Raw genomic sequence first — 198286 nt, forward strand, 5'->3', positions numbered from 1 at the left:
GGTGTCGGTGGCGTAATGAGCGGTGGAAAACTGTCCCGTGTAGTCGTCGAACACCGCGCCGATCTTGCGATAGTTGTTGTCCAGCGCGACATGGTCGATCCCGAGCAAGAGCGCGAGAACGTGTGCGTGCAGGCGATCGACCACGACGAGGTCCGCCGCTGCGTACCAACGAAGTGCTCCGGTTATGTTGATCTCATTGAGCGACGCGATCAAGTGCTGCACAATCCATTGCGGCAGTGTCGGCGTCCAGCCCAGCCGGCGGCGCACACGAACAAGGAACTGGTGAAGCCGCATGGCCCGGCGTGCGACTGAATACCGCACCGCCAACCAGCCCTCGCTGTGCCAGTCGGTGCTCGTAACGCTGACACCCGCGCCCCAGTCCTCGGCGACATCATGCAGGCCTGACATCGCTTCCTTGTCTTGCCGCGCGATGATCAGAAGGTCCTTGCCGCCTGCTGTCCGCTTCAGCGATGCAGGCTCGAACCCGAGCGCCATGTCATAGCAATATGTGGGATTCAGGCTCGGGAGCTGGCGTCCGGCTCGCTCCATGGAGAGCGAGTCGCGGAGGAGAAGCCTGAAGTCCTTATGTGCGCCGATGATCGCGTCGGCCCGAGCGGCGCGCTCGTCTGAGGCGAAGTAGATGGATTGGGACAGCTGTACTAGACGGTAATCAGGCAGATCCTCAACGATCTGTTCACGATGATTCTGGTGACCGGTCCAGAGATCGCCAAAGTTCCCGCCACCGTGAAGGAGCACCACGCCGGACGGCATAGCGCGGCGAAGGGCCACCGGGTCATAGCTCTTGATGTCAGCAACGTATCGCAGCCGAAGCCCCATCCGTCGGAGATATGCCATTTCGCCCGCCCAGATGAGGGAGTCGCCCACATTCGTCTGATTCGGTGCGTCCAGTAGCGCCACGTCGACGCTGCCACCGATCGCATGCCGCAGGGTCGCTTCCGTGGCATCTCTCAGTTTGCCTAGGTAGGCGGAATCGGTGTTACTCCTCGGCACGTTCCCTCTTTCTCGATGTCCTGACACCGCGACGCGCACCCACAGTCGCCCGCGCCCGTGCGGCCTGGCGGATTCGCGAACGCTGCGATCAAGTGTTGGCGAGACGATTCACGACGTGAAGAGGTCGCCCGACGCGAATCATCCTACTGATAACGCAACGAGTGTCGGAGCGATTCGTGCCTCGAAAGGGGGCCCGGACGGGCCTTCATATCCTCGATAACGGCAAGCCCGGTACCGGCACGAGGGCCTCGGATGGCTCTGTCAAACAGGGTCCTGTTCCAGGACAGGCTGTGGAAGCCGGCTCCCGTCGGGTGGAGACCCTACGCGTCGTCGCTCGGGTGGTCGGGGTCTTCCTCCTGGTTGAAGTTCGAGGCGTCGGGGTCGTGACCGACCGCGAGGCCGTCCTCGCTGTTGGGGATGGTCTGGTTCTCGCCCAGGCCGCCCGGCTTCGGCGTTCCCTCGCTGCTGTTCTGGTCGGTGTCGTTCGTGTCGTTCGTCATGGGGACAGGTTAAGAGGTACGCGAGCGCGCGTGTGCAGGCTTGACAGGGTGCCTGGGCGGCGGTTCTTGGCCCTTCGACAGGCTCAGGGACCAAGGGGACCGGCTATCTTGCGGAAAACGGACAGGCCGGGACATACCTCCCTTCCGGGGGACAGGTGACGGGCAATACAGTTCCAGCAGCCTGGGTCCGGTCGTCGGATCCTCCACGACCGAAACGAGCATCATGGCCACGACCACTGGTAGCAAGACCGCCCCCACGCCGATCGTCATCTCCTTCTGGCTGTGGGTCGTCTCCGCCGTCCTCTCCGTCATCTCCGGGGTCACGGCCGCCATGTCGGCCGGAACCGTCGCCGAGGCCGCAGCCGAACAGTCGGCCTCGGGAGGTGTGCTCTCCTCGAGCGTGCTCCTGATCTCGACCGCCGTCGGCGCGTTCATCGTCGGCGCACTGCACGTGCTGTTCGCCTTCTTCATGCTCCGCGGTCGCAACTGGGCTCGGATCGTCCTCACCGTGGTCGGCATCCTCTCCGTCCTCGGTTCGATCACCGGGCTGATCGCCCTCAACCCGCTCTCCTTCATCTTCGTCATCGTGACCATCGTCGCGATCGTCCAGATGTACGTGCCGGCAGCACGCGAGTACTTCGCCGCGAACAAGCGATGAGCGACCACTCCGCTGCACCGGCGGAGACCGCCCCGCGCCCGGGCTCGCGCCAGGAACGGGCCGAAGCTCGCCGCGCCGAGGCGCGCCTACCCTATGCCCCCTCGCCTGACACCAGGTGGGGTGCCCCGACCGCGCTGACGACCTTCGTCGTGATCATCGCGCTCCTCGTCGTCGTCGAACTCGCACGGACCTTCGGCGTCCTGTCCGGCGAGGTCGGCACGATGATCATGTGGATCATCTTCGACGGCGGCATCCTCGTCGCCCTCGCGATCGTCTGCCGCACCTGGGGAAGCGGGTCTTGGGCGAAGGACTTCGGACTCCGCTTCCGCTGGTTCGACGTGTTCATCGGGCTCGGTTCAGCCGTCGGCATCCAGCTGATCGGTGGCATGATCGGCCAGTTCGTCATCGCCCTCACCGGCGAGACGCCGAAGTCGAACATCGCCCCGCCGTCGCCAGAGCTCGTCTGGGTGCTGGTCAACACTGTGTTCGCCACGGCGATCGTCGCGCCGTTCTGTGAAGAACTCCTCTTCCGCGGGCTCCTGCTGCGCGGATTCCGGAACTCGATCCTCCGCGGGCGGACGACGAACGGCGTGCGCCGAGGTGCGGCGACGCCCACGACCGCCCGGCGCCGCACGGCGGCCATCGTCTCGGTGGGAGCGAGCGCGCTGATCTTCGCGATCGTCCACCTCTATGAGGGCTGGGGCAGCCCGGTCACCATGGTCACGCTCGGGCTCACCATCCTCGTGCTCGGCACGGTGAACGGTGTCTACGCCGCGACGACCCGTCGCCTCGGACCGGGCATCTGGACGCACGTGTGGTTCAACACCTTCACGGTCCTGCTGACGCTGGCACGCAGCGGGAGCTGACCCGGGCACCGGTCCCTGGGCGAAACGAGGAGCCCGTGGGCCCTTCGACAGGCTCAGGGACCGGCGGGGGTCGGCTGGTTGGGGGTGTGGGCCCTTCGACAGGCTCAGGGACCGGGTGGGGCTCAGGGACCGGGTGGGAGCTCAGGGACCGAGGGGTCAGGAGGTGGCGGGGCGGACTCGGCGCTCGTAGGCGGCGTCGGCCGCGAGCACCGCACGCACGCGGGCGAGGTCGAACTTCGGCCTGCGATCGAAGTCGTAGATGCCGTTCTGCTCCTGGAACGTGTCGGTGAGCTGCGTGTAGCAGTAGCCGAACATGTTCTCGTCGTCGGTCAGTACCCGGACGAGCCCTGCGAAGCGCTCGTGGAACTCCTCGACCGACGCCACCCGCGCGCCATAGCCCCAGGAGTCACCACCGGTGTCCGCCGCCGCGAGCTTCGCGTTCCACCAGATGCCGCCGAACTCCGACACGAAGAACGGCTGCCCCTCGTACGGCAGGGAGATGGTGCGTCCGTCCTCGAGGTTCGTGAACGGCTCACCGTCCGCGATCCCGCCCTGCTCGACGGCGAACGCCGCCGGGTCCTGCTCGTAGGAGTGCGCGTCCCACACGTCCGTCTCCCGCACCCGGTGCGCGTAGCCCGAGGCGTCGATCACCGGTCGACTCGGGTCGATGAGCTTCGTCGCGAGGAACATGCCCCGCGTGACGTCGTCGAGGACGGTCACCCGGTCGTGCAGCGTCTGGTGCGTCTCATTCAGCGGGCACCAGCCGATGATCGACGGATGGTTGACGTCGCGCTCCAACGCTTCGACCCACTGCGTGATGAACGACGCCGTCGGGCCCTGGTTGTGACCGACCGTGCCCGCGCCGGACACACCCCAATCGCCGAACTCGCCCCACACCAGGTACCCGAGCCGGTCCGCGTGATAGAGGTACCGCTCCTCGAACACCTTCTGGTGGAGCCGCGCACCGTTGAACCCGGCGTCCATCCCGAGCGTGATGTCGGCCACGAGCGCGTCGTCGTCCGGCGCGGTCATGAGCGAGGACGGCCAGTACCCCTGGTCGAGCACGAGCCGCTGGAAGACGTGCTCGCCGTTGATCAGCACCGCGGTGCCGTCGATCGCGACACTGCGCAGCCCCGCGTAGCTCGAGACGCGGTCGGTGACGTCGCCTGCACCATCGCGGATCTCGATGTCGAGGGTATAGAGGAACGGGTCGGCGGGACTCCAGAGCCGCTGCTGGTCCGCCGGGACCTCGAGCCGCACCGACGGTGCCATCGTCGAGCCGAGCTGAGCGGTCTCGCTCGCGACGACGACACCATCGGCGGACAGGGTCACCGTCGCAGTCGCCCCCGCGGCGTTGCGGCTGGGGACGAGCGTGCAGGCGAACCGCCCGGCGTCCGCATCGGGGACCACGGTGAACCGACGCAGGTGCAGCTCGTCGACGGCCTCCACCCAGACCGTCTGCCAGATCCCCGTCGTGCGGGTGTAGTAGCAGTCGGTGTTGCCGTACCAGGTCGCCTGCTTCCCACCGGCCTTCGGCTCGTGGCGGGTGTCACGGGCGCGCACCACGATCTCGATTTCCTGGCCCGGCTCGACCGCGCCGAGCGGCACCCGGATCGGCGTGAAGCCACCCCGATGCCGCATCGCCTCGACCCCGTCGACCCACACGGTCGTGTCGTGGTCGACGGCCCCGAAATGCAGCACGCCGTGCTTCCCCTGCCACGCCGAGGGCACCGTGAACCGCGTGCGGTACCAGACGGCCTCCATGAAATCCGTGTGCTCGACGCCCGATGCGGCCGACTCCGGCGCGAACGGGACGAGGATGCGGTCGGTCAGTTCGCGGCCGAGGAGCCCGCGCTCGAGCCCGCTGTCGCCGGCGTCGATCTCGAACTCCCACAGGCCGTTGAGGTTGACCCAGCCGTCACGGACGAGCTGCGGCCGGGGGTACTCCGGGCGCGGCTGCGGTGTGGAGTCGGCGCGGCCGCTCGGCAGCGGGGCGGGGAAGAGGAGAGGGTGCGTCATGGGTGTCGTTCCGATGCGTCGTGATGGGTGGAGGTGTCGTCGGGGCCCTTCGACAGGCTCAGGGACCGGGGGTGGGGCTCAGGGACCGGGGGTGAGCTCAGGGGCCGAGGGGCTGAGCCTGTCGAAGGGCGGGGGAGTTGCTACCGGGCGTCGTCGACGGCCTTTGTCAGCTCGGCGACGAAGGCCTCGGCGGCTTCCTTGGGGGTGGTCTTGCCGAACTGGACGTCCTGGTTGTAGCGGCCGAGGATCTTCTCGCTGTCGCCACCACCCACGGGCGTGATCGCCGGCGGGGTGCCCGACTCCTCGCGCGCGGCGTCGACGACGCCCGCCACGATGCGGTCCGTCGGCGTCAGGTCGGGGTCGATCGCCTTCTGGAAGTCCGGGTTCGCGGGCATGCCGCGCTCGGTGCCGAACAGCTTCGCGACCTCGGTGTCCGTCGTGAGGAAGTCCACCAGCAACGCCGCCTCAGCGGGGTGCTCGGACTTCGACGAGACCGACCAGTACATCGACGGCTTCAGGTACTGGAACCCTTCGGACGAATCCTCGCTCGCCGGGAACGGCAGCAGGTCGAGCTGGTGGTCGGGTGCAGCGGCCTGGAAGGCGGTGAGCACCGACGACGGCTGGAAGGTCATCGCGACCTTGCCCGTACTCATGTCCATGAGGTCGATCGCCACACCGTTGCCCTCGGCCAGCTGCGAAGCGCTCGGGGCCGCGCCGCTCTCGATCTGGTCGAGCGCGTACTGCCAGTAGCTCTCCACGACCTCGGGCTTCAGGATGACCTTGCCCTCCTTGTCGTAGATGTCATTGCCGTGCTGACGCGCCCAGAGCGTGAGGGTCGGCATGTCGCCGCCGAACGGGGACATGCCGTGGACGGCGCCGCCCGAGGCCTCGGTCACCTGCAGGGCGACCTCGTTGAGGTCGTCCCACGTCCAGGTCGTCGCGTCGGGCAGCTGGATCCCGTACTGCTCGAAGATGGACCGGTTGACCATGAGGCCGACGGTGCCGACGCCGATCGGCACGCCGTACAGCTCGTCCTTGACCTTGCCCTGGTCGAGCACCTCGGCGCTGAGGTCGGAGGTGTCGAGGAACTCGTCGAGTGCACCGAGGTCGGCGAGGGCGCCGCGCTGGGCGTAGGAGGCGAGGTAGAGCTGGTCGAACTGCATGACATCGGGGGCGTCTCCGCCGGCGACCGTCGTGGCGAGCTTGTCCCAGTAGCCGCCCCACTCGGTGGACTGGCCCTTCACGGTGATGTTCGGGTACTTCTCCTGGAAGAGGTCGATGGCCGCGCGGGTGCGCTCGTCGCGGGCCGTGGCACCCCACCAGTTGAAGGTGATGGTGACGTCCTCGTCGCTCAGCGCGGCGTCGCCGTTCCCGCCGCCGACGGCGCAGCCGCTGAGGGCGAGTGCCGAGATGGCGGTTGCGGCTGCGAAGCCGAGGAGGCGGGACCGGGATCGTGGTTGGCGTTGCATGATGCTCCTTTGCATGGGGTGGATCGGTTGGCCCTTCGACAAGCTCAGGGACCTGTTGGGGACTCGGGGACCGGGTTGTGGACTCAGGGACCGGGGGAACGGGTTGTGGCTCAGGCCCCGGGGCTACTTGCCCCCGGTGGTCGCGATGCCCCGCAGGAGGAACCGCTGGCCGAACAGGAATGCGAGGAACACCGGCAGCAGGGTGACGACGCTCATGGCGAAGAGGGCTCCGTAGTCCGATTGCGACTGGGTGTCGACGAACGAGCGGAGGGCGACCGACGAGGTGTACTTGTCGGGGTCGGTCACGAAGATCAGCTGGCCGAAGAAGTCGTTCCACGTCCAGATGAAGGTGAAGATCGCCGTCGTCGCGAGTGCAGGCGTCATGAGCGGGAGCATGATCTGCACGAAGATCCGCAGGTGCCCGGCGCCGTCGATGCGCGCCGCCTCGTCGAGCTCGCGGGGGATGCCGCGGATGAACTGCACCATGAGGAAGATGAAGAACGCGTCCGTCGCGAGGAACTTCGGCACGATGAGCGGCAGGTAGGTGTTGATCCAGTCGAGCTGGGCGAAGATGACGTACTGCGGGATGATCAGCACGTGGATCGGCAGCATCATCGTGAGCAGCATGGCCGCGAACGCGAAGCGCTTGAACCGGAACCGCAGCCGGGCGAAACCGTACGCGGCGAGTGAGCAGGTGAGCAGGTTGCCGATGATCGACCCGACGACCACGATCGCCGAGTTCGCCAGGTAGCTGCCGAACGGCTGCGCCAGAGCGTTCCAGCCGTTCGTGTAGTTCGACGCCTCGAAGGTGTCGAGCACGAGGCCCGGGTTGTCGAAGATGTACCCGTTCGGACGGAGTGAGGACACCACCATCCACAGCACGGGGTAGAGCATCAGCAGCCCGAGCAGGATCAGCAGCGCGTGCTTGCCGATGCTCGAGATCCGCTGTCGGCGCAGGAGCTTGGCGCGTTGTGCGTCGCCCCGCTCGCGACGGGCGGCCGCATCGGGCGAGAGGCCGTCCTCGGACGAGGGGCGGGTCTTGAGATCAGTCATCGTAGAACACCCAATACTTCGAGGCCCAGAAGTTGATGGCCGTGGCGGCGGCGATGATGATGAGCAGGAGCCACGCGATCGCCGACGCGTACCCCATCTGGAAGCTGCCGAAGCCCTTCTGGTACAGGTACAGCGTGATGAACAGCGTCGAGTCGGACGGCCCGCCCGATCCGTTCGACACCACGTAGGCCTGCGTGAACGACTGGAACGCGCCGATGATGCCGAGCACGAGGTTGAAGAAGATGATCGGGCTGAGCAGCGGGAGGGTGATCGACCGGAACTGGGTCCACCGGCCGGCACCGTCCGTCGACGCCGCCTCGTAGTACTGCCGCGGGATCTGCCGGAGGCCCGCGAGGAAGATCACCATCGGCGCGCCGAACGTCCATACGTGCAGGATGATCAGCGTCGACAGCGCGGTGTCGGGTTCCGAGATCCAACCGGGCCCCTGAATGCCGAAGACGGCGAGCAGCGCGTTGACGAGGCCGCTCGAACCGAAGACGAGGCGCCACAGGACGGCGATCGCGACGCTGCCGCCGAGTAGTGACGGCAGGTACAGCACCGACCGGTAGAAGGAGAGCCCGCGCAGGCCGCGATCCAGGAGGACCGCGATCGCCAGGGCGACCATGAGCTGCAACGGCACCGAGACCAGGACGTAGGTGATGGTCACGCCGAGGGACTGGTGCAGGCGGGGGTCCTCGACCATCCGCTGTGCGTTCTCGAGCCCGGTGAAGTTCGGGTTCTGGAGGAGGTTGTAGTCGGTGAACGACAGGTAGAGCGAGACGAGCACGGGCCCGAGCGTGATGACGAGGAAGCCGATGATCCAGGGGCCGAGGAAGAGGAGCGCCGCGCGGTTGTCGCGGAACTCGGAGGCGTCGCGATGCTTCACCGCCCCCTTCGGCGTCCGTAGCGCGCGCAGCTCGTTGAGCGCGCTCATGGGGCGGCTCGGGTGATGGGTGGTGGGCTCTCGAACATGCTGCGCATCTCCTTCGACTCGCTGCGACCGTGCTGACAGGGAGACACGCTAACCGCTTGTGCTACGTAGCACAAGATGGATTTGGACATCGGTTGCCGTCGGTATCCGACGGGCGTGGAGTCGGTACGCTTGCGTCAGGACCCACGCACGGTGGAGCGAGCGCGACCGACGGGGAGGCACGGATGGCAGTGACCGCACGGGATGTCGCGCAGGCGGCCGGCGTCTCCCAGCGCACGGTGTCGGACGTCGTGAACCTGCCGGGACGGGTCGGTGCCGAGACCCGCAAACGCGTGCAGGCGGTCATCGACGAACTCGGCTATCGGCCCAATCCGCACGCGAGAGGACTCCGCAACAACCGCAGTGGACTCATCGCGCTCGTCGTCCCCGAGCTCGACGTTCCGTACTTCTCCGACCTCGCCCGCTGCCTCATCCCTGAACTCACGAAGCGCTCGCTCACCCTCGTCGTCGATCAGACGAACGGCGACCCGGAACGCGAGCGTGCCGTGCTCACCGGGGGAGCGGTGTCCTCGACCTTCGACGGCGTGCTGCTCAACGCGCTCAACCTCACGGCCGCCGACGTCGAGGCAGCCGCCGCGACCCAGCCCATCGTCCTGCTCGGCGAGCGCGACTACGGCGCGAGCGCGGACCACGTCGCCATCGACGGTACCGAGGCGGCTTACGTGGCGACCAGGCACCTGATCGAACAGGGATGCACGCGCATCGGCGCCATCGGTCGGCAGGCCCATTCCACGGGCACCGCGAAGCAGCGCGTGGACGGGTTCACCCGCGCGATGCAGGAGGCCGGACTCGACCCGAACCGGTATATGGCCGAAGGGGAATACGATCGCGCGAGCGGGGCGGCCGTCATGGGCGGGATGCTCGACGCCGGCGATCCTCCCGACGGCGTGTTCTGTTTCAACGACCTCATGGCGCTGGGCGCGATGCGCGCCGCGTGGGATCGCGGCGTCGACATCCCGCGCGACCTGGCGGTGGTGGGCTTCGACGACATCGAGGACGGCCGGTACGCGATGCGGTCACTGACGACGGTCGCGCCCGACAAGGAGGCCATCGCCCGCGAGGCCGTCGCGATGCTGGTCGAACGTGTGGCCGGGCACGTCGGGCCGGGGCGGCGAGTGCGCGCAGGGTTCGAGCTGATCGTCAGAGAGTCGTCCGGTCCGGCGCGACTCACCCGATGACGGCGCACGTCGGGTTCGTGCCGAGGAGGCCCGTCCCCACCTGCACGACGGCCCACGGTGACGTCCAGATCGTGTCTCGGGCGAGCGGCGGAACGATCAGGCTCGATGGAGCTACGCGGACGCCGAGATAGCCGGTTCCGCCGAGTAGCCCGGTGAGCAGTCCGTCGAGGAGACCGCGGTTGAACGTGACGGAGTACTGCCTCGTCGGGTTCGGGGTCGGCGAGGTCGCGGCCGGTGTGACCGCCGCGGAAGCGAGCGCGATCGTGGCCGACGTGTTCCCGCCGCCGACCTGGATGTCCGCCGCGCCGTACCCCTCCGGCATGGTGAACGTCAGGGTGTAGGAGTTGATGACCAGACCGACGCCGAGCACCGACGTCGTCGAGATGGAGCATCCGCTTGCTCCGGCGAGGTAGACGGGCTTGGGGATGCTCAGTGCCGCGAACGTCGCGGCACCCGACTCGGCGTCCTGCCATGCGGCCTCCACCGGTTGCGGAGCAGGAGCCGCGACGAGCGCGACAGCGGTCGCGAGGACGACCGCCGCGACGTGTCTCGACCGACCTGGTTTCATCAAACGCCCCTCGCCGAACGCGAGTGCTGACGCAGCGCGCCGAACCACGCACCGACGAGACCGATCAGGATCGCCCCCGCTGCCGCCCACACGGCGAACTCGATGCTCGCGCCGGTGCGGGGGAGCGTGGTGATCGGGCCGGGCGAGACCGAGACGTCGTCGCCGATGCCCTCGGCCGTGACCGTGAGAGCGACCGAGGCGTTCGCCACCACTGCACCGGACGGCATCCGGACGTCGAACTTCAGCCACCACGCCTCCGAGCTGCGCATCGAGAGCACTGCGCGCTCGACGCCGTCGACGGGCACCGCCATCTCGTCGAACAGGTGGGTGACGGTGCCCACGCAGCCGGCCGCGGTCCACCGGACGGAACAGGCGTCGACCACCATGACGAGGCCGAGCTCGGGCGAGCCGGAACCGACCATGGACACGTCGATGGATCCCGGGGTGGTCTCCGGCTTGGTGGTGATGCCCACCTCCCACGGCGTCGATCGACCCGGAGCGAGGGACCGCATGGCCGACGGGTCACCGATCGAGGTGAGGACGACCGCCTCGCCGGCGATGACGTCGACCTTCGGTTCTGCGTGGGCAGGAGCGGCAGCGCTGATCGCGAGGCCGGCACCGAGGAGCAGGGCGACCGGTGAGTATCGAAGCGCGGCGTGGCGGGCCGGTCGTGGTCCGGTTCCGTCGGCGCCGACCATGGAGGAGCGGCGTCGGGAAGCAGCACGACCGTCGCCGCCGGTCCCTCCCGAGTCACCCGGCGGGCGCTTGCGGTCGGAGCGCGGCCAGAACGCCCACATGACGAGGGCCGAACAGCCGAGGGTCAGTCCGGCCAGGACCCACGGGTTGGACAGCCACACGACGAGGTAGGCGAGCCCGGGGACCGAGGCGAGCACGAGGCGGACCGTCGAGACGGTGTACGGCTCGGGGTCCTCCGACAGGTTCGCGTCGCCCTGCATGGTGATCGTGCGCTGTGGTCCTGCGGTATCGACACCGCCGGTCACCGAGGTGACGCGGTGGGTGACCGGCAGCTGACCAGCGCGATCCACCGTCACCACATCGCCGACCGCGATGTCGGACGCGGGGATCTCGCGGACGAGCGCGAGTGAGCCGGTGGGGATCGTCGGGCTCATGGAACCGGTCTTGAACATGATGAGGGTGATGTTGAAGCAGGTCGCGAGGATGACGAGCACGATGCAGACCACCCCGCCGACGGCGGCGAGGTTCAGCAGGGTGCTGCCGACGATCGACGCCACCGAGCGGCGGGGTTGCTGCCGCTCGGTGGCGTCGATCGCTTCCGTGGAGGGTCGGCTCACGGTGCTCCGATCAGGAACTGGAGGTGCTGGTGATCTGCCATGTCGCCGACGCCGTCCCGCCCTGGAAGCTGGAGGCGGTGCCGGCCTTCACCCGCACGTCGAAGCAGAAGCGCACCGTCGAACCGCCGGCCGCCGTGAGTGCACCGGTCGCCGTCGGCGGAGCCGTGCCCGTGGAGAGGGACGCGGTGTACGCGGGGACGGTCGCCGAGGTGAACGCGGCGGCGTTGCACGCCGTGCCCGCCGCCGTCGTGACCACGCGGTACTCGAGCTGCGGCAGGAGGGTGCCCGTCGCCGCCGAGACCGCGGACAGCGCCGCCGTCCCGCCGATGTTCGTCGCTGCGGTCGTGCGGATGTCGATGTAGGCGAACTGGGAGAGCCCTGGCGACATGGCGGTGGCGTTGAAGACCAGCGTGGCGGGGTTCGCCGCCTCGTGCGCCGCCCAGGTCGACGACGAGGTCTGCGACTCCACGGCGAAGGTGCTCGCCGCGAAGGTCGCCGTTCCGAACTCGTCGTCGCTCCATGCCGCGAGGGTGAGCGAGGTCCCGACGCCCAGCACGAGCGCTGCCGCGAGGGCCGCTCTGGCCTTCGTGAAGCGTGACGTGCTCCGTCGTTCATCGGTGCGGTGGTGTCTGCCCGCCGCCGGCGTGTGCCGTCCCATGATCGCCGTCCTGCCGCGGGTTACGGCAGCGGGGTGGTGGACTCGGCCGCGAACTCCCAGACCACGGTGCCGCTCGGCGACGACTGCGGGAGGCTCGCGGCAGGGGTGACCTCGAAGCAGAGGAACACGGGCGTGGTGACGGCACCGAGTGTGAAGATGTCCGCTGCCGTGCTCGACGTCGTGGCGGCATCCGTCACGAGCGGGTCGCCGGCGGCGAAGCTCGCGGCGTCGCAGCCGAAGGTGGTGGTCTCCACGACCGAGTACGTGAGCGAGGAAGCGATGGCTGCACCGCTCGTGGCGGTGATGTCGACCGTGCCGGCGTACGTCGACGCGGCGGTCAGCTGCACGGCGAAGCCGGCGTAGACGGGCTCCTCGGGTGCCAGGTTGTCGGCTTCGACCGCGAAGGTGAGCGGGGCGGCCGCAGCCTCGGTCGGGTGCTCGGTGAACGCGGTGCCGTCCGTGCTGCCTTCGATACCGAACCCACCACCGGCGAAGATCCCGGTCGCGAACTCGGAGTCGTTCCAGGCCGCGAGCGTGATGGCCGCACCGACGCCGAGCACCAGGCCGCCGGCGAGGATCGCCTTCGCCCGCTTGCTGCGCTGGCCGCGGACGGGCGCGTCGGTGCCGGTGGCCGCTGGGGCCTCGGTGCTGGTGTCGATGGTCATGGAAGCCCCCTGGAGTCCGACGGCGACGGCTTGCGTCACCACAGGTGCCGGGCGTGCGGAGACGATCTCCGCGCGTCTCACGACACCCTCAGGACGATAGGCAGCAGGCTGACGGTTGTAACCAGTAGTGGGGTACTGGGATCGCCGGACGCTACCGAGAAAACTGCTGAACCGCGCTGCGTCGCCCGATCCGGGGGTCAGGCCTGACGCTGCGAGGACTGCGCGACCAGGCGGCCGAGGTCGCGCCGTCTCCCCGCGCCCAGCTTCGTCCGGGCTTGGAGCACGTGCGACTCGACGGTGCGGACGCTGAGGAAGAGCCGCGTCGCGATCTCCTGATTGCTCAGTCCTTGCGCGATGAGCAGGGCGACCTCCAGCTCCCGCCGGGTGAGCGCGCTCAGGTCGGCTGCGGCGGCCTCCTGGCCGGTGTCCGTCTGTCCGCGGGAGAGGTAGGCCAGGGGTGCGTGCGTCGAGTGCGGCTCGACCGGGACGGTGCGCTCGACCGGCGCGGTCTCCTCGGTCGTCTCCGGCCGGTAGGTGGCGAACACGGGCGACGGAGACACGACCGAGGTCCATCGGGCCTCCGCATCCGCAGCGGCGCCTGGCGTGGGACCCACGAGTTCGGCGGCCCGCTCCGCGCAACGGTGAGCGTGCTGCAGTCGACCCTGGGCCGCGTGGAGTCGTTCTGCGAGCAGATAGGCCCCGATCGCCCGGTGCCGCGCTCCGACCTCCTCGAGCGAACAGGCGGCCTCTTCGACGCGGCTCGCGTCGCCGGCGGCGCCGGCCTCGAGGAGCAGCATGAGCGACGCCTGCAGTGGCGTGAGCTCCTTTGATCGGGCGTCCATGACCCAGGACAGGGTCTCGGACAAGTCGGCGCCGGCCGCGGAGGCCAGGCTCGCGGAGTAGACCCGCTCGGTCAGTGGCTTCCGGATGTCCTGCGCGAGCCGGCGCAGGTGATCCCGGGCGTCCATGACACGACCTCCTGCCATCAGCAGGCCGAAGTCGGCGATGTCCGCCAGATAGGAGAGGACCGTGGAGGCGGCGATGAGGCGTTCGTCCTCGGCGGCTCGCCGTTCCGTCGCCTCCTCGACCTCGCCCGTCTGGGCGAGAGCGCCGACGAGGAGCAGCGCGGTCTGCGTGTGCACCTCGGGCGGGACGGTCGAGTCGAGCAGACGCTCGACGACCCGGAGGTCGGCCACGGTGCGGTCCGGGCGGCCGTCGAAGAACGCCAACTGGGCTCCGAGGATCCCGATGATGCACTGGTCCGTCGTCGCCAGGCGCCCGGTCCCGCGCTCGGCGCGAGCGACGAACTCGTCGATGTAGCGCGCGAAGCCGGCCCAGGAGAGTCCGGTGAGCAGGCGGATGGTGCCGGCCGACAGGACGTACATGGCGCTCGCGTCGCGCAGGGCGTGCGACAACGGCCGCGCTGCGCTGTAGGGCACCGACCGGTAGACGGCGTCACCCAGCTGCAGCAGCTCCCGCAGCTCGGACGGTGGCAGCCGGAGGCCGAGCCGGGTCACGAGCGCAGCGGCGGCATAGAGTCGCGAGGACTGCGCGGCGTCGACGTCGCGCAGGACCTTCCAGAAGACGGCATCGCTCTCGGACGGCTCCTGCCGATCCTGGTCTCGCCAGGTCTCGACCATCAGGATGCGCTGGGACAGCACGCGGCTGTGCTCCTCCTGCTCCGTCAGCTCCTGCGCACAGGTGCGTTCGGACCAGCGATCGAGGGTCGCCCGCCAACTCAAGACCTCCGCCTGCATGTCCTCGTCGGAGTCGGCCGCGGGATCGACCTCGAGGACCCGCTGAGCCCCTTCACCGTCGCCCAGCATGGCGAGCGACCGCGACCATTGCAGTGCCGCTGCCACGGACGGGCGCCAGGTGTACGCGCGTTCTGCGAGCAGACGACCGTCCTCAGCGAGGCCGGAGACGTTCGCGACGTGCGCCGCCTCGAGGAAGGTGCGGGCCATCGTGAGTGACTCGAACCCCTCGTCGAGCTCGGTGTGCGGGGCCGTCAGCCAGTACCGGCCGAGGATGAAGGACTCGTTCGGGGTGAGACGGGCACCGCCACGGAGGTCCGAGATGAGCGTCCGTTGGACGCGGTCGTGACGGCGCAGTCGTCCGCTGTGGCGCCACTCCGCGAGTGCCGACCACGCGTGCAGTTCGTCGGCGACGATGCGGTCCTGGCCCGAGCCGTCGTTCCGCGCGAGCCCGAGCCGGAGGAGCGCGTGCAACTGGTGCTCGCCGAGCAGGCGGATCGCGCGCGAGTAGGGGACCGGGCCGAGCTTCGCCAGCATGACCAGCGCGTAGCGACCCTCGTCCTCGAGCCGCGAGAGCTGTGGTTCCGTGAGGTCGTGCACGCGCGGTGAGACCCCTGCGACCCCGAGCGAGAGGATGCTGCGCGGCAGGTAGAACTCCCCGCCCGTCTCGAGGGCGTCCTTGGTGAGCTCGTGCACGAGTCGCGGAGAGCCGTTGCTCAGCCGCACGATGACGGCTTTGGCCATGTCGTCGAGGACCGCGTCGTCGGCGGCCTCGTCCACCATCGCCGAGGCTTCGAACCCGTCGAGCGCCGGGAGGTCGATCCGGGTGAGCGATCCGCTCCGCCAGACGGCGAGGAGCCGATCGGCGGACTCGTCGCCGCGGCCCTGCAACCCGGCGAGCTCCTGCTCCAGCGTCACCAGGGCGACCTGCTCACGCGACCGCGAGAGTTCGATGATGTCGGCGAGGCTCGCCGGGTGGAGGTTCGCGCCGTCGTCGACGATGAAGACGGCGCCGCTCGGCGCCCTACGCCAGTCGCTCAGCGTGTGCGAGGCGTCCCGTGACGCACCCGACACGTGGATGACCGGGCGTCCGTCCTCCTGCATCCGGCGCCCGATCGCGTCCGCGGTGAAGGTCTTGCCGTAGCCGTGTGGTGCGACGAGGAGCGCGCTGGTCCGGTTCGCGATGAGTGACGTCATCCGGGTGATCGCCGCCGATCGACCGCTCGGTTGGGCGGGAGCGCGGGTGGCTGACTGGCGGAACTCGCCGGAGCGACGGGTGGGCGATGCGGCGGACCGCGCGCCGCCGCTGAACCGATGCGCACCCGGGTTCATGGGATGACCTGCTCGGCCGACCTCGGATGTGGCTTTCGCTCCACTGCCGTCGCAACCGGTTCTTCCATATCGCAGCCCCCTCAAGCTCCGTCAGGACGACGGGACCCGCATCACCAGGGACGCTGCGAATACTCCGTCGGATGCCCCATTATCCGTAATCCCTGAGTGCTTCCGCAGCCCTAAGAGAGCGTTCTCAGTAGAAACTACGCACCCCACTCGGGGGTAAACCCCCGGCCGGTGAGGGTTATCTCTCAACCGTCATCGATGACATGAAACGGATGGAACCAACTGCACGGGAGCCCCGCCACCGATGACGCGTCGGAGGCCCCCGGGACCGATCGAAACCCGGCGTCCTGCGCCGCCGCCTCGCACTGCGGAGGCCAGTACCGGTTTTCGATCCGGCACTACGGAGGTTGGGGTCCCTCCTCTGGGGGACAGGGACACCCGCCCATAGATTGGCCGGGATCGACGCCAGTCGCGGGTCTGCCCGTGCACCGAAGAAAGGGTTCCACCGTGGGGGAACAGCAACGCAGCATCCTCGGCCGAGGCCGTGCATGGAAGGTCGCGGCCATGGCCGTGGTCGGCACGGTCATCGCCATGGGATCGACGACGGCGGCCACAGCAGCCCCGTCCGATGTCTCCGACGGCTTCGGCCGCTTCCTCGGTGGACAGGCGGCCGGGATCAACCTCGACGCCCTCGCCGCAGTCGCCGGCGCGCGTGCCGAGAACCCGAGTGGTGTCCACCCCGTCGCCGCGAACCCGCTGTCGGCCGAAGTGCTCAACACCCTCGGCGTCGATCTCGGCAGCTCGCTCCAACTGTTCGGTGCCAATGGCGTCATCGAGCTCGGCGCGGTCGCCCAGTACGGGTCCGCCGCCGCCAACGGCGACGCGATCGCCGGCTCAGGCGCGGTCACCGACCAGGGCGGCGTCTCGATCGGCGGGCCAGACGCCCCGCCGGCGGACGCCGAACTCGACCTGACGGGTCTGCTGGGCCGGGTCGGGACCCCGACCGGTGGCATCCTCAGCGACCTCTCCCTCAGCCTCGGCGCCCTCGCCTCCACGATCTCGCAGACGGGCGGCGCCACGGCCGTTCCCGACTACCAGATCTCCGGTGCGACGCTCACGCTCCAGAGCCCGCTCGTGCAGAACGTCTACACGAACCTCCAGACCACGGTCGGGAGTGTCCAGACCTCGCTCAACGGTCTGCAGACCGCACTCAACCAGGCGCTCACCGGAGCGATCAACCTGGGCATCGTGACCTCGACGACCTCCGTGGCCGTCACTCCTCCGAACCTCAACGCCCTGCTCCCCACCGGTCCGGTCGGCTCCGCGAGCGGCGTCACGGTCGACCTCACCACGGGCGCCGTCACGGTCGACATCGAGACACTGCTCGCAGCTGACCCTGACCTGCCGGATCTCAACGAGCTGCCGCCCAACACCTCGCTGCTGTCCGGTCCGATCGCCGCTGCGATCGCTGACGGCATCACGCAGGCCATCACCGATCAGGTGACGGCGGTCGTCACCGGCCTGCGCACTGCCGTCGAGGCCACCAACGTCAACGCCGTGGTCCAGGTCCGAGCACTCGGCCAGAACGCGGTCACCCTGACGCTGAACGCGCCGCTGTCCGCCATCGAGGACGGGTCGGCGACCTTCGTCACCTCCGGACTCGTCACCGGTGTGCTGAACACGGTGCTCGGCGTCCTCGGTCTCAGCCTCGACCAGATCATCTCGAACCTGCTCAACCTGGTGCTCGGGGTCGTCGGCGGAGTGTTCACGGTCCTCGAGACAGCCGAATCGACGGTCGACGGCATCACCGGCGGCCTCGCCGCGAACGTCGTCGGGCCGATCCTCAACATCGTCACCCTCGTCGCCGACGTGACCGCGAACGTGCAGCCGGCCACCGGCGACCTCGGAGACGGGTCAGCCACCGTCCGCGCTGTGCAGATCTCCCTCGTCCCGGCGATCTCGTTGGCGACGGTCAACCTCGCGTCGTCCTCCGTGCGCGGCACGCTCGTCGTGTACGACACGGCGATCACCGCCACACCGGCGACCGTCAACCCCGGCCAGTCCACCGTGATCGACGGCACCGGGTTCGCGGCGAACGAGCAGGTCACCATCACCGCGCCCGGCCTCGACCCGGTCATCACGACGTCGGACGCCGCCGGTGCGATCAGCCAGAGCGTCGCGATCCCCGCCGGCTTCACCCCGGCGACCCTGACGTTCACCGCCACCGGTGCGACCTCCGACACCCCGGCCACCACCGACCTCGTCGTGGCGCCGTTCGTGACCGCCATCACCGCCGACCCGGCGACGATCGCTCCCGGCGGCAGCACCACGATCACCGGCACCGGGTTCCTGCCCGACGAGTCGGTGTCGATCACCGTCCCCGGCCTCACCGACCCGGTCGTCACCACCGCGACGGGCACCGGCACGATCTCCACGAGCCTCACGCTCCCGGCGGACTTCCCGCTCGGCCCCGTGACGGTCACGGCGACCGGCGCCTCCTCGGCCAGTCCCGCGACCACGACGGTCACCGTCGAGGCGACGCAGTATGTCACCGCCATCACCGCCGACCCGGCCAGCGTCGTCGCCGGGGAGACCACGACGATCACCGGCACCGGCTTCGCCTCGGGCGAGACCGTCGCCGTCTCGATCCCCGGCGTCGACCCGGTCACCACGACGGCCACTGGAACCGGCACGATCTCGGTCGACCTCGACGTCCCCGCCGACTACGCCGCAGGCCAGGTCGTCGTGACCGCGCTCGGCGAGACGTCCGACACCCCGGCCGCGACCAACCTCACCGTGGTCTACGAGACCTCGATCGTCGCCGTCCCGGCCACGGTCGCGGGTGGCACGACCACGATCATCAACGGCGCCGGCTTCGCGCCCGGCGAGGACGTCGTCGTGACGTTCCCCGGCCTCGACCCGATCACCGTCACCGCCACCGCACTCGGCGCGATCGGCACCCCCATCGCCGTCCCGCAGGACTTCGCGGTCGGCGACGTCACGGTCACCGCGCTCGGCGCCGTGTCCGCGACCGAAGCGACCACCGTCGTCACCGTCACTGCGACGATCTACGACACCGCCATCACGCTCGACCCGACGTCGCTCATCCCGGGGAACACCACGACTGTGACCGGCACCGGCTACCTGCCCGGCGAGACGGTCACCGTCGGCTACCCGGGCGGCACCCCGGTGACCGTCGATGCGGACGGCGACGGCGGCTTCACCGTCGACCTGCCCGTCCCTGCCGGCACACCGGCTGGCACGCTCGTCGTCACCGCGACCGGCGAGACCTCCGCAACCCCGGCGACCGCCGACCTGGAGGTGCTGCCGTACGACACGGCCATCACCGCCGACCCGGCCTCCCTCCTCCCCGGCAACTCGACCACCATCACCGGCACCGGCTTCGCCGCGAACGAGTCGGTCTCCGTCTCCTACCCGGACGGCACGCCCGTCGTCGTGACGGCTGACGGCGATGGCGGCTTCACGGCGGTCCTGCCGATCCCCTCCGGCACGCCCGCCGGCCAGCTCACGGTCACCGCCACCGGCGCGGTCTCCGCCACGCCGGCCGAGACGGTCATCACCGCCGAGGCGTACGACACCGCGATCGCGCTCGACCCACAGACCGTCGCCCCTGGCGGCAGCACGGTCGTCACCGGCTCGGGCTTCGTCCCTCAGGAGACCGCCACGATCACCATCCCCGGCCTAGCCACGCCCGTGACGACCACGGCGAACGGCGACGGTGAGATCACGGTCAGTGTCACGCTCCCCGCGGACTTCCCGCTCGGCGACGTCACCGTCACCGCCACCGGCGCCGTCTCGGCCACCCCTGCCACGGCGACGCTCACCGTCGAGGCGACCACCTACGTCACGGCCATCACGGTCGACCCGACGACCGTCGTCGCGGGGGAGAGCACGCTCGTCACCGGTACCGGCTTCGAGCCCGACGAGACCGTCACGGTCTCCATCCCCGGTGCGCCCGCGGTCACCACGCAGGCGTCGGCCACCGGAACCATCTCCGTCTCGCTGCCGGTCCCGGCGGACTACGCGGAGGGCACGGTCGTCGTGACCGCCCTCGGTGAGGTCTCCGAGACCCCGGCCACGACGAACCTCGCGGTCGACGTCGTCTACACCCCGACGATCACCGCCGACCCGGCCACGGTCCCCGGCGGCACGAGCACCGAGATCTCCGGCAGCGGCTTCGCGCCGAGCGAGAGCGTCACGGTCACCTTCCCCGGCCTCGACCCGATCACGGTCACGTCGAACGCAGCGGGTGAGATCACGACCACCATCGCCGTCCCGCAGAACTTCGCGGTCGGTCCGGTCACGGTCACGGCCCTCGGCGTCGTCTCCGCAACCGAGGCGACGACGACGGTCACGGTCGAGGCGACGGTCTACGACACGGCGATCACCGCCGACCCCGACACGCTCCTCCCCGGCGGCAGCACCACCGTCACCGGAACGGGCTTCCTGCCCGGCGAGTCCGTCTCCGTCTCCATCCCCGGCGGCACGCCCGTCGTGGTGGAGGCCGGCCCGGACGGCGACATCACCGCCATCCTGCCGATCCTTCCCGGCACGGACCCCGGTCCCGTCGTGGTGACGGCCGTCGGCGCGGTCTCGGCCACACCCGCCACTGCGACGATCACCGTCGAGGCGTTCGACACGACGCTCACCGCGACGCCGTCCACGCTGAACCCCGGTGACTCGACGATCCTGTCCGGCACCGGCTACGTCGCGAACGAGTCGGTGACCATCTCGGCTCCCGGCTTCGACGACATCGTGACCACGGCGAACGGGCTCGGCGAGATCAGCCAGGTGGTCGCCTTCCCGGCGGACTTCGTCCCCGCGACCGTGACGTTCACGGCCACGGGCGCTCTGTCGCTCACCCCGGCGCAGACCTCGGTCCTCGTCGAAGCGGTCGTGTACGACACGGCGATCACGGTTGATCCGACGACGGCCAACCCGGGTGGAACCACTACCGTCACGGGCACCGGCTTCGCGCCGAACGAGACCGTCACCATCACGATCCCGGGCGGCGACCCCGTCACTGTGACGACGAACGGCGACGGCGACTTCACCCAGGCCGTGACGATCCCGGCCGGAACGCCGGCCGGACCGATCACGATCACCGCTACCGGTGACACGTCGAACACGCCCGCCGACGCCGACGTGACCGTGGTGCCCTACGAGACCGCGATCACCGCCGACCCCGACACGCTGCTCCCCGGCACCTCGACCACGATCACCGGTACCGGGTTCGCACCGAACGAGTCCGTTTCGGTCTCCATCCCCGGTGGTACGCCGGTCGTCGTGACGACGGACGGCGACGGCGGCTTCACCGCTGCCCTGCCGATCCCGTCGGGCACGGAGGCCGGACCGCTGGTCGTCACCGCAACGGGCGCCGTCTCGGCGACGGACGCGACCGCGACGGTCACCGTCGAGGCTTACGAGACCACGATCGCCCTCGACCCGACGACGGTCGCCCCTGGCGGCAGCACTGCGGTCACCGGCGACGGCTTCGCGCCGAACGAGGCCGTGAGCGTCACCGTCCCGGGCATCGCGACGCCGATCCCCACCACTGCCAACGGCAACGGTGAGATCTCGGTGAGCGTCGACCTCCCGGCGGACTTCCCGCTCGGACCCGTGACCGTCACCGCCACCGGGGCCGTCTCGGCGACCCCCGCCACGGCGACGCTCACCGTCGAGGCCACGACGTACGTCACGGCCATCAGCGCCGACCCGACCACCGTCGTCGCGGGTGCCAGCACCCTCGTCACCGGTACCGGCTTCGCACCGAACGAGAGCGTCACGGTCTCGATCCCCGGCGCCGACCCGGTGGACACGACGGCGACGGCGACCGGCACCATCTCGGTGTCGCTGCCTGTGCCGGCCGACTACGCCGAGGGTGTGGTCGTCGTGACCGCGCTCGGTGCGACGTCCGACACCCCTGCGACGACGAACCTCACGGTCGACGTGGTCTACACGCCGACGATCACAGCCGACCCGGCGACGGTCCCCGGCGGGACCTCGACGGAGATCTCGGGCACCGGTTTCGCGCCCGCCGAGAGCGTGACGGTCACCTTCCCCGGCCTCGCGCCGGTGACGGTCACCTCGAACGCGGACGGTGAGATCACCACGACGTTCGCCGTCCCGCAGGGCTTCGCGACCGGTCCGGTCACGGTCACGGCACTCGGCGTCGTCTCGGCGACCGAGGCGACCACCACCGTCACGGTCGAGGCCACGGTCTACGACACGGCGATCACCCTCACACCGGACACGGTGAACCCGGGCCAGACCACCACGGTCACCGGTACCGGCTTCCAGCCGAACGAGTCGGTCAGCGTCTCGATCCCCGGCGGCGACCCCGTCGTGGTCACGGCTGAAGGCGACGGCGGCTTCACCGCGACCCTGCCGGTGCCGCCCGGAACGCCCGCCGGGCCCGTCACGGTGACCGCGGTCGGTGAGACCTCGGCGACGCCCGCCGAGGCGGAGCTCACGGTCGAGGCCTACGAGACGGCGATCACCGCCGACCCGAGCACGGTCGCGGCCGGCGGAGCGACGCTCGTCACGGGCACCGGTTTCGCGCCGAACGAGTCCGTCACGGTCACGGTGCCCGGTGGCACGGCCGTCCCGGCGACCACGAACGGTGCCGGCGAGTTCTCGGTCGGGATCACGGTCCCGGCGAACGCGCCCGTCGGCCCGCTGGTCGTCACGGCGGAGGGAGCGGTGTCGCAGACGCCGGCCACCGCGACCGTCACGGTCACCGCCATCGTGTTCTCGCCCGTCATCACCGCCTCCCCGGACGCGCTGATCGCCGGCAACACGACGGTCATCACCGGATCGGGCTTCGCAGCCAACGAGACGGTCACGGTGTCGATCCCCGGCGCCCCAGTCGTCACGCAGGTGACGAACGTCGGCGGCGGCTTCACGGTGACCCTGCCGGTCCCCGACGGCTACGCACTCGGCGACGTCACGGTGACGGCACTCGGTGCAGCATCGGACGAGCCGGCGACGACGATCATCGAGATCCTCGCGTACGACACGGCCATCACGGTCGACCCGTCCTCGGCGCTGCCGGGTGAGACGGTCACGGTCAACGGGACGGGCTTCGCCGGTGGCGAGACGGTCACGGTGTCCATCCCGGGCGCACCGTCCGTCACCGTGGTGACGAACCCTGACGGTTCCTTCACCGTGGACCTGCCGATCCCGGACGACTACACGCCCGGACCGGTCACGGTGACCGCCGAGGGCGATGTCTCCGAGACGCCGGCCGAGGCTGACGTCACCATCGAGGACGGAGCGGTCGACGTCGACACCGACGCAGCTGCGGTCGATGTGGATGCTGCTGCTGACGTGGACGCCGACGTGGACGTCGATGCCGCCGCTGATGTCGATGCCGCCGCTGATGTGGATGCTGCTGCTGATGTGGATGCTGCTGCTGATGTGGATGCTGCTGCAGACGTGGATGCTGCTGCAGACGTGGATGCTGCTGCAGACGTGGATGCTGCTGCAGACGTGGATGCTGCTGCAGACGTGGATGCTGCTGCCGATGTGGATGCTGCCGCTGACGTCGACGCTGCCGCAGACGTAGACGCTGCTGCTGACACGGATGCCGCCGCTGACACTGACGCTGCGGCTGATGTGGATGCTGCTGCTGACGTCGATGCTGCTGCTGACACTGACGCTGCTGCCGACACGGATGCTGCTGCTGACGTCGATGCTGCGGCTGACACGGACGCTGCCGCCGACACGGACGCCGCTGCTGACACGGACGCTGCTGCTGACACCGATGCCGCTGCTGATGTGGATGCTGCCGCCGATGTCGATGCTGCCGCTGATGTGGACGCCGCTGCCGACACCGATGCTGCCGCCGACACTGATGCTGCTGCCGATGTCGATGCTGCCGCCGACACTGATGCTGCCGCCGATGTCGATGCTGCCGCTGATGTGGACGCCGCTGCCGACACCGATGCTGCCGCCGACACTGATGCTGCTGCCGATGTCGATGCTGCTGCGGACGTCGACGCTGTTGCTGACGTGGACGCTGCTGCCGACGTCGATGCTGCTGCCGACACGGATGCTGCGGCTGACACCGCCGCTGACGCTGACGGCACCGATGTCGACCTCAACGCTGACATCGACGCCGACACTGCGGCTGACGCCGACACTGCGGCTGATGCCGACACCGCCGCTGACGCCGATGGCGACACCGACGCCGGCGACGAGCGTCAGGCGACAGTCAAGTACTCGACGATCGTCCGCGACACGGGTGTGATCCAGGAGGTCTACGCCACCGGCTTCGAGCCCGGCGAGACCATCTCGGCCACGGTCTTCTCGACGCCGTTCGCACTGACGCCCGTCATCGCAGACGCCTCCGGTGACGCCACGTTCACCTTCCCGATCGACTCGTCGCTCGAGCTGGGTGCCCACCGCGTGGAGCTCTCCGGATCCGTGACCGGCGCCCTGCCGCTCGATCGCGAGGCCACCGCCTTCACGGTCACCGCGGTGGCCGCCACCGCACCGGGGTCACGCCCCGGTCTCCCGAGCACCGGCTTCGACGGCCTGTGGCTCGGGGGACTCGGCGCCACGATGCTCCTCCTCGGAGGTGCCTTCGTGGCTACGCGACGGGCGCGTATGGAGTGACCCCGCTGAGCAGGCCGTGCCGCATTCGGGTCGGCACGGCCTGCTCCTTCCCCGCGGAGACACCGCCGAACCGGTGCCCCGCGGTTTCATCACCACCCAGCACCAAGGAGGAACCGTGACTCCGATCACACGCACACCCGTCGGGGGGCGTCCTGACGCCCTTCGACAGGCTCAGGGACCGGAAGGGGCTCAGGGACCGGAGGGGGCTCAGGGACCGGATGGCGTCGAGGGGCGCGAGGCCGGGCAACCGGTCCCTGAGCCTGTCGAAGGGCAGGATTCGGCGGGGACCCTTCGACAAGCTCAGGGACCGAAGGGCGCTCAGAGACCGAACGGCGAACCGGGACCGGGGCCGGCCGCCCCGCCGAAGCGGGCCGCGCGCATCGCGGCCGCGGTCTCGATCGCCCTCGTCGGCGTCTACGTCGCCGGCACCCTCGTCATCGTCTCGCCGACCACACCTGTCCGCGGTGCCGTCGTCGCCGCGGCGGGCCCGTACTTCACGCAGAAGTGGAACGTCTTCGCGCCGAGCATCATGAAGACGAACATCACCTTCTCCGTCCAAGCCCAGTGGCGTGACGCCGACGGGACCCTCGTGAAGTCCGACTGGGTCAACGTCACGAAGCTCGAGCAGCAGGCGGTCCCCGGCCACGCCGAGCCCTCGCGGATCCAGAAGTCCTCGTGGAACGCGATGCTCGCCTACAACACCCGGTACCTCGCGCTCGACGCCCAGCAGCGCGAGATCGTGCGCGACACCTTCATCCAGCGGGCCGATGGTGGCGGGTATCGCGCCCAGTCGGCCGAGTCGCTCATCGCCGACCTCGACGCCGTCAGCAAGACGCCGGGCTCAGGGCAGGGCGACATCGTCCGGTTCCTCCGCTACGACTACATGCTCAAGGAGTACGCGACCGCGTTCTCCACGGCGTACTTCGACCAGGACGTCGAGCGCGTCCGGTGGCGGATCGACCGCACCCGCCCGAACGACTTCGAGAACCGCTTCTCCGAGGAGCAGCAGTTCGACGACACCGCCGTCACCTTCGGCTGGCGGCACGTCGACGACGTCATCGACCCGGAGACCCTCGCCGTCTACCGGGACGTCATCACCCGGTACGGGGGTGCACGATGAACGCCGTCCGTGCCTGGTTCGACCGTTTCGCCGGCTGGGTCACGGGTGCCAAGCACGCCGGCTACAGCCTCTCCGCCCTGCGGATCCTCTACGGTGTCGCGATCGTCAGCTTCCTGTTCACGAGTCTCGCCGACCGCCACTACCTCTGGGGCGTCGCATCGAAGTGGGTCGACCCGGAGGCGAACCGCCGCGCCTGGTTCCCGCTGTTCGAGCTCGTCTTCACGAAGGACAGCGCCTTCGTCTTCGACCTCGCCTACGGGGTGCTCATCGTGCTCGGCCTGCTGTTCCTCATCGGCTGGCAGACCAGGTTCGTCACGCCCGTCCTGCTCGTGTTCTGGGTTGGGCTCGCGACCAACAGCACGGTGCTGACCAACGGCGGCGACACGATCATCCGCATCACGCTGCTGTTCCTGGTGTTCGCGGACCTGTCGCGTCACTGGTCGGTCGACGCCTGGCTCACCAAGCGGCGGGGTCGAGCGCTGCGGCCGATCCTGTGCGGTCGGTTCGCGATCCCGTCGTGGCTCGCGAACGCCGCCAACAACACCGCGGTCCTCCTCTGCGCGTACCAGATCATGCTCGTCTACGTGAACTCCGGCATCTACAAGCTCATGGGTCCCGAGTGGCGCGAGGGCACGGCGTTCTACTACTCGCTCGTCCTCGACGTGTTCCGCCCGTTCCCGGTGCTGAGCGACCTCGCCTGGCAGCTCGGACCGTTCGTCTGGGTGGCGACGTTCCTGTCCGTCTGGGTGCAGTTGCTGTTCCCGGTGCTGATCCTGTGGCGGCCCACGCGGATACTCGCACTCGGCTTCACGATCCTCATGCACCTCGGTATCGGCCTGTTCCTCGGACTGTGGCCGTTCTCGCTCGCGATGATCGCGCTCGACCTGCTGTTCGTCCGCGACCGCAGCTGGGTCGCCGTCGGTCGGTGGGCGCCGCACGCCGGGGGAGTGCTCCGCCAACTGCTGCCGGAGCGCGAAGCAGCGGAGAGACCTGTCACGACGTCGGCCGGTTCGCCGTCGTGACACCAGCCGTCTCGCGCGTTCGGGTGCGAGACGAACCGGCGGTCGGCGCCACGGTTGCGCCGACCGCCACCCCTTTGCCGGTCCCGGCCCTCGCGCCCTGACCCGCTGCCGACCGACCTCGCTGATCGGTCACTGAGCCGCCCACCTCATCGGCCACTGAGCCTGTCGAAGTGCGCCCTTCGACAGGCTCAGGGACCGGGGGTGGTTGCTGCCCTTCGACAGGCTCAGGGACCGGGGGTGGTTGCTGCCCTTCGACAGGCTCAGGGTCCGGGGGTGGTTGCTGCCCTTCGACAGGCTCAGGGACCGGGGGTGGTTGCTGCCCTTCGACAGGCTCAGGGACCGGGGGTGGTTGCTGCCCTTCGACAGGCTCCGGGTCCGGCGTAGAAGTGGATCTGTGTTTCTCTGTGTTTGTGTGATACTTTCTTCGCACTGCAAGCCTGCAACACCGGAAACGAAGGTCAAGGACGACGCATGTACGCGACGGAGCGGCACGAGCACATCACCAGCCGGGTGAAGACGAGCGGACGGGTCTCCGTCGCCGACGTCTCCCGTGAGCTGGGCGTCACCGCTGAGACGATCCGCCGCGACCTCGACCAGCTCGAAACCTCGGGCGTCCTGCGCCGCGTCCACGGCGGCGCCGTCTCCGCAGCGCGCGCCTCCGTCGCCGAGGCCAGCCTCGCCGATCGCCAGGGCCAGCGGAGCGACGCGAAGGCCACGATCGCCCGTGCTGCCCTCCGGCTCATCCCGGCCACGTTCAGTGGCTCGATCGTCATCGACGCCGGGACGACCACGGCCCACCTCGCCGACCTCCTCGTCACCTGGCGCCCTGCCACCGCTGGCCAGACGCTCACGGTCATCACCAACTCCGTCCCGATCGCCGCGACGCTCCACCACTGCGACCACGTCGAACTGCACCTGCTCGGTGGCCGCGTCCGTGGCATCACCAGCGCGGCGGTCGGCAGCACGACCGTCGACGAGCTCGGCCGCTTCCGCCCCGACATCGCCTTCGTCGGCGCCAACGGGGTCAGCGCCGACTTCGGCCTCAGCACGCCCGACGAACTCGAGGGTGCCGTGAAGTCGGCGATCGTCCGCGGTTCGCGCCGGGCCGTCGTCCTCGCCGACGCCGCCAAGCTCGGTGAGGAAGCGCTCATCCGCTTCGCCGCCCTCGACGAGATCGACACCGTCATCACCGACGAGGTCGTTCCGACGACGCTCGGGGACGCCCTCGAGGCTGCGGGTGTCGAGGTGGTCGTCGCATGATCATCACCCTGACCGCCAACCCCTCGCTCGACCACACGGTGGAGCTCCCCGGTGTCGTCGAGCGCGGCGAGGTCCTCCGTGCCCTCGCCAGCCGGGAGCAGCCGGGCGGCAAGGGCGTCAACGTCTCGCGGGCCATCGCCGCCGCCGAGTTGGCGACCATCGCCGTCCTCCCCGGCGAATCGACCGACCCGATGATCGAGTCGCTCCGCGCGCAGGGCATCGACGTCCTCGCCGTCCCGACCGGGCAGCCCGTGCGCCGCAACATCACGCTCACCGAGCCCGACGGCACCACCACCAAGATCAACGAGCCGGGTCCGCTCCTCACCGAGGACGACGCGGCACGCCTCGTCGACGCGACCGCCCGTGCCGCCGCGAGTGCCGAATGGCTCGTCATCGCCGGTTCGCTGCCGCCCGGTCTGCCCGCCGACTTCTACGCACGGATCGTCCGGGCCGGTCGCGCCCTCACCGACGGCGCCCGCCCGCTCGTCGCCGTCGACAGCTCGGGGGAGCCGCTCGCCGCCCTCCTCGCCGCCTTCGCCGCCACCGGGGAACGCATCGACCTCATCAAGCCGAACGGTGCCGAACTCGCCGAACTCACCGGCACCGCGTCCGGCGACGAGATCGAGGCGGACCCGGCGCTCGCCGCGTCCGTCGCCGCCACGCTCATCGGCACCACGGACCGACCCGGCCCGGTCGCCGCCGTCCTCGTCACGCTCGGCTCCCGAGGAGCCGTCCTCGTGGAGGGTGACACCGCCTGGTCGGCCCGGGCCCCGAAGATCGTCGCGCGCAGCACCGTCGGTGCGGGGGACTCCTCCCTCGCCGGCTACCTGATCGCCCGAACCGCAGGTCTCGCACCTGCAGCACGCCTCGCGCAGGCCGTCGCCCACGGAGCCGCAGCCGCGGCACTCCCCGGCAGCGACGTACCGGCGCTCAGCGGGACGGACGCCGCCGCCATCGACGTCGTCCAGCTCCCGCAGCGGATCCCCTCCGCCCCCTGACCGCCCACCCCGGTCCCTGACCGCCCACCCCGGTCCCTGACCGCCCACCCCGGTCCCTGAGCTTGTCGAAGGGCCGCCCCGACCACCCGAAGCACCAGCATCCGTTTCGAAGGAGAACCCAGATGTCCACCCCACTCATCACCCCAGGGCTCGTCGCCCTCGACGCCGACCTCGGCACCGATCGCGCGGGTGTCATCCGCGCGCTCGCCGAGCTCGTCGTCCGCGCCGGCCGTGCCACCGACACCGAGGCGCTCTTCGCCGACGCCTGGGCGCGGGAGAGCAAGACCGACACCGGCATCCCCGGCGGCATCGCGATCCCGCATTGCCGTTCAGCCGCCGTCACCGAGCCGACGCTCGCGATGGCCCGCGTCTCGCCGCTCGTCGACTTCGGTTCCGACGACGGCCCGGCCGACCTCCTCTTCTTCATCGCGGCCCCGGACGGCGCCGACCAGGCGCACCTCGCCCTCCTGTCGAAGCTCGCCCGCTCGCTCATCAAGCCCGAGTTCGTGACCTCACTGCGTGAGGCGCCCGACGCCGCCGCGGTGGTCGCACTCGTCGATGGTGCACTCAGCGACGCGCCCAAGCCGGCGTCGGCTCCTGCAGCCGAGCGCGCCGCGACGGCTCCCGTCGAGGCCGGCGACCAGGCCGCACGGCCCGTGCTCATCGCGGTCACCTCGTGTGCGACGGGCATCGCCCACACCTACATGGCGGCCGACTCGCTCGCCGCCACCGCGAAGCGCCTCGGTGTCGAGCTCCATGTCGAGACGCAGGGCGCCTCCGGTGCGACCCCGCTGCCCGCCGACGTCGTCGCGAAGGCACAGGCGGTCATCTTCGCCGTCGACGTGGACGTCCGCGACGTCACCCGCTTCGCCGGGAAGCCCGTCATCAAGGCTCCCGTGAAGCGCGGCATCGACGCCCCGGAACAGCTCATCAACGACGCGGTCGCCGCGATCTCGAACCCGAACGCCCCGCGGGTCGCCGCAGCCGCCGGTGACGCCTCCGCATCGACGTCGGACAAGAAGGACGCCAACGTCGGTCAGTCGATCAAGCGCTGGCTGCTCACCGGCGTCAGCTACATGATCCCGTTCGTCGCGGGTGGCGGTCTGCTCATCGCCCTCGGCTTCCTCCTCGGTGGATACAACATCACCGAGAACGCCGGCAAGATCATCGTCGAGAACAGCCTCGTCAACCTGCCGGCCGGCGGACTCGGTGCCTACCTCGGTGCCGTCGCATTCTCCATCGGCAACGCCTCGATGGCGTTCCTCGTCCCGGCCCTCGCCGGCTACATCGCCTACGCCATCGCCGACCGACCGGGCATCGCGCCCGGGTTCGTCGCCGGTGCCGTCGCCCTCCTCATGAGCGCCGGCTTCCTCGGTGGACTCGTCGGTGGTCTGCTCGCCGGTGGTGTCGCCTACGGCCTCGGTCGCCTGAACGTGCCGCGGTGGCTGCGTGGGCTGATGCCCGTCGTGATCATCCCGCTGATCGGCTCGATCGTCGCGTCCGGCCTCATGATCCTCGTCCTCGGCGGCCCGATCGCCGCACTCATGGGCGGGCTCAACTCCTGGCTCTCCGGCCTCACCGGTGTCTCCGCGATCCTGCTCGGCGTGATCCTCGGCACGATGATGGCGTTCGACCTCGGTGGCCCCGTCAACAAGGTCGCGTACTCGTTCGCCGTCGCCGGTCTCGGTGCGGGAACGCTCGCCAACCAGGCACCGTGGCAGATCATGGCCGCCGTGATGGCCGCCGGCATGGTGCCGCCGCTCGCGATGGCACTCGCCTCGACCGTCCTCAGCCGTCGTTCGTTCACCGCGGTCGAGCGGGAGAACGGCAAGGCAGCCTGGCTGCTCGGTGCCGCGTTCATCAGCGAGGGTGCGATCCCGTTCGCCGCGGCCGACCTGTTCCGCGTCATCCCCGCGTCGATCCTCGGTGGTGCCGCCACCGGCGCGCTCATCATGGCGACCGGCGTCACCTCGCAGGCACCGCACGGTGGCATCTTCGTGTTCTTCGCCATCGGGAACATCGGGATGTTCATCCTGTCGGTCGCCGTCGGAACCGTCATCACCGCGATCGCGGTCATCCTGCTGAAGCGGTTCGCCCGTCGTCGTCCGGTGGAGGGTGTCGACAAGGCAGCCCCGGCGGTCGCCACGGCACCCGCGACCGTCTGATCCGTACCCGTCCGATCCACAGCCTGACCTGATCCACTGGTCCGGCCGGCACCAACCGAACCGCAGAAGGAGCATCATCATGGCCGAACGCCAAGCCACCATCGCCAGCCGCGTCGGGCTGCACGCCCGCCCCGCCAAGCTCTTCATCGAGACGGTCAAGCGCCAGCCGGTGCCCGTCACGATCGAGCTCGGCGACTCGGGCCCGCTCGACGCCTCGAGCATCCTCACGATCATGAGCCTCGGCGCCACCAACGGCGACGTCGTCACCCTCCGCGCCGAGGGCGAGGGCGCTGACGAGGCGCTCGCCGAGCTCGCCGGTCTCCTCGAGACGGACCTCGACGCCGAGTAATCACCCTGCACCACGAAGCCCCGCCGCCCGAATCATCTCGGCCGGCGGGGTTTCTTCGTGGGCCCTTCGACAGGCTCAGGGAGCGTGGAACCGTTCCGGTCACTGAGCTTGTCGAAGTGCCCTCGGGGAACCGTGTCGTGTCGTGCGTGGTTGCTCGTGGGCCCGTCGACAGGCTCAGGGAGCGTGGAACCGTTTCGGTCACTGAGCTTGTCGAAGTGCCCTCGGGGAACCGTGTCGTGTCGTGCGTGGTTGCTCGTGGGCCCGTCGACAGGCTCAGGGAGCGGGATCTAGCGGGTTCAGCGATGCTCGGGTGGTCGGACGATGCCGCGCTGGCGAGCCGCAGCGATGGCGGCGCCGCGACCGTCCACCCCGAGTTTCGTGTAGATGTGCGCGAGGTGGGTCTTGACGGTCGTCTCGCTGATGAACAGCCGACGCGCCAGTTCGCGGTTGCCGAGACCGTCCGTGAGCAACTCCAGGATCTCGGCCTCGCGCGGGGTCAGGGCTTCCTGGCGATGTTGCAGGTGATGCATGAGCCGTGACGCCACCGGTGTGCTCAGCGCGCTCTGTCCCATCGCTGCCGTTCGCACCGCGCGGAAGATCTCCTCGGGCGACGACGTCTTGAGCACATACCCGACGGCTCCCGCATCGACGGCCCGGACGATGTCGGCATCCGTGTCGTAGGTGGTGAAGATCAGCACCTGCGGTGCCGGGCTGAGCGCGCGGAGGCGCCTGGTTGTCTCGATCCCACCGATCCCGTCGCCCATCGCGAGATCGACGACCACGAGGTCCGGCTGCGCCTCGGCGACGAGTGGAACCGCGTTCTCTCCGGACGACGCCTCACCCACGATCTCGAGGTCGGGTTGGGTCTGCAGGATCAGGCGCAGACCCGCTCGCACCACGGCATGATCGTCGACCAGGACGAGCCTCAGCACGTCGACCCCGCATCGGTCGGGAGCTGGGCGACGATCACGGTGCCGTCACCGGGGGCACTCTCCACCGTGAACCGACCGCCGAGCTGCTCGATCCGCTGCCGCATCGCCCGCAGTCCGTAGCCGCCGGTGCTCGACGGTTCGGGGACCGCCGACGCATCGAATCCGACCCCGTCGTCGGCGATGTCGACGACGACCTGGTCGGCCAGACAGCTGAGGGTGACATGGATCGCCGATGCGCCGGCATGGCGATCGGCGTTCTGCACGGCACTCTGACAGACGCGCAGGATCGCGTGGGCGATCTCAGGCGGGTAGGGCCTCGGCTCGCCGTCGATGCGCAGCTGGGCGGCGGGGGTCTCCGCGACGAGATGTTCGAGCGCTGATGCGAGACTGATGCCGTCGAGCCGGGGTGAACCGAGGTCGTGGACGAGGTTCCGCGCCTCGCCGAGCGTCGAGCGGATCAGCTCGACCGCCTCGCGCAGACGGGCGCGGCCGGTGTCCGGAGACGTGTCGATCGTCTGCGCGGTGGCCTCCATGATGAGGAGCGAACTCGCGAGTCCCTGGGTCACGGAGTCGTGGAGTTCGCTCGACACCCGCGCTCGCTCCTGAGCGATCCCGGCTTGTCGCTCGGTCGCGGCGAGTCGCTCCTGGGCTTCCGTCAGTCGACGGATGAGCGCCGCCTGTGTCCGGTTGTCCGACTCGATCCGTGAGGTGACGACGCTCACGAGCGCAGCCACCACCGCTGTCCCCACCACGATCGTCCAGTCGAAGCCGCCGGTGAGGACGAGGAGCGAGCGCGCGCAGACCGCGGCGAGACCGACGGCGATCCACGCGGTCGGGAAGGCGCGGCGTGCGAGGAAGTAGACCGAGAACGCCGTCCACCAGAAGCTCGGGGCGATGAGCACGAGCAGCGTCCACAGTGCGAGCAGGATCACGACGAGGATCCGGTGTCGGACGCCCGTCTTCCGCGTGGCGAGGAGGTAGGCGGCCGCGGTCGCGACGGTCAGCGCAGCGACGGTCCAGTTCACCGCCTCGACCCCGTGACTCATGACGTATCGCACGGCCGAGGTCACGAGCAGCGCGAAGAAGGTGAGGTTGAGCACGACGTCGAGGGGCGTCGCGCCGAGGGCTGCGGCTCGGCGGTACGGGCGGGAGTCCGGGGTCGGTTGGACTGATGTTCGAGCGTCTGACATGGGACCCTTCCGGCGATCCCTCCATGCTAGGCGAGCCTCCGAGCGCCGGCCTCATCCGAAGGGATGAGGGCCGGTCGGCCGTCGGCCCGACCGGATCCGGGCGGCGCGGACGAGGTGGAGGCAGCACCGCCCGGACGAGAGTTGTCGGAGCGCATCATCCGATGCCGAAGCACGAACAACCCAGAGGAACACCATGAAATCGTCACGCACCGCACGCCTCGGCACCATCGTCGCCGGACTCGCCGTCCTTGGAACCTTGACCGCCTGCACCGGCCCCGCCTCGTCGACGACCGCGACCTCGGCGTCGCCGGTGGCCGAGGCCGCGGAATCCCGGACCGTCGAGCTTCCGCGACTGTCCGCCGACGCAGCATTGGAAGCTGCGACCGCCGCGCTGGACTCGTGTCGAGCGAGCGGGGTCGGGTTCGTCACCGTCTCCGTCGTCGACCGCTTCGGTCAAGTGCAGGCCGTGGTCCGCGGTGACGGCGCTGCGGAGCACACCCTCTCGGCGTCGGCCGAGAAGGGATACACGGCGGCGGCGTTCGGAGCCAACACCTCCGAGCTGACGGAGCGCCTGCCGGAGGGCGGCGGGGCGACGCTTCGCGACCTCGAGGGGACGCTGTTCCTGGCAGGCGGGGTGCCGATCAAGGTCGGTACGGCGACGATCGCGGGTATCGGCGTCGGTGGGGCCCCGGACGGCATGGTCGACGAGGGTTGTGCGGTGGCGGGCGCTGCGGTCCTGGCGGAGGACGCGGCGAGCTGACGGTCGGCTCACCGGAACGCGAACGCCCGTTCGCCCACGTTTGGGCGAACGGGCGTTGCGTCGCCCGAAGATGGGCGAACGGAGGGCTAGCTGGCTGTGCGACGGCGACGCGCGAGCAGGACCGAGGCGAAGCCGACGAGGCCGAGGAGCAGCGCGACGAGCCCGATGCTCGACACGTCCAGGCCCGTACGCGACAGCGAGTCGGCGCCGGTGGCCGAACCACCCGAGGGGGAGCTCGTGCCGTCACCGCCACCGGCCGTGCCACCACCGGAGCCGGTGCCAGGACCGGTCCCGGGGTTCGTCCCCGGGTCGGTGCCGGGGTCGGTCCCCGGGTCCACCGCGGCGGCGAGCACCGTCACCGGCGTGGACGTCGTCTCGACCGGCGCGAAGCCATCGGCCGAGACCGTGACACGCACCGCGAGTGCCGCACCAGCGCTGCCGGTGGGTGGCGTGAACGTCGCCGTGTCGGCCCCGTCCACGACCTCGTCGTCGAGCAGCCACGCGTAGACGACGGCCGCGTCCTCCGGGTCCACGACGACTGCCGCGGTCGTCGGCACACCCTCGCGGGCCTTGCTCGACAGCGTCGCGGTCGCGACCGCCGTCCGGGCGAAGGTGATCGTCGTCGATTGTGTGGTCACACCGTCAGCCGCCGTCACCGTGATGACGACCCCGTCGGTCGCGTCAGCCGCAGCACGGGCCGCAGCCGCCGGTGCCGCTTCGAGTGGCTCGATCGTCACCGTCGCGTCGCGGTCGGCCGGGATGGCGTCGACCACCGGGTCGGCGGACCCAGCCAGCGGCACCTCGTACTCGAGGACGCCGGCGTCGAAGCCCTCGACCGGCGTTCCGTTCACCCGCAGCGCGGCGAGGCTCGCCTCGGTCGCGACCGACGGTGCGAGCGCGTAGATCTCGACCTCCGAGACGACCAGGTGCGTGTTCGCATACGCCGTCATGACGACTCGGACGGCACTCGTCGTGACGCCGTCGAGGTCGACGTCGACGATCGGCGCCGTCCCATCGGTCGGGACCGGCACAGCGACCGCCCCACCCGGAGCGTCGATCCACGCGCCGCCGGCGTCGCGGACCTGCACGGTCAGTGCACTCGGCCAGCTGTTGGTGCTCCCGTCCTTGTAGGCGTAGAACGTGACGTGCTCGATCGTGTGCTCACCGCCGAGCTCGTAGCTCAGGGTGTCGCTCGCCGGCTTGTTCGACGAGCGCCAGTTCGACCAGCCCTTGTCGTTGCGCACACCGTTCTTCGTGTTGCTTGCCGGGTAGCCGGACTCGGTGGACGTCGCACTCGCGACGGTCGTGGCGTCCGGCGCGATGTTCCGCTCACCGGGCGCCGTGACGATGATCGACAGGAGTGCGTCGATCGGTGCCGCGGCCGGGTCGTTCGACGCGGCCGCACCGCGCACCTTCACCACACCGGTGTCGGCGAGGTCGGCGTCGTCGAGGGTGCTGAAGTCCCACGTGACGGCCGTGTCGAAGCGGTTGGCACTCGCACCGATCTGCGCCGGGACCGTCGTCGGTGCCGCAGCGATGACGGCGCTCGCCGGGGACCCCGCCGCGACCGTCAGGGAGACCGGTTCGGTGGTCGTGAAGCCGCCGATGTCGACGGTGGCCTGTGCGGTGAACGCCGCACCCCACCCGTCGGTGCCGGAACCGTTCACGACGATCGTACCCGGCGTGTTCCAGTCCACGCCCGAGGTGTCCCAGGTGACCGGAACCGGAGCGCCCTGGACCGCGCCGTACAGTGGCACCACGGTCGCGGGCAGCGCCGCCGGAACACCGGCGACGGTCTGCAGCGCGACCGGCTGCACACCAGTGAGGGCGGTGTCGACGAAGTTCCACGTCTGGTTCGCGCCGTTGTTCGACTGGTAGACGCCGACGGCGGCGCCCGTGGTGGTGGACTGCCCGCCGACCTCGAGGGCCTGGCTGGTGCCCACGTTCACGAGGCTCCAGTCGGAGCCGTTGGTCGTCGTCGGGATCCACTGCAGCGAGGGGTCGGCCGCAGCCTGTTCCCGCGTCGCAGCGACGAGCGAGGTGCCGGCGGAGTTCGCGGAGAGGAGCGCCCCGGACGAGCTGCGGATGGCGTAGCGGTCGGTGTTCGTGCCGCCGCCCGAGAGTCGCTCGGCGGTCCACACCTGTGCGGCACCGGTCGTGGCGTCAGAGGCACGCGGGGTGATCGTGCCGGCCGGGACGGTCCCGGTCGTAGCTGCGGCGGTGAACGCCTTCGCGCTCTGCTTGCCGACGAGCTGGTAGGCGTGTCCGTCCTGGAACGGCGCCGCGTCGGCTGCGACACCGGTCGCACCGTCGACGAGGAAGGTGGTGACCGACTTCGCCGGGACGGTGAGCGTCGCCTGCTTGGTCACCGGGTCGATCGACACGGCGTCGCCCTGCACGAGCGCGTTGGCGGTGACGTCGTCCGCGGGGGACTCCGTCGTCACGATCGGCGTGACCGTCGCGCCGGGAGCGATGTCCGCGAACTTCGACAGGTCGATGGTGATCGTCCGAGCGGAGGTCGACGGGTTGGCGTGCACGAGGGTCGCACCGGTGCCGTCGGCACGGAGCGCCGTGGTGGTCTGCGCGTCGGTGGACGGGATGAGGTGGTCACCGGGCTGCACGTAGTGGGTGAAGTTGCGGAGCGTGTTGTACTTCGCGTTCGTCTTCACGGAGCAGCTCGGATCCGCGTCGCCATCGGCGATGCGTCGCTCGGAGTCGCCCTCGGCGTTGCAGTCGAAGTCGATGAGGACGCTGCCCCAGTTGAGCTTCTCGACCTTCTCCATGTTGTAGAGGTCCTCGACGGGCTGCCAGAGCACCCACGCGGTCGGCTCCAGGTTGCGGAGGTCGTCGATGAGGTGCGTCGCCATACCGATGCCGTTGTCGATGTTCGTGAGGTTGTGCTTGCCGCTGGAGTCCCAGTTGCCCTCGACCTCGCTCATCCACAGCGGCTTGCCGGCGGTCTTCGCGATGTCGCGCGCGACGACGCTGCCGCCCTGGCCGTAGCTGTGGACGTTCAGCTGCGTGACGAGGTCCTTGGCGGTCTGCGACCAGCCGTTCCAGTTCGTCGCGAAGATGCCCGGATTCGTCTCGTCCATGGCCGCGATGACGGCCTCGGTCGAGGTGCCCTCGGCGGCGAGGCGCTCGGCGAGGGCCTTGATGACGGTGTCCTGCATGGCCGGGCCGATGTGCGCACCCTCCTGGCGTCCACCCTTCGGCCAACCGGTGGCCTCGTCGATCTGGGTGCCCCAGTAGTTCGTGTTCGGCTCGTTGAAGGGGTCGATGGTGTCGAAGTCGATGCCCGTGTCGGCCTCGAGGTGGTCGACGACGGTGGTGAGGTACGCGACGAAGTCGTCGACGCTCTCCGGCTTCAGCTGCTCGTCGGCGGCGTTGAAGTTGCCCGAGGCGTAGCCGCTCTCGGTCATGAAGTAGGGCGGGGAGTTGCTGAACGCCTCCCACTTGGTGATCTTGTCCTTGAGCGCCGTGAGCCACCAGCGCTGGGTCTCATCGGCGTCGAAGTCGTAGGAGGCCGGGTCGTCGGCGTCCCAGGCGGCGGCGTAGCGGTCGCGGTCGGCGTAGTCGGAGGTGATGGGGCCGTCGGCGTCGCTCGCGGCGAGGTCCGGGTTCCACCAGCCGTCGACCGCGCCGCCGGCCCGCAGGTAGGGCGGGACGTCGCTGGCGTTGCCGCCACCGATGTTGTAGCGGGCGATGTTGAGGTTGAGACCGTCCTCACCGAACACCTTGTCGAAGAGGTCCTGACGGACGTCCGCCGGGTAATCGCCCGTGGCGTTGGCGAACCAGACGAGGCTCGTGCCCCAGCCTTCGAACGCCTCGTTCTGGTAAGCCGGGTTGGGGGTGATGGTGAGGGGAGTGCTCTCCGCGGCGGCCGCGGGTGCGGCCTCCACGGTGGCGAGTGCTGGGGCGATCGCGGCGATGCCGAGGGCGACGGCGACGGTCGCTCCGATCGTTCGTCGGCGGACTGGTGACGGCAGTGTCATCGGTGGTTCCTTCGTTGGAGGCCGTGGTGCAGGGGATGTTCACGTGAACATTCGGCGGCGTCGAACCCCCGTGTTCACGTCAACATTTCCGACGAGTATGGGCGACCCCTCGCTCAGGTGTCAAGGCTGGCCCGGTCGCTGAGGTCCCCGTTCCGGTCCGTTCCGGTCACTGAGGCCCCTACGCCGGTCACTGAGGCCCCTACGCCGGTCACTGGGGCCCCTACGCCGGTCACTGAGGCCCCTACGCCGGTCACTGAGCCTGTCGAAGTGCGGAGCTGGCATTTCGACAGGCTCAATGACCGGGGCTTCGTTCGCCGAGCTGGTCGAGGTGTCGCCGTGGGCATTTCGACAGGCTCAATGACCGCGTGGAGTGCCTCCCTCGCCTCAGACCACGGGCGGGGGAGCCGTGCTCGCGCGGACGACGAGGGACGTCGGGGTGAGGGGCTCGGTGGAGAGCTGCGGGCCCTCCTCGATCTCGCGGAGGAGGGTGGTGATCGCCCGGCGTCCGATCTCGTCGAAGTCCTGATGCACCGTCGTGAGCGGCGGCCAGAACGAGTCCGACTCCGGGGTGTCGTCGAAGCCGACGACACTGATCGACTCCGGCACGGCACGCCCGCGCTCGTGCAGGGCGCGCAGGAGCCCGAGCGCCATCTGGTCGTTCGAGGCGAACACGGCCGTGATCTCCGGGCGCTCGGCGATCTCGAGGCCGATCTCGTAGCCCGAGGTCGTCGACCAGTCGCCGCGGAACGCGGGCGGCGGCGTGATCCCGGCCTCTCGCAGGGTGTCGGCCCAGCTCTGCTCGCGACGAGCCGCCGAGTAGGAGGTGCGGGGTCCGGCGATGTGCCAGACGCCCTGGTGTCCGAGGTCGAGGAGGTGCTGGGTGGCGAGTGCCGCGCCTTGCGCCTGGTCGTTGTCCACCACGGGGTAGTCGGTGCGTGCCGCGGAGTCGATGACGACGACGGGGAGACCTGCAGGCAGTTCGACGTCGGCACCGTCGACGATGTGCGACTCGATGACGATGATGAGACCGTCGACGTCCTGCTCGCGGAGGCTGTCGAGGGCGACCGCGACGTCGCGTTGCGTCGGGTACTCGACGGGCACGACCGTGACCGAGTAGCCGGCCCGTGCGGCCTGGACCGTGATCGCGTCGAGCGTGCGCATGTTGCCGTAGGAGGAGAGCGTGAACATCGTGATCCCGATGCTGCGGGTGCGCCCCGATCGCAGCGCCCGCGCAGCCTTGTTCGGGCGGTAGCCGAGCTCGGTCATCGCCTCGAGCACGCGGTCTCGGGTGCCGTCGTCCACGTTGGTCAGCCCGTTCGCGACACGGGAGACGGTCTGGGAGGAGACGCCGGCGTGCGCCGCGACGTCCGCCATCGACGGTGCTCGCCTGGCGCGGCCAGGCGCTCTCCGGGTGGTGTCCGTCATGGTCTCCCTATCGTCGCATCCATCCTTGCATGTTGACGTGAACATGCTATGGTACCGATCAGATGTTGACGTAAACATCCACCGCGATCCCCTCCCCGCACGGCTCCACCGCACGACGGTTCCGCCCGAATCCCAGCAAGGAAGCTGCCCATGACCACTACGACCGCTCGCACCGGCCGGCCACCAGCGGTCCGTGTCCACCGACGCGACCGCCGGGATTGGAAGGGCTGGGCGTTCATCGCCCCCTTCATGATCGTCTTCGCGCTGATGATCATCGCCCCGCTCGTCTACGCGCTCTACCTCAGCTTCTTCCAGGAGAAGCTCATCGGCGGCAACGCCTTCGTCGGTTTCGAGAACTACGCCCAGGTCCTCCAGGACCCGAAGTTCTGGGAGCCGTTCGGTCGCGTCGCACTGTTCTTCGTCGTGCAGGTGCCGATCATGCTCGCCCTCTCGCTCACCGCCGCGCTCGCACTCGACAGCGCCAGGCTCCACGGCGCCGCCTTCTTCCGCATCGCGCTCTTCCTGCCCTACGCCGTCCCGGGCGTCGTCGCGGCGCTCATCTGGGGCTTCATCTACGGCGACCAGTTCGGTCTCGCCGGCAGCTTCAACGACCTCGTCGGTGCCCAGATCCTCGAGCCGTTCAGCTCCCAGGCCGTCCTCGCGTCCATCGGCAACATCGTGACGTGGGAGTTCATGGGCTACAACATGCTCATCTTCTACGCCGCCCTCCGCGTCGTGCCCGGTGAGATCTACGAGGCGGCCGAGATCGACGGGGCCGGACAGTTCCGCACCGTCTTCAGCATCAAGATCCCCGCCCTCCGCGGAGCGCTCGTCATCGCCACGATCTTCTCCGTCATCGGGTCGTTCCAGCTCTTCAACGAGCCGAACCTGCTGAAGAACCTCGCGCCCAACGTGATCACGAGCAACTTCACCCCGAACATGTATGCCTACAACCTGTCCTTCGCCGGCCAGCAGTTCAACCTCGCGGCGACGGTCGCGATCATCATGGGCGTCATCACCGCCGTCATCGCCTACGTCGTGCAGGTGCGCGGCTCCCGACAGGAGAACAGCTGATGGCCACCGTCTCGAACCCGACCGTCCGCCCGCAGACCGTGTCGACCCGGACCGCCCGCAACCCGCGCGCCTTCGACCGCCCCACCCGGAAGCGTCACGACCCGCGCCGCAAGCGCTCGATCGTCCTCACGATCGTCATGGCCGTCTTCCTCATCTACTCGGTCGTCCCGATCCTGTGGCTCGTCATCAACGCGACGAAGTCCCAGCCCGACCTCTTCTCCTCCTTCGGCCTCTGGTTCGGCGACGGTGGGTTCAACCTCTGGCAGAACATCGTCGACACCCTCACCTACCGCGACGGGCAGTTCGTCGGCTGGTTCGGCAACACGCTGCTCTACGTGGTGGTCGGTGCCGGCGGGGCGACGCTCCTCGCGACGATCGGCGGCTACGGCCTCGCGAAGTTCCGGTTCCCCGGCAAGCGCGCCGTGTTCGCGATCATCCTCGGCTCCATCGCGGTGCCGGGCACGGCCCTCGCCGTCCCGACCTTCCTGATGTTCAGCCAGCTCGGCCTCACGAACACGCCGTGGGCGGTCATCCTGCCCTCGCTCGTCAGCCCGTTCGGTCTGTACCTCATCTGGACGTACGCGGTGGACGCGGTCCCGACCGAACTGCTCGAGGCCGCCCGCATGGACGGCGCGGGGGAGTTCCGCACCTTCTTCACGATCTCGTTGCGACTCCTCGGCCCCGGCATCGTCACGGTGCTCCTCTTCGCGATCGTCGCGACCTGGAACAACTACTTCCTGCCGCTCATCATGCTGTCGGAGCCCACCTGGTATCCGCTCACCGTCGGTCTCAGCCAGTGGAGCGCCCAGGCCACCGGTGTCGCCGCGCAGCCGATCTTCAACCTCGTGATCACCGGATCGCTCCTGACCATCGTCCCGATCGTCATCGCGTTCCTCTTCCTGCAGCGCTTCTGGCAGTCGGGCCTCAGCGCCGGCAGCGTCAAGGGCTGATCCCCGCCGTTCCCAACCCGCACCACCGCACCACCCGCATCACCTCCTCCTCCCAACGCAGTGAAAGGAAACACCCATGAAGCGCATCTCACCGTCTCGCACGGTTCTGCGCCGCGCGGCCACGGCGGCCGTCGCGTCCGCGATGATCGGAGCCTCGCTCGTCGCCTGCTCGTCCGGCGGCGGCAGCACCGCCTCGGGCGACGCCAAGGACATCGAGTCCGCCCTCGAAGCCGGTGGCGAGATCACCTACTGGTCCTGGACGCCCTCGGCCGAGGCGCAGGTCGCCGCGTTCGAGAAGGCCTACCCCAAGGTCAAGGTCAACCTCGTCAACGCCGGCACCAACACCACCGAGTACACGAAGCTGCAGAACGCGATCAAGGCCGGTAAGGGTGCCCCCGACGTCGCGCAGGTCGAGTACTACGCCATTCCGCAGTTCGCGCTCAGCGACTCCCTCGTCGACCTCAACGCCTACGGCTTCGGCGACCTGAAGGACGACTACAGCCCCGGCCCGTGGAGCTCCGTCAACATCGGCGACGGCCTCTACGCCCTCCCGCAGGACTCCGGCCCCATGGCCATGTTCTACAACAAGACGGTGTTCGACCAGTACGGCATCGCCGTGCCGACCACGTGGGACGAGTACGTCGCGGCAGCCGCACAGCTGCACACGGCCGATCCGTCGAAGTACATCACCAACGACTCCGGTGACTCCGGCTTCGCGACCAGCATGATCTGGCAGGCCGGTGGACGTCCGTTCACCGCCGACGGCACCAAGGTGAGTGTCAACCTCGCCGACGAGGGCGCCAAGAAGTGGGCCGACACCTGGAACCCGCTCGTCGAAGGCGGCCTGCTCTCCGACGTCCCCGGGTGGAGCGACGACTGGTACAAGTCGCTCGGCAACGGCAGCATCGCGACGCTCATCGCGGGCGCCTGGATGCCCGGCGTGCTCGAGTCGTCCGTCGCCGAGGGCTCCGGCCAGTGGCGCGTCGCCCCGATCCCGACCTACGACGGCAAGCCCGCCAACGCCGAGAACGGTGGCGGTGGCCAGGTCGTGCTGAAGCAGAGCAAGAACCCGGCGCTCGCCGCGGGCTTCCTCAAGTGGCTGAACAATGACGAGGACAGCGTCAAGGTCTTCCTCGACAACGGTGGCTTCCCGGCGACGACCGCCGACCTGAACTCCGACGAGTTCCTCTCCGCGGCTCCCGAGTACTTCGGTGGCCAGAAGATCAACGAGGTCCTCGTGCAGGGCGCGAAGGACGTGTCGACCGGGTGGCAGTACCTGCCGTACCAGGTCTACGCGAACAGCATCTTCGCCGACACCGTCGGACAGTCCTACGCGAACAAGGCCGACCTGAACGACGGCCTCGCCGACTGGCAGAAGCAGCTCGTCGAGTACGGCAACACGCAGGGCTTCACGGTCACCGAGAAGTAGCCGAACGGCACCTGCAGCACCAGCACCATCGACCGCGGCCGGTCGGAGGGTCCTCCGGGATCCGCTCCGGCCGGCCGTGGTCGCTCCATCCGCACCCCTTCATCACGGAGCCCCAGCATGCCCACCTTCTCCATCGGCGACGACGACTTCCTGCTCGACGGTCAGCCGTTCCGGATCCTCTCCGGAGCCCTCCACTACTTCCGGGTGCACCCCGAGCAGTGGGCGGACCGCATCGCGAAGGCGAAGCTCATGGGCCTCAACACCATCGAGACCTACGTCGCGTGGAACCAGCACAGCCCCGAGCGCGGCGTGTTCGACACCACGGGCGTGAACGACCTCGAACGCTTCCTCGGCCTCATCGCCGACGCCGGCATGTACGCGATCGTGCGTCCCGGCCCCTACATCTGCGCCGAGTGGGACAACGGCGGCCTGCCCGGCTGGCTGCTGCACGACCCCGAACTCGGCCTCCGTCGCAGTGAACCGCGCTACCTGGCCGCCGTCCGCGAGTACTTCGAGGCGATGCTGCCGATCGTCGCCCCGCTGCAGATCGACCGCGGCGGTCCCGTCATCCTCGTGCAGGTCGAGAACGAGTACGGCGCCTACGGCGACGACCACGACTACCTGCGCACGCTCACCGCGTGGACCCGCGAGCTCGGCATCACGGTGCCGCTGACGACCGTCGACCAGCCCACGGCTCAGATGCTCGAGGACGGCAGCATCCCCGAACTCCACAAGACCGGCTCGTTCGGCAGCCGCTCGCTCGAACGCCTGGCGACCCTGCGGGAACACCAGCCGACCGGGCCGCTCATGTGCTCGGAGTTCTGGGACGGCTGGTTCGACCACTGGGGCGAGCACCACCACACGACGCCCGTCGCGGAGACGGCTGCCGACCTCGACGCGCTCCTCGCGGCCGGCGCGTCCGTGAACGTCTACATGTTCCACGGCGGCACGAACTTCGGGTTCACCGGGGGCGCGAACGACAAGGGGCAGTACCGCTCGCACGTCACCTCCTACGACTACGACGCGCCCCTCGACGAGGCGGGCCACGCGACGGAGAAGTTCTTCGCCTTCCGCGACGTGATCGCGAAGTACGCCGAGGTGCCGACCGAGATCCCACCGGCGGCGACGGACGCCCCGGCGTTCACCGCGTCCTTCGAGCAGGAGGTCCCGTTCGCGGACGTGGCCGACGGGATCGCGCCGCTCCAGGCGTTCGACCGGATCCCCACGATGGACGAACTCGGAGCGTTCAGCGGTCTGGCGCGCTACCGGGCGTCGCTCGGTGGACGCGGCGGGGTGCTCCGGTTCGCCGAGGTGCGCGACCGCGTGGTCGTCTCCGTCGACGGCGTGCCGGTCGGCGCGCTCACCCGCGAGTTCAAGGAGCGGTCGATCGTGATCCCGGCGGGTGAGACGCTCGAACTCCTCCTCGAGAACCAGGGCCGCGTGAACTACGGCAAGCGCCTGGGGGAGCCGAAGGGGATCATCGGGCCCGTGTCGCTCGACGACGTGGAACTCACGTCGTGGGGCATCGCGCCCGTGGCCCTCGACCGCCTCGACGCCGTCGTGGACGCCGCAGCCACGCGGACGTCCGGCGCCACGATCAGCGGTGCCGGGCCGGTCCTGCTCACCGCCACCGTCACGCTCGACGCGCCCACCGACCTGTTCCTCGACACCGCGGCCTGGGGCAAGGGGCTCGTCTGGGTGAACGGCTTCCTGCTCGGCCGCTACTGGTCGCGGGGGCCACAGCACACGCTGTACGTCCCCGGCGGCCAGCTCCGTGCCGGAGAGAACCGCTTCACGGTGTTCGAGTTCCACGCGCTCACGACGCCGACACTCTCCTTCCTCGCCCGCCCCTCGCTCGGCCCGACCGAGTTCTAGCCGCCCACGATCCGGTCGGCGTCGCCCGCACAGACGCGGCGCCGACCGCACCACCCCGTCCCTGACCCCTGACCCGGTCCCGGTCCCTGATCTCAACCCCGGTCCTGATCTCAACCCCGGTCCCTGACCTCAACCCCGGTCCCTGACCTCAACCCCGGTCCCTGACCTCAACCCCGGTCCCTGATCCCAACCCCGGTCCCTGACCTCAACCCCGGTCCCTGAGCTTGTCGAAGGGCCGCAGCACCTGAGCACCACCTCCGCAGCACCCCACGATGACGTGAAAGGACGCCGCAGCATGCGACGAGCGACGAGACGACCCGACCGATCGACACCGGATGGAGGTGCCGCCGTCCTGCGGCGGGGTGGTCTCGCCGCCGGCCTCCTGACGGTCGCCATCGTCGGCAGCACCGCTCTGACGGCGGGGAGCGCGGCCGCTGCCGAGGCGCCCGCGGCGACCCTGCTCAGCTGGGGCGACCCGGCGGCTCCCGCGGAGCTCGTCGGCACTCCGGTGAACGGCGTCGCCGCCGGTCTCGGCCACGCCGTGGCGCTCGGCGCGGACGGCACCGTGCTCGCGTGGGGCGCCGACGGCTTCGGCCAGTCGACCGTCCCGAGCCTCACGGGGACGATGACCCAGGTCGCGGCCGGCACGAACCACTCGCTCGCGCTCGCCGCCGACGGCACCGTCACCGCCTGGGGCCGCGACGCCGACGGCCAGGCCACGGTCCCGGCAGGACTCGACCGGGTCCTCCGCATCGCCGCCGGCGGACCGAACTCGGCCGCCGTCCGCGTGGACGGCACGCTCGCGCTCTGGGGTGACGACGCGTTCGGACAGAACGACCTCCCGACCGCGCTCGACGGTGCACGCGTGACCGACGTCGCCATCGGATCCGGCTTCACCGTCGCCCTCACCGACGACGGTGACGTCGTCCCCTGGGGCCGGAGCGACGCCGGGCAGCTCGAGCTCCCGACGGCGCTCGCCGACGAGGACGTCGTGCAGCTCGCCGCCGGCACCGACCACACGCTCGCCCTCGCCGACGACGGCACCGTCCTCGCCTGGGGCGCGGACGGCTCCGGCCAGACCGAGGTGCCGGCGTCCCTCGACGGGGTCGACGTCGTCCGTGTCTTCGCGGGTCCGTACCTGTCCGGGGCGATCGCCGCCGACGGATCGGTCACCGTCTGGGGTGCCGACGACGCCCGTTCGGCGCTGCCCGACGGTCTGCTCGCGGCCGGTGTCGCGCTCGGCGAGACGGGTGCCGTCGCCGCGGCCGGTGCGGTCCCCGTCGCCGGTGGCACGAACGGCGGCCCGGGCAACACCGTCGACTCCCTGCCCGGCGGCACCGATCCCGGAACCGGGCCGGGCGGCGAGCCCGGGGCGGACCCGGGTGTCGGTCAGCCCGGTTCGGGCACGGATGCAGGCGGTGCCGGTGGGCTCGCTGTGTCGGGTGTCTCGATCGCCGCCGCGGTGATCGTGGCTGCGGTACTCCTGCTCGCGGGTGCAATGCTCATCCTCCGCCGTCGTCGGGTCGGGGCCTCGAGTGCCGCCGAGGACGCCTCCTCCAGCGGCGGTGTCGGGCGCAGTGGCGTCGCGGGCGCGGTCGTCCTCGCCCTCGGGCTCTCCGGCGCCCTCGTCACGGCCGACGCACCGCGTGCCGAGGCCGCACCGAGCTACCCGAGCCCGACGGTCGACGAGCTCGTCGCCAACGACTTCGTCCTCTACTTCGCGAACGCCGGCAGCACGGTGACCGATGCGGTCTCCGCCGGCGACCACATCGGGCTGTACCAGTCACGCACCGACCAGTCCTACGGGGTCGACGCCGCCACCGGCGCGTCCTGGGGATTCGTCGCCGACGCGAACAGCAACCCGACGGCGAACAGCTCCTCCGGGACCGAGAAGACCGCCTCCCTCCGGTACGACGCGCCGCCCGCGGGCAGCTCCCTCCCGACGCGGTCGGTCGACTACGCCTTCGACCTCCCGGCCGGCGACTACGAGGTCACCCTCGGGTTCAACCTGCCGAGCGGCTGGGCGGCACGACCGCTCGACCTCAAGGCGGAGGGCGAGACGCTCGCCCAGGTCACCGCGCCGGCCGGTGCGCTCCTCGAGCAGCAGCTCACGGTGAGCGTCGACGACGGCACCCTCGACCTCGAGGTCCACAGCCCGGCGGGCCGGACCAACACCTACACCGATCCCGCGGTCAACTACATCGTCATCCGAGCGCCGCACACGGCGTCCACCGAGGTGCTCGCGGCCAAGATCCGAGCCGTCACGCTCGACGAAGGGCAGCGCGCCGGGTACGTCGCCGACTCGCTCGCCGTCCTCGACGCGGCCATCGTCGACGCCCAGGCGCTCGTCGACGCCGGGTCGACCGACACCGCTGCGCTCACCGCCGCCTACGACGCGCTCGGTGCCGCACTCACCGCACTCCGGCCGATCGTCACCTACGACTCGTTCCGCCCGGGCCAGGCCTGGGTCGACGACCAGGGCAACCCGATCCAGGCGCACGGCGGGCAGGTCGTGCCGTCGACGGACGCCGACGGCCAGCCGATCTACTACTGGTACGGCGAAGACCGGTGGAACGGCTACGCGAGCAGCCGCGGGGTGCACGTGTACTCCTCGCGAGACCTGTACAACTGGACCGACGAGGGCCTCGCGCTGCAGGCCCTGTCGACCGCCGACCAGCTCACGACCGATCCGGTCGCAGCCGAGCTGTACGCCGACTACACGGCCCGGCAACGGGCGGCGGTCGTCCGCGACCTCCTGACGGTCCCGAGCGATCCGGCCGTCCCCGCGGCGATCCTCGAGCGGCCGAAGGTCATGTACAACGCCGCCACCGAGCAATGGGTCATGTGGATCCACACCGACGGACCGAGTGCGACCTCCGACGCGCAGTACGCGAAGGCGACCGCCGGGGTCGCGGTCTCCGACTCGCCGACCGGCCCGTTCCGCTACGTGGACAGCTACCGCCTGAACGTCGCACCAGAGGGCGAGCCGAACTACCAGCCCGACAGCCCCGGTATGGCCCGCGACATGAACCTCTTCACCGACGTCGACGGCACCGGCTACATCATCTACGCGAGCGAGGAGAACCTGACCCTCTTCATCTCCAAGCTGTCGTCGAACTTCATGTTCCTGTCGGCACCCGTCGACCGCGCCGTGAAGGGCGAGGACTTCACCCGCACCTACATCGGTGGGCAGCGGGAAGCTCCGGCCGTGTTCGTCTACGACGGCACGTACTACCTCATCACCTCGGGCGCGACCGGCTGGAACCCCAATCCGGCCAAGTACGCCACCGCCGACTCGATGCTGGGGGAGTGGACCGACCACGGCAACCCGGTGAGCGGCTCCGGTGCGTCGACGACCCACGGCAGCCAGAGCACGTCCGTGATCCCCATCGACGCGGCCGCCGGCAAGTTCATCTACATGGGTGATCGCTGGACGCCGTCCGACCTCCGCAACGCGCCGGCCGTCTGGCTCCCGCTCGAGTTCGGCGACGACGGATCCCTGTCCCTGAAGTGGTACGACGAGTGGACGCTCGCGGACCTCGAGGGGAAGGGCAAGGTCGCGGTCGACGTCGACGTGCCGGCCACCGTCCGGCTCGGCGACGCGAGCACCCTGCCGAGCGAGGCGCAGGTCACGGAGGGTGGCACGACGACCACCCGGACGATCACGTGGGACACCGCGGCACTCGCCGTCCCCGGTCCGGTCTCGCTCACCGGCACCGTCGAGGGCGTCTCCCGGCCGGTGACCCGGCAGGTCACGGTCGTCCCGAAGGACCTCGTCTACCTCGTCGACGCCGGGGGATCGGCGTCGCCTGAGTACGACGCGATCCGCTCGGTGGCGGAGGCCGACGGCACCCTGCTCAACTCGACGTTCGACCGGACGCTCGGGGCCGACGCGGCCACCGGCGCGAACTGGGGCGTCGTCGGCGCGGAGACGGGAACGACCGACGGGCCGTTCTCGGAGTCGCTCCGCTACGTCGCGAGTTCCGCGACCGACCGCACGCTGGAGTACGCGTTCGACTCCCTCGACGCAGGGAGCTACGACGTGTACGTCGGGCTGTACGACCCGTGGTCGCAGTGGGCGGACAACCGGCGCGCGGACATCGGGGCGAACGGGGCGACGCTGCTCAGTGCGCAACCGATCACCGGCACCCCGACCGTGGCGACGCTGTCGTCCGTGCAGCCGGATGCGGACGGCCGTCTGTCGATCACCCTCGATCCCGTCGGTTCGGGTGGCGGCACCGACGTGCAGCTCTCCTGGATCATGATCGTCCGACGCTGACGGCTTCCGCCTGAAGCACACGTTCCCTCGCCCATTCCTGGGCGAGGGAACGTTCGTTCGCCCGGGAATGGGCGAACGGACGGGGGAGTCCGATCCCCGACTCCGATGTCGGGGGCGACGGCTACCATTGGTGGGTGGTCACAGCTCTGTATCGCCGGTATCGGCCCGAGACGTTCGCCGACTTGATCGGTCAGGCGCAGGTGACCGATCCCCTCATGACGGCCCTCCGCACCAACCGCGTCAACCACGCGTACCTGTTCAGCGGTCCACGCGGTTGCGGCAAGACGACGTCCGCTCGCATCCTCGCCCGCTGCCTCAACTGCGCCGAGGGCCCGACCGACACCCCATGCGGCGTCTGCGCGAGCTGCGTCGACCTCTCCCGCGACGGCTCCGGCTCGCTCGACGTCGTCGAGATCGACGCGGCCAGCCACAACGGTGTCGACGACGCCCGCGACCTCCGCGAGCGCGCGATCTTCGCGCCCGCGCGCGACCGCTACAAGATCTTCATCCTCGACGAGGCGCACATGGTCACCCCGCAGGGGTTCAACGCCCTGCTGAAGATCGTCGAGGAGCCGCCGGAGCACGTGAAGTTCATCTTCGCGACGACCGAGCCCGACAAGGTGATCGGCACGATCCGCTCCCGCACCCACCACTACCCCTTCCGGCTCATCCCGCCGGCGCAGATGCTCGACTACGTCCAGCAGCTGTGCGAGAGCGAGCACGTGGGTGTCGAGGCCGGCGTGCTGCCGCTCGTCGTCCGGGCCGGTGGCGGTTCCGCCCGCGACACGCTGTCCCTGCTCGACCAACTGATGGCCGGGTCCGAGGGCGACTCCGTCGACTACGAGCGCGCGGTCGCCCTGCTCGGCTACACCCACACGGCCCTGCTCGACGAAGTGGTCGACGCCCTGGCCGCCCGCGACTCCGGTGCAGCCTTCAGTACCGTCGACCGCGTCATCCAGACCGGCCAAGACCCACGCCGCTTCGTCGACGACCTGCTCGAGCGACTCCGCGACCTCATCGTCGTGGCCGCCACAGGCGAGAACGCGGCGGCGGTCCTCCGCGGGCTCCCGCAGGACGAACTCGACAAGATGCTCGCCCAGGCGCGGGCGTTCGGCATCGCCGAGCTGTCGCGCACGGCCGACGTCGTGAACGAGGCGCTCACCCAGATGACCGGTGCGACATCGCCAAGGCTCCACCTCGAGCTCATGATGGCGCGCATCCTCGTGCCCGCAGCCGACGACTCCGCTCGTGGTGCATTGGCCCGGGTGGAGCGGCTCGAGCGTCGCATCGGCGTCGAGGGTGCTGCCGCCGAGGGCGGCCAGCCCGCGGTCTCGGCGCAGCCCGTGGTCGCCGACCGCGTTCCGGCCCCCGCCAGCGTGGTCCCCGCCAGCACGGCGGCGAGCTCCGCCCCGGCTGCCGCCCCGTCCGCAGCTTCCGGCCAGTCCACGGCCCCCGACCGTCGACCGGCTCAGGAGTCCGACCACGCGCAGACCACCGCACCGACCCCCGCCGCCCCCCGCGTCGGCCCGGTCACCCTGCAGCACATCCGCGACGCCTGGCCTGAGATCGTGGCGCGGGTCGAGAAGGCCGACCGCAAGGCCTGGATGATCGTCGTCAACACCCAGGTCGGCGGGTACTCGGACGACGACGTCCTCACGCTCGTCTTCGCGAACAACAGCGACCTCAACGACTTCAAGGCACGGCACGCGCCCGGCACCGGTGTCGCGGAGGTCTTGCGCACGGCGGTCCTCGACGTCCTCGGCGTGCGGGTGAAGTACCTCGCCAAGGTCGCCGGTGCCGACGAGCCGCCGGCACCGCGGGCCACGGCGCCCGCCACCGGCGCTCCGTCGTCGGAGTCGTCCGCCTGGTCGACCCCGAGCCTCCCGCAGACCGTCCCCGCCCCTGCAGCCCCGTCGTCGGCAGACATCAGCGGCGGGTCGGCATCCCGCTCCTCGTGGCCCACCGTCGCACCAGCCGGCGGCGAGCCCGCCTCCGCTGCGCCGGCCGACGCCGCGCCATCCGCTGCTGCGCCATCGGCACCCGCGTCGTCGGTCACCGCCCCGGCCGAGGAGCAGACCTCCGTCTCCGCCTCCTCGTGGGCGACGGTCGCGCCGCCGGCCGACGAGCCCGAGCCGTCCTCGGTCCCTGAGCCTGTCGAAGGGCCGTCCCCGGTCCCTGAGCCTGTCGAAGGGCCGTCCCCGGTCCCTGAGCCTGTCGAAGGGCCCGCGTCCGCGTCCGAGCCTGCTTCGGCGACCCGGCTGTCTCCGGTCCCTGAGCCCGTCGAAGGGCCCACGTCGTCTCCCACGCCTGCCTCGTCGACGCAGCCCTCCTCGGTCCCTGAGCCTGTCGAAGGGCCCACCCCGTCTTCTGCGCCTGCCTCGTCGACCCGGCCGTCTCCGGTCCCTGAGCCTGTCGAAGGGCAGCCCGGGCGACCCGCCGGATCCGGAGCCCCCGGGACGCCGGCCGGCTCACCCGCGCAGCGCCAGCCGTCGACCCCGCCGCGCCAGCAGGCACCCGCCCGAGGCCCGTCCAACGGTGACGCGCTCGGCTCGCGCACCGTCACCTGGGACGTCGTCTCGATCCCGTCCGACGACGACGCACCGCCGCCGGACGACGAGCCGCCCTACCCCGACCCGTTCGAGTCGTCGGCCCCTGCTCCATCCCCTGCTGCCGGCGCGCCATCAGCAGCTCCGGCCGGCTCCCCGCAGGCCGCACCGCCTGCGGCGCCGGTCGCCGAGCAGCGCCCGCAGCCCCCGGTCCGGATGCGCCAGGCGCCCCCGGTGCCGACGTCCCACCCCGCGGGTGACAACCGGTACGGCGAGAGCGTCGTCCGCGAGCTCCTCGGCGCGACATTCATCGAGGAGCAGCCGCACGAGCCGCGCTCCGGAGGGCGGTAGGCCATGTACGAGGGAATCGTCCAAGATCTGATCGACGAGTTCGGCCGGCTGCCCGGCATCGGTCCGAAGTCGGCGCAGCGCATCGCGTTCCACATCCTCCAGACGGAGTCGTTCGACGTGTCGAAGCTCGCCGAGCTGCTCACCGTCGTCCGCGAGAAGGTCAAGTTCTGCGAGATCTGCGGCAACATCTCCGAGCAGAACCTCTGCAGCGTGTGCCGCGACCCGCGTCGCAACCCGGCCCTGATCTGCGTCGTCGAAGAACCGAAGGACGTCGTCGCCATCGAGCGTACGCGTGAGTTCCGCGGCTTCTACCACGTGCTCGGCGGCGCCATCAGCCCGATCGACGGCGTCGGACCCGACGACCTGAACATCCGTCGTCTCATGCAGCGCCTCGCCGACGGCACCGTCACCGAGGTCATCATCGCGACCGACCCGAACCTCGAGGGGGAGGCGACCGCCACGTACCTCAGCCGGCTGCTCCTCCCGATGGGGATCCGCATCACGCGCCTCGCCTCCGGTCTCCCCGTCGGCGGCGACCTCGAGTACGCCGACGAGGTCACCCTCGGTCGTGCCTTCGAGGGTCGCACCGTCGTCAGCGGCTGACCACCCCGCCTCGTCGCCCGCCCCCCCCCACCCCTTTTGCCATCGGCCCTTTCTCAGGAGTCGTCCGGTGTGTCGGGGCTGGTGGGTTGCGCCGCGCCGACGGACTCCTGAGTTGGGGCAGCACGGCCGGGGTCAGGCGCGGGTCTGTTTGCCGGGCGAGGGGTCTGCTCCCGATCGGTCCATTCTCAGGAGTCGTCCGGTGTGTCGGGGCTGGTGGGTTCCGCCGTGCCGAGGGACTCCTGAGTTGGGGCAGCCGGGCGCGCCTCAGGCGTCGGCGGAGGGCGCCGGCCACTCGGCGACCACCGGGCGGGCCGACAGCTGCCGGCCGATCGCGGAGAAGCCGAGCTTGCGGGCGACGGCGCGAGAGCCGGGGTTCGTGTCGGCGGCACGCCACTGGGGGAGGAGTCCGGCAGCGAGGGCGTGCTCGACCGCGGTCGAGGCGAGCCTGGTCGCGAGACCGGTCCCGCGAGCCTCCGGGGCGGTCAACGCCGTCACGTGAGCGACACCCAACGGCCACGACCGGTAGCCGGCGACGGCGAGGACCCGACCGTGCTCGCGGACCGAGAACAGCGGAGACGTGATGCCGAAGATCCCGCTCTCCGAGGCCTCGTCGTCGCCCACCTTCGACAGCAGCGACTCGATGGCGGGGTCGCTCGCCTTACTCGCCACCACGTCGATCTCCTCGGCCGGTCGGAACCGCCCCGGCAGGAGGTAGTCGAGCGTTGCCGGCCCGAGGACCTCGGCGACCTGCACGCGCGAACGGAGGAACTCGACCGTCCCGACGCTCCTCGGTGATTCGTCCTCGATGGCGAGTCGCCTGGCGGTGTCCTCGTCGGGCACGATCGCGAGGGCGCTCCCGTCGATCTCGACGACGCCGATCCATCCGGGCGGGCACGCCATCGAGCCGGCGTTCACGACGACGGCGACGCGGCCGGCGGAGAACCGCGCGGTCGGCGAGGCGAGCCCCTGCCAGAGGCGTCGCACCGTCGCGAGCACCCGCGCGTCTTCCTGCTGCATAGGCCAACCCTACCGAGGCCCACCCGCCTCCCCACCGCAGGAGATCGGCGCGACAGCAGGACCGAACGGGCCGAAGCGTCCTGTTGCGGGGCGGATCTCCTGCCCGGAGCGGGTGAGGGTGCCCTTCGTCACATGAACGGCGCGGAATGCCCGGATGGGTAGGATGATCGCTGGGCCGCTCGTGCCCGCACCGACTTCCCCAGGAGATCCGATGGCATTGATCGTGCAGAAGTTCGGCGGGTCCTCCGTCGCGGACGCCGAGAGCATCAAGCGCGTGGCGAAGCGCATCGTGGAGACCCGCAAAGCGGGCAACGAGGTCGTCGTCGCCGTCTCGGCGATGGGCGACACGACCGACGAACTGCTCGACCTCGCCCACGAGGTGACGCCCATCCCGGCGCCCCGCGAGCTCGACATGCTGCTGTCCAGCGGCGAGCGCATCTCGATGGCGCTCCTCGCCATGGCGATCAGCAGCATGGGCTACGTCGCACGCTCCTTCACCGGCAGCCAGGCCGGCATGATCACCGACGCCCAGCACGGTGCCGCGCGCATCGTCGACGTCACCCCCGTGCGCCTGCGCGAGGCCCTCGACGACGGCGCCATCGTCATCGTCGCCGGCTTCCAGGGCTTCAACCGCGACACCCGCGACATCACCACGCTCGGTCGTGGCGGCTCCGACACCACGGCCGTCGCGCTCGCCGCAGCCCTCGACGCCGACGTCTGCGAGATCTACACCGACGTCGACGGCATCTTCACTTCCGACCCCCGCGTCGTCCCGAAAGCCCGGAAGATCGACCGCATCTCCAGCGAGGAGATGCTGGAGCTCGCGGCCTCGGGCGCCAAGGTCCTCTACATCCGCGCCGTCGAGTACGCACGCCGCCACGGCGTGACGCTCCACGTCCGGTCGTCCTTCAACAACAACGAAGGCACGCTCGTCCTCAACGACGCGGGCCGCAACAACCCAGGAGCAGGTGAGGCACCCATGGAGCAGCCCATCGTCGCCGGAGTCGCGACCGACCTCAGCGAAGCCAAGATCACCGTCGTCGGTGTCCCCGACCTGCCGGGCAAGGCGGCGGAGATCTTCACGATCGTCGCGAAGTCGGGCGGCAATGTCGACATGATCGTCCAGAACGTGTCGACCGCCGTCTCCGGCGTCACCGACATCTCGTTCACCCTGCCGAAGCCCGAGGCGCAGCAGGTCCTCCGCGCGCTCGCAGCCGAGCAGGAGCGGGTGGGCTTCTCGGCCATCCAGCACGACGACCAGATCGGCAAGCTCGCCCTCGTCGGGGCCGGCATGCGCACGAACACCGGCGTCTCGGCGAAGCTCTTCGAGGCGCTCAGCGCAGCGGGCATCAACATCGAGATGATCTCGACCAGCGAGATCCGCATCTCGGTCGTGACGCGTGCCGACACCCTCAACAAGGCCGCCAACGTGGTCCACTCCGCGTTCGGTCTCGACGGCGAGGACGAAGCCGTCGTCCACGGCGGCACCGGCCGCTGAGCCGGCTCCTCCACAGGCTCCGGAACCAAGCCGACCACGGACCGACGGGCGCGATCCCGCCGATCCTGATGCAAGATGGTTCACAACAACCCCTGAAACCAGAGGAATCCCCATGAGCAACGGTGTACGTGTCGGTGTCGTCGGAGCGACCGGTCAGGTCGGCAAGGTCATGCGCCGCCTGCTGGAGGAACGCGAGTTCCCGATCAGCGAGATCCGCTTCTTCGCGACGGCTCGCTCGGCGGGCACGACGCTCCCGTTCCGCGGCCAGGACATCGTGGTCGAGGACGTCGAGACGGCCGACCCGAGCGGTATCGACATCGCCCTGTTCTCGGCCGGTGCCACCGGCTCCCGCACGCAGGCTCCGCGGTTCGCCGCTGCCGGTGCGCTCGTCATCGACAACTCGAGCGCGTGGCGGATGGACCCCGAGGTCCCGCTCGTCGTCAGCGAGGTGAACCCGCACGCCATCAAGGACGCGGTCAAGGGCATCGTCGCGAACCCCAACTGCACGACCATGGCGGCCATGCCGGTCCTCAAGGTGCTCGACGCCGAGGCCGGGCTCACGCGCCTCATCGTCAACACCTACCAGGCGGTCTCCGGTTCCGGGCTCGCCGGTGCGGCTGAACTCGCCGGCCAGATCGAGGCCGCGGTCGCCCAGGGCGACCTCACCCGACTCGTCCACGACGGTTCGGCGATCGACTTCCCGGCTCCCGAGAAGTACGTCGCCCCGATCGCCTTCGACGTCATTCCGCTCGCCGGCTCGATCGTCGACGACGGCCTGGGCGAGACCGACGAGGAGAAGAAGCTCCGCAACGAGAGCCGGAAGATCCTCGAGCTCCCCGAGCTGCTCGTGTCGGGCACCTGCGTACGCGTGCCCGTGTTCACCGGCCACTCGCTCTCCATCAACGCCGAGTTCTCGCGCGACCTGTCGCCGGAACGGGCGATCGAGCTGCTCAGCGACGCACCGGGCGTCCAGTTGTCGGAGGTGCCGACGCCGCTCGAGGCCGCCGGTGCAGACCCGTCGTTCGTGGGGCGCATCCGTCCGGACCAGAGCGCGCCGGCCGGCAAGGGCCTCGCCCTGTTCATCTCGAACGACAACCTCCGCAAGGGTGCCGCCCTCAACGCGGTGCAGATCGCCGAGATCGTCGCCGCCGAGCTGCTCGCACAGCCCGCAGCGGTCTGACCGGCCCTCCCTCCACCCGATCGGGGACGACGACATGGCCCGCCAGCGACCACGCCTGCGCCGACGGTGGTTGGCCGCGTTCATCGCGGCGGCCATTGCCGTCACCGCGGTGATCACCGTGAGTGGCCTGCGTGCCGACGTCCAGCAGACGACGGTCGCCCGCGCCGACACCTCCGGGTCCGAGGTCGCCGTCGGACCGCTCGTCGCGTTCTACGGCGACTCGTACACGAAGGGTTCGGCCGCATCGTCGCCGGCCGCCCGTTGGTCCTCGCTCGTTGCGCAGGCTGAGGGCTGGACGGAGTACAACGCCGGCTACCCGGGTCTCGGCTTCGTCCGCAAGCGCGACAAGGTCGGCGATGTCACGGCCGACGTCATCGCGCAGCACCCCGAGGTCCTCATCGTCGCGCTCGGCATCAACGACAACTTCGAGTGGACCGGCAACGAGCAGGCGATCCAGGACGCGATCCTGCCGGAGTTCCAGCGGCTGCGCGACGGGCTGCCCGGCACCCGCATCATCGTGGTGGAGCCCTGGTGGTACACCGCTGAGCGACCGGCGTCCGTCGAACAGATCATCGGCTGGGTGCACGACGCCGCCGACACCATCGGGGCCGACTACATCTCCGGGGCGTCGCACTGGCTGGACGAGGACCCGGCGACGTGGATCTCCGCCGACGGCCTCCACCCGAGCGACGCCGGGTACGCGCACCTCGCGCAGCGCATGCTCGAGGAGCTCGACGCCCTCACCCCCGCGCTCCCCGGACGCTGAGCCGGCGGGCAGACAGTCGGGGCGAAGTGTCTCGACATCGAGCGATCTCACTGCACGCGATCAGCGACAGCACGCGGGTGGAGAGCTCGGGCCTCGCCGCGACTAGACTGCTCTGGTGACCGAAACCATCGACGTAGCCCTCATTGGTGGTGGCATCATGAGCGCCACGCTCGCCGCCCTCATCCACCAGGTGCAGCCTGACTGGAAGGTCGAGGTGTACGAGCGCCTGAGCGACGTCGCACTCGAAAGCTCCAACCCGTGGAACAACGCCGGGACGGGCCACGCCGCGCTGTGCGAGCTCAACTACATGCCGCAGGACGCCCACGGCCACGTCGACCCGGCGAAGGCCATCGGCATCAACGAGCAGTTCCAGCTCAGCCGCCAGTTCTGGTCGCACCTCGTCGAGGAGGGTCTGCTCGGCGCCCCCGACACCTTCATCAACCCGACCCCGCACATGACGTTCGTGCGCGGCGAGAAGGACGTCGAATACCTGAGGAAGCGCTACGAGGCGCTGAAGGACCAGCCGCTCTTCGCCGGCATCGAGTTCTCGGAGGACCCGGCCGTCATCGCCGAGTGGGCTCCACTCCTCATCAACCGTCGTGCCGTCGGCGAACGCATCGCGGCCACCCGGATCACCGCTGGCACCGATGTCGACTTCGGTTCGCTCACGCACAAGCTCTTCGGCGCAGCGCCGAACACCCACGTCCGCACCAACCACGAGGTCCGATCGCTCAAGCGGCTGAAGGACGGCATGTGGCGCATCCGTGGCCGCCAGACCCTCGGTCGCTCACCGATGGAGATCAACGCCCGCTTCGTCTTCGTCGGTGCCGGCGGATGGGCGCTCAAGCTGTTGCAGAAGTCCGGGATCCCCGAGATCAAGGGCTACGGCGTGTTCCCCATCGGCGGGCAGTTCCTCCGCACCGACAACCCCGCGGTGGTCTCGAAGCACCAGGCCAAGGTCTACAGCCAGGCCTCGGTCGGTGCCCCGCCGATGTCGGTCCCGCATCTCGACACCCGCGTCGTCGACGGCCAGGCGAGCCTCCTCTTCGGCCCGTACGCGACGTTCAGCCCGAAGTTCCTCAAGCGCGGATCGATGCTCGACCTCGTCACCCAGGTGCGCCCGCACAACCTCCTCCCGATGCTGGCGGTCGCGAAGGACAACCCGAGCCTCATCACGTACCTCATCGGGCAGCTCCTGCAGTCCCGCAAGCAGAAGATGGACAGCCTCCGCGAGTTCCTGCCGACGGCCAAGGACGAGGACTGGTACCTCATCGAGGCCGGGCAGCGCGCCCAGGTGATGAAGAAGGACAAGGCCAAGGGCGGGGTCCTGCAGTTCGGCACCGAGGTCATCACGGGTGCGGACGGCACGATCGCGGGATTGCTGGGCGCTTCCCCCGGCGCATCGACGGCCGTGCCGATCATGCTCGACGTCCTGCGCAAGTGCTTCCCCGACCGGATGGCTGCGTGGGAGCCGAGGATCCGCGAGATGATCCCGACCTACGGCTCGACGCTGAACGACGTCCCCGAGACGGCCGCGAAGGTCCTCGAGAGCACCGCCGAGGCCCTCGACATCTCGCTGTAGCCGCCGCACGGGTGCTCGCCCGGCCCCTCGTCGGATGCGACAGGTGCAGCCTGGGAACCCTAAGCTTGCCTGGTGGCGAAACTGTACTTCCGATACGGGGCGATGAACTCCGGCAAGAGCACCGCCTTGCTCCAGGCGGCGTTCAACTACGAGGAGCGCGGCCACCGCGTCCTCCTCGCCAAGCCGTCCCTCGACACGAAGGGCGACGCCGCCATCGTCAGTCGCCTCGGTGTGACCCGCGACGCCGACTTCCTGCTCGGTCCTGACGACGACGCCGTCCGGGTGTTCGCTGAGCACCGTCGCCGCGTCGTGCAGGAGACCGGCGAGGACGTCAGCTGCCTCCTCGTCGACGAAGCCCAGTTCCTCCACGGGGAACAGGTCGACGACCTCCTCCGCATCGCGCTGCTCGAGGGCATCCCGGTGCTCGCCTACGGCATCCGGACCGACTTCCAGACCGTCGCGTTCCCCGGGAGCCGCCGCCTCCTCGAGGTGGCCCACAGCCTCGAGGAGCTCAAGACGATCTGTCGGTGCGGTCGGAAGGCGATCTTCAACGGCCGTCGGTTCGGCGACACCTTCGTGTTCGACGGCGACCAGGTCGCCATTGACGGCACCACCGTCACCTATGAATCGCTCTGCGGCGTCTGCTACCTGCAGGAGTCCGGCGGTCGCCTGTCCAGCACGCCCACCGCACCTCCCATCAGCGAAGGATCACACGCATGAAGCTCTCCGTCATCGGCTGCGGCTACCTGGGGGCCGTGCACGCGGCCGCCATGGCATCGATCGGGCACGAGGTCGTCGGCATCGACGTCGATCCGGCCAAGATCGAGGCGCTCGCCGCCGGACGCTCGCCGATCTTCGAGCCCGGCCTGCCGGAGCTGCTGCTGGCTGGCGTCGAGTCGGGCCGCCTGCGGTTCAGCACGGACATGGCCGACGCGGCCGGGGCGACCATGCACTTCGTCGCGGTCGGCACCCCGCAGAAGGCCGGTTCCAACGCGGCCGACCTGCGCTATGTGGACGCCGCGGTGACGGCCCTCCTGCCGCACCTGTCGGCAGGCGACGTCGTCGTCGGCAAGTCGACCGTCCCCGTCGGCACCGCTGCGCGCCTGGCGGAACTCGTCGCCCCCACCGGCGCCGTGCTCGCCTGGAACCCGGAGTTCCTGCGGGAGGGCTTCGCCGTGCAGGACACCATCGCGCCCGACCGACTCGTGTACGGGCTGCCGCCGGCTCCCGAGGACGCCGCCGTCGCGCGGGCCGCCTTCGACGAGGTCTACGCCCAGGCACTCTCGACCGGCACGCCGCTCGTCGCCACCGGGTACTCGACCGCGGAGCTCGTGAAGGTCGCCGCGAACGCGTTCCTCGCCACGAAGATCTCCTTCATCAACGCGATGGCGGAGATCGCCGAGGTCACCGACGCCGACGTCACGGAGCTCGCCGATGCGATCGGCTACGACGCCCGGATCGGTCGCCGCTTCCTCAACGCCGGTGTCGGGTTCGGCGGCGGCTGCTTGCCGAAGGACATCCGCGCCTTCACCGCTCGCGCCGAGGAGCTCGGCCGTGGGGAGTCGGTGGCGTTCCTCAAGGAGGTCGACGCGATCAACCTGCGTCGCCGTCAGCGCGTCATCGACCTCGTCGTCGAGGAGCTCGGCGGGAGCGCCTATCAGAAGCGGGTCGCGGTGCTCGGGCTCGCCTTCAAGCCCGACAGCGACGACGTCCGCGACTCGCCGGCCCTCGACGTCGCCGTCGGCCTCAACGGCCTGGGCGCAGAGGTGCTCGCCTTCGACCCGGAAGCCGTCCCCAACGCGCGTCGGCTCCACCCGCAGCTGAAGTTCGCTGACTCAGCCGAGCAGGCCGTGACGGACGCGGACATCGTCGTGGTCGTGACCGAGTGGAAGGCGTTCCGCGCCCTGGACCCCTCGGCCGTCGCCGAGTTGACCGCGGGCAAGACGATCGTCGACGGACGCAACTGCCTCGACGTGGACGCCTGGCGGGGCGCCGGGTGGCGTTACGTCGGTCTCGGTCGTCCGTGACCGGTGACGAGTAGCCGGACGACGAGCACGATCGTCGCGCCGAGCAGCCCTCCGGCCGCATTGGCGTAGACGTCGGCGATCGTCGCGACGCGCTCGGGCAGTAGGGTCTGTCCGAGCTCGATCGCGACCGAGAACAGGGTCGTCGTCAGTGGTGCGATCCACCAGAGCCGCAACGGCAGCTCCAGAGCGAGCAGGGCGCCGAGCGGGATGAACAGCACGACGTTCGCGGCCGATTCGACGAAGCGGTAGTCGAACCAGGTCGGGGCACCCGCGGCCTGCAAGCGATCGAGGATCGCCAGCAGCGTCGTCCGGCCGTCGGCGTCGACGGGTGTCGGCCAGAACGCGATGCCGAGCATGACGCACAGGCAGAGCAGCAGCAGGATCCCGATCACGATGCGCGGCGTGCGGGTCATCTGCGGTGCGGCTCCAGATCGGTCGACGGGCGTGCTGACGGCATCCCGCAATCGTAGGCCATGAGCGGCCGTGAGCCCTGCTGTGGCGTGCGTCGTCCACCCCTGAAAGGGGGCGTGCAGCGACCCTCGGAGGCCGTCATCCGACGGTTAGGCTGTGCCTACCCGAACAAGGAGCACTCTTGGCTGACCCACGCCCGGCGACGGCCGGCATCCGCCTGCCCGGCCGTCGGCGTTCGCGTCTGTGGTGGATCGCACTCGCCGTCCTCCTCGTCGTCCTCGCGCTCGGAGCATGGCTCGGCGTCCGGGCGTCCTTGGCGAAGAACGCGCTCGAAGCCGCCCAGTCGGAGGCGAAGTCGCTCCAGTCGGCCGTGCTCAAGGGTGACGCGAGCGGCACCGCGGCCACGCAGCGTGCCCTCACGACGCACACCGGCGAGGCGGTGTCGCTGACGAGTGATCCCATCTGGCGGGCGGCCGAGGCGGTCCCGTTCCTCGGCGTGAACTTCTCCGCGGTGCGACAGGCAGCCGCGGCCACCGACGACGTCGCGGTCGACGTCGTGCCGAGGGTCGTCGAGATCGCCGATCAGGTCAACCTGTCCTCCCTGCTCCCCGGGGACGGCTCGATCGCGACGGAACCGCTCCGTGCCGTCGCGCCGACTGTGGCCGACGCGGCCGCAGCGGCTGACACCATCGCCGGGCGCGTTGACACGATCGGCACGGACGGTGCGCTGCCGGTGGTCGCCGACGCCGTCGAGAAGCTCACCCGCACGATCACCGGTGCGTCCACGATGCTCGACACCGCGGCGCGGGCCACGGCGCTCCTGCCGGACATGGCGGGCGGGGCCGGGCCCCGGAACATCATGGTGATGATCCAGAACAACGCGGAGCTGCGCTCGAGTGGCGGCATCGCCGGGGCGGTGGCCCTCATCCACGCGGAGAACGGCGTCATCTCCTTCGTCGGCACCCGGGGGAGCGACGACTTCTCCGGATTCCCCGCCCCCGTGCTGCCGCTCACCCCGTTCGAGCAGAACGTCTACACCGACAACCTCGGCCGATACATCCAGGACACCAACCTCACGGTCGACTTCAGTCGCACCGGGGAGCTTGCCGCAGCCATGGGGACCCAGGTGTTCGGCGTGCCCATCGACACCGTGGTCGCCGTCGACCCCTACGTCCTCGCACACCTGCTGGAGGCGACCGGACCCGTCGCCCTCCCGGACGGCACCGAGCTCACCGCCGACAATGCGGCGAAGACGCTGTTGAGCGACGTCTACGCCCGGTTCCCGGACCGGCTCGTACAGGACGCGTTCTTCGCCGCGGTCTCGGGCGCGGTGTTCGAGGGCATGATCTCCCGCTCGCCCGACCCCGGTGCGCTCGTCCAGGCCCTGTCCGAGTCCGGCGCGGAGAACCGTCTCCACGTGTGGAGTGCGGTCCCCGCCGAACAGGCGTTGATCGCCCAGACGAGCCTCGCCGGGATCCCACCGGCGACCGACGACGCGGCCGTGTACACCGGGGTCTACCTCGAAGACCTCACCCGCGCCAAGATGGACTACTACCTGGAGACGAAGGTCGACATCCGCGACGCCCGGTGCACGAAGCAGGGTGCGGAATACGTCGTCGCCGTCACCCTGACGTCCACCGCGCCGGCGGACGCTGCGACCTCCCTGCCGGACTACGTGACCGCGGGCGGGCGTTTCGGCACCCCCGCAGGAGACATCGCGACGCGCGTCGTGATCCACGGTCCGCTCGGCGCGACCCTGCTCGGAGCGAGCGACGGCGAGGACCTGCCGGTCAAGGCCGTGACCGACCCGAACGGTCGTCTCTACGCCCAGACCGACGTGACCCTCACTCCGGGGGCGACAACGGAACTCGTCTTCACGGTGCTCGCCCCGAAGGCCTCCGACGTACCCCCAAACCTGGTCACAACCCCCGGAATCACGGGCAAAACGACCATTTCGGCCTTCCCTCGGTGCGGCTCCTGACATAGCATGACAACACCTCAGGAAGCCACGCACCCGAATTCGTGACCCTGGGGAACCTCGCGCGGACGCCCACCCGAAATCGGCGGACGCTGGGGGTATTCGACGTTCCTTGGGGATATCAACATGAAGCGCACCCTTGCCCTAGCATCGCTCTGCCTCCTGGCAGTCTTCGCGGCCCCGACCGCCGCGAGTGCAGCGACCGACTCGTCCACCTACGGCCCTGCCGGCTGTGCGACCCTCACACCGGTGTCGGTGACCCAGGGGGAGTCGACCGTCTTCCGCTGCGACGGCACGTTCGACCCCGGCACTCCGGTGACGGTCACCGTCGCCGGGCCCGGCTGCAGCATTCCCGCTGCGAAGCCGAACACCGCTGGCGCGACCGAGCAGGCCGCCGAACAGAGCGCCGTGCCGACGTCCGGCACGTTCAGCGCCGACGCCGCCCGTGCGTTCGCGGTGACGATCGAGACCAGCAAGACCGCCTCCGGCACCTGCATGGTGACCGCGACCCAGGGCGCGACCACGGAGAGCGCCTCGTTCCAGGTCTCGGAGCGTGAGTTCGCCTCGACCGGCTTCGACGGTGGAGCCCTGCCGTGGATCGGCGGAGGCCTCCTCGTCGTCGGTGCCGGCGTCGTCGGTGCGATGGCGATCCGTCGCCGCAAGACGGCCTGATCCGTCGTTCGGGATGCGTGGTCCGGGCGGTCGTCCGCTCGGACCACGGCCTGACGGGAGGGCACCTCACCCTCCTGGGCTTCGGCTTGGCACGGTCCTCACCCGGCTTGGCGTCAGATGGACAGGTCGTACCCCCAAAGGTGGTCACATCCGCGGAATTCCGCGGTTTTCCAGCCCTGGTGAGATGACGGCTCCCCTAGCATGATGACGGCCATGGAGGCCACGAGTGAACAGCGCTCGGCTCCAGGCCCTGTCCGCATGTCGCATCACGCAGCGCATGCGCCATCCGCACACCTAGGGGCCCGCACATGAAACGAACTCTCTCCGCCGCCGCACTCGTCCTCCTCGCCGTCGTCGCGCTGCCCACCGCAGCCAACGCGCTCGAGGGCGACAGCTACGGTCCTGGCAGCTGCAACTCGATCACGCCGGCGAGCGTCGCGCGCGGCGCGGCGGTGTCGTACTCGTGCTCGGACTTCTGGGCCGCGAACCAGACGGTGTCGATCACCATCGACTCCTCCGCGGCCGGCGTCTCCGCTCGTACGCTGTCGACCGTCGCCGACGCGGCCGGCGACATCCAGGTCTCCATCGACACGGCTGCGGACCCCGCAGGCACCTACACGCTGACCGCGACCCAGGGTGCCGTGACCGACTCGTCGGACTTCACCGTCCTGGACCCTGCGGACGCCGCTGCGGCCGCCGCATCGGCCTCCGACCCGTCTGCCGGGGGCAATGCCCTCGCCGACACCGGGTTCGCCGGAACCGCCCTCCCGTGGGTCGCCGGCGGGCTCCTCGCCGTCGGTGCCGCCGCGCTCGGTACCGTGGTCGTGCGTCGCCGCCAGCAGGCGTGAGAACACGGGTCGGCCGGGCGGCGATGGCGGCGCCCGGCTGATCCGGTCCGGGATCCACCGATTCCAGGAAGTGGCGAACAGCCGCTGAAAAATCGGCTATCCTAGACAAGGCCTTCGGGCCATCGGGGTGTGGCGCAGTTTGGTAGCGCGCTTCGTTCGGGACGAAGAGGTCGTGGGTTCAAATCCCGCTACCCCGACAGTACAAGCCCGGCAGATACGCAAGTATCCGCCGGGCTTCTCTGTTTCCCCGGGGTTCCCGGCCCTGGGACGCATCGTCGGTCCCTGAGTCTGTCGAAGGGCCGCACTTCGACAAGCTCAGTGACCGGCGGAGGGCGCTCAGTGACCGGCGGAGGGCGCTCAGTGACCGGCGGAGGGCGCTCAGTGACCGGCGGATGGCACTCAGTGACCGGCGGAGGGTGCTCGGTCCAGAGGGTCCTGGTCCCTGAGCCTGTCGAAGGGCAGTCGGGCCCGGTCAGACCACCGTGCGACGGGGAAGGAGCGTCACGAGCGACGCTTCCGGCCGGCAGGCGAATCGCACTGGCGCGTAGATGGAGGTCCCGATCCCAGCCGACACGTTCAGGTACGCCGAGCGGAGGGCGTGGCGCCAGACGCTGAGCCCCTTCACCTGTTTGCGAGGGATGTCGCAGTTCGTCACGAGCGCACCGTAGCCCGGCACGCAGACCTGACCGCCGTGGGTGTGCCCCGCGAAGATGAACTGCGCACCCTGCGTCACGAACGCGTCGAGCACCCGACGATACGGAGCGTGCATCACGCCCACCGTCACCGTGTGCGCCAGCGACGGGTCGTCGGTCTCCAGCGTCTCAGCGTCCAGCCGTTCGTCGATGAGCGCCGTCAAGGTGTCCAGGCGGTCGAAGTGCTTGTGTGGGTCGTCGACTCCGAACAGGTCGAGGCGGGTCCCGCGGACCGAGATCTCACCGACCGCGTTGTTGAGGTCGATCCAGCCGAGTTCGTCCATGAAGAACCGCTCGAGCGCGCCCGTGTCGAGCGTCGTCGGGGAGACGTGCTTGGAGGAGGTCTGCGTGAAGTACTTGAACGGGTTCTTCGCGGTCGGGCCGTAGTAGTCGTTCGAGCCGTGCACGAACGCCCCCGGAACCCCGGCGAACACCGAGAGCGCAGCCCGGATCCCGTCGATGCCCTGCTCATGTCCCAGGTTGTCGCCCGTGTTGATCACGACGTCCGGCCGGAGATCAGCCAGTGACCGCAGCCAGGCCTGCTTCCGGCGCTGCCAGGGCGCCATGTGGAGGTCGGAGAGGTGCAGCACGGTGATCGGCTCAGCATCGGGCGGGAGGACCGGAGCGGTCACCCTGCGCAGCGCGAAGGCGTTGCGCTCGATCACCGACGCGTACCCGAAGGTGAGGGCCCCGAGGCCTGCCACGACGGCCGCTGCCGTTCCGAGTCTGCCGCCGGTGCTCATGGGTGCCGCCATCGATCGTCTCCTCCTCGGTCGTCGAGTGGTGCCGACCGTCCCACGAGCGTACCCGCTGGCCCCTCCGAAGACGCCCGGAGCGGGCCCCGCGAAGACGACGGAGGGCCCGATCGAATCCGATCGGGCCCTCCGTGCTGGCGTCAGGACGCTAACAGCTGGTCTTGGAGACCGTCACCGTGATCTTGCCGTCCTTGCGAGCCGCCGTCCCTGCCGGGGGATCGACCCCGGTGACCTTCGGCGTCGCCGCCGCAGGGTCGACCACACACTTCTGTCCGACGTTCGCGAACCCGGCGCCTTGTATCGCCGCCCTCGCGTCCTCATAGCTCGCAGCAGCACTCACGTCAGGCACGGCAGCAAGCAGCCCATTGCTCGTGTAGACGGTGATGATCGAACCCTTCGGGACAGTGCCGGCCGGGTTGGTGCTCGCCGCCTGCCCCGCGGGCAGCACCGAGTCGGCCGCGCCACCGTTCGCGAAGCCGAAGCCCGCGTCCTCGAGGAGTTTCTGCGCTTCCTCGATCGTCTTCCCTGCCACATCGGGCACCTGGATCGACTGACCGTTGATGAGCGACGGGTCGGGGTCGCCGAACGCTTCGCCACCGAACTTGGCGTTGGCGACTTCCATCACCCGCGGCCAGATCTTGTGTCGGATCGTCGCGGCTTGACCGGCGTCGAAGTAGGTGCGGCGGAGGTTGACGTGGCCGGTCGCGTTGAACACGCCGACGACGGTCGCCGCCTTCGTGCTCGCGCCGCTCATCCAGGTGGCCTCGTTGTTGTCGGTGGTACCCGTCTTGCCGATGAGCGGGATGCCGTCGCCGATGCGGGACGAGCTCGTCGTACCGCCGTTGAACGTCGCCTGAAGTGCGACGTTCGCCGTGGCGGCGACATTGGCCTCGAGTCCGACCCGGCAGTTCGCCGAGGGAACGGGGATGTCGGTGCCGTCGGGCTTCACGACCCGGTCGATCGCGATCGGGTCGCACGTGGTGCCGCCTGAGGCGAAGGTCGCGAAGGCCGTCGCCATGCTGAGCGGGGCGACCTCGTTCGTACCGAGGACCGTCGCAGGAGACTGCAGGAGGGGACCGCCATCGGCGCGGTGCACTCCCATGGACTCTGCGGTCTTGCGGATGCCGCAGAGGTCGAGCTGCTTCGCCATCGCGATGAACCCGGTGTTGATGGATTGCTTCGTCGATTGCAGTGCGGTGTACTGGCCACCGTTGCCGCCCTCGTCGTTGCCGGGGTTCCAGTCGGAACCGGCGTACACGGTGCCACCGTCGGCACAGGAGTCCTTGAAGGTTCCCCAAGGCGAGCGCTTCCGGCCGTCGACGCCTTCGTTCAGCCCGTGGCCTTCCTTGAGCCACTCGGCGAGGGTGAAGGTCTTGTACGTCGATCCGGGTTGGAAGCCGGTGGAACCGCCGTAATCGACGTCGGTGTTGTAGTTGACCGCGGAGTAGTTGGCTCCGGTCGCCAGGACGTCGGGGTCGTTGGAATAGTCCTTGTTCTGCGCCATCGCGAGGATGCGACCCGAGCCGGGCGCGACCGTCACGGCGACCGCGCCGATGTCGAGCTGGTCGCTCACCCGCGGGATGAGCTCGTCGATCGCCGCCTGTGCAGCGCTCTGGACCTCGATGTCGAGCGTCGTGAACACGCTGTAACCGCCACGGTTGAACGCGGCCCAGCGCTCGTCTTCGGTCGCGCCGAAGATCGGGTTGTTCTGGAACACGCGGGTGACGTAGTCGCAGAAGAACCCGGCGCCCGCGACGACGTTGACGGCCGTCTGACAACCCGTGCTCGCCGGGTTGATGGTGGGCGTGATGGCCGTCGCGATGGCGACGTCGTACTGCTCCTGCGTGATCTTGCCCTCTTTGATCATCTGATCGAGGACGTAGTTCCGCCGGTCGAGGGTGAGCGCGTACCCGTTCGCTGCGCCGTTGGTCTCACTCTCGGGACGGTCGAGACGCAGGGTCTCCGGGTTGTTGACGATCGCCATGAGCGCCGCGGCCTGCTCGAGGTTGAGATTGGCGGCGGAGGTTGCGAAGTAGTAGTTGGCCGCAGCCTCGATGCCGTAGGTGCGGCCGCCGAAGCCGGCGATGTTGAGGTAGCCGCGCAGGATGTCCTGCTTGCCGTAGCGTTTTTCGAGGCCGATGGCCATGCGCATCTCCTTGAGCTTGCGCTCAGGGGTCGCCTTCGTCGCCTCTTCGTACGCGGCCTTCATCTTGGCCTCGTCGGTGATGGCCTCGGCCTTCTGGACGAGCACGTTCTTCACGTACTGCTGCGTGATGGACGAACCACCCTGCAGGTCGCGGCCCGTCGCGCTGATCGCGACGGCTCGGATCGTACCCGTGAGGTCGACACCGCCGTGCTCGTAGAAGCGCGGGTCCTCAGCCGAGACCGCCGCGTCCTTGACGAACTGGTTGATCTGGTCCCAGCCGACCTCGATGCGGTTCTGCTGGTAGAAGGACGCGAGCAGCTGCGGGTTGCCGGCGCTGTCCGTCGCGTAGATGCTGGACTTCTGCGCCAGCTCGTCGAGCGCCAGGTAGTCGGGCAGACCGTCGAACACGTTGATCGTGCTGTTGGTCGCCATCCCCGTGACGGCGAGGGCCGGGGTGACCGTGGCGGTGACGAGGACACCCGCTGCGACGCTCAGGCCGAGAAAGCCGAGGAAGCCGCCGAGCACACCGGTGGCCGTGCGATGTTGTTGAGGCATGGATCGATGCTAAGCGACAATCCTGAAAAAGGCCCGCTCAGCGCCGCGTTGAAACCCGATCGTTGCCGCCGGACGGCGCGGGGTGGCTGCCGGTCGGCGTCAGACCGGCAGCCGCATTCGATCACCCGGGTGAGCCGTTCCCGTTGCCGTTCCCGCCACCGCCGCCATTCCCATTACCGTTCCCCGGGGCTGCTGGGCCGCCGTTCTCGCCAGTCCCGTCGGTGTCCCCGCCGTCGCCCGGCGCTGGTGTCGGCGCCTCGCTCGGTGCCTGCGTCGGGTCGCTCGTCGGCGTCGGAGCGGGGGTCGAGTCCTCGCCGCTGCTGCCGGAACCGTCGCCCTGCAGCGTGGCGCGATCGGCCGCGGGGAAGTCGCCACCCGGGTACTTGGCGAGCGCGGCCGACATGACCTCCGGCCAGATGTAGTGCCGCATGGACGCGACCTGGGTGCCGTCGATGTAGGTGTCGCGGAGGTTGACGTGTCCGCTGACGTTGAAGGTGCCGACGACCGTCGCGACGGTCGTGCTCGCACCGCTCATCCAGGTCGCCTCGGCGTTGTCGGTGGTGCCGGTCTTGCCGATCAACTCACCGACGCCGTCGGTGCGGGCGCCCGAGGCGGACGCGGTACCACTCGACACGACGCCCTGGAGGACGTCGTCGGCCGCGGCCGCCACCTTCGCATCGACCGACTGGCGGCAGTTCGCGGAGGGGACCTCGGCAGTCGACCCGTCTGGCTTCGTGATCGAGTCGATCGCGATCGGGTCGCACGTCTTGCCGCCGGCGGCGAGCGTCGCGAAGGCGGTTGCCATGCTCAACGGGGCGACCTCGTTGGTGCCGAGCACGGTGGCGGGGGAGTTGTTCAGTGGCGCGCCGTCGGCACGGTGCACGCCCATCGACTCGGCGGTCTTGCTGATGTCGCAGAGGTCGAGCTCCTGCGCCATCGCGATGAACGCGGTGTTGATCGACTGCTGCGTGGCGCGTCTCACGGTGTACGACCCCGACTCGCCCTCGTCGTTCCGCGGACTCCACCCGGCCTCCGCCTGCTCCGTCCCACCCGGGACGCAACTGTTGGTGAAGGTGCCCCAGTCGGATCTGCGGTTCGCGTTGATCGACTCGTTGACGCCCTTGCCTGACTTCAGCCAGTCCGTCAGGGTGAAGATCTTGTACGTCGACCCGGGCTGGAAGCCCGCCGATCCACCGTAGGCCTGATCGGTGTTGTAGTTGATCGCGCTGTAGTTGGAGCCTGTCGCGAGGACATCGGGATCCTGCGAGTAGTCCTTGTTCTGGGCCATGGCGAGGATCCGCCCGCTCCCGGGCTGCACGCTCACCGAGACGGCGCCGAGGTCGAGTTCCGTGGTCGTCTTCGGGACGTACTCGTCGATGGCCGCCTGCGATGCGTTCTGCAGGTCGAGGTCGAGGGTCGTGAAGACGCTGTACCCGCCGCGCTTGAAGTTCGTCCACCGTTCGTCCTGGGTGGCGCCGAAGATCTCGTTGTTCTGCAGCACCTGGGTCACGTAGTCGCAGAAGTAGGCGGACGACCCGGCCGCGGAACAGCCGGTGACGGGAGGCACGATCGTCGGGGTGATCGGGATCGCCACCGCCGCATCATGCTGCTCCTGCGAGATCTTCTGCTCCTTGAGCATCTGGTCGAGGACGTAGTCCCGTCGCGTCTTCGTCAGGGCGTAGCCGTTCGCCGCGCCGTTGTCAGCGCTGTCGGGCTTGTCGATCCTGAGGTTCTCGGGGTTGTTGACGATCGCGAGCAGCGTCGCCGCCTGCTCCAGCGTGAGGTTCGCGGCCGTGGTGTTGAAGTAGTAGTTGGACGCCGCCTCGATCCCGTAGACGCGTCCGCCGAAACCGGAGATGTTGAGGTACCCGCGGAGGATGTCCTCCTTGCCGTACGTCTTCTCGAGGCCGATCGCGAGTCGCATCTCCTTGAGCTTGCGCTCCGGGGTCGTCGCGGTCGCCTCCTCGTAGGCCGCGTCGCTCTCCTTCTTGTCGGGGATCGCCTCGGCCTTCTGCACCAGGACGTTCTTCACGTACTGCTGTGTGATCGAGGAGCCACCCTGCGTCGATCCACCGGCGGCGTTGTTGACGACCGCGCGGACGGTGCCCGCGAGGTCGATGCCACCGTGCTCGAAGAAGCGGGGGTCCTCAGCCGAGACCGCGGCGTCCTTCGCGAACTGGGAGATCTGGTCCCAGCTGTCCTCGATCCGGTTCTGGTCGTAGAAGGAGGCGAGGAGCACCGGGTTGCCGGCGGAATCCTTGGCGTAGATGCTCGACTTCTGGGCGAGCGAGTCGAGCTGGAGGTAGTCGGGGAGGCCGTCGAAGACGGAGATGCCCGTGGAGGTGGCGAGACCGGTCATCGCGATGGCAGGGGTGACCGCGGCGGTGGCGAGCACACCGGCGGCGACGCTCAAGCCGACGAAGCCGAGGACGCTCTGCGCGACCGTCTTCGCGGGGGTACGTGGTTCAGGCATAGGATCGAAGGTAAGCGGGGAAACTGTGAGCGAGCTTCACTTGGGGCTCGCCATGAACATCCCCTGCGCCTCCGCCTCTCCGTGCGGAGCGCCCGATCGAGGAGAGACATGACCCGCTGGGAGTACCTCACCACGCCGTTGATGATCCACAACACGGCTGCCATCCTGAACAACTGGGGCGGGGAGGGTTGGGAGCTCGTCCAGGTCGTCACCGGTCCGGAGGGTGGGCTCGTCGCCTACCTCAAGCGCCCCATCGCCGACTGACCCGACGTCCCGGAGGAAACCCCCATGTCCCAGATCGCCGACCGACTCGCCGAGCTCGGTATCACCCTGCCCACCGTCGTCCCGCCCGTCGCCGCCTACATCCCCGCCGTGGTCTCCGGCGAGCACGTCTTCACCTCGGGCCAGTTGCCCATGACCGACGGCAAGCTCCCCGCCACCGGCAAGGTCGGTGAGGGCGACGGACTCGTCTCGCCCGCCGACGCCAAGTCCTACGCCCGGACGTGCGCGCTCAACGCGCTCGCCGCGGTGGAGAGTCAGATCGGTTCGCTCGACCGCGTCACCCGCATCGTGAAGGTCGTCGGCTTCGTCGCCTCCGACCCGGCGTTCACCGGCCAGCCCGGCGTCATCAACGGCGCGTCAGAGGTCCTCGGCGAGGTCTTCGGCGACCTCGGCGTGCACGCCCGCTCCGCCGTCGGCGTCGCCGTGCTCCCGCTCGACTCGCCCGTCGAGGTGGAGCTCATCGTCGAGTTCGCGTAGCGCCTCCCCGCGCCACAACAGGAGATCCGCTCCGCAGCAGGAGAACGTAACCACGTTCATCCTGCTGCGGAGCGGATCTCCTGCGTTCACCACTGATGCCTGCCTTGCGCGATCGCGTCTGAGATCTCGCGCTCGACGAGTGTCCACTCGTGCATGACCTGCCGGTAACTGAACCGCAGGACGGTGTGGCCGGATAGCGCGAGACGGCGATCCTGCGCGAGATCGCGGCTCCGTTGTGACGCATCCTGATGAGGAGCGTGTCCATCGAACTGCAGGATGAGGCGTTCGCCGATGAGTCCGTCGACCCGGTGACCGTCGACCACGACCTGCTGGCTCATGTGGATGCCGACGCGGTATCGACTCGATGCCTGAGTCGGAGAGGTGGCTGACGCGGTCGATCACTCTGCTGAACCGTCGGGAACGGATCGGCATGAGTCTGAGTCGGTCGAGGTCGGCATCGCCGACGCGGACAGCCGATTCGAAGACCGCGAGCGCGCGTTCGAACGGTTGGCACTCGGCGATGTGGACGAGCGCATTCACCGGTGGCTGCACCAGTGTGCGGGTGGACACCGGCGCCGGTGTCGCGCTCCAATGGAGCCGCAGCCCTGCTTCAGTCGTCGCCGCAGACGTCGAAGGGACGGAGAGATGGACGAACCCGTCAGCCAGGTTCCACCAGCCGCGACGACCGGCGATCGTCAGACACGTCAATCGTCCTCCGCGCGTCGCCGCGAAGAGGAGTTGAGGATCACACGCTGCGGTCACGAGCCAGTTACGTCTCACGACTCGGACCGAGCCTGATTGCTTTGCTCGTTCGATGCCGTGCTTGGTCGCTCCGGCATCGAGCGCGTCGAGACGATGCACGATCCCGTCGCGCCGGTCGATCCACGGGGTGAGGTCCATCACCTCAGCTTCGTGGGCCGGGCGCGGCCACATGCCCCACTCAGGAGTGCTGGGGATGAGGTGCCCGCGAGTCTGCCCTGTGGAGCACAGGAGATCCGCCCCGCAGCAGGACCAACGTGACTACGTTCTCCTGCTGCGGGGCGGATCTCCTGCTGCGACGCTGCGAGGACTTACGTGCTCTTCACCATCTTGTCGGTGATGATCTGCATGACCGTGGTGTCGGCGAGCGTCGTGGTGTCGCCCACCTCGCGGCCCTCGGCCACGTCGCGCAGGAGACGACGCATGATCTTGCCCGAGCGCGTCTTCGGCAATTCGTTCACGAGGTAGACCTCGCGGGGGCGGGCGATCGGACCGATCTGTTCGCCGACCCAGCTGCGGAGCGCCCCGGTGATGTCCGCGAGTCCGGACGCCTGCTCGAGGTGGGACTCCTTGATGATGACGAACGCGACGACCGCCTGCCCGGTGGTCTCGTCGGCGGCACCGACCACGGCGGACTCGGCCACCATCTCGTTGGCGACGAGCGCCGACTCGATCTCAGCGGTGGAGAGTCGGTGCCCGGAGACGTTCATGACGTCGTCGACGCGGCCGAGCAGCCAGACGTCGCGGTCCGAGTCGAGCCGGGCGCCGTCGCCGGCGAAGTAGAACGGACCGCCCTCGACGTCCCAGAACTTCTCCCAGTAGGTCTCCTTGAACCGCTCGGGGTCGCCCCAGATGCCGCGGAGCATCGACGGCCAGGGCTCGGTCACGACGAGGAGTCCACCGCCGCCGGCACCGACCGCGTCACCGGCGTCGTCGACGACGTCGATGGCGATGCCCGGGATCGGGACCTGCGCGCTGCCGGGCTTCGTCGACGTGACACCGGGAAGGGCCGACACCATGATCGCCCCCGTCTCCGTCTGCCACCAGGTGTCGACGATCGGCGCGACCTTGTTGCCGATGATCTTGCGGTACCACATCCACGCCTCGGGGTTGATGGGCTCACCCACCGAGCCGAGCAGGCGGAGCGACGAGAGGTCGAACTGCTTCGGGATCTTGCGGCCGAGCTTCATGAAGGAGCGGATCGCCGTCGGAGCCGTGTAGAAGATGCTCACGCCGTACTTCTCGATGATCTCCCACCAGCGTCCCGGGTGCGGGGCGTCTGGCGTGCCCTCGTAGAGCACCTGCGTTGCGCCGTTCGCGAGGGGGCCGTAGGTGACGTAGCTGTGACCGGTGATCCAGCCGATGTCGGCCGTGCACCAGTACACGTCGGTCTCGGGGTGCAGGTCGAAGACGTTCTTGTGGGTGAACGCCGTCTGCGTCAGGTAGCCACCCGAGGTGTGCAGGATGCCCTTCGGCTTCCCGGTGGTGCCGGAGGTGTAGAGGATGAAGAGTGGCTGTTCGGCGGGGAAGGGCTGCGCCTCGTGCTCGGGTTCGGCGTCGGCGATGGCCTCGTGCCACCAGAGGTCGCGTCCGGCCGTCCAGTCGACCTCGTTCTCACCGCGGCGGACGACGAGCACGTGGTCCACGGTCGCCTGCTCGGGCAGTTCGCCGCGGCTCGCGAGCGCCGCGTCGACGGCGGGCTTGAGCGCGGAGACCTTGCCCTTGCGGTAGCCGCCGTCGGCGGTGATGACGAGCTTGGCCTCCGCGTCGTCGATGCGCGAGCGCAGGCTGTCGGCGCTGAACCCGCCGAAGACGACCGAGTGGACGGCGCCGATGCGCGCCACGGCGAGCATCGAGACGATGGCCTCCGGGATCATCGGCAGGTAGATGGCGACCCGGTCGCCGGCTTCGACGCCGAGGCTGGTGAACAGGTTGGCCGCGCGCTTGACCTCTGCCGTGAGCTCGGCGTAGGTGATCGTGCGGGTGTCGCCGGGCTCGCCCTCCCAGTGGAGCGCGACGCGGTCGCCGTTGCCGGCCTCGACGTGCCGGTCGAGGCAGTTGTAGGCGACGTTCAGCTCGCCGTCGTCGAACCAGGTCGCGAAGGGAGGATTCGACCAGTCGAGGGTCTTCGTGAACGGCTTGCTCCACGTGAGCAGCTCGCGGGACTGCTCGGCCCAGAAGGCGAGCCGGTCACTCGATGCCCGCTCGTAGAGCTCGGCGCTGGCGATCGCCTGCGCGGCGAACTCCTCCGACGGTGGGAATCGTCGGTCTTCGTGCAGCAGGCTGTCGATCTGAGTGCTCATCGTGTGTGTCTCGCTCCCTTGCGAATCCGCGTTCCTGACTCGACCTGCCGAGGCGGGTCGAGTCCGTGCCATGCACGAGCGTAGCGCGTTCTCGGTTGCGGATTTGTCACTCATCCGAACAAATTCACGGGCCCAGTCTGTGAATGATCTGGGCATGGTAGGGAAACCACTCGATCTGGGGTCGTCTGAGTGCTTGTGTTCCCCGTTCACTGGCGTACACTTGGACCCGGCCGAATACACATTCGTGCATGCAGTGCCAGCGATTCCCCCCAATCCGGCACTGTAGAGGCGGCACCCATTCCCCCCAATGGGTGCCGCCTTCTTCTGTCTCCGGTGTCGGCTGCAGGGAGCCGCTGGTGAGTATTCGAATATTGCTTATAGTTCTGCCACTATCAGCTCTATGCTTCTGAGATGACCGATCTCCTCCTGGCCGTCGTCGTCGACATCGTGGGTTCGCGCCGTCTCGACGATCGCACCCGAGCTCAACGCGCGATCCAGGACGTCTTCCTCCAGGTGGAGGCCATCTGGCCCGCCGAGCAACCGCTGCGTCCCACGGTCGGCGACGAGTTCCAGGTCGTGTACGTGGACGTCGCGACCGCGCTGCGGGCCACCACGCTCGCGCGGCTCCTGTTCCCCGCCGAGGTCGACTGCCGGTTCGGCCTCGGCTGGGGCGAGGTCACGGACATCGATGCCGGCCAGGACGCCATCATCCAGGACGGTTCCGCCTGGTGGCGAGCCCGAGCCGCCATCGACGAGGCGCATCGGCGGGAGGACAAACGTCAGCCGTACCTGCGATCGTGGTTCGAGGGCGAAGCACCCCAGGACGGAGACGCCATCGTGAACGCACTCCTCACCCTGCGCGACCACACGATCGATCAGATGCGGAACCCCAGACAGCGACAGCTCGCCGCGGGTGCACTCCTCGGCCGATCGCAGGAGTCGATGGCGGCCGACGTCGGCATCTCGCAGTCCGCGGTGTCGCAGAACCTGCAACGATCGGGCGGTGCCGCGCTCGTCTCGGCCCTCGACCTGCTCGCCGGAGCGCCGACTCGATGATCACGGCCGTCCTGCTGCTCATGATCGGGGTCGCCGACATCTGTCGTGGTCTGATCCGTGGCCCGCGCTGGTCCCCGGCCATCGGGCTGGTGGTGGTCTGGCTGCTCGCCGTGCTGGGCCTCGGGCTCGACTGGTGGTGGCCGACACTGACCGGCCTCGTCGCCCTCGGGTGGATCGTGACCATGCCGTCCTCGGACACCTCGCGACCGCGCGGACTCTGGCCCGTGCTGCTGCTCGGTCTCCTCGTCGTCGGGTCCACGCTCGTGTTCGGGGCGGGCGGGACGGCCGACAGCGTCGCAGCGCAGGTCTACGCGGGCTTCGACCTCGGCGTGCTGCGGGAGGTGCCCCTGGCCCTCGCCGTCGCAGCCGGTTCGACCCTCGTCTTCCTCACCCGGAGCAGCAATCTCATCGTGAGGGCGTCGCTGCGCCGCGCGCGCGAGGACGATGAGCCGCAGCCGACCGCGACGCCCGCCTCCGCCTGGACGGTCAAGATCCGCGGTCGAGAGTTGGGGAGCGTCGAGCAGGGCGGCACGCCGCTGCGTCCGACGACGCAGCTGCTCGGCGGCCGACTCATCGGCCCGCTCGAACGCGTCTTCATCGTCGTCCTCGCGCTGAGTGGCACCGGCATGGTGATCGCCGCCCTCGTCGCGGCCAAGGGCATCGTGCGCTTCCCGGAGATCTCCGAGGACCGTGGTGTCGGCGGCAAGGCGGAGGAATTCCTCGTCGGCAGCTTCACGAGCTGGGCGATCGCCGCTGCTGCGGTGCTCTACCTCTGGGTGATCGCGGCCGGGTGAGGAGACACGGGGTCCCGCGTCGGTTCACGCGGGACCCCGTGTCTCATCGCTGCTCGAGGAACGCCGCGAGCTGCTCCTGGTCGGGGTAGGACGCCTGGGCGCCGGCCCCGGTCGCCGCGTAGCTGCCGACGGTCGAGGCGAATCGAGCCGCGTCGACGAGCTCGTCGCCAGCAGCGAGTCGCAGCGCGAGGGCGCCCATGAACGCGTCGCCGCAGCCGGTGGTGTCGACGGCGTCCACCGTCGGCGACGGAACCGGCGTCGGGGCGGCCTCGCCGTCGATCACGACACTGCCCGCGGCCCCGGTCGTGACGACGGCTCGGCGGATGCCGTGGCTGCGCAATGCCGTGGCGGTCGCCTCCCACCCGGCCTCCTCCGGGTCGACCCCTGCGAGGTCGGCCGCCTCGTGCTCGTTCACGAGGAGGACACCGGTCGCATGGAGCAGCTCCTCCGGCACCGGACCGTAGGGGGAGAGGTTGAGGAGTACGAGCGCGCCGGCCGCAGCGCCCCGCCGGGCCGTCTCGAGCACGGTGTCGATCGGCACCTCGAGGCACAGGCAGACGACGCCGGCACCGTCGAGCGCCGTCCACGCCCCGCCGATCCGATCCGGCGTGAGGGTGCCGTTCGCCCCGGGCGACACGATGATCGTGTTCTCCCCGGCGTCGTCGACGGTGATGACCGCGGTGCCCGTCGCGACGTCGTCACGTCGGGCGATCCGGATGACGTCGACCCCGGAGCTCGAGAGCGACTCGAGCAGGAGGGACCCGTGCGCGTCGTCGCCGACCGCGCCGACCATGGTGACGTCGCCGCCGAGTCTGCCCGCGGCGACCGCCTGGTTGGCGCCCTTGCCGCCGGGGATGACGGCGAGTTCGGATCCCGTGAGCGTCTCCCCGGGCTGCGGGAAGCGTGCCGTGCGGACGACGAGGTCCGCGTTCAAGGACCCGACGACGACGATGCGTGGACTCTGCATGGTGACCCTCCTAGGCTGCCGAGGCGGTCTCGGCCGGACGGACCTCGGCGCCCGCGGGCTTCGGGATGAGGAACGACACCAGCAGGGCGACCGCGGTGATGCCCGCGCCGACCAGCATGGCACTCGTGTACCCGGCCGTCGACGTCCCTCCGGCGGGTGCGACGGCGATCTGCACGGCGGGGAGGACGACGAAGCTGAGGCCTGCGCCCAGGTTGAAGGCGCCCGCGTTCAGTCCGGGCAGGAAGCCCGGGTTCTCCTTCGGCGACAGGACGATGCCCAGCCCGTTGAGCATGATGTTGCCGATGCCCGCGTAGGTCGCACCGATGAGGACGGTCGTCGCGATGAGGACGGGGAGCGAGTGCACGCCGACGAGCGCCATGATGACGATCGAGACGATGCTGCCGATGAGGCCGATGCGGAGCACGTTCAGGTAGCCGAGCGTGGGCGCGAGACGACCGGCGAACGGGCCGACGAGCCAGCCGACGAGGGCGTACGGCGTCAGGAATGCGAGGGAGGCGAGGTCGGCCTCCATGCTGAACCCCGCGTCGGCGTTCTGGGCGATCGAGGTGACGAGGCCGTTGGCGACGGCGAAGACACCGGTCATCGTGAGCAGCGTCGTGAGCAGGAGTGCCCAGGTGCTGCGCTGGCGGAGGTACTTCGTGGCGACCAGCGGTTCGGCGACCCGGTTCTCGACGGTCCAGAAGATCGCGAACGCGACGAGGGCGACGACGATGAACCCGCCGACGAGCAGCCAGTTCGCCGCGGCGAGCTTCCCGGCCTCGTTGAACGCGGTGAGCAAGGCGGCGATCGAGACGACGAGCGGAAGCACGCCCCACCAGTCCATCCTCGTGCCCTTCGAGGGCTGCGAGTTCGCGGCCCACAGGACGACGAACACGATCGCGACGGCTGCGACGACGGCCATGGTCCAGAAGACGGACCGGAAGCCGTGGTTCGTGACGAGCCATCCGCCGGCGAGGGCATCGATCCCGGCGATGCCGCCGTTGACCGCGGTGATGAGGCCCATCATGGCGCCGTACCGCTTCGGGTCGGTGACCTCGGCGCGCAGCATGAGCAGGGTGATGGGCACGACCGGCCCGGACACGCCCTGGATGATGCGGCCGACGAACAGCATCTCGACGTTCACGGCGAGGGCCGCGACGACGGTGCCGACGAGCATGACGACGAGCATGCCGGTCAGGACACGCTTCCGGCCGATGATGTCGCTGAGGCGGGGGAGGAAGACGGAGAACAGGGCCGCCGTCGTGAAGAACATGGTCTGCGAGAGGCCGATGGTGGCGTCGTCGGTCTGCAGTTCGCGGGCCATGCTGACGAGCGCGGGGCTCAGCATGCTGGCGTTCAGCTGGAACGCGACGCAGGCGGCGAGCAACGCCGTCATGAGGGCACCGATCCGGACGGCGGGTTTTGTGGAGTTCAGGAGGTCGCTCACAGTTCGATCTCCCCGATGTTCTCGAGGGCGTCGGTGACGAGGCCCCAGAAGCGTGCGTGGTCGAGCTCGGTCGCGGCCCAGGTGCTGCAGTCGTCCGGAGCCGGGCTGCGGAAGTCGGCGACCGTCATGCCGAGGGTGAGCGTGCCCGTGAGTTCGATGTCGATCGGCACCTTGACGGTCCGCACGATCGTCGGGTCGATCACGTAGGCGACCGCGCACGGGTCGTGCACGGGCGGGCTGTCGAAGCCCTGCGCGTCCTTGTAGGTGGTGCCGAAGAACTCGAGCAGCTCCTCGACGAAGCGTGCCGGGCCGGTGCCGATCGTGGCGATCCGCTCGACGACCTCCGGGGTGGCGAGGGCCTGGTGCGTGAGGTCGAGGCCGACCATGACGACGGGCCAGCTCTCGTTGAAGACGATGTGCGCGGCCTCGGGGTCGATCTTGATGTTGAACTCGGCCACCGCCGACCAGTTGCCGACGTGGTAGCCGCCGCCCATGAGGACGACCTCCTTGACGCGCTCCACGATGCGCGGCTCCTTGCGGGCTGCGAGGGCGATGTTCGTCAGGCCGCCGGTCGGGACGAGGGTGATCTCGCCCGGTTCGTGCGACATGACGAGGTCGATGATGAGGTCGATGGCGTGCCGGTCGTCGAGGGCGATCGCCGGTTCGGGGAGGACGGGCCCGTCCATGCCCGATTCGCCGTGGATGTCCGGCGCGTTCTCGAGCGGGCGTACGAGCGGGCGGTCGGCACCGGCGGCGAACGGCACGTCGGTGATCCCGGCGATGCGGGCGACGGCGAGGGCGTTCCGGGTGACCTTCGGGAGCGTCTGGTTGCCGACGACGGTCGTGACGGCGAGCAGCTCGATCTCGGGGTTGCCGTGTGCCAGGAGGATCGCGATCGCGTCGTCGTGGCCTGGGTCGCAGTCGAGGATGATCTTGCGGGGCATGGTTCTCCACATCGTTGGGGTGCTGGGGAAGCGGGCGACACGGCACGTAAAGCGCTTCAGGTCCGCCGGGAGCAGCCTACGTCAAGCGCTTTAGGTTCGCCAAACCGGGTCGTTCGGCCCAGGGTTCCGCGGCCCCGATACGATCGACGGGTGCCCCTCGAACCGAACGATCCCCAGCCCCGCGCCGCCCGTCGCGTCACGGCGGCGATGGTGGCGGAGCGGGCCGGGACGTCGGTCGCGACCGTGTCGCTCGTCGCCAACGGCAAGGATGCCGGGCACGTGTCCGCGCAGAACGCCGAACGGGTGCGCCAGGCGATCGCGGAGCTCGGCTACGTCGCCGACCACGCCGCGCGGGCACTCGCGAGCGGGTCGAGCAACCTGGTCGTCTTCGTGACACCGGATGCGTCGAACCCCTACTTCGGCGCGGTGATCCGCGGGCTCAGGGCCGGCCTCGGCGACGCGTACCAGCTGCTCGTGTCGGTGACCGGGGAGGGCGACGTGCCCACGGCGGCGGCGCTCGGCCGACTCGCGGCCCTCCGACCGGCCGGGGTCGTGGTCGACGCGCCGAGCGAGGCCTTCCTGGACGAGCTCCGGCTCGACACCGCGCTCGTGTTGCTCGACGCACCCCACCTCCCGACGACGACGGCGGAGGCAGCGTCCGGTGCCGTCGTCACCGACCGACGCGCCGTCTCCGTCGACTTCGACCTCCTCGGTGGTGTCCGAGCACTCCTCGACCACCTCCACGTCCTGGGTCACCGGCAGCTCGGGTACCTCGGCGGCCGGACGGCGACGGACACGTTCCTCCTGCGTCGGCTGCTGCTCGAGCGCGAGGCCGCCGTGCGCGGGATGCGGGTGCACGCCGACGATCGCGCGGAGAGCATCATCGACCTCGAAGCGGCGGCCGCGGCGTTCGTCGACAGCTGGCCGCGGTGGCGCGACGCCGGGGTGACCGCGCTGGTCTGCGCGACCGACACGCATGCGTACGGGGTGCTGCAGTCGGCGCGGGCGATGGGCATGCCGGTGCCGGGGGAGCTCGCGGTGGTCGGGTTCGACGACCTGGCGTCGTCGGTGGTGAGCGATCCGCCGTTGACGAGTGTGCGGTTGCCCGGTGAGGCGCTCGGTCGCGCGGGCGCCGAGCAACTCCTCGCCCGGATCGAGGGCCGGACGGTGGCACCCGCCCCGGTGATCGCGGCGGACCTCGTCATCCGCGCTTCGACGATCGGGCGCTGAGGCGGGTCGACGTCCGCCTGACGCCGCTCCACAACCGGGGCCCTGTGCGTGAGGTCGTGGGATCCGGGCCCCGCGCCTCGGCGCTCGAGCCGGTCCTTCTACGCTCGCCGCATGTCCGATCGCTTCGTCGTCTCCGTCCCGCCTGAGGCCACCCCTCCTGATCCGCCAGGAGCGGCGGCCGACGCCGAATCCGCGCGTGCGGGCGAGTCGCGCGGTGTCACGGCGCTCGCCGACTTCGGCGCGCTCGCGCCCTACCTCGCCGATCCGGGGGTCACCGACCTCTTCGTCAACGGCTCGTCCGGTCTCTGGCTCGACCACGGTGCCGGGCTCGTCCGGGAGGCGGGATGGCGCTCCGATGAGGCGACCATCCGCGCGCTCGCGGTGCGCCTGGTGGCGAGGGGCGGGCGGCACGTCGACGAGGCGACCCCGTGTGTCGACGTGCGGTTGCAGGACGGGGTGCGGGTCCACGTGGTCCTCCCGCCGGTGTCGACCCGGGGGACATTGCTGTCCATCCGGGTGCCGCGGGACGAAGCGCTGGGGTTCGATGCGCTGCAGGCCGCCGGGATGTTCCCGGCGACGGTCGCCGAGCTGCTGCGCGACGCCGTCGCGGCACGGACGAACATCCTCATCACCGGCGCGGGTGGCTCCGGGAAGACGACGCTCCTCGGTGCCCTGCTGGGCCTCGCCTCGCCCGCCGAGCGGCTCGTCGTGATCGAGGACGTCGCGGAGCTGCGGATCCTCCACCCACATGTCGTCGCACTCCAGTCGCGCCAGGCCAACCTGGAGGGGGCGGGCGGCATCGACCTCGAACGCCTCCTGCGCGAGGCCCTCCGCATGCGTCCCGACCGGCTCGTCCTCGGCGAGTGCCGGGGGCCCGAGGTGCGCGAGCTGCTGTCGGCGCTCAACACCGGACACGACGGTGGTGCCGGTACCCTCCACGCGAACTCCGTGACCGACGTGCCCGCCCGTTTGGAAGCGCTCGGTGCGCTCGCCGGCATGAGTCAGGAGGCCGTCGCTCGTCAGGCGACGAGCGCGATCGGACTCGTCGTGCATCTGGCACGGCTCCCGGTCGGCCGGCAGGTGGTCGCCGTCGGCCGTCTCCTGATCGACGAACACGACCGACTCTCCGTTGAGGAGTTGCCGTGATGCCGCCACGGGTCCTGCGGCGGGTGCTCGCGGCGCTTCCCGGCGCGGCCCCACCCGATGACGACGGTCCCGCCCGCGTGGCGCGCACCACCCGTCGTCTGGCCGTGCTGCTGGGTGCCGGCGTCGCACCCGGCAGCGCCTGGAAGCATCTCGCTCTGGAGGCCGACGCCGATGCGCGGACCCGATCAGCAGCGGTGTCCGTCGGCCTCGCGACGGGTGAACCGGACGATGAAGCCTGCCCGACGAGGGATCATCGGGCCGACGCGGCGGTGTTGTCAGCGGTGGCCGATGCTGCAGCGCACGGCGGCGATCTGCCGGCGGCGATCGCCGCCATCGCTGATCAGGAGACGGGTGCGGGCGCGCGCACGGCTTGGGCGGGCCTGGCCGCCGCCTGGCAGGTCGCTGCGATCAGCGGCGCGCCGCTCGGCGTCTGTCTGCGCGACCTCGCCGGGTCGCTGCGCGAGTTGGACCGCATCGGTCGCGACGTCGGCACGGCGCTCGCCGGACCGTCCGCGACGGCGAGGCTGGTGCTCTGGTTGCCGCTCGTCGCCGTCCTCCTCGGGATGGCCCTCGGCTTCGACACGCTGCGGACGCTCTTCGCGACGCCTCCGGGACTCTGCTGTCTCGCGGCCGGCGTGGTGTTCCTCATCCTCGGTGCGCGCTGGAGTTCGGCGCTCAGTGCACGGGCGGCCAGGCGCGACCCCGCACCGGGGTTGTCGCTCGACCTCGTCGCGGTGGCGATGGCGGGTGGGGGAGCGGCGCCGGCGGCCCGGTCGATCGTCGAGGAGGCGTGCGAGCGGTTCGCCGTCCCCTACGACGGTGCCACGATCACGAGCGTCCTCGCCCTGTCGGCCAGGGCGGGCATCCCCGCCGGTGAGCTGCTGCGCAGCGAGGCGGAGCAGCAGCGTGATCAGGCGCGGTCCGACGGTGAGCGGGCAGCCGCGATCCTCGCGACCCGCCTCATGATCCCGCTCGGGGTCTGCATCCTGCCGGCCTTCCTCCTCGTCGGTGTTGCTCCGCTCCTCCTCAGCGTCGTCACGTCGACGACGCTCGGCTTCTGACGAACTGTTCGACGCCGACCTGCCTGCTTCCGTCGCGGGACTGCTTCAGCCGCGGGAGCGTGGGAGTGCGCGCCAGCAGCGTGCTCCGACGAGCACGGCGACGGCGATGATCACGATCGGCACGAGGATCCATGCGACGTCACCGGACCAGCCGACGCCGATGCCGTCCTCGTTCGCGAAGGCGAGCACGTCGACGAAGAAGAACCGTGCGTGCGCCTCATCGAGCGTCGACTGCTCGACCACCGCGAGCATCCCGAGGGTGAACAGGGCGAACGAGAACCAATAGGCGAGGATGGCGACGCCGCCCCAGATGACCCCGATCGACCAGGTCGGTCGCAAGCGGGCCGGATCGTCGGCATAGCGGGCGGCCAGGGCGCGAGGTGAGCCCAGGTCGGCCACCGCGATGGTCATCGGTCGCCGATCGACCGAGAGTTCATCGCGGAGTGAGCGGATGATCGAGCGGCGTTCCCGCCCCGTGACCACGGCCTCGAGGTGCCAGTCGAGGCGCTGCAGGTATGAGTCGCGTCGCCAGCGGTCCGCGAGGCTCAGTCCGCGTGCAGCGCGCTCGGCGAGCAGGTCGTCCGCTGTGGGGCGCTTCTGGTCGATCATGCTGATGCTCCTTCAGGGTCGATTCCTCGTTCGGCGATGTCGGTCATCGCCCTCCAGCGGGCGATGGCGTCGAGCCTCGCCGCGTCTCCACGTTCGGTGATCGCGTAGTACTTCCGTGCTGGGCCGCCCGAGGAGGCGACCCGACGCGCGGTCACCAGTCCGTCGCGTTCGAACCGGCTGAGGACCGGGTACACGACTCCGGTCGCCAGATCGGCCAGGCCTAGGGCTCGGAGCCGCTCGACGAGCTCGTACCCGTAGGTCTCGCCGCGGTGCACGGTGGACAGGATGAGCATCGGCAACACGCCCCGGAGGAGTTGCGAGTCGCGCGCTGCCAGCTGTTCATCCATGACTATTACTCAAGCATGAATAGCCGCCAGGTGCAAGGCGAGTTCGCTCCACAACCGGCCTGTCGACCCGGCCCGTCGCCGACGCCGGACCTGCCCGCGCGTCGTTGGACGCGGTCGCCGAACATGGAGGTGTTCGTGCCACGAGCGCAGCACTCCGGTGCGGGGAAGGAACATCATGATCACGATCGGTCGTCGAGTCGAGCACAGCGTCAGGCGCGAGGTGCGGCGCGTCCTGCAAGACGAACGGGGGTCCGCCACGGCGGAGTACGCGGTGGCCACGATGGCGGCCGTCGGGTTCGCCGGACTGCTCGTCGCCATCCTTCGCGGAGACGAGGTGCGGGGCATCCTCACCGACCTCATCCGACGAGCCCTGACGGCGAACGGTTGAGCCGTGCGGTTGCAGGTGCCGGCATGGCGTTCGGAGGACGGCGCAGTGACGGCGGAGTTCGCAGTCGTCGTCCCTGCCGTCGTCCTCGTGCTGGCGATGGGGCTCTCCGCGGTGCAGGTCGGGCTGACCCAGCTCCGTGCGACCGACGCGGCTGCAGACGCCGCCCGGAGTCTGGGGCGAGGCGACGACGCCGGGACCGCGGCGGGCCGGGTCGCGCGCGTCCTCCCGGGGGCCACCATGACGAGTGGCATGGAGGGGGACCTCGTCTGCGTACGGGTCGACGCTGTCGGCGGATCCGGCCTCGCCGGCGTCGTCCCGGTATCGGCATCCTCGTGCGCCATGGGCGGCGGCCGATGAGCGTGAGGTGGCGCCGCCTGGTCCTCCGCGCGGCGCGAGCCTTGCGCGACGAGACCGGAGCCGGGTCGGTTCTCGCGGCAGGCATCCTCGGCGCCCTGGTCGCCGTCCTCCTGGCGACTCTGCCCGTCGTGACGCTGTTCGCAGCTCATCAGCGAGCGGCCAATGCGGCCGACGCAGCCGCGTTGGCGGCAGCCGACACCGCGTCCGGTCGTCTCCCAGGCTTCCCCTGCGAAACTGCTCGCATGGTCGCGGCGCGCAATGCGGCGTCGCTCGGCACCTGCAGTGTGGAGGGCGTCACCGTCCTCGTCGACGCCACTGTCGACACGGCATTCGGCGCCATCACGGTCGCCGCGAGAGCCGGACCTCCTCCGGAGGCATCCGGCGCCGTCGTCGGGGTGCCCGTGACCGCCACCTATTAAGAGGTAGCGGTGAGAACGGTCAGCCCTGACCGGAGTCGGTCGTGAAGACCGCCTCCAGGAAGCGGTAGTCGACGGCGCTCGGGGCACCGGAGTCGTCGTACTCCTCGCCGGTCGTCCGGGCGTACCGGTAGACCTTGCCGGCGGTGCCGCTCGGCACGTCGACGGTGGGCGTCGGTGATCCGTGGTCGCTGAGTCGGGCGCTGATCGTCTTGCCCTCCAGTGGACCGTCGGTCAACTTCACGGTGTAACTCGTCTGGGTACTCATGGCAGACATTCTGCTCCGAACGCCACAGAACGCAAGGGGATGGACACGCGCGTGGCCGCCCCACGATTGGACAAGCCTGCTGTGCACGTGTGTATGGTGTGCCTGATGGAAGGAGCCTCGTGGCAGGCAAGAAACTCGTGATCGTAGAGTCACCGACCAAGATGAAGTCGATCGCCGGATATCTCGGTGACGACTACGAGGTGCTGTCCTCGGTCGGTCATATCCGCGACCTCATCGAGCCGAAGAACCTTCCCGCCGAGCTCAAGAAGGGCTCGCTCGGCAAGTTCTCGGTCGACGTCGACAACGGCTTCGAGCCGTACTACGTCGTCTCCGACGCGAAGAAGAAGACCGTCGCGGACCTCAAGCGCGCACTCAAGAACGCCGACGAACTCCTCCTCGCGACTGATGAGGACCGCGAAGGCGAGGCCATCGCGTGGCACCTCCTGCAGGTCCTGCAGCCCAAGGTTCCCGTCAGCCGCATGGTCTTCCACGAGATCACCAAGGACGCCATCCTCGCCGCGAAGGACAAGACGCGGCCCCTCGACACCGACCTCGTCGACGCCCAGGAGACCCGCCGGATCCTCGACCGTCTCTACGGGTACGAGATCTCGCCCGTGCTCTGGCGCAAGGTCGGCCCCGGGCTGAGCGCCGGACGCGTGCAGTCCGCCGCCACCCGACTCGTCGTCGACCGGGAGCGCGAGCGCCTCGCCTTCCGCGCCGCCTCCTACTGGGACGTCATCGCCCGCTTCCTCCCCGAAGCAGACGCCAACGGAGCACCCTTCACCGCGCGTCTCGTCCGGCTCGACGGCGACCGCGTCGCCACCGGCCGCGACTTCGACGACCTGGGACAGCTCAAGGGCAGTGCCGTCCCGCTCGACGAACAGCGGGCCACGGCGCTCGCCGCAGCACTCGAGCAGTCGAAGGCGACCGTCCTCTCCGTCGAGTCCAAGCCGTACTCCCGCCGGCCGGCGGCGCCCTTCACGACCTCCACGCTCCAGCAGGAGGCCGGGCGCAAGCTCCGGTTCTCCGCTCGCCAGACGATGAGTGTCGCGCAGTCGCTGTACGAGAACGGCTACATAACGTACATGCGTACCGACTCGCCCTCGCTGAGCAAGCAGGCGATCGACGCGGCGCGGAAGCAGGCTGCTGCCCTCTACGGTGCCGAGACGGTGCCCGACAAGCCGCGCCTGTACAGCGGCAAGAGCAAGAACGCGCAGGAGGCGCACGAGGCGATCCGTCCCTCTGGCGACACCTTCCGCACGCCGTCCTCGCTCGCCTCGACGCTCCGCGGCAACGACTTCAAGCTGTACGACCTGATCTGGAAGCGCACCGTCGCCAGCCAGATGGCCGACGCGAAGGGTTCCACCGCGACCATCACGCTCGAGTCGAAGACCGACGTGGGTCGCGCAGAGTTCACCGCTTCCGGCACCGTCATCACCTTCCGCGGCTTCCTCGCCGCCTACGAAGAGGGCCAGGACGAGGACCGCAACTCCCAGGACGACGCGTCCGAGGCGAAGTTGCCGCCCCTCACCGAAGGCCAGCAGCTCGGCATCGAGGACCCGGAGGCGAAGGGGCACGAGACCTCGCCGCCGCCGCGCTACACCGAGGCCAGCCTCGTGAAGCGGCTCGAGGAGCTCGGCATCGGGCGACCGTCCACGTTCGCATCGATCATCTCCACGATCATCGATCGCGGCTACGTGACGCAGCGCGGCCAGGCGCTCATCCCCAGCTGGGTGGCGTTCAGCGTCGTCCGTCTCCTGGAGGAGTACTTCGAGGAACTCGTCGAGTACGACTTCACCGCTGAGATGGAGAACGACCTCGACCGGATCGCCGGCGGCTCGGTCGACCGCGTCGACTGGCTCAAGGGCTTCTACTTCGGCGACGACTCGGGTCGCGGCCTGCGTCAGGTCATCGACAACCTCGGCGACATCGACGCCCGCCGCATCAACTCGATCGTCATCGACGACGGGGTCACGCTCCGCATCGGCAAGTACGGCCCGTACCTCGAGGTCACGCCCGACGGTCCGCCGCCGGCCGAGGGAGAGGAAGCACCGACGCCGCGTCGGGTCAACCTGCCCGAGGACCTCGCGCCCGACGAGCTGACGCCCGCGAAGGCGCACGAGCTCATCGACGCACCCGTCGTCGGCGATCGCGTCATCGGCGTGAACCCGACGACCGGCAAGGAGATCGTCGCGAAGGACGGACGCTTCGGCCCGTACATCACCGAGGTCGACCCGGAGCCCGAGGCGGAGCTCTCCGTCGACACGGCGACCGGCGAGGTGACCGAGCCTGCTGCGGGTGCCAAGAAGAAGGCCCCCGCCAAGAAGAAGGCGGCGGCCGAGAAGCCCCGCACCGCGTCGCTCTTCAAGTCGATGGACCTCGCGACCATCGACCTCGAGACCGCGCTCAAGCTCCTCGACCTGCCTCGCGTCGTCGGAGCCGACCCCGAGTCGGGCGAGGAGATCCTCGCGCAGAACGGTCGCTACGGTCCGTACCTGAAGAAGGGCACCGACACCCGGTCGCTCACCTCCGAGGACGACATCTTCGCGGTCGACCTCGCCGGTGCCGTCGAGCTGTTCGCACAGCCCAAGTACGGAGCCCGGAAGGCGTCGAGCGCCCTCAAGGAGTTCGAGGCCGACCCCGAGAGCGGGAAGCCGATCAAGATCAAGGACGGCCGCTTCGGCGCCTACGTGACCGACGGCGTGACCAACGCGACGATCCCGCGTGGCGAGGAGGTCGACGACGTCGACTTCGAGCGAGCGGTCCAGCTCCTCGCGGACAAGCGCGCGAAGGGCCCGGCGAAGCCGAAGGCCGGTCGTAAGGCTCCCGCGAAGAAGGCCCCTGCGAAGAAGGCTCCGGCCAAGAAGACTGCCGCGGCGAAGACGGGGACCGCCAAGACGGCGGCCACGAAGTCCGCGACGGCCACGTCGACCGCCCGTTCGGAAGCGGCGAAGAAGGCTGCCGCGACCCGCGCCGCGAACAAGGCGGCTGCGGCGAAGGCCGACGCCGTCACGTGAGCGAGGGAGAACGCCCTCGGGGCCTGTTCATCACCCTCGAGGGCGGCGACGGTGTCGGGAAGTCGACGCAGGCTCGACTCCTGAGCGACTGGTTCGAGCAGAAGGGGCGGACGGTCGTCCGAACCCGTGAGCCGGGCGGCAGTGAGCTCGGTGTCGAGATCCGCGAGATCGTGTTGCATCACCGAGGCGACATCAGCCCGCGTGCCGAGGCCCTGCTCTACGCAGCGGACCGTGCTCACCACATCGCCACCGTGGTGCGCCCGGCCATCGCGAGGGGCGAGGTCGTCCTGCAGGACCGGTACCTCGACTCGTCGGTCGCCTATCAGGGCAGCGGACGCGTGCTCGACGCCGAGCAGATCCGCAGCATCTCGCTCTGGGCCGCCGAGGACCTCCTGCCCGACGTGACCGTGCTCCTCGACCTGGACGTCGCGGTCGCCCGTGGTCGTCTCGACAACGCCAACAAGCGGTTCGACCGGCTCGAGGCCGAGGCGCAGGACTTCCACACCCGGGTGCGGGAGTCGTTCCTCGCCCTCGCGGCAGCGGAGCCCGAGCGGTTCCTCGTCGTCGACGCGTCGCTCCCACCCGAGCAACTCGCCGCCGACATCCAGGCCCGCATCGCACCGCTCCTCTGAGCGCATGCCCTCCCGGTCCTCTGAGCGCACACCCTCCCGGTCCCTGAGCCCACACCGTTCCGGTCCCTGAGCCTGTCGAAGGGCGCACCCCTCCGGTCCCTGAGCCTGTCGAAGGGCGAGCGTGTGTGGTCTGCACTTCGACAAGCTCAGTGACCGTGGGTCGGCTCGGTGACCGACGCGCACCCCGCCGGCTCAGGTCGGTACCGCCCGGTATCGTAGACGCATGGCTTCCTGGACCGACTTGACGGGTCAACGCGACGCGATCGAGCTCCTCCAGTCGGCGTCGGACCCGGTCACGCCCAAGGGCCTCACCCACGCCTGGCTCATCACCGGGCCGCCCGGTTCGGGGCGGTCGACCCTCGCCTACGCGTTCGCCGCCGCGCTCCTCAGTCGCGAGCCCGGGGGCGACGACGTCACCCGTCGTCAGGTGGAGGCCCGCACCCACCCCGACCTCTCCGCCTTGAGCACCGACCGCGTCATCATCACGATCGACGAGGTCCGCGACCTCGTCCGGAACGCCTACCGCGCGCCATCCGTCGGTCGCTTCCGCGTCATGGTCGTCGAGGACGCCGACCGCATGACCGAGCGCACGTCCAACCTGCTGCTGAAGTCGCTCGAGGAACCGCCGAGTAGCACGATCTGGGTGTTGTGCGCGCCGAGCGAGGCCGACCTGTTGCCCACCATCCGGTCGCGCGTCCGCTCGGTCCGCCTCGGCGTCCCCACCATCGACGACGTCGCCGAGCTGCTGGAACGGCGCGACGGCGTGGCGCCCGACCTCGCCGAGCGCGCCGCCCGCGAGGCGCAGAGCCACGTCGGCATGGCCCACCGCCTCGCGACCGACCCCGGCGCGCGGCAGCGCCGTGAGTCCACCCTCCGTGCTGTGCTCGACATCCGGAGCGCGGGGCAGGCGGTCGTCACCGCTGGTCGCCTCCTGGAGCTGGCGGGCGACGACGCGAAGGCATACACCTCGCTGCGCGACGAGGCCGAGCGGGAGAGCACCCTGCGCTCGCTCGGCGTCGAGCCCGGTCAGTCGGTCCCGCCGGCCCTCCGCTCGCAGGTGCGGGCGATGGAGGAGGACCAGAAGCGGCGCGCCACCCGCAGTCTGCGCGACGGGCTCGACCGGATCATGGTCGACCTGCTCTCGCTGTACCGCGACATCGTGCTCCTGCAGCTGGGGCACGACGCCACGATCATCAACCGTGAATTGCGTCCGGAACTCGAGGAAGCCGCTCGCCGGACGACGCCTGCGGTTACGATCGAAACCTTGGAGGCGATCTCCGTCGCCCGCACACGAATCGAAGGGAACGTCGCCCCGGCGCTGGCCTTGGAGGCCATGCTCGTGTCGGCGGTCCGGTAGGGAGCCTCTGTGACTTCGCCCAGGCAGCAGCCGTCGGACTCGACGGGATCGACCGGTGCGCCCCGTCGCAGGGGTCCCGGTGCGCGCCGTACGGCGCGGGTCGCCCTGGTGGCCGGTCTCGCGGTCGCGGCGCTCACCCTGAGCGGGTGCGTGACGGCCTTCCTGCCGCCGAAGGCCGCCGAGCCGACGACGTCGTCCTCCTCACCGGCGACGAGCGACGTCGACGCCGAGCTGAAGCCCTTCTACGAGCAGAAGCTCGACTGGAAGACCAGCGGCTGTGCCGACGGCTTCGAGTGCGCCACGGCGAAGGCGCCCATCGACTGGGACAACCCCTCGGACGGCGAACTCTCCCTGGCGCTCGTGCGGCACCAGGCGACGAACGGCAAGCCGATCGGCTCGCTTTTCATGAACCCCGGCGGTCCGGGTGGTTCCGGTTACAGCCTCGTCGCCGACAGCCTCGACTTCGCCGTCGACAAGGACCTCCAGGAGAACTTCGACGTCGTCGGTTTCGACCCGCGCGGTGTCGGCAAGTCGACGCCGGTGACCTGCCTGACCGACTCCGAGATGGACGCGTACCTGTACGACGTGACGCCGGGGAAGCGCGGCTCCGACGAGTGGATCGCCGCGAATGAGAAGGCCGCGAAGGACTTCGGCGACGCGTGTGCGGAGGAGACGGGCAAGATGCTCGAATTCGTCGACACGCAGAGCGCCGCGAAGGACCTCGACATGCTGCGCGCCGCCGTCGGCGACAAGCAGCTCTACTACCTCGGGTACTCGTACGGCACCTTCCTCGGCGCGACGTACGCGGAGCTCTTCCCGAAGAACGTCGGGCGCCTCGTGCTCGACGGTGCGATCGACCCGTCGACGTCGAACTTCGAGGTCGTCAAGGAGCAGGCCAAGGGCTTCGAGAGTGCTCTGCGCGCCTACCTCGAGGACTGCATGACGGGCAAGGACTGCCCGTTCAAGGGCTCCGTCGACAGCGCGATGACCGAGATCAAGACGCTCCTCGACGAGGTCGACGCGAACCCGATCCCCGGCGACGACGGACGTGAGCTGGGCGGCAACACCCTGCTCACGGCGATCATCTACCCGCTGTACCAGGCCGATGCGTGGCCGTACCTCAGCAAGATGTTCGCCGAGGTCATGCAGGGTGGGACCGACATCGCGTTCCAGTTCGCCGACGGTTACAACGGTCGCAACGAGTCCGGCAAGTACGCCGACAACCAGACCGAGGCCTTCAACGCGATCAACTGCCTCGATTACAGCTACGACGACGACAAGACGAAGATGGCCGACGAGGCGAAGCAGCTGGAGGAGGCGGCTCCCGTGATCGGCGAGTACATGGCCTACGGCGACACGTTCTGCGCCAACTGGCCGTACCAGACGCGGACCGAGCGTGGGGAGATCCACGCGAAGGGTGCTGCGCCGATCCTCGTCGTCGGGACGACGAACGACCCGGCCACGCCGTACGTCTGGGCGCAGAACCTCGCGGAGCAGCTCGACAAGGGTCAGCTGATCACCTACAAGGGTGAGGGTCACACCGGCTACAACAAGGGCAGCGACTGCGTGAACCAGGCGGTCGACCAGTACCTCATCGACGGCACGGTGCCGTCGAAGGACCCGATGTGCAGTTGACGGCGGGATCCTGATGACCATGACGGCGCCGGCTGAACTCGGGCTCCGCGAGCGGAAGCGACTCGCAACGCGTCGGGCGATCCAGCATTCGGTGCTGACGCTCGCGAGTGAGCAGGGGCTCGAGAACGTGACGGTCGAGGAGGTGAGCCGTCGGGCGGAGGTCTCGCCGCGGACCTTCTTCAACTACTTCGGGACGAAGGAGGAGGCGCTGATCGGCGACATCCCGCTGATCCCCGATGGCGACGCCCTGCACGCCTTCCTCACCGCCGGCCCCGCCACCGACGTGCTCACCGATCTGGGGGAGCTTCTGGCCAGGACCGTCGGTGACGCCGACGAGGACGTCGAGATCCACCATCTCCGCAAGGACGTGCTGCGCGACCATCCGCACCTGCTCGGCGCGCGGATCGCGAGCATGCGCGGCTTCGAAGAGGGCCTCTACAAGGTCGTCGAGCGCCGGGTGCTGAACGACGATCCGACGCTCGCGGAGGACGCCGAGGCGCTGTTCGACCGCTGCTGGATGGTGACGATGGTGGGCTTCGCCGGCCTGCGCCACGCGTGGCGTTGCTGGGCCGATGCGCCGGCGCCAGGGTCCCTCGCCGAGCGGATCCGTCGTTCTTTCGCCGAGCTGTACACGACGGTGCAAAAGCTGCGCTAACATGGATACTCGTGCGCCGGGCGACCAGCGCACGCGCCGCCCTAGCTCAGTCGGCAGAGCATCTCACTCGTAATGAGAAGGTCAAGGGTTCGATTCCCTTGGGCGGCTCCACCAGCATCACCCGGCCGTTGCCCTGGAAAACCCAGGTCAGCGGCTCTTTTCTTGCCCGTCCGAAGGCTTGAGTGACCGGCGGAATTGGGCGACAGCTGCCGGCTAGGCGCGAAAATGTAGCAACGCGTGTAGCAACGCATGTAGCAACGACCCCGCGAACGGCAGCGAACAACGGTGAACATGCATGGTCATTCCGGTCCTGCAGCGGGGGAGTCGAGCGCGGCGTTCATCGCGTCTGAGGCGTTCCGAAGGGTCGTCGGTGCGACGTGGGAGTAGATGTCAGAAGTGATCGACATGTTGGCGTGGCCGAGGATCTCCATGACCGTGCGCATCTGCACGCCTTGGGCTAGAAGGAGCGACGCGCAGGTGTGGCGCATGTCGTGGAACCGGATGCGGCGCACGTTCGCGGTGGCGATCTCTTTGTCGAAGCTGCGGCGGAGGTTGCTCGGCTCGATGGGTGTGCCGGTCCGTGTGGTGAAGACGAGCCCGGAGTCGACCCAGTCGTCGCCGGCTGCGCGCTGATCTGAGAGTTGGTTCGCGGCTCGAGTTCTGAGCGCCGCGATAGTTCGGGCCGGTAGGGGCAGCGTCCGTCGTGATCGCGCGGTCTTCGTCGGTCCGATCGAGATCCCTCGACCGGTTCCGGCGCGGTGAGCAGTCTGTCGGATGCGGAGCTGTGTCCGCTCAGCGTTGATGTCTGCCCAGCGCAGGCCGAGCAGCTCTCCCCGGCGAAGTCCGAGCGTGAGCGCGAGCACGTAGAGCTCGGCGAACTGTGAGTCGCGGCTGGACTCCATGAAGGTGGATGCCTCCTCCGCTGTCCACGGCTCCACTTCCTGGTGCTCGATCTTGGGAGCGCGGACGAGTGCCGCGACGTTACGCCCGATGTGCTGCTCGCGGGCTGCTTCGGCGAGGATACTGCGGAGCACGGCGTGAGCAAGCCGCACGGTGTGGGCCGAGACGCCCGTGCGCGCGATGTTGGTGTGCATTTCACGGACATGTTGTGGCGTCAGCTGTTCGAGTTTCTTCGTGCCCAGCGATGGGAGCACGTGTTTCTGCAGAACCCACTCGTAGTTGGCTCTGGTCGTCGGGCGGAGCACGTTCGGTGCGACGTGGGTGAGCCAATGTTCAGAGTAGGTCTTCACGGTCCAGCCCGAGACGGCGGTCGGGACGCCTGAGTCTGTCTGGGTGATGAGGTCGCGGAGCTTGGCGGCTACCTGCGCTTTGGTGTGTCCGTAGACGGTCCGACGCTTTCGTGCTCCGTTTGCGGCCAGTACGTACGCTGCGCCGGTCCATTGGCCGTCGTCGCGTTTGTAGATCGACCCCTCGCCGTTTGCCCGCTGACTCACGCCTGGTCTTCACCTGCGAGCTGCCGGGCAAAGCGGTGCAGTGCGGCGACGGGGATGCGTCTGGCTCGCCCGATCTTGACGCTGGACAGGTGGCCCAGCCTCATGAGGTCGTAGACCGTGGAGCGTCCTACTCCGAGTGATTCTGCTGCCTCTTCGGCGGTGAGCATGAGCTTGTCGATTGGCATACCGATCCGATCAGTCTTCGGGCACCGACTGAGTGCCCTGTGACTGCTCTTGCTGGCAGGCGCTGTGAAGGGCGGACCCCAGCGGATTGGAAAATCCGGCGGCCTACCGAATGTGCTTTCGGTTCAGCTTGGGAAGCTGAAGTTACCAACTGTCGGCTAACGGAGGCTCAATGGGGCGAACTTCCGCGTGATATCGGGGGAGCGTGAGACATGGTTGGACGTGGTGTGCGCGAAATTCGGGTGAGAAAAGCGTGAGTACCGCGGCGATGACTGGGAGGGAAAATAGATGGGGGCCCATAACGATGAGGGTTCATTTGGTCGGAGGTGGGAGCGCTGTCTGTCAGTAGTTGTCCACTCGGCCGCGGTCACGGAGCGAGCGTTGAGGCTTGGGGAATTCGTCCTCAGCTCCTTCGACCACAACGGACGAGCCCCCACTCTGCTTCCTCGAGGCGGCGCAGTGGTTCGTCCTCGACCTCCGGTCTCGAGGCTCGCGGCCACCCGGTTGGGCCGGTTGATGCTGCAGGACGGGGTCTCATCCAGGCCGTCGCTGCCAGCGACGACGAACTGTCCGATCAGGTCATCGGTTCTGGGGGTGAGCGCGAATCGACCACACATGCCGGGAGCGTGGCGCCGCCCGCTGTCATGAGCTCGCCGACGCGCCACCGGTGATGTCGCCGTGCGGAATTGTCGATCTGCCGGATTCGTCGATGTGAACAGGAGATGCCTCAGTTAAAGCGACCGCGCCTATTCTCACGCAGCGGAGACGCCGTTCGCGGGTCTGTTCAGAGGTGGCGCAAGGTGGAATCGTCTGCGCTCTGCGAACCCTTGCCGCGGGCAAGACCTAAGGTTGAGGTTGTCTCGCTCGAAGGAGATTCGTTACGCGGACTGTGCTGAGGAACAACCAACCGACGAACCGTACTTGACCTCGGTGAGGTCGTTGCCGCAGATGGCATGGAATGTCAGCGACGAGTGCCTTAACGGAGATTCTCGGTTATCGCCTGGCTGCAACTTTGCCAGCTAGGAATGGTGCGGGCGCCCTGCCGCGGCGACGTCGCTCCGTTCTCGCCCCGCCGCGCATTCCACTGCACCGGCCCGCCCGCCACGGCGCGGGAACGAGCCCGCACCCCGACGCCGACGCCTCTCACCATGGCCATGCCAGTGCGGCAGCCAACGCTCCGAAGTAGCGCGGTGAGAGCAGCTGCTGGTGAAGACCCATCTTTCCCGGCATGTGGCTATCTTTTAGTTCTTTACGACTATCTAGGACATGAGGATTGCGCATCAGTCGTCGGATTTGGGGGAGTAACGCATGGAACGAGCATGCAACAGAGCGCAGCTCTCGCCGTGGCTGAACGCACTGCGCCGCGGACACGCGACGTCATCATGTACGCGCCGCTGACCGGGTTGTAATCCGAAGCATGCTGGCATATCCATCCGCCAACTCGGACGCCCCTCCCCTGTAAGTCTCCTGGATCGCTAAGGCGATATCGTCCTGCGCCGATGACTCCGGCAACAGCACGGAGACGGTGCCGCCGCTGTTGCTCGCGACGGCAATGGCATCAGGGCTTGAGCGGCGGGCGGCGTCGATCAGTCTGGTCACGAGTTCGTGTGCATGTGCCGGGCCGTAAGCACTTCTGACGACCTTTAGGTCGACGATCTCGACGACAACGAGGACGCAACCGGGGATACGACGATGGAGATCTAAGAGTCTGCGAGTTGAGATATAGCGGCCCGTCGCCCCCCTGCTACGTCGGCTGAGCGCACCCTCGAGCCGGATAAGGACCAGCGCGATGGTGTTGATGAGGACAAACGCGAGACTAACCACCGTCGTGATCTCCACGCTGAAATACGTCTCGAACACCGCGCCCGTAGGACCTTGTAGAGCGAGCACCGCCCCCCGAGTGCAAGCGCACAACGCGAACAGCGCGTGCGCGATGGTTATCACCCAACTCATGCGGAACGACCCGAAGGTGCCACGCCGCGATTCGACAGCAGCCAGTGTCGAGAAAACGCTCAGACCGAGGAGTTTGGGGAGCGTCCCCGCCCACGTCGGGCCGAAAGGATGCGGTAGGAACGTCAGGAGCATGATGGTCATCACCACGGTGAGGACGGGGACCGAGCGGATGCGTTGCCCGTTGTACGCCTGGCACCCCAACCACACGAAGCCGACGGCTCCGACCATGGTGCCGTTGGCCAATGCCACGACGACCGACGGATGACCCAGCGGTGCCTCGGCTAGGTAGGAGATGCTACACAGGATGACGAGCATGGAGGCAGTAAGCCAGAGGCTCATGTACCGGCTCGAGAGCGACCGACGGCTGCTGACAACGAACAACAGTGCACATGCCCCAGCCACCATCACGGACGCCGCAAGGAGGGCGAATGCGTGGGAACTCACCTGTTCTCCTACCGGTAGCGCACAGGACTTGCTCAACCTCACTTTATCCTGCAGAGAAGCATCACGTTCCATGCCGAGATCCACAATTGGCAAGCGGGGCCGTTCTTTCCCACCGGACGTCGCCGACTTCAGTGAAGGCTGAGCTTTGCGAGGACCAGCGCGGCCGAGATGAGAAGGGTGAGCACCCCGACCAGCACCACGGCAACCGGGCGGAGCCCTCGAAAGTAGGCACCAGCGGTGGCAACGAGGACGAGATACACGAGCGCAGTGATCACGCCTGCTATCAACGCATCGTCGCGCCCGACGCCGACCAGCCCCAGGATGACCACGAGCAGCACGGGCACGAAAGTGACTGAGACCATCGGTGCGCTCACCGCAAGATGATGACGCACGGTCACCCACCCATTCGACTCACCGTCGGCAGGGCCTCCTACCGTGTATGCGAACACGTGTGTGGCGTAGTAGACGAGATTGGTGAGGAGCACGAGTACCACGAGGCTGCCGGTCGATGTGTCAGTGAGTCCGATCAGGGTCGTTGCCGCAATCAACGCCCCGTAACATCCAGCGCTAACGCGTTCGGCCGCATCTGGACCGAACGAGATGCGCCGTCCGCGTCCGTCAACCTGGGCACCGTCGTCACCGCTCACTGCCGGCTCTCCTTCTCATGGGTAGGTTTCGGCGAACCGTTCAGTGCTTTTCATCGCTCGAGATGATTCGGTACGTCTGATTGCCTGTTGAGACTGCGGACTCCCGCACGATATCGCAGAACCGCCTCTCGAACCGCGCGGACGTTCCGTCCGGACCGGAGACCCGCACGGGCTGCGCATCAGCCGTCGTAAACGACGTTGTGCAGCTACGCGTGTATCCCTCGTCCAGACGCTCTTGTCTGAGGAGCACGACACGCGTCAACAATGTCGTGGCCGAGTACAACTCGCGCACGGTGCTTTTGAAAGCAGGCTCAGCCCGGCCTCAACCCCCTCGTCGGTGAAACGCCCGTGAACGTTTCGACGGCGTCGCGGACTAGGTTGCCAAGCGGGGGAAGATTCGCTCAGCAGCGGAGCGGTGCACCGCGCCGAGTCGTTCCGTACCTGGGCCGTCGTAGGTGGCCAGTGATTGGTCGAAACGGGCGCTCCAGTCTGGGTGCGCGTAGGGGAAATCGCTGCCGTAGAGGATGTGGCCGGGTTCCGCGAATGCCAGAAGCGACGGCAGTGAGGTGGGGGTGGCAGAGAGGGCGGTGTCGAAGTAGAACTTGCGAAGGCCCGCTTGGATGTCTTCCGGCGTCGTGCCGGGGTTGAACGTTGCGGCGGCGCTGAATCGATCTGCAGCGTAGGGCAGGAAACCGCCGGCGTGTGACAGGATCACGCGGAGTTCCGGATGCCGGTCGAACACCCCGTGCGCGACGAGGTCCACGGCGGTGCGGGTCGTGTCGAATGGGAAGTCCAGCAGCGCCGTGGGCGTTCCGGGCAACTGCTGGATCGGCGGCGCCGTGGGATGCACGAACACCACGGCCGAACGCGCGGCGAGCTCTGTCCGAACGTGTCGAGCCAGGAATCGGGGTCGGGGTCGACGTCGAAGTAGGACGCCCCAGTGAACCGCAGCAGCAGATCCAGCTGTGTCTTGACAACTCTGCGTTGAATATCCTCCTCAGCCTGACGTGAGTCGCTGTGGGCGTCCAGGTAGAACGGGCGGAGATCTCCGAGTCGCATCCCATAGCGATGGGCCCTCACCCACCCATGCTGATCCTGGCTCAAGTCCGACGAGGGGCCGGTCTGTTCTTCGCTCATCCTGCGAGTCCCTTGGTGGAGGCGGTCAGGCTGGCTCGACGCCGCATGACACCGCGGACGATGAAGGGTGAGGCGCCGAGGAGCATTGTGGCAGCAGCGCTGGCAGCGAGCGTGGCGCCGTCGAAGCCGGTGCTCGCGAGCTTCCGTCCGGGGCGGTCGAGGAAGAGTGTCTGCTCTCCCTCCTGGCCACAGACACCTTCGCTGAGGAGCACCTGCTTTGTGTCGTCGGCATAGGTGCGTTCGATCCAGTTGACCCCGGTGCCCATGTCACGGGTGGCGGTGAAGGTCGGCCCGGGGACATCGGTGCGCCCGTTCACCAGGATCGGCACCGACTCCGGCAGGTATTCGGTCGTGGCGTCGCAGACGGGCTGACCGTCGGTGATGCGGTAAGCGGTGAAGGTCTGCACGGCGGTGTCCGGGTAGAGGGCGACATCTTCGTGGTGGGCGGTGTCGCCGTACTGCTCTCCCTCCATAACCGAGGGCACGGCCTTCGTTGTGACGCGGGGGATGACCGTGGTCTCGTCGGGCAGCCCGAATGCGTCGTGCCACGGTCCCTGCAGGACGGACTTGGTCGTTTCGGACTGCGTGTCGAGGTCGAGTGACCAGACTGCGGTGATCGGTCCGTCGGCCTCGTCGGGTCGGGGGAAGCTAGCTTCCATGATGTCGCCGACCTCGTCGCAGGTGGCGGTGGCCGTGCCGAGCGCCGGCCGCCCTTCCGGGACCTCGGGGAGGCTGTCCTCGCCGGGAAGCTTGGCGTAGATCGCGACGTCCCAGACGACTTCGACGCCGACGCCGTCTCGGTTGCGTCGCCAGGTGGTGCTGGTGCTGTCGGGGGAGATATCGCAGGTGGCGTGGTCGACGATGGTGCCGCCGACGGGGACGAGGGTCTGCTGCATCTCGCTCGTCACGATCGGTTGGAAGGTCGTCGAGGCGGTGATGCTGGCAGCAGAGGTAAACGGGACGGGGGAGCGGTTGTCACTACCGCGAGCGAGACGCTGCTGGCCCGGCGTCTCGTACATCCAAGCCTCGGAGGCATAGCCGCCTGGCGTGCTCCAGGAACCGTCGGCGCGGATGTCGTAGTCCGCGATGCCGTCGGCGGGATCGCCGATGATGTCGATGCGGGATCCATTGCCGACGGCCACCGAGGTCGCGCCGGTGCTGGTCTGGTGCGCGCCGGTGAGGGTGAGCGTGCCGGCAGCGGCGGCGGGGTCGACGGTCACGTCGATGTATCCGGTGGTGCTGTCGGTCATCGTGATGGCTGTGGTCGCCGTGTTCGAGCCGGCTGCGGCAGCCCAGTTCTCGCCGACCCATGCCCAGATGCTGTTGAACGCTGCGGTCACGGTGGCGTCGTGGCCGTCGGCTTTCTGGCTGATGTAGTGGATGGCGCCGTCGTAGCCGGGGTGGTTCTGCGAGGTGAAGGCGTAGACGAACGCGGCAACGGCTGCTGCGGTGTCGTTGTCCGTGGTCTGCCCGAACTGGGAGAGGCCCGCGTTGAGCATTGCGAGTTCCGTGCCGCCGACGTCGCGCGTCCCGGCTGTTGCTCCGATCCCGCCGACGAGCGTTCCGCCGCCGGTCGCACCTGATGGCCAGTCGGCTTGGACGTCGATGCAGTACGCAAGAGAGCCGTCCGGGGTGACGTAGTTCACGAGCTGGCCCCAGCCATAGGCGGTGGTGGCTCGAGGGGATGGAGTGGTGCTGTCCGCAGCGGCCGACGTGTCCTCCGCGGCGGGAACCGAAGCGCTCGCCGAAAGGGCAGGCAAGCTCAGCGTGGTGGCAAGCAGAATCGATGCGCCGGCCGCGCTCAGGATGCGGCGGCTCATGCGGCCTGCTCCACCCGAGCTCGGCTTCGTCGGCTCCGTACGGCGAGGGCCACGCCCGCCGCGATCGCGAGCAGACCTCCCGCAGCACCGGCGATGAGGAGTTCTTCGTTCGCGCCGGTGACGGCGAGCTGTGGACGTTTGGTCCCGACGCTCCCGCCAGAGCGGTCTGCAACGACATCGATGGCGGTCCCGCCGCCCTCGTCCTCGTCGTCGACGGGTAGCTCGGTCTCGTTGCCGTCCTCCGGGTCAACGACGGCCGGTTCGGTGACATCGACGACGGAGGACTCGTGGATGATCAGGTCGAGACCTTCCGGATCGTTCGGGTTGTCGAGCGTCCAGGCGTATCCACCGGCGGCCGAGACGCTCACGCAGTCGCCGTCGTAGCTCCACTCGGAGCCCGTCCAGGTCGCAGAAAATGAGCCGACCGTCGCAGCGTCGGCGACCGAGCCGACCGGGGGCCAGCCGTCGTAGGGTCCGGTGAGCGCTGCTGTGATCGGTTCGATCGCGATGCCGTCCTGGGTCCCAGTGACGTCGAGTGCGAAGCCGACGCAGTCGCCCACTTCCGCTACCGACGGGCTTGCGGAACCCGAGGCCGTAACGGCAGCGAGTGCTGGCGCGTCGAGGGGGATCGCCGGACCGGTCGTACCGAGCGCGGTCGCACTCAACGCGGTCGCCGCGAGCTGCAGGGAGAGGGGCAGTGCCATGTTGTCCTTCCATCGCTTGCGCGAGTTGAGGTGAACGCTCGTGCGTCACCTCCTGCTCTTGTGGAGGGCCCGACAATCAGGCGGACGCGTCTTGAAGACTTCAGCCGCTGTTCGGCGTCGGCTCATCCCCCCAACGCCTTCGAGGCTGGCGGCGCGCGAGCACACCCCAGTCCCGCATTCGGGCTGCCGCGCCTCGCTCCGCTCGCCTTGCCCTCGAACGGCCGCCATAGCTCAGAGGGTTGGCACCAGGCGACCAGCGATGGGCATCGATGACGGGCCGTCAATGACGGAGGGGCGAGGGGCACATGCCCCCGCCCCGGCACATGGACTGGGGTGTCGAGTCAGGGATGCACGCAGGCACCGGGATGGCCAAGTCCGCTCGGGTTGTCGACCAGCCACAAGAGCTAGCGAGGCGGAACTACCGCCTTTTGCCAAGGAGACGCTCTTGCGCGGTGGGATGGTCAGATGGAAGCGAGGCCTGGCCTCGCAGGGGCTCCGGCAGGCCGTCGACTATGCGCTCGGTGGTTCCTGTGATGCAACTGTCGGCACCCCCGCAGGCATTGCCCGCGCGCTCGGCTATGCACCTGAGACTGTCACCCGCTTCATCGTCGAGAACGAACAGATCACCTCCGATCAGCTCGACCGACAGAAGCTCGCAGCCTGGGTCGCCGGCCGCGATCCCGACACCGAAGTCATGCGTGGCGTCCGGAATCCGTCCCCTCGAGCAGATCTCCTCTTGGATGCGACCATCAACGCGTCGAAATCGTTCTCCATCGCGTCGATCCTCGATCCGGAGGTCGCGGCAGCCTACGACGCACTTCAGGATCGCCTCCGCGAACGCATCATTCTGGCCTGGCAGCGTGAGCTCAATGCCCGTCGTGGGAAAGCCGGCCACCGCCGTATGCCGCTGACGCGCATCGAGATCGTGGAGCTCCGCCATGCTCGCTCGCGCGCACTTGATCCCCACCAGCACCGGCACCTGTGGCTCAACATCAAGGTGCTCGGAGAGGACGGGCGTTGGAGCAACATCGACTCCCGTGTGGCCCTGCGTTTCCAGACCGTCATCAACGCGGAGGGCGACCTCGCCGCGAGGACGGACCCGGAATGGATCGCCGCCCTCGCCAGGAGGGGTTTCAGTATCGGCGATGACGGCGAGATCGAGCAGCTCGCTCACATCGTGCGGCCGTTGTCGAAGCGGTCGCGTCAGATCGAGCGGAACCGCGCCAACCGGCTGGATGAGTGGCGGCTCGAACACCCCGGCGCTGAACCAACGCCGCAGGACCTGACCGCCATCGACCAGTGGGCCTACGCACACGAGCGCCCGGCAAAGCCTGTCGCGATCAACGAAGCCGACTGGCTGAACCTGGTGCGAGAGGAGATCATCGAACTCGATCCGAGGCTCGCTGAGAAGCGGGCCCACCTCGCGCCGTTGGTGAGCCGCCTCGATGATCTCGATGTCGATCTGCTCGCGAGACGGGCGGTCGCCGATGCTGACCAACGCTCGACGCCGAGTGGAGGACGATTCAGCCGATTCGACGTCCGCGCCGGGGTGCTCCGGGCACTCGCCACAACGGACGTTGTCGTTGAACGATCCCAGCTCGAGCCACTGATCGAGCTGGCGATTCAGCGCGCCGTCGACGCGGGCTGCACGGATCTGCTCGGCGCAGAAGAAGTGCCGCCACAGGTGAAGGGCTACCTCTCGAATCACACCGCGACGCTCAAACGGGAAGTTGAGCGCCGCATGGCCGAACTCGCGCCCCCCGGACGGTCTCTGACCGAAGAGGCGGTCTCCCGCGCCGAGCGCGCGTCCCTCCCGACAGGTCGCTCGCTCGATGAGGGTCAACGAGCCGCCGCCGCAGTGCTGGCGGGCAGCGATCGGCTCGTCACCGTGACCGGCCCCGCCGGAACAGGCAAGACGACCATGCTGCGCGTCGCCTGCGACCTGCTCCGCCGCAACGGCCGTCGCCCGCTCCTGCTGGCACCGACGCGAAAGGCCGCACAGGTCGCTGGTGCCGAGACGGGCGCAGATGCAACGAGCGTGCACGAGCTGCTCCGAGCGCATGGCTGGACTTGGAAGACAGATGACGCCGGCCGCGATGTCTGGACCTTGGAACGTCCAGCGAAGCCCATCGCTCGCCGCTACCGACTCCGATGCAACGACCGCGTCATCGTCGACGAAGCCGGCATGCTCGACCTCGAGGCAGCACGCGCGCTCTGCATCACCGCAGAGCAGACCGGCATCGACCTGGCCTTCGTCGGCGACCCGATGCAGTTGCGCCCGGTTGGACACTCGGGAGCGATGCTGCTGGCGACCGAGGCCGCGACGGCGCGCGTCGATCTCGAGGACGTCCACCGTTTCCGCAAGCCAGACGGAGCGATCGACCGCGAGTACGCGCAGCTCACGATTGCCCTGCGCGATGCACGGAGCGAAGATGTTCGGCTTGCCGTGGCAGATCGTCTCATCGCCGGCGGACATGTCGTCGAGTTGGAGCCTGGCGCGGATCCGACGGCCTACCTCGCTGAACGGTATCTCGTAGACACGGCAGCAGGGCTGCGTGTTGCGTTGGTGACATCGACGAATGAGGAGGCGCAGCGCATCAATGACACGATCCAGCGACTCCGACTCTCGCGAGGCGAGCTGCAGCCGTGTTCCGTGCTCCTCGCGCAGGACTCGCAACCCGTCTACGAGGGGGACCTCGTCCAGAGTCGAGCCAACGAGAAGAACCTGGGCGTGAGCAACCGTCAGCTCTGGCGAGTCCGCAGCATCGCCGGTGAGCACGCCTCGCTCGAATCCGTTTCGGACCCAAGCCGCGTCCGAAACGTGCCTGCGAGCTACATCGCTGAACACGTTCACCTGGCTTACGCATCCACCGCCCATGGTGCCCAGGGCGAGACCTCGGACGTCAGTTACACGTCGGGTGCTGTGAACGGCGCGGCCGTCTACGTCGGTCTCACTCGCGGAAAGCTCCAGAACACCCTGGTGCTCCCGGCGAGAGTCTTCGACCTCCGTGAGCAGATTGCCGAGTTGCTAGCGCTTGATTCCGGAGAACCGACAGTCAATCGGACACAGGCCGCGGCTCGCGTCGACTTGACCCGCACCGCACGAGAGGCAGACGCTGCTCAACCGGCACTCTGAATGACGCGAGCTCGTTGTGCAGATCGCTACGGACATCAATCGTCTAACGGTTTCGCTCGCCCAGAATGGTCAGCCCGGCCGCCCACTCCGGGCAGCCGAACGGCGTACGGGCGTCGCTCGGCTGCTGACACGGGCGAACTCCTTCGGTAACGCCGAGCGTGCAGTACAGTCGAACGCGAACTTCGTCGTGCCGGGGTTGTTCGCTCGCAGATAGGGCGTACCATGGTCGTCGATGTTGATTGACGTTGAGGGCGACCGCTTCTCTGTAGAGGTGCGCCTGGGACCAGGCGGACGTCGAGTGTATGACTTCTCATGGATCAACGGGCCTAGTGAACCTCCTTACGGATTCACCATTGGGTCGACTTCTCCATCCACTGAGTTCTCGACGGAAGAGCTGCGGGCGAAAGTCGCCGCTTTTGTCCACCACTTCTATGCCCCCGGCGGGATAGGGCCGGTCGATTTTCCGGAATTTGTGGCATCCAGGAATCGTCAATAAGCTCGGAACTGTCCGCCTATCCGATCACTCTTGCGACCGTTTACATCGCGCCGCGCTACTTGGCGCTCGCAGCGGATACTACTCGCCAGGCGTTGCTCTTCTCCAAAGTGAATTCTGAAACGATGGGTTTGGAGTAGTCCACCCACGTCTCCTGACCTTCGGCGGTTACCGACACGTTGGATGCATCCAGGGTGACGCGGACGACGGCGTGATCATTGTTCGATTCGATCAATTCAGTCCCTGTGATCTCGACGTCGCCGTGTTGTTGAACCTGGCCCGTCAGATACCAGTCCTGATCCTCTTCCAAGACGTCGCGCATCTCCGTGGACGCAAGGTCGAGCAGAGCATCCGGGATCGGATCGGCGTACCCACTCTGGGCCCAATGGTCATAGCTCTTCACAAAGCTGACCGTTGTCTCGACTGGCTCTTCCGGAGAAGTCTGTGGCGAAGAGCAAGCACTCAACAATGCTGCCGATGCGAGCGCAGAAACGATGAGATGAGACTTGAACTTCATGCTGACCTCGGCTTGTCATTCCGCTATTCATACTAGCGATTTCTATCAGTTAAGCCGCTAGCCGCAAGTGATGTCTGTACCGGGCGAGTAGGTCGGAGTGTGCGTGTCGGCGATTCCGACCATATCGAAACTCGTCCAGGCCCGGAATGATGCGGCTGCGGTCCCATTGCACTCGTACCGCGCTGTCACTCGATTGGAGCTGGGGAGACCCATATCTGCCTGCGAGGGGAGGACTGCTCGACCCTGTGTGCCTACAGCTTGATAGAGACCGATCGGATTCATTCGATCAAGTTGAGTGGTCACGTCCGCGTGTGTCGCACTGCAGTTGCCTTGATTCCAGCCACCGTGCGCTTGCGTCGCTCGAGCACTTGACGGATTGCTTGTAGAAATGTGTGGGTAGTCGACGATACCGTAAGCTTCGCAAATAGCCTGAGCACTGGAGGCTGACTTACTTTCTGCGTCAGTCTCAGGCATGATCTGCACCTTCTCGACAATGACCGTAGATGCATCGTCGGTCGGTGAGGGTGGGGGAGTTGTCACTGCATGTGCAGAGGTTGGAATCGTGAGTGCGATAGTCGCAGCAGCCGCGATGATCGAAAACGAAAGCTTGGTTTTCATTGCATCCTCATTTCGCATTAGGGTCACGTATGCTCCTTTACGGCAAAGGCGGTGATCCCTGTTGGTAGTGAGCTATTGACTATCAACGTATCGTCTTCCACCCAGCCCTGTCCACCCCTGAATGGGGGAGGCGTCGATTCGGCGGACGCGCAGGCTATCGGGGCGCCGAGGGGCGGGCGTCCTCCTTGCTGGTGTTTCTCTTGCCTGCGCGGGGCGGTAAACAGTGGTATTCCAGTCGCTTGTCAATTCAATCGATCAGGCGGATATCCCGTTCGACACGTGATAAGCCGATTCAATCCGCCGTGGGCAAGCGCTGGAGCGGGAATGAACGGAATCATTGGCGTCCCAGAACGGCCGCCGACGCCGCCGCACGCCGCGGCTGTCGAGTCCCAGTCGTGCCACTGTCGTCACCATCACGTACACTCGCTTCATCGAACACGTGTTCGAATCTCGGAGGTGCGACATGGCGACGATCGTTGACGAAGCAGTGGATGTTGATCTCGCGGCGGACGGTGATCCGCTGGCGTTCGTGTGGAAACGATTCGAACACCGGGTCATCGGCCAGCCGCAAGCGCTGTTCTCCCGCCAAGCCTGGTGGACAGGCGACTCGTCGCCAGCCCGTATCGATATTGAGACGTGGCGGGTCGACGCGGCGCGAGGCGACGAGGAGCCCACCCGCTACGACCTCCGCCGCGACACCACCGGCAGATGGACGCTCGCGGTCGCCTGGACGTGAGCTTCTCCCACCTCCACGTCGCATCCCACCTCTCGGCGCACTACGGCGTCACGTCGAGCGCCGCGTTGGCCGGCCTCGCAGCGGAAGACGGGGCGTCGTTCCTCGCTTTGACGGACCGCGACGGACTCTACGGAGGGCCGAAGCACGTCGGAGCGTGCCTGGCTGCGGGCATCTCGCCGGGGCTGGGGGCCGACCTCGCCGTCCTCGACGAACATCAGGAGCCGATCGGCCGAATCGTCCTGCTCGCGCATGGTCAGAATCGAGGAGCTGGGTTCGCTCAACTGTGTCGGACGGTCAGCGCGGCGCACGGTCGCCGTGAGAAACCGGCGATCCTTCGCGATGAACTCGCCGCGATCCTCGCCGACGATCCCGCGCTGACGGTAATGCTCGGCCCTGAGTCGGATGTCGGGCAAGCGATCGAGCTCCGGGATCACGCCGGCGCCGGTGCGGCTCTCGATCGGTGGCGGGAACGGCTACCAGCGCGTCATCTTGTGATCGAGGTCGTCTGTCATCTCACCGATCAAGGGGTGCGGGGCAATGTCGCGGCCGCGACTCGGATGCTCAGCCTCGCGGAGTCCGCCGGCATCCCTGCGGTGCTCACCAACGCCGTTCGATACGGGCTTACGGACGAGGCCGCCACCGCAGACTTGGCGGACGCCGCGAGATTCTTGCGTCCGCTGGCAGAGCTCGACGACCTGAACGAGCTGCAGGTGAACGGACAGGCCTGGTTGAAGCCCGCAAAGCAGATGCGTCAGATCGCCAGGATGATCGTCGGCGCCGGTACACACGATGACGGGGCGGTGCAACGACTACTGACCGAGACTGAGCGCCTCGCCGAACGGTGCGCCCTCGACCCCGTGTCCGACGTCGGCTGGAAGCAGCCGCGCATGCCGGAGGCCTCGGTGATTGGCATCAGCGGCGACCCGCATCAGGCTCTCTGGGAGCGAGCGCGGGCTGGCGTCGATGAACGGTACACGCGGCCGGCAATGCCTTCACTGGAGGAAGCTCACAAGGCCCTCGAACACGAGATGCGGATCGTGGAGCAGCTCGGGATGCCGTCGTACTTCCTCACGGTCGCGAAGGTCGCCGACATCATCCGCGAGATGGGCATCCGCATCCAGGCGCGCGGGTCAGGTGTCGGGTCCGTCCTGAACTACGCCCTACACACCTCCTCGGTCGAGCCGATCAGCAACGGACTCATCTTCGAGCGGTTCCTCTCGCCGGAACGTACCAACCTGCCTGATATCGACCTCGACGTCGAGTCCGCCCGCCGTCACGACGTCTACCGCGAGGTGTTTGCACGCTTCGGCTCAGACCGCGTCACGCTCATGTCGATGACCAACGCCTACCGTTCGCGCGGAGCCGTCCGCGACGCGGGTCTCGCTCTCGGTATGGACGAGACGATGATCGACATGATCGCGAAGCAGATGTGGCGATTCAACGCACGCGAGTTTCGCGACGCCCTCCGCGACAAGCCAGAGCTGGCCGACCTCGCCGACGCGGTTCGCGAGTCCCGCGAACTCGACCTGCTCGTGGACGTCACCGAGCGTCTCGATCGTCTGCCGCGCCACATCAGCGTCCACCCCTGCGGTGTCATCCTGTCCGACACCTCCTTGCTGCACCGCACGCCGACGCAGCTCTCAGGCATGGGCCTGCCGATGTCGCAGTACGACAAGCACGACATGGACAACATGGGCCTCATCAAGCTCGACATCCTCGGCGTGCGGATGCAGTCGGCCATGGCCCACGCCGTCAGCGAGCACGAACGACTGACCGGCGAGACCATCGAACTCGACGCCCTGCCGCTCGACGATGAACCCACGTATGAACTTCTTCGTTCAACGCGCACGCTCGGTGTCTTTCAACTCGAGTCGCCCGGGCAGATGGAACTGGTCGGCAAGCTGCAGCCGGAGGTCTTCAACGACCTCACTGTGGAGATCTCGCTCTTCCGTCCCGGACCGATGCAGAACAACATGCCGCTGCAGTACCTCCAGGTTCGGCACGGCGAGACGATGCCCGACTACATCGATCCGAGACTTCGGCCCATCCTCCGAGAGACGCGCGGTGTGGTCGTCTTCCACGAGCAGGTCATGCGGATCATCGACGAACTCACCGGCTGCGGTCTCGGGCCCGCCGACGTCATCCGCCGACAGCTTGCGGACCGCGGGCGACTCGCGGGCATCGAGGCGTTCGTGCGGGACCGTGCGATGGCACGCGGGTTCCGGCCCGCCGTGATCGACAAGGCCTGGACGATCCTCGCCGGCTTCGGCTCGTTCGGGTTCGCGAAGGCGCATGGAGCGGCCTTCGCGCTGCCGACGTTCCAGTCGGCCTGGTTGAAGCGGCATCACCCTGCCGAGTTCATGGCCGGGCTCCTCACTCATGACCCGGGGATGTGGCCGAAGGACCTCATCCTCGCGGAAGCCCGCCACCTCGACGTGCCAGTCCTGCCGATCGATGTTCAGCGCTCCGGGCTGGAGTACGTCGTCGAGTTCGCGCCCGACGGCCGGCTCGGTGTGCGAATGTCACTGCTCGAGATGAAGGGAAGCGCGGAGAAGGAACGAGCCCGCATTGCGCTGCACCAGCCATTCTCCTCGCTTCAGGACTTCCGTGACCGAGTCCGCCCTCGCCGCCGCACCTTCGAGGCGCTGGCACGCGTCGGCGCACTCGACGCCTTCATCGACTACATCCCGAGACGTCGCCACGAACTCCTCGCCCACCTCGCTGGAGTCACCACGAGTGCCCAGCTCATCGCCGACGAGCAGCTCGCTTTCGAGCTCGATCTGCCCGTACCAGAGCGGAGCACGATCACCTCGCTTGAGCTTCGAGGCCGGACCCAGACCGACCTCGAATTGCAAGAGATGCGTCTGGCAGTGAACCGCCATCAGATGGAACGGTTCTACCCGCTCTTCCGGGAGTTGGGCGTCACGCCGGCACGCGATCTCGTAGACCTGCCCGGTGGAACCGAGGTCCTCATCGCCGGCGTCCGTCGAGCGACCAACACCCCACCAATGCGAGGCGGCAAGCGCGTCGTCTTCGTCTCACTCGACGACGGCACTGGCCCGGTCTCCAACGTCGTCTTCTTCCATGACGTCCAGGAGCAGATTGGCCCGGGAGTCTTCCAGACGCATTACATGCTCGTCCGAGGCGCTACACGGCGTTCGGGTGCGCGTGGTGTTTCCGTGACAGGGGCGGCGGCTTTCGATCTTCTGGATCTCCCGCGCCGGTTGGACCAGAACGGAGCAGCCCTCGCTGGACCGTCGCAGCTCCGCGGATTCGCAAGGGGCTGAAACGGAGAAGATCCTTCGACGGCTTGCACGGAACACAGGGCACGCCGGAGCGGCTTCTCATGGCGACCGCGGGGTAGGAAGATATGAGTGTGACTCAGATCAAAGGATTCTCATTCGGCGGATATCGCAGTTTTTCCTCGACTCGGCCAGCGAGGCTGCTCCCGTTGGGCAAGATCAACCTGATCGCTGGGCAGAACAACGCGGGGAAGTCGAACGTGCTACGAGTCGTCGCCGAGACGTACTCGCAGACCGCTAGAGCATCTTCCCCCTGGGATCGACCACTGTCGGATTCTGAGCACTATTTTGCACGGGAAGAATTCCATTCTATCGAGGATATCCTAACGTGGGGCACCCTGGGCCAGCTGTCAATATCCACCCTAAATTCTATTCGTGAGTTCCTGGAGGCCATTGCGATCGAATCTTCCGAGGGAACCGGCGTGTGGGTGGGGATTACAGACACAGGCGCTATTGATGACCAAGCGCTCCAGCGCATGGCCGAACAGCACGGTAGCAGTCTTCTAGCCCGCAATCTGTCGGCGGCGCTTGTTGCGAATGTCTCCGGCGGAGGCCGGTTCGCCGACGCGCTTCGCGTCCTGCAGGTGATCTTTTCGAAGATGCCACTGAGTCCTGAGGCGTTTACTATAGGGGGCGTAAGGTCGATTTCGAGTGCCAGTGACGACGCCCCTGATTTGAACGGCTTGAGCATCAAGCGTCGCCTCCTGGAATTGCAGAATCCAGCTATGGATCGCCTAGGTGATAAGAAGCTTTTTGCTAAAGTCCAAGAGTTTGTTCGGGCTGTGCTAGATGATGAGTCCATCACGATCGACGTCCCGCATGATCTCTCGACTATCCATGTCACTCAAGATGGCAGGACGCTTCCAATTGAGCACATGGGTACAGGTGTCCATGAAGTTGTCATCATTGCCGCCGCGTCCACGATTACTAGAAACTCGATCCTGTGTGTAGAAGAACCTGAAGTCCACCTACACCCGATACTTCAGCGTAAGCTTCTCAAGTATCTGGCCTCTTCCACTAGCAATCAATACTTCATTGCAACACACTCGGCACACATGCTGGATTCCGAAATTGGCAACATCTTTCATGTCACCAGGAGCGAGTCGGTCTCAGTCGTGCGCTATGCAGGAGCGGCAAAGGACAGAGCTGCGATCTGTGCAGACCTGGGTTATCGTCCATCCGACCTCGTGCAGACCAACGCGGTGATTTGGGTAGAGGGGCCGTCTGACCGTCTCTACGTTCGCCACTGGATCGAAGCTCTTGCGCCAGGGGAGTTCGTAGAGGGAACGCACTACTCCATTATGTTCTACGGGGGTGCGCTACTGAAGTCGTTGTCCCCACTGGATGCTGAGGAAGTTGACGAGTTCATCTCGCTTCGCAGTCTCAACCGATTCATGGTCGTCATCATCGACTCTGATAAAACATCCCCGCAGTCGGAAATAAACGAAAGCAAGCAACGAGTCGTAGCCGACCTCCAATCCGATTCAAGTACGGGCTTGGCGTGGGTCACCGCCGGATATACCATTGAAAACTACGTTCCGCAAGATGTCTTGGATGGCGCGGTTAAGTCGGCGCATCCCTCCCGTGCATCGGAGGCGTTTGCAGAGCAGGGTCAATGGGACAACCCCCTCGCGAGCGTTCGTCTTGGTCTGAAGCAGCCGAGTAAGGTTGCCATTGCGAAAAGGGTTATCTCCTCCCCTGTTGCTGAGTGGCCTCTGGACCTCAAGGCTCGAGTTGAAGAGGTGATCGGCCTTATTCGAGTAGCCAACGAGCATCTGTAGACCCAAATATTGTCGGGTGGTGTACGGCTGTCTCATTGAGGCGGCCACCGATCGCTGACCGAGGATCGCATATATCTGGGCCGTGCATCGTTGGCCGCGGTTGGCGGCTATGTTGCAACTCGACCTAATGGTGCCTGAAAGCCTGCGACCGGCGCTCGAGGATCATCAGGGGCGTGGCTTCGGATGTGCTGTTAAGTCGCGTAGAGTAGGACGCACGACGGGCTGGTCACCAGAACGTTGTTCGCCGGATGCCCCGCCTCGCGGGGCTTTCGTGCTTAAGGGCGCCAGACCCATACATGGACGACCGCCGGTTCGATCGCGTCCCACAGACGCTCCGCGGACCGGCGTGCACGCGCGTCCCCTTCTGGGTGTCCATCCAGCCGGTGGTACAGGTAGGCGACCAGGTCTGCAGCCTGGATGCCAGGAGTGCCTCGCGACGCTCGGAAGCTCAGCGGCAGTTCGATGCCGGTGAGCGTCGATGAGGCATAGCCTGGCGTCCCGATGTCGCGGAATCGGCGCACGAGTGCGTGCAGGGCGGCCTGGTCGGGCAGTTCATCGGCGATGACGGTCAGCCATGTGCCTCGGGCAACGGCATGCTCGCTGAGCTCTTCGAGGATGTGCTGCAGGACGACCTCATGCGGCCGGCGCGGATACCGGTATCGCGCGTGCAACCTTGCAACGTCGAGTCCCCGGACGAAGACCTCGACAGGAACCTCAACGAGCAGTTCGAGTGTTCGACGGTAGATGGTCGCGATCGCTCGGTGGCGACCGCGGAGAGGCGACCAGGCGCCTTTGCCTGCCGTCATCTCGTGTGCGTGCAGTTCGACGTCACGGGGGAGACCGAACGCCTCGGCAATGCCCGCCGCGCGCACGATCGCCTCTCGGAGCCGGTCCTCGTGCTCCGCATCGATGACCACGGCAGCGATGTAGTAGTAGTCACGCGTGTAGGACTCATCGAGGTACGCGATCAGCATGTGCTGTCTGTCTGTCGATCAGGACAGTCAGCGAGATAGGCGTCTGCCCGTCTGTGCGTCTTTCCGTCTGTCATGACGGATTGCGGTTGAGGCGGTCGCGAATCGCCTCGTCGAGGAAGTCGACGATGCTGATGTCGTGGATCGCGAGGTAGCGGTCGAGGTCGTCCCGGAGGGAGATCTCGATCTTCGATGAGAACGGTTCCATCCGACGGCGACCGCGTGGTCGGCCCGGTCCTGGCCGACGGGATGCGAGGTCATCGGACGGGCCCACGCCGCCTGAGCGACCTGCCGGCGAAGTCAGCGCGGTGAGGTCGTCGACCGCCGGCGCTTTCCTGAGCGCGGGGTGACGGTCGGCCGCGTTCATGCTGCCACTCCGTGCAACGCCTCTGTGAGCGCAGCGAATCGCTCGGTCAGCACCAGTGCACCGGGAGACGTCAACGAGCTGAGCGGCCGACGGCGGCTCTCCGCATCTTGCATCGCCGTGCGTTCTGGCAGGAACGGGCGGAGCAGGACTTCGCCGTAGGTGGCCTCGAGCTCCTCCACGCGGTATCGGTGCTCTGAGGTCAGGCGGGGTGTGACTCGGTTGACGACGATGCCGGCGAATCGCAGGGAGGGGTTCAGGTGGGGTAGTGCCCGAACCTTTGCCACCGTCTCGAGGTACTGTCCGACGCCGGTGAGGCCGAAGGCGGTGGGGTCGGTGACGACGATGGTGCTGTCCGACCAGAGCAGCGCATTGAGCGTGAGTCGTCCGAGCGCTGGCGGCGTGTCGATCAGGATGTCGTCGTAGCCGTCGAGCTGCGCGCTTCCCCAGGCGGACGTTTTGAGCCGCAACTCAGGCGTCAGGAGTGACTCCGACTCGATCCGCGCGAGATCCGGGGACCCGGCGATGAGGTCGACGTTCTTCCAATCGGTCGGTGCCGCTGCTGCGCCGAGTGTTCCTGCGTCGCCCGCGTAGAGAACATCGAAGGCGGTGTACTCACTGTGTCTCCCGAGGACGGTTGTCGCGTCGGACTGCGGGTCGAGGTCGATGACGAGGACTTTTCGCCCCGCTTGGGCGAGGGCGTCTGCTCGACCGAGGACGACCGTTGTCTTGCCGACACCGCCCTTGCGGGAGCCGATGGCTTCTTTGTGAGGCATGTGTTGACGTCCATTCGTATGGTTTGTCGGAAGGGTGGATGGTGTGATGGGCGGCCGTCCTTCAATACGTCATGACGTATTGACCGGTTGAGCTGCCGCGCTCGAGGCGGCGAACGCGTCAGCCTGCGCCGAGCTGTGTTTGCCGGACGTGGATCAAGCCGTCGAGGGCGGCGTCGTCTGAGTCGTATCTGCCTGCCGGGAGCGCGAGGAGTGCGCCGCTGCAGAACGTCAGTACGAGGAACGCGAGGTATCGAGGCCGGTCAGGGCGATGCGGATTCTCGCGCACGGGCTCCTCGTGGACGTGTTCGTGAATCCGTTCGACGTGGTCCAGATTGATCCACTGCCACTCGGCCGCTGCCTCGGATGGCAGCCCGGTGTCGTCGAAGGTGGTGAGCATCATGCGGGTGAAGCGAGTCATTCGGTGTCCTGTCCGTCGTTGCTTCGAACGTAGGGACGGCGACACTGCCCGCGGGGCGACAGGTGTCTGCCTGTGGATAACTTTTTCGTCCAAGCACTGTGGCGCCCGAAGATTATTGCCAGGCAAGAAGAATCGCTGTCCAGCGGCATGTCCACGTCGGGATCGGGAAGGATCAGTTGCTCCACGGAGCACAAGGCCAGATGGTGCAACTCACCCTTCGCTCGGTATTCTCGGGGAATGCATAGTTCAGCTTTCATCGCCGCAAGTGTCCGCTGGCCGCATCTCCGTCCTCAGGAGCAGGCGGCGTGTTTCATTGCCGAAAGTGTGCTTGATGTAACCGCGTGGGAGCTCGATATACCGGGCGCTGCACCGCGGACACCTGATGCTGAACTGAGGTACACCGATGGGAGGAAGGCCGCCTTCGAGGTGATGACCCATGCTCGTGACCAAGCGATGCGCCTCGAGGCGCATGTCGCAAAAGAACAGACGTGGGGAACGGGCAGCAAGCGCACCTGGCTGCTGCAATTCGCTTCATTTGCGGAATACCAGGCGTTGAAGCCAGATTATGAACACATCATCTCAGTGTGTGACTCGCATGCCGTGCGGATGCCGGAGAAGCTCCCGGCCGAGGTTGTCTGGGCTGACGACATTCTTCGCCGATTCGTATTTGGCTCCTCCGGCACTCTCTTGGGTTTCGAAACTCTGCCAGGCGAGGAGCCGCATGTCAATCTGGTGCTGCCGGGCACTGGAGGGGTCGTGAAACACTCGCATGAGGGGCTCTACAATGCTCTGCAAGATGCATATGCGACGTCTCACTTCGAGAAGCATTTCGAGAAACTGGCGAATTCAGGCTATGACGAGCGCCATCTATTCGTGCCCATTCACTACACCGCCTTTGACTTCGAAGTGATCGATGGGCTACAGAGATCTGCGCAGGTCCCCACCAGCCCACCACCAGCGCGTCCAGAGATCACACACCTCTGGCTCGTAGCGCAATATGGTTCCGTCGTCTGGCTCTGGAGTGACAAAGAAGGCTGGAGCAGACACAAATTGCCGGTTTAGAGAGCTTCCGGCAGTCGCCGCTTCCCTTGGGGTCCATGCCTGAGAACACCTGATTGTCAAGCGCTGAACCGCGAATGGGCTGCTGTCCAGCTGACGTAAGCTGCCTCAGCTCATCGCCGGACCATTCTGATCGCGGCCAGCTCGGCGAGCGAACTGCTCGGCCTCGCGGCGCTTTTCAGCTTCAACGGCCAGCTGGAGTGCGCGTGCGCGCGTCATTCCAACGGGCGTGACCTTCCCACGCTTGTAGGGTCCGGTCGTCGGCGCGGGGCGCATTGCAGGATCGATCCGTGAACGCGATTCGAAGATCTTCTTGCGCTCCTCGGCGGTCGGTCGGCCTTGCTCCGGATGGAGGAGCCTCCACAATTGTTCGCCACCTCGTCGCTCCTGGTAGAGCGCCTCAAGCCGGGCAGGGCTTGCCCGACTCAGCGCGGAGAAGAAGCTCTTGGCACGCTGCTCCGCGAGTCGCTGTTCCGCAGGCGTTGTCTCGTGGAGGCGGGGTGGTGGAAGGAGCACCCGCGTCGGTAGCGGCACGTAGTTCCGCTTCGCGTCCTCGCGGTAGAGGCCGAGCAACGACTGGGTGCGCTGTTTCGCGAGGGCCTTCTCCCTCCCGTACCCGAGCCCGCGCGCTTCGCGGATGTGCTCGCGGGCGATCCAGTCGCGAGACTCCCACAGCACGAAGCTGAGCTTGACGTCGTAAGCGCCCTCATTCAGCAGCGCCTGCAGGCGCTCGGGGCTTGCCTTCTTTAGCCCTTTGAAGAACGCCCTAGCCTCGGCCTGGTAGTCGAGGGTCTTGGGAGCCGCGACGAGCATCAGGGGACCGTTCCATCTCGGTCGGCGCGGCCGATGCGCGCGCGGAGCTCAGGTCCTTCCGACATGGTGCGGCTCGCCGTTTCCAGGTGTCCGTTCGCGCAGCCCTCGGGCTTGTAGTGGCGAAGGCGGGAGCGGAAGTACTCGAATCGCTCGTGCCAGCCGAGGGGACCGTGTCCGCCGCTGTCGGCTTCGTCGAACGACACCTCCCAGCTGCTGAAGAGCGCGGAGAGTTCCTCCACGATGCCGTCGTGGAGATACCAGCAGTCCGGGATGAGCCGGGCCGGGATCGTGTACCGGGTGCAGATCCAGGAGACCCATTCCGCGAGCAATCGCCAGACCTCTGGCTCGCGTTCGTCCGGCAAGGACCGCCAGTTGACGACACCGAAGTACTCGGACTCGGGCAGTGCCGGCCAGGTGTCGAATCCATCGCCGGCCTCGTCCGCGTCGTCCAGCGCGAACGGAGCCCGGAATTCACGCTCCGCTGCCTGCCGCCATCCGCCAGTCTCAGCCATGCGTCTTCCGCCGGGCTTCGGACTGCTCGGTGAATACTTGCCGCTGTGCAGCCTCCGTTGCTTGCTTGCCCGCAACGATCTCGTGAGCATCGCGTCGTGTGGTCCATCCTTCGACGTCGAGGAGGACGCCTCGTCGGTTCCGGTAACTCAGTAGGCCCATGCCTTCAGGAAGCCGGCGGAGTTCATCGACCGTCAGTACCGGCTCGAGCTGTCGCTGCTCGGAGCGGGTCGTGCCCGTCTCGCTGCGGCTGACGGACCCACGGTTCACCTGTCGTTGGCCGAGCATGCTCGACACGTCCTGCAGGTGCTTGATGTTGGACGACCCGCCGAGCATGAGCTTGGCGATGGCGGAGTTCCAGATCGTGTCCGCCTCGCTCTCCGACCATGCGGACTTCGCCTGCGACAGCGACTGGAGCACGACCATCGTCGAGATCCCGATACCGCCACCATCCGAGAGGATCGTCGGCAGCTGCGGCCAGGCGAACATGTTTGCGATCTCGTCGAGGATCAGCCCGAGCGGAGGATCGAGACGGTTCCCGGGCGAGGCCAGCGCCTTCCGACGAGCGGTCTCGACGATGTCGTCCAGTACCGCGCCGAGAAACCCGCCGACCGCCCCCGCACCGGTTCCAGTGCCGATGAGGTAAATCGTGTTCGAGCTGGCGAGAAACTCGTCGACGTCGAGCGCCTCGTCGGATCCCGGATTCATCGCGTCGAACACGGACGGGATCGCGAGCGGTCGCAGGGCCTCGGCGACGCCGAACCACTTCGATCCCAGTAGCTTCGCATCACCCTCGATCACATCCGCGAGACCCATCGCCCACCCCGGCGCGCCAGAGTCCGCGAGCACGTCGACTGCACGCCCCGCCAACACCGGGCTCATGCCCCAGTCCCGAAGGGCTGTTGTGCCGCCGCCACTGAGCGCTGCCGCGTGCAGCAAAGCAGCAAGGAGCGTCCCCGAGGCACCGGCCCACTCCTGGTTGGTGGAGGAGCGTCCGAGTGCACTGCCAGCGATGATCGTGCGGGCTCGTTGCTCGGCGACCAGTGGGTCAGCACAGCCGGTCACCGGTGAGATCCGGAGGGCGGAGCGGACGCCTGAGAGCTGCTGCGGGTCGAAGACCGTGACGGTTCCCCGTTGTGCGCGGTGTGCCATCGTCGCGGCGAGGTTGTCGTTGCGGGTGGAAGTCGTGACCAGCGGGCCGCTCCAATCGAGGATCGCCGAGATGATGACTCGCCAGCCCTTGCCGGACCGGGGCGGGCCGTCGAGGAGGAGGGAGTCTTCGATCGAGACGTAGACGTCGAGGCCACGCGAGGTGCCGATCCGCCAGCCGACATCATCGGCGGTGGGATCCGCGAGCGTCGGACGAAGGGTTCCCGCCCTTCGATGGAGCGCCCGCTCGGAGACCTGTCGCCGCACCTCGCTGCGTCCGGCCAATCCGTTGCGCCGCAGGAGCTGTGACCGGAACCAGCGGTCGGATTCACGGAACGACAACCATCCGGCAAGACACAGCGCGGCGACGATCGTGAGCAGGACCACTATGCCGATGACCGCCCAACGGGCGCCATCTGTGGAGACGATGCAGCCCCCGCCCGGTGTTGCGGGAACCGAACCGCTGGCGACCAGCAGCCCAGCCGCGGCGAACGGACCGAGTCCAGCCGGCACCTCTCCGCAGGTCAACAGCACGAAGACCACCACCACGGCGCCCGCGATGCCGATTGCGGTCGCCGCAACGGCGATGATGCCCAGGAGAACGAGTACGAGTCGGTCGGTCATCGGGGTGCCGCTCCGGGTCCGTCGGTGCGGAAGACGGCCAGTTCGCCAGGTGTGCAGTCGTTGCGGACCTTGGCTACCCGCTCCGGCCCGATCTGCCAGAAGCCTTCGCCACGGCGGAGTTTGCGGACAAGCTCGGTCTGCGTCCGGTTCCATCCAAGGACCTGCGAACTGCGCTCGAGCTCTCCAGTGTGCTGCGCGTAGTTGACGCGCGTGTCGCAGTCCGCCAAGAGCCCGAGGGCTTGAGCATGCAAGGCGGACCCACGATCGCCAAGCGCGTCGAAGTCGTTGATGCGGTGGATGAGGTAGCAGTTCGACCGCCTCTTGTGACGAGCGGTCTTCTCGTCGCTCACTCGTCCGACGAGATTGCCGCCGCCCGCGACCTCGTTGAGCAGCGCGACGGCTGCCTCCTCGTGCACGATCAGCCGCGCCTGGCCAGGATCGGCAGGGGTACCTCGCTCGATCCAGTCGGTCGTCGCCAGGCGCAGAAGCGCTTTCGTCTCCGCACTCGCGCGCAGGAGCTCTGAGGTGTCGACGGTCAGCATCGGTGTGCTCGCGTCGAAGGCAACCGTCGATGGGCGATCCATGAGGTCGGCGAGATCGCCGACCGTGACGCGACGAAGGGTGTGGGCGAGCATCTGACCGCCCGCGCCGATCTCTTCGGCGATGTGGGGATCAGGGTGACGGAGCGCTTCCCACACCATCGGCACGAGCGCGGTCGAGTTCGACCGGTGCACCTGCTCGAGCGCGAGATCGATAGCCGTGTGCTCGATCTCGTTGAGCTCCGTCGTGTTTCGGAGGATGGCGACCATGGCGCGGACCTTGGCCCGCTGGAACTGCAGGACTTCCTGCGTCCAGTCGGCATCGCTCACGCCGGCGCGACGGGGTCCCGGATCGAGCGGGTTGATCCGCGCGGTCTGGCCAGGGCCCAGGCGCATCGTCACACCTCCGACGTAGGCGGCGACGCGCGTCCACTCGCCGTTCGGATCGTGCGGCACCGCGACCTTCCGGCCTAGCCGACACAGGCGAGTACTGAGTGCCTTCGCGAGCACGGACTTGCCGCTGCCCTTCACCCCGAAGATCGCCATTGAATGCGAGCGAACGACACCCGCGGCGTAGGACTCCCACGGGTCGAAGCAGAACGTGGACCGAGACAGCAGGTTCGGACCGATGTATGCGCCGGCCATCGGTTCGCCGCTCTCGGCAAGGAAGGGCAGCGCGGCACCGAGGGTGCGTGAGGAGGCGCGGTGGACCGGCGCGACGACGCCCGGCCGCGCGCGGAGGTTGTGCGGTGCTTTCCAGCCGCCGGCAGGCATCGAACTCGCCGGAAGCGCATCCTCGGCGATTGCATCGCGCCATGCGCGCAGACGCGACACAGATCCGGATCGACGCCGGCTCATCGCTTGCCCACCGGAGTCGGGAGTGCGGTCGACATGAACGCCGCGGCCTGTTGGAAGTACATCGCAGCGAGCGTGACCCGGGCCGGCTGCGCTGCCTGCAGGATGGAGGCCGATGCGCGGGTGAGGCCGTCGACGTCGGCGGCCGAGACGGTTACGAACCCGCGGAACTCCATGTCGGTGAACCCGTCGACGATGTCATCCTCGCGTTCGCCGAGATCCTCGTATTCGCGATCCTGCTCACGGGTGGTGATCATCCCGCGTCGCTGACGCAAGCCTCGTGCGACCTCGAGGTCGACCTTCGCTCGCCCCACCTGACTCAGAGCCTTGTGGGTCGGTACCGGCCGCACGCTGAGGGTGAGCACCCGCGTCGCGTCACCTGAATAGAGCAACTTGTCCAGGAACCCCACACTGATTTCGGAGCGAGGCCACTCGGCGATCCAATACGTGCGGTGGACCGAACCATCGATCTGCACGTGATCCCAGCGCTCCTCGATGCCCATCACCGGAGCGAGTCGGTTCGGACCGTCATTCCGCGACTCTGCTGCAAAGCTCGTCGGGTTCATGGCGAGTGCGAGCATCTCGTCGATCGCTTCGATGTCGAGCCAGTTCCGGAGCTCGACGCCGATGGCTTCGAGCGAGTCACGCATCTGCTCGACGAGGTCGGTCACGATGGCAGCGATGCCGACGAGGCCACCGCCAGAGTGCTTGATCGCCGACCGGAGCGCGCGCAGGTCGCAGGAGACGGTCACCGTGTTGGTGAACTGCATCGATCGATCGGCGCCCGCGGTGATCAGCGTGTCGTACTCCGCTCGGACCGCTGGGCTGACGGTCGACGGATCGGTTCGATCGCGTTCCGCTGCGTAGCGTGCGAGCTCGTCGGCGGGTTTGGCGTCGACGCGGATGCGTGCCGTTGCATCGACCAGCCCAGGGACCGCCTCGAGCCCGCTCATCCATCCGACGAAGCCGTCGTATGCCGCTTGCTGGACACCTTCATCAAGGAGCGGCCAGGCGGAGCTCAGGACATCGACCGAGAACGAGACGAGCGATCGTTTCGGGTCGAGGATGAACCCGCCCCGACCTGGGACTTGGACGAAGCGCAGCGATCCGTGCGCGCCGGGGAGGCGATGGCGATGGACCTCGCGCGGGTCTTCAGCCCCGCGCCGCTTCGTTCCGATCTTCATGGGTTCGTCCTTTCGTGAGTCCCACACGTCCCGCCTGAAGCTCGTCTGGAGGCGATGCCGTCGAGATGCGTACGTGAGGACGCGCCAGATGAGCGCGAGACCGGACTCGCGATGCCAGGTCCAGCTCCCGACGGCGATCGAAGTCGCGGCAGGCCAGATCCCGATGCGCCAGTAGCCGTCCCAATTGATCAGGAGCCACATGACGGAGGCCGCAGCCGTGGCACAGATGACGGTGAGCTGGGGCCAGCTCAGACCGAGGAAGGCGCCGCGTCGCTCGCGCTGTGCAAAGCGGACGTGGGGGAGGGTCGGCGAAGTGGTCATTTCGCGAGAATCCGTCCGAGGAGGCGCATGGCGTTCTGGGCCTTGCCTGAGACATGCGGCCGGGGCTGCAGGGAGTTGCGGACCTCGTCGCCGGCGAACGACACCAGACGGACCGCCCACAGGGGAGCGAAGGCTGCGGCGAAGACAACCCCAGCGGCGACGATCACGACGCCGAGGTCGGTGGAATTCGTGACCAGTTGGATCGAGAGGACCAGGATCGCCGCCGCCAACGGTTCGGCGATGACGAGGCCGATCGTCAGGTTCGCCCATCTCGTCGCCCAGACGGCGAATTTCGGCTGACCGATCATCATGAGGCCGATCGGGGCCGTCGCGGCGAGGGCGACGAGCGAGAAGGAGCGGATGGACATCGAGACGTAGAGGAAGAGCGCGGCCAGCGCCATGATGGCGAGGATGAGCAGGACTACGGTGTACTGGCCGATGACTGCGTTCGGGGCGAGCTTGGCGGTGGTCATGGCCTGGGCGATCGCGCCATCGTCGGCCGGGACGGAGACATCAGCGACCACGCGGTATCCGAACATGCGCAGCAGCGCATTACCGAGGCTCTGATCCTGGACGGTTGCGACGAGTGCATCAGTCGTCTCACCGCCGTAGGTCACGAACTGCCTCATCACGTACACCGCGGCGACGCTGGACGGCACCGCGACGACCAGGCCGACTGCGACCTGCGCGATCCGCCTGCCGTCTCGCATGATCGCCGCCGGCGCGAGCTGGAAGCAGGCGACGATGGAGATGACGAGTCCCATCGTCGCGACCCAGAACCAGAACTGGCCGTCGGCGATGGTCCAGCTGGACTCGCCGGGGCGGCTGCCGACGAAGGCGTTTGCGAGCATGTCGGTCATGAAGTCGCCGAGGCCGATGATGCCGCCGCCGACGAACCGGGCAGCCGCCTCCTGAGCCATGCACGGGATGTCGGCTGGCCCGCATCCGAATTGGGGCACTCCGAAGTCGTCAGTGCGAAAGCCGCTCATACGATCTGCAGCCCGATGCCGAAGTTGATGAGTGCGGTGGTGCCAGCCGCGATTGCGGCAGCGGCGACTGAGCAGAGAACCCCCGCAATCCCGACGGACTTCAGTGCTCCGTTCTTGATGAGCCAGCCGAGCGCGATGCAGGCGGCAGCGAGGAGCACCCCGATGCCGCAGAGGATGAGGACGACGAAGAGGATGTTGCCCGCAAGGTCCTGAATCGCCTTCGATCCAGGACCAGCCTTCGGCGTGATGTCGGGGATCGTCTTCAAAGCCAAGCCGCCGAGGCCTGTGGTCCAGATGGACGTGATGATGCGTTTGCCCACAGTGTTCACTCCGCGTGGATCGGGACAGAGAGGGTCAGCGGGGCGCGCTGCGAGGGAACATCGACGACGAGATCCAGCGCGGACACGCCGAACGGTACGTAGTACGCGAGTGAAAAGCTCGTGCTCAGGTGGTTCGGCAGGGACCAGTCACGACCGCGCCCCTGCGCGCCGGCCGGTCCCCACGGGACGCCTTTGTCAGCCGCGAAGTCTGGTCCCTCGTTGGTGTCCAGTTCGGCGGTGTCGCCGAGGCCTGCCCAGCTCGTCTCCCGAACGGTGAGGCCGCTGAGGTCGAGTTCGCCGAAGGGGACGAACCCGTCGAGCGAAACCTGGATGACGATCACGAAGCTGCCGGCCGGAAAGCGATCTGTGCCACCGGGCTGGCGGAGGAGGCCCGAGTCCTGGGTCGTCACGTAGCTGCCGAGCTCGTAAACGGCGATGCCGAGATCTGAGGTGGCAGCGCGAGCGACTGGCTCTCGATCCGGAGCGGCCGGGGAGCCGTCTGTTCGGCCTGTGGATGAGGCTGTGGACTGGGGTGCAGTGTCGGCATCGACACACCCGGTCAGAGTGATGGCCCCGACGGCAAGCAGTCCTACAAGCAGCGGTCGCCGCATCGATCCTCCCGAGAGTTAGCGAGGACATGTGCGTCCTCGATCGCTCTTGAAGTGACGCGAGCAGACCTGCGGACTTAGCTCCGGCGGCGGTAGGGAGTGAGGTCGAAGGATGTACTCGATGTCGCTTGGACGGTGCGTTGCCGCCGAGCGACGTATCTGATGTAGAGCGTTGCGTTCGCGGCAGCAGCAGTCCACATGATGGCGAGAACGAACGCACGCGTCGCGGGATCCTGATGTGCGTCGTCAAGCAGAACCGCCGTTCCGAACAACGAGACGACGACCTGGCTGATGACCCAGCCACCCCAGCGGCTGAGGATCACCACCACGAGCACGATCGCCAGGAACGGCAGCGGGAGCAGGAACATCCAGCCGCGCAGCTTCATCGGTTCGCCCAGGTCATGCAGTCGACGCTAGGCGGGGGAGCGGCCCTGCTTCGGGCGAGGCCGGGCGTCTGTGGATAACTTCTCGACTACTCGGACGCTGGTCGATTCCGACCCAGGCCAAGTTCGACGCCGAGATCCCGGTAGCGCTCGGAAACGACCTGCTCGAGGACGACGTACTCGTACCGATGCCGTTTGCCATCAGGCTCCTGGATCGGGTGGGCCTCGATAACTCCCAGTTCACGCAGCGTTTCCAGGTGATCCTGCACCGTGACACGGTTCACCTCGACGAGCTCGGCGATCCGTCCGCGCGTGAGCGGACCCTCCTCCAGCAGTCTCGACAGGATCGCGAAGTTCACCGGTTCACCGAGAGTCGCGAGCGCACTCCTCGCATCGTCGGAGAGCTTGGGGCGAGCGACGCGGGGCATGGGGTCATTGTGCACGGTCTCGGACTGGTCCATGATTTGCAGATGGTTAAACCAGCTTTAAATGGATCGAGGGTGTGTGACTGCAAGAGCTGAAGTGATCGGCGTCGTTGATGGGGAGGTCCTCCTCACCGGCCCGGTGGAGTCTCCGATGGTTTCGTTCGTGCTGGCGGACGATCAGCGAGCTTTGAGCGACGATGGGCTCATCGTTCGAGCCCGGGTTGCGTGGTGTCAGGTCATCTGCCAATCCACTGACACCGCGGACGCGGCAGGCGCGCTGAGGTCCGGAAGCGAGGTCGCTGTTCGAGGAGAGCTAGACGTCCTCCGTGCCACACCGGCATCGCAAGGTTCTGATGCGGTCCTTGTCTCGCTGATCGCTGACAGCTTTCAGATTCTCCGTCCTGCGCATTGAGGCTTGCGAAACGGCACTCATTCAACCCCTGATGGGTTCCACCAATGGTGGGCGAGGGGAAGGCACATTCGCAGTGGCCAATCTCACACAGGCATGAGGTCGGTCTCATTGCGTACGAGGTGTGGCATTCGGTTCTACCCGGCCGAGCATCAGCACTGTCGGCCCGGCTACGGCTGTCCCATTTCCAACGGAGTGCAGGCTTTCTCGATATCGTCGTCAGTGCTCTGAACGTAGCTTCCCCCGCCGGGCAATACGCATACGACAATCGTCGTTTGCGGTCCGAACGCGTTCACATGAAGAAGGAGATTCCCTATGGCACAGAAAGTCATCACCACCCTCGTCGACGACCTCGACGGATCCGAGCTGAAGCAGGGCGAGGGTAAGACCATCACCTTCGGCTTGGAAGGCTCGACGTATGAGATCGACCTGTCCGAGAAGAACGAGAAGGCCCTGCGCGCCGCGCTTGAGCCTTATGTGAAGGCGTCTCGGACCGTGTCGCGATCGAAGACGGCCAGCTCAGCTGGTTCGAGCCGGAGCAATAAGGAAGAGCTCGCGGCTGCGCGCAGCTGGCTGCGCGCCAACGGGCACGACGTCTCCGATCGGGGACGTATCCCCGCTGCGCTCCTCCAGAAGTTCCGTGAGGCTGCAAAGTAGTAGGTCGCCTACCCGTCCGCGTTTTGTGGACTACGGCCCCGGATTCGCATAGGCGACATCGATGTGCACGTGATTGCACGTGTCATCGAACTCGTCGAAGTGAGTGAATCCGGGGCTGTTCCGACAGTTGGACTGCCCGGTTCGTGATCCAGGCGGCACGACGGAGTCCAGGAGTGCCAACAACTGCAGAGACAGGCCATCGCCGCCTGTCACGGAGCTGCCGTTGAGTGCGTAGATATCGACGGCCATCCCGCCGCCATCGCGGTAGTGCGAGGAGTTCTCCCCGGCGCCCTCAAGCGAGCCGGTGCAGCGTCGGTTGAGGTCGGATACGGCTACCTGCTCGAACGTGTTGAGCGCGACGAGCAGGATCTGCATGATGCGGGAGTCGATGCCGCAGTCGGCGAGCGCGGTTCCGTTCGCGACATTGCGGAGCTGCTGGAGGTAGTCGCTCCCGATCAGGCGTCCTTCGTCCATCGTACTGACCAGTCTGAGAGCAAGTTCGCGGTTGTCGCCGTCGACCGGCAGGTAGTTGCAGGCTGCACCCACCATGAGCTGTTCGTCCGGGACCTCTGGTTCGACGACGGCGAGCGCGTTCCGGGCTGATGCTTCGGCGGCGGCGATGGTCGGTGCTTCCGCGTGAATGCCGATGGTCGACAGCCACCACCCAGTGGGTTCGTCGATCCAGGCTGGGTCGCTCATGATCCCTGGTCGGTTCTCGCCGGCCCCGGTCAGGATGAGTCCGGTGGCAGAGGCGGTGTCTTGCAGTTGCTCGGCTGTTCCCCACCCGCCGCGGACGGTGCGCCGGTACACGCCGAGTGGTGTGTCATCGGTGATCGTGTCGGTCGTCGAGGCAGTCATGTTCGACGCTGCGTACGCCGCGGTGAGTGCTGCCAGCTTCGCTTTCGGCTCCGGCGTGATCGCCGCTGCCGCGTCGACGATCGCGGATACGAGGAGCTGTTCGGTGACCACCAGCGGGCCGGTCGGCTGTTCCGCCGGCACCGACCCGGGCGCCGCGCAGTGCGCTTGCCGCAGCGCACTCCCTGTCGGAACGAACATTGTGATGCCAAGGGCGGGTAGGGCTGCAGCTGTGACGAGCCCGCCCAGCATCAGCGCGAGCGCCCCGCCCAACAGCTTCTTCGGCCCGATCGCCAGAACGACCTTGACCGCGAGCATCGGCGCCGCCATCAGATGTACTCTCCATCCAGGATGCGCGCGGCGAGTGTCAGCAGCTTGCGTACGTGAGCGATCCGGCTGTGGACCCGGTGCTTGCTCAGGCCGGTGATCCGAGCGACAGCGGCAGCGTCGCGCATCATGGCCGGCTGAAAGAGAGCGATCGCTCGCAGGCCGTCTGTCTCGGGGATGCACTCGATCGCGGACTGCCGAGTGTTCGGGTACCCACGGTCGGCGAGGCGGAGCGCGGCGTTAGCGGTCCAGGCAGCGGCGGCGATGTTCTCCCGCGCGGTGCGGATCGTGCGGGGTGAGACGCCGATACGTTCAGCGACGTCGGCGCGGGCCTCGTCGGTGAGCATCAGTTCGATGGCGATCATCCAGTCCCGTTCTGACACCGTCTCCCGCACCCACGCGATACGCCGGCGCTGCTCGAATCGGTGCACCAGAAGGTCCAACGGGTCGCCGCCGCCTGCTGCCGGCCGGTCCGTATCGAACTCCGCGGTGAACCGTTCGCACTGGATTGCAGCTTCGCGCCGCGTCGCGAGCACGACCTTTGCGGCGATGCCTTGGGCGTAGTGACCGAAGGATCCCCGGGTCGGGTCGAAGCTCTCTGCTCGTCGCCAGGCGACGACTCGGATCTCCTGCATTGCGGCGTCGATCTCGCCGTGGAGAGCGTGCTGGTTGAGGACTCGAGTCACGTAGCCACATGTGGACTCGACTGCGGCGAGAAAGACGTCCAACCCGATGCGGTCGATCGCGTCGGATGATGCTGTGAGCAGCGATGTATCGATCGCAGCTGCTGAAGCGGGCACCGCCTGTGCGAGGTCAGGCTGATTCACGGCCACGGTCCTTTCTCCAGTCCGGACGCTCTTCGCCGCAGGCGCCACACACCTCTCGGAAGGTTCCGACGAAGCGATGTCCGTCCGCGCTGCATTCAGCAACCGTCGGCGGTCGACTGCCGGTACGTCTGGGGCCCGGAGGGGCAAGATCTCCGTCGTCTGCCATACCGGCATTCGTAGGCCAGCGATGCGGTTCCCTGGCGATGGATCGGCCGACGTAGGCGACCGGATCGCCGACCGGACGAGACGAACCATGGATCGCATCGACGCTCGCCGCCAGAACGTCGACCGCGGCCACATCCACCGACGGTGCGTGCTTCGCCAACCACCGTTCGACGGCGGCGAGGCTGAGTCGCGGGTGCAGCGCCTGCGCCGCCAGCTCCAAGCTGGGAGACATCGAAGAGGATTGGTGTTCTGAGGATTGATGTTCTTTAAGTGGCGGGAGAACCGTCGATGGTTCGGCCTGGGAGGAAGACCCGACGTGGTCGGCAGCGGAGACCGCTTCCGATGCTGTGGCGCTCAGAGGCGACGCGGCGGACTCGTCCCAGGCCTCGAAGAGCGGGGGAGGGAAACCCGCCAAGGTGTCGGCAGCGCCGACCTCGGCTGTTGATTCCGGCTGGGGCGGATCGAGCAGAATGAGGAGCACGCGGCGGTGGCCGGCGATCGATTGTCCAGCGGCATCGATAGTCCCAGCTGGATGTCGGTGCTCCTCGACGCGGAGAAATCCGGCTGCCTCGAGCTTGCGTCGGGCTGCCCTGAAGGCGTCCTTCCCCAGGCCGAGATCCCGCTGAGCCCGGGACTGCGTGATCCGGTACGTGCGTCGATGGGTGACGAGGTAGAGCATCAGGGAGAACGCGTTCCCGACGATGCGTGGATCACGCGCCCACCAGTTCCGGAACTGGGCGAACTCGCTCTCGAAGTCGAACTCCGGCCGGATGAACTCCGCCTCGGTGATCGAGTACTGTCGAGGACCCGTCGGCCCCTGCTCTGCGGGATCAGACATTGGCGGGGCGGTCGGCCGCTGGCGCAGATGACGGCAGGAGCATAGAGCCCCTGAGTCCCAGTGCAGCGGCGATCCGGTCGAGTTCGGCCACGGTGAAGTCGAGCTGACCTGCAAGCTTTAGCCGGAGCCGTTCGGGCGGCATCCCGACTGCGTTCGCAAGTTGGGTTTCTGTCTGGCCATGGTTGAGCAACGCATGTTGGACGCGTTGAGCGATCTGCTGGGAGAGGGGGATGGTGTCCATTTGGTCACCATAGGAATCATTTGGTCGGCTTGTCAAATATCAGATTTGTACTCAGGAATGTTTGTTGCTACGGTTGCCGGATGGACGCCGCCCTCGACTTCAACGACGCGGTAGCCGCTGAACTCCGCCGCCAACGCGCGGCACGGGGACTCACGATCGACGAGGTCGCGCGGCGTGCTGGGATGGTGCGCACCACGGTGCTCCGCTACCTCAATGGCAAGCGCGCCATTCCGATCGGCGCACTCTATGGCCTGTCGGGAGCTCTGTCCGTAGAGGCCCATCGGGTGGTGGCGGCAGCGGAAGCCTCATGCGCTGCGGCGTCCGCGGCGGAGGGCCTCCCCGCAGTCGGCACTACCGACTCAATGGAGCCAAAGGTGCGACCCGGGCTCCTGATTCGAGTGCGGTCGCAGGTAGGGACGAGCACTCGAGATCATGCTCTGATCGCGCCTACGCTGGCCGCGCGAAGCCCCGCGGGTGTCGGGACTGGGAGGGGAGACATACCTGACCATGTGGGCCTGGAGTCAGCGCCCGCCCGCGTGGCTGTCTCTGGCGATACGATGCGACACCTCGGACCCCACCGCGGTGCGCCTAGTGCGGCTCAGAATCTGATCGCCTGAGTAGCTATCCACAGGCGGGGTGGCTTCCGAGCCGCGCCGTTTTTGTGCCGGCATCCGCGTCAGTCTGAGCGCACCGGTAGGATCGAACCATGAAGAACACACTGGTCGTCGTCGCTCTCACGTCCATGTTCGTGTCTCTGGTGCTTCGGCTTGTGTGGCCGCAGGTGGAATTCCTCGCCGGGCTATCGCTCGCGCTCCAGATCGGTGGAATCATCCTGCTCGTGATCTACATCGCCGGGTACGCGCGCGGCCGCGCTCGATCGCGGGCCTGAGACACCGACCGCCGCGTCAGTCGAGGACGCGCACGGAGAGCACGAGCCGTGAGCTTCGATGATCGCACCCGGGAAGGGGTGTGGTGTTGGCGTGACGGATGCGTCGGAGCTCGAGCGGGCGGTCTACCTGGAGGCGGCTGCGAAGCATCTCGCCACGGAGACCGAGGCGCATGAGATCGACGCACGAATCCGCGAGCATCTCTGAGCTCACGAGCGCGGGTTGCGACAGAGGAAGAGTTGTCAGCTCCACCGACACGCACCAGGCGACTGGATATCCGGCTTGTCACTGCGAGGACTATTCACCCTCGATCGCCTGCCGCGGTGAGCGTCGTAGGCTGAGGCCCTTCAAGATCGACGCCACTAGATCTTCGGTCGACACGTCGCCGCCTACGCGTGTCTCGTCGTGCCAGGGGAGTGGTTGCCACCCGTCGTACCACTCGCGAATCTTGTCCTCGCCGAACTCCTTCGACAGTGGCCGTCCTGCGTGGCGTCGGATCGTCTCGTCGAGTCCGATGTCGAACTGGTAGATCCGGGTCTGCCCACGGTGCTCGTCGCGCAGGTGCTTGAATAGCGCTGAATAGTCGCGCAGATTGAAGATTCCGTCCAGGATGACGTCGTATCCGAGGTTCAGAGCTTCGCGTGCAGCGCCGACGATCAGGATGCCTGCGTGGTGGGATCGTTGTGGCCTGTCGTTGTTGCTCAGGATCTCGCGGCGGAGGTAGTCCTGATGGATGAGGGCAACCTTCGGCCCGAGCTTTTCGCGTAGCGCCAGCGCCGTCGTCGTCTTTCCCGAGGCAGAGTCTCCTCGAAGGATCACGAGACGAGTGGATTCGTTGCCGACGGGTGTCACACTTTCATCTTGTCAGCTCACGGGACGGTGGGGACCGGCGTATTGGTGACGTGGCCAGGCACGTCGAAGATGCTCGTCCTGAAATGCCGGGGGGGGGGGGGGCTGAGTTGTTGCTGTTTGGTGGCCGGGTAACTGTCCATGATCTGCCCGACTGCGTAGTTTGTCGTCGTACCAATCCGGAAACTCATGTGTGTCCGAACTGGGTGTGGCGCCGCGCATCTGCGCCTGCTCGGACGCCGTGATGAAGGGAAAGTGAATCGTTGATGCCGAGTTTGAGCTCGATGGCGAGATCGCAGGACTGGGAAGCGTTCGCTGCCGCCATCGACAACAGTTTCTTCGCGCGCCTGCTCGTTGAACCAGACGCACTGCTCGAGGGTTTCGCCGCAGCTTCCGAAGAGTGGCTGTGGGAGAACCCTCGGTATCTGATGGCTGGAGCCATCGCCAGTGCAGTGTCGAACCCGTACGGGCTCGTTCCTGCCCGAGTGTTTGAATATTTCGCAACCTGGGTGGAGAGGCAGGACCGGCCTACAGCACGGGACCGTCTTGGAGTCATGCACACCCAACTCCGTGTGCTGGTCGCCGCCGGCCGACTCGCTGACGCCGACGAACAAGCAGATGCATCGCTGCGGCTGGTTGCCGAATCACAGGACACTGACGGGTTCGACGACCTCCTACCGCCTGTGTTCACCACAGTCGGGCTGGTCAAACTCCTCCGCGGAGACCTACGCGAGGCAATTGGGATATTCATGGAGGGAACCCGGCGCGCGGATGCCACTGACCACCCCTGTACTCCACACATCAGTAATTTCGCGGCACTTGCCTACGCGCTTGTAGGCAACTTCGCGCTTGCGGAGGATGCTCTGAGAGAAGTGCCGAGTCCAGACCAGTCGACCGGCCCGATGCATGCGTTTTACTACACTGCGGCGCAATATGCTGCGGCACTCATCTCTCTGGGGTGCTTGAGGACGCCGAGCGTCGGGCACTATGACCATGAGCCCGGAACGGGAGCGCTTTGGTGGATTGCCTACCATATCCGTGCGAAAGCCGCGCTTACCGCTTCTGAACGACCAGCCACTGCAGCTGTCCTCGAGGACGTGCTCGACATGCGCCGGGATTTGACTGGCGCCGGAACCCTTGCGGGCAGCACGCTGCGAGTGGATCTCGCGAACCTCTACATGGCCAGTCACAACTACCAAGCTGCGGCACACGTGCTGCAGGATTTAGCAGCGACAAACAGCCACGAGTCAGTATGGTCAGCGAAGGCACGCCTCGCCCTCCTCACCGGTCAGCCGGAACGCGCTCTGAACCTGATCTCTGCTGCGCAACATCTGCAAGGCGGCCGCCATCGCTTAGCGCCGTCGCTGCTGATCACCAAGGCTGCCGCACAACGCCTCCTCGGTGACATCACACAAGCGGGGGACGCGCTCGAGTGGGCCGCGGATTCAGTACGCCGTACGAACGGCCTTCGTGAAGTCATCGAAGCTCATCCGAGCATCCGAACGGAACTCGCTGAAAAAGTGTCACTTGCTCACGAGTTGCCGGACGAGGTCTACTCACGTGCGGAAGTCATCGAACTCACCAAACGTCAACGTGAAGTACTGGGCGTGCTTGACCAGCACCGCTCAATCAAGCAGATCGCCGCCGCCTTGCATGTGTCGCCAGACACGGCAAAGAGTCACCTCGCCGCTGTCTACAAGAAGCTCGGCGTTCACAGCCGCGAGCAAGCGCTTCGCGTCGTCGAAGACTGGCGTCTCAGCTGAGCGTGCGCTCTCGGCTCGGTGAGGAGACACGAAGCTGGAAAGTCCTCCTTCGAGACCGTTCCGCCCCTCGGCACACGTGCACATCGCGGTTCGCCGCGACCCGAAATCGCACAACGGAACAACCGCACCAAGTGTGTCCATCGCCATGGCCGTGCCAACGTCGGCAGCGATGGCCTCGAGACGGAGACCGGCGCGCATCGCGGACGCCAGCTCGGGTTCGTCCTCGACGATCAGTACACGCATGATGGCGAGAGTACCGATCGGGAGCGCTCTGCGTCGTATGCAGAGATCGAGGCGGGTGAGGTCGAGTGGGGGATCATCGGTCGGAGGGGGTCGCTTTGGCCACATCGGTGAGGTGTTCCAAGGTGCGCACGTGTGCGGCGTACGCGGCTCGGCCAGTACCTGTGAGTGACAACCAGGTTCGTGGACGCTTTCCGACGTGGCCTTCCTTGATACAGAGGAAACCGACGCTTTCCAGATACGACGCAGCCTTGGACAGCGCGGACAGTTCTGTGTTTGTCGCCGACGCGACTGCTGCCAACTCGGCCTCATCGCATCCGAACAGAAAGGCGCTCGTCTTCAACCGGGGCGCACTGGTGAACTCCTCGTTCAGGATCAGTGCAGATGCCTGGGGCGGATTTGCGGTGTTCTCCTGAGACCCCAGACAGTAGACGTGTTCGCCGATGATGAGTGCGATCAGGGCGATCGCTATCCACACTCGCTCGTCTGGCCGGACGGCGAGCGCGACCGCAGCCAACGTCAAGGTGGTGAACGCCACGATGGGCGCGACCCGCCGGTATCGTCTCAGCGCGAGGCGTCCCGAGGCCGGGATTACGCCGCGAGCCCGCCAACCTCCGAGGAGGATGGGGAACGCGGTCACGTTCGCGGTGAGGACCAGGGTACCCATCAGGGACACGAACGGGCCGGAGGGCGCCCTGAACGCCAGCACCAGCACACTGAGTGAGAGTAACGCGCCACTGCACATGACGTAGCGTCCTAGCCGCGGAAGGCGGCAGCGCGCGGCCTGCTCCAGCCGGTTAGCCAGCTCGAGGTCGTTGGCGGGATTCGTGATCGATTCCACACTGCCGCACTGACAGATGGTCTCAGAGTGAACACGGAGTCGGGGATCTTCGGGAGTAGCATCACCGGAAATGAGTTCCACCATCGGTCAGGCTCCGACCCGGAGCGCTTGCACAGGGTTCATCCGTGCCGCCTTCACCGCTGGGTAGGTGCCGAAGAACACGCCGATCGCAACCGAGAGACCCGCCGCGAGGGCGACGGTCGCCCCGTCGATGATCGGTTGCACTCCGTTGATCGGGAACAGGGATGCAACCAGAGCGACTCCTACGCCCAACGTTCCACCGACGATGCTCAGCGCGGTCGCCTCAAGTACGAACTGGCCGGCAAGCGACACCGGCTGCGCGCCGAGCGCTTTCCTGACGCCGATCTCCCTGGTCCGCTCGCGAACCGTGAGCAGCATGACGTTGGTCACACCGATGCCGCCGACGATGAGGCTGATCCCCGCGATGCTCGACAGCAGACTGCTGAGGCTCTCCTGTGTCCCACCGAGTGCGTCACGGAGCTGGTCGGACGAGAAGAAGGTCGGGTTCAGTGCACCACGTGACGCGAGGATCGATGTTGCCTGTGACTTCGCCGCATCGACCGTGGCCGGTGAAGTAGCGCTCAACACGATAGACCCGAGGTCGTTGTACCCTGCGATCGTGGCCTCGACTCGATCGATCGGGGCGTACATTGTTCCGTCGCTCATCCCGGCTGACTGTTTGTCTGCAGCCGTCGGGCTGAGCACACCGGTTACAAGTGCGGGACTGCCCGCAACGAGGACCGTTTGGCCGACCGCCGATGACCCGTCGGGGAAGAGCGTCGATTGCATCGTCGCATCGATTACCGTCACGGGTTGGTCCGTGAACACATCCGATTGCGTGAACAGACGGCCGGCGATGAGTTTCGAGTTCGTGATCGTGAAGTAGGCCGGGCTGGTTCCGACGATCTGGGCGGAGGCCGACGACGCGCCGACCACCACCTTCGCACTGGAGTAGACCAACGGAGCGACCAGATCGATGTCCGTGCCCAGCGGGTCAGTGGCGAGGGCTTCGACGTCAGTGCGCGTCAACGGATGTGGGGGCGGACTCTCGCTCCCCATTGAGGTGTCCACGTAGACGGCACTCGCGCCGAGCGACGCCACTTCATCGTTCACCTGCTTGGTCGTGCCGTTCCCGACGGCGACGAGCGTGATCACCGAACCAACTCCGATGACGACCATGAGGATCGTCAGGATCGATCTGGTGAGGTTTCCGCGCAGACTTCGAAAGGCGGCGGTGGCGAGATCGATCGGATTCATGCGCAGACCGTTTCATTCGTATAGCTGCGCTCGATGCGGCCGTCCCGCATGACGATGACCCGCTGCGCGCGCGAGGCGACGTCGTCCTCATGGGTGATGACGACGACGGTCGCGCCGCCACGATGGAGTTCGTCGAAGATCGCCAGAACTTCGTCGGTCGCCTGGGAGTCGAGATTGCCGGTCGGTTCGTCTGCGAGGATGAACGTCGGCTGATTGACGATAGCGCGAGCGACAGCGACGCGCTGCTGCTGCCCGCCGGAGAGCTGGTTGGGTCGGTGGGACGAGCGCCCGCTGAGCCCGACCCGGTCGAGCGCCGCGCCCGCGCGGGCGCGTCGCTCGGCCCGCCCGACACCGGTGTAGATCATGGGGAGCTCGACATTGCCGAGCGCGGTCAGCGACGGGATCAGGTTGAACGCCTGAAAGACGAATCCAATCTCGGTGTTCCTGATGGAAGCGATTTCACGTTCACGCAGATCGGAGACGGCCCGGCCGGCGATTTCGAGTGAGCCGGATGTGGGCTGGTCGAGGCAGCCCAGGATGTTGAGCAGGCTGGACTTTCCGGCCCCGGAGGGACCGACGACAGCGAGGTACTCCCCGGTCGGCACGACGAGATCGACGTTGTCGAGCGCGCACACCGTGCCGTCTCCCTTGCCGTGTTCGCGTCGGACCCGGTTCAAACGGATAGCTGCGTTTGCTTGCACCATCAGAAGCCCTCCCCGTTCTCCGACCCATCCGAGCCATCGGACCCGCATCCCACGTCGCACCCGGGTCCAGCGTCCGGCTGGGCGACGACCTGGACGACGTCGCCGGGTAGGAGTCCGTCGGTGATCTCGATCACACCGTCGCCGGTCAGCCCAGTCTTGACGTCCACCTGCTTTGCCTTTGCGCCGTTCTTCTTCGTCGTGAGCATTACCGTTCCTTCGCCGGGAGCGGTCAACGTGACCGCGTAGCTCGGGAGCGTGGGGACATCGGTCGCGGTCGCGGTCACGATGCTGACCAGCCCGGTCTCTCCGAGTTTCACCGTTGGCGGTGGCGTCGTGAGTTGGATCATCGTGGCGTATGAGACCACGCCTGACGAGTTCGTCTGCGGAGTTGGCGCGATGGAGACGACCGATCCGGCGATCACGACGCTGGTGTCTCCAGCCATCGTGACCGTCGCGGGCTGCGTCACCGCCACATTGTGGACGTCGGCTTCGGGAACGGAAGCGGACACGAAGAGTGTGGACACATCGGAGATGGTGATCAGTCCACTGGATGTGCTCGAGGTAGGGCCGCCACTCCCGCTGCTTCCGTCACTACTTCCCGACGCTGAACCGCTCGCCGTTGCGGAGGCATTCGACGTCCCGCCGCCTGCGGTGACAGAACCGACCGTTCCATTGATTGCAGTGACAATGCCCGCGATCGGCGCTTTGAGGACGGTCTTGTCACGTTCAGCTTGAGCGGCATCCACATCGCGCGCGGCGTCGTCTCGTGTCTTCACCGCGCTGACGACGTCGTTATCCTTCGACGGCAGCGAGCTCTGCTGGTCGCGCACCGACGCGGCCGCCGTCGCGTACTCGGCCGAGTCCGTCGGCGTGGCAGCAAGAGTGGCCCGCGCGTCGGCCAATGCGTCCCGAGCGGACGCGTAGGCCGACCGAAGGTTGGAGAGCGCCGTCTCGGCAGCGCTCAGCGCACTCTGCGCCTTGGCCAGCGCACGATCTGCATCGGCGGGGTCGATCGTTGCGAGGTCCTGTCCAGCCGCCACAGTCTGCCCCACCGCGACCGAGATTCCGGTGATCGTGCCGCCGTTGGCGAAGGACACATTAGAGGTGGCAGCTGCAGAGATCGCGCCTTTGGCGCTTACGGTCGTCGTGACGGTCCCGGTCTCGACCGTCGCAGAAGAAGTCTTGACGGCTGGGGCCTGAGCGAAAGGGTTGGCGAACAGGACGATCAGGCAGGCGATGAGCAGAACAGCCGCGGCGACCGAGCCGATGCCGATCCACCCCTTTCGACCCAGCCGTGGGCGCCGAGCGCGAGACAGCGGCGCCTCCGTCTCCACCGTGTCGGTCGATACGGGATCGAGCGAGTCGAGCGCCTCCTCGGCGTCAAATGATGCGTGAATGTCCATGGTGTCACCCTAGAAATGCGCTGGGCCGATTGCATCACTCCGCGGTCTCGCAGACACTCATCCAGCAGCATCTACCGAAACGGAGCCGCCTGGGCTAGCACGCCAAGGGTGTAAACCACCCGGGGGTCCTAGCGAGTGGATTTTGCCGGGCTCTCTCCGTCCGAACCCAAGCGGAGCGCCCCCACGGGACCGGATCTTCCGCGTGAACACGCGGAAGTTGGCCGCGCTTCAGAAGTGCGCCTCACATCAATCGGCGGACGGATGCAGGTCGATCCTCTGGGTCGACGCCGCGCACGCGGCCCCCGCGCTTAGCTTGCTCGCATGGACAATCACACGCACAAACAAGCGGTGGCTCACGTCACCGATCTCCGCAAGAGCTACGGCACCGGGGACAACACCGTCACAGCGCTCGACGGCATCAACCTCTCACTCGAGCGTGGAGCGTTCACCGCCATCATGGGGCCGAGTGGTTCCGGGAAGTCGACCCTGATGCACATCATGGCTGGACTGGATCGCGCGACGAGCGGCCGGGTCCGGCTCGGTGAGGACGACATCACCGACCTCGACGACAACCAGTTGACGCTGATCCGCCGCCGTCGGATCGGCTTCGTCTTCCAGTCGTTCAACTTGGTACCGACGCTCGACGTCGAGGCCAACATCTGTCTTCCCTTCGAGCTCGACGGGCGTCGTCCGAACGGCGACGAGCGGGCCTGGATCAGCACTCTCGAGAGTGCGCTGGGCCTCCAGTCGCGACGCACGCACCGTCCCCATGAGTTGTCGGGAGGTCAGCAACAGCGTGTGGCGATCGCTCGCGCTCTCGCCACGCGTCCTGCGGTGCTGTTCGCCGATGAGCCGACGGGCAACCTGGACTCCCGCACCGGTCGGAGCGTGCTCGCGCTGCTCGCCGCGTCGAGCACTGAGTACGGACAGAGTATCGCCATGGTGACCCATGACCCGATCGCTGCCAGTTACGCCGACCGCATCGTCTTCCTGGCGGATGGCCGGGTGGTCGACGACCGTCCCCGTTCGACCCCAGAGCAGATCTCCGCCCTCATGCTCGGAATGGAGCGCGCATCATGAACGGGTCGAAGCAAACAGGTCGCTCGCGGGAGCATCGCGCCAGCCTCTTCGTCGCAACGGTGAGTTCGTTCTTCGGCGTCGCCCTGCTGATGGCTGTCGACGTCGAGTCGGCGATGGTCAACGCGGATGGCAAGACCGGGGGAAGCTCCACCGTGACGATTCTTCTCGCCCTTACCGCGACCATCTTCGTCGCGCTCGCCGTGTACGTCGGCTCGATCGTGACGGTCAACACCTTCGCCACAATCGTGGCTGGTAGGACCAGGACGATCGCCCTCCTCCGCCTCATCGGCTCCACAGCACAGATGCAGCGTCGGTCGGTCAGCCGCGAAGGCGCCGTCGTGGGAGCTATCGGAAGCCTCGCGGGCCTCGCACTCGGGCTGGGGTCCGTCGCTGCCATGGTGAAGGTCGGCGTTGCCACGCGGTTCCTGCCGGCACTCGACTACCCCCTCTTCGACTTGTCTGTCCTGCTGCCCGTGCTCGCTACGTTCCTCGTCACCTGGTTGGCGTCGTGGGTGGGGGCCAGGAGAGTGCTCGCCGTGACACCACTGCAAGCACTCGGTGAGGCGGAGGAGCAGAGCTGGGATGAAGCGAGCGGAAACCGAGCTCGGCGAGCGACGTCCTGGGTGCTGTTCACGGTGGGGATCCTGCTGTTGCTCGGAGGCGCCGCGGTGGGGGTTGTCGATGCGACTGGAGTCCTCATCGGCGTGGTCGGTGGTCTGATCTCCTTCACCGGCCTGATCGTCGGCGCGACGATCTTCATGCCTCCGGTGCTCCGTCTCGTCGGTCGGCTGTTCGGATCTTCCGCTCCTGCTCGGCTGGCAGCCGAGAACGCACTCAGGTATCCCGAGCGTAGCTCCCGCACGACCGTAGGTCTGACGATCGGCGTGACCCTGATCACGATGTTCGCCGTCGCTGGATCGACGTTCCAGCAGTCGATCGTCCGCGCTGCGACGATCGACCCCGACTACTACAGCGGCATTGATGAGATCGTCGGCCAGGTCGTCGCCGTGTTCTCGGTCTTGATTGGTTTCAGCGCGCTCATAGCTGCTGCCGGCATGGTCAACAGCTTGTCGCTGAGCGTGATCCAGCGCAAGCGAGAGCTGGGACTCCTCCGTGCTTTGGGCTTCTCCGCCGGTCAGATCCGGCGCATGATCTTGGTCGAGGCTGCACAACTCACCATCGCGGCCGTCGCCGTCGGTCTGGCGCTGGGCGTGTTCTACGGATGGGCAGGCGCCCAATCGATGCTCGCGTCGCAGAAGGGGATGTCTGGACTGGTCGTGCCTGCTATGCCATGGGGGATATTGGGCGTCATCGTGGTCCTGGCTGCGGCCCTCACCGCTGTAGCCGCATTGGGTCCTTCTCAGCGGGCGACCCGGGTGTCGCCGGTCTCGGCGCTTGCGTCCGAGTGACGGAGGTGCGCCGTCTCCGAGCGGAACCAGATTCTGGTCACCGCTGACATCCTCGCTGATCAATCGCCCTTGCGGTCCCGTCGACCATCGCTCCGATCCGTGAGGGCTGACAGCCTCTCCGGTGTCAGCCCTCACCCTCGCCTGGGCGCTGCGTCGCTTGGTCTCATACTGCCCGCTTACTTCGGCGAAGCCGTTCTGAAACAGGATCAATCATGAAACCTCTGTTCGCGCACTATCGTGCTGCAGCTCCTATGACCGCTGGGCCCGGCCCGATTCTCGCCGTGGATCTCGCTCGACTGATCGCCATGTTGGGCATGATCGCCGAGCATCTCCACTGAGAACAGATGCCGGCGCCCATCCTCACGCTGGTGACGGGCTTCCCATCGACACTGTTCGCCGTTCTCGGCGGTGTTAGCGTCGCATTGTCGATCCGCCGCTTTCAAGACAGCGGTCAGCATCTCCGCGCGACGCTCACGGTCGCCGTCCGAGGACTGTTGATCGCGGTGATCGGCGCGCTACTGGCCATCGCTCCGTCGATGGTGATCCTGGTCCTGGTTTACTACGGTGCCACGATGATCGTGCTTGCGGTCATCGTCAACCTGAAGTCATGGATGCTGCTCACGCTCACAACGTTGCTCGTCGTCCTAGGTCCTCAGCTCAATGTGGTCGTCTTCAACGCGCCGGACCAGGACACGATCGGCGAGCTGTCATTCACAAGCCCATTGGCGTTTCTCCGAACTGTTGCATTCACAGGTATGGACCCGGTGATCACCTGGCTGGGCTACATGATCGTCGGCCTGCTGATCGGACGGTGGGCGCTCGCACGCCGGTCCGACGGTCGCGGCACAACGGGACCTCGCCTGCTCGGGGTGGGATCCGTTCTTCTGCTCTTGGGCGTCGCTTCCGACCTCGCAAGTCGTCCTGCGGTCGTCGATTTTCCTCAGTGGCGGCGATCCATCCCGGAGAACTGTCGCCGAGATGGGGGTCGTCGGGCAGGGCTTTGTTCATCCTCTCGGGGCGGCTGGATCGCCTTGATGAACGCCGCGCCCCACACCGGATCCACCGCCGACATGATCCGAACCATGGGCGCCGCGATCCCAGTCCTCGGTCTCCTGCTCTGGGGCACAGCGAAGAGTCGTCCCATGAACGTCCCGATGCGCGTGCTGCAGAAGGCGGGCAGCGCACCCCTGACGATCTACGTGGCCCATGTCCTGTCGACAAGTCTCATGATGGCAGCTGTGGACGCCGGTGCCAGTAGTTATTCGGCATGGTGGGCAAGCGGACCGGGAGCGCTGGCGCTTCAATACCTCGGGATCTGCGCACTTGGGATACTCCTGGCCGGCCTCAGCAGACGCGGCCCGCTCGAATCCGCAGTGAGCGGAGTTACGCGTCGCATCGTCGGACTCTTGCCGGGTTCGTGACTCATTCCAGGTTTCGCACCTTGTCGGTGGGGTTATGAGCACCGAGGCTGCGGCGCCTCTGGAATTCCTCTACTGCGTCATGACGCCCTACCTGCCGGGCGATTGCGCAACCTCCGCACTGACGGTCGGTGCGTCATCGTTCCATCGGTACACCCACACCGAGGCAGACTGCCTGACACGCGCGGTTTCACCGCGAGGATCACAAGAAGCACCCAACCCGACTCGATGAGTATTCGGCTCTCAGTGAGGCTCTGCAGGATCAAGAGCAACAGGACCGAGAACGGCGCAGCTCCTGCCATGAACGCGCCGAAAGTCCTCCTCGTCAATCGCTGTGGCAAGAGCCACAGGGTGCCTTGCGCCGTCTGGACGACGAGGACCAGGAACACGAGAGCGCCGACGAGCCCCAGCTGCATGGTCACGTCGAGCCACGCGTTGTGCGCTTGGAGCTGACGGACACCGTTGCGGACAACGAACTCAGAGAACTGAGGTTCCCAGCTTGCCCAAGGGCTTGAGAATCCCCAGCCGAGAAGGGGCCGTTCTTCGATGCGCTCAACGACTTTCAGCCAGATCTCGGTCCGACCGGTGAGATCGGCGCTCTTTCCGAACCCGCTGAGAATGGCTCGCCAATGGGGCGCGGCTGTGCCTACCGCGCCCAGCACGACCAGCAAGACGGCTGTGACGACGGCTCGTTTCGTCCACCCAGGACGCAAGGCGATGCCCATACCGATCGCCGCAACAACGGCTCCCGTGCCGACCAACGCTACGAGGACGGTGGAGGAGCGGGTGAGCCAGAGCGTCAGGATAGCCACAATGACACAGCTCAGAGCCTCCACCCGAGCCTTCGCCGTCGCGAGGCGTGCGAGACTCACGATCAGCGCGACTGCGGCTACGAATGCCAACAGGTTCGCGTTACCGGGTAGCCCCTGAATTCGGTCATCCTCGAAGAGCACGTCCCTCGACCAGTAGGCGAGCAAGGGCGGCTTCGCGTCGCCGTAGTCAGTGAAGAAGGGGAGCACTGGATGACGTATCACGAGGGAAACGAACAGTTCGAAGAGCAGCGACAACGCCAGGACGCTGAGCGCAGCCCGCTGAATCGCGGCCATCGCATCGTCCCAGAGCAAGTGCCGCGCAACGAAGATGCCGACCGCGGTGCACATCAACATACCGAGAAGGGTCACGACCGTACCGAGAGGGTAGGCCGACCAGATTACCGAGATCACGGCAAGAGCGACGTAACTCACCAGTCCCCACGGTAGGCGGCGCAAGGTGAATACCACAGGCGAACGGCGCCACAACACGGCGAGCAGAACGATCGAGCTGAGGGCGACAACCCCGTACCCCCAGATGGTGAGCAGGTTTATCCACGCGGAACCAGCGAAAGCAACAAAGACTACCCACGTCGCAGTCAGCTTGATGACACGCGACCGCTCAGCCGTCTCATCGCCTGATGGTTCCGCGTGGCGAGGCTCTCGATTCCGCGCCGTCACTTGCGGAGCAACCATCGCGAGAGTCGCCACGAGCGTGAGCGCTCGACCTCCGCGATTGCATGTTGTATGTCAGCGGCCCGCGCACCGGTGAAGTGCGAGCTTTGGGCTCCGTGACCGCGACCCATGAACCAGCCGGCCCAGCGAAGGGGTGATGTGACCTTCCAGGACGTCGAATCGAGCAGACTGGCCAGACGATGGAGCGCTTCTGCTCGATCAGGATCTCGCGGGTCGATCGATTCTTGCGAGACCAGCGCTCGGTGAAGATGCTCCGACTCGACCAGCTCACGGATGCGTCGAGACTCTCCCGGCTGGAGCAGTAGCGGTCGCGCGTCGATGTTCCGTCGAATGAAGAGCTCGTTGAGTCGCCACACTTCAGCATCGTGTTCCGTGGCCGAGCTCTCTTGCTCAACCCAGCGATGGTAGATCGCGACGATCTCACGCGAATCCGCAACCCCGACGATCGATCCAGCTCGGAGGAGGTAGTCCCAGTCCTCGGTCGTCGTCAGGGACTCGTCGAACCGCACGCCGAGGTCACGGAAGAGTGAACGTGGGAACGCGAGGGTCATGAAAGGAGACTGGTTGTGCAGAAGATGGTTCACATACGAGAATTCGGGCTCATAGACCATCTCGGGTGAGGTCGTCGCACGGATGCCGTGCTGCCCTAACACCTCGACACGCGCTGCTCCCTGCACGACCGCGAGACTGCGCAGGACTTGACCCCGGTGTTTTCGGTCCAGCGCGCTGAACGTCTCGATCCAGTGCCCCAGTACGAGATCGTCATCGTCGAGGACTGTTACGTACCGACCCCGGGCTTCTGCGAATCCGATGTTCAGCAGGGTGGCCCGGTTGCCGCGGTCGGCGTGAACGACTCTTGTCTTGGCCTTGAGACCGGTCGTGGTGTCGTCCACCAACCGGTCCACGACAGAACGGTCCTCCACTCGATGAGCGACGAGGACGACCTCGAAGTCCTGATCGCTCTGCGCTGCGAGACAGGTGAAGACCTCCTGTAACTCGTGGACCCGCCTACCCTGGGTCCGAATCAGGACCGTGAACTTCGGTCCGTCGATCGTCTGTTCACAGGCCGGAGCGGTTACCTTCGGGCCGGCAACGCACGCCCAGACGAATTGGTTCACGGTGGCGTTCGGCTCGACACCGTCGCGAAGGCCTGCCAAGAAGGTCTCGACGGTCGTGCCCTGCTGGAGCGCGGAATGATCCTCGGGAAAGTGCTGGTCACTGTTGGTGATGACGACGTCGTGCCGAGCGATCCGATGCAGGCCATGCGTCCCGAGATCTTGCTCCAACTGCCGTTCGCCGAAGAGTCGGACGTGGGTCTGATCAAGGAGACCAGTCGCGGTGTAGTCCCAGGACCCGAACGCGAGCTTCACCGCGATGTCGCGGTGTGTGACGTTGGGAACACTCAAGACGACGATGCAGCCGTGGTCCCGTGAGAGCTTGGTGAGCGCCTCACCGACGGCATCCCTGCGGGCCAGGTGTTCGAATCCGTCAAGGAGCGTGATGGCAGCGATGCGCCGGCCGGCGATCAGTTCTCGGAGGGCGTCGTAGCAGTTCTCCGCCTGGAGATCGACTTGATGCGCTTCGAAACCCGCCGTGCGGAGACGATCCACTTGTCTCTGTTCCAGATCGACACCAACGTAGGTTGCTCCGAAGCGTGACTCGACATGGCTGGCTATCACCCCGGCGCCGCAGGCGAGATCCAGGTGGATAGCGTCTCCTGATGCAGGCTGGTAACCAGCAATCAGCTCCAGCGCGTGGCCATAGGCTGACTCCTCGGAGAAGGCGAAGTCGTACGGAACCGCATCGCTGCTCACAGGACGAACCGGTGAGTAGCGTAGTTGCCATCGGTGAACTCGGCGGTTCGATGATGCGGATCCCGCTGTTCTGGGAGGGCGTCTCGTTCCATACGCGAGCGGAACTCCCTTGCAGCGCGTGCAGCATCAAGGTCGCCGGAAGCGTCGAACGAAGAGAGAATCTGATCCGTCAGGTCCGGGCGCGACCACTTGTACGTGAGGAGGAGAGCGGCTTCTGCGGAAAAGTAGCGCTCGGAGGAAGTGGGCCGCCATCTCCCGTTCTCCGAGAGCGTCTTGGCGTGGAAGACCGAGGCTCCCGGCTGAAAGACGATCTTGCGGCCGACCTCGCGGATCCGCCATGAAAGGTCTACGTCGTCGCAGTACATGAAGAAGCTCTCCGCATCAAAGCCGCCGATGTCCTTGAACAGTCGTGTCGGGAACATGGAGTAAGCACCCGCTGCCCACGAGGTCGCTCCAGTACGACTGTCGTAGTCCTTGGGGTGCTCCAAGGGAAGCTGCTTTGCTTCGGCGATTCCCACAGCAGGGTCGGCGAATACCTTGAGTAATGATTGAATTGCTCTGGGTGATATAACGATGTCTGGGTTCGCGATCACGAGATAGTCGGATGTCGTAGATGCGGCAATCCTATTCTGAGCTCCCCCATGTCCAAGGTTCTCTCCGAAGAATTCGTATCGAATCTCGGATAGTGATGGAAACCGGTCTCGCCAAACACGGAGCCAGGATTCGGTCAAGGTCGGCGTCGGCGAGCAATCACCGAAACTCACGACGACGGCACCTCCCGTCTTCTCAAGCCAACCGATCTCCGCTGCGCGGTGGGTGGCCTCCAACGCGCGTTCGATTGCCTCAGGCGGTGTGTGGAACAGCACCGATTGCACGGTTACCGATGGGGTAGAGCTGATCGGCTCGTGCGTCATGAGTTCCCTTCAGATTCCTGTTGATTCGCTGCTTTCGACGATCGAGGAGAACCCTGTTTCCGTATCACGCCCGCGAATGGCATGTGATCTCCGGGAGTAGCCGGACACGAAGCATCTGCTCTCGCAGCCAAATGGCGCTCACGCAATCTCGAAGAGCGATGGGTCGGCGCGCCAATCGCGTCCCCGGCCAATAGCCTTGCATCACCGATAGCACCTGCGAACTCGCGGTGGGGTGATCTCTGGGTGAGACCAGGATGAAATGGATCCGACCGCGGCGCTGGACCACTCGCAGTTGGAGTGTGCAACTACACAGCTCATATCAAGACAGCAAGCGAGTCGGGGCTCTCGGAGGTGCGTTTTCATCGGCGGGTTGAAAGGCCCTCAGCTGCTGGATCGTTCCGCGGACTGATGCGGCGAGGCACCAGGGTTGGATGTGGTGGTCGTGCCAGCGCGGAACGCTGGGGATCCTGTGTTCGCTCCACCGAAAGGACTCTCGTTCATGAGCCTCATTGCACATATGGTCGCTCTGACAAAACCCTCGATCGCACCTTGGCACCCTCACCGCATTGTCGCCCTCGACGTGGCTCGCTTCTTGGCACTGGTAGGTATGTTCACGGCGCATTTTCTGATGGGGCAAGGCCCGGCGCAGGTGCAGGTGCTTGTCACTGGGTTTCCCTCGACAGCTTTCGCAGTCCTTGGAGGAGTCAGCGTCGCAGTGTCGACGCGTCGGCTCATGGATGACGGCCGCCCATTGACGGCCGGCGCGACCGTCGCGGTACGCGGTCTGGTCATCGCCGCGATCGGTCTGGCACTGGGTGCGGTGCCACTCGTGATCGTGATGGTCCTCGCGTACTATGGCTTCGCTCTCGTCGCTGTGGCATGCGTTCTGTGGCTACCCGGCTGGGTCCACGGCTGCCTCGCGGCCGCGCTGGTTCTGATCGGTCCGCAACTGATCCTCTGGGCGAGACAGACCGGAGAAACAGGCGGCGTACCTGCTCCGTCCTTCTCGAGCCCCGTTCACTTTCTGCAGACGTTGCTATTCACCGGCTTCTACCCGGTCATCACCTGGTTTACGTTCATGCTGATCGGCTTGTGCGCCGGGCGAGCCATGCTCAGCGCGAAGTCCCCGTCGAGAGTGGCCACGAGGGTGCTCGTCCCGGGAATCTTGATGGCCGTGGCCGGCATCACCAGCGACCTCGTGAGCCGACCAGCCGTGATCGATGCACTCAGGGCAGGGGGCAGTACCCAGAAGCAAGCGCAATCCCTCGTGACCGGTGAAGGGTTCGGCACCCCGCTCGGTGACGGCTGGATCGCCGTGTTCAGTGCTGCTCCTCACACCGGAACGACCGCCGACATCCTGCGCACCAGCGGCGTTGCACTTGTGATGCTCGCGTTGCTGCTTCTCGCGATCCCCCGAGACGCTTCGCGGCTGCCGTTACCGCTCCTGATCATCGCCCGAGCAGGGTCTGCACCACTCACGCTCTACATCGGGCACTTCTTCGGGTTCTACGCTGTGTTCCTGCTTGCAATGATCGTTGGCCCAGTTGCTGAGTCACTGCATCTCATGGGCGTGGGAGGGATCGCGCTCCACGTTCTCGGAGCGGTTGCGGTCGGCGCTTACCTGTACCTCACTGATCGACGAGGTCCCTTGGAGGCCCTTGTCAGCCGAACGGTCCGATCCGTTACAAAGAGATTCCCGCCTGTGAACGGTGGTCCCGGAGCGCCACGACGCCGGCGGCCTGTCTGTGGTCCCGGCGAGACGGTGCAGCAGAACGAATGAAGGCGCTGGACGCATCGCCGTGCGACCCGTCGGAGCTTCCGCGGCCTGATCGGAGCTGCTGTTGCCGCTTATCTATCTGTTCGATCATTCAGGCCGTGCATTCAACTTCCCGTTCCTAGGCACGCGCGACTCATTTTGGTGGAATGTTTGTAGCGGTCGATACTCATCATGGCCACTTTTCTTTACACTCGAATAGTTGCCGGGGGGAAACGCGTACCATTAATGCACTTTAAGTTGACTTGATGCGACAGCCTCTGATTTACTCCGGCGCTAGGGGGAGTCCCAGGCTCGCGTGCGGAACGGTGGTGAGGTTTCGTTCAAGTGGAGTCCGGGTTTCCTGGCGTGGTCAATAGACCTGCGCGCAACGAGGCTGAAATCGGCGTCTCTGGTTCCATTGGAATTGATCAGTGGCACAGGGCGGGAAAAGGAAACTGGGATGAATAACAGCGGCTCAATTGTGCTTCGGAAGCGCTCACGCGCTTCAGGGGCAGTTATACTTCTGATTGGAATGGCGCTCGCCATGTTCTCCGCGGTGATTACAGCATCACCGGCGAGCGCCGCAGAAGTCGATGGGGTGACAAGCGTCGACATTGTCAACGCTCCTCCGTATGTGAAGGACGCGCAGTATCAGGTCAACGCGACCTGGGCGGTGCCGGATTCGGCACAGCCGGGGGACACCTTCACGCTGAACTTTCCTGACGCACTCGTCGGTTTTGCGGCCACGATCGATCTGCCGGATGCCGACGGGAACAGCGTCGGTACGTGCACCGTCAGCGACTCGCAGTTCGTGTGCACACTCTCTGATTTCGTCGCGACACACAACAATGTGCACGGCACCCTGAACTTCAACGCGAAGTTCGTCGAGACGTTCACGGAAGAGCAGGTGCAGTTCACGACCGGAAACAACGTGACGATCGTCACTGACGTCGAAGGCGGAGTCGGCACAGCAGGTCCCGACGACGTTCCGACGGTTCCGACGAAGTTCGGCTACATGAACAACGATGGCAAGACGATGACGTGGGTCATCCGCGTACCGAGTGAGGATCTCGGTTCGGGCAGCAACGCGGTCATCACCGACGACTATGACGCTCCTCTGGTCTTCGATTCCGCAAACCTCACTGTGCGCTCGATCGATAAGGCTGATTGGGCACAAAAGGACGATACCGCGGCCTGGACGTATCTGGGTCAGGGCGTCACGCCTGGTTCGACATACACCCTCACCGATCGTCCGGCCGACACCGCCTTTGATGTAGGACTCAACGGTCCGAATACCGACGGCACGCGCATCTACGAGGTCAGCGTGATCATGGACTTGCCTGCCGACGTTGCCACCGGTGATGTCTTCAACAACCGCGCCGTCGTGAACGGTTCGACCTACACCGCGACCCAGGTCGAGTATGTCGGTGCCGGTGGGAGCGGCGAGGGTGACAGCCTCGGCGACTTCACCGTGACGAAGAAGGTCACCGGCTCGGGCGCCCAGCGGGTCGCAGGTGCCGAGTACACGGTCGACTATTCGTATCTCGATGGCAGTTCGCCGGTCACCGGGCAGCTCACGATTGCAGACGGAGAGACCGAGGGCCGCATCAATGTGCCCGAGGGCGCGGTCATCACCCTCTCCGAGGTCGCCCCGGTCGGAACTGGCGTCGCCTACGGTACCCCGGTCTTCTCCGGCACTGGCGTCACCGACAACGGCGACGGCACGGCGACGGTCACCATAATCGACGGCGTCATCGCCATCGAGCTCGAGAACCCCGTGGCTATCCAGTACACCCAGTTCGCAGTGACCAAGACCGTCACCGGTAGTGGGAAGGCCAAGGTTGTCGGTGCTGAGTACACGGTCAACATGTCTGCTGTTTACCCTGGTCACGCTGAGAACCACGCGGGCACGTTTGAGATCACCGACGGCACGGTCTACACCGTGACCGAAGTTCCTGTGGGAACGGTCATCACGCTCTCGGAAGTCAAAGCCACCGCCGACGGCGTGAACTACGGCACCCCAGTGTTCTCTGGCGAGGGTCTGACGCACAACGCCGACGGTAGCGCGACGTTCACCGCCGGCGCCGGCCTGCTGGAGATCGGGTTGGAGAACCCTGTGACAGTCTTCCCTCCAGCGGAAACCCCGTCGACGCCGCCGCACCTCGCGGCGACAGGTGTGGACTCGCCACCATTGATCGCCATTGGCACGCTGCTGCTGATCACGGGTGCGTTCGCGCTGGTGGCTCGCCGCCGCCGCAGCCAGGTGTGAAGCACTGAGCGGGGGCACACATCTGATGATGCGCCCCCGCTCAGCGCCCGAGCGGCTCGGGCCCGTTGGGCCGGCCTGTACCGGAAGTATCGTGTCCTCGACCATCAACCAGCAGTCAGGTCAGCCTGGTGGGCTCATCGGTGCCGGGTAGGAATCGCAGAGCGGATCGGTGAGGGCGGCCTAGAGAACCTATCACCTGTACGTGGCGCTCAACGGGCTGCCCGTCGAGCAGCAGCGGGCGCTGCGGGTGGAAGGCATGCCCGAGTGCCCGACGGTGCCGGCGGTTGCTGCCGGTACATCGGTTGCGAGCCTGTACCGCGAGGGAAGGCTAGGCGAGCAAGGTGAACTCACGACCCAGGCTGTCTTCAACACCGTCGGGTGCATCGTCGACAAAGACCTTTTGCAGCGGTTCCACGTCGTTCCGGGATGTGCTGATGCCCTGGGTCTCGCGACGAGTCGAGTTCTGCTCGACCCGCCGCGAGACTAGGTCGCGTCACCCGTTGGAAACGAATGATGCGTATTCCTCGATGCGTTCGATGAGGTCGCCGTCGAATCGGAAATATGTCGCGGCGTGCACGGTGCCGCGCATGCCGTCGGTCATCTCGACGGTGACTACGTGCTGCTGGAGCACCTCGTTCGGTCGAGAAAGCTGGCGGGTGATGTCGTACCGCATGGTCTTCATCGCGGCGGCTTGCTTGACCATGCCGGCGATGTTCTCGGCAAGAGTCTGATCGCCTGATCCGTCGGAGTGCCAGACTGTCGCGTCATCGGTGCATAAGGAGATGGCGGCGTCGAAATCGCCCCGTTCGAGGTTCCGGAGGTAAGCGACGGCTCGTTCCTCTAGGGCGGTGGTTTGTTCGGTCATTCGTCGTTCTCCTTCTTGGGGGTGGCTGGTCCTGTGGCGAGGTTCCGTTCTCCGGCCACGACCGCGAGGGGGAGGTGGTTTCCGGCCGGGGCGGTCGGGCAGGTGTATACGGTGGGCGCGACGTGGTGGTGCGAGACCGTGGCACGGTTGAAGTCCACCTGGATCTCTCCGCCGGCCGGGTCCAGCGGGAATCGGAGCCAGCGCCCGATCGCGGGGGTGTCGACGCCACTGGTGGTGTCGGTGAAGATCACGAGTGCTTCGTCGGGGAGCTCTTGCAGCACGGTCAGCACGAACCGCTGCCCCCGTATCTGGATTTCCAGGTCGGCGGGCGCGGGCATGTCTTGTCGAGTCCGCGGTTCGGTGAGCCGTTCGATGTCGGCGGTGCGGTCACCCGCGGCGGGCACGAGACGTCCGGGGATGACCCAGTCGGGGTCGAACGGGAACGCATCGATTCCAGTCAGGCCGGACTGCTCGAGCGCCTGCTCGTCACGAACAATGACGCCGTAGTGTCCGTCTGCGCCTCCTGAGATCACCTGACGCCCTTCGCCGATCGCGTGTGCTCCGGCTGGGACGGTGGCGCGCCCGATCACGGGAGTGCCGTCGAGGGTGAGGTCATCAGCATCGCTGACGGTGACCTCGAGGTCGCCGTCAGGAGTGACTCGCCAGGAGCCTTCGACGCCGTTGATGCGGACTGGTTCAGGCCCGGCGATGATGGCCTTGGCGGTGAAGTGTGCCTTACCCATGTCCCCGGTGAGTTCGTTCCACCGTTCGCGCTTCCACGCTTCCCATTCTTTGATCAGTGTTTCGGTACTCATTCGTTCCTCTTTCTATCGAGCGGTGAGTGCTGTTGCGGGCGGTGCTCCGTGTCAGGTGGGACAACCGTGTCCTGGGATGCAGAACCGGGATGTTCTGGAAGGGAGCAGATGCCGTCTTCGCAGAGCTCTTCGCTCATGCTCGGCTCGCCTGCTCGAACGCGGCGAGGAATTGCTGCGTGGGCTGCGCCCCTGACAGGCCATAGGAGTTGTCGATGACGTAGAACGGCACCCCCCGCGCGCCGAGCTGGTGGGCTCGGCGGATGTCGGTATCCACGGCGTCCGCATAGCGTCCGTCGGCAAGGACGGCGGCGGTCGTGTCTCGGTCGAGACCTGCTTCTTCGGCGATGGCGAGGAGCTCGTCGACGTGGCCGACGTGGCGGCCTTCGGCAAAGTGCGCCTCGAACAGGCGCTGCGTCAGCTCTGCCCGCATGTTCGTCGTCCCTGCGTAATGCAGGAGTTCGAGCGCTTGATGGGAATTGGTGGGTTGCATGAGGTCGGGGTTGTAGGCGAGCCCTTCCTGAGCGGTGAGTTGTCGCAGTTGCGTCATGATCTGCTGCATCCGGGCGGGGTCGACGTTGTGGCTTTGAATGTGCGCGTCGCGGTCGATGTCGGTGGGCGCGTCGGGGGACACCTGGAACGAGTGATAGGTGACCTCGACGGGTCCAAGGTGGCGGGCGATTGCGGCGCGCAGTCGGGCGCTGGAGATGTAGCACCAGATGCACTGCACGTCGGACCACACATCGAGGTGGATCGGAGTGACAGGGTTCATCGGTGGTTCTCCGCTTCCTGTGCGGCACGGCTCGCGTGCTTGAAGATGAGCTCGGTGTTCAGCGTCATCGCGACGCGAGCCCCGTTGGCAGCGGATTCGCTGACCTGGGTGGCGGGTTGGGCGAGGTTCCCCGCCGCCCACACTCCAGGCACGCTGGTGTGCCCTGCAGCGTCAACGGTCACGGCGGTGCCTGCGGGGGACTCACTGATCTCCAGCCCGAGACCGTCGAGTCCATCCAGGCGGGCACGGGTGGCAGTCGGGACGACCAGCGCGTCCAGTGCGACGGCGGATCCGTCGTCGAGACGCACCCCTGCAAGACGGTCGCCCTCCACTTCGACAAGGGTGATGGTGCGAGTGTCGATGCGGACGCCGGTCGCCTCGAGCTTGGCGAGATCTGTGGAGCTGTAGTCCAGGCCCTGGGAGAAGAACTGGACGTCTGCGCTCCACTGGCTGAACATCAACGCCTGCAAGGCCGACATCGGCCCGGTGGCGAGGACCCCGATGCGCTGGTCCTGAATTTCCCAGCCGTGGCAGTAGGGGCAGTGGATGACCTCTTTGCCCCACCGGTCGGCAAGTCCGGGGATATCGGGGAGCTGGTCGCGGGTGCCGGTAGCCAGCAACACGGTCTGCGCTGTGACGTCGTCCCCCGCATCCGTGCGCACGCGGAAATCGCCCCGCTCGGCGTGCGCCTCGGTGACCTGGCCAGAGATGATCTGACCGCCGTAGGAGATGACCTCCTCACGGCCCTTGCGCAACAACTCGAATGGGTTGACCCCTTCTTGCCCAAGGAGCCCTTGCGCACCTTTCGCGGGGGCGTTGCGCGGTTCGCCGCCGTCGATGACGACAACCCGGCGTCGCGCGCGGGCCAGGGTGAGCGCAGCTGACAGGCCTGCGGAACCGCCGCCGATGACGACGACTTCGACGTTCAGGGTACTCATACTGTGACCTCGTTCTTCTCGGCCTGGGCCGGCACTGGGTGGGCGGTTGGCTTGCGCAGAAACAACGCGAGGATGACGCCGGCGGCGCTGATCGCAGCGCCGACGCCGAACGCCGTGCCCACTCCGTGCGCCATGGCGGTAAGCGGACCTTCGCCGGTGTCGGCCGATCCGGCGACGGTGAACAGGGTGATGAACAACGCGGTGCCAGCGGCCCCGGAGACCTGCTGGAGTGTGCTCACGATCGCACTGGCGTGCGGGTACAGCTTCGGCGTGACGGCGCCGAGCGCGGTAGTCATCAGCGGGGTCATCATCATCGCGGTGCCGATGCTGAGCAGCATATGCATCCCGACCACCATCCACACCGGCGTTTCGGCACCGAGCGTGGAGAACGCCGCCATCGCTCCAGTGACAACGATCGCTCCAGGGAAGATGAGGGCGCGGGGACCGACCTTGTCGTAAGCGATACCGACGAACGGCGCCAAGATGCCGGACAGAAGCCCGCCAGGCAGCAGCATCAGCCCGGCGACGTAGGCGGGTTCACCAAGGACCTGCTGGATATACAGCGGCAGCATGATCAGAGAACCGAACAGGGCGATCGATACGACCACGATCGTGATCGTGGACATCGTGAACAGGCCGCCGGCGAACACCCTGACGTCCAGCATCACCCGGTCCGTGTCGCGCAGGGACAGCTGACGCCGTACCAGCCCGGCCAGGGCGATCGCGCCGACGACGATCGGGAGCCAGGGCGGCAGGCCCCCCTGCTGAGCCGCCTGCTCCCCGATGCTCGCGAGCCCGTATATGAGACCCGAGAACCCGATGGCGGACAGGAACACGGAGACAGGGTCGAACCGGGCTGGCATCGTCGGGGTCACATTCCGCAGCCACCGGGCACCAGCGAGGATCGCGAGGACCACGACCGGGAGAACGATGATGAACACCCACCGCCAACCCAGTGACGACACGATCACGCCGGACACCGTCGGCCCGAGCGCAGGTGCTGCCGCGGTGACGATCGTGACCAGACCCATGGTGCGGCCTCGGCGCTCCGGCTTGACCAGCTGCATGACCGTTGTGAACAACAACGGAAGCATGATCGCCGTTCCCAGTGCCTGCACGATGCGCGCCCCCAGCAGCAGCTCGAACGTTGGAGCAGCTGTAGCGAGCGCGGTACCCACCGCGAACAGTCCCATCGCGGTGAAGAAATTGCGACGCAGTAAGTAACGCTGCAACAGCACGCCGGTGATCGGTATGACCACTGCCATCGTCAACATGAACGCGGTCGTCAACCACTGTGCCGAGGCGGCGGAAACACTGAACCCATCCATGATGTGCGGAATCGACACGCCCATCGCCGTCTCGTTCAGCACCACGACGAACGCGGATACCAGCAGCAAGGCGATCGCAGGGCCGGTTCGCTCCGGAACAGGGGGCCGGTCGTTGGGCGTGGGAAGGATAGTCATGCTTTCTCCTAGAAACGAAGTATGAAGTCGGTACTAAGTACCGTTGCGGTACAACGTGCTAACCTAGCACCATGACCTTGTATTCCCCGACTCCGTCACGAATGCCCGATCTTCGTGAGCGGCGCCGCCGTGAGCTGGCCCGGACGATCGCGTTCGCGGCTATCGGCCTGTTCGAGCAGAAGGGGTTCGCATCGACGACGATCGAGGACATCGCTGCGGCCGCCGGCATCTCCCGCACAACCTTCTTCCGTCACTGCGCGACGAAAGAAGCGGCGGTGCTCGTCGACGACGCCGGGCTGGAGTCTGAACTGATTGCCGTCGCAGAACAGGTATCCAGCCGACACCCGCTACACCAGCTGGAGACTGCATGGGAGGCGATGACGGCTGTGTTCGACGCCGACCCGGAAGGTCACGACCGGTTCCTCCGAGTGCGACGTCTCATGCGCGACAACCCGGCGTTGCTCGGGGCAGGACTCGAGCGCGACGCCCGCCTGACAGAACACGTTGCGGCCGCACTTCGTGGCGGGCCCGGTCTCGAGCCGTTGGACGCCTATGTCGTCGCGGAGAGCTTCGCGCTCGGAATGCGGCTCACCTTCGACGAATGGGTGCGCCGCGCCGACCAGGACGCACCCTCTGCCCCACCGACCCTCGTCGACATCTACCACCAGGTCCGAGCAGCACTCGCCCGAACGAACGGAACCTCCTCACGATGACCCCCGAATTCGACAAGCAGTACTGGGAGGCCCACTGGGCAGCTGGGCAAGGCACGAGTGGACTCCCCGTGCACCCCGCCCTCGACAGCGAGCTCGCCGACCTCGTCCCAGGAACAGCCATCGACGCCGGAAGCGGAGAAGGCGCCGAAGCTGCGTGGCTCGCTGCAAACGGTTGGACGACCACCGCGGTCGACATCTCTGCACACGCCATCACCCGGGCAAATACGCGCCCCACGCCCTCCATTGGGAGGGGAACCGTCGCCTGGGTGGAAGCGGACCTCACGGTTTGGGAACCGGATCAGCAAGTCGAGCTCGTGACGACCTTTTACGCGCATCCCTCGATGTCGCAGCACGCGTTCTACGAACGCATCTCGCAGTGGGTCGCTCCCGGAGGGACGCTCCTCATCGTCGGCCACCACCACGACGGAGGACATGGGCAACCGCACCCTGAGAACGCGGTCACGGGGCCCGAGCAGATCCGCGCGCTCTTCGACCATTCAGCGTGGATCGTGCACACCGCTGAAACACGCGAAAGAACCGTAACCGTGCCCGGCGGTAGCTCGATCACGCTGAGAGACGTCATCGCACGCGTCGAACGAATCTGAGCGTAAGAAGTCAGACCAGCCGTGCTGTGTGTACCAGAACCGCCCTTCCCTGTGGATGAGCACCCCCAGCCTGTCACCAAGCGATCGGCTCCTGCAGGGACCGCCGGAATATGACCCGAGATTGATACCAGGGCGCAAGAACTGTTGATGACGGACAACGGCCCCCACTGCACGCCGAGCTGATTGGCTTGGAAGATGGCGGTACCCACGGGCCGGCATCGCGCCCAACGGCTGGGCCCGCAGCTGGGTCTCGGTCCCGGCTGCATGGTCTGGACCTCCGACGGGTCGTGCAGCCCGAGAGCGTCACCATTCGCGACCGACGAGCGACCCGGCTCAGCACCTGAACGTCACGAGTGCAAGGGTCGGCACATGGCTGAGGAACCTACTTCCACTCACCTTCCCAGGTGTAGAGATCGTCCGTAACCGCATACTCGCGGAGCTCTGCAATCTTGCCGTCGCGCTCGACCGCAATGGTTGCCCCGAGGAATGCGCGATCTTCGCCTGCCTGGTGGTACTCAAAACGCCACTCGGCGACGAGCACATCTCCCGCGCGGAACTCCCGTGTAATGGACCACTCCAGAACACGCGACCCCTCCTCGTTCCACTGTTCGCACCACTCCCGCACGCGTTCGCGACCGTAATACACCGGCCCGAAGCTCTCGGCGATCACCACATCGTCAACGACGGTCGCGATGATGCGCTCCGTTTCGTTCGTCTTCCAGGCGGCGATGTAGTCAGCAAGGGCACTCATCTCACCATTCAACGACGGCGAGCACGCGAAAGCACGGAGCGACGCTCTCGAACTGATGCTACGGTTCACGATTGGCGCTACATCAAGACCTATCGCTAACCGCTCGGCTTCGTCCACACGAGCGCATACCTCCACAGGGGCAGCCGTCGCCAGTTCGCTCCCGGCAGGACTCGGGCGGCGCTCCTTCGCACGTCGGCGTACGTGTGCAGCGGTGGCGCCGTCGGTGCGGAGTGTTCCCAGACACCGAACCGTCGAGCGAGACGTCGATGCTGAATGATTCCCGCAATATCGTAAGCATGGTCGAGCAGCCGGGATGATCGGGCGAGACCGATGACAGCGACGGTGCCACCCGGGGCGGTGAGTTCGGCGAGTCGAGTCAGCGTCGCATCGAGGTCGGGCAGGTGGTGGATCGTCGCGACGGAAGCCACCAGGTCGAACGAGGCGGGCGTGAGCGGATAGGTCATGACGTCACCCTCGACCCAGGCGACGTCCGATCGCTGGCGACGAGCTGATTCGAGTACCTCAGCGTCAGGATCAATTCCGGTCACCTGAGGCACGAGCTCGCGCAGCTCCATCGCCAGGAGTCCGTCTCCGGTACCGACGTCGAGCGCGGTGCGTGCTCCGTCCGGCACGACGTCGAGGATGCGCCGGTGGTAGTGGATGTTGTGGTTCCAACGGACCGGCAGCTCATCATTCATCCGTGAAAACTCGTCTTTCATCTGTACAGACTGTCAGGTCAAGGTAGAGGCAATCTATCGTTCTGGGACAGCTCGCGGATGTCTCCGAGCACGGTTGAAATGCTGATCTGGAGCGGAGCCGCGTGTCGGCCGAGCTAGAGTCCACTGCCGATCAGGGCGGCCCCAGAGCTTGATCTTGGCACGGCCGAAGGCGTTCGCCACGGCCCCGCTCACTGGTCACCGGACAGTCGCAGTTCGAGCTGAGGGAGGCCGAACAAACACCGATACGCCGGCGAGCTCCACAGATCTACCGTCACCCCAGGTGGCGAGGCCGAGCGCGGACAGGGCCGACTCCGGCGGAGGCCCTGAGCCCACGTCCGAGGTCATTGCCTGTGGACGGTTATCGGGCAGTACTTGGTTCAGTGCGATCCACTCCTCCCTCTGAGGGAGGACTACCCAAGGCTCCCCGTTTCGGGGCAAGTCTCGTTTCGTGGTGTGCCACTTCCCCTCGATTCGCGCCACGGCCCGACACCGTTCGGTCCTTGGCCCGTATCCGTCGCCAACCGTGTAGTGCACGCATGTCAGTTCACCCCACAGCACTCCGTCGAGGTGCTCCACGAATATCAGCGCGGGCGGATGCGGTGGACCGCCTGCCCGCACGACGTGTGGCGGCGACGGCTGTGCCCGCACAACGAAGGACGCTCCCTCCAACGAAGAGTCGGCGCTTGTGAGAAGGCTTTGGCGCCATCCCACAACCTCCAGCGGCCAGGCCGGGTCGTTCCACCCGCCATCGGCGCTGCGGACCGGGGCTTTGGGGCGGAAGAAGTCGAACCGGGCTAGGGGCATCTCCTTGGGTGTCCATTCTCGAGCCAGGCTCATTGCCTCGGCAGGCGACAGGGCGGTGTTCCAGACGGCGAGCCGCGCGATTTCTCCTCCAAAGAAGTTCCCATGCCCTGCCGTGAGGCGGACGGCGCCAACAGTGAAGTCGGAGACGGAACGCCGGTTGAGGCCGGCGGGGTAATGGAAGGGGTTTTTCGCGTACGTGAGCCCTTCTCCGAGCGGCGAGCCACGTTCGGTGAACGACGGACGGGCATCCGTCACTCCATCGAGGAATGAGCGGATCGCAGCGCCGTCGTAGGTGAACCCGATTACCCGCCACTGGTCATAGCCGATCATCCGGGCAGTCGCCGAATAGTCACGGCTGTAGGGGAGTCCTGCGCTCGGCCCACCAGTGCCCGATACATGACCGATCACCTGCTCCGCTCCGCCATACGTGGGGAGATCGATGAAGAGCCCGTACTGGCGACGGGGATCATCGTCATCCTCCTGCCACATGCCCGCGATGAACCCGGTTCCTCCGCGTCGGCGCCGAATGAGGGCGAAGACCGACACCTGGTCGCCGCCGGCCGCCACGTTCAGGACCCCAACGTCCGAGGCAGGGATGATGAGGTGGTCGGCAGCGCCGTCGAACGACAGCGCCCGGCCCACCACCTCGTCGGTTACCCGGGTGACCCGTGACCCGGGGGCGTCTTGCAGTCTTGACCTCCCGTCGAGCGAGATCAACGGATCCGGCTCGCGGCTGAAGTCCCACTCGGCCACCGGGTCATCCGATTGCATACGCTGGGTCAGCCCTGCTTCGCCAGGATGGGATCTGTCGCGGCGCACGCCTTCTTGAGCTGTCCGGCGATGTCAGCGGTGGGCTGCCAGATGCTGTCGAGATCAGCCTTGGTGGCGGCCGCCAGTTCCGGATACGCCGCCGGGTACGTGATCTGGTGCGCCTGCTTGAGTGGTTCGATCATGGCGTTCTGGGCTTCGTCGTCGGTGATCCGTGTACTCGCTTGCGACACGATCGACGGTTTCAGGAGAGCTTCGCGGCCGGAGACGTAAAAGCCGGAGAGCTTCTCGCTGGCAGCCTTGCTTGTGAGGTACTGGAGCAGCCGGGTGGCGAGCTCGGGTGAGCTGCCGTCTTTGAGGACCGACACGTAGGCCTGGCCCATGAAGTAGTCCTTGCCTCCATCGAGGTTGTCGGGCTGGGGCACCATATGAGTGGTGATCGCCGGATCGGTGATGGTGTTGAGAGTGCTGGCAGAGCCCACCATCATCGCTGTGTCGCCACTGGAGAACGCCGAGGTCTCACCGGGGCCCGGGTAGGTGTCGTCGTCGAAGATGAGGTCATGGAGATACTGGAAGGCACCCTCGGATTCTGCCGAGTCGAGCCCGCAGCTCGTTCCTTCTGGGTAGGCCTGGGCTCCCCAGCCCTTGAGGAAGACGCCCATGAACTGATAATTCTGAAGCGCGAACTGGGGGATGTCGAAACCGTAGGTCACCTCTCCAGAGTCGACCATTTCCTTGGCTATGCGGCGCAGGTTCTTCCACGTCCACGCGCCTTCGTCGATCAATTGCTGAGGGGTCTCGACACCCGCTGCCTCGAACGCTGCTGTGTTGTAGATCAACGGCTGGGCCCCGTTCGAGAATGGAATGGCATACAGGCTGTCACCGTCGGTCACCTGCTGCATCACATTCGGCAGGTAGTCGCCGACATCGAACGCATCATTGCCGGCGACACTGCTGATGTCGGCTAGCGCGCCGGATGCGATGAAGGCTGGCACGTTGGCTTCGACTACCCAAGCCAGATCGGGTGCTTCTCCACCGGTGAGCTGTACCGAGAGTTGCTTGGTGTAGTCAGCGAACGGGATGCTCTGCACCTGGAAATCGCCGAGCTCGGGGTTCTGGGCGCGGAACTCGTCGGCGAAGGATTCGAGGGTGTCGATGATCTTCTCATCGGAGGTCCACACGGTCATCGTCATGTCCAACGGGTTCTCGGCGGAGGCGGTCGTACCGCCTCCGCCCGAGCAAGCGGTCAGGCCTGCGGCTAGCGCGCCAACTGTGGTGAGGGTGACGATTGATCGGGATATTCTCATGGGGTCTCCTCTTCGAGATTCTGTGGGTGCTACGGGCTCTGGACAGACAGGACGTACGGGAAACGAGTGGACTACTTGATGCCGGTTCCGGCGATGCCTTGGACGAACTGGCGCTGAGCGACCAAGAACACTGCCAGCACGGGCAGGACGCTGAGGAAGGTCGCAGCCATCTGCACGTTCCAGATTGGGATCCCTGTGTACGGGTCGGTGAATGACTGCAGCGCCACGGGCAGGGTCCAGAGCTCCTTCGAAGGAAGGAACACGAGAGGTTCGAGGAACTCGTTCCAACTGTTCAGGAACGACAGAATGGCTAGCGCGGCGAGTGGGCCCCTCGCCAGCGGTAGTGCGATCCTGGTGAAGATGCCGAAGCGGCCGAGCCCGTCGATGCGCGCCGCCTGTTCGAGCTCGCCGGGCATCGACTTGAAGAACTGGCGCATCAGGAATACACCCAGGACGCACGGTACTCCGAAGATGCCGGGCACGATCAGGGCGAGGTGCGAGTCGATCCAGCCGAAGCTCCGGAGTAGACGGAACAGCGGGATGATCGTAACCTCGCTCGGGATAAGCAGCGCGGCCAGAAGCAACACGAACAGGATCTCCCGTCCGCGGAATTCGATCCGTGCGAAGGCGTATCCAGCCAATGACGACACCCCTAACACGCCGAGCGTGCAGACTGTGGCGATGTACACGGAGTTGAAGAACTGGTGAAGGAACGGCCCGGTGACGAAGGGCGCGATGAAGTTCTGCCACTGCGGATCGGCCGGCCAGAGTGAGGGCGGATTGGCGAACACATCGCCAAGCGGGCGTAGTGCCGTCACGAACATCCAATACAGAGGAAAGACGAATGGGATGACGGTCGCGACGAGCAGCAGGTACAGGATGCCCTGTGAGGTGCCACGGCCGATCCTGATCTCGAGGCGACGGCGCGCGCCCACCCTTTTGCTATGACTCATTGAAGACCCACTTCCGACGGCCCATCCATTGGGCGAGAGTGATGACCAGCGCTATCACGAAGAGCACTACCGCTCCGGCGCTGGCACTGCCGACCTGGAATGCATTGAAGGCCTGGTCGTAGATGTAATAGCCGAGGACCGTCGTAGAGAGTCCGGGTCCTCCCTGGGTAAGCAAGTAGATCTGGGCGAATGCCTTGAGTGCGTTTATGGTCGCGAGTATGCCGACAAAAAGAATCGTGGGACTGATCAGCGGGAGAGTGATCCGCACGAAGCTCTGCACGCCGTTTGCTCCGTCGACTCTTGAGGCCTCTTTGATCTCCTCCGGCACCTCCTGGAGGGCAGCAAGGAAGAGGATCATGCTTACCCCGACTCCCTTCAGGACTTGCACCGCGATCATGGTGGGCATGGCGGAGGTCGGGTCGGCTAGCCAGTTCGGACCAGTGATACCGATCTGTGAGAGCCAGGCATTGAGACCACCGTTGGCCTGTAGGAGGTAGTCCCACACCAGGGACCAGGCCACCAGTGAGATGACGACTGGGACGAAAAACGCGGTTCGGAAGATGCCGATGAAGCGGATACGTGCATTCACCAGCACAGCCAGCAGCAGGCCCAGCACAATATTCAAGGGCACCACGGCGAGGGCGAAGACTGTGGTGTTGCCCATCACATCAGCGAACACGGGGCTGGTAAACAGGTCGGCGAAGTTCTGCAGCCCGACCCACGTCTCCTTGCCAGAGAGGCTGTTGTAATCGAGGCCGCTGAAGTAGAAGACGCCCAAAAGCGGCCCGGCCACGAAGACCGCGAATCCGATCATGGCGGGGGCGATGAACGCATAGCCGTAGGCCGCCTCCTGCCGCTGCAATCGAGATGTCCTCGCCCTCGGTCTCGCCGCGGCGTCCGGCGCGGGCAAAGCAGTGGTCGCTGCGGCCGCGGTGGTTTGTGTCACGTCGCTCCTCGTTGAGTAAGTGGCGCCAATTAGAGTGGCACTTTTGCAATATATGCAACAAGCTTGCATATAGTGAGTTCGAGGATTGTGCCAAGCCGATCGTCGACTGTCAAGCTCTCAGTGTTCGTCGATCGCGGGGCCTCACCGTTGCGAGCCGGTGAGCCGGCGCTGGATCTGTGCAACGGCGTTGAGACAAGCCCGCCCGAGGCGCTCCACGAGTTCAGGGTCATTTCCTGCGAGCGAGAAGATACCGACCGCGGCTACGGGGCGTCGGAACTCATCGAGGAGGGCGACCGCGACGCGGGCGATATGGTCATTCCGGTCGATCGTCACAAAGCCGTTCAATCGCTCGAACTCGGCGCCCTTGTCAAACCCGGCGCGGTCGAAGACGAGCGCCGGGTCTTGGGGGTCGGCGACGTTCTCGGCGATGATTGCCTCGCGGTCCGCCTCTGGCAAGTGATACAGCAGCGCTCGGCCTGTGGCCGTTACGTGCATATCGGCCGAGAGTCCCGTGATGGCGGCGAATGCGGTCTCCCGGCGCGGTCGTAACGAGTCGGCGTAGACAACCTGAGACCGCTCAGGAACCGCAAGGTGCACCGTCTCGCCGAGCTCAGCACTGAGGCTCCAGAGCACCGGGCGGGCCAGTCGTTTGAGGTCGAAACCAGTCTCAAATCCGTGAGCCAGGGTCAGCACCCGGCTGGTGAGAGTGATACGGCGGTCGTCGCGCCGAGTCAGATAGCCGAGCGCCATGAGCGATGAGACCAGCCGAGATGCGCTGCCCTTGTCGAGTCCCGCCCGATCGGCAAGGTGGCCGAGGGCGATCCCGTCATGCTCTTGGGCAACCAACTCGAGCAACAGGAGGCCCCGAGCAAGAGTTCCGGTGGGAGGGGTTGTGTCAGTCATCGGTATCCGTCTCCGCGAGGCTCTAGTGCGCTCGCGCTGACGCCACACTACCGATGTAGTTGCATATACAGCAACGGCGCATTGCTTGACGTATTGGGTCCAATGTGTCTATGTTGCCTCTGCATGGCTGAGCCGTGTTGCAGCATTCACAACCACTCCGGGAGTCGACGATGACCAACCGACCGAAGCGACGACGCTCGCGCACTGCCCTCCTTCTCGTAGCGGCGCTCACCGTGGGCGGAGTTGTTCTGCCGGGTAGCGAACCTGCATTCGCTGACGAGTTCTCGTCGGCGCGGGCGGCCTGGACCGGCGTGCTCACTGGGGGTGCCTCCATCGACGTCTCGGTTGAGCCCTACGCCTCTGGCGTCGTGCGGATTGACGCCGACGCCGCTGGCGACCGCGATTCGATGACTGCCTCCGGCGAGCCGTGGGCCGACCTGGACACCGGTGATGCCGCCGGACTCCTGGAGGCCTTCCGCCGGGTGAAAGCCATGGCCCTCGCCTGGGCGACGCAGGGCAGCTCGCTGAGCGGCGACACTGCACTCCTGGCTTCGACGGAGCGTGCTCTCGATTGGCTCATTGCAAATCGGTACAACGCTTCGACGCCGGCGGTCCCTGCGACCTGGTGGTTCTGGGAACTCGGCATCCCCCTCGAGCTCAACGACATCACGGTGCTGCTGTACGCCGAGCGCACCTCGGCACAGATCACGGCAGCGATGGACGCGGTGGAGCACTTCCGGCCGACGGTCACCCGCACCGGGGCGAACCGCGTTTGGGCGGCGCTGGTGGTGGGTGTGCGAGGTGTCGTGGTCGGCGATGGCGCGAAGGTGGCGGCGGCCCGCGATGGACTCGCAGCAGTGCTCCCGGATGTGACATCGGGCGATGGCTTCTACGCCGACGGTTCTTTCGTGCAGCACCAGTACTACGCGTACACCGGCGGGTACGGTGTGTCGCTCCTCAGCAACATCGTGCGGCTGCTCATGCTCCTGGACGACACACCTTGGGAGGTTCCGCCTGCCTCGGTGGCGACGGTCGGCTCCTGGATATCCCGCTCCTTCGACCCGCTGATGAAGAACGGTGCGCTGATGGACACCGCACGCGGCCGGGAGATCAGTCGTGAGCAGTCGAGTGATCACGATGCAGGTGCTCTCGCGGCCCGCGCCGTGCTGCAGCTGGCCGAGACCTCATCGGCCGCCCAGCGAACTGCGCTGCGCTCGATCGCCAAGCGCTGGATCGCCTCCGATCCGCTGGGCAGCTACTGGCACGCCGGCTCTCTAACTGAGTTGCAACTCGGGCGTACTGTCATCGACGACAGCACTGCCGTTGCAGCCGCACAACTGCAAGGTACTTGGGCCTTCAACCGGATGGACCGGGTCGCCCATCATGGCGCCGGATTCAGCTTCGCCGTCAGCATGTCGAGCTCGCGGATCGCGAACTACGAATCGATCAACTCCGAGAACCTGCGCGGGTGGTACACCGGAGACGGGATGACCTCGCTCTACGGCACCGATCCTGACCAATACGGGGGCGACTACTGGGCGACGGTGAACCCGTACCGACTGCCTGGCACCACGGTCGACACTCTCGTTCGCACTGCGGGAGCGTCCAAGAACATCCGACCCGCGGTCGACTTTGTCGGGTCGCTTCGAAGCATCTCAGGCCGCTCCGGCGTCGCCGCGCAGCGCCTCGATGCCGCGAGCAGCACACTGGTGGCGCAGAAGGGTTGGTTCCTCTTCGACGACGAAGTGGTCGCCGTGGGCGCCGGAGTCACCGCGACGGGCCAGACCGGCACCGGATGGGACGGCAGTCCGCGGCGCGTCGAGACGGTGATGGACCAGCGTAGAGTTTCGCTGGCCAGTCAGACTGTCATCGTCGACGGCTCTGCCGCAGCGGCCACAGTCGGCACTCCGCAGATATTCACCGACCCCGTCTGGGCGCACATTTCGGGTGCGACCGGATCCGTCGGATACACGATGCCGGGCACGGCACCGCTCACCGTGCTGCGCGAGCACCGCACCGGAACCTGGAACACCATAAACGTCAATGGTTCCACCGATCAGTGCTCTGCGGACTTCATCTCGCTCCTCTTCGACCACGGCACCAACCCACCCGCGGCGCGGTACTCCTACGTCGTACTCCCAGGAGCTACCGCCGCTCAGACCCAGACGTACGCAGCGTCCCCGGAAGCAGTTGTCCTACTGAACACGGCGCAGGTTTCTGCGGTCCGTGATAGCACAATCGGAACACTCGGCAGCATCTTCTGGACGACAGCGGGAGGCTCCGTGCCAGTCGACGGTTCACCATTCTTGGTGTCGGACGCCGCAGGCGAAGTGATCACGGAAACTGCATCGAGGACGCTCCAGGTGTCGTACACCGATCCAACGCAGGTCAGTACCACGCCAGTCCACCTCGAGATCAAGCGCTCGGCCACCGCATCCTCGGCTCTTTCGCCTGGCGTGACGGTCACGCAACTCACTCCCACGATCAAGCTCACCATCGACCCCACCGCGGCAGCCGGCAGACCCTTCACAGCCACCTTCAGCACACAATGACCGATCACGGGTGCGGCATCGCCGCCTGACGGTGCAGGCGCTCTGTCGGCCCACGATCCGCTGGCCGGCCTTTGTCGGGAGCGTCAGTGTCCAGTAAGCGAGTTCACGAGAAGGATCGTGTCTGTGTTTGTCACACCAGGCACGGCCCTGATTCGTTCAAGGACAGCATCGAATTCGGTCAGGGACGGTGTGCGTAGCTGAGCAGCCAGGTCCCAGGTGCCAAGCGTCGAGTGCAGACGCTCAACTTCAGGAAACCCTCGCACGGCCCTGACAACGTCCTGCCCGCGATTCGGCATGCTGGAGATCAGGGTGATGGCCTCGATCGCGTCGCGATCGACTTCGTCGCTGAGGCGGATCGTGAACGCTTCGATCACGCCGGAGTCCGTCAAGGTCTCGATCCGCGCCGCGACTGTCGACCTATTCACGTTCAGCTCCCGGGCCAACGCCGCGACCGGCATCCTCGATTGCGTTCGCAGGAGCGAAATGAGTCGGCGGTCGAGGTCATCGATCATGCAATAAGTTTAGTGCAGCTCACCAGATCGCTGAGAAAATAAGACAGATACCGCAGATTGTCGGTTGTGGGACCACATTGCCGGTTCATAGCGTTGTTACCACTGCCCCGCACAGAGAGCCGACTCAACCGCAAAGGAACCCCGCAGTGACGACTACATTGATTCATTTCGCTGGGCGCGCAGGCGATCACAATGACCGAGCGATGACTGCGTCACCGATGCTCGCAGCGGCGTTGGGAGAGCGTCTCGGATTGGAACCAACGGTGATCGGCGAGCCCAGTGCGTCTAGTCCGACGGACTGGGCCGCAGAACTCGAGGAGGCTCGCCCCGCGCTCCAACGCATGGCACTGCACTACGACTCGTACCTCGCCGGCCGCTCCACCCCAGTCGCCGCCATCAGCCGGTGCGCCGTCGCGCTCGCCACGCTGCCAGTCATCGCCCGCCATCGCCCTGACGCCGTTGTCGTCTGGTTCGACGCTCACGCCGACCTCAACACACCGGCCTCCACGGAGACCGGCTATCTCGGCGGCTTGGCGCTCTCGGGCAGCCTCGGACTTTGGACCTCCGGTCTTGGAAACGGACTCGCAGACACGAACACCATCCTTGTCGGAGCGCGCGACATCGACCCGTTCGAACTCCAATTCCTTGAAGAAGGCCGCGTCAAACTCATTCGTGTCGGCCCCGACATGGCAGAGCTGCTTGGCCGCGCTGTGGCCGGGCGGCCCGTCTACGCGCATATCGATTGTGACGTTCTGGACCCGGGCATCGTGCCCACTGATTACCGCGTCTCCGACGGCATGACACTGGAGCAGCTACACGAGTGCGCTCGGGTTCTCGCACATAGCGAGGTCGTCGGACTGGAAGTCGGCGAGCTGGAGTCTAGTGATCTGAACGGGTCCAGTTCCGGCCAAGATGCGCGGGTGATCATCTCCGCGCTCGAACCGCTCATTCAGCGCATCGAAAGTAGCGGCCTGTAGACATGATGGCCCGTCCCGAGGTCCCGCAAGCGGGTCGGAGAGCGCCGGATCCGCTTGCACGGTTCACGGTCAGCCACCGAACGTCTGAATGCGTCGCGCAGACTGTTGAACATGGGCGCAGTCTGAAGGAGAATTGAGGGAATGAACACGGATACGTTTGCGCTGACTCCTCGGTTGACGCTCCGTCTGCATCGCGAAAGTGATCTGGACCGACTCGTCGCCATCCACTCACATCCAGGCGTAGCGAGGTACCTCCTCGAGGATCCCTGGACGCAAGAGGCGGGGAAAGCGCAGCTCGAGCGGCGCCTTCGGCGGTCTGGTCTGGCTGATCCTGCAGGCGCCCTCGCCCTCGTGATCGAGCGGGAGGGCTCGTTGATTGGCACGGTTTCGCTGTGGCGGACGGAGCAGGAGCCGCGAACGGTCGAGGTCGGCTGGACACTCGATCCCGAGCACGGTGGAAAGGGTTATGCAAGCGAGGCAGTCACTACTAGCCTACGCATCGCTTTCGAGCATCAAGACGTCCATCGGGTCCTCGCGCAAATGGATGCCCGGAACACGGCCTCTGCGCGCCTCGCGACTCGGGTGGGAATGCGGCAGGAAGCACACCACCGACAGGACTATTGGAGCAAAGGCGAGTGGACCGATAGCCTGATCTTCGCGATGCTCGCCGACGAACGCCCTTCCCAGTCGTGAGACCGTCGACCGAAACTATGTGTAGCCACCGTGTGCAGAAGAGCCTCGCGTCGTCACCGCCGGAAATGTGCCACCAGTGAACCTGGAAGCAGACAGCCTCGACCTCTACCTGGTTGAAGATGACGTCTTCGACTGGTCTCATCCTGCTGTGGTCACGCTCACTGACGAGATATCGGTACAGCACATCGACGACCTCGATTACGCCCGAGCCGTGTACGAACACGTGCGTGATTCGATCACACACTCCTGGGATGCTCAAGACCCACGAATGTCGATCTCCGGTTCCGATGCCCTCATCAGCGGCACCGGACTCTGTCATGCGAAGGCGCACCTGCTTGTCGCGCTCCTCCGCGCTCGCGGCATTCCCGCGGGCCTTGCCTACCAAAGACTGACGGACGATGGCAGTGCCTTCGTAATCCACGGGCTCGTCGCAGTATGGATTGAGGGTGGCTGGCATCGGATAGATCCTCGAGGCAACAAGTTCGAAGTGGACGCGCAGTTCTCCCTGACCGACGAGCAGCTGGCTTGGCCAGTGCGCCCAGAACTCGGAGAAAGAGATTACGAAGTGGTCTATTCGCAGGCTCACCCTGCAGTGATTGCCTCGCTCAAGAGCACGAACAACGTCTTGGAAGTACAGCTACCGCAAGCAATCTGAGCGACATCGAGGGCGCTCCCCTCGTCGGTTCGCTCTTCCGTCGTACGAACGCTCAGTGGTGGCACAAGCCCCTCGGCGAAGAGCACGTTCTCGTCGACGTTCACCTCGGGGTACCGGTCGCGGAGCACATGCGTGTAGTCCCAGTGAGTAGTGGCGGTGTGTCCGTCCAGGAGCCCGGCGTTGGCGAGCGTGAACGCCCCGGTGGAGATCGCCGCAATCCGCGCGCCCCGTTTATGGGCTGCGCGGAGGGCATCGATCGCCGCCGGGGGCGTCGTCCTGTCGGCCGGATTCCGGTAACCCGGAACGAGGACAGTGTCGGCCCAGGCGAGCTCTTCCAACCCGTGACCGACCGCGTACGCGAGACCGTTCCAGCCCTCGGCGGTGCCAGGCTGCACGCCGCATACGCGCACTTCGTAGGGCATACTCGGCCGCTTCGCGAACACGTGAGCCGCGATACCTACATCGAGCGCCTTCGCTCCATCGAGGACGAGCACCGCTACTCTGTGGTCCCGGTCCCCGTTGTGATTCACGGATCCGAACCTATCGCGCATCTGCCAGTAGAGGGGATCGCACCCCGACCGCGGCGGTAGCTGCGGCTCCAATCAGAACGCGGGCGACAATGACGGCGGCCACAGCGAACATGGCGCGGAGGGGGGCGATCGGCAATCGTGTCGTCACGGCGAGGACCGGGTTGAGCTCCGCGAACTGCAGCGCCCCGAACCATGCGGCAGTCGGCCCTGCCCACCACCCCGTGGACGAGGTGCGGTGCCGGTCACGGCAGGCCGACGATGAGGCGGAGCGAGCCGTCCAAGGCGGGTTGCGTCCGCAGATGCCCGTATCGCCTATCCCAGGCACCGGATGCAAGATCGGCGTGGAGGAGCCGTTGGAAGCGGGACTCAGTTTCCGGGTGGACGAAGCTCCATGCGGAGTTCGCGCGTCGCGCGCCGGGATCGAGTAGCGCCTCAGGTCGGCCGTAGTTCTCTTCGGAGAATCCGTCGACGCACGACAGTGGGATCGGCACCGTGCGGGCTTCGACCCTGCCGCCCAGCCCTGCTCGTAGGTCAGCAATGGCCGGGTAGCGGCTGGCCTCGACGGTGGTGACTTCGGGAGCGTAGTCATGGATCCACGACCGTTCCAGCACGGCCGGGTCGCATGTGAGGATCACCACTGGCCCCTGGGTCACTCGACGGATCTCGTGCAGGCCGGCGCGAAGGTCGCGCCACTGGTGCACCGTGAACGACGCCAAGGCAGCGTCGAAGCTGTCATCGCCGAAGGGGAGGTCTTCTGCTGCAGCGTTGACAACCGGGGCCGACCCGGCAGGGCGTTGTGCGCGCATCGCGGCGCTCGGCTCGACCGCTGTTACCCGCAGGTGTCTCGGTTCGTAGGAACCGGCGCCGGCACCTACATTCACCAGCGTGCGCGCGGTGCCAAGGGCCTGGCTGATCGCGGCCAAGAACGACGGTTCAGGTTGCCGATAGCCGGAGTAGCCGGCGCCGATCGCCCCGTAGTCCGCATCCCCGGCGCTGCCGTCAGAGCAGCGTTTCACTGATGAGCGTTCTGAAGTCATGACACCAGCAAACTGCGAGCGATGTGCCCGCACCACCTGCATCCGAGACTATGGCCGTACAGATCGCGCCAATCGAAAAGGGAGCGGTGTGTGCCGTACCCGCCAAGTCGCGTCTGGCACGCTTGTCCCATGGACACTTCTGTGAGTAGGCGAGTCCCAGAGTTGATTGCGTCGGCCGTGCTCGAACGATATGCCGTGCATTGCGAGAACTAGGAGACTCAGGCGCGGCAAGGCGAGCAGGTCGTTACTTCCACTTCGCAGGCTGAGGCACCCAAGCATCGAGGGATTGGAGGAGGCTCGAGGGTGTGCGTTCGACGATGAGGGATGCCCGGAATCGTTCTGCGAGGAATCCCTGTGAGGTCATGGCGTCGAGGGCGGTCAGCAGAGGCTGCCAATAACCGCCGATGTCGTAGAGCGCAATAGGTTTGCTGTGAACGCCAAGCTGTTGCCAGGTCCACACTTCAAACAGTTCCTCTAGCGTCCCGGCACCGCCAGGGAGTGCGACGAAGGCGTCACCTAGGTCGGCCATCTGAAGTTTTCTTGCGTGCATGTCCGGTACTACGTCCAGGTGGGTGAGGTTGGTGTGTGCGATTTCACGGTCGACCAGCGCGCGAGGCATGACGCCGTGCACCGTCCCGCCGGCTTCAAGCGCGGCGTCGGCAAGGACGCCCATCAAGCCGACTCGACCGCCGCCATAGACGACGCCGACTTCTGCCGCGGCTACGGCTCGTGCGAGCTTCGCGGTTTCATCTGCGTATTCCGGCAGGTTCCCCAGAGCAGAGCCCGTAAAGACCGTTATCCGTTTAACGGTCCGGTCGCGGTGCAAACTGATTGGTTCCGTAGCGATGGTCATACACGACCGTCCTTTCGTCCAGCATCGGCCCCGTGCGTCCGATGCAAGAACAGCGCGACGAGGCCTTGGTAGTAGCTTTCCGGTCTCATCGCCTCGGCGAACCGGACATCGAGCTCCGCCCGCTCGCGGAGCAATCGACGCACCAGTTCCACCGTTCGCTCAGCAATGGGCGCTCCCGAAGAGCCTCTGAGATCGTAACCGACATGCCTTCGACTACGGGGGCCCCCACTCGTCAAGTCGAGATCGGCCCGGGTGGTTTACTTGTGGTATGGAACTTGAGCAGTGCCGTGTGGCCGACGTAGCGGCCTTGACAGCGTTCTTGAGTGAGGTCGATCTCACGTTGAGCGGTCTGGACGCGCCGAGCGTGCGAATGTGGATCGAGTGCGATGAAAGCGGCGCGATCGTCGGCAGCACCGGGTACGAGATCAGCAGCAATGGTCGCCACGTGTTGATCCGGAGCGTGGCGGTGAGTCCGACGCATCGCTCGCGTGGCCGGGGCAGTGCTCTTGCGAGCTTCGCGCTTGAGCGGGCGGCCGAAGAGGGCGCGGTGAGGGCGTGGCTATTCAGTCGTCGTTCGGGGCCGTTCTGGCAGGGCTTGGGTTTCGAGTCCGCTGATCGTGACGAGCTTGCTGAGGCGCTGGCTGACACTCATCAGGTGCGTCTGTTCCAGCAGACCGGGCAACTGGGCCGCGAAGTTGCCTGGTCGCGCGCGCTTGTCGCATCCTGACCTATTTCAGGCCGCGCCCGCGTGCGATGTTGGCTGAAATAGGATGCCGATGCGAAGCGCGGCGTAGAGGACGTCAAATCTGCGTCGGGCGAGAGCAACGATTGCCCGGTTGTGGCGCTGGTCCTTGGCGGTCTTGCGGTCGTCGTAGGTGCGGGACTCGGGGCTGCGGTATTCGGTGAATACGGGAAGGAACATCGCGTTCTTGACGACCTTGATCCCGAGTCGTGACGAGCACTTGCCTCGGATCGAGGAGCCGGATCGCCCGGCGGGGCGAGGCCGTGGTGGGCGGCAAGGTGCACGGCGGTGGGGAAGCGGTTGCAGTTCGGAGGCATGCCGAGACCGCGCCGCCGATGCTGAGCGACTGCGCACCGTGGACGAACTCACGTAGCCCGCAACGGCTCTGGCGATCGTGGAAATGTGAGTTCGACGCTTGTGCAGTCCGGCGTCCCACTCAGGCGGAGGATTGCGCCATGCTGCTCGGCAATCCAGGAGACCAGCGTCAGACCAAGCCCGTGATTATCCGAACCACCTCCAAAGCTCGCGAACGGCCGCACGATGTCGTGACCTTCGGGCAGCCCGACGCCATTATCACGGACGCTCACCGTGACCGTTTCGTCGTCTGTCTCGACAAGAACACTGACCAGCAGCAGACGTCCGTCGATGCCCCCATGCTTCACTGCGTTCTCTACGAGGTTTATCAATGCGTGTCGCAACAGGCTCGGGTCCCCGATGACGCTGACAGGCTCATCGATCTCGACGAGCACCGATGCGCTGACATGCTCGAGGTCGGCTGCGATTCGGTCAATTCGCACCACGTCGTGTCGCGAAGTCACGGTTGCATGACCGATTCGGGCAGCGAGGAGGATGTTGTCGACCGTCCTCCCAGTGCTGTCGAGATCGTCAACGAACGACTGAAGTGCGACAGCCTCAGCACTACCGCGCGATGAGTCGCGGAGCAACGACTCGGCCGACGCCCGGACGCGAGCGAGCGGGCTTCGCATCTCATGCGCGGCCATCGCAACGAACTGGTCACGCTCGCTCATTGCAGTCTCCGCGGATCGGAAGCCGCGATGGATTGCAGACGAGGCCACTGCGATGAGCAGCACGTCAAGGATCGCACCTCCTAGGCTCACCGGAAGAAGAAGGTCGCTATCAAGTGCGCTAACTTGAGGCGCTGCGGCCACCACTGCTCCACGAACCCGCGACCCGTCGAACCACGGAAGAGCCACTACCTGCCAGGAGTTCCGGGCGAATTCCGCTGTCCCACGGGTGCCGTGCTCGGCTCTATCAAGGAGAGCACTCAACGCAATGCGGTTTAGCGCTTGGGTCTGTCTCGTCGTGTTACTCGCGACGGCCTCAACCCTCATGGGTGCCCGCGTTTTGCCCGCCTCTGCCTGGTACAGCACCAAGACTGGGGCCTGTTCGAAGACCGCATCGTCGCTCACCGCGTCCGTCCTCGTGTGACCCGCTTCCACATAGACCAAAGCAGCGGCACGCGAGGCGATTCCGTTGAGTCGTTCGTTGAGCGTTCGCGTGCGACCTGCGGTGTCGATAGCCACGAGAGTTGCCCCCAGGCCGACAATGCCGAGCGTAGCGATGAAGGCGAACGTCATGACGAGGCGCGCACGGAGTCGGTGGATGATCCGCGTCGGCGGTGATGCGATGGCCGATCGCATCAGCGGATCGTGTAGCCGATGCCGCGCACGGTGTGAAGGATCGGTGGGTCACCGAGCTTCTGACGAAGAAGCCCGACCCGAACGTCGACAATGTTGCTCCGCGGGTCTGCAAACTCGTCCCAACAGTGCTCGACGAGGTCGCTCCGTGACACGACGTCGCCCGCGTGACGGGTCAGGAAGTGAAGAATCGCAAACTCCTTTGGCGTCAGATTGAGCTGTCGGCCGTGGCGTACTGCCCGGAAGGACACGGTATCGACTTGCAGATCCTGATACTCAAGCAGCGGCGCCTCAGTGGTTGGAGGGCGCCGCGCGATGGCCCTGACCCGGGCCAACAACTCTCCGAGTGCGAACGGTTTGGTGAGATAGTCATCGCCGCCAGAGTCAAGGCCCGCAATACGCTCATCGAGCTCGACGGCGGCTGTCAGGAAGATGACCGCTGTGTGGTCGCCGCGTGATCGCATCGTCTTGACGAGGTCCATCGAATCGCCATCGGAGACGAAACGGTCGAACACTGCCGCGCTGTACTCGGTGATGAACGTGCGTTCATCGGCGCCGGCGAGGCTGTCGGTTTCGTCGACCGCATACCCCTGCGACCGCAGCGCGGTGGCAACGTGAGAACGGACGACCGTGTCATCCTCGAGCAGAAGAACTCGCATGGACCCAGTATTCCCCTTCTAAGGAGACCGCGAGGGCGCATTCGCCGTCAGCGCCGCTATTTCGCCGTGCAACTCCTGTAGACGTATTCGCCATCACTCGGGGTCACTAGGAAATGATCGCGGAGGATCATCGATGCTGGGCGAGCTGGATCAGTACAGGCCTGACTGAACCCTGATTCGCCGAGTTCATCTGTGTACTCGATATCGAACACTGCCTGATATAGGTCAGTGTAAGACGCGCACTCTTTGAATTTGTAGCAGGATTCGGTAACCGCGAAGTCGTAGCCCATGGCCTTGAGCTTCGGGGCGAGATCAGCGGTGTTCTTCTGTGCGATTGCCAGCCCAGAAGCATGGGCCACGGTTGCGTACTCCCTCGCCAACGCGAGGTTGTCATCAGCTGACAGTAGGCCCTGTGACCGGGTGTATGAATCCAAGTTATCGATCTCTACCGCCGCATATCCAGACTTCGCGCAGTCGTCGATCCATGAGCGGACAATGTTCGTCAGTTGAACTCGTTTGGCCTGGGTTGAGGTGTCGAAGATATACTCGTCCTCCCAGCCGGGATCGACGATGGGTATGCCATTCTTTTGCAGTACCAGGTCGGGGTGAGCCTTGGCAAAGGCCTTCGACTCGCTTGGTTGAGTCTGAAATCCATTTACATAACAGATGTTGTAGAGGCTCTGCGCGGGCTTGGCCGTTCGGTCGCGCTCCAGGACGGACACTCCCTTGGGTGGGGTATAAGGGCCGCCGAGCTGATAGTCGAACTGCGAGGCAGCCGGGGGCTGCACCACCTCCCTGACACCTACCGCCTCGACGACGGTGTTGCTGCTGGCCTGGCCCAGGCCAGGGGCGCTGAGGCTTTCGGAGCCGTCCGCGTCGGATGGCGCTGCACAGCCTGTCAGAAGTGCCGCGAGGGCTAACCCGACGATCAGGAACGGGATCCTTTGTTTCTTGGGCATCATGGGGTCTCCAGTCGTCAATTTGCTCTTCGCCCTATGGTTTCTGGCTTCCCATGACGGGAACATGACGCAGGCCAACGGCCCAGTTCGCAGTCGGAGCCGTACTCCGTAACCGCGTGCAGCTAGCCACAGACGATGGCGACCTCGGGCGAAGCGCCCTACGACAGCGGTCTCGTCTTGCCCTCACGCAGTAGGCGGAAGAGGTGGTCACCTTCGCCGCTGACTTCGGAGCATTGTCCCGAACGCGGGTGAAATTTGGGGTAGTCACGTTGGTAGGAGGTGGTCGGGGGACTTGGCGTGCGCCTAGCGTGGATCTCTCAAACGGGCCGCTGCCGCGTTGTTTCCCACCATTGTCCACTCTCGAATACCTGGAGGAAGAAGCGATGGAGTTGGGCATATGACCCCCATGCTGGCGCTAGTTGTCCTGACCTGCATTGCCATCTTGAGTTTCGGTGTGTACGCCGTCGGCTACTACGGGATCAAACGCAGACCCGTTCTTCGGAGTCTTGGTCTGACGTGTGACCGATGGCTTCCCTCAGATGTTGCAATCGGTCTTGCGATCGCGTTCAGTGCGATCGCGCTGGTGTTCGTCAGTGAGGTGCTCATGGGGGCGATCTCGGTCCGACCGGGAACGCTCACGTGGGCGTCATTTGTACCCGACGTTCTGGTGCCTCTGGCGCTTGCGGCGGCCATCGAGGAGACTGTTTTTCGAGTGTTGCTTCTTGGCGGCATGGCCGTCGTGTTGTCTCGGCTGAGACACGGCAGGTGGGTCGCGGTGCTTCTCACAGGTGCTCTCTTCGGTGCGATGCACCTGGGCAACGAAGGCGCGACTGCTGTGAGTGCCGTCGGCACCGGCCTAGGGGGCGTGATCTACGGCGTTGCTTTCCTCGCTACCCGCAGCGTGTGGCTGCCGTTTGGGCTACACCTGGGCTGGAACCTGTCCCAGGGCTTGTTCGGTCTCCCGATCAGCGGACATGTCGTGCCGGGCTGGTTCGCCTCAGCCTCGATCGGCCCGGATGTACTGAGCGGTGCTGCGTATGGCCCCGAGGGCGGCATCCCTGGCATGCTCGCGCGCGTCCTGGTCATCGTGCTCGTGTTCGTCTACATGAAGAAGCGTTGGCCACTGGGGAGTATTGCCACTCTCAGTTTTGCGCCCGATCCGAAGAAAGCGCCTTCAATGGATGCTCGGGACGCTCTTCGGGTCGTTTGACCGGCCAGAACCGTGCCCGTCCGCGGTCACTGCTGCAGGGCAACTGCGGCACACCTTCCCTCAGTGCAATATCCGCACCTCGGCAGCAGCCTTGGCCGTTCCGGTGCTGCTGCTCCTGAGCGCGTGCGGGAGCTCGGGCGGCGAGATTGGCGACGAGGTGCGGATCTCGGAAGGCATGATGACGGTCACGTCGATCGAGCAGCGGACCGCTGAGGACGTCGCCGATCTCGAACTCGACGAACTCGCCGGCCAGACGCCGTACTTCGTGACGTACGAGGTGGCCTTCAACGACGGGTCGGACGGCGACCTCAACGAGAATTTCTGGAAGGCCAAGGCGTCGAGCGGTGAGGCGTCGCCCATCAACGTCCTCAAGTTCGGTGGGGATTTCGAGTGCACCGGTCTCGGCGAGGTGTCCGACGGCAAGGCGGAGGGGTGCCAGCTCATCATGGTGCCGGAGGGTGCGACGCTCGAGTCGGTGTCCTTCGGTGGAGCGGGCACGTGGCGCGCGCCGAAGGCGGAGTGACGCCGAGGCGCAGGCCGCTCCCTCGGGCCGCGAGCTTACGTGTGTAGCCAACCGGAGGTGGCGGGGTGAGATGTGGTTGTGTACAGGGTGATTGTGCTGGTCGGGAAGGTTCGCGGGCCGGATTGGACGGTATCGTTTCCCTCGCTCCCGGCCGATCGAGCCCCACGCTTTTCGGTCGGGAGCGCTGGTGCGTCTGTGCATTGCCGAGAGCTCGCGTGACTGACTTTCTTCGCGCGCCGAGACGTCACCGGGGCTGATGGCCGGTCGCTGCAGGAGCGCATCGATTGGGTGCTCACCGCGCACGCCTGACTCGTCCATGCCCATGCCCATGCCCATGCGGGCTGCGGACGCGGTCTCTGGTGATGAGCCCTGAACCGAGTCAATCAAGGTGTCGAGAGGGTGAACTTCTCTGGCGGGGTCCGCGTGCCGGCTCGGAACGCAGCTAGTCCGGCTTCGTAGTCCATCATTGAACCGACGAAGAGCACGCTTTCGTCGTGTGCGACGTAGATCTTCCCACCGCCGCGCGCGGCGTGCATTACGCAGATTCCGGCGTCGTCCTCCAGGACGAGCGTCTGCACATCAGCGCCTGATGCCACCCGCTCGTAGTAGCGATAGCCCACCGCTGTGAGTCGGCGTATGTCCTCCGCGTCCATCTACGTTCCCTTCATGGCCTGATACCGACGAGCGGGACTGTATGGACGCCGTAGATCGGGGCGGCCTAACCCGCCGTCACGTCGTTGACACGAGGTCGAAAGCTTGTCTCGTTGGCATTCGATCAGCGAGAGTCTTGGAGGATCCGCCACAATTCACCCCGCATATCCGGTTGCGTTGCGTCGCCTTCTCGCCAAATCACTCCCACGACCACGGTAGAGCCCATTCAGGTGGGTCGAGAGCCCGCCCGAGGTCAAACTCCGCGGGCGGAGGTGAAGCGTTGGCGGCGGGCCCGATGGTCCCGTCTGGTATCGAGAGCCACTTCGCACCCGTGGTCGAGAGGAACGCCACGACCTGGGCCCACTGGGTCGGGTCCAGCTGCGTCGCAAGCGAGTCGTCGCTCACAGCGAGGAGGGTGGGGGTCTTCTTGATCAGCGCAGTGCGGAGCAGGTCGATGCCCTCGTCGGTGTCGCCCTCGACCAGCCGTAGCAGTGTGCGGCTATTGACCAGGGCCACGACGATGCCCGCCGTGTACTCCGGGCCGAAGGCGAACTCTGCTCCGAAGGCGCGAGAGTACTCTGCGGCGGGGCGGTCAACGCCGCAGAGCGTCACCGCCTCGCCACCCCCGACGGCTTCATGAACGATGTCGTCGAGGAGGACCTCCAGGGGGGAGGCATCGACCACAACTACGAAGGATGAGACTGGCATCCCCTCACTATTCCCGCTTGTGCTGCGAGATACCAGCCTCAGGCGGTGTCTGATGCTGCTTCAGTGCGTGAACCGTGTTCAATCATCATTGATCGACTACTTGATGTCATCGCCGCCGGCGGTGATGCCCGTCCGCGTCAGCCCTCCACGATGATCGCGTCGATCTTGCTGTTGAGGTCGACCTGCATGGGCATGAAGCGCCCGTAGAAGAACAGTCCTGATGGCCGGGGTGCGCTCGTGCCGTCGGGAGGGGAAGTGACGGCAGATCTGTACCCCAATGCAGTCGGACCGATCACGTGTGCGGGCAGCCGGCTGAGGACCACTGTCGGATAGGGGGGGGGCGACCGCGTCCGGGAGCTCGTCTTCGAAGTGCTTCCTGGCCGCGACGTGAAAGAGAGCGGCATAGACGTTTGACATCATCGCCTCGACACCTTGCTTCGGTTTGGAGGCGACACTGCGGGCGAGGTAGGTCAGCAGGGGTCGGTCAATGATGGGGATCGATCTACCCTCGCCGAGAGCGCTGAGCCGTGGTGGAGAACTCAATCCTGCCGTCTTCCCGGGTGCTGATCGCGAGTCCGTGTTTCGCCTTATTGTTCGCCGAGTTCGTTGAGAGCTCATCGTCCGTGAGCAGATTGACCGCGTGGTTGTACCAGCCGATTGCAGCGCCAGCAGCGGCGTTGGCCTTGTCATCTACGGCCACTCCCGGCGGGTAGAAGTGACCAAGAAAAACCGGGACTTCAGTATCAGCTGGGAGTGCCGTCTTCTTCGCCGCATGCACGAGTTTCGTCGGACTATCCGCAACGGCAAGCCAGATCGATCTCGCATCCCCGTCCCGGGGTCTTGATGTGCCACCGCACACATGACCCGCGTCAAAGCCTCGGCTGCTTGGTGGCGCAGGGCGAGAGCGTCCACAGCAAGCTGTAGGCCGCGCTCCCGCTCATCGAACTCCAGAACGCCCGACTCGTCGGACAAGCCCAACGCATCGAAGAATTCAGGATGGTCAGCGCGCAACGGCGCTCTGCCACCCTCCGCTTCGAGAAGCATGGCGATGCGGGACGCGAAGTGAGGGAGCGGGCGAGCCAGGAAGAACTCGTCGTCGACGGTTCTTGCTTGGGCCTCAGTCAAAGACGTTCCTTCAGGGTGAAGATGCAGATACACGAGTGACCCGTCTGCTGGTTCAAACTATTGGGCTAGCGATCCGCCCACTTGGAACACCTGTCGAAGACCGCCTAGTGCTCGGTGCGATTGCATTGAGGGCCGTGCCGACGGCACGAGATTGGCAAGCGTCGCTTGAGGCGCGACGCAGCTGCAACTTCGGGCCGCGGGTCGGGAGCGCAGCAGTGAGAGCATTGGCCGGTTTTCGACATGGTTGAGTGTCTTCACGTTGTTGGAACCGAGCGGGCGGCTTCACTCACCGCGCTCCAACGAGGTCCCAGTTCGCCCCCACCTGCTGTCATACTCCCAGAATGAGCGCTGAACTCGTCGTTGCGGTCCTCGGGATCATTATCGCCACGGCGCTTACGATCTACGTGTACCGCCGAACGAACCCGAAGAGGGTCATCAGATATCGCGTCGAGATAACGCCGCTTCTCGGCCAGAATCCCGTAAGCAGCCAACTGACTGTAACTCTCGGACCGCAGGCTGTTGCCAACCCACACATCGTCGCCATCACCGTATGGTCCAGCGGTAGAGCTGACATCTCTTCGCAGTCGTTCGACGGCGGCGTCCCGATGGTGTTCGAACTCGGTGCACTGATCATCGAAGTAAACCCGGCGAGCACGCCGCAGGATCCACCGATCGTCGTCCGCGCACAGACACAGCTCGAGTTGCGGCCGTCGTTACTGCGCAAGGGCTTCCAATCACACCTTCAGGTAGTCGTTGATGGTGCACCAACGATTGGTGTTACGCACGCTCTCATCGATATCCCCGTCATCGCTGACGCTGTCGGGGAGACGGGGCGCGTAATCCAGACATCCAGAAGGCCGTTCCGGATCTCCACCCTCAACATAGGCCTGGCGGCACTCGTTGTGGCGCTGGTCCTGCTCACGATTGGGCTGGTTGTCAACATTTCAGACAAAGCTGCCGGACAGGCTTGGGGTTCGCCAGCCATCCTCCTTGGGTTGCTCGCGTTCCCCACCATCCTTATCGGAGGCATCATCCGCATCGTGAAATGGCGCACTGGCCGCAGCTAGAAACGTTGGCCGCTCAACACTGTCGCGTTTCGCTTCCTGCGGAGTGTCGCCGAGACTCGCCCCGACTGCAGTCTTGTCCGACACGCACCGCCAAGTCCAGGCAAAAACGAGGAGTGCTTCGAAACCGGCAACGAAGGCTGCGACACGGTGTGGGGCGTAGATGTTCTGGCCGTGTCTCGGAGGTGATGCGGAAGCGGCCCCACGTGAACCTTATAGGGGCTTGCGCATGACGATTTCCGAGCCGTGCGGTGGGAGCGGGTATACCTCGGTTTCACCCGTCGCGATGAAGCCGCAGCGCTCGTAGAACGCGATGGCGCGCGCGTTATCCTCGTGCACCGCAAGCGTGAGCGTCTCGCCTTCTCCTCGTGCCCATTCCTCGACCCGGGAGAGTAGTGCGCCCGCGACGCCGTGGCGTCGCCCGCGTACCTCGGGTGCCACGAATACGCCAACCAGCAGCGGGCCATGCTCAGTGTGCACGAACCCGCTCATTGTGCCGATCCAGGCCCCAGTCTCATCGATCGCGACGATCGTCAGACTGTGTGAAGCCTGACCGCGCTCACCTCTTGCCCGCCACTCCACTTCTGAGTGTGCTCGAGCACTCTCGGCCGTTTCCGCATACGCGATAGGCGTGTCCTCGATCATCCGGATGCGGAGTTCACGAATCTGCTGCCAGTCTTCCGGGGTCACGGATCGGAGCTCAATAGCCATCCACTGGTGCTAGCCGTATCCGCCCCTCTGAGGCGAACCTGCCGCCACCAGGGTGAAGTCGGGGTGGCATGCAGGTGATATTGGCCGGTTCCTCGTTATAGTCCGGCACCTTCTCGATCTCCTTAGCTGAAACCAACCCTCTAGGAGTGATCGTGTCGACCCCAGCCCAGAACGGCCCTTCGCCGTCGTACAAGCATTACGAGTTGTTCGTGGTGAGCCGCAGTCAGGAAACAGTTCGTATCCCTTGCTGGTGCTCGATAGGAGCCTCTCACACTTACCGAGACTGGCTTGATGCCGGCCGTCCTGACACCGCGGAACCTGCTGATGCTGATTCGTCGCGGAGTAGAGGCTCCAGGTCGGATTCCTCCTCCCCAAAGGGTGCGCGTTCAATTGCATCCCTCGCACACGCGGGCAGTACACGTCCTGTGCAAGGACGCCGTCGTTGACACGGGATCGGAAAGCGCCTGGTCTCCTTCAGACCCAACCGGATCGAGAACTCATGTCGTTGCGTCCTGTCGAAGAAGGACAGCGTGTGGTGGTCACATCGCGGGCGATCGGGCGCACCAACATCGTCGTCGGTACGGTCGTGCGGGTCGGCACCGAACTGCGCGTCGGTCCGCTGCTCTTGCGGGACGAGCTCAGAGGACCGAATCCGTCCGTTCGGATCATCGCGAGCCAGGCCAGGGGTGATGCGCCTTTCTGTGATGAGCCGAGCCCAATGGGCGAGCGTTCTGCGACGGAACCAGGATCGACATCCTCGTGCCTGCTAACTGACGCAATTGTCTTGAGGGAGGAAGGACAGTGATTCAGTCGAATGACCAAGAGTTCTTGGACGCGCCGGCGCCGTGGAACCACGCCTCGGATGCAGGACGCGGTGCGCGGCCGGTGCAGTCGACGTGGGTGCTTGTGATCAATGCCTTGGTGAGGATGCCGCTGGCATTCGTCGGGTATCTGGCCGGGGCAATCGTTGCCGTCGTGGTCCTCGGAATCACCCTGGCCACCGTCGGTGCAGTCGTCGTGGGCGCTGCCGCGCTTATCCGCGTCTCTACCGACGGCGAGCTAGCAGCGCAACTCTTTCAATAGGGGATCGTGGTGACTCGCGGCGGTGTGTGTCGCTTTGCCCGGGGGATCAGATCACTCTCGCGCCGAGGGTCTCCACGGCCACGGGCATGAGGTTCATCACATCTCGAGGTCTCGACCACTTCGCAGGGCGTCCTCGCGGGAGTGGACGCCCAGCTTCCGGTAAAGCGTCCGCACGTGGGTCTTCGCAGTGTTTGGTGAAACATGTAGGTCCGTGGCGACCTCTTTGATGGTGCGATGCACGCGGAGCGCCCCGAGGATTTCCAGCTCGCGTGGGGTGAGCTTCACGCGGTCACTATGGACCCACGGTTGAGGCACCGTTCCCACCCATGTGCCGACCAGCGGCAGTAACCGCTGACGTAACTCTGTTGGAGCGGCCATCAGCGCCCACCGTGCGCCGTCATGCGTGACGGCGCTCGCCGCCAAGTGGATCGCACACCTGCTGCCTCGCTCGCCCATCGCTAATTCCGCGGCACCGTAGATGACTGCTCCGCTTGGTCGAAACCGCACAGCGGCTGTGCTGCCATGACGCGACTCCTCCTGCTGGAGCAACTGCAGCACCGATTCAGGTCGGCCTTGCAACATCGATTGACGAGCCTGCGCCACAACCACATGTGACTGAGGTATCAGAAGACCTTTCGTTCCTAGAACCCGATCCGCCGCGCGCAAGTCTCCGGCCGCCTGGAACAGGCCAACGAGATCGGCTCGGAGTACCGCCCCTCCAAAGGAGGCAGGCGCGGTGCGCAGGGAATCGACCTCGAGATGCATCGTGACCCGATGGGCAGCATCCCAAGGCGCTTCGTGGGCAAGGGCGAGCATGGCCTCGGCGTGAATGACCATCCATCCGAATTCAGCGTCGCGAATCGTTCCGTCGATCTGCTGCAAGATCGCGTCCGCTGTCTGAAGATCGAGCGTACCGACCGCTACGAGTAGTCGTGCGACTACTCCCGCAGGCTCGCGGAGATACTTCAGGGTACCCGGCTCGCTGCGGATGAAGTCCTCGGGGAGGAGCTCAGCCGCCTGGGAGTATCGCTCATTCAAAGCGTGGGCAAGGGCCAGGTGTTCGCGTCCAAACGTCGCGTAGGGGTGTTCGGGTTCAGACGATGATCGTCGGGTGACCTCGATGAAGCATGATGCGGCAGCGTCCAGCTCCCCAGCGAGAAGTTTCCCGATCCCACAGCCAAGAAGTACCGCCGGCATGATGTCAGGTAGTCCCGCAGCATCGAATGGGGCGGACTGGAGGTATTGAAGGGTCGCGTCCACTTCGTTCGAAGCGTCCCTGTACCAAGCGTGCGCGATGAGCACGCGAAGCCTCTCCAAGCGACACGCGAGCACGTCTCGAGGGGCGTGCGCATCTTGAGCGGCAACCCACGCTTGGTACGGTGCTGCCGCTTCACCGTTGACAACCCTGCGTGATTTGCACACCGCATCAACGATCGCTCTTGAGAGCAATAGTCGAGGATATTCCTCGAACCACTGGTGTGGCGCTCGATCGAGGACTGACTGCACTGCGGCGGCGTCTTCGAACAGGTAGCGGTAGAAAGATGCGTCAAGCAATTGGCTGACGGTCTCCCAATCTTCGCGAGCTGCCGCTCGCACGAGGTCGTCAATCACATGCACCGTTCTCTCCTGACCGCGTCGTGCGACGACGCATCGGCAGGTCGGGTCCCGGCAGCGCTCGCACGATCGCGCGAACCTCTGCCGCGTACTGAACGCGGCGAGGATCGATAGAACCAGTACATGTGCACGAGGGGCGTCAGGGCATCGGGTATTTGTCCGATTTTTGCGTCACTCCGCGCGCGACCGCTATCTGGGCAGCGCTCGAAAGGGTGATATTCGGATGAGCGCAGGGTGATGTTCCCCACGGTGCCCGTCATTCTGCCGCGCGACCGGTGTCGTCTAATACGCACCGACCTGCACGGCGCCTAATGGATCGGCGAGTTTGCTCCGAGCTGCGGAGGCTTTGCCTCATGTGTCGACAGGTCAGGAGCTACCCTCGCGCCCCATTTGTAGTCACGTCGGATGACGTGAGAAGGACCCCATCTTGCCTGGACCCCATGTCATCGCCGGAATCGCCTCGATCGGTCCGGCCGCCCACGCAGTGTCTGCGCTCATCGACCTGCGGGCGCTCGTCCCATATACCTCCGCGCTGCTCACCTATCGCCATCGATTCGATGAGGAGGACAGGGTCCTTTTCAGTTACAAGATGTGCCTGGAGCAGATTCGTGCCAGTCTCTCGACGTTGACGCTTGTCCGCGAGGGCCAGCCCGACGCCGACTGGGCGGGACGGAAACCCTCCGACCGCCTACGTCTGATGCGCGCATTCGCGACGTCTGAGGCCGGACGGTCATCTGAAGACGTCGCTGGAGGTACCGCCGTCTCGATCCAACTCGTCTCTGACCACCGCACCGTCGGCTCGCTGCATGTTCGTTTTCGCGCGCCGGCGATCCTGTCTGGAACTGAGATCCAGGCCATTCGTGACTGCTGCCGCTCGGTCGAGCGCGAAATGGCGGCGCTCGCACGGTCGGCTGACGTCGGCCTGACCAAGCGCGAGCGAGAAGTCCTGAACCTCCTCGCCTCGGGCGCCAGCAATTCTGAAATCAGTTCTCTGCTTGCTGTGTCGCGGCACACGGTGAGTACGCATCTCGAGAGCATCTTCATGAAGCTAGAAGCCACCAACCGCGTCCAAGTAGTGCGTAACGCGCTCCGTCGCGGCCTCATTGACGAGTGCCCATGATCCGATTCGTAGCTTTCGTGAAGCTGTCGAACGATGGGGGAGCTGGTGTCTCGGCGGGGTGAAAACGGGGTGAAGTTTCTTCATGGCGAACAAGAAGCGACCTATATTAGCGCCAGCGAGGGATGAGAATACTCTACTGGGGCCGCGAGTTCCACCTCGACCTGCATCCAATTCGGCACCCGTCCAGCAATTTCATTCCGGGGGAAATACCAACATGCCAAACGCCGAAGAGACCAGTCCTGATCACGGACACGACGCTGTTTCGGCGGTGTCGGGAATGAATAGCCGCGATGCGTTTGTGCGTCCGCGGATGTCGTGGGAGTGGTCGCAATTGGACGTGGTGGTTCGTTCTCGACGATCGCGCGCTGCTGTCGCCGCAGCCATCCTGGAAGCGGCCGAGGAAAGCCCCGCCACGCAGCTCAGTGTTGCCTTCGTCGCGAAACGTGCTCGGGTCACTCGTCCGACGTTCTACAGCCACGCGGACTCGCCTCAGGAACTGCTGTCACAGGTGCTTCTCGATCGTCTTGAGGTAGAGCGTCGCCGCGCCGACCTGCCGAAAACGCCGGCGGGCGTCTTTCAAGCTGTGACGAACCACGTGAACCAATACTTGCGGGTGTACGAGATCTCGCTACTCGATTCGGCCGCTGCGTCCCTCCATTTCCACGATCTCGCGCTCTACATGGCTGTGCAGCTGACTGATTCCAGCAATCTGCGCTGGCTCGACGCGCTTGGAATCGGGGCAGCAGCTTCCGAGCAGTTCCGCTGGTGCGTGTCGCAGAAACTCCCGCTCGACCCGTCGTCCGGGGAGCGGCTGTACCACGGCAGGTCTCCGTTCTGAACGCGCCGATGAGCTCGAGGCCGTCTGGCTACCTGGATCCTCGCTGATCTCGCTACAGTGTCGGCTTGTTCGCGGCCCCGCGAACGCCCGACCGCTGCTCAGGTATCGGCTCAAGCTTGTGAGCTGAGTGCGGTCGTGCGCACGAACGGGAATGTGATCGACTCGCGGATGGTCGTGCCCGTGAGCATCATCACGATGCGGTCGACGCCCAGCCCGAGTCCTCCTGTGGGTGGCATGCCGAACTCCAGTGCGTTGAGGAACGACTCGTCGAGTTCCATGGCTTCGGGGTCGCCGCCAGCGGCTCGTTGAGACTGCGCCGTCAAGCGCGCTCGCTGTTCGAAAGGATCGGTCAACTCGGTATAGGCCGTTCCCAGTTCGGTACCGAAGGCGACGAGGTCCCAGCGTTCGGCGAGTCCTTTCGATGATCGGTGCCCTCTCGCGAGAGGCGAAGTGCTCGCAGGAAAGTCCACATAGAATGTCGGTGCGCCGGTCGTGGGTTCGACAAGCTTCTCGTAAAGACGCTCGATCAGGCGGCCCGCGTCGTCGCCCGGCTTCGCTGTCAACCCATAGCTCTGAGCGATGGCCACGAGACGGCTGAATTCGGAATCCACCGTGAGTGTCGTTCCGGTTGCTGCGGAGACCGCGTTGCTGACGGTCACCACAGGCCACTCGTCCGCAAGGTCGAAAGCCGAGCCGTTCGGAGAACTGATAATGGTGGATCCGTGGACGGCCAAGGACATGCTTCTGATCAACCGCATCGCGAGCCCTCGCATATCGGAATAGTCAGCGTAAGCACGGTAGGCCTCGATCGCGGTGAATTCCGGATTGTGGGTGGCGTCGGCGCCCTCGTTCCGGAAATTGCGGCCGATCTCGAATACCTGCGGGAACCCAGCAACGATCAGTCGTTTGAGAGCCAGCTCCGGTGCGATGCGAAGCGTGAGTTCGGCCCGGTAGGCGTTGATTCTCGTCCTGAAGGGACGAGCTGTTGCGCCGCCATGAACGGCTTGGAGGATTGGCGTCTCCACCTCCATGTACCCGTCTTCGAGCAGGCCGACTCGAAGCGCCTGTAGCGCATTCGAACGTGCCTTCACGACACGCGCCGCCTCCCGATTGACAGCTAGATCGAGGTGACGCTGCCGGATCCGTGTTTCCGGATCGATGAGCCCGCCGTGCCGAGGCATGTCGTGAAGGGACTTGGCCGCAAGCTGCCATGTTGTCGCGCACAGGCTGATCGTGCCGGTCCGGCTGGTGCCGATGCGTCCGGTCACCGAGATGAGGTCGCCTGGCTGGACACGCCGGAGGGCCGAGAGACGCTCCGTGCCGTCCGCGGTCGCGATGACTTGCAGGACGGTGTGTTCCTCGGAGATGTCTAGGAACAGGACCCCGCCGTGATCGCGTCGACGGAGTACTCTGCCCGCAACGGAGGATGACGCATCTCCACCGCTGGGACATGCCTTTCCGGTATCGAGCGGCTCGGAACACAGAAGTTGAGCGATGCTGGTCGTGCGCGGAACAGTCGCAGGATAGAGCTCTGCGCCCCGCTCTTGCTGCTCGAGTGCCCACCTCGCGCGCCTGAGATGCGTGCCGCGACGCAAGACAGGTGTCGCGGCCTCGGCCAGTGGCAGACCAAGTTCTGCAACTCGGGCGGCGAAGTCCGTCGGACGGTGAGAACCGTGCCCGTGCAATGTCAGGCGGCGGCATCGGCGCTTCGACAGCGAGGGCGCCAGGAAACCCTCGGCCCGGGCCGCGGCGAGCCAAACCCGTCCAAGGGATGCGCTCCGTTCATGGCAGACGAATCGTGTCCGCCAGTCCGGGGCGTACCGCTCGTTCGCCCGTCGCAGCGAGTCGAGTTGCCACCGGTGCGACAGTGCCAGTAGAAGGCGTCGCTTGATCCGCAAAAGGTGCCCTGCCCCAGGACGCTCGCCACCGACGAGGACCTCTCGGAACATGGAGAAATTCAGCGAGAGGCGGGTGACCTGGCGGTCTCTTGCATGTTCGACGAGCCAGCGCACCAGGAAAGCTGTTGTCCCGTTGAGAGCGTCAGGGCTTCTCCTCATGAGGTCGAGGGAGAGGCCATCGTGGTTCCAAGGGACGAAGACGAGTATGGCCTTGACCGCATCATCGGCAGCATGCGCGGTTACGATAGTCAACTCCGCGTCGCTCGGATCTCCGAATCGTGAAAGCGCCATCGAGAAGCCTCGTTCGACGCCGTCGTCACGCCAGATGCCGGCGAGCTCGACGAGTTTCTGAAGCTCCGCAGGATGGATTTCGCTCTGCTTTCGTATTCTCGGTCGGTAGCCCGCCCGCTTGGCGCGGCGCGCAGCCGCGGACAATTGCGGATCCCTGTTCAGTTCGGCGATCGAGCGTTCATCGGTTCGTATGACGGCCTCCTCACCCATCGATCTCGCCTGTAGTCCGAGCTTTCCGTAGCACCTCGCACCTTGTTCAGTCGCGGCGAGAGCGGCTGGGATCCATCCGAACCGCCGTGATTGATCGACGAACGCCGCCGCAGCTGAGCTCCACGCGGGTCCGTGTCCGATCGGATCGCCGCTGGCCAACGCGATTCCGTCGACGAGACGGAACGAGACCGCGGCTCGGCCGTCAGCTGAGAAGACGACCGACTTCTCGCGACGCGTTGCGAAGTAGGCCAGCGAGTCCTCTGTCCGTGAGTCGAGGATCAGACGACGGAGGGCAAGCTCCTCGGACGCGGACATGGGCCGGGAGACGCGGGCCGTGCGCAGCAGGATCAAGAGCGCGACCACCAGACCCGCAGCCGAAATCGAGGAGCTGTACAAGGAAACGAACTCACCCGGCCGGGTCCCCTGATGGTGGAGGAGATCATCGAGCGGTTCCAGCCCGATCGATGCACTCACCGCCCACAGCCACCCATCCCGTTCCGATGTCAGCGTCCCAGGGGACATCTGGGCCAGGACACCGCCCCCGACCGCAGCCACGGTGAGCGACCCGATCAGCACGAGCGCCGCGGCCCGGTGAGCGGCAGGTTGCAGGCGGGCGGAGAACTGTCTCCGTGCGAGGAGGAGTGCTCCGATCACCGCGACAGCCAAGCAACCTGCCGCGAGGTCAGACCAGTTCACCGACGCGGAGTAGCTGAACCCCGCGTTTGTGGCAACAACCTCCCAGATCGCTGTGACCACATTCGGCAACTCGAACACGACCGTCAGCGCCATCGCAGCTCTCTGTCTCCGAACAAGACCCGTGCCCAGAATGAGGAGGAGGACTGCGTTGAAGGCGAACGGGTCAGGCGACAACCCGAAAACGGCCAGAGACCATCCCGCCCAATACATCTCCGCCGGAAGCAAGAGCTGGGGGATGGACATGACCAGCAGGACGACTGCGAGGATCTGCAGGAAGCGCCCCAGGCACAGGGGCACCAGTGCGCTCCACCTCGCGCCCGAGCGCGTCGAACGCCGACCATGGTGCGGACGGAATCGAGAGGTTCTCGCGCGTGGCTGTCCATCTCCCGGCAGCGACGTCCCGGGTCTCTTCGTCGTGTCCATCCGGACCATCTCTCCTCTTTCCCGAACCGGAGAGTCATGGTGCTTGATCCAGGTAAGCGGTTGGTAAGAGTCCGATGATGTGGGCCGACTGTCCGTGTCAGTTGGCGTAGCTTGAGGTGGACCTCACAACCCACTCGCGCCGTGTGCGCCGCACGAAAGGACGTGGACGTGGACGTGGACGTGGACGCGCCGATCCAGCTCCCGGCGGCGGTTTCGGGAGACCTCGGCGCGGACATGCTCGCGACCTACTGGCCCAGCGTGATCGCACTTTGCATGGCGTTACTGCTGGCCGGGTGCCTCGTCCTCAGGGTGAGGCGTCGCCGAAGCGGACGAAGGCGCACCGTGGGGACCGTCATCGCCTTCAGCGCGCCTGCTGCGTTGGCCGTCCTGTGTTCGATTGCGCTTGGAGTCAACACCTGGGTGGGATACTTCCCGTCGGTCGCGTCGATACAGCGTTGGCTCGACTCCGCTCCGCAGGAGCCGGTCACCGCTTTGCCGACATCTGCTGTGCAGGGCGGAGGCCGTGCGGTTCCGCAAGGTGGCCAGCGCGTCACCAGCGAACAGCACGGCTATGCCTTTCTCACGACGGTGCCCGCTGGCGGACGTTCGGCTCCTGCCGCCGGCGCATGGGTGTATCTCCCACCCGGATACGACTCGGCGGGGACGCGCACACGGTACCCGTTGGTCGTTGCGCTGCACGGCTCACCGGGCAGCGCGGCCGACTGGTTCGCCGCCGGACGGCTCGACCAGGTATTGGACATCCTCATCACGACTGGCGCGATACCCCCGGTTGTCGTGGTGTCGCCTGATCTGAACGCAGGCCCAGATCGTGTCGACCGCGAGCCCGTCAACCTGCCTCACGGCCCGCAACTTGAGGACTGGGTCGTACACGACGTCGTCGGATGGGCAGATCAGCATCTTCGCACTCAGGCAGACCCCGCGCACCGGGTGATCTCGGGGATGTCCTCCGGCGGGCTCGGAGCGCTCATCGATGGGCTCCACCATCCTGACGTGTTCGGTGGCGTGGTCGCCATCATGCCCTACACCAAGCCATTCACGCCTGCGCTTCGTGACGATCCGACGGCATTGCGCCGCGCGTCCCCTCTCGATGCCATCGCCGATGCCCCTGTTGGAGGCGCGCAGCAGTTCTTTCTCGGTCAAGGAGACGAGGAGGCGACCGATCAGGCTACGACGATTCGAGATGCGTTGCGCAGGGAGGGTCATCCGGCGACGCTTCGGGTGCTCCCCGGGCTGGCGCACAATTGGACGGGTGCTCGGACGATCATGCCGTACGGGCTGGTGTGGATCGCATATCGGCTCCATTGGTCGAACCCCTGATCAGGATCGACCGAGATGTCCGTCCCCGTGTTCGATGTCGCTGGGCGCTCGGAGCATGTAGCCGACGCGCCGGATCGTGTGGATCATGCGAGGCCGTCCAGCATCGATCTTCCTCCGAAGGTAAGAGATGTACATCTCCACGATCTTCGATTCTCGGCCGTAGTCGTACTCCCAGACACGGTCGAGTATCTGATGCTTGCTCACTACCCGGTTGACATTGTCCGCGAGGTATCGGAGGAGCGCGAATTCCGTCGGAGTCAACCTGATGTGTTCTCCCGCGCGAGCTGCTGCATGGCTGTTCTCGTCCAGCGTGAGATCACCGATCAAGACAGGTAGAGGGTCAGCTTGCCAGATCATGCGACTGCGGCGCGAGAGACCTCTCAGGCGAACCATGACCTCTTCAGTGCTGAAGGGTTTCGACATGTAGTCGTCGCCCCCAGCCGCGATCCCGGAGATTCGCTCGGAGACCGAGCTGTGCGCAGTCAGGAAGAGGACGAGTGTGTCTGGCAGCTCAGCTCGAATGCGCTGGAGCACTTGTAGCCCGTCGATGTCGGGTAGAGAGACGTCGAGGACAACCAGATGCGGGCGATGTGACTTTGCCTGAAGGATTCCCGCTTCACCGCTCGAAGCGGTGAGTACCTTCCAGCCCTGTCTGCGGAAGACCAGGGCAAGTAGACGCTGGAGGTTCTCGTCGTCGTCGACGATGAGGACTCGGATTCGTGCGATGTCTGGATCGGGGGACATGTCTTCCGTTCAATCAACGTGTCTATCGGCGCCATCGTCCTGCGATGAGCTGCGGCCCACTGGGGCAGATCGACGTGCGCATCGCGCGCTCGAACTGCGCCACGAACTGCGTGCCCGGGTCGGACCAGTCCGCGGCGGTGATCGACGCCGAGATCCGCTTCGCGTGCTCGACCGCGTCGGGCCGTTCGACGATGTCGACGAGGCGACGGGCGATGGCCGCGGGCGACAGCGGGACGTATTCGATGTGCCGGCTGTCGAGGACCCCGGTCGTGTTCGGGCTGTCGTTGACGACGGGCACGACGCCGGAGGACATGATCTCGAGCGGCAGCAGGGACATGTCGGTCAGCGAGAGGACGAGGCCTGCGGCGCAGCGGTTGTAGACCGCGTTGAGCTCCGAGATGTCCATCGCCGACCGGTTGACGAACGGGAACCCGGTCTCGTATCCCGACATGTCCCAGCCGACGAGGTTGATCGTGATGTCGGGGCGCAGGCGGTGGAACTCGGTCAGGGCGAGTTCGCCGATCTCCCAGCCGCGTCGAGGTGTCGGCGGGCGGGCGTAGAACAGGATCTCGGTGCGGGGCGCGTCGTTCACGTGCGAGTAGTGCTGCTTGTCGACCGAGTAGTCGAAGTGGTCGCAGCTCATCCCGTACTCGTCCGCGACCTTCTGCGCGAGCCACGGCCCTGCGGAGAAGCCGTGGAACCCGAACCGGTAGGTGTTCTCCGCGAGGACGTACTCACTGCTGGCCGGGTAGAACCACGGTTCGAAGTCCTGCACGAAGGAGAACCGCTTGGCCGGCCCCTCGGAGCGGAACGCGGGGTAGGCCGTCTGCCAGTCGGAGGAGACGACGACGTCCGCGCCCGGCGCGATGCCGGTCAAGGGGTCGTACCGGACGATGTCGGCCTGCAGCTCCGGGTACGCACTGCTCGCCGCCATCATCGCGCGGATCCCGCGGATGTCGACCGCGGGTTGAGCCGACGCCTGGTACAGGTAGATCGTGAGCCGGTGCCCGGCGCGCTCGAGGAACTCCATGAACCGGAAGGCGTTCTGGTGCCCGCCCGAGGTCCGGCTCGGCGGCGAGATCAACCACGCCACGTCGTACGGGCGCTCCGGGAACTCGGCGGCGTTGAAGTTCCGCGGCACCGTCCAGTCGGCGGCGATGGCGTCGCTCGGGTAGAGGTCCGTCGGCTTGCGCCGCATCGGGTTGAACCGTCCGTCGGCGAAGTGCGCGGCACGCCAGAGCGTCGACCGGACGCCTTCGCCGCGGATGGCGCGGAGCCCCTGCCCGATCACGCCCATAGGATCAACCCGCGAGTGCAAGAACGAGCACGAATCCGATGCCCGTTGCACCTGCGAGCACAAGCCAGACGAGCGCGATGTTTCCGATCACAACGGCAGGCGAGCCTGTCGGGTCGACTGCCTTCCTGCGGTTGCCAGGGGTCAACTTCTTCACGATATGCCTCGCATCAACGGAGTTTCGGTTCAAGGGTTCGCGCAGACTAGCCAGCGGTTGGTCCTCGGTCTTGTCCGGCCAGGCGAGGACCCGCCACTGCGCCGGCTGTGGCTCGTCTCAGACAGGTGGAATACGGGTGGTGCAGACCCGATTTCCGCACCACCCGTGAGCCCATGGGCTCTTTCGTGGGAGAGAGAATCACCACGATTGACCCCTGGTTTCCCGGAGGCGGTGCAATCGTCTCAGACAGAGTCCAACGGAAGCTCCACCTTCGCGGATTCTCACCCTGGATCTCATGCGCCACTCACCCCGCCGAGGTTACTGAGACCGATCCCTCTCAGACTGAAGGAGAGAATTAGGTTTCCTTATGGAAAGTACATGCTAAACTGAAAACGTGAACGATGCCCCAGACTACGACGAAGACCTCCGCGTCGCCCGCGATCTCAAGCGGTACGTGCAGGTGCATCACCGACTGCCGCGTTGGTATGTGGGTACGAGCACGCTGCTCTTCCTGGTGGGCGTGTGGTTCTCGGTGTTGGGCGTGGTGGCCGGCTGGTTCCTGCCGCTGGTCGGCGCTGCCTTGTTGACGATGAACGTGCTGCTGTTCGTCATGCTTCTGGTGATCTGGCGGAAGCGGGGAGTGGTGCCGCTGTCAGGGCAGAAGATCATGCGGCGGTACTGGCGGATCGCGCCGATCGTCGTGCCGGCAGCGCTTGTGCTCGGCGCGGCGGCTCTCGCACTCCACCCCGCGCAACGGATATGGGTTTGTCTGGCCGTTGTCGTGCCCTTCGCCTTCGAACACATCCACCGGCTTCGCTCCTGGACTCGGCCGTGAACGTTTCGGAGAGCGGTTCCGCGCACAAGTCCAGGCTGAATGACGCGTTCAGCAGCTTGCCACGGCTCAAGGTAGCGGCGTTCTTGGCCGGATGCGACGAGGCGGAGTTCGCAGCCGTCGCGATGGCAACCGATACCCCAGCGTCTGCCCTCTCGAAGGCAGCGGCGCGGTTGGTAGAGGAGAACTACCTCTCGGTGCGTAAGGGCCATGTGGGCCGTCGACCGCGCACCTGGCTCTCACTCACAGAGGAAGGTAGGCAGGCCTTCAGCGAGCACATGGATTCCTTGAAACGTCTTACAGCACTTGGCGTGACGCATGCGCGAGAGTCGGGTTCCTGAGACCGGCAGTCCAATCGCGTCATATCTGCGCGTTCGGGTGCTCTTCCAGACGACAGATGTGTTCTGTGCCGTGCAAATTACGCGAGCACGCGAAGATTGTGAGTGATGTAGAGATGTTCCTTGGACTGTTTGCCCTCGTCGGGATCGCTTTCCTTGCTGGTCTGACACTGATGACCGCCTCAAGGCCGACCAGAAGAGTCGGCCGGAGTGGTGCGCAGCCGTCCCGATCCAGGCAGCTCGTCGATCACTAACTCGCATGAATCCCCCTCGTTGACTGTTGTCCGCGTGGATCTGCGGTCGTTCGTCCCTTCTGCCATGACCGGGCGGGTTCAGTCGTCCAACCAGGCGGCCGCTGCGCGGAGCGCCTGTTCACGTCCGTGCACGCCGAGTTTCTTGTACACCGACGCCAGGTGGCTCTTTGCGGTGTTCGGAGAGACGTGCAGAGCGGCGGCGAGCTCTTTCGTCGAGCCGTACAGAGCGAGTGCGCGCAGAACGTCCCGCTCGCGTTCGCTCAACGTGATGCTCTGGGCAGGCGCGTAGATCGAAGCGGGCAGTGTCTGTTCGACGTGAAGCCGGTGCGCGAGCTCTTCTCGAATGATGGGGTGCGCTCCGACGATCTCGGCGATCGCGTTCGTACGCTTCAGCGCTTCACTCGCGTTGTCCATCGATACCGCTGATGCGGAAGTGTCACCGAGGATGCGTTCTGCTGCCGCCTTGACGATCCATATCGCCGGCACAAGACGGTGGCGTCCACCATTCAGACGCTGGACCTCCGCGACGATCTGCAGCGCGCGCGCAGGATTGCCCCCGAGGAGCGCAAGGCGTGCTCTCGCGGCCCAGATCTTTTGGCCCTGGGAGGTCGGTACCTCCCTGCGTAGCACGTGGGCGGCAGCTTGAAAGTTGTGGTCGGCCATGTAGAGGTCCGCCAGGTCTGTGCGCAGAATGTTGCTCGCGAAGGTTCCAGACCCACTCAAATCGCGACGAAGGTCGAGTATGTCCTCGAGGTGCGCGGCAGCACCACCTCGATCGCCTCCGCCGTAGAGTGACCGCTTGGCCCGGATGTGCTCGGTCAGCCACCAAAACTCGCCAATTCCAGTGTCCGGCAGGTGTTCGCTCGGCTCCGCTCTGAACGTGCCGAGTGCAATGAGCGCTGCGGCGTACTGTGAGATCGCGAAGTAGCTAGCTTGCATGGATCCTGCCGGGCGGGTCGAGGGGGGCATCTCTGTCAGCGATTGCTCTGCGTGCACGAAGTTCCCGGCTAACGCATGGGATAGTGCAGCGAAGTTCCCCACATGAGGCGCGATCGGATGTTGAACGGCGCTTGCCCGACGAGAACCCTCAGCGAAGATCCCGATCGCGTCACGGACATCTCCACGCAGCAACTTGACCATCCCGATCCGGATGAACACCGGCGGAAGCACATCATCGAACCCCGCTGTATCCCTGGGCTCGGCGATCAACCGCAACGACTCATCCGCCGCAGCATCCGCCTCCTCCAGCCGCCCCGCGGCGAGTAGCGCACGAAGCTGCGTCTGCGCGACCCCGAGGAGGTCCCGGGTCGCAGGCTGCTCCTGCCCCTCGACCCACGACGCGAACCGGCTGTGGACTCCCTCCGGGATCAACGAATACGGATGATTCGCCGCCCGCGCGATCGCCCCGGCCATCAGATACCGAGGATTCGCCCACAACCACTCATCCGGCACCGCCGCGAACCCCTCTGTCAGCGCTACCGGCTCGAGTAACAACCTCGCAAAGAAACTGCTGTCAACAGCCTCAGCGAACCCCTCCCAGTCCTTGGCCGCGGCAATTACCTGCAAGCTCGGATACGACACAGTGGGCTCCTTTGGCCAGGGGTCAACAGTGCGAGCAGGTCGAAACCGGTCAGCAACCCAGTCGGAGCTGATCGAAAACTTCGACCGCCCCCAGAGCGTACGGGGCTCAGAGGGTTAACCCCACATGGGTTTTCGTCACCCTCGTATGAATGTCGGGTGATGCGCGGGTGAGGTCTGCTCGCTCTGCTTGCAGATAGCCGTTCCTGTCAATTGACTGAACGAACCGCAAGGCCGAATACGTCGGTCATCGGCGCCCGGCAACTTGCACAGAGAGACCCGACATGAAACAACTCCGCCCCCAGAGGGGACCAGCTACGCCGACGCACCCGAGGGGCGGCTACCGCTTCACTTCCATGTCCGTGCGCGGACATGAGGAAGGCAACAGGGCGACAGGCTTTTTCCTGATCCTGTGCTTACTCCTTGCAATGCTCGCGACGATCGGCGCCATTAGCCCGGTCAGTGCCGCTCGGGCCGCGGACACGGGCTGCGGTTACGCTAACGCCTCCGCAAACAACGGCCAGAACGCACGCACGATCTGTTGGTTCGACTTCACGAACTTCAATGAGACTCAGGCGCGCACCGCCGCTGGTCAGCCGACCACGATCACGTTGGAGGGCGGGTACATCGCCACCTTTGCGATCAAGGTCACCAACGTGAGCGGGACACCCCCGCTCTCGCTTGAGGCTCGTCAGACCCCGCTGGAAACACGCTTCGCGTTCGGAACCGACGCGTATCGCGGTGTTCCAGGCAACAACGCGCTTTACAGCCGGCCCGCCAACGGTGTGGTTCAGGCTGGAGTCATCACCTTCGATAACATTCAGGTTCGCGACCCATCGGGCGCATTGGTGACCGGATACTCCTTTGTTGCGGCCGATGTGGAAGACAACGTAACTGGAGAGTCCTTCACTTGGAACTCTGACAAGCCGCTTGACCGGCTCGAGACGCTTGCTCCGAACGGGCAGTGGGGCTGTAAGAACCCAGTCGGTATCGGCACCACCCAGATCAGCTGTTCAGGCACCGGCGTGGGCGCCACGACCACCGCCGGGGGGAAGTCCACGGCGCTCCTGGTTTCTGCGGACGCACCCTCGACGTTCTCCACCACCTGGCGTACTGGCGCCCGGTCAGGCATCGGCGTAGGGATTCAGACGGCAAAGGTCACGTTGAACAAAACCGTCAGCAGCCGAGTCGGTGCGGCCAACTCCTTCGATTTGAAGGTCACCTCGCCTGAGGGAAGCACGCTCGGATCGGCTACGACCGGTACGACGAATACCGCCACGACCCGAGAAGTAACGGTGCTCCCGCGCACCGACGGGAAATCGTTCACTCTCTCCGAGATCGGGACTGCGGGAACGTCGACCGATCTGAGCCTCTATACCCAAGCCTGGGCCTGCGTCAACGCCGCGACTGGGAGCTCTACGGTTCTTCCTGGCGCCACAAGCGGGACGAGCGCGAACATATCGCCGCAGATCGGCGATGACATTCGATGCACCATCACGAACACGGCCAAGCCTGCGGGCGTGTCGTTGGTCAAGCGGGCCGGCGTGCCGGTCGACGTCAACGGTGACGGCCTAGTCGATGCGGGCGACACCATCCAGTACAGCTTCGATGTTCAGAACACCGGCTCGCTGGCGTTGAGCAACATCTCGGTTGCCGATCAGAAGGCCGGGGCGGTGACCTGCCCGTCGACAACCTTGGCGCCCAACGCCACGGTGACATGCCAGGCTGCCAGCGTTTACACCATCACAGCCGCCGACGTGGCTGCCGGGTCTGTGGTCAACACCGCGACGGCGTCCGGTAATCCGCCGGGCGGCGCGACGCCAGTGGTTTCTCCACCGTCCTCGACGACGACGGTGACGACGGCCCCAGCGCCTTCGCTTACGGTCGACAAGACGGCATCGCCGAACAACGCGGCCTCATTCACGGTCGGTCGGCAGATCAACTACTCCTTCCTCGTGACGAACACGGGGAACGTGCCATTGAACGACGTGAAGGTGAGCGAGGAGTCGTTCACCGGCTCTGGGAACATCTCCACGGCAGTGTGCCCGTCGACCTCACTGGCCGTGGGCGCGTCGCAAACCTGCACCGCCTCGTACACGGTCACCCAAGCCGACGTCGACAACGGATCCATCACGAACACGGCTAAGAGCACCGGGACACCTCCTGGGGGGACCCCCGTGGACTCACCGCCCGACACCGTCGTCGTGCCTGCGCCGAACTCGCCATCCATCTCGCTCGAGAAGTCTGCGGACCCGACATCGATCTCCGCGGCGGGCGCACCTATCAAGTATTCGTTCACAGTGACGAACACCGGCAACGTGACCCTGGCGAACGTTTTGGTCGCCGAGGGCGCGTTCAGTGGCTCGGGAACGTTGTCTGCAGTGACGTGCCCTGCGGGCGCGGCGTCGCTGGCCCCTGGCGCGTCGGTCATCTGTACTGCTGACTACACAGCGACGCAAGCCGATGTCGATGCTGGTCGGATCACGAATACGGCTACTGCTTCGGGTACGCCTCCCACCGGCGGCCCGGTCACGTCCGACCCGTCGAGCGCGGTCGTGACCGTTGACCCGAACCCGTCGTTGGCGGTGGTGAAGTCTGCTGATCCCGCGTCCATTGCTGCTGCGGGTGACATTGTGGATTACTCGTTCGTGGTGACGAACACGGGCAACGTGACGATGACGGATGTCACCGTTGCGGAGACGGCGTTCTCTGGGACTGGTACGGCTCCGTCGATCACCTGTCCTGCTGAGGCTGCTTCGTTGGCGCCGGGTGCGAGTGTGACGTGTACTGCGAGTTACACGGCGACCCAGGCCGACGTCGATGCAGGTTCGATCACGAACACGGCGACCTCGACTGGCACGCCGCCTGATGGAACCCCGGTCACGTCACCGCCGTCTTCGGCGATCGTCACGGCTGGGCCGACTCCGGGTTTGACGATGGTGAAGTCTGCTGATCCGGCTCAGGCCGGGAAGGTGGGGGACACGATCACGTATTCGTTCCTGTTCAC

Annotated in this window: 163 protein-coding genes, 2 tRNA genes and 2 pseudogenes (1 of these 167 running past the window's edge); 76 read left to right on the top strand and 91 right to left on the bottom strand. The window is 66.5% G+C overall.

What is annotated here, in order from left to right; translation table 11 throughout:
• A protein-coding gene (locus ITJ66_RS15900) for a polysaccharide pyruvyl transferase family protein (RefSeq protein ID WP_194645232.1) crosses the window boundary here: on the bottom strand, window positions 1-1011 show its 5' portion. 42 nt of this gene lie to the left of the window's left edge; 1011 of the gene's 1053 nt are visible here — the first part of the coding sequence; the start codon lies at window positions 1009-1011; its stop codon lies off the left edge, out of view.
• Window positions 1012-1331: 320 nt separating this feature from the next.
• Entirely contained in the window at window positions 1332-1511 is a 180-nt protein-coding gene (locus ITJ66_RS15905) for a hypothetical protein (RefSeq protein ID WP_064296076.1), read from the bottom strand.
• 223 nt (window positions 1512-1734) lie between these two features.
• Between ITJ66_RS15905 and ITJ66_RS15910 the strand changes: the two genes are divergently transcribed.
• On the top strand, window positions 1735-2169 hold the full coding sequence (locus ITJ66_RS15910) for a hypothetical protein (protein ID WP_194645233.1): 435 nt from the start codon (window positions 1735-1737) through the stop codon (window positions 2167-2169).
• Window positions 2166-3035, top strand: a complete 870-nt coding sequence (locus tag ITJ66_RS15915) for a type II CAAX prenyl endopeptidase Rce1 family protein (RefSeq protein ID WP_194645234.1) — start codon at window positions 2166-2168, stop codon at window positions 3033-3035. Before ITJ66_RS15910 ends, ITJ66_RS15915 begins: the two co-directional genes overlap by 4 nt.
• A 156-nt stretch (window positions 3036-3191) precedes the next feature.
• Here ITJ66_RS15915 and ITJ66_RS15920 read toward each other — a convergent pair whose 3' ends face one another.
• The 4 genes from ITJ66_RS15920 to ITJ66_RS15935 form a co-directional block, all read right to left on the bottom strand.
• Window positions 3192-5054: a glycoside hydrolase family 2 protein gene (locus ITJ66_RS15920; RefSeq protein ID WP_194645235.1), complete on the bottom strand. Its 1863-nt coding sequence runs from the start codon at window positions 5052-5054 to the stop codon at window positions 3192-3194.
• A 140-nt stretch (window positions 5055-5194) separates the two neighbouring features.
• Entirely contained in the window at window positions 5195-6523 is a 1329-nt protein-coding gene (locus tag ITJ66_RS15925) for an ABC transporter substrate-binding protein (RefSeq protein WP_194645236.1), read from the bottom strand.
• A 123-nt stretch (window positions 6524-6646) separates the two neighbouring features.
• Window positions 6647-7576 carry a carbohydrate ABC transporter permease gene (locus tag ITJ66_RS15930; RefSeq protein ID WP_085512504.1) on the bottom strand — a complete coding sequence of 310 codons (930 nt, stop codon included), beginning with the start codon at window positions 7574-7576 and terminating at the stop codon, window positions 6647-6649.
• Window positions 7569-8510 carry a carbohydrate ABC transporter permease gene (locus ITJ66_RS15935; RefSeq protein ID WP_085512502.1) on the bottom strand — a complete coding sequence of 314 codons (942 nt, stop codon included), beginning with the start codon at window positions 8508-8510 and terminating at the stop codon, window positions 7569-7571. Before ITJ66_RS15935 ends, ITJ66_RS15930 begins: the two co-directional genes overlap by 8 nt.
• Window positions 8511-8731: 221 nt before the next feature.
• Between ITJ66_RS15935 and ITJ66_RS15940 the strand changes: the two genes are divergently transcribed.
• Window positions 8732-9745, top strand: coding sequence for a LacI family DNA-binding transcriptional regulator (locus ITJ66_RS15940; RefSeq protein WP_191941663.1), 1014 nt, complete (start codon window positions 8732-8734; stop codon window positions 9743-9745).
• Here ITJ66_RS15940 and ITJ66_RS15945 read toward each other — a convergent pair.
• The 5 genes from ITJ66_RS15945 to ITJ66_RS15965 all read right to left on the bottom strand — a co-directional run bounded on the left by ITJ66_RS15945 (window position 9735) and on the right by ITJ66_RS15965 (window position 15900).
• Window positions 9735-10313, bottom strand: a complete 579-nt coding sequence (locus tag ITJ66_RS15945) for a hypothetical protein (protein WP_192019376.1) — start codon at window positions 10311-10313, stop codon at window positions 9735-9737. The two genes, ITJ66_RS15940 and ITJ66_RS15945, sit on opposite strands and share 11 nt — an antisense overlap.
• On the bottom strand, window positions 10313-11626 hold the full coding sequence (locus ITJ66_RS19860) for a signal peptidase I (protein WP_229940320.1): 1314 nt from the start codon (window positions 11624-11626) through the stop codon (window positions 10313-10315). Before ITJ66_RS19860 ends, ITJ66_RS15945 begins: the two co-directional genes overlap by 1 nt.
• 10 nt (window positions 11627-11636) lie before the next feature.
• Window positions 11637-12284 (bottom strand): SipW-dependent-type signal peptide-containing protein, encoded by a 648-nt coding sequence (locus tag ITJ66_RS15955; RefSeq protein ID WP_194645237.1) that lies wholly within the window; start codon window positions 12282-12284, stop codon window positions 11637-11639.
• Between the two features lie 20 nt (window positions 12285-12304).
• A complete protein-coding gene (locus tag ITJ66_RS15960; protein WP_228501949.1) occupies window positions 12305-12949 on the bottom strand; it encodes a SipW-dependent-type signal peptide-containing protein in 645 nt (214 codons plus the stop codon).
• 197 nt (window positions 12950-13146) lie between these two features.
• Window positions 13147-15900, bottom strand: a complete 2754-nt coding sequence (locus tag ITJ66_RS15965) for a helix-turn-helix transcriptional regulator (RefSeq protein WP_194645238.1) — start codon at window positions 15898-15900, stop codon at window positions 13147-13149.
• Window positions 15901-16548: 648 nt separating this feature from the next.
• Between ITJ66_RS15965 and ITJ66_RS15970 the strand changes: the two genes are divergently transcribed.
• The 7 genes from ITJ66_RS15970 to ITJ66_RS16000 all read left to right on the top strand — a co-directional run bounded on the left by ITJ66_RS15970 (window position 16549) and on the right by ITJ66_RS16000 (window position 31595).
• Window positions 16549-24681, top strand: coding sequence for a choice-of-anchor G family protein (locus ITJ66_RS15970; protein WP_194645239.1), 8133 nt, complete (start codon window positions 16549-16551; stop codon window positions 24679-24681).
• Between the two features lie 115 nt (window positions 24682-24796).
• Window positions 24797-25801, top strand: coding sequence for a DUF5819 family protein (locus tag ITJ66_RS15975; protein ID WP_194645240.1), 1005 nt, complete (start codon window positions 24797-24799; stop codon window positions 25799-25801).
• On the top strand, window positions 25798-26823 hold the full coding sequence (locus tag ITJ66_RS15980; protein WP_194645241.1) for an HTTM domain-containing protein: 1026 nt from the start codon (window positions 25798-25800) through the stop codon (window positions 26821-26823). Before ITJ66_RS15975 ends, ITJ66_RS15980 begins: the two co-directional genes overlap by 4 nt.
• 471 nt (window positions 26824-27294) lie before the next feature.
• Complete coding sequence (locus ITJ66_RS15985; RefSeq protein ID WP_085512485.1) at window positions 27295-28083, top strand: DeoR/GlpR family DNA-binding transcription regulator; 789 nt, start codon at window positions 27295-27297, stop codon at window positions 28081-28083.
• Complete coding sequence (locus ITJ66_RS15990) at window positions 28080-29081, top strand: 1-phosphofructokinase family hexose kinase (protein ID WP_194645242.1); 1002 nt, start codon at window positions 28080-28082, stop codon at window positions 29079-29081. The genes ITJ66_RS15985 and ITJ66_RS15990 overlap by 4 nt, the downstream gene beginning before the upstream one ends.
• 122 nt (window positions 29082-29203) lie before the next feature.
• A complete protein-coding gene (locus ITJ66_RS15995) occupies window positions 29204-31246 on the top strand; it encodes a fructose-specific PTS transporter subunit EIIC (protein WP_194645243.1) in 2043 nt (680 codons plus the stop codon).
• A gap of 79 nt (window positions 31247-31325) precedes the next feature.
• Window positions 31326-31595 carry an HPr family phosphocarrier protein gene (locus ITJ66_RS16000; protein WP_056014456.1) on the top strand — a complete coding sequence of 90 codons (270 nt, stop codon included), beginning with the start codon at window positions 31326-31328 and terminating at the stop codon, window positions 31593-31595.
• Between the two features lie 296 nt (window positions 31596-31891).
• Here the strand turns inward: ITJ66_RS16000 and ITJ66_RS16005 are convergent, their stop codons facing one another.
• On the bottom strand, window positions 31892-32527 hold the full coding sequence (locus ITJ66_RS16005) for a response regulator transcription factor (protein ID WP_194645244.1): 636 nt from the start codon (window positions 32525-32527) through the stop codon (window positions 31892-31894).
• On the bottom strand, window positions 32521-33717 hold the full coding sequence (locus ITJ66_RS16010) for a sensor histidine kinase (RefSeq protein WP_194645245.1): 1197 nt from the start codon (window positions 33715-33717) through the stop codon (window positions 32521-32523). Before ITJ66_RS16010 ends, ITJ66_RS16005 begins: the two co-directional genes overlap by 7 nt.
• Before the next feature lie 193 nt (window positions 33718-33910).
• Here ITJ66_RS16010 and ITJ66_RS16015 point away from each other — a divergent pair, with 193 nt between their 5' ends.
• Window positions 33911-34477: a heme-binding protein gene (locus ITJ66_RS16015; RefSeq protein ID WP_194645246.1), complete on the top strand. Its 567-nt coding sequence runs from the start codon at window positions 33911-33913 to the stop codon at window positions 34475-34477.
• Window positions 34478-34563: 86 nt separating this feature from the next.
• Here the strand turns inward: ITJ66_RS16015 and ITJ66_RS16020 are convergent, their stop codons facing one another.
• Window positions 34564-38472, bottom strand: a complete 3909-nt coding sequence (locus ITJ66_RS16020) for a glycoside hydrolase (protein WP_194645247.1) — start codon at window positions 38470-38472, stop codon at window positions 34564-34566.
• Between the two features lie 384 nt (window positions 38473-38856).
• Window positions 38857-39897 carry a LacI family DNA-binding transcriptional regulator gene (locus ITJ66_RS16025; RefSeq protein WP_228501950.1) on the bottom strand — a complete coding sequence of 347 codons (1041 nt, stop codon included), beginning with the start codon at window positions 39895-39897 and terminating at the stop codon, window positions 38857-38859.
• Between the two features lie 150 nt (window positions 39898-40047).
• Between ITJ66_RS16025 and ITJ66_RS16030 the strand changes: the two genes are divergently transcribed.
• From ITJ66_RS16030 to recR, 7 genes are all read left to right on the top strand, one after another.
• Complete coding sequence (locus ITJ66_RS16030; protein ID WP_064296050.1) at window positions 40048-40971, top strand: carbohydrate ABC transporter permease; 924 nt, start codon at window positions 40048-40050, stop codon at window positions 40969-40971.
• Window positions 40971-41921: a carbohydrate ABC transporter permease gene (locus tag ITJ66_RS16035; RefSeq protein WP_085512471.1), complete on the top strand. Its 951-nt coding sequence runs from the start codon at window positions 40971-40973 to the stop codon at window positions 41919-41921. The genes ITJ66_RS16030 and ITJ66_RS16035 overlap by 1 nt, the downstream gene beginning before the upstream one ends.
• 76 nt (window positions 41922-41997) lie before the next feature.
• Entirely contained in the window at window positions 41998-43350 is a 1353-nt protein-coding gene (locus ITJ66_RS16040) for a sugar ABC transporter substrate-binding protein (protein WP_191941649.1), read from the top strand.
• A 117-nt stretch (window positions 43351-43467) separates the two neighbouring features.
• The gene (locus ITJ66_RS16045) at window positions 43468-45225 is read left to right on the top strand and encodes a glycoside hydrolase family 35 protein (RefSeq protein ID WP_194645248.1); all 1758 of its coding nucleotides are present in this window, start codon (window positions 43468-43470) and stop codon (window positions 45223-45225) included.
• Between the two features lie 295 nt (window positions 45226-45520).
• On the top strand, window positions 45521-49504 hold the full coding sequence (locus tag ITJ66_RS16050) for a family 43 glycosylhydrolase (protein WP_194645249.1): 3984 nt from the start codon (window positions 45521-45523) through the stop codon (window positions 49502-49504).
• Window positions 49505-49638: 134 nt separating this feature from the next.
• Window positions 49639-52401 carry a DNA polymerase III subunit gamma and tau gene (locus ITJ66_RS16055; RefSeq protein WP_194645250.1) on the top strand — a complete coding sequence of 921 codons (2763 nt, stop codon included), beginning with the start codon at window positions 49639-49641 and terminating at the stop codon, window positions 52399-52401.
• Window positions 52402-52404: 3 nt separating this feature from the next.
• The gene (gene recR / locus ITJ66_RS16060; RefSeq protein WP_056014479.1) at window positions 52405-53004 is read left to right on the top strand and encodes a recombination mediator RecR; all 600 of its coding nucleotides are present in this window, start codon (window positions 52405-52407) and stop codon (window positions 53002-53004) included.
• Between the two features lie 264 nt (window positions 53005-53268).
• Here the strand turns inward: recR and ITJ66_RS16065 are convergent, their stop codons facing one another.
• Entirely contained in the window at window positions 53269-54021 is a 753-nt protein-coding gene (locus ITJ66_RS16065) for a GNAT family N-acetyltransferase (protein ID WP_064296091.1), read from the bottom strand.
• Window positions 54022-54232: 211 nt separating this feature from the next.
• Here ITJ66_RS16065 and ITJ66_RS16070 point away from each other — a divergent pair, with 211 nt between their 5' ends.
• The 6 genes from ITJ66_RS16070 (at window position 54233) to ITJ66_RS16095 (ending at window position 61074) form a co-directional block, all read left to right on the top strand.
• The gene (locus ITJ66_RS16070) at window positions 54233-55519 is read left to right on the top strand and encodes an aspartate kinase (RefSeq protein ID WP_064296092.1); all 1287 of its coding nucleotides are present in this window, start codon (window positions 54233-54235) and stop codon (window positions 55517-55519) included.
• Window positions 55520-55631: 112 nt separating this feature from the next.
• Window positions 55632-56699: an aspartate-semialdehyde dehydrogenase gene (locus ITJ66_RS16075; protein ID WP_194645251.1), complete on the top strand. Its 1068-nt coding sequence runs from the start codon at window positions 55632-55634 to the stop codon at window positions 56697-56699.
• A gap of 34 nt (window positions 56700-56733) precedes the next feature.
• The gene (locus ITJ66_RS16080) at window positions 56734-57465 is read left to right on the top strand and encodes an SGNH/GDSL hydrolase family protein (protein WP_194645252.1); all 732 of its coding nucleotides are present in this window, start codon (window positions 56734-56736) and stop codon (window positions 57463-57465) included.
• Between the two features lie 115 nt (window positions 57466-57580).
• Complete coding sequence (locus ITJ66_RS16085; protein WP_194645253.1) at window positions 57581-59047, top strand: malate:quinone oxidoreductase; 1467 nt, start codon at window positions 57581-57583, stop codon at window positions 59045-59047.
• Window positions 59048-59119: 72 nt separating this feature from the next.
• Window positions 59120-59767, top strand: a complete 648-nt coding sequence (locus tag ITJ66_RS16090; protein WP_191941641.1) for a thymidine kinase — start codon at window positions 59120-59122, stop codon at window positions 59765-59767.
• The gene (locus ITJ66_RS16095) at window positions 59764-61074 is read left to right on the top strand and encodes a UDP-glucose/GDP-mannose dehydrogenase family protein (protein WP_194645254.1); all 1311 of its coding nucleotides are present in this window, start codon (window positions 59764-59766) and stop codon (window positions 61072-61074) included. The genes ITJ66_RS16090 and ITJ66_RS16095 overlap by 4 nt, the downstream gene beginning before the upstream one ends.
• Here ITJ66_RS16095 and ITJ66_RS16100 read toward each other — a convergent pair.
• On the bottom strand, window positions 61050-61487 hold the full coding sequence (locus tag ITJ66_RS16100; protein WP_137243718.1) for a VanZ family protein: 438 nt from the start codon (window positions 61485-61487) through the stop codon (window positions 61050-61052). The two genes, ITJ66_RS16095 and ITJ66_RS16100, sit on opposite strands and share 25 nt — an antisense overlap.
• 179 nt (window positions 61488-61666) lie before the next feature.
• Between ITJ66_RS16100 and ITJ66_RS16105 the strand changes: the two genes are divergently transcribed.
• The 4 genes from ITJ66_RS16105 (at window position 61667) to ITJ66_RS16120 (ending at window position 65180) form a co-directional block, all read left to right on the top strand.
• Window positions 61667-63466 (top strand): DUF4012 domain-containing protein, encoded by a 1800-nt coding sequence (locus ITJ66_RS16105; RefSeq protein ID WP_194645255.1) that lies wholly within the window; start codon window positions 61667-61669, stop codon window positions 63464-63466.
• A 123-nt stretch (window positions 63467-63589) separates the two neighbouring features.
• Entirely contained in the window at window positions 63590-64135 is a 546-nt protein-coding gene (locus tag ITJ66_RS16110) for a hypothetical protein (RefSeq protein WP_064296099.1), read from the top strand.
• Window positions 64136-64443: 308 nt separating this feature from the next.
• Window positions 64444-64983 (top strand): hypothetical protein, encoded by a 540-nt coding sequence (locus tag ITJ66_RS16115; RefSeq protein WP_191941638.1) that lies wholly within the window; start codon window positions 64444-64446, stop codon window positions 64981-64983.
• Window positions 64984-65106: 123 nt separating this feature from the next.
• Window positions 65107-65180, top strand: a tRNA-Pro gene (locus ITJ66_RS16120).
• 275 nt (window positions 65181-65455) lie between these two features.
• Here ITJ66_RS16120 and ITJ66_RS16125 read toward each other — a convergent pair.
• The 3 genes from ITJ66_RS16125 to ITJ66_RS16135 form a co-directional block, all read right to left on the bottom strand.
• Complete coding sequence (locus ITJ66_RS16125) at window positions 65456-66430, bottom strand: metallophosphoesterase (protein WP_228501951.1); 975 nt, start codon at window positions 66428-66430, stop codon at window positions 65456-65458.
• 148 nt (window positions 66431-66578) lie between these two features.
• Window positions 66579-69131, bottom strand: coding sequence for a transglycosylase domain-containing protein (locus ITJ66_RS16130; protein ID WP_191941637.1), 2553 nt, complete (start codon window positions 69129-69131; stop codon window positions 66579-66581).
• Window positions 69132-69252: 121 nt separating this feature from the next.
• Window positions 69253-71604 (bottom strand): transglycosylase domain-containing protein, encoded by a 2352-nt coding sequence (locus ITJ66_RS16135; RefSeq protein ID WP_191941636.1) that lies wholly within the window; start codon window positions 71602-71604, stop codon window positions 69253-69255.
• A 108-nt stretch (window positions 71605-71712) separates the two neighbouring features.
• On the opposite strand from ITJ66_RS16135, the gene ITJ66_RS16140 reads away from it, so the two are divergent.
• Both ITJ66_RS16140 and ITJ66_RS16145 read left to right on the top strand, forming a co-directional pair.
• Entirely contained in the window at window positions 71713-71868 is a 156-nt protein-coding gene (locus ITJ66_RS16140) for a hypothetical protein (RefSeq protein WP_162852301.1), read from the top strand.
• Window positions 71869-71892: 24 nt separating this feature from the next.
• Window positions 71893-72363: a RidA family protein gene (locus tag ITJ66_RS16145; RefSeq protein WP_194645256.1), complete on the top strand. Its 471-nt coding sequence runs from the start codon at window positions 71893-71895 to the stop codon at window positions 72361-72363.
• A gap of 86 nt (window positions 72364-72449) precedes the next feature.
• On the opposite strand, the gene ITJ66_RS16150 is transcribed toward ITJ66_RS16145, so the two are convergent.
• Window positions 72450-72701 carry an endonuclease domain-containing protein gene (locus ITJ66_RS16150; protein WP_194645257.1) on the bottom strand — a complete coding sequence of 84 codons (252 nt, stop codon included), beginning with the start codon at window positions 72699-72701 and terminating at the stop codon, window positions 72450-72452.
• 732 nt (window positions 72702-73433) lie between these two features.
• Window positions 73434-75425 carry an acetate--CoA ligase gene (acs, locus tag ITJ66_RS16155; protein WP_191941634.1) on the bottom strand — a complete coding sequence of 664 codons (1992 nt, stop codon included), beginning with the start codon at window positions 75423-75425 and terminating at the stop codon, window positions 73434-73436.
• 411 nt (window positions 75426-75836) lie between these two features.
• Here acs and ITJ66_RS16160 point away from each other — a divergent pair, with 411 nt between their 5' ends.
• Complete coding sequence (locus tag ITJ66_RS16160; protein WP_194645258.1) at window positions 75837-76481, top strand: SatD family protein; 645 nt, start codon at window positions 75837-75839, stop codon at window positions 76479-76481.
• Window positions 76478-77275 (top strand): hypothetical protein, encoded by a 798-nt coding sequence (locus tag ITJ66_RS16165; protein ID WP_194645259.1) that lies wholly within the window; start codon window positions 76478-76480, stop codon window positions 77273-77275. Before ITJ66_RS16160 ends, ITJ66_RS16165 begins: the two co-directional genes overlap by 4 nt.
• Window positions 77276-77318: 43 nt before the next feature.
• Here ITJ66_RS16165 and ITJ66_RS16170 read toward each other — a convergent pair whose 3' ends face one another.
• The 3 genes from ITJ66_RS16170 to ITJ66_RS16180 are packed head-to-tail and all read right to left on the bottom strand — an operon-like array spanning window position 77319 to window position 80633.
• The gene (locus ITJ66_RS16170; protein WP_194645260.1) at window positions 77319-78242 is read right to left on the bottom strand and encodes a ribokinase; all 924 of its coding nucleotides are present in this window, start codon (window positions 78240-78242) and stop codon (window positions 77319-77321) included.
• Between the two features lie 10 nt (window positions 78243-78252).
• Window positions 78253-79689 carry an MFS transporter gene (locus ITJ66_RS16175; protein WP_370582682.1) on the bottom strand — a complete coding sequence of 479 codons (1437 nt, stop codon included), beginning with the start codon at window positions 79687-79689 and terminating at the stop codon, window positions 78253-78255.
• Window positions 79686-80633, bottom strand: a complete 948-nt coding sequence (locus ITJ66_RS16180; RefSeq protein ID WP_064294656.1) for a nucleoside hydrolase — start codon at window positions 80631-80633, stop codon at window positions 79686-79688. Before ITJ66_RS16180 ends, ITJ66_RS16175 begins: the two co-directional genes overlap by 4 nt.
• 150 nt (window positions 80634-80783) lie before the next feature.
• On the opposite strand from ITJ66_RS16180, the gene ITJ66_RS16185 reads away from it, so the two are divergent.
• The 3 genes from ITJ66_RS16185 to ITJ66_RS16195 all read left to right on the top strand — a co-directional run bounded on the left by ITJ66_RS16185 (window position 80784) and on the right by ITJ66_RS16195 (window position 84070).
• A complete protein-coding gene (locus ITJ66_RS16185; RefSeq protein ID WP_370582683.1) occupies window positions 80784-81863 on the top strand; it encodes a LacI family DNA-binding transcriptional regulator in 1080 nt (359 codons plus the stop codon).
• A 111-nt stretch (window positions 81864-81974) separates the two neighbouring features.
• A complete protein-coding gene (locus tag ITJ66_RS16190; protein ID WP_194645261.1) occupies window positions 81975-83009 on the top strand; it encodes a TadA family conjugal transfer-associated ATPase in 1035 nt (344 codons plus the stop codon).
• A complete protein-coding gene (locus ITJ66_RS16195; protein ID WP_228501952.1) occupies window positions 83009-84070 on the top strand; it encodes a type II secretion system F family protein in 1062 nt (353 codons plus the stop codon). Before ITJ66_RS16190 ends, ITJ66_RS16195 begins: the two co-directional genes overlap by 1 nt.
• Window positions 84071-84115: 45 nt before the next feature.
• Here the strand turns inward: ITJ66_RS16195 and ITJ66_RS16200 are convergent, their stop codons facing one another.
• Window positions 84116-84679: a hypothetical protein gene (locus ITJ66_RS16200; protein ID WP_228501953.1), complete on the bottom strand. Its 564-nt coding sequence runs from the start codon at window positions 84677-84679 to the stop codon at window positions 84116-84118.
• A complete protein-coding gene (locus ITJ66_RS16205) occupies window positions 84676-85026 on the bottom strand; it encodes a PadR family transcriptional regulator (RefSeq protein ID WP_079706884.1) in 351 nt (116 codons plus the stop codon). Before ITJ66_RS16205 ends, ITJ66_RS16200 begins: the two co-directional genes overlap by 4 nt.
• Before the next feature lie 175 nt (window positions 85027-85201).
• Between ITJ66_RS16205 and ITJ66_RS16210 the strand changes: the two genes are divergently transcribed.
• The 3 genes from ITJ66_RS16210 to ITJ66_RS16220 are packed head-to-tail and all read left to right on the top strand — an operon-like array spanning window position 85202 to window position 86190.
• Window positions 85202-85414 carry a DUF4244 domain-containing protein gene (locus tag ITJ66_RS16210; protein WP_191941614.1) on the top strand — a complete coding sequence of 71 codons (213 nt, stop codon included), beginning with the start codon at window positions 85202-85204 and terminating at the stop codon, window positions 85412-85414.
• Window positions 85415-85459: 45 nt separating this feature from the next.
• Window positions 85460-85771, top strand: coding sequence for a TadE family type IV pilus minor pilin (locus ITJ66_RS16215; protein ID WP_194645263.1), 312 nt, complete (start codon window positions 85460-85462; stop codon window positions 85769-85771).
• On the top strand, window positions 85768-86190 hold the full coding sequence (locus ITJ66_RS16220) for an Rv3654c family TadE-like protein (RefSeq protein WP_194645264.1): 423 nt from the start codon (window positions 85768-85770) through the stop codon (window positions 86188-86190). Before ITJ66_RS16215 ends, ITJ66_RS16220 begins: the two co-directional genes overlap by 4 nt.
• A 19-nt stretch (window positions 86191-86209) precedes the next feature.
• Here ITJ66_RS16220 and ITJ66_RS16225 read toward each other — a convergent pair whose 3' ends face one another.
• Window positions 86210-86455 (bottom strand): hypothetical protein, encoded by a 246-nt coding sequence (locus ITJ66_RS16225; RefSeq protein WP_064294660.1) that lies wholly within the window; start codon window positions 86453-86455, stop codon window positions 86210-86212.
• A gap of 161 nt (window positions 86456-86616) precedes the next feature.
• Here ITJ66_RS16225 and topA point away from each other — a divergent pair, with 161 nt between their 5' ends.
• The 6 genes from topA (at window position 86617) to ITJ66_RS16255 (ending at window position 93862) form a co-directional block, all read left to right on the top strand.
• On the top strand, window positions 86617-89472 hold the full coding sequence (gene topA, locus ITJ66_RS16230) for a type I DNA topoisomerase (protein WP_194645768.1): 2856 nt from the start codon (window positions 86617-86619) through the stop codon (window positions 89470-89472).
• Window positions 89469-90104: a dTMP kinase gene (gene tmk, locus ITJ66_RS16235; RefSeq protein WP_194645265.1), complete on the top strand. Its 636-nt coding sequence runs from the start codon at window positions 89469-89471 to the stop codon at window positions 90102-90104. The genes topA and tmk overlap by 4 nt, the downstream gene beginning before the upstream one ends.
• A 223-nt stretch (window positions 90105-90327) precedes the next feature.
• Window positions 90328-91461, top strand: coding sequence for a DNA polymerase III subunit delta' (locus ITJ66_RS16240; protein ID WP_085512408.1), 1134 nt, complete (start codon window positions 90328-90330; stop codon window positions 91459-91461).
• Window positions 91462-91470: 9 nt separating this feature from the next.
• On the top strand, window positions 91471-93096 hold the full coding sequence (locus tag ITJ66_RS16245; protein ID WP_138945007.1) for an alpha/beta hydrolase: 1626 nt from the start codon (window positions 91471-91473) through the stop codon (window positions 93094-93096).
• Between the two features lie 19 nt (window positions 93097-93115).
• A complete protein-coding gene (locus ITJ66_RS16250) occupies window positions 93116-93751 on the top strand; it encodes a TetR/AcrR family transcriptional regulator (RefSeq protein ID WP_194645266.1) in 636 nt (211 codons plus the stop codon).
• Between the two features lie 35 nt (window positions 93752-93786).
• A tRNA-Thr gene (locus ITJ66_RS16255) sits at window positions 93787-93862 on the top strand.
• 188 nt (window positions 93863-94050) lie between these two features.
• Here ITJ66_RS16255 and ITJ66_RS16260 read toward each other — a convergent pair.
• From ITJ66_RS16260 to ITJ66_RS16290, 7 genes are all read right to left on the bottom strand, one after another.
• Window positions 94051-95205 carry a site-specific integrase gene (locus ITJ66_RS16260; protein ID WP_194645267.1) on the bottom strand — a complete coding sequence of 385 codons (1155 nt, stop codon included), beginning with the start codon at window positions 95203-95205 and terminating at the stop codon, window positions 94051-94053.
• Window positions 95202-95390 (bottom strand): helix-turn-helix domain-containing protein, encoded by a 189-nt coding sequence (locus ITJ66_RS16265; protein WP_228501954.1) that lies wholly within the window; start codon window positions 95388-95390, stop codon window positions 95202-95204. Before ITJ66_RS16265 ends, ITJ66_RS16260 begins: the two co-directional genes overlap by 4 nt.
• A 1378-nt stretch (window positions 95391-96768) precedes the next feature.
• Complete coding sequence (locus ITJ66_RS16270) at window positions 96769-97785, bottom strand: hypothetical protein (RefSeq protein WP_194645268.1); 1017 nt, start codon at window positions 97783-97785, stop codon at window positions 96769-96771.
• Window positions 97786-97913: 128 nt separating this feature from the next.
• Entirely contained in the window at window positions 97914-98432 is a 519-nt protein-coding gene (locus ITJ66_RS16275) for a hypothetical protein (RefSeq protein WP_194645269.1), read from the bottom strand.
• A 373-nt stretch (window positions 98433-98805) separates the two neighbouring features.
• A complete protein-coding gene (locus ITJ66_RS16280) occupies window positions 98806-99333 on the bottom strand; it encodes an amidohydrolase family protein (RefSeq protein WP_228502071.1) in 528 nt (175 codons plus the stop codon).
• A gap of 232 nt (window positions 99334-99565) precedes the next feature.
• Window positions 99566-101389, bottom strand: coding sequence for a hypothetical protein (locus ITJ66_RS16285; protein ID WP_194645270.1), 1824 nt, complete (start codon window positions 101387-101389; stop codon window positions 99566-99568).
• The gene (locus ITJ66_RS16290) at window positions 101386-102093 is read right to left on the bottom strand and encodes a hypothetical protein (RefSeq protein WP_194645271.1); all 708 of its coding nucleotides are present in this window, start codon (window positions 102091-102093) and stop codon (window positions 101386-101388) included. The genes ITJ66_RS16285 and ITJ66_RS16290 overlap by 4 nt, the downstream gene beginning before the upstream one ends.
• Before the next feature lie 457 nt (window positions 102094-102550).
• Between ITJ66_RS16290 and ITJ66_RS16295 the strand changes: the two genes are divergently transcribed.
• Window positions 102551-105229, top strand: coding sequence for an AAA family ATPase (locus tag ITJ66_RS16295; RefSeq protein ID WP_194645272.1), 2679 nt, complete (start codon window positions 102551-102553; stop codon window positions 105227-105229).
• 551 nt (window positions 105230-105780) lie between these two features.
• On the opposite strand, the gene ITJ66_RS16300 is transcribed toward ITJ66_RS16295, so the two are convergent.
• Window positions 105781-106239, bottom strand: coding sequence for a hypothetical protein (locus ITJ66_RS16300; RefSeq protein ID WP_194645273.1), 459 nt, complete (start codon window positions 106237-106239; stop codon window positions 105781-105783).
• A 1081-nt stretch (window positions 106240-107320) separates the two neighbouring features.
• Between ITJ66_RS16300 and ITJ66_RS16305 the strand changes: the two genes are divergently transcribed.
• From ITJ66_RS16305 to ITJ66_RS16315, 3 genes are all read left to right on the top strand, one after another.
• A complete protein-coding gene (locus ITJ66_RS16305; RefSeq protein ID WP_079003036.1) occupies window positions 107321-107593 on the top strand; it encodes a hypothetical protein in 273 nt (90 codons plus the stop codon).
• The gene (dnaE, locus tag ITJ66_RS16310; protein ID WP_194645274.1) at window positions 107590-110880 is read left to right on the top strand and encodes a DNA polymerase III subunit alpha; all 3291 of its coding nucleotides are present in this window, start codon (window positions 107590-107592) and stop codon (window positions 110878-110880) included. The genes ITJ66_RS16305 and dnaE overlap by 4 nt, the downstream gene beginning before the upstream one ends.
• A gap of 164 nt (window positions 110881-111044) precedes the next feature.
• Window positions 111045-112676 carry an AAA family ATPase gene (locus ITJ66_RS16315; protein WP_194645275.1) on the top strand — a complete coding sequence of 544 codons (1632 nt, stop codon included), beginning with the start codon at window positions 111045-111047 and terminating at the stop codon, window positions 112674-112676.
• A gap of 275 nt (window positions 112677-112951) precedes the next feature.
• On the opposite strand, the gene ITJ66_RS16320 is transcribed toward ITJ66_RS16315, so the two are convergent.
• The 4 genes from ITJ66_RS16320 to ITJ66_RS16335 all read right to left on the bottom strand — a co-directional run bounded on the left by ITJ66_RS16320 (window position 112952) and on the right by ITJ66_RS16335 (window position 115205).
• Complete coding sequence (locus ITJ66_RS16320; RefSeq protein WP_194645276.1) at window positions 112952-113650, bottom strand: DUF3800 domain-containing protein; 699 nt, start codon at window positions 113648-113650, stop codon at window positions 112952-112954.
• Window positions 113651-113720: 70 nt separating this feature from the next.
• A complete protein-coding gene (locus ITJ66_RS20030; protein ID WP_255528039.1) occupies window positions 113721-113855 on the bottom strand; it encodes a hypothetical protein in 135 nt (44 codons plus the stop codon).
• Between the two features lie 155 nt (window positions 113856-114010).
• Entirely contained in the window at window positions 114011-114787 is a 777-nt protein-coding gene (locus tag ITJ66_RS16330) for a ParA family protein (RefSeq protein ID WP_194645278.1), read from the bottom strand.
• Between the two features lie 118 nt (window positions 114788-114905).
• Window positions 114906-115205 carry a hypothetical protein gene (locus ITJ66_RS16335; protein ID WP_194645279.1) on the bottom strand — a complete coding sequence of 100 codons (300 nt, stop codon included), beginning with the start codon at window positions 115203-115205 and terminating at the stop codon, window positions 114906-114908.
• A 237-nt stretch (window positions 115206-115442) separates the two neighbouring features.
• On the opposite strand from ITJ66_RS16335, the gene ITJ66_RS16340 reads away from it, so the two are divergent.
• Window positions 115443-116267, top strand: a complete 825-nt coding sequence (locus ITJ66_RS16340) for a hypothetical protein (protein ID WP_194645280.1) — start codon at window positions 115443-115445, stop codon at window positions 116265-116267.
• A gap of 105 nt (window positions 116268-116372) precedes the next feature.
• On the opposite strand, the gene ITJ66_RS16345 is transcribed toward ITJ66_RS16340, so the two are convergent.
• The 10 genes from ITJ66_RS16345 to ITJ66_RS16390 all read right to left on the bottom strand — a co-directional run bounded on the left by ITJ66_RS16345 (window position 116373) and on the right by ITJ66_RS16390 (window position 124987).
• Window positions 116373-117077: a hypothetical protein gene (locus ITJ66_RS16345; RefSeq protein WP_194645281.1), complete on the bottom strand. Its 705-nt coding sequence runs from the start codon at window positions 117075-117077 to the stop codon at window positions 116373-116375.
• On the bottom strand, window positions 117077-117589 hold the full coding sequence (locus ITJ66_RS16350) for a hypothetical protein (RefSeq protein ID WP_194645282.1): 513 nt from the start codon (window positions 117587-117589) through the stop codon (window positions 117077-117079). Before ITJ66_RS16350 ends, ITJ66_RS16345 begins: the two co-directional genes overlap by 1 nt.
• Window positions 117582-119360 carry a type IV secretory system conjugative DNA transfer family protein gene (locus tag ITJ66_RS16355; RefSeq protein ID WP_228501956.1) on the bottom strand — a complete coding sequence of 593 codons (1779 nt, stop codon included), beginning with the start codon at window positions 119358-119360 and terminating at the stop codon, window positions 117582-117584. Before ITJ66_RS16355 ends, ITJ66_RS16350 begins: the two co-directional genes overlap by 8 nt.
• Entirely contained in the window at window positions 119357-120673 is a 1317-nt protein-coding gene (locus tag ITJ66_RS16360; RefSeq protein WP_194645283.1) for a helicase HerA domain-containing protein, read from the bottom strand. The genes ITJ66_RS16355 and ITJ66_RS16360 overlap by 4 nt, the downstream gene beginning before the upstream one ends.
• A gap of 80 nt (window positions 120674-120753) precedes the next feature.
• Complete coding sequence (locus tag ITJ66_RS16365; protein ID WP_194645284.1) at window positions 120754-122259, bottom strand: SCO6880 family protein; 1506 nt, start codon at window positions 122257-122259, stop codon at window positions 120754-120756.
• Window positions 122256-123179 (bottom strand): hypothetical protein, encoded by a 924-nt coding sequence (locus tag ITJ66_RS16370; protein WP_194645285.1) that lies wholly within the window; start codon window positions 123177-123179, stop codon window positions 122256-122258. Before ITJ66_RS16370 ends, ITJ66_RS16365 begins: the two co-directional genes overlap by 4 nt.
• Before the next feature lie 65 nt (window positions 123180-123244).
• Window positions 123245-123568, bottom strand: coding sequence for a hypothetical protein (locus ITJ66_RS16375; protein WP_194645286.1), 324 nt, complete (start codon window positions 123566-123568; stop codon window positions 123245-123247).
• Between the two features lie 5 nt (window positions 123569-123573).
• On the bottom strand, window positions 123574-124179 hold the full coding sequence (locus tag ITJ66_RS16380) for a hypothetical protein (protein ID WP_194645287.1): 606 nt from the start codon (window positions 124177-124179) through the stop codon (window positions 123574-123576).
• Between the two features lie 74 nt (window positions 124180-124253).
• A complete protein-coding gene (locus ITJ66_RS16385) occupies window positions 124254-124562 on the bottom strand; it encodes a hypothetical protein (protein ID WP_194645288.1) in 309 nt (102 codons plus the stop codon).
• 86 nt (window positions 124563-124648) lie between these two features.
• The gene (locus ITJ66_RS16390) at window positions 124649-124987 is read right to left on the bottom strand and encodes a helix-turn-helix domain-containing protein (protein ID WP_194645289.1); all 339 of its coding nucleotides are present in this window, start codon (window positions 124985-124987) and stop codon (window positions 124649-124651) included.
• A gap of 721 nt (window positions 124988-125708) precedes the next feature.
• Between ITJ66_RS16390 and ITJ66_RS16395 the strand changes: the two genes are divergently transcribed.
• On the top strand, window positions 125709-126050 hold the full coding sequence (locus ITJ66_RS16395; protein WP_194645290.1) for an Lsr2 family protein: 342 nt from the start codon (window positions 125709-125711) through the stop codon (window positions 126048-126050).
• A gap of 30 nt (window positions 126051-126080) precedes the next feature.
• Here ITJ66_RS16395 and ITJ66_RS16400 read toward each other — a convergent pair whose 3' ends face one another.
• The 4 genes from ITJ66_RS16400 to ITJ66_RS16415 form a co-directional block, all read right to left on the bottom strand.
• Entirely contained in the window at window positions 126081-127235 is a 1155-nt protein-coding gene (locus ITJ66_RS16400) for a hypothetical protein (RefSeq protein ID WP_194645291.1), read from the bottom strand.
• Window positions 127235-127960, bottom strand: coding sequence for a sigma-70 family RNA polymerase sigma factor (locus tag ITJ66_RS16405; RefSeq protein WP_194645292.1), 726 nt, complete (start codon window positions 127958-127960; stop codon window positions 127235-127237). The genes ITJ66_RS16400 and ITJ66_RS16405 overlap by 1 nt, the downstream gene beginning before the upstream one ends.
• Window positions 127961-128045: 85 nt before the next feature.
• Window positions 128046-129062, bottom strand: coding sequence for a hypothetical protein (locus tag ITJ66_RS16410; protein ID WP_194645293.1), 1017 nt, complete (start codon window positions 129060-129062; stop codon window positions 128046-128048).
• The gene (locus tag ITJ66_RS16415) at window positions 129055-129303 is read right to left on the bottom strand and encodes a hypothetical protein (RefSeq protein ID WP_194645294.1); all 249 of its coding nucleotides are present in this window, start codon (window positions 129301-129303) and stop codon (window positions 129055-129057) included. The genes ITJ66_RS16410 and ITJ66_RS16415 overlap by 8 nt, the downstream gene beginning before the upstream one ends.
• Window positions 129304-129383: 80 nt before the next feature.
• On the opposite strand from ITJ66_RS16415, the gene ITJ66_RS20225 reads away from it, so the two are divergent.
• Together ITJ66_RS20225 and ITJ66_RS16425 are read left to right on the top strand one after the other, a co-directional pair.
• On the top strand, window positions 129384-129920 hold the full coding sequence (locus ITJ66_RS20225) for a helix-turn-helix transcriptional regulator (RefSeq protein ID WP_194645295.1): 537 nt from the start codon (window positions 129384-129386) through the stop codon (window positions 129918-129920).
• Window positions 129921-130009: 89 nt separating this feature from the next.
• Complete coding sequence (locus tag ITJ66_RS16425) at window positions 130010-130192, top strand: hypothetical protein (protein WP_194645296.1); 183 nt, start codon at window positions 130010-130012, stop codon at window positions 130190-130192.
• A 295-nt stretch (window positions 130193-130487) separates the two neighbouring features.
• On the opposite strand, the gene ITJ66_RS16430 is transcribed toward ITJ66_RS16425, so the two are convergent.
• Window positions 130488-131009, bottom strand: a complete 522-nt coding sequence (locus tag ITJ66_RS16430; RefSeq protein ID WP_370582684.1) for an AAA family ATPase — start codon at window positions 131007-131009, stop codon at window positions 130488-130490.
• Window positions 131010-131323: 314 nt separating this feature from the next.
• Between ITJ66_RS16430 and ITJ66_RS16435 the strand changes: the two genes are divergently transcribed.
• Window positions 131324-132802: a response regulator transcription factor gene (locus tag ITJ66_RS16435; protein ID WP_194645298.1), complete on the top strand. Its 1479-nt coding sequence runs from the start codon at window positions 131324-131326 to the stop codon at window positions 132800-132802.
• 156 nt (window positions 132803-132958) lie between these two features.
• On the opposite strand, the pseudogene ITJ66_RS19865 reads toward ITJ66_RS16435, so the two are convergent.
• The 5 genes and pseudogenes from ITJ66_RS19865 to ITJ66_RS16455 form a co-directional block, all read right to left on the bottom strand.
• Window positions 132959-133045: pseudogene (locus ITJ66_RS19865) on the bottom strand (response regulator transcription factor); the annotation flags it as partial.
• A gap of 73 nt (window positions 133046-133118) precedes the next feature.
• Entirely contained in the window at window positions 133119-133883 is a 765-nt protein-coding gene (locus ITJ66_RS16440) for a transcriptional regulator (RefSeq protein WP_370582685.1), read from the bottom strand.
• Between the two features lie 87 nt (window positions 133884-133970).
• Complete coding sequence (locus ITJ66_RS16445; protein ID WP_194645299.1) at window positions 133971-135161, bottom strand: ABC transporter permease; 1191 nt, start codon at window positions 135159-135161, stop codon at window positions 133971-133973.
• The gene (locus tag ITJ66_RS16450) at window positions 135158-135865 is read right to left on the bottom strand and encodes an ABC transporter ATP-binding protein (RefSeq protein ID WP_194645300.1); all 708 of its coding nucleotides are present in this window, start codon (window positions 135863-135865) and stop codon (window positions 135158-135160) included. The genes ITJ66_RS16445 and ITJ66_RS16450 overlap by 4 nt, the downstream gene beginning before the upstream one ends.
• Entirely contained in the window at window positions 135865-137268 is a 1404-nt protein-coding gene (locus tag ITJ66_RS16455; RefSeq protein ID WP_194645301.1) for an efflux RND transporter periplasmic adaptor subunit, read from the bottom strand. Before ITJ66_RS16455 ends, ITJ66_RS16450 begins: the two co-directional genes overlap by 1 nt.
• 321 nt (window positions 137269-137589) lie before the next feature.
• Here ITJ66_RS16455 and ITJ66_RS16460 point away from each other — a divergent pair, with 321 nt between their 5' ends.
• From ITJ66_RS16460 to ITJ66_RS16470, 3 genes are all read left to right on the top strand, one after another.
• Window positions 137590-138348, top strand: a complete 759-nt coding sequence (locus tag ITJ66_RS16460) for an ABC transporter ATP-binding protein (RefSeq protein ID WP_194645302.1) — start codon at window positions 137590-137592, stop codon at window positions 138346-138348.
• Between the two features lie 218 nt (window positions 138349-138566).
• Window positions 138567-139757, top strand: a complete 1191-nt coding sequence (locus ITJ66_RS16465; protein WP_370582712.1) for an FtsX-like permease family protein — start codon at window positions 138567-138569, stop codon at window positions 139755-139757.
• Between the two features lie 344 nt (window positions 139758-140101).
• Window positions 140102-141178 carry a heparan-alpha-glucosaminide N-acetyltransferase domain-containing protein gene (locus ITJ66_RS16470; protein WP_194645304.1) on the top strand — a complete coding sequence of 359 codons (1077 nt, stop codon included), beginning with the start codon at window positions 140102-140104 and terminating at the stop codon, window positions 141176-141178.
• A gap of 77 nt (window positions 141179-141255) precedes the next feature.
• Here the strand turns inward: ITJ66_RS16470 and ITJ66_RS16475 are convergent, their stop codons facing one another.
• The 3 genes from ITJ66_RS16475 to ITJ66_RS16485 form a co-directional block, all read right to left on the bottom strand.
• The gene (locus tag ITJ66_RS16475) at window positions 141256-142419 is read right to left on the bottom strand and encodes an O-antigen ligase family protein (RefSeq protein ID WP_194645305.1); all 1164 of its coding nucleotides are present in this window, start codon (window positions 142417-142419) and stop codon (window positions 141256-141258) included.
• A gap of 242 nt (window positions 142420-142661) precedes the next feature.
• Window positions 142662-144494, bottom strand: coding sequence for a methyltransferase domain-containing protein (locus tag ITJ66_RS20230; RefSeq protein ID WP_194645306.1), 1833 nt, complete (start codon window positions 144492-144494; stop codon window positions 142662-142664).
• Complete coding sequence (locus ITJ66_RS16485) at window positions 144491-145408, bottom strand: glycosyltransferase (protein WP_194645307.1); 918 nt, start codon at window positions 145406-145408, stop codon at window positions 144491-144493. The genes ITJ66_RS20230 and ITJ66_RS16485 overlap by 4 nt, the downstream gene beginning before the upstream one ends.
• Before the next feature lie 499 nt (window positions 145409-145907).
• Between ITJ66_RS16485 and ITJ66_RS16490 the strand changes: the two genes are divergently transcribed.
• The 3 genes from ITJ66_RS16490 to ITJ66_RS16500 all read left to right on the top strand — a co-directional run bounded on the left by ITJ66_RS16490 (window position 145908) and on the right by ITJ66_RS16500 (window position 149920).
• Window positions 145908-147188 carry a heparan-alpha-glucosaminide N-acetyltransferase domain-containing protein gene (locus tag ITJ66_RS16490; RefSeq protein WP_194645308.1) on the top strand — a complete coding sequence of 427 codons (1281 nt, stop codon included), beginning with the start codon at window positions 145908-145910 and terminating at the stop codon, window positions 147186-147188.
• Between the two features lie 508 nt (window positions 147189-147696).
• The gene (locus ITJ66_RS16495; protein WP_194645309.1) at window positions 147697-149433 is read left to right on the top strand and encodes a DUF5979 domain-containing protein; all 1737 of its coding nucleotides are present in this window, start codon (window positions 147697-147699) and stop codon (window positions 149431-149433) included.
• A gap of 202 nt (window positions 149434-149635) precedes the next feature.
• A complete protein-coding gene (locus tag ITJ66_RS16500) occupies window positions 149636-149920 on the top strand; it encodes a hypothetical protein (RefSeq protein ID WP_194645310.1) in 285 nt (94 codons plus the stop codon).
• A 6-nt stretch (window positions 149921-149926) separates the two neighbouring features.
• On the opposite strand, the gene ITJ66_RS16505 is transcribed toward ITJ66_RS16500, so the two are convergent.
• The 5 genes from ITJ66_RS16505 to ITJ66_RS16525 all read right to left on the bottom strand — a co-directional run bounded on the left by ITJ66_RS16505 (window position 149927) and on the right by ITJ66_RS16525 (window position 154283).
• On the bottom strand, window positions 149927-150298 hold the full coding sequence (locus ITJ66_RS16505) for a nuclear transport factor 2 family protein (RefSeq protein ID WP_194645311.1): 372 nt from the start codon (window positions 150296-150298) through the stop codon (window positions 149927-149929).
• Entirely contained in the window at window positions 150295-151113 is an 819-nt protein-coding gene (locus ITJ66_RS16510; protein ID WP_194645312.1) for a DUF1684 domain-containing protein, read from the bottom strand. Before ITJ66_RS16510 ends, ITJ66_RS16505 begins: the two co-directional genes overlap by 4 nt.
• A 133-nt stretch (window positions 151114-151246) precedes the next feature.
• Window positions 151247-151882 (bottom strand): DsbA family protein, encoded by a 636-nt coding sequence (locus tag ITJ66_RS16515; protein ID WP_194645313.1) that lies wholly within the window; start codon window positions 151880-151882, stop codon window positions 151247-151249.
• On the bottom strand, window positions 151879-152820 hold the full coding sequence (locus ITJ66_RS16520; protein WP_194645314.1) for an NAD(P)/FAD-dependent oxidoreductase: 942 nt from the start codon (window positions 152818-152820) through the stop codon (window positions 151879-151881). Before ITJ66_RS16520 ends, ITJ66_RS16515 begins: the two co-directional genes overlap by 4 nt.
• Window positions 152817-154283, bottom strand: coding sequence for a DHA2 family efflux MFS transporter permease subunit (locus ITJ66_RS16525; RefSeq protein ID WP_194645315.1), 1467 nt, complete (start codon window positions 154281-154283; stop codon window positions 152817-152819). Before ITJ66_RS16525 ends, ITJ66_RS16520 begins: the two co-directional genes overlap by 4 nt.
• 71 nt (window positions 154284-154354) lie before the next feature.
• Here ITJ66_RS16525 and ITJ66_RS16530 point away from each other — a divergent pair, with 71 nt between their 5' ends.
• Window positions 154355-154996, top strand: a complete 642-nt coding sequence (locus ITJ66_RS16530) for a TetR/AcrR family transcriptional regulator (RefSeq protein ID WP_194645316.1) — start codon at window positions 154355-154357, stop codon at window positions 154994-154996.
• The gene (locus ITJ66_RS16535; RefSeq protein ID WP_194645317.1) at window positions 154993-155601 is read left to right on the top strand and encodes a trans-aconitate 2-methyltransferase; all 609 of its coding nucleotides are present in this window, start codon (window positions 154993-154995) and stop codon (window positions 155599-155601) included. The genes ITJ66_RS16530 and ITJ66_RS16535 overlap by 4 nt, the downstream gene beginning before the upstream one ends.
• 382 nt (window positions 155602-155983) lie before the next feature.
• Here ITJ66_RS16535 and ITJ66_RS16540 read toward each other — a convergent pair whose 3' ends face one another.
• From ITJ66_RS16540 to ITJ66_RS16570, 7 genes are all read right to left on the bottom strand, one after another.
• Window positions 155984-156352 (bottom strand): nuclear transport factor 2 family protein, encoded by a 369-nt coding sequence (locus ITJ66_RS16540; RefSeq protein ID WP_194645318.1) that lies wholly within the window; start codon window positions 156350-156352, stop codon window positions 155984-155986.
• A gap of 95 nt (window positions 156353-156447) precedes the next feature.
• Complete coding sequence (locus ITJ66_RS16545) at window positions 156448-157071, bottom strand: bifunctional 2-polyprenyl-6-hydroxyphenol methylase/3-demethylubiquinol 3-O-methyltransferase UbiG (protein WP_228501959.1); 624 nt, start codon at window positions 157069-157071, stop codon at window positions 156448-156450.
• Between the two features lie 195 nt (window positions 157072-157266).
• On the bottom strand, window positions 157267-158628 hold the full coding sequence (locus ITJ66_RS16550; RefSeq protein ID WP_194645320.1) for a hypothetical protein: 1362 nt from the start codon (window positions 158626-158628) through the stop codon (window positions 157267-157269).
• A gap of 26 nt (window positions 158629-158654) precedes the next feature.
• Window positions 158655-159836, bottom strand: a complete 1182-nt coding sequence (locus tag ITJ66_RS16555) for a sugar ABC transporter substrate-binding protein (protein WP_194645321.1) — start codon at window positions 159834-159836, stop codon at window positions 158655-158657.
• Between the two features lie 185 nt (window positions 159837-160021).
• Window positions 160022-160903, bottom strand: coding sequence for a carbohydrate ABC transporter permease (locus ITJ66_RS16560; protein ID WP_194645322.1), 882 nt, complete (start codon window positions 160901-160903; stop codon window positions 160022-160024).
• Window positions 160893-161849: a carbohydrate ABC transporter permease gene (locus ITJ66_RS16565; protein ID WP_370582686.1), complete on the bottom strand. Its 957-nt coding sequence runs from the start codon at window positions 161847-161849 to the stop codon at window positions 160893-160895. Before ITJ66_RS16565 ends, ITJ66_RS16560 begins: the two co-directional genes overlap by 11 nt.
• Window positions 161850-161990: 141 nt before the next feature.
• Window positions 161991-162752 (bottom strand): IclR family transcriptional regulator, encoded by a 762-nt coding sequence (locus ITJ66_RS16570; protein WP_194645324.1) that lies wholly within the window; start codon window positions 162750-162752, stop codon window positions 161991-161993.
• 170 nt (window positions 162753-162922) lie between these two features.
• On the opposite strand from ITJ66_RS16570, the gene ITJ66_RS16575 reads away from it, so the two are divergent.
• Complete coding sequence (locus tag ITJ66_RS16575; protein ID WP_194645325.1) at window positions 162923-165304, top strand: polysaccharide lyase 8 family protein; 2382 nt, start codon at window positions 162923-162925, stop codon at window positions 165302-165304.
• Between the two features lie 83 nt (window positions 165305-165387).
• On the opposite strand, the gene ITJ66_RS16580 is transcribed toward ITJ66_RS16575, so the two are convergent.
• Window positions 165388-165816 (bottom strand): Lrp/AsnC family transcriptional regulator, encoded by a 429-nt coding sequence (locus tag ITJ66_RS16580; RefSeq protein ID WP_194645326.1) that lies wholly within the window; start codon window positions 165814-165816, stop codon window positions 165388-165390.
• 341 nt (window positions 165817-166157) lie between these two features.
• On the opposite strand from ITJ66_RS16580, the gene ITJ66_RS16585 reads away from it, so the two are divergent.
• From ITJ66_RS16585 to ITJ66_RS16595, 3 genes are all read left to right on the top strand, one after another.
• Window positions 166158-166793 carry an arginase family protein gene (locus ITJ66_RS16585; protein WP_228501960.1) on the top strand — a complete coding sequence of 212 codons (636 nt, stop codon included), beginning with the start codon at window positions 166158-166160 and terminating at the stop codon, window positions 166791-166793.
• Between the two features lie 141 nt (window positions 166794-166934).
• Complete coding sequence (locus tag ITJ66_RS16590; RefSeq protein ID WP_194645328.1) at window positions 166935-167486, top strand: GNAT family N-acetyltransferase; 552 nt, start codon at window positions 166935-166937, stop codon at window positions 167484-167486.
• Window positions 167487-167562: 76 nt separating this feature from the next.
• On the top strand, window positions 167563-168141 hold the full coding sequence (locus ITJ66_RS16595; protein WP_194645329.1) for a transglutaminase-like domain-containing protein: 579 nt from the start codon (window positions 167563-167565) through the stop codon (window positions 168139-168141).
• Here ITJ66_RS16595 and ITJ66_RS16600 read toward each other — a convergent pair.
• The 3 genes from ITJ66_RS16600 to ITJ66_RS16610 form a co-directional block, all read right to left on the bottom strand.
• Window positions 168069-168671, bottom strand: a complete 603-nt coding sequence (locus ITJ66_RS16600) for a DJ-1/PfpI family protein (protein WP_370582687.1) — start codon at window positions 168669-168671, stop codon at window positions 168069-168071. The two genes, ITJ66_RS16595 and ITJ66_RS16600, sit on opposite strands and share 73 nt — an antisense overlap.
• A 242-nt stretch (window positions 168672-168913) precedes the next feature.
• A complete protein-coding gene (locus tag ITJ66_RS16605; RefSeq protein WP_194645331.1) occupies window positions 168914-169708 on the bottom strand; it encodes a class I SAM-dependent methyltransferase in 795 nt (264 codons plus the stop codon).
• Window positions 169709-169952: 244 nt separating this feature from the next.
• On the bottom strand, window positions 169953-170561 hold the full coding sequence (locus ITJ66_RS16610; protein WP_194645332.1) for a TIGR00730 family Rossman fold protein: 609 nt from the start codon (window positions 170559-170561) through the stop codon (window positions 169953-169955).
• A 268-nt stretch (window positions 170562-170829) separates the two neighbouring features.
• Between ITJ66_RS16610 and ITJ66_RS16615 the strand changes: the two genes are divergently transcribed.
• Complete coding sequence (locus ITJ66_RS16615; RefSeq protein WP_194645333.1) at window positions 170830-171288, top strand: GNAT family N-acetyltransferase; 459 nt, start codon at window positions 170830-170832, stop codon at window positions 171286-171288.
• Window positions 171289-171294: 6 nt separating this feature from the next.
• Here the strand turns inward: ITJ66_RS16615 and ITJ66_RS16620 are convergent, their stop codons facing one another.
• The 4 genes from ITJ66_RS16620 to ITJ66_RS16635 form a co-directional block, all read right to left on the bottom strand.
• Window positions 171295-171483: a hypothetical protein gene (locus ITJ66_RS16620; RefSeq protein WP_194645334.1), complete on the bottom strand. Its 189-nt coding sequence runs from the start codon at window positions 171481-171483 to the stop codon at window positions 171295-171297.
• A gap of 185 nt (window positions 171484-171668) precedes the next feature.
• On the bottom strand, window positions 171669-172964 hold the full coding sequence (locus ITJ66_RS16625; protein WP_194645335.1) for a sensor histidine kinase KdpD: 1296 nt from the start codon (window positions 172962-172964) through the stop codon (window positions 171669-171671).
• Complete coding sequence (locus ITJ66_RS16630; RefSeq protein ID WP_194645336.1) at window positions 172964-173620, bottom strand: response regulator transcription factor; 657 nt, start codon at window positions 173618-173620, stop codon at window positions 172964-172966. Before ITJ66_RS16630 ends, ITJ66_RS16625 begins: the two co-directional genes overlap by 1 nt.
• A gap of 56 nt (window positions 173621-173676) precedes the next feature.
• Window positions 173677-174579 (bottom strand): endo alpha-1,4 polygalactosaminidase, encoded by a 903-nt coding sequence (locus ITJ66_RS16635; protein WP_194645774.1) that lies wholly within the window; start codon window positions 174577-174579, stop codon window positions 173677-173679.
• Window positions 174580-174976: 397 nt separating this feature from the next.
• On the opposite strand from ITJ66_RS16635, the gene ITJ66_RS16640 reads away from it, so the two are divergent.
• Complete coding sequence (locus ITJ66_RS16640; protein WP_194645337.1) at window positions 174977-175789, top strand: CPBP family intramembrane glutamic endopeptidase; 813 nt, start codon at window positions 174977-174979, stop codon at window positions 175787-175789.
• A 178-nt stretch (window positions 175790-175967) separates the two neighbouring features.
• Complete coding sequence (locus ITJ66_RS16645) at window positions 175968-176312, top strand: hypothetical protein (RefSeq protein ID WP_194645338.1); 345 nt, start codon at window positions 175968-175970, stop codon at window positions 176310-176312.
• 383 nt (window positions 176313-176695) lie between these two features.
• On the opposite strand, the gene ITJ66_RS16650 is transcribed toward ITJ66_RS16645, so the two are convergent.
• Both ITJ66_RS16650 and ITJ66_RS16655 read right to left on the bottom strand, forming a co-directional pair.
• On the bottom strand, window positions 176696-176965 hold the full coding sequence (locus tag ITJ66_RS16650) for a hypothetical protein (RefSeq protein ID WP_228501961.1): 270 nt from the start codon (window positions 176963-176965) through the stop codon (window positions 176696-176698).
• A 196-nt stretch (window positions 176966-177161) separates the two neighbouring features.
• Window positions 177162-177671 (bottom strand): hypothetical protein, encoded by a 510-nt coding sequence (locus ITJ66_RS16655; RefSeq protein WP_194645339.1) that lies wholly within the window; start codon window positions 177669-177671, stop codon window positions 177162-177164.
• Window positions 177672-179137: 1466 nt separating this feature from the next.
• Here ITJ66_RS16655 and ITJ66_RS16660 point away from each other — a divergent pair.
• Window positions 179138-179863 (top strand): hypothetical protein, encoded by a 726-nt coding sequence (locus tag ITJ66_RS16660; RefSeq protein ID WP_194645340.1) that lies wholly within the window; start codon window positions 179138-179140, stop codon window positions 179861-179863.
• A 210-nt stretch (window positions 179864-180073) separates the two neighbouring features.
• Here ITJ66_RS16660 and ITJ66_RS16665 read toward each other — a convergent pair whose 3' ends face one another.
• Window positions 180074-180571 carry a GNAT family N-acetyltransferase gene (locus tag ITJ66_RS16665; RefSeq protein ID WP_194645341.1) on the bottom strand — a complete coding sequence of 166 codons (498 nt, stop codon included), beginning with the start codon at window positions 180569-180571 and terminating at the stop codon, window positions 180074-180076.
• An 801-nt stretch (window positions 180572-181372) separates the two neighbouring features.
• Here ITJ66_RS16665 and ITJ66_RS16670 point away from each other — a divergent pair.
• Entirely contained in the window at window positions 181373-181654 is a 282-nt protein-coding gene (locus ITJ66_RS16670; protein WP_194645342.1) for a hypothetical protein, read from the top strand.
• A 96-nt stretch (window positions 181655-181750) separates the two neighbouring features.
• On the opposite strand, the gene ITJ66_RS20235 is transcribed toward ITJ66_RS16670, so the two are convergent.
• The gene (locus ITJ66_RS20235) at window positions 181751-183271 is read right to left on the bottom strand and encodes a LuxR C-terminal-related transcriptional regulator (protein WP_370582688.1); all 1521 of its coding nucleotides are present in this window, start codon (window positions 183269-183271) and stop codon (window positions 181751-181753) included.
• Between the two features lie 424 nt (window positions 183272-183695).
• On the opposite strand from ITJ66_RS20235, the gene ITJ66_RS16680 reads away from it, so the two are divergent.
• The gene (locus ITJ66_RS16680; protein WP_228501962.1) at window positions 183696-184388 is read left to right on the top strand and encodes a helix-turn-helix transcriptional regulator; all 693 of its coding nucleotides are present in this window, start codon (window positions 183696-183698) and stop codon (window positions 184386-184388) included.
• Window positions 184389-184602: 214 nt separating this feature from the next.
• Window positions 184603-185226: a TetR/AcrR family transcriptional regulator gene (locus tag ITJ66_RS16685; protein ID WP_194645344.1), complete on the top strand. Its 624-nt coding sequence runs from the start codon at window positions 184603-184605 to the stop codon at window positions 185224-185226.
• A gap of 110 nt (window positions 185227-185336) precedes the next feature.
• Here ITJ66_RS16685 and lysX read toward each other — a convergent pair whose 3' ends face one another.
• Window positions 185337-188753: a bifunctional lysylphosphatidylglycerol synthetase/lysine--tRNA ligase LysX gene (gene lysX / locus ITJ66_RS16690; protein ID WP_370582689.1), complete on the bottom strand. Its 3417-nt coding sequence runs from the start codon at window positions 188751-188753 to the stop codon at window positions 185337-185339.
• A 159-nt stretch (window positions 188754-188912) separates the two neighbouring features.
• Between lysX and ITJ66_RS16695 the strand changes: the two genes are divergently transcribed.
• Complete coding sequence (locus ITJ66_RS16695; protein ID WP_194645346.1) at window positions 188913-190082, top strand: alpha/beta hydrolase-fold protein; 1170 nt, start codon at window positions 188913-188915, stop codon at window positions 190080-190082.
• Here ITJ66_RS16695 and ITJ66_RS16700 read toward each other — a convergent pair whose 3' ends face one another.
• Both ITJ66_RS16700 and ITJ66_RS16705 read right to left on the bottom strand, forming a co-directional pair.
• On the bottom strand, window positions 190083-190826 hold the full coding sequence (locus ITJ66_RS16700; RefSeq protein WP_194645347.1) for a response regulator transcription factor: 744 nt from the start codon (window positions 190824-190826) through the stop codon (window positions 190083-190085). It lies immediately after the preceding gene.
• Between the two features lie 22 nt (window positions 190827-190848).
• Window positions 190849-192117, bottom strand: coding sequence for a glycosyltransferase family 1 protein (locus ITJ66_RS16705; RefSeq protein ID WP_194645348.1), 1269 nt, complete (start codon window positions 192115-192117; stop codon window positions 190849-190851).
• Window positions 192118-192671: 554 nt separating this feature from the next.
• Between ITJ66_RS16705 and ITJ66_RS16710 the strand changes: the two genes are divergently transcribed.
• A complete protein-coding gene (locus ITJ66_RS16710) occupies window positions 192672-193112 on the top strand; it encodes a hypothetical protein (protein ID WP_194645349.1) in 441 nt (146 codons plus the stop codon).
• Window positions 193037-193450 (top strand): transcriptional regulator, encoded by a 414-nt coding sequence (locus ITJ66_RS16715; RefSeq protein ID WP_194645350.1) that lies wholly within the window; start codon window positions 193037-193039, stop codon window positions 193448-193450. Before ITJ66_RS16710 ends, ITJ66_RS16715 begins: the two co-directional genes overlap by 76 nt.
• 329 nt (window positions 193451-193779) lie before the next feature.
• On the opposite strand, the gene ITJ66_RS20240 is transcribed toward ITJ66_RS16715, so the two are convergent.
• On the bottom strand, window positions 193780-195282 hold the full coding sequence (locus ITJ66_RS20240; RefSeq protein ID WP_194645351.1) for a LuxR family transcriptional regulator: 1503 nt from the start codon (window positions 195280-195282) through the stop codon (window positions 193780-193782).
• Window positions 195283-195707: 425 nt separating this feature from the next.
• On the opposite strand from ITJ66_RS20240, the pseudogene ITJ66_RS16725 reads away from it, so the two are divergent.
• Window positions 195708-198286: pseudogene (locus ITJ66_RS16725) on the top strand (DUF11 domain-containing protein); the annotation flags it as partial.

Source organism: Plantibacter sp. VKM Ac-2885 (assembly GCF_015351205.1).
Classification (GTDB): domain Bacteria; phylum Actinomycetota; class Actinomycetes; order Actinomycetales; family Microbacteriaceae; genus Plantibacter; species Plantibacter auratus.

Excerpts from the sequence above, each read along its gene's own strand:
- ITJ66_RS15905 (WP_064296076.1), bottom strand. The coding sequence starts at position 1,511 with ATGACGAACGACACGAACGACACCGACCAGAACAGCAGCGAGGGAACG.
- ITJ66_RS15910 (WP_194645233.1), top strand. The coding sequence starts at position 1,735 with ATGGCCACGACCACTGGTAGCAAGACCGCCCCCACGCCGATCGTCATC.
- ITJ66_RS15915 (WP_194645234.1), top strand. The coding sequence starts at position 2,166 with ATGAGCGACCACTCCGCTGCACCGGCGGAGACCGCCCCGCGCCCGGGC.
- ITJ66_RS15920 (WP_194645235.1), bottom strand. The coding sequence starts at position 5,054 with ATGACGCACCCTCTCCTCTTCCCCGCCCCGCTGCCGAGCGGCCGCGCC.
- ITJ66_RS15925 (WP_194645236.1), bottom strand. The coding sequence starts at position 6,523 with ATGCAACGCCAACCACGATCCCGGTCCCGCCTCCTCGGCTTCGCAGCC.
- ITJ66_RS15930 (WP_085512504.1), bottom strand. The coding sequence starts at position 7,576 with ATGACTGATCTCAAGACCCGCCCCTCGTCCGAGGACGGCCTCTCGCCC.
- ITJ66_RS15935 (WP_085512502.1), bottom strand. The coding sequence starts at position 8,510 with ATGAGCGCGCTCAACGAGCTGCGCGCGCTACGGACGCCGAAGGGGGCG.
- ITJ66_RS15940 (WP_191941663.1), top strand. The coding sequence starts at position 8,732 with ATGGCAGTGACCGCACGGGATGTCGCGCAGGCGGCCGGCGTCTCCCAG.
- ITJ66_RS15945 (WP_192019376.1), bottom strand. The coding sequence starts at position 10,313 with ATGAAACCAGGTCGGTCGAGACACGTCGCGGCGGTCGTCCTCGCGACC.
- ITJ66_RS15955 (WP_194645237.1), bottom strand. The coding sequence starts at position 12,284 with ATGGGACGGCACACGCCGGCGGCGGGCAGACACCACCGCACCGATGAA.
- ITJ66_RS15960 (WP_228501949.1), bottom strand. The coding sequence starts at position 12,949 with ATGACCATCGACACCAGCACCGAGGCCCCAGCGGCCACCGGCACCGAC.
- ITJ66_RS15965 (WP_194645238.1), bottom strand. The coding sequence starts at position 15,900 with ATGACGTCACTCATCGCGAACCGGACCAGCGCGCTCCTCGTCGCACCA.
- ITJ66_RS15980 (WP_194645241.1), top strand. The coding sequence starts at position 25,798 with ATGAACGCCGTCCGTGCCTGGTTCGACCGTTTCGCCGGCTGGGTCACG.
- ITJ66_RS15985 (WP_085512485.1), top strand. The coding sequence starts at position 27,295 with ATGTACGCGACGGAGCGGCACGAGCACATCACCAGCCGGGTGAAGACG.
- ITJ66_RS15990 (WP_194645242.1), top strand. The coding sequence starts at position 28,080 with ATGATCATCACCCTGACCGCCAACCCCTCGCTCGACCACACGGTGGAG.
- ITJ66_RS15995 (WP_194645243.1), top strand. The coding sequence starts at position 29,204 with ATGTCCACCCCACTCATCACCCCAGGGCTCGTCGCCCTCGACGCCGAC.
- ITJ66_RS16000 (WP_056014456.1), top strand. The coding sequence starts at position 31,326 with ATGGCCGAACGCCAAGCCACCATCGCCAGCCGCGTCGGGCTGCACGCC.
- ITJ66_RS16010 (WP_194645245.1), bottom strand. The coding sequence starts at position 33,717 with ATGTCAGACGCTCGAACATCAGTCCAACCGACCCCGGACTCCCGCCCG.
- ITJ66_RS16015 (WP_194645246.1), top strand. The coding sequence starts at position 33,911 with ATGAAATCGTCACGCACCGCACGCCTCGGCACCATCGTCGCCGGACTC.
- ITJ66_RS16020 (WP_194645247.1), bottom strand. The coding sequence starts at position 38,472 with ATGACACTGCCGTCACCAGTCCGCCGACGAACGATCGGAGCGACCGTC.
- ITJ66_RS16025 (WP_228501950.1), bottom strand. The coding sequence starts at position 39,897 with ATGACGGACACCACCCGGAGAGCGCCTGGCCGCGCCAGGCGAGCACCG.
- ITJ66_RS16030 (WP_064296050.1), top strand. The coding sequence starts at position 40,048 with ATGACCACTACGACCGCTCGCACCGGCCGGCCACCAGCGGTCCGTGTC.
- ITJ66_RS16035 (WP_085512471.1), top strand. The coding sequence starts at position 40,971 with ATGGCCACCGTCTCGAACCCGACCGTCCGCCCGCAGACCGTGTCGACC.
- ITJ66_RS16040 (WP_191941649.1), top strand. The coding sequence starts at position 41,998 with ATGAAGCGCATCTCACCGTCTCGCACGGTTCTGCGCCGCGCGGCCACG.
- ITJ66_RS16045 (WP_194645248.1), top strand. The coding sequence starts at position 43,468 with ATGCCCACCTTCTCCATCGGCGACGACGACTTCCTGCTCGACGGTCAG.
- ITJ66_RS16050 (WP_194645249.1), top strand. The coding sequence starts at position 45,521 with ATGCGACGAGCGACGAGACGACCCGACCGATCGACACCGGATGGAGGT.
- recR (WP_056014479.1), top strand. The coding sequence starts at position 52,405 with ATGTACGAGGGAATCGTCCAAGATCTGATCGACGAGTTCGGCCGGCTG.
- ITJ66_RS16065 (WP_064296091.1), bottom strand. The coding sequence starts at position 54,021 with ATGCAGCAGGAAGACGCGCGGGTGCTCGCGACGGTGCGACGCCTCTGG.
- ITJ66_RS16070 (WP_064296092.1), top strand. The coding sequence starts at position 54,233 with ATGGCATTGATCGTGCAGAAGTTCGGCGGGTCCTCCGTCGCGGACGCC.
- ITJ66_RS16075 (WP_194645251.1), top strand. The coding sequence starts at position 55,632 with ATGAGCAACGGTGTACGTGTCGGTGTCGTCGGAGCGACCGGTCAGGTC.
- ITJ66_RS16080 (WP_194645252.1), top strand. The coding sequence starts at position 56,734 with ATGGCCCGCCAGCGACCACGCCTGCGCCGACGGTGGTTGGCCGCGTTC.
- ITJ66_RS16095 (WP_194645254.1), top strand. The coding sequence starts at position 59,764 with ATGAAGCTCTCCGTCATCGGCTGCGGCTACCTGGGGGCCGTGCACGCG.
- ITJ66_RS16100 (WP_137243718.1), bottom strand. The coding sequence starts at position 61,487 with ATGACCCGCACGCCGCGCATCGTGATCGGGATCCTGCTGCTGCTCTGC.
- ITJ66_RS16110 (WP_064296099.1), top strand. The coding sequence starts at position 63,590 with ATGAAGCGCACCCTTGCCCTAGCATCGCTCTGCCTCCTGGCAGTCTTC.
- ITJ66_RS16115 (WP_191941638.1), top strand. The coding sequence starts at position 64,444 with ATGAAACGAACTCTCTCCGCCGCCGCACTCGTCCTCCTCGCCGTCGTC.
- ITJ66_RS16125 (WP_228501951.1), bottom strand. The coding sequence starts at position 66,430 with ATGGCGGCACCCATGAGCACCGGCGGCAGACTCGGAACGGCAGCGGCC.
- ITJ66_RS16130 (WP_191941637.1), bottom strand. The coding sequence starts at position 69,131 with ATGCCTCAACAACATCGCACGGCCACCGGTGTGCTCGGCGGCTTCCTC.
- ITJ66_RS16135 (WP_191941636.1), bottom strand. The coding sequence starts at position 71,604 with ATGCCTGAACCACGTACCCCCGCGAAGACGGTCGCGCAGAGCGTCCTC.
- ITJ66_RS16140 (WP_162852301.1), top strand. The coding sequence starts at position 71,713 with ATGACCCGCTGGGAGTACCTCACCACGCCGTTGATGATCCACAACACG.
- ITJ66_RS16145 (WP_194645256.1), top strand. The coding sequence starts at position 71,893 with ATGTCCCAGATCGCCGACCGACTCGCCGAGCTCGGTATCACCCTGCCC.
- ITJ66_RS16150 (WP_194645257.1), bottom strand. The coding sequence starts at position 72,701 with ATGAGCCAGCAGGTCGTGGTCGACGGTCACCGGGTCGACGGACTCATC.
- acs (WP_191941634.1), bottom strand. The coding sequence starts at position 75,425 with ATGAGCACTCAGATCGACAGCCTGCTGCACGAAGACCGACGATTCCCA.
- ITJ66_RS16160 (WP_194645258.1), top strand. The coding sequence starts at position 75,837 with ATGACCGATCTCCTCCTGGCCGTCGTCGTCGACATCGTGGGTTCGCGC.
- ITJ66_RS16165 (WP_194645259.1), top strand. The coding sequence starts at position 76,478 with ATGATCACGGCCGTCCTGCTGCTCATGATCGGGGTCGCCGACATCTGT.
- ITJ66_RS16170 (WP_194645260.1), bottom strand. The coding sequence starts at position 78,242 with ATGCAGAGTCCACGCATCGTCGTCGTCGGGTCCTTGAACGCGGACCTC.
- ITJ66_RS16180 (WP_064294656.1), bottom strand. The coding sequence starts at position 80,633 with ATGCCCCGCAAGATCATCCTCGACTGCGACCCAGGCCACGACGACGCG.
- ITJ66_RS16190 (WP_194645261.1), top strand. The coding sequence starts at position 81,975 with ATGTCCGATCGCTTCGTCGTCTCCGTCCCGCCTGAGGCCACCCCTCCT.
- ITJ66_RS16195 (WP_228501952.1), top strand. The coding sequence starts at position 83,009 with ATGCCGCCACGGGTCCTGCGGCGGGTGCTCGCGGCGCTTCCCGGCGCG.
- ITJ66_RS16200 (WP_228501953.1), bottom strand. The coding sequence starts at position 84,679 with ATGATCGACCAGAAGCGCCCCACAGCGGACGACCTGCTCGCCGAGCGC.
- ITJ66_RS16205 (WP_079706884.1), bottom strand. The coding sequence starts at position 85,026 with ATGGATGAACAGCTGGCAGCGCGCGACTCGCAACTCCTCCGGGGCGTG.
- ITJ66_RS16210 (WP_191941614.1), top strand. The coding sequence starts at position 85,202 with ATGATCACGATCGGTCGTCGAGTCGAGCACAGCGTCAGGCGCGAGGTG.
- ITJ66_RS16220 (WP_194645264.1), top strand. The coding sequence starts at position 85,768 with ATGAGCGTGAGGTGGCGCCGCCTGGTCCTCCGCGCGGCGCGAGCCTTG.
- ITJ66_RS16225 (WP_064294660.1), bottom strand. The coding sequence starts at position 86,455 with ATGAGTACCCAGACGAGTTACACCGTGAAGTTGACCGACGGTCCACTG.
- topA (WP_194645768.1), top strand. The coding sequence starts at position 86,617 with ATGAAGTCGATCGCCGGATATCTCGGTGACGACTACGAGGTGCTGTCC.
- ITJ66_RS16240 (WP_085512408.1), top strand. The coding sequence starts at position 90,328 with ATGGCTTCCTGGACCGACTTGACGGGTCAACGCGACGCGATCGAGCTC.
- ITJ66_RS16250 (WP_194645266.1), top strand. The coding sequence starts at position 93,116 with ATGACGGCGCCGGCTGAACTCGGGCTCCGCGAGCGGAAGCGACTCGCA.
- ITJ66_RS16265 (WP_228501954.1), bottom strand. The coding sequence starts at position 95,390 with ATGCCAATCGACAAGCTCATGCTCACCGCCGAAGAGGCAGCAGAATCA.
- ITJ66_RS16285 (WP_194645270.1), bottom strand. The coding sequence starts at position 101,389 with ATGAGCCGCCGCATCCTGAGCGCGGCCGGCGCATCGATTCTGCTTGCC.
- ITJ66_RS16290 (WP_194645271.1), bottom strand. The coding sequence starts at position 102,093 with ATGGCACTGCCCCTCTCCCTGCAGCTCGCGGCGACCGCGTTGAGTGCG.
- ITJ66_RS16295 (WP_194645272.1), top strand. The coding sequence starts at position 102,551 with ATGGTCAGATGGAAGCGAGGCCTGGCCTCGCAGGGGCTCCGGCAGGCC.
- ITJ66_RS16300 (WP_194645273.1), bottom strand. The coding sequence starts at position 106,239 with ATGAAGTTCAAGTCTCATCTCATCGTTTCTGCGCTCGCATCGGCAGCA.
- ITJ66_RS16305 (WP_079003036.1), top strand. The coding sequence starts at position 107,321 with ATGGCGACGATCGTTGACGAAGCAGTGGATGTTGATCTCGCGGCGGAC.
- ITJ66_RS16320 (WP_194645276.1), bottom strand. The coding sequence starts at position 113,650 with ATGCTGATCGCGTACCTCGATGAGTCCTACACGCGTGACTACTACTAC.
- ITJ66_RS20030 (WP_255528039.1), bottom strand. The coding sequence starts at position 113,855 with ATGGAACCGTTCTCATCGAAGATCGAGATCTCCCTCCGGGACGACCTC.
- ITJ66_RS16330 (WP_194645278.1), bottom strand. The coding sequence starts at position 114,787 with ATGCCTCACAAAGAAGCCATCGGCTCCCGCAAGGGCGGTGTCGGCAAG.
- ITJ66_RS16335 (WP_194645279.1), bottom strand. The coding sequence starts at position 115,205 with ATGACTCGCTTCACCCGCATGATGCTCACCACCTTCGACGACACCGGG.
- ITJ66_RS16340 (WP_194645280.1), top strand. The coding sequence starts at position 115,443 with ATGCATAGTTCAGCTTTCATCGCCGCAAGTGTCCGCTGGCCGCATCTC.
- ITJ66_RS16345 (WP_194645281.1), bottom strand. The coding sequence starts at position 117,077 with ATGCTCGTCGCGGCTCCCAAGACCCTCGACTACCAGGCCGAGGCTAGG.
- ITJ66_RS16350 (WP_194645282.1), bottom strand. The coding sequence starts at position 117,589 with ATGGCTGAGACTGGCGGATGGCGGCAGGCAGCGGAGCGTGAATTCCGG.
- ITJ66_RS16355 (WP_228501956.1), bottom strand. The coding sequence starts at position 119,360 with ATGACCGACCGACTCGTACTCGTTCTCCTGGGCATCATCGCCGTTGCG.
- ITJ66_RS16360 (WP_194645283.1), bottom strand. The coding sequence starts at position 120,673 with ATGCCTGCCGGCGGCTGGAAAGCACCGCACAACCTCCGCGCGCGGCCG.
- ITJ66_RS16365 (WP_194645284.1), bottom strand. The coding sequence starts at position 122,259 with ATGACCACTTCGCCGACCCTCCCCCACGTCCGCTTTGCACAGCGCGAG.
- ITJ66_RS16370 (WP_194645285.1), bottom strand. The coding sequence starts at position 123,179 with ATGGCTCAGGAGGCGGCTGCCCGGTTCGTCGGCGGCGGCATCATCGGC.
- ITJ66_RS16380 (WP_194645287.1), bottom strand. The coding sequence starts at position 124,179 with ATGCGGCGACCGCTGCTTGTAGGACTGCTTGCCGTCGGGGCCATCACT.
- ITJ66_RS16385 (WP_194645288.1), bottom strand. The coding sequence starts at position 124,562 with ATGAAGCTGCGCGGCTGGATGTTCCTGCTCCCGCTGCCGTTCCTGGCG.
- ITJ66_RS16390 (WP_194645289.1), bottom strand. The coding sequence starts at position 124,987 with ATGCCCCGCGTCGCTCGCCCCAAGCTCTCCGACGATGCGAGGAGTGCG.
- ITJ66_RS16395 (WP_194645290.1), top strand. The coding sequence starts at position 125,709 with ATGGCACAGAAAGTCATCACCACCCTCGTCGACGACCTCGACGGATCC.
- ITJ66_RS16400 (WP_194645291.1), bottom strand. The coding sequence starts at position 127,235 with ATGGCGGCGCCGATGCTCGCGGTCAAGGTCGTTCTGGCGATCGGGCCG.
- ITJ66_RS16410 (WP_194645293.1), bottom strand. The coding sequence starts at position 129,062 with ATGTCTGATCCCGCAGAGCAGGGGCCGACGGGTCCTCGACAGTACTCG.
- ITJ66_RS16415 (WP_194645294.1), bottom strand. The coding sequence starts at position 129,303 with ATGGACACCATCCCCCTCTCCCAGCAGATCGCTCAACGCGTCCAACAT.
- ITJ66_RS20225 (WP_194645295.1), top strand. The coding sequence starts at position 129,384 with ATGGACGCCGCCCTCGACTTCAACGACGCGGTAGCCGCTGAACTCCGC.
- ITJ66_RS16425 (WP_194645296.1), top strand. The coding sequence starts at position 130,010 with ATGAAGAACACACTGGTCGTCGTCGCTCTCACGTCCATGTTCGTGTCT.
- ITJ66_RS16435 (WP_194645298.1), top strand. The coding sequence starts at position 131,324 with ATGGCGAGATCGCAGGACTGGGAAGCGTTCGCTGCCGCCATCGACAAC.
- ITJ66_RS16445 (WP_194645299.1), bottom strand. The coding sequence starts at position 135,161 with ATGAATCCGATCGATCTCGCCACCGCCGCCTTTCGAAGTCTGCGCGGA.
- ITJ66_RS16450 (WP_194645300.1), bottom strand. The coding sequence starts at position 135,865 with ATGGTGCAAGCAAACGCAGCTATCCGTTTGAACCGGGTCCGACGCGAA.
- ITJ66_RS16455 (WP_194645301.1), bottom strand. The coding sequence starts at position 137,268 with ATGGACATTCACGCATCATTTGACGCCGAGGAGGCGCTCGACTCGCTC.
- ITJ66_RS16460 (WP_194645302.1), top strand. The coding sequence starts at position 137,590 with ATGGACAATCACACGCACAAACAAGCGGTGGCTCACGTCACCGATCTC.
- ITJ66_RS16470 (WP_194645304.1), top strand. The coding sequence starts at position 140,102 with ATGCCGGCGCCCATCCTCACGCTGGTGACGGGCTTCCCATCGACACTG.
- ITJ66_RS16485 (WP_194645307.1), bottom strand. The coding sequence starts at position 145,408 with ATGACGCACGAGCCGATCAGCTCTACCCCATCGGTAACCGTGCAATCG.
- ITJ66_RS16490 (WP_194645308.1), top strand. The coding sequence starts at position 145,908 with ATGAGCCTCATTGCACATATGGTCGCTCTGACAAAACCCTCGATCGCA.
- ITJ66_RS16495 (WP_194645309.1), top strand. The coding sequence starts at position 147,697 with ATGGCGCTCGCCATGTTCTCCGCGGTGATTACAGCATCACCGGCGAGC.
- ITJ66_RS16505 (WP_194645311.1), bottom strand. The coding sequence starts at position 150,298 with ATGACCGAACAAACCACCGCCCTAGAGGAACGAGCCGTCGCTTACCTC.
- ITJ66_RS16510 (WP_194645312.1), bottom strand. The coding sequence starts at position 151,113 with ATGAGTACCGAAACACTGATCAAAGAATGGGAAGCGTGGAAGCGCGAA.
- ITJ66_RS16515 (WP_194645313.1), bottom strand. The coding sequence starts at position 151,882 with ATGAACCCTGTCACTCCGATCCACCTCGATGTGTGGTCCGACGTGCAG.
- ITJ66_RS16520 (WP_194645314.1), bottom strand. The coding sequence starts at position 152,820 with ATGAGTACCCTGAACGTCGAAGTCGTCGTCATCGGCGGCGGTTCCGCA.
- ITJ66_RS16525 (WP_194645315.1), bottom strand. The coding sequence starts at position 154,283 with ATGACTATCCTTCCCACGCCCAACGACCGGCCCCCTGTTCCGGAGCGA.
- ITJ66_RS16530 (WP_194645316.1), top strand. The coding sequence starts at position 154,355 with ATGACCTTGTATTCCCCGACTCCGTCACGAATGCCCGATCTTCGTGAG.
- ITJ66_RS16535 (WP_194645317.1), top strand. The coding sequence starts at position 154,993 with ATGACCCCCGAATTCGACAAGCAGTACTGGGAGGCCCACTGGGCAGCT.
- ITJ66_RS16540 (WP_194645318.1), bottom strand. The coding sequence starts at position 156,352 with ATGAGTGCCCTTGCTGACTACATCGCCGCCTGGAAGACGAACGAAACG.
- ITJ66_RS16545 (WP_228501959.1), bottom strand. The coding sequence starts at position 157,071 with ATGAAAGACGAGTTTTCACGGATGAATGATGAGCTGCCGGTCCGTTGG.
- ITJ66_RS16555 (WP_194645321.1), bottom strand. The coding sequence starts at position 159,836 with ATGACGATGACCGTGTGGACCTCCGATGAGAAGATCATCGACACCCTC.
- ITJ66_RS16560 (WP_194645322.1), bottom strand. The coding sequence starts at position 160,903 with ATGAGTCATAGCAAAAGGGTGGGCGCGCGCCGTCGCCTCGAGATCAGG.
- ITJ66_RS16570 (WP_194645324.1), bottom strand. The coding sequence starts at position 162,752 with ATGACTGACACAACCCCTCCCACCGGAACTCTTGCTCGGGGCCTCCTG.
- ITJ66_RS16575 (WP_194645325.1), top strand. The coding sequence starts at position 162,923 with ATGACCAACCGACCGAAGCGACGACGCTCGCGCACTGCCCTCCTTCTC.
- ITJ66_RS16580 (WP_194645326.1), bottom strand. The coding sequence starts at position 165,816 with ATGATCGATGACCTCGACCGCCGACTCATTTCGCTCCTGCGAACGCAA.
- ITJ66_RS16585 (WP_228501960.1), top strand. The coding sequence starts at position 166,158 with ATGGCACTGCACTACGACTCGTACCTCGCCGGCCGCTCCACCCCAGTC.
- ITJ66_RS16590 (WP_194645328.1), top strand. The coding sequence starts at position 166,935 with ATGAACACGGATACGTTTGCGCTGACTCCTCGGTTGACGCTCCGTCTG.
- ITJ66_RS16605 (WP_194645331.1), bottom strand. The coding sequence starts at position 169,708 with ATGACTTCAGAACGCTCATCAGTGAAACGCTGCTCTGACGGCAGCGCC.
- ITJ66_RS16610 (WP_194645332.1), bottom strand. The coding sequence starts at position 170,561 with ATGACCATCGCTACGGAACCAATCAGTTTGCACCGCGACCGGACCGTT.
- ITJ66_RS16615 (WP_194645333.1), top strand. The coding sequence starts at position 170,830 with ATGGAACTTGAGCAGTGCCGTGTGGCCGACGTAGCGGCCTTGACAGCG.
- ITJ66_RS16620 (WP_194645334.1), bottom strand. The coding sequence starts at position 171,483 with ATGTTCCTTCCCGTATTCACCGAATACCGCAGCCCCGAGTCCCGCACC.
- ITJ66_RS16625 (WP_194645335.1), bottom strand. The coding sequence starts at position 172,964 with ATGCGATCGGCCATCGCATCACCGCCGACGCGGATCATCCACCGACTC.
- ITJ66_RS16630 (WP_194645336.1), bottom strand. The coding sequence starts at position 173,620 with ATGCGAGTTCTTCTGCTCGAGGATGACACGGTCGTCCGTTCTCACGTT.
- ITJ66_RS16635 (WP_194645774.1), bottom strand. The coding sequence starts at position 174,579 with ATGCCCAAGAAACAAAGGATCCCGTTCCTGATCGTCGGGTTAGCCCTC.
- ITJ66_RS16640 (WP_194645337.1), top strand. The coding sequence starts at position 174,977 with ATGACCCCCATGCTGGCGCTAGTTGTCCTGACCTGCATTGCCATCTTG.
- ITJ66_RS16645 (WP_194645338.1), top strand. The coding sequence starts at position 175,968 with ATGACGGTCACGTCGATCGAGCAGCGGACCGCTGAGGACGTCGCCGAT.
- ITJ66_RS16650 (WP_228501961.1), bottom strand. The coding sequence starts at position 176,965 with ATGGACGCGGAGGACATACGCCGACTCACAGCGGTGGGCTATCGCTAC.
- ITJ66_RS16655 (WP_194645339.1), bottom strand. The coding sequence starts at position 177,671 with ATGCCAGTCTCATCCTTCGTAGTTGTGGTCGATGCCTCCCCCCTGGAG.
- ITJ66_RS16660 (WP_194645340.1), top strand. The coding sequence starts at position 179,138 with ATGAGCGCTGAACTCGTCGTTGCGGTCCTCGGGATCATTATCGCCACG.
- ITJ66_RS16665 (WP_194645341.1), bottom strand. The coding sequence starts at position 180,571 with ATGGCTATTGAGCTCCGATCCGTGACCCCGGAAGACTGGCAGCAGATT.
- ITJ66_RS16685 (WP_194645344.1), top strand. The coding sequence starts at position 184,603 with ATGCCAAACGCCGAAGAGACCAGTCCTGATCACGGACACGACGCTGTT.
- lysX (WP_370582689.1), bottom strand. The coding sequence starts at position 188,753 with ATGGTCCGGATGGACACGACGAAGAGACCCGGGACGTCGCTGCCGGGA.
- ITJ66_RS16700 (WP_194645347.1), bottom strand. The coding sequence starts at position 190,826 with ATGTCCCCCGATCCAGACATCGCACGAATCCGAGTCCTCATCGTCGAC.
- ITJ66_RS16715 (WP_194645350.1), top strand. The coding sequence starts at position 193,037 with ATGGGTTTGTCTGGCCGTTGTCGTGCCCTTCGCCTTCGAACACATCCA.